We start from the raw sequence: 230,686 nt of genomic DNA, 5'->3' as shown, positions 1-230,686 counted from the left end.
TTGCCGACGCGACCCCCATACGCTGCTCGATAGCGATTTAGCCAATGGGCGAAATTCAGCGCACAGGCTAAAACTAAGCGCGCGGAGATCGCATAGTCACAAACTCTTCCGCCGCTGTTGGGTGGATACCCACAGTCGCATCGAAGTCTTCTTTGGTGGCGCCGACTTTAATGGCAATCGCGATCCCCTGGATTATCTCTCCGGCATCGGGGCCCACCATATGCGCTCCCAGTACCTTGCGGGTTTGCTTGTCGACCACCAGCTTCATCAAGGTTTTTTCCTGCAGACCGCTTAAAGTATGCTTCATCGGCTTGAAGGTACTTTGGTAAACCTCGACCTCGTGACCGCTCTCCCGCGCGTCTTCTTCGCTGTACCCGACCGTACCAATGTTCGGCTGACAAAATACCGCTGTCGGAATGTGCTTATAGTTCATCGCGATCGGCTGGTCCGCGAACAAATTGCGCGCCAACGCCATGCCCTCGGCCAAAGCGACTGGTGTGAGCTGAAAACGATCGATGACGTCACCGACGGCGTAAACCCCAGGCACGTTGGTTGCGAAATTGTCATCGACTTCAATTGCACCATTGGGCTTGAGGTTAACACCAAGCGCCTCCAGCCCGATATTTCGAGTTTTTGGTGTGCGGCCAATCGCGGAAATAACGCAATCTACCACCCGCGTTTGCACCTGCTCGGCAGCGCCTTCGGCTTTGGCGTTGAGGGTAACTTGGAGAGTGCCGTTACTCAGCTTTTCGACCGCTTTAATGTCTGTACTAAACGACAGCTTTACGCCCTTTTCTGCTATCTGTTCCGCAGCAAAACGACGCACGTCGCCATCAAAATGGCGCAAGAACATCTCGCCCCGATACACTAACTCCGTATCACAACCCAACGCATTCAAAATGCCCGCGAATTCAACAGCGATATAACCGCCGCCCTCAACAATCACCCGCTTGGGTAGATGATGTAAAAAGAAAAAATCGTTTGAATTGGTCACATACTCTGCGCCAGGGTAGCGCGGCTCTCGCGGCCAGCTGCCGGTAGCCACCAGGATGTTTTTTGCGGTGTAGGTCTCCCCATCCACCGCAACGAGATTCGGGCCGGCTATAGTGGCCCGGCCGCGAATAATCTCCACGCCCGAGCCCTCCAGAATCCGCCCGTACACGCCATTCAGGCGCTCTATCTCCTGGGTTTTGTTGTCCCGCAGGGTTTGCCAGTCGAACTCGAGGTTATCGTAGCTCCAGCCAAAGCCTCGGGCCGCTTCAAAGTCTTCTTTAAAATGTGAACCGTAAACAAATAATTTTTTGGGCACACAACCAACATTCACACAGGTGCCGCCCAGGTATAAATCTTCAGCAACGGCCACCTTTGCGCCTAACTGAGCGGCAATGCGGCTCGCGCGAACACCGCCAGAGCCGGCGCCAATCACAAACAAATCAAAATCCATAACATCTTCAGACATGAGGTTTCCCTTCTTAGAGTTCTCAACTGCAGCAAAAGCTACCTGCGCCAGGGTTCGCTATACCTCTATTTCAATGGAGGGATGGCGACCGTCGCTTCGGCGGCGGTCCTTACCTGAACGCAATTCGTAAATTGACCGCGGAACCAATTTTTGGTTCTTTCGGCGATCTGGGGTTAGCCGACGCTCGCGAAGCGGCGGCCCAGCAGGAGTGAAGGGACCGTACTTATCATCCCCGTGGCTTTCTGTGCCTTGGGTTGTCTGATCCCGACGAATGGGTAACGTCGGGCTGGAGGGTTTTATGGAGTCAACCATGGTCAATTCCGCAGTCTTAGAACAAAAGGATGCTCAAAGACTATCGGCCTGATTCAGAATTGCTTTAACGCTTGAACCACCCCAGAGACTTGTGCAAAGCCACTACACCACCGATTATCAGCAGTGTCGGTGCATGAATCTCCGTATTTTTTACCTTCATTGGCATTGATGCCAAGGTGCCTGTATGCACAACCTGCGTAGGTAAGGTTCCCCGCTCCACCAACGCCACCGGCGTATCTGCGGGCTTACCGAATTCGATCATTTTAGTGCAAATTTGTTCCAGTCCGACCAGCCCCATGTAAAACACGAGCGTCTGGTGGTCCGCCACAAACTCTTGCCAATCGAAGTTGACCTCACCGTTTTTAAGATGCCCAGTAATAAACCGCACAGAACTGGAGTAATCGCGGTGCGTTAACGGAATTCCCGCGTAAGCTGAGCACCCACTTGCCGCCGTGATGCCAGGCACCACTTGAAACGGAATCTGATGCGCTGCCAGCAGATCAATTTCTTCACCTCCGCGGCCAAAAATAAAGGGATCACCACCTTTAAGCCGGAGCACCCGCTTGCCTTCCTGGGCGAGCCGCAGGAGCAACTGGTTAATCTGCTCCTGCGGCATGGTATGTTCGCTGCGGCGCTTACCCACATAAATACGGTCGGCGTCGCGCCGGACCATTTCAAGAATCGGCTCCGACACCAGTCTATCGTACAGTACAACTTCTGCCTGCTGCATTAAGCGTAGCGCTTTGAAGGTCAAAAGATCGGGATCGCCGGGCCCTGCCCCTACCAAATACACCTCTCCACGATCCGCTACATCGCCTGCGGTAATGCGTTTTTGCAACGCGATTTCCGCTTCAGATTCGCTGCCCGCCAACACCTGCTCAGCAATAGTGCCGCCGAGTACGCTTTCCCAGAAGCGTCGCCGCTGCTCGCCATCGCTGAAACGGCTTTTAACCGCATCTCGAAAACGACTGGCAAATTTTGCCAGCCTGCCGTATGACGCGGGAAAGGTCGACTCCAGTTGGGTTCGCACCCGTCGGGCCAACACTGGGGATTCACCGCCACTGCTCGCGGCGATAATCAGCGGGCTGCGATCGACAATCGCTGGGGTGATGACGCTGCACAACGCGGGGCTATCAACCACATTCACGGGAATTTGTCTGGCATGACAATCTTCAGATACCTGGCGATTGACGGATTCGATATCCGTCGCCGAAATGACCAGTACCGATTGGCCAATTAACGCTGAGCTATAGTCTTGTGTGTGGAGTTGCCCACCGGATGATTTGACCAATTGTGCCAACTCGTCCTGGGCATCAGGCGCAACCACAGAAATACACGCACCCGCTTTGGCGAGAAGGCGAGCTTTGCGAGTCGCTATGGTGCCGCCACCAACGACCAGGCACGGTTTGGTTTTGAGATCAAAAAAAAGTGGGAGGTAGTCCATCGGCGATACCGAGCGTCAGACGCCCGGCGCCTGACGCTGCTTAGATTAAGGTGCAGATATGCTTGTTTGGCCGTTCATGAACGGCTGCAATACTTCGGGTATAGCCAGAGAACCATCGGCCTGCTGATAGTTTTCCAAGATCGCCACCAGGGTACGTCCAATCGCCAAACCGGAGCCGTTGAGTGTGTGCAGCAACTCTGGCTTACCGGTCTCCGCATTACGATAACGCGCCTTCATGCGCCGCGCCTGGAAATCACCGAAATTACTGCACGAAGATATTTCGCGGTACGTATTCTGCGAGGGCAACCACACTTCTAAATCGTAGGTTTTTGTCGAAGAGAAACCGGTGTCACCACCGCACAGAATCACTTTGCGATAAGGTAAACTCAGTTTTTGTAGAATCGTTTCTGCATGGCCAACCAATGACTCTAAAGCCGCCATGGATTCGCCTGGTTTGACGAACTGTACCAGCTCCACTTTTTCGAATTGGTGCTGACGGATCATACCGCGGGTATCGCGACCATAGCTGCCCGCTTCCGACCGGAAGCAAGGCGTATGACAGGCGAAACGCACCGGTAATTGCTTCTCGTCGATTATTTCATCCCGCATCATGTTGGTCACCGGGACTTCGGCTGTAGGAATCAGGTAAAAATCACGGTCATCACGCAACTTAAACAGGTCTTCTTCAAATTTTGGCAATTGGCCTGTGCCGTAGAGTGAATCTTTATTCACAATGTAAGGCACATAAATTTCATCGTAGCCGTGCTCACCGGTGTGGGTGTTGAGCATAAACTGAATAAGTGCGCGATGCAGACGAGCTACAGCACCGGTCATCACTGCAAACCGGGAGCCGGTAATTTTACCTGCGGTTTCGAAATCCAGTCCTTTGAGTCCCGCGCCAACGTCAACGTGATCTTTTACTTCAAAATCAAACTCTCGCGGTGTACCCCATTGGCTAACCTCAACGTTATCGTCTTCGTTCTTGCCTTCCGGAACCTCATCGGCAAGAACGTTGGGAACGCCAGCAATAATTTCGTCGAGTTCAGCTTGTACTGCACCCAATTTTTGTTCTGCCTCACTCAATGCAGACTTAAGGTTATCAACCTCTTTGAGTAGAGGAGCAATGTCTTCCCCTGCAGCTTTCGCTTTGCCTATGCTTTTTGAGCGGGTGTTGCGTTCCTGCTGGAGGTTTTCACACTCAACCTGCACAACTTTGCGAGTGTCTTCTAGCTGTTGAATTCGCTCCACATCGAGCGTAAAACCACGCTTCGCCAGCTTGGCGGCAATCTCGGGTAACTGGGTACGAAAAAGTTTCGGATCTAACATGGTGGTCCTGATTAGATGATGTTGTCTGTTATTGTGGCTCCCAGGAAAATCGCCAACAGGCACAACGCCAGGCTCAGCCCCATATAGAGCAACGCCATTTGCCACAAGCCGTTTTGCAGCATGCCAAGACATTCAAGGGAGAAAGTAGAAAAAGTGGTGAAGGCGCCCATAAAGCCAATCATGATAACGTGCCGCCACTCTTGGGGGATGAGCATCTTCTCGACGATGATGATATAGAAAATCCCCATCAAAAGTGAGCCCAACACATTAACGGTGAGCGTTGCTACCGGAAATTTTAGCTGCTGTGGCGCAAGTGCGACCGACACACCATAGCGCGACATCGCCCCCACAGCGCCCCCCAAAGCGACGGCAAACCAAAGCATCATAGGATTCACTCTTTATCGTCCTGTTGATTTCTGTACTGTTCATTCAAACTGCGCAAGTGACGCAGCTTTTCACCGATTTTAATCTCGAGCCCCCGCTCTACAGGCTGGTAGTACTGCACCGGGAGCATTTCAGTTGGGAAATAATTAACCCCTGCGGCAAAGGCATCTGGCTCGCTGTGTGCGTACCGGTATTCGGCACCATAAGACAAGTCTTTCATCAGGCGAGTAGGTGCATTTCGCAGATGAACAGGCACATCGTAGCTGGGCATTTGGCGCACATCTTCTCGTGCTTGGTTGAAGGCATTATACACAGCGTTGCTTTTTGGCGCTGCCGCGAGGTAAGTCACCGCCTGTGCTAATGCGAGCTCCCCTTCCGGGCTACCGAGCCGTTCTTGCACATCCCAGGCATTGAGCGCGAGCGTAATACCCCGTGGATCAGCATTGCCAATATCTTCTGACGCCATCCGAACCACGCGACGCGCGATGTACAGAGGGTCACAGCCACCATCGAGCATGCGCACAAACCAGTAAAGTGCCGCGTCCGGATCAGAACCTCGCACCGATTTGTGCAACGCTGAAATCTGTTCGTAGAACAGGTCTCCGCCTTTATCAAAGCGCCGCACGTCTCCGGTCAAAACCTGTGCAAGCACATCTGCCCCCAGGGTGCCCCCGGTGTCGAGCAGGTCGCTGGCGATCTCGAGCAGATTCAACAAGCGCCGCGCATCGCCATCCGCCGCCTGAACAAGCAGCTTGCGCTCGGCGTCGGCAATTTTTAACTGTTTGCTCACCAGCCCCCGCTCGCTCGATAACGCCTTGTCGATGAGCTGTACCTGCTGCTCATCACTGAAGCGCTGGAGCACGTACACACGGCAACGGGAGAGCAACGCATTGTTGACCTCAAACGACGGGTTCTCGGTAGTGGCACCAACAAAGAGAATGGTGCCATCTTCCACATAGGGGAGAAAGGCGTCCTGTTGAGATTTGTTGAACCGATGTACTTCATCAACAAATAAAATGGTCTTGCGCCCATAGGCCTGCTGCTGTTGGCGTGCCTGTTGGACGGCATCGCGAATGTCCTTGACCCCGGCAAGCACCGCCGAAATCGACAGAAAAAACGCGTTGGCCTCATTAGCAAGTAAACGAGCAAGGGAGGTTTTGCCTATCCCCGGCGGCCCCCAAAGTATCATCGAATGAATCTGGCCGTGTGCTATCGCCTGCCGCAGCGGCTTCCCGGCACCGAGCAAGTGCTCCTGGCCGAGATACTCGTCCAGGTTGCGGGGCCTTAGGCGCGCAGCCAAAGGCTCAAAATGGCCGGCATTGCTTGGCTCGTCAAATAGATCGTCCGCCACGCACTAGCTTCCGCTATGAATGACATCAGTGCCCGCCGGCGGCTTAAAACTGAAAATACTCGCATCGATGGGCTTATTGAGCTGACGTTTGGAAAAGGTCACAACCGTACGCTGCCCCAACTTGTCTTCCAGGATCATGCCTTCAAGCCGGTCTTTTTTGTCGAAGATAAACTCCAGCCCGGCAAAATTACTGGTTTGTTCATCTTTTGGCGCCATGCGATAGGTGAGCGCGCCTTTGTTCATCGATGCTGTGATAGCGTAAGTTTTTGCCAATTCGGCAAAATCACCGCTCAATAATTGTGCAGGTGTCGATGCCAATTGCTGCTTGGAATAAACGGTCACCTGCTCCATATCCGGGTCGTACACCCACAGCTGCTCGCCATCGGTCACTACGGTTTGCTCAAATGGCGGTTCGACCTGCCAGAAAAAACGGCCAGGGTTACTTACTTTCACCTGCCCTTCCGTTTTTTGCAGCTCAGCCCCCGAATCGTCCAGCAATCGTTGCTCAAAGTGCGCGGAAAACGTGTTCAGTGCTCGCAATTTAGCACTTAAGTCATCCACATCATCCGCCCAGGATACGGAGCAAAACAACCCACTTAACAGAACAGCCGCAGTAAAAAATGTATTTTTTAACGCCATAATTACCTACTTGGGTGGTGGTGGAGCAAGGACTTCACGGCTGCCGTTCGAACTCATTGGAGTTACAACACCCGCCATTTCCATATCTTCAATTAGCCGCGCAGCGCGGTTGTAGCCTATGCGCAATTTTCGCTGCACGGAGGAAATACTGGCCTTACGTGTTTCTGTCACAAATGCCACGGCTTCATCGTACAGTGGGTCGGACTCTGACTTGCCGTCCTCATCTCCCTCGGAACTGAACCCTGGCACCGGGATGCTGGAAACGTCTTCGCTTAGAATATCGTCCAGGTAATCAGGTTCCCCGCGCTTTTTCCAATCCGCAACAACTTTGTGCACCTCGTGGTCATCGATAAACGCGCCGTGAACACGTACTGTATGAGCGGTCCCTGGCGGCAAGAAGAGCATGTCACCGTGCCCGAGAAGTTGTTCCGCACCGCCTTGGTCCAGAATCGTTCGGGAATCGATTTTCGATGACACCTGGAATGCCATTCGGGTCGGTACGTTCGCCTTGATTAAACCGGTAATGACATCCACCGACGGACGCTGGGTTGCCAGTATCATGTGAATACCCGCAGCCCGTGCTTTTTGGGCAATTCGCGCGATCAACTGCTCCACCTTTTTGCCGACGATCATCATCATGTCGGCGAATTCGTCGATCACCACTACAATAAACGGCATGGTGGTCAGATCCGGTGCGGTTGCGTTTTCGCGTTCGACCACACCATCGTCTTCGGGTGTCCATAGCGGATCGGGGATCGGCGCCCCGGCTTTCTCTGCGTCGCGTACTTTTTTGTTGTAACCGCTGATGTTCCGCACCCCGAGAGACGCCATCAATTTGTAGCGCCGCTCCATCTCGCCTACGCACCAGCGCAAACCGGTGGCGGCATCTTTCATGTCGGTGATCACCGGCGTTAGCAGGTGAGGAATACCGTCGTACACCGACAGCTCGAGCATTTTGGGATCGACGAGAATCAAGCGCACTTCTTCCGGCGTTGATTTGTACAACATGCTCACCAGCATGGAGTTCACCCCAACCGATTTACCCGAGCCCGTCGTACCCGCCACCAGCAGGTGAGGCATACGCGCAAGATCGGCAACCACAGCCTCACCGGAAATATCATGCCCAAGCGCTAATGTCAGTGGTGATTTGGACTTATCGTACGCCTCTGCACCGATAACTTCGCTTAAGCGCACCATTTCGCGGTGCTCGTTGGGAATTTCCACACCGACCACCGATTTGCCTGGAATCACTTCCACAACGCGTACACTGATCACCGCCAACGAGCGCGCAAGGTCCTTGGCCAAATTAGAAATTTTGCTGACCTTCACACCCGGCGCCGGTTGAATCTCAAACCGGGTTACCACGGGCCCAGGCAACACCGCCACCACATCCGCAATAACGCCAAAATCCTTCAGTTTCAGCTCCAAAAGACGCGACATCGCCTCCAGAGACTCTTCCGAGAAGCCTTTGTCGCTTTTTTTGTCTGCAGGTTCGAGCAACTCAAGCGGCGGCAAATCGCCGACCGGCGGCGTATCGTCAAACTCCAGTTTCTGCTGTTTTTCCCGATTAACACGTTCGCTGGGTTCTGGCTTTTTCTTGGGTGGTTCAATTTTTGGCGGAATTTTTTCTTTAACTTTCGCCACATGGACTTTGGCCGCTTCCCGACGTTGCGCCACCGCAGCCTGTGCTTCGCGCTGCTCCTGTTTAGCTCGCTTTCTGGCCTCACGCTTTTGCTTCACGTGCGCAATAAATCGCAACACGGCGGCGCCCAGCGCATCCATGACTGCGAACCAGGAAATTTCTGCAAAAATGGTGAGACCGAACAGGAGCATCGCCAGAAGCAGTAAACTCCCCCCCATATAGCCGAAGGCGCCATGAATCGCGGTTGCAGTTGTTAACCCCAGGTACCCGCCTGCGGAAAACGGCAAGTAGGTACTTTCAGTTCCATACTGCATAACCGCCAAGCCCGTAGCGGCGACCATCACCAGAATAAAACCCACAAAACGGACGGCAAAAATCAGCAAATCTGGCTGAAATGCCCGCCGTTCGCGCAGCTGCAAAACCACCTGATAGGCCAGCATTAGCGGGAATAGATACGCGAGTGCACCGAACAGCGAGAAAAACACATCAGAAAGCCAGGCACCAGCCGGGCCGCCGGCGTTGTCGACAGATCCATTGCCCGACGATGACCATCCAGGGTCGGAAGTGCTGTACGTAAACAGAGCCAGCGCAATATAGGCGCACGTGAGCACAAGACCAATCAACACTCCTTCGCGTAATATGCGTACTGCAATGGGGGATTTTTCGGCGGGATCTTCAGTACCGGCTACTATTTTACTCAAGATAATTCTCGTGCTGCGTTTCTTAGCTTTTAGGATAAAATATGACAAATTTTTCGGGCTATTGTACCCGAATTTGTTACGCGTCAGTTTTTCCCTGTGATAATCCGGGACAATGCTGTTTTTTTCACCTATCAGATTAGTTTTGGCTATGACAAACATAGGCACCAGCGCAATGGCTGAAAGTCGAGCGATAGATTAACATCCGCGCCTGAACTGATTGTTAACAAAGGATATTTTTATTATGAGTGACGCCAAGCACTTTCCTCTGATTATCCTCGGGTCTGGGCCTGCAGGTTACACGGCAGCCATTTATGCGGCTCGTGCCAACCTCAAACCAGTGGTTATTACAGGTATGCAGCAGGGCGGACAGCTCACGACTACCACCGAGGTCGAAAACTGGCCAGGCGGCTCCCATGATTTACAGGGGCCAGACCTGATGGTGCAAATGCAACAGCACGCAGAGCGATTTAACACGGAGATCATCTTCGACCACATTCACGAATGCGATCTTAACAGTACGCCGAAAAAGCTGGTGGGCAATGAAACTTATACCTGCGACGCACTGATCATTGCCACCGGTGCCTCTGCACAATACCTAGGATTGCCGTCCGAAGCTGCTTTCCAAGGTAAGGGCGTGAGCGCTTGTGCAACCTGTGATGGCTTCTTCTACCGCGATCAAAAAGTTGCTGTTGTCGGCGGCGGCAACACCGCCGTTGAAGAAGCGCTTTATCTGGCCAATATTGCCAGCGAAGTTACGCTGATTCACCGCCGCGATTCATTGCGTTCAGAAAAAATCTTGCAGGATCGCCTTCTCGAGAAAGCGGAGAACGGTAACGTAAAACTGATGTGGAACCAGACTCTCGATGAAGTTCTGGGTGATGACAGCGGTGTAAACGGCCTGCGCTTAAAGTCCACACAGGACGGCTCTACGCAGGAAATAGATGTCGCCGGCGTATTTATCGCTATTGGCCACAAGCCCAACACCGATATTTTTGAGGGTCAGCTGGATATGCACAACGGCTACATCAAAATCAAAAGTGGCCTTGAAGGCGCAGCGACGTCGACCAACGTCCCCGGAGTATTCGCCGCAGGTGACGTGGCAGATCACATATATCGACAGGCAGTAACCTCTGCTGGCGCTGGCTGTATGGCCGCACTGGATGCTGAGAAATACCTGGATAACCTGGTATAAACCTTTCTCCCCCGTTCACTCTCGCCGAGTTGATACGGGGGTTGCTTTCCCTCTTTTCTGTTGTAGCATGACTCGACTTCATTCAGGTAACGAGACCTTATGAGTCAACTGCAATGGCTGGACGCGGACAACCTGCGCTTTCCTCCTACCCACAGCGCCTTGCGCGACCCTGACGGTCTGCTCGCAGTCGGTGGTGATCTATCACCTGCACGCCTGATTGAGTCCTACTCCCACGGCATTTTTCCCTGGTATAGCGACGGCCAACCGCTTCTGTGGTGGACGCCAGATCCACGGATGGTTTTGCGGCCTGCACATGTTCATCGCGGTCGTACTTTGCGTAAGCTGCTCCGCCAACACCCATTCACTGTCACCGTTGACAGCGCATTCGATGCTGTGGCTCAAGCCTGCGGCACGATCGAAAGAGAGGGACAGGACGGAACCTGGATAACCCAGGAGATGCTCGCCGCTTATTCCGAGCTCAACCGCTTAGGTGTTGCGCACTCGCTTGAGGTTTGGTTGCAGAACGAACTCGTAGGTGGCCTTTACGGAATTGCCCTGGGCACGGTTTTCTTCGGCGAGTCCATGTTCAGCCGAGTATCTGGCGCATCCAAAGTAGGCTTCTCGATACTATGCCAACAACTGGAGAACTGGGGGTTCGAGCTAGTGGATTGCCAAATACATAGCGGATATTTGGCCTCTTTCGGCGCGCAAGAGATTCCGCGAGCTACGTTCGAGAAGCTACTCGCACAACATGTTTGGAACATACCCCGCGTTCCGTCAGCCGCCTGTTATCAAAGCCCAATACCTACGACAAGCAGACCATGCCCTCCGCTTATCAACTGGCAGATGGCCTGGACAGCCGGAGAGGACCTTGCGTGACAAAGCTTGCTCAACTTAAGCTGTACGCTACCCGTCCCCACCCCTGTAGCTACCTCGATGATCAGGAAGCCACGACAGTATTCATCGACCCCAATGCCACCATTGATGCATCCCTTTATAGCGAGCTTTCCGCATATGGATTTCGACGCAGCGGTAGCCATGTGTACCGGCCACACTGCGAACAATGTCAGGCATGCATACCAATCAGAGTGTGCGCAGACAGTTTTACGCCCAACCGCAGCCAGAAGCGTTGCTTAAAACTCAATGCAGATCTGGTTGTATCCGAGCACGATAGTATCGACAACGAAGAATGTTTTAGTTTGTATGAGCGCTACATCAACGAACGCCACAGCGACGGCGATATGTACCCAGCGGACAAAACACAATACCGAGACTTTCTCACCTCCGAATGGGGCATCACCCGGTTTTTGTTATTCCGCGACGCACAGCAATCTTTACTGGCTGTTGCGGTGGTCGACCGCCTTGAAAATGGGCTTTCAGCGGTTTACACATTTTTCGATCCGGACGCGGAAAAGCGGAGCCTCGGCCGCTTCGCCATCCTTTATCAATTAGAACAAGCCAAACAACAGCAGCTCCCCTACCTCTATTTGGGCTACTGGATAAGAGCTTGCACCAAAATGAATTACAAAACGGACTATCAGCCTTACCAGATGCTGATCAACCAAAACTGGGTCAATATCGATGTAAGCAGTGTAATTAAGCGATAACGAAATAACACCGAAAAGCCCACTATCTCAAAACTGCCAACCCCAAAAAAACCACTTCAATTGGGAAATAACCGATCATTTGCGCAATAAAGCAGCGGTTTAACTTGGATTCCAACGGTAATTCAGGCAAAATGCCGCCTCTTGAAAATTCCGACAACAGAATTGAGGTTTCTGCCGAATGGCAAAAGAAGACAATTTTGAGCTGGAAGGCGAAGTTATTGATACTCTCCCCAATACTACCTTCCGAGTAAAGCTAGAAAACGGTCATGTTGTGACCGCACATATTTCTGGCAAAATGCGTAAAAACTATATCCGTATTCTCACCGGCGACAAGGTCAAAGTAGAAATGACCCCGTATGATCTGAGCAAAGGCCGGATCACCTATCGCGCCCGTTAACATCACATATCTACATGAAAAAGGCCTGCGATTAGTGCAGGCCTTTTTAGTTTCGCGCTACGAACCAGAACGCACCAAACCCTGAGAGAGCGGTTTACTTTTTAAGTGCAGACTTCCGGTGTGCGCTGTTCAGCGGATACTTCAGGGTGAGGAACGACTTTGAGCTTACCGTCTTCCACCACCACCGAGACAACCCCGCCACCGTCAGATAGCTCACCAAACAGCAACATCTCTGCAAGCGGTTTTTTGACCATATCCTGGATTATCCGAGCCATTGGCCGCGCACCCATTTTTTCGTCGTAGCCGTTAACAGCCAACCATTCTCGCGCTTCATCAGTGACTTCAAGCGTAATTTTCTTGTCATCTAGCTGATGTTGCAGCTCCATAAGGAACTTATCGACAACGGTTTTAACCACCTCGAGCGACAAGCTGCCAAACTGGATAATACTGTCAAGCCGATTGCGGAACTCAGGCGTAAACGCGCGCTTAATTGCCTCCATGCCGTCGGTTGTGTGATCCTGCTGAGTGAACCCGATTGAAGTTCTGCTCATCGTCTCTGCACCGGCATTTGTCGTCATGATAAGAACAATATTTCTAAAATCGGCTGCACGCCCATTGTTGTCGGTAAGTGTCCCGTGATCCATTACCTGAAGCAGCAGGTTAAATACATCCGGATGAGCTTTTTCGATTTCGTCGAGCAGCACTACACAATGAGGCTGCTTGGTAACAGCATCTGTGAGCAACCCGCCCTGATCAAAACCGACATAGCCAGGAGGCGCACCAATCAAGCGGGAAACAGTATGCCTTTCCATGTATTCCGACATATCGAAACGCACCAACTCAACACCCATCGCGCTCGCCAGCTGCTTACACAGCTCCGTTTTACCCACGCCTGTAGGACCTGCAAAGAGGAAAGAACCAATGGGCTTATCGTGATTGGTCAGCCCGGCCCGATTAAGCTTAATTGCGGAAGAAATCGCGGAAATCGCTTCTTCTTGGCCGAAAACCGTCATACGCAAGGTATCTTCAAGTTTTGAAAGCAATTCCTTATCGCTTGAAGTGACGGTTTTCGCCGGCACCCGTGCTATCTTCGCAATAATATTTTCGATGTCTTTTACACCAATAATTTTTTTGCGTTTGGATTCCGGTTGCAACTGCTGATATGCGCCCGCCTCATCGATAACGTCGATCGCTTTATCAGGCATAAAACGATCACTGATGTATTTGGCTGCAAGTTCGGACGCACTTTTAAGGGCGGTATCCGTATACTTGAGATTGTGGTGCTTCTCAAAGCGACTTTTCAGCCCCTTCAAAATTTTGTAAGTATCATCGACAGAAGGCTCGTTCACGTCGATTTTTTGGAAACGACGAGACAGCGCACGGTCTTTGTCAAAAATACCGCGGTACTCCTGGAAGGTTGTCGAACCGATACAGCGTAAATCACCACTTGTAAGAAGCGGTTTTAGCAGGTTGGACGCATCCATCACGCCCCCAGACGCTGCACCGGCACCAATGATTGTGTGTATCTCATCAATAAACAATACAGCACCTTCACGCTTTTTAAGTTCCGCCAACAGGCCTTTAAAGCGTTTTTCAAAATCGCCTCGGTACTTTGTTCCAGCAAGTAAAGAACCCAAATCGAGCGAGTAAACCACGCTGTTTTCGAGTACCTCGGGTACTTCTTTATCGATGATTTTTTTAGCCAGGCCCTCAGCGATTGCCGTTTTACCGACACCACTTTCACCAACCAGTAATGGGTTGTTTTTGCGCCTGCGAGCGAGTATTTGAATTACACGCTCCACTTCGTAATCTCGACCCACAAGCGGATCTATACGACCTTTTTGTGCTTGTTCATTCAAATTTGTCGCAAACGACTCGAGAGGATTTGTCTGGCCTCCCTCACCCGTGCCAGTTACTTCCTCGTCCATTTGCTCGCTGCCATGGTCTGCATGCGGGTTCGAACCGGAGACTTTGGAAATACCGTGAGTGATAAAATTTACGACATCAATACGAGCAATACTCTGTTGCTTCAGGTAGTAAACCGCCTGACTTTCCTGCTCGCTGAAAATTGCCACCAGCACATTTGCACCAGTGACTTCGTTTTTACCGGAGGATTGGACATGGAACACGGCTCTTTGTAGAACCCGCTGGAAGCCCAGTGTCGGCTGGGTTTCCCGCTCTTTGTCGGTCTCCGGTATCAATGGCGTTGTCGTATCGACAAACTCTGAAAGGTCCCGCCTCAAAATGCCCAAATCGGCACCGCACGCGCGTAGCACGCTCGCTGCCGATTCGTTGTCCAACAGGGCGAGTAGAAGATGCTCTACTGTCATAAACTCATGACGTTTTGAACGGGCACCTTTGAATGCGTTGTTCAATGTTGCTTCTAGCTCTTTGCTCAGCATCGTTTATACACCTGTTAGTTTCACTAACACTGTTAAGAGTTATTCGAAAACAGTGCCAGTTTTTGCGTTTGACCTGAAATCAATCAGAATCGCCATCATCACAAGCTTCGATCTCACACAGTAAAGGATGTTCGTTTTGACGAGCAAATTGGTTCACTTGCATCGCCTTTGTTTCTGCAACATCCCGGGAATAAACACCACACACTGCCTTCCCCTTCGTGTGAACTGTCAACATGACATGTGTGGCCTTCTCGCGATCCATATTAAAGAATGACTCCAGAACGTGGACGACAAACTCCATAGGCGTGTAATCGTCATTCAAAAGTACCACCTTGTACATTGGCGGCTTTTTCAAACGAGGCTTTGCTTCCTGAAGAGCCAGCCCACTGTCTGCGCCTGAGTCCACATCGTCATCTTTACTTAATGTTAGATGAAGATTTTTCGAATTTCTCATGTATTACACCAACCACACAAAACGTTATAGAACCTGATTCTAACTGAACCAAAAGGAGGCAAACAGTTCAGTTTGCGCAAATACTTGACAACTGGCGTCATGTTGGTTACAAAGTGTTCAACCCGTCAGGGAGACGGGCGCTGTATAACAATAAGTACCCGTTGGATGTATATGGGGTTAAAAGCAACAAGATAAAGGGACCGAGATATGCCTACCGGAACCGTAAAATGGTTTAACAACGCCAAAGGCTTTGGGTTTATTTTGCCCGAAGGCGGCGGCGAAGATCTCTTCGCACACTACTCTTCCGTTGAAATGGATGGATACCGCACGCTAAAAGCCGGCCAGCCTGTAAGTTTCGACATAGAACAGGGCGATAAAGGCTTACATGCCAAACATATTCGCGTGCTCAAAACGCCTGCTTCGGCAGACGATTCTGAGTCACAGGATAACGAGAAAGCACCCAACCTAGAGGATCATCTCATCACAGAATCCTAGATTAAGGCGCTCTTGTAAAGTAGCTAGAATAAAAAAGGCCGCTCTCCTTTCTCAAGGAGGCGGCCTTTTTTACAACCTGTATAGCTTAAATTGCATCAACAATCGCATTTAAAGTCTTGCTCGCACGCATGGCTGCAGACACCAAAGCGGGTTCTGGCTTGTAATAGCCATTAATTTCTACTGCTTGTCCCTGTGCGCTGTTCAATTCGTCGACAATAGCCTGTTCCGCAGCTGACATTGCTTCGGCAACCGTTGTGAACTGGCTTTGTAACGCTGTATCCGCATTCTGCGCCGCCAGCTCCTGTGCCCAGTAGAGCGCCAGGTAGAAATGGCTGCCGCGATTGTCTAATTCACCGACTTTACGCGAAGGCGATTTGTTATTGTCGAGAAATTTAGCGGTTGCCTTATCAAGTGTATCGGCGAGGACTTTTGCTTGCTCGCTACTATGAACAACACCGTAATGCTCAAACGATGCTGCAAGTGCGAGAAACTCGCCGAGCGAATCCCAGCGCAGGTGATTTTCCTGCACAAACTGCTCGACGTGCTTCGGCGCGGAGCCGCCCGCACCAGTTTCGAACAATCCCCCGCCATTCATGAGAGGAACAACAGACAGCATTTTCGCACTGGTGCCCAGCTCCAAAATCGGGAACAGGTCAGTCAGGTAGTCACGCAACACATTGCCAGTAACCGAAATGGTGTCTTCGCCGTTCTTCATACGCTCCAATGAAAACTGAGTCGCCTCTACTGGAGCAAGAATGCGGATGTCCAAGCCGTCGGTGTCGTGGTCTTGAAGATAAGTTTTCACCTTCTCGATCAACTGGGCATCGTGAGCTCGGGCTTCGTCCAGCCAGAATACCGCAGGAGTTGCGGACAGACGTGCACGGGTAACCGCGAGCTTCACCCAATCCTGCACCGGCGCATCCTTCACCTGACAGGCACGGAAGATATCTCCGGGCTCTACGCTGTGTTCCATCAACACCGTCCCGTCAGCGTCGACGACCTGAACCTTGCCCGCGGCAGAAATTTCGAAAGTCTTGTCGTGCGAGCCGTACTCTTCTGCTTTTTGCGCCATCAAACCAACATTAGGTACCGTGCCCATTGTCGTAGGGTCGAAAGCACCGTGCTGTTTACAAAATTCGATAGTCGTTTGGTAAACACCCGCGTAGCAGCGATCAGGAATCACCGCCTTGGTATCCTTCTGCTTACCATCCGGCCCCCACATTTGACCGGATGCGCGAATCATCGCAGGCATTGAGGCATCGATAATAATATCGCTTGGTACGTGCAGGTTGGTAATACCCTTGTCGGAGTTGACCATTGCCAAAGGAGGACGCTCGGCATAGAGCGCGGCGAAATCGGCTTCGATTTCCGCTCGCTTATCGTCTGGCAGGGCCGCAATTTTGGCGTATACGTCACCAACACCGTTGTTTGCATCAACGCCCAGTTCAGCAAAAGTTGCAGCATGTTTATCAAACACGCTGTTGTAGAACACTTTCACCGCGTGACCAAAGATGATTGGGTCTGAAACTTTCATCATCGTTGCTTTCATGTGCAGAGAGAAAAGCACGTCTTGCGCTTTTGCGTCTTCGATTTGCTCAGCCAGGAATGCAGTAAGTGCCGTTTTGCTCAGTACTGAAGAATCGATAATCTCACTCGCCTGCAAGGGCAACGAGTCTTTGAGCACCAGGGTTTCACCCGCGTCGGTTACTAATTGGATACTGACGGTAGTCGCGCTATCGACGGTCACCGACTGTTCGCTACCGTAAAAATCACCATCAGTCATTGCCGATACGTGTGATTTGGAGCTGCTTTCCCAGGCGCCCATAGAGTGGGGGTTCTTACGCGCATATTGCTTTACAGAAGCTGGCGCGCGACGGTCGGAGTTACCTTCACGCAAAACAGGGTTAACTGCACTGCCTTTGATTTTGTCGTACCGCGCTTTTACGGACTTTTCTTCCTCGGTAGAGGGATCAGCAGGATAATCCGGCAGCTTGTAGCCTTTCGCCTGCAACTCTTTGATCGTAGCCTGCAGCTGCGGCACAGAGGCACTGATGTTCGGCAATTTGATGATATTGGCCTCTGGCTTGGTCGCCAGCTCACCGAGCAGCGCGAGCGCATCTTCTTGCTGCTGATCTGCGGTCAGGTAATCTGAGAAGTTCGCGATAACGCGGCCGGAGAGCGAGATGTCTTTAGTCTCGACAGAGATGCCAGCCGCTTTTGCGAAAGCTTGCACAATGGGCAACAACGAATAGGTTGCCAGCGCTGGTGCTTCGTCCGTTTCAGTGTAAATAATCGCAGGTTTATCACTCGACATGCTCAAGACCCTTGTAATTTGTATAGCGACAGAACGCCGACAATGAAGCCGAACATTCGGTTTAGAGTAGGAATTTGACGGGAATACGCCGTAAAATGGGCGCCGATTATAGCAAGGTTTACACCGCTTAGTAAGCAACCACCGAAGGCCTCCATACAATGGCGAGAATTATTCTCGTAAATAAGCCCTACAACATGTTGAGCCAGTTCACCGATAGTGAGAACCGGGCCACACTGCGGCAGCTGTTCACCGACGCCGCTGCTGTTGAGGGGTTCTATCCCGCCGGCCGGCTCGATTACGACTCCGAAGGCCTGCTATTGCTCACCGATGAAGGGAGCCTGCAACACCGGATAAGCGAGCCGAAAATGAAGCTTGCTAAAACCTATTGGGTACAGGTTGAAGGCGAGCCGGACAGCGAAGCACTGGCGCAATTGCGTGGTGGTGTAGACCTAAAAGATGGCAGAACTCACCCCGCACAAGTAAAACTGCTTGAAACGCCGACCCTTTGGGAGCGAACTCCCCCGGTGCGCCATCGCGCTCAAATCCCCACATCCTGGCTCGAACTTAAAATCAGCGAAGGACGTAACCGGCAAGTTCGCCGCATGACCGCGGCAGTTGGACATCCCACCCTGAGGCTGATCCGCTATGCCATTGGCTCTTGGCAATTAGCCGGACTGCAACCGGGCGAACACCGCTGGGACGAAGTTCATTTACCTCAATCTGAGAGGAAAAAACCGCATGGTATGGCACGCACACGTCACCGTCGCAACCGTCGTTGAGAAGGGCGGCAAATTCCTTATGGTGCAGGAAAGCTCCGCGGGCAAAACGGTAATCAACCAGCCCGCTGGGCACCTGGAGGAAAATGAGACGCTAATCGCCGCAGCTGAGCGAGAAACGCTGGAGGAAACTCAGTGGGAAGTGAAAGTGACACACCTGCTGGGTACAAGCCTGTACAAAGCGCCGCAAAATGGAATAACTTACTTTCGCGTGAGTTATATAGCTGAGCCGTTCGCATTTCGCGAGCAATCGCCCCTTGATTCCGATATTGAGTGTGCTCTTTGGCTCAGCAAGGAGGATTTGCTCACTAAAGAAGAGCTCCTGAGAAGCCCAATGGTGATGCGCGACATCGAGCGGTATTTAGCCGGGGACCGATTCCCGCTCGATGTTCACAGAGACTTCACCACAAAATAACTGTGCTGGTCTTGTAACCGTTAACGACGGTTAACGCGATTCAAGCCGTTGAGCGCAGCAACTCTGTAGGCTTCTGCCATAGTCGGGTAGTTAAACGTACTGGTGGCGAAATAGCTGATATTGTTCGCCTCGCCCGGCTGCTGCATGATTGCTTGACCAATGTGAACAATTTCAGAAGCTTCCGCGCCAAAACAATGGATACCCAGAATTTCGTGCGTATCCACATGAAACAGGATTTTCAGCATCCCCACATCTTCCCCACTGATCTGTGCTCGCGCTGTATCTTTAAAAAATGCCCGTCCCACTTCATAAGGTATTTGTGCCGCGGTCAGCTCCGACTCTGTGCGCCCCACTGAACTGATTTCTGGAATGGTATAAATTCCAGTCGGAGCGTTTTCGACGAATCGCACTTCCCTGTTTTGAATTGCCGCAACCACAGATCGCCCTTGGTCGAAGGACGCGCTCGCCAGACTGGGCCAACCTATGACATCGCCTGCCGCATAAATATTCTCAATTTCAGTGCGGTAGGCCTTATCCACTTTAATCTGGCCACGGTGATTCGCCGCCAATCCAATTTTTTCCAAATTCAGTGAATCGGTGTTACCGGTGCGACCGTTGCACCAGAGCAACGCATCCGCACGTATACGCTTACCGGACTTCAGATACAGTGTCACGCCATGATCGTCGCATTCCAAACGATCATGCGACTCGCTGTGTCTGACCATAACGCCGTTATTGCGCAAGTGGTAGCTCAACGCATCGGAAATTTCGTCATCGAGAAAACTCAGCAATCGCTCGCGGCCATTAATAAGGTCTACCTTTAAGCCCAGGCCACTAAATATTGAAGCGTATTCGCACCCAATAACGCCGGCTCCAAATACAATCAGCGTACGCGGGGTGTGCTTCATCTCCAAAATGGTGTCGCTGTCATAAACCCGTGGATGATCAAAGTCGATATCCGTAGGTCGATAAGGACGTGACCCCGTAGCAATTAAAATATCCTTCGCGGCGACTACGTCTCTCGCACCCTGAGAATCGATCACTTCCACTTTGTCTTTTGCGAGAAAGCTGGCAACGCCCTCGTGCACACGAATTCGGTTGCGAGTGAAATATTCGGTATGCAGCTCCACTTGCTTTGGAATGACTTGCGATGCAGCCTCAAGTATCCGTGGGTAGGTCAAAGGCTGGCTGTCGTGAATGTGCCGAAACAACGGGTGCGAGTGGTAGGCTATCGCCTGCTTCACGGCATTTCGCAACGCTTTGGACGGAATAGTGCCTCGGTGAGCGCAGTTTCCACCAAGCATGTTGTGCGCCTCGACTACACCCACACGCAAACCATTTTTTACGCCTGCCATCGCTGCCGACTCCCCGGCAGGACCAGCGCCAATGACTAAAAGATCGTATTCAAAATCTGACATAGTTTATTTTTTGTCCGCATCGTAAAACATCGCTGCGGGTGCGGGAGCCGACTCTTTCGCCTGCCGCTCCTGTTCTTCCTCACACTTTTGAATATCGCCACCACAAATTTCGCACTCGCCATCTATGCCGACTGCGCCCAAGCCACCACATGAACCTTTGATGGGCTTATTACTAAAAATTACACCAACAGACATGCCGGTTACTACCAGCACCAGTACTGCAAACGCAAGAAAATAAACAATCATAACTTCACCTTGTACTGCTCGAATTCTGGCGTTGACTTGCTCACAAAGCCATCGCCATGACGAATAATAAAATAGGCTGGCAAGCCATGCTTAACAGCGAACGCATAGCCCTTTTCCGGCCCCATGACGTTTATCGCTGTTGCCAGAGCGTCCGCTTCACCAGACGTAGGTGCAACAATAGTAATAGAGGCAAGCGCGTGAGTGATCGGCCGGCCAGTCGCCGGATCGATAGTGTGTGAAAACCGCTGCCCATTTACTTCAAAATAATTGCGATAGTCACCAGAGGTTGCAATGCCGCCCTTGCCGATTGCAATGGCCTGACTCACGCCTGTCTTAGCTAGCGTAGGCTGCTCTATACCGATTCGCCAGGGTTTTCCAGCAGGGTTATTGCCAGCCAACACCAGCTCGCCGCCAACCTCCACCATATAATTTTCGATACCATGACTGTGCAATAGTTCAGCAACCTCGTCAGCTCCGTAACCTTTAGCTATAGCGGAGAGGTCTACATAGACGTCAGCCAGCCGTGTTACCTGTCGGTGGGCAGCGTCCAACTGTACGTGCTCATAGCCCACGGTTGCCAAGGCCGATGCAATTTTAGCTGCGTCAGGTGCCTTTTCTTCCATTTCGTCCGGCCCAAAGCCCCATAAATTCACAAGGGGCCCGACGGTAATATCAAACGCACCCTCTGTAAAGACGCTAATCTTGCGACTGAGGGTCAGTATGTCGAACAGCTTTTGCGAGACTACCATCGCGGTGCCGACTGGCTCCTGGTTGAGCATCGAGAGTTCTGAATCGGAAATATAGGTGGACATCACCTGATTGAAGTTTTCGAGATCCTTGTCTATTTCCATTTGCAACGCAGGTTCTGCGATCGTGACAGATGGGTCAGCCACAGCAGTGATATGGTAGGTCGTACCCATTGTGCGCCCTTCGAGGCGCAGTACCCGCTGATCCGGCGTTTTGCTGCATGCAACAAGCACAAAAAAACAAAGCGAGGCCAGTAATACTGGCCTCGCTTCGCTCGATTTGGATATAAAACGTAATACCAAATTCATACGGCGGTAGTTAGCCTCCGAAGTCATCTAACAGAATATTTTCGTCTTCCACACCGAGATCTTTCAACATCTTAATAACCGCTGCGTTCATCATGGGAGGTCCACACATGTAGAACTCACAATCTTCCGGAGCAGGGTGATCTTTCAGATAGTTCTCATACAACACGTTGTGAATAAAGCCTGTATACCCTTCCCAGTTATCTTCCGGTTGCGGATCAGACAAAGCTACGTGCCATACAAAGTTTTCGTTTTCCGACGCAAGCTGATCGTACTCTTCTGCGTAAAACATCTCTCGCAGAGAACGCGCGCCGTACCAGAACGACATTTTTCGGTCTGTTTTTAAACGACGAAGCTGATCGAAAATATGCGAACGCATTGGCGCCATACCGGCACCACCACCGATAAATACCATTTCGTTATTGGTGTCTTTCGCAAAGAACTCACCGAAGGGCCCATAAACAGTGATCTTATCACCCGGTTTCAGACCAAAAACGTAGGACGACATTTTACCCGGTGGCAAACCCTGAGTACGGGGAGGAGGTGTCGCAATACGGATATTGAACTTAACGACGCCCTTTTCCTCTGGGTAGTTCGCCATCGAATACGCGCGAATTACCGGCTCATTCACCTTGGACTCCAGCTTGAAGAAACCGAAGTGTTCCCAGTCGCCACGGTACTCTTCATCGATTTCAAAATCGGAGAACTTAACGTGGTGAGGCGGGCACTCCAACTGAACGTAACCGCCAGCACGGAAATCTACATTTTCGCCCTCAGGCAGACGCAAGGTTAGTTCTTTAATGAATGTTGCAACGTTCGGATTGGATTCCACAGTGCATTCCCACTGTTTAACACCAAATACCTCTTCGTCCACTTCAATTTTCATGTCTTGCTTAACCGCAACCTGACAGCTCAAACGCCAGCCATCGCGTTCATCGCGACGAGTAAAGTGCGATTCTTCGGTAGGTAGCATGGAACCGCCACCCTCGAAAACTTTACATTTACATTGGGCACAGGTACCACCACCACCACAAGCCGACGCAAGGAAAATATTATTTGCCGCAAGTGTTTGCAGCAGTTTTCCACCAGCGGGTGTTGTAATGGTTTTTTCGCCATTAATGAGAATGTTGACGTCGCCACTAGCCACCAGTTTGGCGCGAGCGCTGAGGATGATCCCCACCAGCGCAAGCACCACAACAGTGAACATGACCACACCAAGGATAATTTCAATATTCATGTTCTGATTCGTCCTCGCCGCTTACAGTGAAATGCCGCCGAATGACATGAAGCCCAACGACATCAAGCCAACAACGATAAAAGTTATACCCAGGCCCTGCAGACCTTCAGGTACGTCACTGTATTTCATCTTCTCACGGATACCCGCCAGCGCGGTGATCGCAAGCGCCCAACCGAAACCGGAGCCAGTACCAAACACAACGCTCTCTGCAAAGTTGTAGTCACGTTCGACCATGAACAAGGAGCCGCCCATGATCGCGCAGTTCACGGTGATCAGTGGCAGAAAAACTCCAAGAGCGTTATAGAGCGCAGGCACATAACGATCCAAGAACATTTCCATGATCTGCACCAGCGCAGCAATCACACCGATATAGGTGATCAAGCCCAGGAAGCTCAGGTCAACATTAGGCAACCCAGCCCAGGCTAGCGCTCCATCAGCAAGAAAGTAGGTGTACAGCAGGTTATTGACGGGAACGGTAACCGTTTGAACCACGACAACCGCCACGCCCAAACCAATCGCGGCGTCCACCTTCTTCGACACTGCGAGGAAGGTACACATACCGAGGAAGAACGCCAGCGCCATATTTTCAATAAATACGGAGCGGACAAATAATGCGATCAAATCAGCCATTACACAGCCTCCCGCGCTTTGGTATTAGGTGCGATTTTGAAATCGGGCTTTTCAACCTGTTCCTTCTTGTACGAGCGGATCGCCCAGATGTACAAGCCGATAAGGAAGAATGCGCTCGGCGGCAATAACAGCAAGCCGTTAGGAACATACCAGCCACCGTTGTTAACGGTTTGCAGAATGTCGATTCCCAGCAGCGAGCCGGAACCAAACAGCTCGCGAACAATCGCCAGGGCAATCAACATCGCACTGTAGCCCAGGCCGTTACCAAACCCATCCAACGCACTGGCAAGTGGCGGGTTTTTCATGGCGAACGCTTCTGCACGCCCCATTACGATACAGTTAGTGATGATCAACCCCACGAACACTGAGAGCTGCTTACTTATGTCGTAAGCCACAGCTTTCAGGATTTGATCAACCAGAATGACCAACGACGCGATAACCGTCATTTGCGCAATAATCCGAATATTGTTAGGGATCTGCTTGCGAATCAGCGACACAAAAAAGTTGGAACAAGTTGTCACCGCGGTTAAAGCAATACACATAACCAAGGTCACCTTCATGCTGCTGGTTACCGCCAGCGCAGAACAGATTCCGAGGATTTGTAAACCGATTGGGTTGTTGTCCAGAATCGGCTTGAATAAAAGTTCTTTTACTTTCATGGATTAGGCCTCCCCTGCTTTCAGGTTTTTCAGGAAGGGACCGTAACCATCGCTCCCCAGCCAGAATTTCATCATGTGGTCAACACCCACACTGGTCAGAGTTGCGCCAGATAAGCCATCAACTTTGTGCTCAGCATCATCGGTGTTGGGACCAACACTACCTTTAATCACAGAAATAGCGACGTCACCGTCTTCATCGTAGATTTTCTTGCCTTCCCACAATGCCTTCCAGCGTGGGTTATCCACTTCCGCACCCAGCCCCGGAGTTTCTTTATGGTCGTAATAACCTAAGCCCACGATTGTATTGCCATCGCTTTCAACAGCCAGAAAACCGTACAAAGTGCCCCACAAACCGTAACCGGAGATCGGTAATATCACGGTACTGAAACCCTTGTCGCCACCTTTTACCAAATAAACTTTGGCGAAGTTTTCACGTCGGGATAGGTTAGCAACGTCTTCTTCCGGCGAAAGCTCGCTGGAAAGCTTAGGATCCTTTGCCGCTTTGCGCTGATCGAATGTTGCCGCGTCTATCTCACTGGTGAACTTACCTGTATTAAGGTCGACCATTTTTACTTCGATAGAGGAAAACTGCGATTCAACGCTCTTACTGCTGTCGTACATGCCAGCAGCCATCAAGATGTTGCGGTTAAAGTCCAGCCGCTTGTTCGCTTCCTGGGCGGGCTTAAGTACCACCGAAGCGGTGGAGACCACTACCGAGCACACGATACACAACAATAGCGCGACCGTGATGGTCTTTTTAATCGTATCGTTATTAGCCACGTGCTAACCTCCGCTTGATATTGGATTGAACAACAAAGTGGTCGATTAACGGCGCAAACAAATTGCCGAACAAAATCGCCAACATCATGCCTTCAGGGAACGCCGGGTTCACAACCCGTATAGTGACGACCATGAAGCCAATCAACGCACCAAACCACCACTTACCAGCATTGGTCATTGACGCGGATACCGGATCGGTTGCCATGAAAAACAGACCAAACGCATAGCCACCCAGCACCATATGCCACCAGAACGGCATCGCGAACATAGGATTCGACTCTGCATCACCGGTCGCGTTGTAGATAAGCGTGGTCGCAATCGTGCCCAAAATTACACCAAACACGATGCGGTACGCCGCAATGCGCGTGACCAGCAACACAACACCACCAATTAACAGAGCAAGTGTGGATGTTTCACCAATAGAACCTGCCATTTTGCCGAAAAAGGCATCCAGCCAACTCATTTGCGAGTAGAGAGCGGTCATGCCGTCCTGTGCAGCGACGGACAGCGCAGTCGCGCCAGAATACCCATCTACAGCAACCCAAACGGCGTTACCTGACATGGACGCAGGGTACGCAAAGAAAAGAAACGCACGGCCGGTTAATGCAGGGTTGAGGAAGTTCTTACCCGTACCACCGAAAACCTCTTTACCCAGTACCACACCGAAGCTAATGCCCAGTGCAGCCTGCCACAATGGAATACTCGGTGGGCAGGTTAGTGCAAACAGAATCGATGTTACGAAAAAGCCTTCATTGACTTCGTGACCACGTTTCATGGCGAACAGAACTTCCCAAAAACCACCAACAATAAATACCGTGGCGTATATAGGAAGGAAGAAAGTTGCACCGTAAACGAAGTTATCCCACACGCTATCGGGGTTAAAGCCAGAAAGTGCCGCGATAATCGCTCCGCGCCAGCCATCAATGCCTGTGGCCCCCATATCGGCAAGAACCGTGTTAGCTTGCCAACCCAGGTTATACATGCCGTAGAACATTGCTGGGAAAACACACAACCACACCATAATCATGACGCGTTTGAGGTCGATACCGTCGCGCACGTGAGCCGTGGTTTTTGTCACGTCATTGGGCTGATAAAAAATGGTGTCTGCGGCTTCGAACAGCGGATACCATTTTTCCAATTTGCCGCCTTTGTGGAAATGCGGCTCAATAGAGTCGAAGAAGTTACGTAAAGCTTTCATGGTTTAACCCTCCTTCTCGATACGAGTCAGGTTATCGCGAAGAATGGGGCCGTACTCATATTTGCCGGAACAAACAAAACTACACAATGCCAGGTCCTCTTCATCCAGTTCCAGGCAGCCCAGTTTCTGAGCCATTTCGGTATCACCAACAATCAACGAACGCAGCAGCTGAGTCGCCAGAATATCGAGCGGCATAACCTGCTCGTAACTGCCGGTGGGCACCATTGCCCGTTCACTGCCGTTACAGGACGTGGTGAAGTCGTATTTTTTACCCTTCATAAGGGTAGAGATGTAGATTGGCAGCGCTGAAAAGCGCTTCGAGCCTGGCACGACGAAATGCATAAAAGGACGTTCACGTCCTTCTGCAAGCACCGAAACCTGGTTGTGATAACGCCCCAGGAATGCTGTCGGGCCGTATGCGTTGCGACCACCAAAAACCGACCCTGAAATCATTCGGTTTTCGCCAGCTTTAAGCTGCCCTGCGGTCAGCTCTTCGAGGCTTGCGCCCACGAGGGTACGAACCAGCCGCGGGTTCTCCATTTGTGGGCCACCGAGAGCAACTACGCGCTCTGACGCCAATTCACCCGAGGTGAACAGATCGCCTATCGCCATAACGTCCTGGTAACCAACACTCCATGACTGACGTTCGAGACTCACCGGCGCCAGGAAATGCATGTGTGTTCCCACGTTGCCTGCGGGGTGAACGCCACCGAAGGTTTCATAAGTTGCAACACTGCTTTGCGGTACGGATGCACCCTCTGCATGACAAACGAACAGTTTGCCCTCAGTGAGTTTGCTCAACACCACCAGCCCGTTGATAAAACTCTGCGGGCGTTCGTTAATAATCAGCGTTGGGTCAGCAGCCAGAGGATTGGTATCCATTGCGCTAACAAAGATTGCGGCAGGCACTGCATCCAGAGCAGGCGCCTTGCTGAAAGGACGTGTACGGATAGCCGCCCACAAACCCGCGTCATTCAGGTTGTCTACCACCTGCTGACGTGCGAGATTTGCAAGATCACTTTCACTGTACTTCGCGAAAGTTTCGGCTTCGCCACCTTCAACATCAATAACTACAGACTGCAATACGCGCTGGTAACCGCGATTAACAGCAGACACAGTCCCTGATGCTGGTGCAGTGTAGCGCACCCCTTCGGTTTTTTTATCGGTGAACAGGAGTTGCCCTTTCTTAACTTTATCGCCTTCCTGAACAGCCATTGTTGGTTTCATACCGTGGTAATCGAAACCTATAACGGCGACAGAGCGAATCGAAGGGCCATCTTCAATGGATTGCCGGGGTTCCCCGGTGATCGGTAAATCCAATCCGCGACGGATCTTGATCATACGTCTTGCCTAGTTTAGAGATTGAGATGAGTTGTTTTTGAAAAAAGAAACACACCGGCGATCTGCGCCGTTGCGTCAATATTCTTAACGTCCAGTTCTACCTAACAGTGAGCCCCCGCATCGCGCGAGCCTTGTGAAATCTGTACATTCGACATCTGCGGCGTGGATTTCCACCGTCCCGAGAAGCCCACCAAAAGAATAGTTCATTTCTCGCAGAAACACGGTCTCTCGGTGGCGGGCGTCAGCTGCGATATGGATATCCAGCATAAGGGCGCCCTGAAAAAATCGCGCCAATTATAAGGATCAGATGGAGTCAACGCCAGTCACATCCGCAAAAAAAAGCATTAACCTGTTGTTTTTACGAACACTTTTTAAAGGAAGACCTACATCGGTCAAAAAGTTATAGCGCTAACCACTTTGCAAGCAGCAACCTTCTATGCTCTGGCTAGATCACCCACAAAACTACCTAAAGCGGATAGAATAGCCGCCCCTTAACCAAAGCTTGATGTAATGAAAGACGCCACATTTCTACCAGAAATCCCCACAAAACCCAATGATAAACGCAGTTGGGGCCAACTGATTGGCTCATCTGGAGCCGCACTTTCAATTGTGGAATCGGCACAGAACTTTTCAGGCAACTGCGTCGTAGTGGCGCCGGATATGGCTACCGCGGAAATATTTAAAAGCGACATCGAGGTATTGCAAAAGGGTCGCAACAACGGGCGCAAAGTTTACCTGTTTAACGATTGGGAAACACTCCCCTACGACAGTTTTTCTCCTCATCAGGACATCATTTCAGAGCGAATGCGGTGTCTGTATCACCTGCATGCGAGCGACAATTGCATCATAATTGTTGCATCTTCGACACTCTTGCAGCGTTTACCCCCGACCGACTATATTCTAAGCCACAGCCTGGTGTTGAAAGTTAACGATCAGCTCGACCGAGAAGAATTTCGCCATCATTTAACCAATTCAGGATACACCAGCGTAGACACCGTATACCAGCACGGCGAATTTGCGGTGCGCGGTGCATTAATTGATGTATACCCTATGGGAAGCCGCGCAGCTTATCGCATCGAACTTTTTGATGACAGCGTAGACTCCCTGCGGGAGTTCGATCCGGAGACCCAACGGACAATCACCCAAGTTGAAAGCATCGAGCTGTTGCCCGGAAAGGAATTTCCCTTCGACAAGGCCGGAATCAACGCTTTCAAAAGCCGTTGGTATGAAACCTTCGACGTAGACCACAGCGCGTGCCCTGTGTTTCAGGACATCAGCTCAGGATTATCCCCCGCCGGGGTCGAGTATTACTTACCATTGTTTTTTGATGAAACGGCGACGTTATTCGACTACCTAGCGGACGCCCCGGAAAAAACCTTGCTCTTTGTGCATGAGAAGGTTCCGCAAGCCATCGAAAATCATTGGAAAGATATAGAAAGCCGCTACTTAAGCCGCAATGGTGACCGCGAAAGACCTATTCTCCCTACTCACCGGGCATTTCATCCAGTCAACGCGCTATACAGCGCGATGAAACCCTATCCAAGAGTCACCTTATATAATCAATCGATAGTAGAAGGTAAAGGAAGCGACAACTTAATGCTTTCTACGTCCCCGGCGCTGAGTGTGGACAGTAAAGCGAACAATCCGCTACACCTCCTTGAGTCCTTCCTGAATCGGACCGATAAGCGGGTACTTTTCTGCGCAGAGAGCTCCGGCCGAAAGGAAACGCTAAAAGAACAGCTAAAAAAAATTGGTGTACGTCCGGAAGAATCGACTTCGGTCTTCAGCTTCCTTGAAAGCCAGCAAAAAATCGCGATTACCGTAGCGCAACTCGACAACACCGTTAACTGTCAGCAACCCGGTTTCATTCTGATTGCCGAACAACAGCTGTTCGGCAACCGCGTACAGCAACGACGTCGGCGCAGTAAGAACGCGGAAGACCCCGACAACATCATTAAGAATCTCACTGAGCTTAAGCTCGATGCACCCGTAGTGCACCTGGACCACGGCGTCGGCCGCTATAAAGGCCTACAGACGATAGAACACGATGGCCAGGCAGATGAGTTCCTGGTTTTGGCATACGCAGACGACACCAAGCTCTATGTCCCGGTTGCCAACCTGCATATGATCAGTCGTTACAGCGGCGCCGACCCGGCGCTGGCACCACTTCACCGGCTTGGCAGCGAAACCTGGCAAAAAGCGAAGCGAAAAGCCGCAGAACAAATACGCGACGTCGCAGCAGAATTGCTCGAGATTTATGCAAAGCGGAAGGCCCGGCAAGGGTTCAGTTACGACAATCCCAAGGAGGCCTACGATCAGTTCGCCGCAGGGTTCCCGTTTGAAGAAACGCCAGACCAGCAATCAGCTATTCGTGCAGTCCGCGACGACATGCTCTCAGCGCAACCCATGGATCGCCTGGTCTGTGGCGACGTCGGTTTCGGAAAAACGGAAGTTGCGATGCGCGCTGCCTTTATCGCTGTACAAAACAGCAAACAGGTTGCGGTTCTGGTACCTACAACACTGCTGGCACAACAACATTTCGACAACTTTAAGGACAGATTCGCAGACTGGCCGGTAAATATCGAAGTCGTCTCCCGCTTTCGCAGTCAAAAGGAGCTCACCAACGTACAGCAGAGACTCGAACAAGGCAGCGTGGACATTCTCATTGGCACGCACAAATTGATACTAGGGGACTTCAAGTACCCCAATCTGGGACTGGTAATTATCGATGAGGAGCATCGCTTTGGCGTGCGACAGAAGGAAGCACTGAAGGCGTTGCGGACAGAGGTCGATATTCTCACCCTAACAGCAACACCAATTCCACGCACACTTAACATGTCGATGAATGGCATTCGTGACCTTTCGATAATCGCCACACCGCCCGCCAAACGGCTATCGGTAAAAACCTTCGTGCGAGAGAGCGACGACAACCTTATAAAAGAAGCGATACTGCGAGAAATTTTACGCGGTGGCCAGGTTTACTTTCTGCACAACGAGGTAAAAAGCATCGACCGGCGTGCACAGGAGATACAGGCGCTGGTGCCCGAAGCACGTATCGGTATCGGCCATGGTCAAATGCGCGAGCGAGAGCTGGAAAGTGTGATGTCAGACTTCTATCACAAGCGCTTTAATATTTTGGTCAGCACTACGATTATCGAGACTGGGATTGATGTCCCTACAGCGAACACCATCGTCATTGAGCGGGCTGACAAGTTCGGTCTGGCCCAACTCCACCAATTGCGGGGACGTGTTGGGCGCTCCCACCACCAGGCTTACGCTTATTTGATGACCCCCAACAAAAAAGCCATGACCAATGACGCCCTCAAGCGCCTGGAAGCCATCGCAGAAGCGCAAGACCTGGGCGCGGGGTTTACTCTCGCCTCCCACGACCTGGAAATTCGCGGTGCAGGCGAGTTGCTCGGCGACGAGCAGAGCGGGCAGATGCAGGCCATCGGCTTTTCGCTTTACATGGATATGCTCGAGCGGGCGGTGAAAGCGATTCAAGAAGGTAAAACCATCGACCTGGATCAACCGGAACAGCAAGGCGTCGAAATTAATCTGCGCATCCCGGCACTGATCCCAGACGACTACCTACCCGATGTCCACACTCGCCTGATACTATACAAGCGTATCGCCTCAGTAAAAGATGAAGCCGACCTCAATGAACTCCAGGTTGAGATGATAGATCGTTTTGGGCTGCTTCCGGAGCCCTTGAAAAACTTGTTCCGTCAAACACAGATACGCTTCCAGGCAGAACAAATGGGTATCACCAAGGTCGAAGCCAGCAGGCAGGGCGGCCGCCTTGAGTTTGCCAGCCAGACTCAGGTCGATCCGCTTACAATTGTTAAGCTGGTTCAAAAAATGCCACAACATTTCCGACTCGACGGCGCAAACCATTTAAAATTCAGCTTTGACATGGAAACCCCTGAGGAGCGATTGCACCAGGTAACCCATGTACTTACTCAACTACAACAGGCCAGTTAATGCGATTTTCTTTGTCTTTGCAAAATGCCGTGCTTTCGGCATTGATGTGTTTGCCTCTCCCCCTGTACGCCCAAACCGAAGACCAACAGGAAAGTTGGTATCAAGTGGAGATACTGGTTTTCAAGCGAAACCAGTCAAACGCTACGCAAGAGGTATGGCCAAAGAATATCGCGCTCGCCTACCCCCCCAATGTCCAATATTTACGCGACCCCAATAGTGACGCAGCACAACCACCAGAGGTTACAGATAGCGAATTTAGCTCTGACCAGAGTACTTCATCAGAGCCTGTCAATACGCCTGACACCGCACTAACAGAGCGGGAGCCAGATCCAGAACAGCAAGAAGAACCCTTCGTACTTTTACCCAAAGACGCGATGTTCATTCGCGGTGCAGAATACGCCATCAACCGTGATCGATCACTCTCGCCACTGTTCCATGCCACCTGGGCGCAACCTATGAAGGCACTTAAAGATGCACCAGCGATTGTTATACAAGGTGGCGAAAGTTACGGGAATCATCACGAACTCGAGGGCACAATTACGCTGAGCGTAAGCCGTTATTTGCATTTACATACAGATCTTTGGCTTGCAGAATACGAAACCAACTACGGACAGGCTGACTACCATTGGCCAACGATTCCCCTTCCTCCAGAGCCAGAAACCCTGGAGCTGACAAGCACGAGTGACCTCGGCTTGGGCAACCTTCCGCTAGATACAGGCTTCAATCTCAATACAAATCGCTCTGGAAGCGTCAATGGAATAAACCTCCAAGTTGGAGGTGCTACAGAATTCAACCCCACTAGCGCCGCTGTTACCGGCCTCGACTCGACGCTACTTTCAATGGCAGATCAGCCCTTTTTGGTGAAGCACATAGTAAAACTTGATCAGAAGCGGCGCATGCGCAGCAATGAGTTGCATTATATTGACCACCCGGAATTGGGAATTATTATCAAAATCATGCCGTATATCCCTTCTCACCAGGAAACAGAACAGACAAGTCAGTCTTGATCGGGACGCCACTCTCAAACAAGACTCAATACAACCCCATCTTACAGACACAAAAAACCCGGCATCAGCCGGGCTTTCTTGAAAATACCGTTCCAGAAATACTAGTTTCGGGAGCTGGCTTTAATAAACTCGAATAACCTTCGACTGCAAACTGAAAGCATCCGACGGGATCGTCCTTATTGTTAAAACGTATCTAAACTGCTGATACGTCTTCCGCTTGAAGTCCCTTTTCCCCTTTCTGAAGTTCAAACTCTACTTTTTGCCCTTCAGTCAAAGAGCGGTAACCTTCGCCACGGATGTTTCTATAGTGAACAAAGATATCTTCGGATTCTTCGCCACGAGTGATAAATCCATACCCTCTCGCACTCGCATTGTTGAACCATTTGACAGTGCCGAGTTCTCGAGCAGCCATGTCACACCTCATTTAACTTTTTATTATGTTAGTTCCTGGGTTTTTTTGTCCCCTTCGCCTTGTCTCGAAGGTCGTTGGCGCATAAATCAAATACTGCTGCGATTATTTAACTTCGTACAATTGTATGACCAGTAAAAAATTAAACTTCGCAAATAGGACTTACAGCTAACACGGACTTTGTGACCATAAGGGAAAATAAACTTAATGTCTATAGTTTAAAAAGCGGAAGGCAAAAAGCGGCGCGTGCTTTTGTGAGCGTATCCGCTAAAACATCTTTTAGATTGTTTAATTCAGCAATTTTCTCCAACTAGACGGATCAGTTCATATGTGTGGTAACCGCTTAACCAAATTACTGGATGACTAAACTCTCATCAAAATCTGGCATTTTTATCTACCCAAAGACACCACACACATCAAACATGGTTACTTGGCAGACGATCTACACACACGCTTCCGCCAACGCCCCATGATTGAGCAACCGGGCGGACCTTACTCACAGTCCATACTCTCGCGGCAAGTCCTTCGCACCATCGGTAAGCGAGCACCAACCCAAGAGCAAAATTAATTCGCTGAATGCGACTACAAAAAGTATTAACTTCGAATAGACCCATTCAACGATGCAAGTGAGTGCACACCCCATATAAAAACTGAATGGCTTCGCAAGCGCAAACCAAGCTAGCCAATCAAATATGAACATACACGCCAAAAAATATTACGAAAGCACACATAACCCCAACATAGGAAAGACGCTCTTCGCGCTCTCCTGCTCAAAAATAATGAGACCTGAAGCACGAAAACGAACAGCCCGCATTGGTCAACTCCGCGCTACCCAAAGCCAGTTAAACGGGTGAGACTTATCAGACGTTGGCGAAGCGAGAATGAAAAACTGGCGCATAATACATTGACCAACCCCCGCAAGCGTCGCGGACGATATAACCTCAACTCTAACCTGCCTCGCTCCAACCCCTTGCTCACCAATGCGCTAGGGGGCACTTCTTTGAATTGCCCCAGGATTCTACTCAGATAAATTTGACTCAAACCGAAGCGTATCCGGTACATGCAAGGTGGAGGTGGGAAAGGCACATTGCGCACCATGTTTTTGAATAATATCCAGAATCTTTAACAACACATCCTGTTTTACCTCGTGGTATTTCACCCACTCAGTGGTGTGAGTAAAGCAGTACACGAAGAAGTCTAGAGAGCTCGTGGCAAACTGATTAAAATTAACTATTAACGTGTTATCTGAATCAATTTCTGGGTGCGACCTAAGCATCGCTTTTACGTCTACAATTATCTCCCCCATTTTCACCCCATCATCGTAGCGGATACCGACCGTTTCATAAATGCGCCTGTGGGTCATGCGTGAGGGATTTTCAACGGAAATTTGCGTGAACGTGGAATTTGGAACGTACAGTGGGCGCTTGTCGAAAGTCCTGATGCGCGTCAACCGCCAGCCTATGTCCTCCACAGTGCCCTCAATATTTTTGTCCGGAGAACGCACCCAGTCACCGACAGCAAAAGGCCGATCCAGGTAAATCATCAAACCTCCAAAAAAGTTAGCCAGCAAATCCTTCGCTGCAAAACCCACTGCAATACCCCCAATACCCCCGAAAGCCAGCACACCAGAAACGCTATACCCCAGCGACTGCAGGCCCACCAAAACGGCCGTGATAATTACCGAGATACGCAACAATCTACCTAAAGCCATTGCCGTGGTTTTATCCATCGGCTTATGGGTGAATTCGGCGTCCATCAAATTGGCTTCGGCACGAGTGATAAAGCCGTTGAGAAACCACACGCTTATCACTATAGCGCCCAACCGGCGCACCCAATCGACTGATGCCAACACAATTGAATCCGCGTGCTGGCCTGCTATTTCAGCCGCCAGGGTTAACCCTATCCCCCAAATCAGCCACTTTAATGGGCGCCTAACACTAATAACCAACGCATCGTCCCAAAGATTGTGGGTTCGCGCAGCCCTGGATTCCAACTTAGCCATAAACCAACCGGCAATGGCCGCTGCCAATAAAGTCAAAAAAACAATAACAAAACTATCGGCAATCCAAAGGTTGGACTCACCTATCCCAGCCGCGAATGCGGTACGTATCGCCTGTAAAATATCCACGGGTATTAACCTCTTGCTTAAATGCTTATCAAACCAAAGCCTTCCACAAAAAAAAGGAGTATTGATGACAGTTTTTTAAATCAATTATTGTCGACTGGGCCATCAAAAAATAATTACACACACAAAAGCAACAAGACCTCCCTGAAAAAGAAACCTGAAGCGCCCATAAAAAAGAGAAAGACTGAAAAATAAAGCCAACGCGGATTCACAGATGTGCTGAGAGAAAAACCATGAATGAAGCTTAGCTGTGAGAAAGTGCATCGAGGTTGATATCGAAAGGTGTGTCCAAACGTTATCACGGTGCCGGCTTGCATAATTTTTACAGATCTCGACACCGTAAGTTTTATTTGTTCACAATGTAAAGTGTAGCCTTTGAATTCTTAGGGAGCCTTTTACAAACCTAAATATCAAGACACCCAACTTTAACTCGCCCCGAATTTTACTAAACCCAAGTTTAGTAAAATCCAACCGGAAAGGATCAGAGCTTTTTCAGCGAATCAAAACCCATAGCCCGAACACACATACGAGCGCGCTAATAAAAAATCGAGAAACTACGAAACTCCCACAGAACCTGTAGTTTGACGCGTCGTGGGTGGAGCTGTAATGAACCTCGCCATCAAAGCTTTATAACTCGCCCCCATGACACGCATATTTCGCCTCAGCAAAGGCGGCGATCCTCACCGACAAACACCGCTAGCTACGTGCAACTAAGCTCTCGAGTTGAGCTCGTACTCCCTTCGCTCGGGCAGACCCGCGTAGAGAATCCCACTCGAAGCACCGTTTGGCACGCATGCATTCGAGCCGAGATGGAAATACAGTCGAGAAGGTCGCATCAAGGCGAGCCAACGCCTCTTGCGCCCCGGCTGGATTATTGCAGATCAAGACACTATCGCAGCCTGCCGCCAATGCTTTGAGTGTACGCTCGCCATAATCACCCGCAGTGACCGCGCCCTCCATTGTGAGATCATCGCTGAATATAATACCGTTAAACCCAAGGTCCTCACGCAGAACCTGCTGCAACCAGAATGAGGAAAAGCCCACAGGTTCCGAGGCTATTTGGGGGAAATGAATATGCGCAGGCATGATGGCTTCGAGCTTAGGGAGTAATGCTTTGAACGGCTGGAGATCGTGCCTGGCCACCTCGTCGAAACTACGATTATCCACCGGTAACTCCAAGTGGCTATCTTCTACGACGCCACCATGGCCAGGGAAATGCTTGCCTGTGGCCGACATGCCAGCTTCAATTAAACCATCTGTTAGCGCTTCAGAAAGGGCAATGACAGCCGCAGGATCTGGTCCAAAACTGCGACTCCCAATAATCTGGCTACGGCAATCGTCCACATCCAGCACCGGCGTAAAGCTCATGTCCAACCCACACGCAATGAGCTCCGCCGCAAGCAACCAGCCCGTTTCATGGGTAAGTGCCAACGCCTCTACTGGCGACTTAACATAGAGATTTCCCAGTTGCTGCATCGCCGGAATAGGCGTGAACTCGCCACCAAAGCGCTGCACCCGACCACCTTCGTGGTCAACAGCAATGACTATGTTCGGTGAGGCCTTGCGAATTTCAGCGGTTAATCCACAAAGCTGCATAACATTGGTGTAATTACGGGAGAAAAGAATTACCCCGCCTACCCAAGGGTTTTGTAGGAGATTTACGTCACTTTCAGAAAGGGTTGTACCGTCAACGTCCAGTACAACCGGGCCTAACTCAGGTTGGGTCATGGGGTGATCTCAACATACCTGCCAAAGCAGGAACCATCAAATGCAAAACTTCTTCAAGCTCAGTATCGGTGCTGTAGTCTGTATTCAAAATAGAGCGCAAAGAATCAAAACTCGAAAGAGTAAACACTGCCGCGCCAAGCATAAAATACAAGCGCCAATAAAACTCAACAGGTGAGACGCCCGGCATGGTTTTATGCATTAATGTGGTCATCCGATGGTACGTTTTACCAAAATTAGCGACCAAGTGATGCCGTAGGTGTTCCTGCGACTGCGTGTAGGCCAAATTTAACAAACGCGTTAAGCGTTGCACGCTAACACCACACACAGTAGTGGTTTTTAACATTGTGTCTAAAACACAGGAAATTACCTGCTCCGCGCTCGGCGCTCCACCTTCCGGTTGTGCAGCCTCCAAACTGTCAAGCTCCTTCTCCAGAATCTCGCAAAAAGGTTGCAAAAATTTAGAAAAAACCGCCTGAATCAACTCTTTTTTTGAACCAAAGTGATAGTTCACTGCGGCCAAATTAACATCAGCCATACCGGTAATCGTTCGCAGCGACGTTTCCGCGAACCCCCGCTCAGCAAACAGCACTAACGCTGCGTTGAGGATTTTTTCTACTGTTTCAGCCTGTGCCATACCCTGCTCCTCTTGGGATTTTTATGCGCCTCATCCAATAACTTGCGGCGCCGGTTTATATGCTGGAGTTAGATTATTTTTATTGGTCTAACCCCACAATATAACCGCTTATATTATATACAACGACAATGTTAGATATCTATGAATACACCTATTTTTCAACCAGTTAACCCACAATTTTCAACGGTCATCAACAATACACACTTATCGTATGTAAATCATCAAATCAGGTTCAAAAAATCTTGCGTTCGACACAAAGGCAAACCGTTGCTACAAAAGAAGGGGCATTCATTGAAACCAATAGTGGATTGAATAACGACGTGGAAATTGGTAAGTCAAACAGTCGTTCTAGCGCGCCACGACGCCACAGTTAGTACGTAACATCACATGCTACTCAATTTTCCAAGCAGTCTTGCGTTAGCCACGAAGTATCCCCCGGAACACAATAGATACTACACAGTTAGCCCTGAGACGAACTGTTCACTTGTTCCGCTTTTGCTCAGCCATTTGCACATCAGCCCGACTACGCAACCTTCCCTTTTTTCTTATCGAGTCGAAAACATCTGTAGTCTCAACAGTCGCCTGTTTTTCCGACCGCCGATTATTCGACTGCATGGTATAAATTTTTTCTTCGTTTTCAGCAGGTTTTGAAGAAGGCTCACCCAGTGTGTTCAGCCAATAAAAAGCGCCCGTTATGCAAACGTAAACAAGCCATTTCACAACGTAGGAAATGCCGACATAGTCGCGGCTATCTATTTTTTGAGCGTACTCAAGAAAATCCCTGTGGGCCGCGGCTATCACGAAATAGCTCGCGAACAGCACTGCGGAGGATATAATTAGTCGCTTATAGTGCTTCCAAAGCGCCGTAACTATCAAAGACTTTGTTAGAAACTTGAACATTGGTTTTTACCGCTGAGCCGCAAATTCACTAAGACCAGAACGAAATACCCAAGGCCGCGAGCAATGCGACTATAGTTTTGTCTTTGAGTTCTGATTTGAGTTTATCTTCCTCTTCTTTAACGATGACCTCTAGAATCTCATCGTCATAATCTTCCGGACGCTTACCATGTAAATAAATCCGGGTCCTTGCTCTATCTATTGCCTTTTCCCGAATTCTTGATTGGATTCGCCCCTTGACTCTTCGGATATGCCGACCGACGAAGCCTCCCTTCTGGGAGCTTAGCTGTTTTTCTTCAGTTTCCATTATTAACCTGTAGCAAGGGGTGCTCGCACTTTCTTTCCACCGCCTGGGTAACCAAGTGACGGATGTGGTTGCACCGCAAAGAATACTGTATATAATACCAAATACTGTATAAACAAACAGATATAAATTTGGTATCACCTAGCCGCCAATACTGCACCCTTTAAGAGCGAGAACCGTATGATCAAACTCACAGCTCGGCAGCAACAAATCCTCGATCTTATTCGAGATCACATCGCTGAAACCGGCTACCCACCTACCCGGGCGGAAATCGCCGAAATTCTGGGGTTTAAATCCGCGAATGCTGCAGAAGAGCATCTTAAGGCGCTCGCTCGCAAAGGGGCTATCGAGATGATCGCCGGTGCCTCACGCGGCATCCGCCTTCCTGAAGTTCAGTCTGGCATACCCCTGGTTGGCCGCGTTGCCGCTGGTAGCCCGATCCTCGCGCAAGAACACATAGAAGACTACTGCGACATACCCCATAACTTTTTTAGCCCAAAAGCGGACTTCCTGCTCACCGTTCATGGCATGAGCATGAAAGACATCGGCATTCTTGACGGAGATTTACTCGCCGTCCACAAAACCGACCAGGTACGAAACGGCGATATTGTAGTGGCCAGAATCGATAATGAGGTCACCGTAAAACGTTTCAAACGGGAGCGCAATCGTGCGCAGGTAGAATTATGGCCGGAGAACCCGGATTTCAATGTCATTGAAGTGGATTTGCGCGACGCCAACTTCGCTATCGAAGGATTGAGTGTCGGCGTAATACGCCGTTCATAGAGGACTTACCAATGGCCGCTACCCCATTACATTCAGCAAGCCCAGCGCAAGCGGCAGGACCTCGTGCCCGCAAAGCCCTGGACCATGGCGTGACTGAAATCATTATGTCTCAGAGCGAGCCACCGTTCGCGCTGGCGCTCCCGATGCTCGCGCATCTGAGCAGGTCGGCCAATAATCGCTGGTTTACCTGGATTACCCTGACGCCCATTAGCAAGCAGTTTCTTGTTCAGCAGGGCTTCAAATTGAACAACGTCAGGTTGGTTTATGCGAAGGATGAAGAAGATGCCAAGTGGATGTTCTGGGAAGCACTGAATAACGGCCGCAGCGATGTAGTTGTCACTGCCATAGACTGCTTGAGCGCCAACGACCTTGCCGCACTCGATGCGGCCTCGCAGCACGGAGAGTGCCGAGGTTTGCTCCTGCGCACAAGAGACTAGACAAAATTTACTGGCGAGGCGCATACCCGCGCCTCCAGTCAAATGCCGCGCAACATACCAATCCATGATGCTTTGTGGACAGGGATCTTACAAGTTGCAGCAAAACCGCAGTATCCCGCTCCCGAAGCTGTTGTCTTAATCACATCCAACCAATAAACCGATAGTGCAAACCCAGCTCATATCGCACAGTAAACAGAGAATCGCTGCTCGAACTTCTCAAGGGTGATTTTCGTCTATCAGTCAACGCGGACTGAGAGTCACAAAGCTGCGTTGGTAGTTTAGTGAACCCTACGTATTTAGTCAGCCCTGCAAATAGCACATACAAAAAGCCCCGCTCTCTTGCGAGTGATCTAGACCGGATATTGCGTATGGACGGAAGGGAGTTGACTCGCGCTTGTGGCGCTCATCTTTTCTGTTACGGGAAGGCGCGACTAAAGGTCGTAAAATTGCCTAGGCAATTTAGTGCACCCTGCGCATTGAGCAGCCCTACAAAAATAGCACATACAAAAAAGCCCCGCTCTTACGAGCGGGGCTTTTTTGTATGTGGCGACCCGGAAGGGACTTGAACCCTCGACCTCCGGCGTGACAGGCCGGCATTCTAACCAACTGAACTACCGGGCCGCAACGAGGAGCGCATTGTAGCTATGTTGAGTTCCATGTCAAACATTTATTCTACATTTGGCCAGAACTTGCTCGTAAAACGCCCAATGCGACCTTTTCGACTTTAATTTCCGCAGAAGCAAGGCTGCCGAGATTAACCTAGCGTGTTCACTTGAACAAGCTCAGCGTTAACCGTTCCTCGCCAGCATCAAGCGCAATGCTACAGGTGGCGGTAGGCCCCGTTTATGTAGGCCAGAGCACGTGGTTCACCCGGGGCAACCAAGGTTTGCTCCACTTCCCCCACGAATATCGTGTGAGTACCATAAACCATAGACTGGGACTTGCGGCAAAAGAAGACCGATTGCGCGTCTGACAGGTAAGGTACTCCGCTGTCAGAATGATTCATCCAGGCACCTTCGGTAAACCGACTACTCGCCATTTCCGGGGATGCACAATTGATGGATACCTGTTCATGCTGTGGGGCCAACACATTGATGCAGAAGAAATCGGTGTGACTTACGGCCGAATGCAGCCGAGCTTGCTGATTTACACATACCAGCAGCGACGGCGGCTCGCCGGAAACAGAAGTGACGGAGGTGGCAGTCATCGCATAGCGTTCACCCTGCTCATCAACCGCGGTGACAACGCACACGCCGGAAACGAGTCGACGCATACCTTCAAACATAGTTACAGCAGCTTCGGTAGACTGTGTCATGTGCTTTGGGGGCTCATTGTTTTGTGTCATAAGGGCGGGATTGCGCGCCCCATCAGTGAGGGAACACGTGTAAAATCCACGCAACGTAACCGGCATTATATCTGATGACCATGAAGAAATGGACGGCATTATGGCCGGTGTCCGCGACGTAACCCCGAGACCGTGATCTATGCCCTTCAGCATAGATCCCCATTAAGGCAGCTAGAAAAGAGACCAATGAACGATCAGAAATACAGTAACCTCTGGAACGATGAGCTCATTCGTAAACACGACCTCGCGGGACCAAGATACACCTCCTACCCTACAGCACCCCAATTCGATGAGTCGTTCGGTCGCAATGAGTGGCTTAGAGCCGCAGAAAAAAGCAACAGCGCGAGCGCCCCACTGTCATTGTATTTTCATATCCCATTTTGCGATACCGTCTGTTATTACTGCGCTTGCAACAAAATCATCACTGCGAACAAGAAGCTTGCGATCCCCTATGTAGAAGCGCTAAAGAAAGAAATCGACATGCAGGCCATATACATCGACAGAAGTCGGCCAGTAGATCAACTTCATTGGGGTGGCGGAACACCGACCTACCTCACAGACGAACAGATGCACGATTTGATGGCCCATACTCGATCTGCGTTTAACCTGCTTGGCAACGACAGTGGTGAATACTCAATCGAAATCCACCCCAAAGGGGTTAGCCCTGAGCGCTTGACCAAACTGCGAGCGCTTGGCTTCAACCGTTTAAGCATGGGCGTTCAAGATTTCGACGAAAATGTGCAAGTGGCGGTTAATCGTTTCAACAGCGAAGAGGAAGTTTTAGCGCTCGTACAAGCAGCGCGCGCGCTGGACTTTAAATCCATCAGCTTAGACCTTATTTATGGACTCCCGCTACAAACATCAGCCAGCTTCGCAAAAACCTTGGAACGGGTCCTAGCGCTAAAACCCGACCGTCTATCCGTATTTAACTATGCGCATTTGCCAGATCTGTTCAAAACTCAGAAGCAAATAGACTCATCTCAACTGCCCGAGCCACAGGAAAAGCTAACCATTCTTCGCCAAAGTATCGATACGCTTCTTCAGGCAGGCTATGTGTATGTAGGAATGGACCATTTCGCCCTGCCAGAGGATGAGCTCGCAAAAGCTCAACAGGCAAAAAACCTGCACAGAAATTTTCAGGGGTACGCCACCCATGGGAATTGCGAAATGTTTTCTTTTGGTGTTTCATCAATATCGGCGTTTGGTGATACCTTTTTCCAAAACCACAAGACTATAGACGCGTACTATGCGAGTTTAGGGGAAGACGAACTTCCACTGTGGAGAGGTATCGCGCTAAGCGAAGACGATAAAATTCGTCAAACTGTTATTCGGGAATTGATATGCCACTTCGAACTACCCTTTAGCAAAATAGAATCCCAATACCCCATTGCGTTTAGCAAGTACTTTGCAGCTGAACTGGCATCCTTAAGATCACTGGAAGCCGACGGATTACTGAGCATAGGTGATAACTCTATTGACGTGAACGAGTCCGGCCGATTACTCATACGCAGGATATGTATGGCATTCGACAAATATCTATCGGCCAGTGCACGCGACCAGTTAAATGCTAAAGCCAAGCCAAAGTATTCACGCATTATCTAGCGGATCACAGCGAGACCAGCGCAGAAAGACATAAGACTTGGCTCGCTTACCTTAACGATACCCGCAAGTCCCAAGACAGCCCTTCAAAGTCTCCAGATCGCCGTAAGGCGAGCTGGTTGACTTTTACCTCACAGCCTAACGCATACCATGCATCGGAAGCTCTGATCAACTTAGTAATTTCTCTGCGTGACGAGCGGCGATAATTTGTGCCCGTGGGTGCTACGGGGCTTACAGAAGGCACTAGGTTAATCAAATGTTCCTATACACATTCCATCAGCAACGATGTACCGGAGTAAAACTGCGTGGAAGATCCAGCAATCCAAAAAATCAAGCAAAGGCAAAGCAAAGGCAAATTCCTAAACAGCGAGCCTGTATCTGGCCGCACGATCAAGAAAACCCTGCAGATATTTCTCCGCTTCCTGACAGAAAAACGAATCAATACAGAACCGAGCAGCCAAATACCCGTTGTTCCCCTTACAGCCAACCAGCTCGAACAACTACCCGAAGACCAGCTGTTTATAATAAAGCTTGGTCACTCTTCGTTACTGCTCAAGGTGTACGGGGAGATATGGCTAATAGACCCCGTATTCGGAGAACGCGCATCCCCGTTCGCCTTTATGGGGCCGAAGCGCTTCCACCCCACACCAATCGACCTTAAGACACTGCCATTTATTGATCGGGTACTGATATCACACAACCATTATGACCACCTGGACAAGACCACAATCCGGGCGTTAGCAAACAGGGTCGGCCGCTTTTATGTACCTGTTGGCGTTGACCAAACGCTAATTAAATGGGGGGGCGAACCAGGGAAAATATCCTGCTTCAATTGGTGGCAAGAAGAAAAAATACAGGATGGATTTATCGCCTTTACGCCGACTCGCCATTTTTCAGGCCGCGGGCTCTCAGATGCAGACAAAACACTTTGGGGAGCATGGGTTATCGAAACAGGGCGAGAGCGCTTATATTTCAGTGGCGATTCCGGCTATTTTGCAGGGTTTGCCAACGTGGGTGAAAAGTACGGCCCATTCGATTTAGCCTTCATAGAAACCGGGGCCTACGATAGCGACTGGCCCGATGTTCACATGACACCAGAGCAAAGCCTGCAAGCATACCGGGATGTGAGAGGCTTGCGTATGATGCCCATCCACAACGGCACCTTCGATCTCGCGTTCCACCCGTGGTACGAACCGATGGAACGAATATTTCAACTCGCCAAGCGCCAACCGGGCTCACAACCAGTCCCCCTTTGTACACCAGTTTTTGGCGAAGCACATACGCTCGAATCACTAACCCACACCAAACCCTGGTGGCAACCATTGATGGCAAAACAGCAACAATCAAAACTGGCTGATGCAAAGACACAAAAAAACAGCAAACGGTAATCCTCTAAAAGTCAGCCGAGCGCCGAGAATAGTCGCCTTTTTCGCCCGCTATTCTTTAGCTCTTTACCCGAAATAAGGGTACTGAAATTTATACTCATTTTTTGAAAACCACCTTAATGAAAAAGCCAAACATTCCAACGCTGAGTATTTTGCGTATTCCAGGCCTCGAGATTAAGCGGGCGAGGTTTAAAGGATCGATCAGCGATGATAGGGGTGGCAGGTCGTCTTATAGGGAACATTAGTTTTTGATTGGAATTACTGCTGTCGGTTTTCGGGGCCCCAGGCCGTTTACTCGGAGGCGGTCCTGTCTTCAAGGTCCAGGCACACTTTATTCTCAATGTGAGCGCAAATCGCAACTTTGCTCAAAAGTTCCAATTCACGCGTAAGCTCAATACAAATTGGTTGTCCACCCCTTCCTCTGCGTGGTCCACCCATTGCAGCACTGGCTGCAATGAAATTTCAGCGGGTAAGGCATGTTGCCAATAGAGTTCGATCAAGTTGTCATTGTGCAAATGTTTTTGGGTCACTTCACTGAACATCATGCCGAATTGATGTCGGCCGAACTCCCGAACAAAGCCCAGCATATGATGCTGTCGAATGTCATCAACTTCATCTTCCAGAGCTGACCAGACCGCGAACATTGCCCAGTCCTGATTAATCTGGCGCTGGTAGTTTACGTACCAGCCAGAGATAGCTTCGAATTGACTTTTATCGACCAACTCCCAGTCTCCATTATGGTGCCAAAAACCGTATGACAAGCGGCTGCTGATCGAAATATAACGGCCCTCAAACACATAAAACTGCTCAGCAAAATCCAGATTATCGCGCCCGGCAAAAATGCCGCCAGCCCATTGAAGCCCCTGCGCCGGTTCGTAAAAAATACTGCATGACATTGCTGGATCATAATAGGTGGGCAAGGCAATAACTGTGGGCGTAATGCCAAGCGGCGGAGAGATAAAAGTTTCGGCAACCGGCACATAGGCGAACTCAAGATTCGCGTCAACCTGGCCACATTTTATCCGGGTCTCGGGGTTAAACTGGTACTGCGCATAGGCTTCATATATTTTGCTGAATTTCTCAGCATCGATGTTGGATATACCCTGAAGATTTTGCGTCAATCCTTCACCGTTTTCGCCCCGAAACGCTTTTAGATCACCCGCCAACAACCAGCGGTCGCTTGCTTGCCATTGCCATTCTGCAGTGACCAGCATCCTGTGCGCGCTGTTGTCATCCTGCCTTGAATGGGATGCAACCGAGCTGTCAGTGACGAGATTGAAGCTATAATCAAAATCGTCAGCAAACGCAAAGCTGCTGGTCACCCCTGCGAGTGTGGCCAGCACCAGTGATGTTTTCATCAGTGAGATGCCCAGCAAAGAATGTGCTTTAGGTATAGGAACGCGCGAGATGAGTGTCAAATGGGTTGCTGAGCCCGAGGGGCTTGTTTTAGCTCCGACATCGACTAATGTTTATCTGATTCCCCTACATACAGGGCGGCGCAATGCGAATAAAACACAGTGTTTCGTTGATTTCCGGCGCTGTTCTAAGCCTGGTAGTCGTTCTTGTTACATCCTCCGTTCGCCTGACCAGCGAGTTCACGGACTTGCTAGACTTTATCACCGGACCTGCCTGGTCCACCGCCGATGGTGCGATGGAGGGAACCATTGGCTTGCAGCAGCAAATCATCGCCCTCCAGATGCTGAATCTACATCCGGAGGAACGCAGCTCGCATCTGGCTATGCTGGAAACCGCCGCCGAAATTGCTGACGAATCAATAGATCGAATGTCAGCAGCAAGCTTGATCAGCCAACAATCGACTGCGAAGCTGCGGAAAATCAAACAGCGTTTCGACCAAGCAAAAGTCGAGTTATTAGCTGACCCCACCGACACACTAAAAATTGATGCTTTTGTCAGAGAAAGCCAACTATTACAGACTTTTTTGAGTGAACTGGAGGAGGAAGGCGATAGTACCTTCGAGAAGCAATTTGCTGTCAAAGAGCGACTAGAGCGGTGGTCGCTTTTTCTGAACAGCGCCGGCCTGGCTTTCGGCATCCTGATTTGTATTACAGTCAGCTGGTTTGCCCGCAGGGCAATTTTGAAACCCCTCGATGAGGTGAATAGAAACCTGGCTGAACTCACCAGGGGGGATGCCGACCTAACGGTACGGCTCGGTAGTAATCACAACAATGAATTTGACGAAATATCTCAGTCTTTTAATACCTTTGTCGCCAATATCCAGCAACTCATTCAAAAGATTCAGCATAGCAACCAACTGCTCGGGGACAACAGCGAAACTATTCACGCGGCAATAAAAACTGTGGTTGATGGGGGTAATTTGCAACTCAAAGAGACGACCCAGGTCGCGGTCACCATCGAGCAAATGACCAGGGTTTTGAACGAACTGGCTCGCCATGCTGAATCGGCCAGCTTAAACGCGAAAGACTCAGATCAGGCCATTCATTCCGGCGTGGCTGCGGTACAAAAAGCCCATGAATCCATCCAGCAAGTCCATAAAGTCGTCGAACAGGCCAGCAGCCAGATCCAACAGGTTCAAGCAGATAGCCAGGGCATCGTACAAATGTTAGAGGTGATTCGCAGCATCGCTGACCAAACGAACTTACTTGCGCTCAATGCGGCTATCGAAGCTGCCCGCGCCGGAGAGTCAGGCCGAGGCTTTGCGGTCGTTGCAGATGAAGTTCGAAACCTGGCCTCACGCACACAGTCCTCCACCGTAGACATAGAACAGAATATCAATATGTTAAGCAGCGGGTTAAGCCGCACCGTAACATTAATGAATCAAGTCAATTCCGAAAGTGACGAAGTTGCCGAGAAAAACCTGCTGGCGTTGCAGATGATGAAATCAATATCACAACAAATAAATTTGATGAATCAACTTAACATGGAGGTTGCAAAAGCCTCATCAGAACAAGACCATGCCATTCACGACGTCAGCGCCAGCATGCACAATATCAAACAACATAGTGACGATACCCACCAGCAAGGTGTCCTGGTAAAACAAACCCTCACTGAACTCCTGACGCAAATTTCAACCGTGTCGCAACAACTGGTAAAATTTAAAACGTGAGATAAATTCATCAGGGGCATTAAATAATTCCCCCGAAGGGTTTGCAAAACTCAATTGTGTTTACTTTTATTCTCGGGCGTCATACCTAATTACACTAACTGACGGCACGTTCTAGTTTCAACCTTCCCAAGCTTTCTAACCCCAGGCTTTTTTGAGCATTTCGGAAGTTTAAATTTTTGTTCATCGACACTTACCGCAGAGAATATCAACTACAGTGCGCAACGGCTGGCTAGATGTTCAGGAAAGCTGACTAGGCAAACAGGAAGGTATTGTAAGTGCTTGTATAAATGGGGTGACTGATGGGACTTGAACCCACGACGACTGGAATCACAATCCAGGGCTCTACCAACTGAGCTACAGTCACCATAGAAGGCTTGAAACGATGGCGCGCCCGGCAGGATTCGAACCTGCGACCGTCCGCTTAGAAGGCGGATGCTCTATCCAACTGAGCTACGGGCGCAATACAAACCGGATTGTCGACACTGTTCAATATGCTACACCCTAAAGTGTAAGCAATTTTTGACATAACATGCGTAAACTTTACGGCGTATAAGCAGGCTCGATTGGTCGGAGTGGAGGGATTCGAACCCCCGACATTCTGCTCCCAAAGCAGACGCGCTACCAGGCTGCGCTACACTCCGACGACTCAGGCTGTGGAGCCATGTCTCGAGAGGCGTGCATAATACAGAGGCGCCCTACGGTCGTCAACGCCAAGTTGATAATTTTTCTAACTTTTTTCATTGCTTGCTATTTGGTCTAAACCCGAACCTGTGGGAAAATGCGCGACCTCGAATTCGCTCAATACAGGAACATCCCATGTCTGCACTAATATTAGATGGTAAAGCGCTGGCGCAAAAAACCGAGGCCGAGCTTTCCGAGCGGGTTGCGGCGTTGAAAAGCAAAACCGGTCGCACCCCCATTCTGGCCACAATTCTCGTGGGCGGTGATCCGGCCTCTGCAACCTATGTGCGTATGAAAGGAAATGCCTGCACACGTATTGGTATGGATTCTATGAAGGTGGAGCTGCCAGAAACCACCACCACGGATGAGCTGTTGGCCAAAATTGCCGAATTGAATAACAACCCGGACGTTCACGGCATTCTCCTGCAACACCCGGTACCGAGTCAGATCGACGAACGCGCATGCTTTGATGCTATCGATTTAAGCAAAGACGTGGACGGTGTTACCTGCCTAGGTTTTGGCCGCATGGCTATGGGCGAAGAAGCGTATGGCTGCGCCACACCGAAAGGCATTATGCGCCTGCTGGAGGCTTACGAAATTCCACTGGAAGGCAAACACGCCGTGGTTGTTGGCCGCAGTCCTATTCTGGGTAAACCCATGGCATTGATGTTGTTAAATGCGAACGCGACGGTAACTATTTGCCACTCCCGCACAAAAGACCTTCAATCCCATATCGCGACTGCGGATATTGTTGTTGGCGCGGTTGGCATTCCCGAATTCATAAAAGCGGACTGGATTAAACCCGGCGCCGTTGTGGTGGATGCGGGCTACCACCCGGGTGGCGTTGGCGATATAGAGCTTGGGCCACTTGCCGACAAAGCCTCGGCCCTGACGCCGGTTCCGGGCGGCGTTGGCCCTATGACGATCAACACACTCATCTACCAAAGTGTCGATTCCGGCGAGAAAAAGCTGGCCTAAGTTGTTATGCGGCTGGACAAGTTTGTCGCAGATAATACGAGTTACAGCCGCTCACAGGTGCGCGGCTTGCTTAAAGCCAAGCGCATTCGTGTGAATGGACAAACTGCGCTCGCACCCTCGGCCGCGTTAAAATCTGACGACGAAGTTACCCTGGACGATGCGCCGCTTCAGGCCCGCAGTGACGTGTATTTGATGCTTCACAAACCTGCGGGCTACGTGTGCGCTAATACAGACGCGGAGCACCCCACGGTGTTCGACCTTCCTGGATTTAGCGCTCGATATTCAAATGCGGATATTGCCCGCTTACAGATCGCAGGCAGGCTGGACTTAGATACAACCGGCCTGGTCCTGATCACCAGCGATGGCCAATGGAATCATCGGATTACCTCGCCTCGCCAGAAGTGTCGCAAAGCGTACTATGTGGAGTGCGCAGCCCCCATTGCTGCTGAAACCAAAAGCGCGTTCGCAGAGGGCGTTCTGCTGCACGGCGAAAAGCGCCCTACGCTGCCCGCTGAGCTTGAGTTGCTCTCTGCCAACACGGCTAACCTGTACATCGAGCAGGGTATTTATCACCAGGTTAAACGAATGTTTGCGTCCACGGGCAACAAAGTACTGCGCCTGCATCGTTTTCAAATTGGCGCACTAGCGCTAGAGACCGATCTCCTGCCGGGCGACATGCGAGCACTGACCTCTGACGAAATCCGCCTACTGACTAACGCATAGATGACGCCATACACTCTTCTGGCCAAGCAGGCTATACACTACTCTCACCGCCTCTGGATTCTGGATGAAAATTTTCGCACAGAAGACGCTGGCAGCTTGTCGCTCACCAGCACCGATCTGGTGATGACCAATCGCTTCGACGTGGCAAATTCTTCTCCGCACTTAGGCCGCGCAGCAACGGTGTTCTCAGACTTTAATTTTAAGGAGATCGCCGAATACATGCCCGCGGCGATCTGCTATCGCGTGTCCAAAGAGCGAGCCGTTACCAACCGGGTTTTAAACCAGAGCGCATCGCGTTTGGATTCAGGTGGAATGCTGTTGTTGTGCGGCGAAAAAAACGACGGCATAAAAGGCTATGTTGAAAAAGCGGTTAAACAACTGGGGTTCGACGGAGCAATAGAAAAGCAAGGCAACCTTTATATAGCGACGCTCACACGCAATAGCCGCGAACCTGCGCCACTGGATGACAAACAGTACACACACCTACGCCTTATCAACAGCGACGTCGCCGCTGCCTATTTGAGCAAGCCCGGCGTATACGGGTGGAATAAAATAGACGAAGGCAGCGAGTTGCTGCAGCGTTCGATTATGGACGAGCCTGTAGCCATAAATGGCACCGCACTGGATTTGGGGTGCGGCTACGGCTATTTAGGTGTCGGCCTACTGAAAGCAGGCTGGCAACAGATTATAGCGACCGACAACAACGCCGCAGCAGTGCTGGCCTGCAACGCAACACTCACCGAAAACGGTGCGCAGAATTTCAGCGTTGTCGCTGCCGATTGCGGCAGCAGCATTGAGCGCAAGGCAGATTTAGTAGTGTGTAATCCACCGTTCCATCAGGGTTTTGGGGTAGAGTCATCGCTTACGAACCGATTTGTCGCCAACGCCGCCCGGTTACTCAAACCAGGCGGTACCGCCCTCTTTGTCGTGAACGTGTTCATTGGCCTGGAGCGAGCAGGTGCACAATATTTTTCGCATCAGGAAACCCTGGCCAATAACAAAAAATTTAAAGTAATCCGGTTTAGCTAGCGCTCTTACTTCATTTTTTTCAAAACATCGGAGTAACCACCTTCGTTGGTCACCTGGGTGTAACCCATTTTTTCCAGCGTTTCTTTGGCTATGCCAGAGCGGCGACCACTGCGGCAATACACGTGAATATCTGCGTTCTTATCATCCGTAACCTCACCAATACGCGCGGCGATCTCAGTATGTGGAATATTTACCGCAGCGCTGTAATGACCACCGGCGTATTCATCTGCGGAGCGAACGTCAATCCAATACTGGGTTTTTGCGTTTTGTTCTGCCATAACTTGAGTTCCGAAGAGTGTTGCCATAAATATTAATGCAATAAAAACTCGTCTTTTCATATCATCCCCATAAGATTAAAAAATCTTGCCCGATTACAACGAATTATCGATGTCAAATTGCCGGAGCTGGCGACTTTACAACCAACGTAGCCAGTGAAAAAAAGGCGATGGCCCAGTGCTGAATTTTTACACACAAAACTATAACCGTATACGGCGTACGGAAAAATCCCTAATTCTTTGCGAATAGCGTGCGCTTATCATACCGCAGGCGGCTGCCCACTTAAGTATCTCGCGCTCGTTTACTTTGTGATCTATTGGCATTTTGCAAAATACACCAATCGCATTGTGGTAGCCGTTTTTGGTAAACGCATATGCAGATTCAGCCAGGCACGCTTTCCTTAAGATTCGGCACGCGGCATTAAGTTGCGCCACACTTTCGAAATTAATGACGAGTAAACCATGATCGCGCAACCTGGAAAATAATTGCTCCAGCCACATTGCATCGCATTCAAAACAACGCACGGCCTCTCCAGGCTGGCTGTCGCTCTCGCGAAACAGATCTTCCAGCACATAATCATAAGGTTCGGACGCAGCGGATTTCAGCCAAAGTTCCGCATCCTGGCAGACGAGGTTTACCCCCGCGCGGCCCAACCCGAAATAGCGCTTAGCCAGACGCAAATGTACTCTATCCAGGTCGACACCATCGATAATACATTCGGGATGCAGCGCAAGCAGCTGGTTAAGTGCAGCTCCCCCGCCGACACCCAGAACCAACGCCCGCGCCAGCCGGGATTTTAACTCTGAACAATCAGTTCCAGGCGAAAGCAAAAAGACGGGCAATAAAAAAAGATCCCACAGGCTGCCGATCAGTGGATTATTCGGGTTCCACTGGCTGTGAAACACACCGTTTGTGTAAAGGCGCACGCTCGCGCCCGCAGTTCGAACTTCGTAGCGCACGCCATTTTTTATTTCTGTGTGCTTAATTGCCATGCCGACAAACCTCTTTTTCCCCGAAGATCCACCGAGCAATGGCATTTACACCACAATAACCGGACGACAAAACACTGTGGCCGACTCCTGAAGCCTCAACCAGGGTAACCTGCGGTTGCGATTGCGCAAGATCACGAGCCCAGATTACCGGCGTCACAGGGTCTCGTTCGCCAGCAAAAACCAACAAGGGGAGATTTAGCCTTATATTCTGCGCGTTAAGTACATCCGGATTTGCAAAAACCGAAAGCGCGCAAACATCGCTGCTGTAGGCTAGTTCAAGCTCTTGTGCCCATTGAGGGAATTGCTGTTGCGCAGCAACGATATCAGCCGCCGAGTCGTGGCCATTGTCGATACATTCTGTAGCGTAGAACACTAGGCTGGAAAAACTTTCTGCAAAAGTGGAAGCCACAAAAGCTTCGAGAACGAGGATGAGAGGGGGATTATCCAGCACTGCCGCTTCACCTAAATTATCATCCAGTAGTTTCAGTCCTTCGTAAAAGCTGGGCAAAAGAGAGCGGTCATAGAGAACAAAATAACTGAGTGCCAGTAAGCGATCGGCGGTTAAGCGCATCGAGATGTGTTTTTGATGCTGCATACAGTGCTGCAGGGGACTTGGGCAAGGGTCCAGATTATAATTCCAGTTATCCAGCCGTAGATCTAGTTGCATCTCCACACGTGTTAACCGCTGGTAAAGCCGCTGCCATACATTGCCAAACCCCGGTGAGTTTTGCTCGTGATACCGCCAGGCGCGTTCCAGCAACATCGGCCATTGCGCCAAAGCGCCCTGCCCTGGTGGATAAACCGAATCAAGAATCAACGATTGCAATTCCGCGCGCTTGGCGTTTTGTGCTTGCTCTGCAGCCAACAAAGCAACACGGGTACCGTAAGAAACACCCCATAAGTGCCAGCGTAAATACCCGAGATCCTCCAGCAGACCAAGCGCGTCGGCTGCCTGGGCGCGCGATGAGAAGGCAGCGTAAAACTGGCTGGGCAGAAGGCCATTTGATTTCGCTTTGCGTTCGGCATATGCATCAAAACAACGCTGCAAAATAGGTAGTGATGCCGCAGCCTCCTCGGCCGCCGTTACTGATCGGCTCAAGGTTTCTAGCGAAAAGCGTTCGTAAGCATCGCACAGCCATTCGCCCGATGAGCCGCGCGTACCCCGCGGGCTGTAAAGTATCAAATCAGCGGCAGGTTTTGCCGTTGCAAGCCAATCGGCCCATACGCGCAGATTATCCGCATCTGTTTGCGCTCCATCGCCAGGCCCTCCCGCAATATGCAATAACGCTGTTCTGGGCGCAGCCCCTGTCGAGAGTACAGCAACAGGAAGACGAAACTCACCGTTAACCGCGGTTCGCCACCAAAAACACTTCAGCGTTACACCAGCGGGGAGCGCACTAGATGACAGCTCGCACTGGCGCTCACGCAGAGCAGGGCTAGCCTCCTCGGCCACATCTCCAGAGCGGGAATGCCCGTCACAGGCAGCGATCAGCGAAACAACAATAATAACTAGCAGCCACGCCACGGCATTTGTAGGGTAACTCGTCACGTTTGATTACTGGCCATTCTTGGCGGCTGGCCAGGGCAACTCGAAAGGGCTTTGCAAGTCGTCGAGCGCACTCTTGAAGTTTTGTGAGCAAAAAAGGTCGCCGTGCTCAGGTGGGCACACGTAACTGTATTCGTTGCCATCTACTGAAAATTGCAGAGCAAACGCGTGTAAATAGCAGCGGTCCGCGTCGCCACCGCCATAGCGCTCGTCTCCCAGTATCGGTGCGCCCAGAGATTTCATCGCAACCCGCAATTGATGCGTTTTTCCTGTGATCGGACGCAAAACAAACAAGCGTTTGCCCTCGACGCCGCCTTTACTAAAAAACTGCGTGTGCGCGGGTGCGTTAAGCGAACGGGTGAGCATCCAACTGCCGTTGCGGGCTTTCACCATATCGCCCCTAACCGCACCCTGCTTTTTGGCTGGCTTTTTTGCGCTCAACGCCAGATAACACTTGTCGATCGCACGTTTTTCAAACAGCGTAGAAAAATATTTATTTGCGGCCTCACCCTTAGCAACCACCAGCAAACCGGACGTGGTGCGATCCAACCTGTGGCAGGGGAACAGAGACTTGCAACTAAAATCGTGTCGCAGGGATTGTGTCAGGGTGATTTCCCCAGAATCCGCAGTGCCGTGCACCACCGCCCCCGGGTATTTATGAATGAGCAGAAAACCTGGTTGCTCATCAACAATTGAATAAATCATGTAACGGATCTATTTCCTCTAACAGGCTGAGGTGCACTGTATACGTCTTAAACCACTTGATGCGAGCAGGACACAGGACTTGTTAAGTAAAATACTAAGTAAAATACGCTTTAAGATAAGCAGTGTGCCCTAAAGTGTGAGGTTCAAGCGATCTGAACCCGGCCGCCAGTTGTAACACAGAAAAAATTAATGCCAGCACTGGATACATCTGTTACAGCCATAGTCAATATAAGCCAAACGAATGCTTGCCGGAGCCAATAAACGCGCAAACAACATATATTGCCAGCCATTCAAGTAAAATTCTGCCATCATCGACTATGATTTTGGTATATCCGCACAGTGCAAATATGTATACATAGATTAATCCGCATCGTGACGGTTGCAATTTTAAGGTTAAAGAAAATGAAAAAGACCCTACTCTTTATCTCTCTTTTTGTGGGCGCCGCCTCCCCTGTGTTTGCGCTTAACGACGAAGATATCGCCAGCAAAGTCCTGGCTCAACACCAGGATGGACCAGAAATACGACCACTGAACTGGCTCAACGAAAAATTCCTTGAACGGCAGAGAAATTCGGTAAACGACATCGTTGGCACGCATTTTGGCCAAAAAATTCAAGGGAACAAGCGAGATTTGGCATTGCTGCAGCGAATTATCAACGAAGACATTATTAAGAATAACGAAACTCAGGACCTGCAGGCTTTGGGCGCAGTCCTGGGTGACGTTTTCGTACACGAGAACGACAAGTTTCAGTGGGTTGTGTACGAGGACGAGCTTGGCCCCACCCAGGCCGTATGCATTAAAGAAACAAGCCACTGTCTTTTTCCAATCACCATGTTATCGCGAAGAATGGAAGTTGGGCTCAAACCCAATGTCAACAAAGTGTATGAGTCCGCACTCAACGATTTGGCAGAATTTCTTCCTAAAACGCCCTATTCGGTAGACTAAGGCGCAAAGTTCTCGAGAATACAATTCAAAATTGTATTGTTTTCGTCATAGAAGCGGCCTAGAATCGAAATCGGGAGTTCGAGAGCCACGTAGGGTTTTGCTGCCCAGCCAAACCTCAAGGGATTGTTCTTTCAGCCATCGCGGCGTACTACCTATGTTTCGACTGGCCTGTTACGACATAACCACTGACACGTTGTTTTCAATTACCCATCAGCATGACGGGCACACCGGTTGCCAAATTCCCCAAATTTGGCTTCAGTGAGGGAGAGCTCGGCGTATTTAAGCAGCATTTAAGAAAGGTTAAAGCAAGACAATGTCAGACAAACTCAACGGAACAGTTAAATGGTTCAATGAAAGCAAAGGCTATGGATTTATCAGCCGAGAAGGAGGAGCTGATTTGTTCGTTCATTTCAGCAACATTATTGGTAGCGGATTCAAAACTCTGAAAGAAGGCCAGGCAGTCACCTTCACTGAAGGTACAGGCCAAAAAGGCCCACAGGCTGAGAACGTAGAGCCAGCATAACTTCCGTTTGCTCCTTCTGCGCTATTGTAGAAGGACGACCCAATATCCGCACACCAGCCTGAACCAATCAGGGTGTTCGATTGCTCCTTACGGGCAGGCTGTTTTGCTTTCCTGTTTCCTTTCCTCAATTGGATAAGGTCCACTTCAGGGTTGTTGGTATTTCTAGACTTACTTTCAAAGCAGCTCGGCAATATTTTCTTATTCTTTCAAGTTCTTAACTTTCAAGTTCTTAGATAACCTCCCAGCGAAAACCAATATATCTTGGCTCGTTTTTCACGTGTTAATTTTACTTAATCGAGCTCGTTAAATCGCGGATCGCATTTTTGCAACATCGCCACTGGCATTTTTCAGGGCTTGCCCAAGATTACCGCATGGCTTAGAGCTATCCTATTCGATAAACCAAACAACAAACTGCCGCGCAGAAGATAGTTAACATGCGCAACACTTACGTTTTATTCCCGGTCAGCTCTTTGAGCAATAGCGCTATTCGCTGAGCTGCCTGCTGCGCCCTTATGCGCGATAACCGCCGTACGGTTGTAATGTAAGCATTCGAGCTAAGCTCCAGATTGGGCGCATAAACTTCACTCGCCAAAGCTAAGGATTCATTTTGTATCACACGATAATCGACCGCCGTTGGCGAGCGAGCATCTGCTACGCCTAAGGGTGAAATCATATCAGGTTTATCGAACAGGCCTGCTCCGGAGTCCCAGAGCTGGTGCAACGAGCGCTCACATTTGTTTCGCCGCTTGACAACACATAGACCGTTACCGCCAAAATCGTGAGCACAACCTTCCAGTGAACCAGTTAAGTTATGGAGTGGCTGGTGGGCATCCGCCAGAAGATGCGTCCAAAGTGCTAAGGTGACAGCACGCTGGGCAATTGATAACTCCCTAATCAGCGCCGATTCGAGTTGAGGCAGTACATCGTATAATTGACCGCGATCCCTAAGCTCACAGGCTGCGGAGAACTTTCTATCGTTGAGATTGAATACCTGATTCGTAAAATGCCAACTAGCGATTTCACTTGAAGTTAACCCCTTCAATACGGCCGGCACCTCTGCGCCCACCATTCGATACAATTCACCAAGGGTTTTATCACGTTCACGGTCCGGCCAAGAAGCAAAAAAGCACAAGGACTTTTGCGAAAGACAGGATTTAGGCAGGAAACGGCTATTGCCACTAGCTCTGTTATATAGATATTCAATTTGGGTAAAAGCTTCCTTGCGTGCAGTGGGGTCTAACTGGGACAAAGCACTCCCCAGGATTACCGCGTGGCCACTGTAAGACCATGAGTACACTTTACAAGACAACGACAACGCTAATATCACCAGCCAGCATCCCCAAAGCGGCCATAGCTTGGGGCGCTTCGCCCCAATACCAAGTAACCCAGCGCACTTGGTCAGCCAGCTAGTTTTGAGTTGAATCGCTAGACGAGTTTTCTGGACCAGATCCATCGACGCATGTATTGAAGCACGCATTTACATATTCCTGTCCACGAGCCTTCCTGGCCGTGTGCATCACCCTGGCGGTATTATTTTTAGAGCATAGCAGCCGCCAGATTTACTGGCGGCTGCGCGCTTAGAGTTAAGAAAAATCGCCAAACAGGTGAAAACCACTCCTCGAGAAAGTCAGCCCGCAAACCGCTTCCCATAGCGCCAAGTGCTTGTCTGTTTATCACCAACCGCAGAATGCCTAACTGCTTAACCTCGGCGATGCTTCTTGATCAAATCGTATGCTGCTTGAATTTCTTGCGCTCGCTCAGTGGCGACTTTTAGCATATCTTCTGGCACACCCCGCCCGGCAAGCTTGTCTGGGTGATATTCGCTCATGAGTTTTCGGTAAGCACTTTTCAGCTGCGCATCACTTATCGAAGCATCTACACCGAGTGCACGGTACGCGAGTATCAACTCGTCTTCGCGCGGCTGCGGTGGCGACTGTCGCCCCTGTTGATTGCGATAGAAATGCGCCTGCGCTTTCACCATGCCGAGCAAATGGTTAAACGCAAATGATGAGTAGCCGAGTGTACTGGCAATGTCAGCCAGCACTTTTTCCTCCTGCTCATGAAGATGATTATCCGCGTAAGCGAGTGAAATCAAGTAGACCAGAATCATTTGTTTGAGGTCCGGGTACTTGCCGCAAACAAGATTAAAATCGTCGAGCAGAGCGTGCGGATTAAAATCAGACTGAGCGCCTTGCTGGAACAACGCAATCGCTTTTTTGCGCGCCTCAACACCAAGTCCCATTTTTGCCATAAGCTGCTCGGTGCCACTGACCTCTTCTTCTGAGACCCGTCCGTCGGCCTTAGCCAGATGTCCTAAAAGCGGAAAAACTGCATTAAAAAACGCCGTTTCAACTTTAGCCCGCTGCTCAGGATCAAACCGTCGAGCAAACTGCTGCCTTCCGTGGTCGAAAAAATGGCCTATCAGCACGCCCAAAATCGCCCCAAATGGACCTAAGGTAAGAAACCCTATTAACCCTGCAATTATTTTTCCTAACATTCCCTAAACCTTGATGGCTAAACCCACAATTATACAATGACAAGATAACCCGCAACGACACGCTACCAACCTATGACAGCAAAACTCTGGCAAGATATCAAAACGTCACTCTGCAACAGGTTAGAACAGGACCTCACGCTTGTGGGGTACAACGCTGTCGGAGGCGGCGACATTAATGAGAGCTTTCGGCTCGAAACGGACCGTGGGAGTTTCTTCGTTAAACACAGTTCTGCCGGCGAGCCCGATATGTTTCACGCAGAAGCCGCAGGTTTAGCGTGCCTTTCCAGTTTCAATCAGTTGCGATGCCCACAGCCGCTCGTCTGCGGGGAATACGGAGGTACACGTTATTTTGTGATGACATTTTTACACCTGACTGGAAGCAGAAATGACGATCTACTCGGCAAACAACTGGCTAGCCTCCACCGCGAATCAGCTAACTCGCACGCTGTTACTGACGCTTGCTCCTCTCGCCCGCCGGCAGCAACGCCCTTCGGCCTGCAAATCAATAATTACATCGGGCTTAGCCCCCAAAGCAACACGCCAGCTAAGCATTGGCATAGCTTCTGGCTTGAGCACCGTATGGAGCCACAATTGCGCCAGGCGATTGACAATGGATACAACGTGATTGCGCGCGGTCTTAAGCGCCTCGAAGAAAACACAGAAATCCTGCTACACGGGCACCAACCAATGGCCAGTGCGGTTCACGGTGACCTGTGGAGCGGAAATAAAGGAATTTGTGAAGACGGAAGCCCCGCTATTTTCGACCCTGCATTTTACTTCGGGGACCGCGAGGTAGATATCGCCCTAAGCCGGCTATTCGGCGGTTTTAGTTCAGGCTTTTACCACCAATACAACGCCACTTGGCCACTGGATGCGGGTTTCGAACAGCGCGAGCACCTGTATAACCTCTACCACTTGCTCAATCACCTGAACCTATTTGGACATGGCTACCTGGGGGCTTGCTTGAATACTATCGAAAAAATAGACCAGCTGGCCGCAGCACACCGCTAACAGCAGCAAATTACCCAAACTGCACAGACTCGCATTACGCGCTGGAATCACCACCGCCCAACTCGCGAAGCTGAGTTTGTTTCACAGGAAGTTTCACAGTAAACGTGGTGCCAACGCCAAGCTCGCTGGTAAGGTCCACACTTCCACCATGCATTTTTACAAACTCTCTGACCAGAAAAAGCCCGAGCCCGGTTCCCCGCTCAGAGCCAATCCGACTCTCCAACTGGCTGAATTTTTTAAATAACTTCTGCTGGTCCTGCTCGGATATACCAATACCTGTATCAACAACCTCAAAATAGATATGCTCTCTGTCTTCGAGCAATTGTTTCACGCTCAACTGCACCGAACCGCGTCGTGTTGCCTTGAGTGCGTTAGACAGCAAATTTACCAAAATCTGAACAACTTTATTGCGATCGCAAACAATAAGCACATCCACGGCTAGCTCTTTTTTTACCAGCCGCACATCGCTGCGCTCCGCATAGATCTGGCACTCCGCTACCGCTTCCTGCAGTAGTTCGTTCACGCTTTCCTCGTGCGCACGCAACTTCACACCGCCCGATTCGATCGCGGTCATATCGATGATGTCGTTCACTAGTGCCAATAAATGGTGCCCATTAGTATGAATTCTGCGAATAGCCTCGTAGTGAAACTCATCAACCTGGTGCTTGAGCTTGTCCTGTAGTCGTCGGCTAAACCCGATTATTGAGTTCAGCGGGGTGCGAAACTCGTGGGACATTTTGGCGAGAAATGCCGTTTTTGCTCGATTTGCCGTCTCCGCCTCAGTGAGTGCGACCTCAAGTTGACTCGACCGCTGGTTGAACCAGAATGCAATCAGGCCAAGTTCATCCTTACGCCGATGACTGAGCTCCAGCCTGCCTCGCGTTGGTTGGCTTACAACTTCAGACAAGTCGTTGAGCAAACGACGCAGCGGCCTAAACAGCTGCCGGTGGAGATAAGCATATCCGAGCAACCCCAGCAGCAGTGTGCTTGCCACTATGCCCCAGACCATACGCAGAAAAACTCCATCGGTCAGGCCAAGCTGGTTGGTATGACGAAATACAGTGACAACTTTCCAGTTGGTATCCGCCAGCTGGTAAACAATCGCCGCCGCGTCATCGAATAACAACCCGTCTTTCGGCAGTTCCTGGCGACCCAACTCTTCGGGATAAAACCCCTGGTTCTGTTGCAAATTCCAGATGTATGCAGCTATTCGTCGAGCCTCGGCGGCATCAATCTGATAACTTGCGTTGGCCAAAAGATCAACATTCAGCATGTAATCGGTGGTGCGCTGGGAGAAACGCCCAAATATGCGCCTTTCAATTGCCGCCAGCGTATCAGCCAAGGGCTGAAAAGACGGCTGCAGTAAAGCCAGCTCCTCAGCATAAATATAATCGGGCGTGCTTTTTCCACCCACAAGTCGCTGAGTCATTACCCGCTCCGGGTAGGGATACGCGATAAACTTATTATTGCGATCCACGACAAAAGCGTATGCATTCAGCGTATTGACGAGCCGGTCCAGAACCAAGGAAACGCGGTCCAAACGGAGGTCAACTGTAGCCACACCGATGAATTCACCGTTGCTATAAATGGGTGCAGTGCATGTCACCATGGGTTGCAGCGAGTAAGGGTCTGTGTAGGAGCGCGACCAATAAACCTGCCCGGGTTGCAGCAACCTGGCCGGGACATACCACTCTTCGTTGTGGTAGCCATGACCGTCGGGATTGTTGTAATCGTCAAAAAAGCGCAGCTTTCCCTGCGCATCTCTACCCCAAAAAAAGCTGTTGCGGACTTTGTCTTTACTGAACGCGTATGGCTCGGGCCAGATGCCACCACCCGCAACCAGCCCATCGCGCCCCATCTGATCGAGGATCGTGGGTACATAGTTAAATATGGCTTGCTCGTCGCCTGCCGCACTCTCGCCAATTGCGGCGAGCGAGCGGGCGATACCTGCCACCTGCGAAAACTGATGATCGAGAGCCAAAGCCACACTCTGACCCAACAGCATTTGCGATTGATCGCCGATTTCAGCAATTTGCGGACGCGCTTTAATCCAGATAAAACTGATCGACGCCCATACGATGGCAGCAATCAAAATGATGAGGCCGATGGTTAGGCGAGTGGTTAAGCGGAATCCATAGCTTTCAGCGTTAGGACTGGCAGATGTCTCGGGTGATGGCTGCTGCGCATTCATTCTGAAGATGTTGTGTTATTTGGCCCTAAACGACTAAAGGATAGACCCTGCCTAGCTGTAGTGCTTTTTAAGTTGCTCGTATGCTTCCCGGACAGCGACAAACTGCGTTTGATCGCCGCCAAAATCCGGGTGATGACGCCTAGCGAGTGATCGGTAGCGGTTCTGAATTTCAGTCCAACTTGCTGTATCGCTTACGTCTAGGATACTGCGCGCCCCATCAAGTTCATCTTGTGAGGAAAACCTCCGCCAAAATTGATCAAGCCATGCGGTCACCTGCGCTTTATCGGTGCAGAAAAGCTGTCGCTCATCCAGGTAAAATTCCGCCAAAGCGTGCGCAGATCCATCCATCGAAATCGATTGCCCTGTAGATTCTCGTGAGCTTAGCCGAATACCTACCGCAGAAATCTCCATCTGGATATCGGTCTCCTGCAGCGCGGCTTGCACGGTATAGAGCCCGTGACGAATCACAAAATGCTGCTGGAACAACGCAACAGTCGCGTCCGTGTCCCACCGGATATCATGTTCCCTTCGCAGCCATTGCAACAACTCGAACTCGGATACTTGAGTCACACCTTCCCACCACAAAGCTCTAACTTGACGCTCAATGCATTGACTCAGGCTGAGTAGGCAGGCTTTATCGAGTTCGTGGGCTATGAGAAATCTCCCCGCTGGGATTTTATTAAGGCTTTCAATTCGCTTAATTCCTGTCGAATAGCGGCCAGTTCCGAGCTGCCGTCCTCACCATTTGCAGCCGCGAGGGCCTGATGCTCCTTCTCCATCACACTCACAACAATACCGATCACCATATTCAGGAAGGCAAAAGCTGTGAAAAAAATAAAAGACAGGAAGTAGATCCAGCTCAGACTATAAACGGTCATGGTTTCGTACATGACGTCCGTCCAGTCTTCAAACGTCATGACACGAAATAACGTTAGCATACTTACCGCTACATCGCCCCAAAGCTGAGGATTAATCTCCTCAAAAAATGTGCTGCCAATAGCGGCGTATATGTAGTAGATGATGAACATGAGCAACATCACATAGCCTAACTGTGGTAATGCTTTCATCAGGCTCACGATCAAAACACGCAGCTCTGGCACAATTGAAACCATCCGCAAAACACGGAATATTCTTACCAACCTGCCAATGACCGCCAACTCGCCATTTTCGATTGGGATAATGCTGATAAGTACAATTAACGTGTCGAAGAGGTTCCACGGACTGCGGAAAAAACGTGATTTTCGGTCTTCAGCCAAAAACCGAATGGTTATCTCAATAACAAAGATAACTGTGATCAGCCAATCCAGAACGACGACCGCTTGTTCGACAGCGGGTGGAATGTCGTAGGTTTTAGCCCCGACCACCAGTGCAGAAAAAACAATGATGCTAATGACAAAAATTTCGAAAATTTTATTGGACTTAATTTGCTGAAAACGCGAATTCAACGAATTAGCTTGCATACTTTTTAAACACTCTTTTTACATCACTAAATTACTGGCGATAGAGCGAGTCCACCGCCGTGGAGCGCTTTATATACAATCACAGGAGAAGGACTGGTAGTCCTCCTCCACCCACTCTGCATTGGGTTTTTCCAGCATCTGGTCGCACCATTCCTGAGACTGCTTCTGTCGGCTCTCGGGACAACGCGCTGCCGGCTCGTCGTCGGCGCAACCACTACTCAGCCAGAGACTCGCAGTAACGACTAAAGCAATTACGCTTTTTTCCACGTTGTCCCCTCGCGCGAATCTTCTAACAATATGCCTTTGGCTTTGAGCTCTTCACGAATCTCATCCGCGCGCGCATACTGTTTATCCAACTTCGCCTGTTGGCGCTCAGCAATAAGTGCTTCAATCCAACTGACATCTTGTTCCGCGCCGCCTTGGAACCAGGTTTCAGGGTCTTCCTGCAGCAACCCCATCAAATTAGCAAGGGCGAGCATCATACCCTTAGCGCTTTGGGCCTCTTCGCTCTCGGGTTCAGCTTTATGGACGGTGCGCGCCAGTTGGTGCAATTCGCTTATTGCCAGCGGGGTATTCAGGTCATCCATCAAGGCGGCAAAACCGGGGCTTGCTGCAAGCGCTGGCCCGGCTGGAAGGATTTCCTCCTCAGTTTTGCGTAAGGCCCCGTATAGCGAATCGAGGCTGGCTTTGGATTGCTCCAGCAACTCGGCCGAAAAATCCAGTTCAGAACGGTATTGCGCGGAAAGCAGCGCAAACCGGATTACCTCGCCAGGAAACGATTCCAGCAATTCACGCACTGTACGGAAATTGCCCAGCGACTTGGACATTTTTTCGCCGTCGATATTAATGTAACCATTGTGCATCCAGTACTTAACATACTGCTCGCCATCATGCGCGCACTGGCTTTGCGCACGTTCGTTCTCGTGGTGGGGAAAGATGAGGTCGCGTCCACCACCGTGGATATCGATCGTGTTGCCCAGGTGCTTCTCGATCATCGCGGAACACTCCAGGTGCCAGCCAGGTCGACCTCGCCCCCAAGGGCTTTCCCATCCCGGTTCTGCATCCGCACTCGGCTTCCACAACACAAAATCGCCAGCATATTTTTTATAGGGGGCGACCTCTACACGAGCGCCATCCAGCATGTCTTCCAGGCTGCGATTCGACAACTCACCGTAGTCCCCCATCGACTGTACATCGAACAATACATGGCCATCTGCCGCGTAAGCGTGGCCTTTATTCACCAGCGCCTGCGTCATTGCGATCATTTGCTCAAGATGCTCAGTTGCATAGGGCACAATGGTTGGCTGCAGAGCATTGAGTTGCGCCATGTCGCGTTCGTATTCCGCCGCATATCGCGCAGCCAATGCGCTTATTGGCTCACCATTCTCTGCGGCAGCTTTCATGATTTTGTCGTCAATATCAGTAATATTGCGCGCGTAAATCACGTTATCGTAGAGGTATTGCAGCACCCGAAATAACGTATCGAAGACCACCACCGGCCGCGCATTACCAATGTGCACCAGGTTATAAACTGTGGGCCCACACACGTACATTTTGATAGCGGCTGGGTCAACAGGAACGAAGTCCTCCTTTTGGCGGGTGGCGGTGTTATAGATCCGTAAACTCATATGCCCTCTTACTTAACTCTCGTTGCTCTCATTACTGACGTTGCTTTACTGCCAGGTATTGCACTGCACGCGCTTCAATGATGCGTGGATTTACTTAAAACCACTGTCTCGCAAACCTATCGTGCGATTAAATATCAATTTTTCGCCACTCGTATCGCGACAAAAGTACCCTTCGCGCTCAAACTGATAACCCGCGCCAACCGCAGCCTCGGCCAGACCTTTCTCACCCACACAATTCTCGAGCACAACCAGACTGTCCGGATTCAGACATTGGAGGAATTCGCCGCCGGCATCCGGTGCTGCTTCATTGAACAAACGGTCGTAGAGATTGACAGTAAACGTTGCACAATCGTGGGCCGCAACCCATTGAATAACGCCTTTCGGCTTCACGCCGTCAGCAGGATCTTCACCTAAAGTCTCTTCGAGCAAACGTGCGCGTATTTCAATAACGCCGCCCTGCTCATCTTTAATAGCCTCTTCGGCCTCTATCACGTATGCATTACGCAATCGCACACGCTTGCCAAGTACCAGACGCTTGTACTTTTTATTCGCCTCCTCGCGGAAATCCTCCTGATCAATGTAGATTTCGCGACCAAACGGCAAGGTGCGGACGGGCAAATCATCTCGGTTAGGATGGCCCGGTGCCGTCAAGGACTCGGTTTTATCGGCCGGATAGTTGGTCAGTACGACTTTCAACGGTCGCAACACACACATGGCGCGTGGTGCATTTTTATCGAGATCATCCCGAATTGCATGCTCCAGCATGGCAACATCGACAACGCCATCGGACTTGGTCACTCCGATCATGTCGCAAAATTTACGCAGAGAGGCAGGCGTATAGCCGCGACGTCGATAGCCTGCAATAGTTGGCATCCGCGGATCATCCCAGCCAGACACGTGATTTTCATCCACGAGTTGCTTGAGCTTGCGCTTGGACATCACCGTATAGCTCAAATTTAAGCGGCCAAATTCAAATTGCCTCGGTTTGGCAGGTACCGGCAGGTTCTCGATAAACCACTCGTAAAGCGGCCGGTGGTCTGCGAACTCCAGGGTGCATATGGAATGGGTGATACCCTCAATGGCATCTTCCTGCCCATGCGCGAAATCGTAGGTGGGGTAGATGCACCACTTATCACCGGTTTGATGATGAGCCTGTTTGCGGATTCGGTACAGAATCGGGTCGCGCATATTGATATTGCCGTGCGCCATATCGATTTTTGCTCGCAGCACTTTGGTGCCTTCATCAAACTCGCCCTGCTTCATTCGCTCCAGCAAGTCGAGACTCTCTTCAACACTGCGCTCGCGGTACGGTGAGTTTTTACCCGGTTCGGTCAAGGTGCCCCGATAAGCCCGAGCCTCTTCGGCATTGAGGTCGCATACGTAAGCCTTGCCTTCTTTTACCAGGTACTGAGCCCACTCGTAGAGCGTGTCAAAATAGCTGGACGCATAGCGCACCTCACCGCTCCAGTCGAACCCGAGCCAGCGCACATCAGCCATGATCGATTCAACATATTCGACGTCTTCTTTCGCCGGATTGGTATCGTCAAAGCGAAGATTGCACTCGCCGCCAAAAGTTTGCGCGAGGCCAAAATTCAAACAAATGGATTTTGCATGACCAATATGCAAATAGCCATTGGGTTCCGGCGGAAACCGGGTGCGAATTGCCGTATGCACACCAGTCTCCAAGTCTTTTTTAATCAATTGTTCAAGAAAATTTAGAGGCTTCTCTTCAGCCATAATACAAATCTCAACCCTGGTATTTTATGCTGTAAAGCGGTGAACCCCGGTTTTTCTGGGCCGCCAAAACGCGTATTATAGCCGCCTTCCCGCGCCAGACGCAGGCACTATTTTTGTTAAAACGAGCTCACTTGGCTCCGAAGGAACACGAAATGATTACATTACACACAACTTTTGGTGACATCACCCTGGAACTGGATTTCGAAAAAGCGCCAAAAACCGCAGCCAACTTCAAGCAATATGCCGAAGATGGCCATTACAACGGAACAATATTTCACCGTGTGATCGACGGTTTCATGGTTCAGGGCGGCGGCTTTAGCGACGATATGAGCCAGAAGGCCACCCGTGATCCCATTGATAACGAAGCAGACAATGGGCTTAAAAACGACACTGGCACCATCGCGATGGCTCGCACCATGGACCCACACAGTGCATCTGCGCAATTTTTTATCAATGTGAAAGACAACGACTTTCTGAACTATCGCAGCAAGGATATGCAGGGCTGGGGTTACTGCGTGTTCGGTAAAGTCACGTCAGGCATGGATGTGGTGAACAAAATTAAAGGCGTGAAAACCGGTAATCGCGGCGGTCACTCGGACGTTCCTGTTGACCCGGTTGTGATTGAATCGGTCACCGTGGCCTAATGGCCATTCAGTACTTTATTTCGGATCTCCACTTGCAACCGGATCGCCCTGATCTGGTTGCCGCTTTTTATCGTTTCATAGACACCTATTTGCAAGACGCCGATGAGCTATACATTCTCGGCGATTTTTTTGACGCCTGGATTGGCGACGATGAAGACGCCTCCTTCTATCTGGACATCGCAGCCAGGTTAAACCTCCTTAGCACTCAAGGCGTAGCGATATACTTCCAGCACGGCAATCGCGATTTTTTGATCGGTGAGCAATTCGCAAAATCAGCCGGCGTGACGCTCTTGCCAGAACAACACAAAACTCTGGTTGCTGGCAAACCTGTGCTATTAATGCATGGAGATAGTCTGTGTATCGATGACACCGAGTACATGGCGTTCAGAAACCAAGTCCGCAGTGCCGCCTGGCAACAACAGGTTCTTGCGCTGCCGCTGGAACAACGTCGTGCGATGGCAGCACAGTTGCGCTCGCAAAGCAGCTCGATGAATGCCATGAAAGCTGAGGACATTATGGACGTGAACCCGGAAGCGGTTGCACAAGCCATGCGCAAGTTCGATGTGTCGACAATACTTCACGGACATACTCACCGTCCAGCAGTGCATGAGATTGAACTCAATAGCCACCACGGAAAACGTTTTGTCCTGGGCGACTGGAATACAACGGGGTGGTTTATTCGCGCCAATGCAAGCGAATTGCAACTCGTAGAGTTTGATTTTTAAGACAGGGTTGTGGACTAAGTCCCGTTGACACCATTTCGATGCGCATTTTGTGAGTGACACGGCAGCCATATATAAAAAGTGCATTCGTTTTCGCGGATGCGCCTTTTATGTTTTTCAAGGCTAGTGCGGCCCTTATTACTCTAGCTCACCTGAAGCCATGCGCTTTTCGTAAATCAATTTTTGCTCGTACCCGACTCTCCAGAAAAAACAACAGGCACCCGCAAGGAAAATGTACTGCCCTTACCCACATCGCTAGCCACAGAGACGCGCACCCCCAATAATTTACTCAAACTGGCAACAATGGCTAGCCCCAGTCCAGAGCCCTTACCGACTTGAAACCGGCTACTATCGTCAAACTGCTCGAACCGCAAAAACAGCCTTTTTTGGTTTTCTGGCTCGATGCCAATGCCGGTGTCGATTACCCGCAAGCTGACGTATTTTTCACTGATATCCCGCTCCAACTCGATCTTAATACCGCCCTCATTAGTATACTTAATTGCATTGGACAGCAGATTCAACAATATTTGACTCAGCCGTGTAAAATCCGTGTGCACCGTGGCTGTTTGGCTGCGTATAAATACCAATTCGAGATTTTTCTCCTCTGCTGCAGGCCCCACCTGTGTAACGGCTTGCTCACACAATTCATTCAGGTCAACTGGACGAATGCTAAGATCAAGCTTTTGCGCCTCAATTTTGCTCAGATCCAAAATATCGTTGATCATTGCAAGTAAATGGCGGCCATTACGCTCGATAGCTTCTAACGCTTTAAGCTGAATAGCTCGGTCGGAATTTACATGCTTTAACAAACGCACGGTATAACCAATAACAGAATTAAGGGGAGTACGAAGCTCATGCGACATATTTGCCAGAAACTCCGACTTAATGGAGAGTGCTTTTTCTGCGTGTCTTTTCGCGATCGCAAGTTCAGCGTTTAACGCTTTTTGATCGCTGATCATTTTTTTTGATTCCAGCAAGAGCTGATTTGTTTGCGCGTTCTTTGCCCGGAACACATCCGCTGCCGACGCCAACATACCAATCTCGTCCTTGCGATGGCTTTCCGGAATATCCTTAACCGGCTCGTCTGCAGCCAGTTTCTCAAACACCTGAGTAATTCGATCAATCGGCTGCGTAATACGCTTGTAAAACAAGAGAGCTGATACTGCTGCCAATACAACGGCAAACAATGACACAACAGCAATCCACATTTTCTGCCGGTCGAGACGGAGATTTACCTGATGACGAGATAGGTTCGCCTTTTCCACCAAACGGACGTGTAAGTAGTTTGCGTAGTAGATGATTTCGTTCGCGGAGCCGGTAATAACAACATTAATGAGATAAACATAATGCCGCGTAACCGCAACAATTTTCACAAACCGCTTCCTGTATTCAGCAATTTCGCGCTGCCACACCGTTCGGGTTTCCGAGTCTAGCGAGGCCGACTTAAGCCGCGAGCGAGCAATATTTAACTGCTGTTTAAACCTATCAAAATACTTTAAATCGTAAGCGGAGAGATAGGAAACAGAAGCCGCATGCGCAATTAAGAGCGCATTATAAACATCAGCACCGGCAGTATTCTCTGAGAATATCTCGTTGAGTCGGGTGGCAAAACTGAGGTGCTCATTGATCAGAACCGACCGTTCGCGCCGTAACGAAACGACCGTTGTAAAATTTTCGTGGTAATCCTCCAGATGAGATTCCATGAGAGCCAGTTCATCCTCGAACTCAGACAACGAATGCTGAGTGTTAACACTACTGATTTTCTTTTCAATCTCGCTATAGTAAAAGTTAACTTTTTCCTCTGAGCTCGCACTGGCGGTCTCTTTAAAAATTAGTGCATTGCGCTGTAAATCAATAACATTTCTCTCGATTTCACCCACGGTGTGAGTGACGTCTTCAATTTCCATGAGTTTCTGCAACGACTCATCAAAAATACTATAAGACAGAGAGAAAAAATACGTGAGCGCGATAATGGGCAGGGCCAAAAGCGAGAAGGCGACAACAATTTGTAATTTTATCGAGTAGTAACGTAATTTCACATGCGTCCCCACTGGCGATTACAGGCTGATAAATTCATACCATTTCTGCAGGCTGTAGTCGTAGGTTGGCATTACTGTATTCCACACGGCGATATTGCTTAGTCGCTTTTCGTACGAGCCGCCGGTACGCCGCTCTCCGGCTTTCACTGAAATATTTCCGTCGGTTCCGCGCAGAGGAATTCGGGTTTCCTCACCCAGATACCAATACCGCCATTCATCATCAGACAGCAGCTCGCGAGAGTGTTCCGGGTTGGATATGTAATAGCCCTGGCGGGCGATAAACGCACCGGGCCAGCCAGACAGCCACCAGTTCATATACTCATAAGCCGCATCTTTCGCGTAGCCCTGGGTCGCAGAGGACAAACACATTACCCCGTGCCAACCCCGGTAGCCTTCCTTCGGAGCCGCGAATATCACCGGAATATTCATCCCATTCAGGGCGGTAACACCGGGCGAAAACATGCTCTGAATAACGACCCGCCCTTGCTTCATAAACTCAACAGATTCTGGGACAGACGTCCAAAAACCATTAAAGTGACCGCGCTTTTTGTATTCCGACAAGGCTTCAAACAAGAGATCGATCTCGGCGCGGGTCATTGATCCAATATCTTTGAAAGTTGCCAACCCCAATGACTGTGCGGCGAGGGCCAGATCGAACAGGCCAATCGTCGGAGCATTTACCACCCCTACCTTGCCTTGATAATCCGGGTTAAGCAGCCAACTCCAGCTCTCTGTCTCATAGGGTTTGCCGGCAGCGATAGAGCGCGTGTTGTAGCCAAATGAATCGACATTATGTACGTAGGGAAGAAAGCTGATGTGCTGCGACGGCGCCGCTGACAAAGTACCATCACTCTGCACATTCAATATTTTGTAAGGCGCGTCTCCCGCACCAAATTGCGCCTCGGGCGTGAGTTTTCCAGTTTTTGTTAGGGAATTGATCTCCGCCCAGCGCACGATGCGGCTCTTCTCTATTGGCTGAATCGATCCCGACTGCCAGAGCACATGGATGCTGTTAGACCATTGCTCGTACAAGTCGAAACTTTCAGGAGATAAGGATGCTTTCTGAAGTACCGCGGCACTGCCCTTTGGCTCGAACTCGATATTGAAACCCAGATCGCCCATTGCACGCTGCCGAATATCCTCTTGCAAGGTGACGTGGGTACCGAGGACTCGGATGGTTACGTCTTTGCGGGTGTGAACATAGGGCGCGGTAATGGCTGAGCCGGCGACAGCAGCACCTATGGTGGATTTTACAAAGCTGCGACGCGTCAGCGCTTCTGCACACGTATTGCAATGAGGTTGTTTTGCCGTTGTCATACGTTAGCCCCGGTACTGCAATTGCCAGCTACCTACTTTTCGCTGTAGCAAGTGCACGAAAACGCGTCAGAATTACGCACTACGAAGTCTAGTTGTGAATTAGTGGGGCGGCCAGTTAGCGACCCAAAAGAGTTGTTAAGGCGTCAAAACACCTGAGTGGAAACGAAATTCTTCGTCCTGGCTTTCAACGAGGCCTTTTTCCCGCTCAAGAAAGAGCGCGATACGATCGTCGATGGACTGAGTTCCTGCGGCTTTACGAGCAAGCGCGAGATAATCTTCAAAATGGCGGGCTTCAGATTTGAGTAACGAGAGGTAAAATTTTTGCAGTTCCATGTCTAGCGAGGGCGCGAGTTTAGCAAAGCGCTCGCAGGAGCGGGCTTCGATAATCGCACCGACAATCAAGGTATCAATCAGGCGCCCCGGTTCATGCGTGCGTACCGGTTTGCGCAGTTCGGCCGCATAACGCGAAGCAGTTTCCTGGGTGTAGGCGATGCCCCTCGCTTCCATCAACGCAATCACCTGCTCAAAATGCCGCAACTCTTCCCGAGCCAAGCGAGACATTTTATTTAATAATTCGAAGTCGTCTACATAGCGGTACATCAAATTGAGCGCTGTGCTGGCCGCTTTTTTCTCGCAATTTGCGTGATCGAGCAACAACATATCGGGGTGTTGCAACGCGGATTGTATCCACGCATCGGGAGTTTCGCAGAGCAGAAAGTTGTTGATAGCGGTTAATGGCATAGTAAAAGACGAGAATTACAACAAAAAATAACGCTGGTGATGTGCGCACGAAAGCGCGTAATAGTCAGCATCGATTAAATCCCGTAGATCGCTTGCCGAATGTTCGCGCCAGCGGGATTTTACACCAACACCAAAGAGCCGGAAATCGTCGATTTGACTGGCGCCGGCTTTGAGCAAATCGAACACCCAGCAAAGAGGGTTTTGCGCGGGGTTGAATCTCACCTGCTTGGCGACCAACTGACCTCGCAGTTGGGTTTCATCCAGAACACTGAATTTATCATCCACGACCTGAACCAACAAAAACTCCAGTCGGTCGGTAACGGCCTGCTTTTGAAGATTGGTGTAACCGTTCCAGTCGATAATCTCATGGCTGAAACGCTTACAACCGCGGCAGACGCTATCGCCAATGCCGGTCGAACACACGCCAATACACGGCGTCTTTATCTTTGGCCTAACCACTCGAATAACCGCTATTTCACCAGCTCAATTTCGCCGAATACGCTAGCGTCGATCCAACCCCGGTTCTTGTCGCCATTCACAGGTACGATCTCTTCACTACCAATAAAGTGCTCGCGGTTGAGGCCGCCATCGTTATCGCAATAGGCGACCATAAAACCCATTTTTTTACCGAGTTTCAATTTAACCGGCTTTGCCGACCGATCTTCATCCACGAATGATTCGTCATAGATTGCAATAGCCGCTTCCCACACGGTGTATTCCGGGGTGCGCTGCCAGCGCGACTGAACATGGTCGTTATAAAGGTGCGCTTTGCGGTCCGGGCCACTATCGACCACGTTGCCATCCAGCGCGATGTGATACGCAAAAGCGGAGTGATTGTATTGATGGTCACCGCCGGAGTTGTCTTCGTCCACAAACAACTCGAGCGCTTCATCGTCCCAGTAGTGTTCCAGCGGGTCGGCATAGTGGTCTGCCATCACGTCATCAACGATCTCAGCAAGTAAATAAAGGTGTGACTTGGTCCACACAAGCTTGAAGCGACCGCTAAAATCGTCGGATTTTAAACCATCACCGATCAAGACCTGATCAATTTGTCGCCAGGGTGCTTTATCCCAGATAGCCTCATCTGCCACACCATCAATAACCGGCGCGGATTTGGCATAAGGAACTTTATAGTGACTACGGGTATGCGGCTCAGCGGCTTGAATTTGGGTACTGGAAAGCAACAAGCCTCCACATAACCCCATGTAAGCGAGGGTTTTCATTATTCTCTTATCTCCTAAAGCGTGCGGACATGGCCGCGGCAATATAGACCAGATGTACGTAGCTTTACTAGTAGGGGACGATTTCAGCGCCCATATCACGCAGCATGACACCTCTGATAACGGCTATTAGCGCTCTTGATAGTGAATATTCCTATAATGTCACTACCTACCTAATGGCACCCGAATTGCGTTAGAATCCGCAACCCGGATATGTCAGCGTATGCTTCGATAGAACGTCGAATGCCTCGCAGCGCAGATATTCTGCACGGCCGAGTAACCCATTTCTATAAGAGGATGATTATTGTGCTTGAAGCTTACCGTTTACACGTTGCTGAACGTGATGCGCTTGGAATTCCCCCCAAGCCTCTCACTGCAGAGCAGGTTTCCGAGCTGGTTCAACTGCTCAAAAGCCCACCTGCCGGCGAAGAGGATTTCCTGCTGGAACTGCTTAGCTCACGCGTCCCACCCGGTGTAGACGAAGCAGCCTACGTCAAAGCCGGCTTCCTCTCCGCAATCGCCAAAGGTGAAGACGCCTGCGGCCTGGTATCGAAAAGTGATGCGGTGAATCTGCTGGGTGACATGCACGGCGGCTACAACATCGAGACACTGGTAGGCCTGCTGGACGACAGCGAACTCGCCGCCCTTGCCGCTGAAAAGTTAAAGCACACCCTCCTCATGTTCGACGCCTTCCACGACGTAGAAGAAAAAGCCAAAGCCGGTAACGACTACGCGAAAGCCGTTATCCAGAGCTGGGCTGAGGGCGAGTGGTTCACCAACCGCAAAGCGGTGCCCGAATCCATTAAAGTCGCCGTCTTTAAAGTGACCGGCGAAACTAATACCGACGACCTTTCCCCTGCGCAAGACGCCTGGTCCCGCCCGGACATTCCCCTGCACGCACTGGCCATGTACAAAATGGAGCGTGAAGGTTTAACTCCCGAAGAACCTGGTGTAAAAGGCCCACTGGCACAAATTGAAGAAGTGAAAGCCAAAGGCGTACCCGTGGCATTTGTCGGTGACGTCGTCGGCACAGGTTCTTCCCGCAAGTCCGCAACCAACTCTGTACTCTGGTACTTCGGTGACGATGTCACTGGTGTACCAAACAAACGTGCTGGCGGAATCTGTATCGGCGGCAAAGTCGCCCCCATTTTCTACAACACGATGGAAGACGCTGGCGCACTGGTGTTCGAAGCGCCTGTCGACGAATTGAATATGGGCGACATCATCGAAATTCGCCCTTACGACGGTCAAATCCTGAACGAAAGCGGCGATGTAATCTCCGAGTTCGCGCTCAAGTCAGACGTCCTGCTCGACGAAGTGCAGGCCGGTGGCCGTATTAACCTGATTATTGGTCGCGGTCTCACAACCAAAGCACGCGAGTCACTCGGTTTGCCGGTTTCCGATTTGTTCCGCCAGCCAGTGGCTCCGCAAGACAGCGGCAAAGGCTTTACCCTCGCGCAAAAAATGGTCGGCCGTGCATGCGGTTTGGCGGAAGGTCAAGGCGTGCGCCCTGGCACCTACTGCGAACCACGCATGACCACCGTAGGCTCCCAGGACACCACCGGGCCAATGACCCGCGACGAGCTGAAAGACCTGGCGTGCCTGGGCTTTTCTGCTGACTTGACCATGCAGTCGTTCTGTCACACGGCAGCTTACCCCAAGCCTGTGGACATCGACACGCAGCACACTCTGCCAGACTTCATCATGAACCGCGGCGGTGTATCTCTGCGCCCTGGTGACGGCATCATCCACAGCTGGCTGAACCGTATGTTGCTGCCAGATACCGTGGGCACCGGTGGCGATTCCCACACCCGCTTCCCAATGGGCATCTCATTCCCTGCTGGTTCGGGCCTGGTAGCGTTTGCTGCGGCTACCGGGGTTATGCCGCTCGATATGCCGGAATCCGTACTGGTGCGCTTTAAAGGCGAACTGCAGCCGGGCATTACCTTGCGCGATCTGGTTCACGCCATACCTTATTACGCTATTCAGCAGGGTCTGTTAACGGTTGAGAAGAAAGGCAAGAAGAACATCTTCTCTGGCCGTATTCTCGAAATTGAAGGCCTGAACAACCTGACTGTCGAGCAGGCATTTGAACTTTCTGATGCCTCCGCCGAGCGTTCCGCCGCTGGCTGTACCATCAAGCTCCCAGAAGACTCCATCGCTGAGTACCTGCGCTCCAACATCGTTTTGCTGCGTTGGATGGTAAGCGAAGGCTACGGCGATAAGCGCACCCTGGAGCGCCGTGCAGCGAAGATGGAAGAGTGGCTGGCCAAGCCTTCTTTGATGGAAGCTGACGCCGATGCCGAATACGCCGCCGTTATCGAAATCGACCTCGCTGAGGTAAAAGAGCCGGTTGTGTGTGCTCCGAATGATCCAGACGATGCACGACTTCTGTCTACGGTTGCTGGCGATCAGGTAGACGAAGTCTTTATCGGCTCGTGCATGACCAACATCGGCCACTTCCGCGCGGCAGGAAAACTGTTCGAACAAACCAAAGGCGCACTGAAAACCCGCTTCTGGATATCGCCGCCCACCAAAATGGACGAACACACTCTGATGGAAGAAGGTTATTACAATATCTTCGGCTCCAAAGGTGCACGTACTGAAATGCCCGGGTGTTCTCTGTGTATGGGTAACCAGGCGCGAGTCGCTGACGGAGCGACCGTGTTGTCAACGTCGACCCGCAACTTCCCGAACCGCCTCGGCGCGGGTGCCAATGTGTACCTCACATCGGCGGAGCTCGCTGCCGTTGGCGGTATTCTCGGTCGCTTGCCAACCGTGGCGGAGTACCTGGAGTACGCCAGTAAAATCGATTCCATGTCTGCGGATATTTACCGCTACATGAATTTCGATCAGGTGGCAGAATTTGTTAAAGGTGCAGAAGACGGCAAGCGAATAGCGGCAATGGAAATCGAAGAGGTTCGTGTGTAAGCGCAGCAACCTCGCTAAAATGCAAAGCCCCGGCAGAGCCCGGGGCTTTTTTTATGGACTACATTTCCCGGTCTACTGACGTAAATCAAGCTAAAATGTTCGCGAAAGTCTACATTAGAAATTCCAAAGGGTTTTTTGCAGTAGATATGGATATGCAAATCGGAAATATGTAATCCGATATTCAGGTAAATTGGATTTAACGATAGGCGAACCCGCAACAGGAAGCCTTCATTCCGTCGTTAACCCACTAGGGAAAATTATCTGCAGGGCACCCTGCCGGCAACGCGCCTTGTAGGAGTCGCGGCTTTACCGGAACTTATGCAGTATCAGTAGCGGTGAGAAAAACAATGAACAATCCAGCAATATCAGATACAGGACTTATCGAAGTCCTCTTGGAACGTCTCAACAAACAACGTCTTCCCCACGCTTTGCAATTACAGAAGAAAGTCGACGCCGGAGAAGTACTGAATGATTTTGATATGGAATTCCTGGCTGCCGTCATAGAGGACACCAATGGTGTAAAACCCATTTATGACAGACACCCCGAGTACCAGCCATTGATCAGCAAGGTTATGGAACTCTACACCTACATCGTGCTTAAAGCAGCAGAAAATGAGGCTAAGCATTCCTGAAATAAAAAAGCGCGCTCAACAGCGCGCTTTTTATTAATTTTAAATAGTAACTTCAAAAATGTGTCAGGCGACCTTCGGTGCAAACTGGTGGCTCCTCGAGGCAACCATCACAGCTACATTCATCGGCATAGCGCCGCTTAAAACCAGAAGGCTAAGTGGCTGTTGCTTGGTGCGATTCAAACATTGCATGGCTCGGTACCCATAGCCAAGACGCCCAAGTAGATCACCTTGGTACAATATTGCGTCTTCATCGAACTGCACGACCAGCGCACGATCCATTCCCAGATCAACAACCGCCAAGCCCATTTCCCGGTTCAATAAAACTACACGCCCTTCCAGATTCATTTCGCTTCCCCAAAAGCACTTTACGATGGGGAAATAGTAATAACCCTCGTGACGAACCTCAGCGGGGAAAACACCGGCTCACTGTGAAATAATCACATAGGTGCCAAAGCGGCGGGCGGTCGATAGGCTTCCAGTAGCGCAGCACTCACAATAAGTACACATCCCACCCACTCTAGAGGCGCCAGGGATTCTCCAGCCACGAACATCGCTGATACCACTGCCGCGACCAATTCCATGATCATGATTACCGAGGATTTACCTGCTTCCAAAAGGCTGACGCTCCATTGGGAACCAATATTAGCTGCCAATAAAAACGTCACGCTATACAAGATGACCCAGCCCCATGGCAGGTAGCCTACATCGGTTGGAAACTGTTGAACACCCAGCACTAATAGCACTAGTGCCAGCAGCGCACAGCCAACAAACATGGCACTCAACTTAGTCGCCAGCCCAACTTTGTCGACACCGCGGAACAACAGGTTATTGGCAGCAAACGCTATGCCGGCGAGCAATGCAATCATATCGATCCACGATGGAGACTGAGTAAAAATAGCGCTGCCGCCGAGAATTAAATAAGCTCCCCCCAGGGCCAAGAGTACGCCCAACCAACGGAGAGCACCCGTGTGCTCCCGCAGAAAGATCCAGCCGCCCAGCACACCCCAGACAGGCACGAGATAGAACAGCACCATCACGCGAATAACATCACCGTGCATCAACGCGTAGGTAAAACTGGTTATTGCCACCCCGCCTGCAATGCCGATACCCAAAAGCCATCCACGATAAGCGTACAGCTGTGACCAGGAGGGCTTGGCAATCAACACAAGTAACGCCATCAGACTGTGGCTGACAAGCACCAACGGCACCCCATCAATACCCTGCTGGTGAATAAACTTTAGCGGTAGCCAACTAAGGCCCCAAATAATCGACGCCGCCAGTAACACAGCGACCGGCAATTTTTGCGAGGAGGAGTGAAGCACAGATAAGAAACCACAAAGGAAGGAAATAAGATCTCAGCTGTTGCTAAAGATCCGCTTTGAAAAAATCTTCAATAGCCGCACGCTCCCACATGGCATCTTGATAGCCAAGCTCCATGAGCTCACGGACATATTCATGGCAGAATAACAGATAGCTTGCTGCCGCAGAACCACCCGCATGAGCGGTTGCGCCTATTGCACGCATAAAAAACCGAAGGCTGTTTGGCAACCGGCGAATTTTTCGCCCTGCGATTTTATCAAGCTCTTTACTGGGGGAAATAATCAGCGTTTCAACTGGTCGTAAGTAGTCTGTTTTTTCACAGCGTTTGTCCCCAAGCAAATCCAGCAGATGATTGACTCTGACCAAGTGCTCGATATCACCTTCGAGCGCATCAATAAACGCGCTGTTAAACATTTGGCCCACGATTTGGGCCAACGACGGCGAGTGCTTCGAGCGCACTTTTTTACGCTGCCCCCAATGCGCCGGGTTGCGGTTACTGCTCACCCCTACAATAAATACCCTGTTCGCACCTAAATGCAAGGCCGAGCTGATCGGGGCCATCTGGCGCATAGCGCCATCGCCAAAATGTTCCTGGCTCAGCGGTACGGTCGGAAAAACCGTGGGAATAGCGGATGACGCCATTAAATGATCAACGGTAATCGTTTGCGGCGTGCCCACCCGGCGAAATCGTCGCCATCCCCGCAGCTCGGGCTGTCCCTGAAAAAAGCTGACTGATTCGCCCGATTGGTAACCCAGTGCGGTAATCGACAGTGCTCTGAGCTCGCCTTCCGAAACGCGCTTTCCAATGTTGTCAAAAGGGATTGTCGACTCCAAAAAGGCACGCAGCGGCCGATTGTCTAGTAGCGCCAAGGGGCGCCCGCGACTTATGCCTTCGTTGAACAGCGAAGCAACAATTTTTAACCCGCCTGCAGTCAGTGGCCACCATCCAGATCGAAACACATTGTTTATTTCCAGCGAAAGCCAGCTTTGCGCAAGATCTTCTGCCGCCTGGTGGAACCCACCGCGATGCGCGGCAATTGCCGCAGCGTTGATGGCACCGGCAGAGGTACCGCAGATAATGGGGAATGGGTTGCGCATGGCAGGCATGATTTCGCCTACCGCCTGCAGCACCCCCACCTGATAGGCCGCCCGCGCGCCACCGCCGGAAAGGATCAATGCATTTGTGGACATACCGTGCCTCTGGCAGGCTGCGAGGACAATATTCCGATTTGTTGGAGTTCCATGGCTAAAGCGGGAGATTTCATTGTTAGGAAACCGGCTGGGCTGTCAGTGTTGAGCCGTGATACCCGGTAATTTCCACAAGCGCTCCCTGTGGTAAAGGTTCATCACATTCAACTGTCCATAAGGCGTCGTGAATTTGTACTCGCCCCTGTCCAGCCACTACCGGCGCGATTAAAACGGCACGGCTGCCCACGAGCCTGGCAACACGGTTATTCAGCAGTGGATCTTCCGATTCCGTACTGTTGGGCTTTAAATACCGCCAGTAAACGAAGGTGCAGATCACCGAAAGTACACCAAATACAGCAAATTCCACGACCCAGCCCATGGGCACAAAAAAAGTGATCATCGCAACAATCAGCGACGCCACGCCAATAGCCAACAAAAAGCCGCCAGCACCCAGCAGTTCCAGAGCCAGCAGCGCCAGCCCCAATGCGACCCAGAACCAGGGCCCAGAAAGTATGCTCAAATTCATTCGCTATTAAACCCGGTTATACTGCAGGAGATTTGGCGGACTCGACCAGTTCTTTAATCCCGGCAATGGAGCCAATTACGTCGCTTGCCTCCAATGGCATCAATACAACTTTGCTGTTTTGAGAAGCTGCTAGCTGACCAAGAGCATCGACGTACTTTTGGGCAACAAAATAATTAATTGCCTGTGGGTTACCGTTTGCAATCGCCTCACTCACCAAAGCCGTGGCTTTCGCCTCTGCTTCGGCTTCCCGTTCGCGGGCTTCAGCCTCCAAAAATGCGGCCTCTCGCATACCTTCGGCATCCAGAATCTGCGCTCTCTTCTGACCCTCTGCGACTTTAATCGCAGATTCTCTTTCACCTTCGGCTCGCAGTATTTGCGCGCGCTTCTCACGCTCGGCTTTCATCTGGTTCGCCATGGCATCAACCAAATCTCGCGGCGGTGTAATATCGCGAATCTCAATACGCGTGACTTTAACACCCCAGGGGTTGGTTGCCTCGTCCACTTTTGTCAGCAAAGCGGTGTTGATAACATCGCGATTGGACAACATTGCATCCAATTCCATTGAGCCAAGTACCGCACGGATATTGGTCATCACCAGGTTTTGCATCGCCCTTGGCAGATCGTTAACCTCGTATGACGCTTTGATTGGATCAATTACCTGAAAGAAACACACCGCATCGGTTGTTACCATCGCGTTGTCTGCACTAATAACTTCCTGTGGCTCCACATCCAGTACCTGCTCCATGACAATCTGGCGACGACCAATTTTATCGACGAAGGGCACAATCAAATTGAATCCAGGTTTTAACACCCGCGTAAAGCGGCCCCAGCGCTCAACAGTCCACTGCTGTCCCTGGGGCACCGAATGCCAGGCCCGATAGATAATAACGGCAACAAGCGCAATAAAAATAAGCGCTGCAATATTTTGATCAAACACGAAACTTCCCCTTTTTTAATTGTTGTGTTCTGTACTGCGTAAATCTTTGCGCAGAATCTTGCCAACATTAGACTTCGGCAAGGATTCGCGAAATTCTATTTCCTTCGGCACCTTATACGCAGTGAGATTTTTCCGACAAAAATCCACAATCTGCTGCTTTGAGAGAGTCTCGTCGGCAGCAACCACAAACAGTTTTACCACCTCTCCGCACTTTTCGTTCGGCACGCCAATGGCAGCCGCCTCGAGAACTTCCGGCAACTGTGTCACCATGTCTTCAATTTCATTCGGGTAGACATTAAACCCGGACACCAGAATCATATCTTTTTTACGATCGACGATTTTGATAAAACCGTCTTCGGAAATCTCCGCTATGTCACCGGTTTTTAGCCAGCCGTCCTTGTCCAGCACATTTAATGTTTCATCCTCCCGATGCCAATAACCTTGCATGACCTGAGGCCCGCGCACGCATAATTCACCCGCTTGATCGACCACGATGTTGCCGTTTTCGTCTATCAATTTAACCTCTGTTTCAGGTAAAGCCGAGCCCACGTATCCCTGACGGATATGACCAGGCCGGTTCCCTGCAACCACAGGTGATGTTTCTGTGAGACCGTATCCTTCGCAAACTTCGCAACCAGTCATTTTTTCCCAACAGGAAGCCGCGGCCTCATTCAACGCCATACCGCCGGCTGAAGATACATCCAGCGCAGAAAAGTCTAAAGATTTAAAAGGTTCATATCTGCACAGAGCGGTATACAGCGTATTGATACCCACAAAAACAGTAAATTTGTACGGCTTCAATGCTTTTACCATAGACGCCAGATCCCGTGGATTAGGGATTAGTACATTGTGCCCGCCCGTCGAGAACGCGCAAAGACCGTGCAGGTTGAGTGCGTATATATGGTAGAGCGGCAGGCAACACACGTAAATTTCTTTACTCTCGTCGAACGCTTCCGGGATAAACGACACCATTTGCCATACGTTTTCCGCCATGTTGCGATGGCTCAGCATGGCTCCCTTGGCAAGCCCGGTGGTCCCGCCTGTGTATTGCAGTATTAACAGGGTTTCAGGATCTGGAACAACTTTTGGAAAAGCCTCGCCATGACTAGCCACAATATCGTCAAACGAAATAGCGCTGGGAAAGTGAAAAGGAGGTACCATTTTCTTTACGTGCTTCACCACAAAATTCATCAGAGTGCGCTTCACGAACCCATGACAATCTCCAATGTCGGTCACAATCACAGCTTCGACTGCCGTTTCGCGAATAATTTCTGCGGCGTTGTGCGCGATATTGGATAGCACAACCAACGCTCGCGACCCACTGTCGACCAACTGGTGCTTAATTTCGCGAGGTGTATAAAGCGGATTAATATTAACCACTACCAGGCCCGCGCGAAACGCACCGTAGAGCACCACAGGGTATTGCAGTAAATTAGGTAATTGGATCGCAATGCGGTCGCCTTCCTGCAACCCCAGAACATTGCGAAAATAACGCGCGGCGCGCAGGCTTAATTCGTCCAGTTGAGCATAGGTCATCGTTTGCCCGAGACAGCTATAGGCCGGGCTGGGACCGTAACTGGTGAACGCGTGATCCAGTATTTCTAATACGTTTTTATAACGAGGAATCAAAGCAACCACCTTTTTAATGATTTTAGCGACTTACAAGCACCGAAAGGCATACGCCGATGGCGTTTATATAAGAGTATTTGCCAATTCGCATGCGGGTGCAACCGTGTTTTTGCACACTGCCCCCTACTCTCAGCAAGCCGGCACTGAAGCAAATTGAACGTTCGTCGATTATCACCTCTAGATACAAAAAAGCCCGTCGTTGACGGGCTCTGAACCGGATTATTGATTAGAATTCGCTATCTTCAAAATCCAGTAAATTACCAGCACCCGATTTCATCGCTACCACCAGCGACTCCGTTCTTGGCAACAACCGCTTAAAATAGAAGCGCGCGGTTTTAACTTTCGCACGATAAAACGCACCTTCTGCTGCCTCGTGCTCCATCGCGGTCTTGGCGGCGCGCGCCCAGAGATAAGCGTAAACGGCATACCCGGAGTACATTAAATAATCCACCGCAGCTGCGCCGACTTCCTCCTGATTTTCCATGGCGCTCAAACCAATGTGCATGGTGATTTCACCCCACTGATTGTTGAGTTTCGCCAACGGCTGTACGAACTCTGCCAGCTGTTCATTGTCCTCGTTTGCTTTACAGAACTTGTGAACGACTTTAGTGAACCTCTTAAGTAGCTCGCCCTGGCTCATGAGCACTTTGCGGCCCAGCAGATCCAGCGCCTGAATACCTGTGGTGCCCTCGTACAACATCGCAATGCGAGCATCGCGCACATTCTGCTCTACACCCCACTCGCGGATATAACCGTGCCCACCGAAACATTGCAATGCGTGATTCGCGGCTTCAAAACCGGTCTCCGTCAGAAAGGCTTTGGCAATAGGCGTAAGAAAAGCGAGAAGATCGGCAGCTTCGGTTTTGCGCCCGGCATCGTCCGAGAGTTGCTCGATGTCCACTAGCTGTGAGCAGTAATGGATGAGCATGCGCCCACCCTCGGCAAACGCCTTTTGCGTTAACAGCATGCGCCGCACATCGGGATGAACGATAATCGGGTCGGCTGGCCCAGATGGATTCTTAGGCCCGCTCAAGGCACGCATCTGCAAACGCTCTTTGGCATAGCTTAGTGATTTTTGATAACCGACTTCCGCGTGCGCCAAGCCCTGCAAGGCCGTACCCAAGCGCGCGGTGTTCATAAAGGTGAACATACAGTGCAAACCGCGATTCGGCGGCCCGATCAGATACCCGGTTGCGTCATCAAAATTAAGCACACAGGTGGCGTTACCGTGAATCCCCATTTTGTGCTCAATAGAACCGCACGTCACCGCATTGCGTTCGCCCACAGAACCGTCTTCTGCGGGCAAATATTTAGGAACGATAAAGAGAGAGATGCCTTTGGTTCCTTCCGGCGCATCCGGCAGGCGGGCCAGCACAATATGAACGATGTTTTCAGCCAGATCATGGTCACCGGCTGAAATAAAAATTTTTGACCCTTGAATGCGGTAACTGCCGTCGTCCTGCGGCTCTGCACGGGTTTTCAGCATGCCTAGGTCGGTGCCACAGTGGGCTTCTGTGAGGCACATTGTGCCTGTCCACGAACCCTCGACCAATTTAGTGAGGTAAACCGATTTTTGTTCGACCGTGCCGTGTTGGGCGAGGGTGTTCATCGCACCGTGACTGAGCCCCGGGTACATAGACCAAGCCCAATTCGCCGCGCCGGTCATTTCGCTAATAATCGTGCCAACCGACTCTGGCAACCCTTGGCCACCATAGTCAACGCTGTGGTTTATGGATGGCCAACCACCTTCAACGAACTGTTGATAGGCTTCCTTAAACCCTGGAGGCGTCGTCACAACGCCGTCTTGCCAATCACATCCGTGCTCATCGCCCACAGCATTCAGCGGCGCTAGAACGTTTTCACAGAACTTTGCTGCCTCTTCCACGATTGCAGTTATAAGCTCCCGGTTAGCTTCCTCACAACCAGGCAGCGAGGCGTAGTGCTGCTCGTAGTCAAGCATATCGTAGAGCACGAATTCGAGATCTTTCAGGGGTGCTTTGTAGTCAGCCATATTCGCTCCCTTTGCGTGGATTAACTGGATGCCTTATATGCGTCTTATACGACACTAACAATGGCACGGTCTAAAATATTGCCGACCCCCGTTTTTCACGCAATTGCCATTTCCGCCACATCCACTGGCAAAAGCTAGCTGACCTAGTTGGCTTTTGGCGGAAAATGCTCGAACAGGTCAGACAACTGGGCAGCTACGCGCGCTTCGCGCTGTTCAGGAGACAGGCCTTCTTTCACCTTGCCTTCTGTCGAACCGCGCCACACCACTTCCTGACTTTTGGCATCAAGAATATCAACGATGATGCTGCCCTGCTGATAGTAGGTGTTGTGCAGATCAGGCGTATCGTAGGCGTGGCCGTAGGCAAAACCACTTCGGTAAATACCAAAATTAGCGTTGTAGCTTTCAACTTTCATGCGCTCATCAAGCACCAGAAAATAGCGCACCAAAAAGTCTGCGCTGTTTGGGTCCACCTCGGAGTAGCGGTTTGATAGCTGCTTTTTCAGCACTGTCCCAATACGTTTTATCGTGATTTCAGAGACCTTGGGGTTTGCATAAACGGAGGGGTCTACCGGCAATAGCGCGTACGACCGGTATTCATTGAACGCCACGTCCGTTTGGTAGTCGGTAGAAATACCCCGGTTTGCGCAAGCGTTTAGAAGAAGAGTAAGAGCCGCAATGGCCATAACAAGTAAGTGTTTCATAGTAACCCCTTTGTTTTTTTATAGCTGAATTCTAGCCATCAGGCTATCAATGGCGTTGTCGACCCGCTGACTGTGTTCTGCAGAACTAATGCCCTGCAGCAGCGCACCTTCCACCGCGCCTCTCCAGATAGCAATATTCCGCACTGAATCCAACACAGCGACCATAACGGCACCATTTTTCAAGCCCACCGCCCCCATCCCAGGGTAAATACGAAATACCTCATGTAATTCGTCCGTTAAATGTTCGCCCGTGCCTGCCGCCACAATCAACTGGTAGCGGGTAGACCCCGCCTCGCTCGCGAACTTGACACCCTTTGCTTCAAATGCCCGCTGAACCTGCTGCTTCAAGTAAGCATCGGGGCGAAAATCACCGTTACTTTCAATAGTTTCAACCGGGCCCAGCTCTCGCGCCTCTGCAAGCGGCGCATTAAACCAACTGACCGTGGAACCGGCCGCTACCGCGCCCTTGAGCTTACCTACTGTAATGGTCGCCGTCTCCGGCGCATAGGTATAAGGTGTGCCGGTCACAGTCCCGCTGCCTTCCCGACCACCGGTACTGCACGCCGTTAGTGTCAATACAACAAGCCCGACTGCATACGCACGAGCTAATGCTGCCTTTTTCACAGGCTTCTCCTACGGATTCTTGGGCAATTGCTGCTGGCGATATTCGCCCGGTGTCTGCCCTGTCCATTTTTTAAACGAACGAAAAAATGCGCTAGGTTCGTCAAAACCTAACTTTTCGGCAATATCCGCGTTGGAAAGTTCTGCGCACGCCAGATAATGAATGGCGACTTCCATTCGGCATTCGTCCTTCAATTTCTGGTAAGACGTACCTTCCTTACTCAGCTGCCGACGCATGGTCGTCACCGACATGTTCAGCATTTCGGATAGCTGCTCCGCCGATGGGATACTCCGGTTGACCTCGCGCTTCAAAATGTTCCGCACCCGTTCGGTAAAACTCAGTTTGAGCGGGTCCTGGGTGACGAGGTGGTAAGGTGCAGTAGATAGAAAAGCCATCAATGACTCGTGATCCTGCACCAGGGGATACTCCAACACAGCTTTGGAAAACGCGAAGCCGACATCGCTGCAATCGTGAATAACGCTTTCCTGACGCACGCAGGCAAGAGGCTCGCAGCCGCGACTTTTCGGGTGTCGCAGTGCAACCTTGTGCAAAGCAATATCTTTACCTGTCAACCACTCCGCAAATTTGTGCCAAGCTATTATGGCGTTAAGTATGTGGCCGGGGTCAGCGTCGCTAAGCAGTTGGTCAAATTCCTCAGTGCCACAACTGCGAACCGGTACCATGCGTAGGAATACATGCTCGTTAGGAGGATCTTCGTCAAGCGTAAACTTGACCAACATGCCGCGACAGATTTCGGAAAACTCGCCGGCACGAATAATCGCCTGCCGCAAGTTGCTGCAACTGAGCAGGGTCAGACACATCATCCGAAAAGAGCCAAGCTGAACTTTGCCACCCACGAACATACCAAACCATTCGTCTTCGGTTGTGCGCATAACCAGCTGATATAAAGACGCATAGCGCCGCGCGCTAATGTCGGACTGCAAGCTCAGGGCCTGTTCGTCTATTTCGGCCTGCTGGAGGATTGTTCGCGTATCACAACCTGCGAGATGCGCCTGCTCCAACAACCTTGTCACATAGTGCGCAGGAATCCTCGAGTCTTTCATTTTTCGCTGTCTTCCTCGAGCTTATTGTTAAGCCTGTGCAAGGATTCATCCATGACGCTATCGCCCCGCCCCATCAGCCAGCGCAGGCACAAACCCAACACCGCAGCGGCGCCAACAAGCGCTGCAAGCAGTAATACTGCGACCCAGAGTGCCTCGAAGAGCTTGTCTGCCGGGTAGCCGAATCTCACAACCATCATTGCCAGCGCAGCGCCACTGGCGATTAGCGTTACCATGACGTTGGAACGCTTATTAAAGCGGAATTTAACTTTCATGTAGCCTATCGTACGAATGCGTTTTCTTGAGTCCACTCGCAGTGAACTTTGTGAATACCAGCACCTGGTGTGTGACCATTATTGCGACTCTCCCAGGTAAAAGTATGCGTGCCGTATAGTTCTGTTTCCAAGTGGACTACGGCTGACACCCAATACATCTGATTGAGCAGTGCTTCAAATTTTTCAATCCAGTTATTCCACTCGTACTCAATAGCTTTGTAGGAGGCACCGAAGTGCATTACGTCGGAGAGATATGCCTCGGCGTTCACCTCTAATTCGGGAATCGAAAACATCTCCTGACACAGATAAGGCCACTCTTCGGACTTGGGTAACGCTAGCATTGCATTGCGATTATTTTGGCGCCGCGATACATCACCTGGGTTCGATGAAAGGTCTTTTATACAACCGTAAACAATGGATTCCTGCTCCATAAATCTCTCGTATTAAACTGCTCAGTGGCTCAAAACGGCCACCAGGAATTCAGCCGATCTTCGCACTTATTCAATTGCGCCTGGTAGCGCGCAGCGCGAGAACTTACTTTCTTAGCGGTCGCTTTGAGCCAGGCTTTGCTGTTAAACGTGCCGCGCGCGAACCCCCCGTGGCCTTCGTGATAGGCCAGGTAGAGGCGGTAGGTGTCGCTCGGCTTGATCTTAAGGGTTTTCACGCTCAAATTGTTGTACCAGGCGATGAAATCGATAGCATCATCAAAATCATTGCGATCAGCGCCCCAGTGCGGCGCTTTCGACTTATACCAATCCCAGGTTTCATCCTTTGCCTGGGCATAGCCGTAGGCACTGCTTTTTCGCGGCCCGGGGATAAACCCCAGAATCTTTTTACGCGGCGGCTTGGCGGTGTTTTTGAACCCGCTCTCCTGGTACATAATTGCCATGTTCGTGGCTATTGGCACTCGCCATTTTTTAGTGGCTTTTTTTGCATCTTTGTACCAGCCATTTTTTTCATCGAAGATATGGCAGATATTATCCACGTGCCGAGGCGGTGCGCTGGCGCAACCAGCCAATACGAGCGCACAGAAGATAAACAGGGAGAGTTTCACCGCGCGCCCCATTTTAGAAAGAATCGAGCAGCGCAACAAAAGCGGCTTCGTCGAGCACCTCAATACCCAGACTTTCCGCTTTCGCCAACTTGGAACCGGCACCAGGCCCGGCGACGACACAATCCGTTTTTTTAGATACACTCCCAGTCACCTTGGCCCCCAGTGCCAGTAATTTTTCTTTCGCTTCATCGCGCGACAGTGTTTCCAGCGTACCCGTCAGCACGTAGGTTTTGCCATCTAACGGCAAACTTTCCGCGGCGACAGGAGCACTCTCTGGCCAGTGCACGCCAGCCTCTTGCAAAAGCGCAATTTGCGCGCGGTTACCCTGCTGCTGGAAAAAATCAAAGATGTGATGGGCGACGATTGGCCCCACATCATCCACAGCTACCAGCGCCTCTTGGTCCGCGTCCATCAGGTTTTTCAGCATACCAAAATGCTGTGCGATGTTTCGAGCCGTCGCCTGGCCCACTTCTCGAATACCCAGCGCAAACAGAAACCGGGGCAAGGTGGTCGATTTACTTTTTTCGATGGCATCGATGACATTTTGTGCAGACTTGTCACCCATTCGCTCCATGTTAGCCAGTACCTCGTGTTCCAAGCGATAGATGTCTGCGATATGCTCGATATGACCAAGCCCCACGAGCTGCTCTACCAGTTTATCGCCGAGCCCTTCAATATCCATCGCGGTGCGACTGACAAAGTGCTTGATCGCTTCTTTACGCTGCGCGGCACACACTAACCCGCCGGTACAGCGCGCAACTGCCTCACCTTCCAGCACTTCCACTTGCGAGCCACACACTGGGCAGTTTGCAGGAAAGACAATCTCCTTTGCGTGTTGCGGACGTGCAGACAAGACTACTGAGACGATTTGTGGAATAACGTCCCCAGCCCGGCGCACGACCACCTGGTCGCCAATTTTTACCCCCAGGCGCTCAATCTCATCCCGATTGTGCAGGGTCGCATTGGATACGGTTACGCCACCGACAAAAACAGGCTCAAGCCTCGCCACCGGGGTTACCGCGCCAGTCCTGCCCACCTGGAACTCGACGTCGTTAAGCACGGTCATTTCTTCTTGCGCGGGAAATTTGTGCGCGATCGCCCATCGTGGCGCTCGGGATACAAAACCGAGCCGGTTTTGTAGGCCATAGTCGTTCACTTTGAAGACGATGCCGTCAATGTCGTAGCCAAGGTCCGCTCGTTTCTCGCCCAAATCGCGATAATAAGCTAAACATCCGCCAGCCCCGTGCGCCAGGGCACGCTCGCCAGCAACCACAAAACCCAGCTTTTCCAGCAGATCCAAAGTGCCGAAGTGCGTCGGCGGAAGCTCGCCCTCTACGTAGCCGACACTATACGCAAAGAATACCAGCGGCCGCTTGGCGGTGATCGAAGGATCTAATTGTCGCAGCGCGCCAGCAGCGGCATTGCGCGGATTAACAAACAACCTGTCACCGCGTTCCTGCGCGGCTGCGTTGAGCTTGGCAAACCCAGCGCGCGGCATAACAACTTCGCCCCGTACTTCAAACACCGCCGGAACATTGTCTCCGCTCAATTTAAGCGGCACCGAGCCGATGGTCCTTACGTTCTGAGTAATATCTTCACCGGTCGCGCCATCACCTCGTGTAGCGCCACGTTGCAAACGCCCATCGCGATACAACAGGCTTACGGCAATGCCGTCGAACTTGGGTTCACAGGCATATTCAAGCTCCGCATCCGAGGCTAAACGGTCTTGGATACGCTTTTCAAACGCCCGCATATCCTCATCACTGAAAGCGTTGTCCAGCGATAGCATGGGCACTTCGTGCTGCACGGATGAAAAACCTTTGAGCGGCTCTGCACCGACGCGTTGGGTCGGCGAATCTGCGGTTTCCAGCTGCGGAAACTCCGCTTCCAGCGTTTTCAGTTCGTGGAACAGACGATCGTACTCGGCGTCCGGAATTTCCGGCTCATCGAGCAAATAGTACTGTCGGTTGTGGTGATTAAGGAGCTGGTGCAACTCATTGCAACGCCGCATTACGGCTTCGGAGGGGACCTGACTATCTGCCATGGGTGTTTAAACCGGTATCCAGGTTTTGTGATAAAACCATCTTACTAAAGTATCGGCTGGCGGCTGATACAGGATTAACTGCCAGCGGCGCACAGCCATAAAATAAGGAGTAAGCCGCGCGGGCCAACCTAGGCTCGCGCGAGTTTGCGCTTGCGTTCGTATTCGACTACCCGCTGACGCGCGTGTTCGATAGTCTGCTGCGTCATTACGCTGCGATTCTCGTCTTTGAGCTCACCATCCAGAGCCGCCGCGAGCGCTTTGGCGGTGCCAGCCATGGTGTCGAAAGCACGGATACTTAAGCCGTCCAGCTCATCGTCATCCAAGGTGTCGTCGGGTATGGGGAGACTCAGAAACAGGCTGACACCGGGCGTCTGGAAATCCGCCATGGCCGATAAATTAAACGTACCCGGTACCACCATATTCGCCAGGCTGAATAGAATCGGGCCATCACCATGCTCGCGCAAATGGCGGTGAAAAATATCCATCGCGCCCAGCTTCATATCTGCGGACATCAACGCCGCCAGCAACGACTGCCCGTCGAACCTGGTCCCCGTTTTGGCCATAACGTTAATAATCAGCACCTCGTCCGGCGCTCGCGCCGCCTCCTGATCATCGTCTGGCATTGCCTTCTCGGCGCGTTTTGTCTTTTTCTTTGCAGTTGGCTCAGGCTCTGATATATGCGGTCGCTCCTCGGCTTCTACCGAGTCATCCAGGTTGGCAAGATCACCGAGTTGCGGTTCCAGCGGCTCGTTCTCGTCGTCCTCTGGGGAATCCACCGGGTCCATCAACATCGGAACATGCTCGTCCAGATTAAGCGTGACTTGCTCAGGAATCCTGTTGGGTGCCCCCACAGTGGTTTTCTTCTCCCGGTGCTTGCGCTTCAGTGTTTCAGTAATCGATTGCGCATCGCCTTCATCGCGATACCCAACCACCCTGGGCCCGCCGCCTGGGAACTCACTGGAGCTCTCCCGCACGTCTTCTTTGTCTGCCAGTGCCGCGTTTTTGGAAAGCCTTATGCTCTCACGGCGCGCCTGTCGCATACGGCGAAAAGCATCGAGTGTGATACCCGCAATTAAAAGAATAATAATGACGGTCAACCAATCCCGCATTCGGATCATCTTCCTCTTAACAAGTCATTCGTTAAATTATACCCCGGCGATCTGGTTACGACAGTGTTACACCGCCGCCAGTTCAGCCGCTTCCTCAACATCCACTGTCACCATGCGTGATACACCCGGCTCGTGCATCGTCACCCCCATTAGCTGATGCGCCATTTCCATCGCAATTTTATTGTGGGTGATATAGATAAACTGCACCTGACTCGACATTTCTTCCACCATGCGGGCATAGCGCCCCACGTTAGCGTCATCGAGCGGCGCATCCACTTCATCCAGCATACAGAAAGGCGCTGGATTTAAGCGGAATATGGAGAACACAAGAGCGATGGCTGTGAGCGCTTTCTCACCACCGGACAACAAGTGGATGGTACTGTTTTTCTTGCCTGGCGGCCGCGCCATGATTGCGATACCCGTATCGAGCATATCCTCACCGGTGAGTTCCAGGTAGGCGTGTCCGCCACCAAATACTTTGGGAAACAGCTCCTGCAACCCGCTGTTAATCTGATCGAATGTCTCCTTGAAGCGGGTTCGGGTTTCGCGATCGATTTTCTTGATCGCATTTTCGAGCGTTTCCAAGGCTTCCCGCAAATCCTCGTTCTGAGCGTCCAGGTAGGTTTTGCGTTCAGATTCCGTTTTATATTCGTCGATAGCGGCCAAGTTGATGGGGCCAAGACGACTGATACGGTTGCCTATTTTACCCAGCTCCTCCTCCAGATCAGGAATGGTGTCCCCTTCCTGAAGGTTCTCGAGCAACGCCTCCAGATCAAATTCCATTTCAGTGAGCTGCTGCACCAAGCCCTGTTGCTGAACTTGCAGTGTTTGCGCTTCGAGTCGCGCTGATTCCAGACTTGTGCGCAATTCACCGATGTGCCCCTCAAATGCGTGCCGGGCTTTCTCGGCTTCTCGCAGCTCGCCTTCCACCTGCTCTACCGCACGGCGGGATTCGCCCATTTCAGCCTCAACAGCGATACGCTTTTCGAGATACGCTTCCAACTCCAGCTTCTGCTCTTCAACTGGCTCACGAGTTTCTTCCAAAGCCATTCGCAGCGTTTCGCGGCGTTCCAGCATCCGGGCCATCTGGTCTTGCAACCGCTGAATACCCTGTCGGGTCGCCTCTACCTGTGTTTTCAATGACTGATGGCGCATCGCCAGCTCGTGCGAGCGGTCTTTATCGTGACGCGCTTTCTGACGTGCACTATCCAGACGCCCCCGGATATCGTCGCGCCGACGCAACAGGGTTTCGCGTTTTTCCGTATCTTCCTCCATGGCGAGAATCGCTTCTTGCAACAGCGTGCGTGCATCTACCAGGTTCGCACCTTCGGCATCCATCTGGGTGCGCGCATCCTGAATATCCCGTTGCGCACGCTGACGCCCTTCGAGCACCTGCTCGACCTTGGCTTTTTTACCGCCAAGTGCCGTTTTTAATTCAGTGAACTTGCGGTTTTGCTGATCGACATCCTTACGCAATGTCTCCCGTTTTTCTTCCGCATTGCGCAGCTGCTCCCGACTTTGTTCCAGGCCATCGGTCACCTCCTCAAGCTGAGACTCGAGAATTCCAATATGCTCTGCCAGCGACTCCAGTTCCTGCTGTCTGGCAATCACACCGGCGGCGCCATCGGTATCCTTCGCGACTTTTACCCAGTTGCTGCCCAACCAGATCCCATCGCGCGTTACAACCGACTCACCGGCAGTAAGCTGGGAGCGTTTTGCCAGTGCTGCAGCCAGGTCGTCAGCGGCATAAATACCGGCCAGCAAGCCGTTCAGACTTACTGCTGAGCTGACCTTGCCAGCCAGATCACCAGTGCCGACAGGCACTGATACTGAGCTATCGAGCAGCACCAGCTCGCCTTTGCTAAATTGCGCCAGGGAGTCGGAGAGGCTGTCCAGAGAACGTTGCGCACAAACCGCCTGCAGAGATGCTCCGAGCACGGTTTCGACAGCCGTTTCCCAGCCGGGCTCGACTTCCAGACTTTCACCCAAACGCTGTAAGCCGTTAAGTTGATGGCTTTCCAGCCAGGCCGTGGTTTCACCGTCGCTATCTGTCAGTGCAGCTTGCTGTAGGGTCTCCAGGGAGGCGTGGCGTCCACGCGCCGCCTGCAATTCTGAGCGCAGCTGATCCCTTTGCTCGGTAAAACTGTGCTGGGCGTCGCGCGCAGTCGTAACGGTTTCGGAGACGGTTTCCAACTCGAGCTTGCTGTCTTCAATGGTCAGCTCCAGCGTCGCCAGTTCTTCATCCATCATCTCGATTTCTTCGCGGGAATCGCCAATATCGAGGTTGTCGCGCTCTTTTTCGAGCCGCTCTATTCTTTCTAACAGTCGCGTTTGCACCTGCTCCAGGTATTTAATGCGCGATTGCTGGACTTCGGCCTGCTGACGCGGCGCAGCAGCATGCTGGTTAAACTGATCCCACTCCAGCTGCCACTCCTGCATGGCCTCTTCCGCCTCAGCCAGAATATTGGCCGACTCCTCTTCGTTGAGCTGAATATCTTCGAGTTCCGGCTGAATCTCCAACAACTCGGCTTCCCAACCTTCCGCTTTTGCTGCATCGGCTGCCAGGTGCTCTTCCGCTTCCTGGCAATCGCGGTTGTTTTGCTCGATATCGACCTGTAATTGCCTGTCGCGCTCTTCGGCGTGCTTGATGGTTTGTTCGACACGGGTTATATCGGAGCCGATAGCGTAAAATCGGCCCTGAATTTCGCTAAAGGCATCACTCTTCTCAGTAAACGCTTCGCGAAACTTTTCAATTGACGAATCGACACGAACCTGTTCCGTCACCTGGGCTTCAACCTTCAACTCCAGCTCGCGTATCTGCCCGCTTTTGGTGTCGGCCTTGTCATGGAGATTCTGGTATTTGCGCGCTTGCAGCCGGGCTTTTACCTGCCTTTCTTCTTCTTTGTATTCGGTATATTTTTCTGCGGCTTGCGCCTGACGCTGCAAGCGGGATAATTGCCTATCTAACTCTTCGCGTATATCGGTTAATCGCTCGAGATTTTCGTGAGTACGCCGCATGCGATTTTCGGTGTCGCGGCGACGCTCTTTATACTTGGATATACCGGCCGCTTCTTCTACGTAAATCCGTAATTCTTCTGGTTTTGCCTCGATAAGACGCGAAATCATGCCCTGCTCGATGATCGCGTAACTGCGGGGACCCAGGCCTGTGCCAAGGAAAATATCGGTGATATCACGACGACGACATTTATTGCCGTTCAAATAGTAGAAATTCTGGCTCTCGCGGGTAACTTTACGCTTAACCGATATTTCGTTATAGCCGGCAAATTCACCGCGAATGGTGCCATCGCTGTTGTCAAAAACCAGCTCGATAGACGCCTGCCCCACGGGTTTACGGCTGCCAGAACCGTTAAAAATAACGTCTGTCATCGCCTCACCACGCAGGTTTTTCGCCGATGACTCCCCCATAACCCAGCGCACAGCGTCGATAATATTCGACTTACCACAGCCGTTCGGGCCCACCACCGCACACAGGTTGCTCGGGAAGGTCACCGTGGTGGGGTCGACAAAGGATTTAAACCCGGCCAGTTTGATACATTTCAGACGCATAACGTTAGGAAACCTGCAAAAACTCGAAAGACGCTCGTCATTCAGCGAGGAAAACGGACGATTCTACACAGTTAACAGTGTGGAAGCATTAGCAAGATAGGAATTTTTAACGCCAACAGTGCCCGACTTTCTCTTTTAATTTCGGGCACTTAGAAGGCAAAGTGACAGTAAAATCAGGGAATCTGCTCGCTAATTTTCAGCACCACGGCATTTTTTTGCTCTGCAACAATTATAGGCCCTTCGCTGGCTTGCCAATCGCCGGACTGCGGAATCGCACTACCAGAACCGGTGATACGCGCCACTATTTCCACTTGCGGAAAACTGCTGAGATCCATTCCCGGTGCCATCGCTGCAGATTTATCCAACACAATTTGGATAGGCAGGTCTGCCACAGTTAGCTTTTTGATCGCTAGGGGCATTTTCGGACCTTGCCAGGCTCGCGCATAGATAAAGACCTGATCCTCAGGTGAGGGACTAACAACATTGTCGTCGAAGCTGACTGACACGGTAATTTTGGGGTCGACAACAGCTGCCTTGCCCGATTTGCGCGCTTTACCCCCAGACTTTTCCAGCGCCACCTGAGCCCGGGCGATACCGGAGGTTAGTGCTTTTGAAGCCGCGGATGCAGGGTCCAGCTGCTTCACCGCCAACGACCAGTGGTCGATTGCCTCCTGGTAAGCCCCGGATTGGAAAGCTTCCACCCCGGCGAGCCCCAGAGCCGTGGGCATGTTAGGGTTGAGTTGCAGTGCCAGTTGAGTATTTTTGCTAACCTCCGGCGTGATGGTATTGCCGGCGCGCATAAACAGTGCCTGGGCAAGCTCTGCAATAACCTGCGGCGCATTTGGCTCCAGCTCTAACACGCGTCGGTAGGCTCGCACAGCTTCGTCGTAATCGCCCAACTCGCCAGCAACAGCACCAAGCAAATACCAATTCTGACTATTATCTGGACGCGACTCCAGGCGATCCTGAAGCTCACCAATAAGCTCCTCACCTATAGCGTTGGCCTCTTCGATCGAACCACTGTTTACACGCGCCATCGCAAGACGGTAGATCTCCCAGTCAGTTTTCGCACCAACCATACTGTAGATACCCAACGCCAATAAGGGTACCGCCAGAACTAAAGCCAACACCGGCAAACGGCTGCGAAAACTCGCAATAATTGGCTTATCGGAATCAATAGCAATTGATTCATTATCTGCAACCAGGGTGCGCTCGAGATCGACTTTAAGCTCTTCCAGCTCAGATTCGCCTATTTCTCCCCGGGAATGAGTTTCCTCCAGATCTTTCACATGCTCCAAAAAAACATCTTGATTCACATCAGCACGCGCATCCTGCAACAGCTCTTTTTTCTTCTCACGACGTACAAAAACGGTCGGCCACAAGATAAATACGGCAGCCAAAGCGCTCAGCGCCAAAAAACCCTGCCAAAATGCTATTTCCACGAAATTCCCCTATTTCCCCAACTCACTTATTATTCCGACAGCTGTCATTATTGCGGATCATGCCCGCGTTGCGTCGCATCTTCTTCAGAATAGTCTTCAACAGCATACGGCTCAGGGTTCTCAACTGCCGCAGCCAGCTTTCGTCGCTGAAACACTGTGAACAGAAAAACACCCAAACCGACGATTACCATGGCTAAAGGCCCCCACCATAACACGAGCGTGTTTTTCTGCATTGGCGGGCGATACAGCACAAAATCGCCGTAGCGATTGACCATATATTCCTTTATCTGTTCATTAGATTGACCCTCGCCGACCATCCGTGCAACTTGGTTGCGCAGGTCTACAGCAATTTCCGAGTTTGAATCAGAGAGATTTTGATTCTGGCATTTCGGACACCGTAGCTCGTGCACCAACCCTTGATAGCGGGCCAGCTCCTGCTCACTGTCAAATTCAACAGCGCCGATGGACGCCAGCACTTTAGCGCTTAACGCCAGACAAACAACAACGCACAGAGAAAACAGATTTTTCACGGGGTGCCCCTTATTAAGGTTTCTATACCTTTATAGTCAATTTATGCGGCGCGATTATACCAATGCAGCTACAAGTTTAAGCAAACTCATCGGCAAGACTCAGCATTCCCCCGCCAGCCGGTCAGCAGGCTGCTAAGCATCGCGCCATCGAACCAACATAAAAATGTCAAAAAAACTATTGACCGCCATTAAAGAATCATTACAATGGCGACCTCTTTCGGGTGGTTAGCTCAGTTGGGAGAGCGACGGCCTTACAAGCCGTAGGTCACAGGTTCGACCCCTGTACCACCCACCAAATTCTCAAGCTCTGCTGGAGAATACTGCGGCCCGGTAGTTCAGTTGGTTAGAATGCCGGCCTGTCACGCCGGAGGTCGAGGGTTCAAGTCCCTTCCGGGTCGCCACATACAAAAAAGCCCCGCTCGCAAGAGTGGGGCTTTTTTGTATGTGCTATTTTTGTAGGGCTGACTCAATACGCAGGGTTCACTAAATTGCCAACGCGCAATTTTACGACCTTTAGTCGCGCCTTCCCGTAACAGAAAGGGTGAGCGCCGCAGGCGCGAATCAGCTCCCTTCCGTCCACACCCAATATCCGGTCTAGATCGCACGAATGAAGCGGGCGGATAACGCTCTCGCGTGCTCGACCGCGCATCGCTATTCCCGCGATTTAACGCTACACCGCAAGAGCTGGCTGCTACATTCCTTTATAGCCGTCATCAAACAATGTCCACACTCACATTTTCCTTCGTTGATTGACCCTTAGAAACTTACGTGCCAAGATGGTTAAAAGCCCGGCGTTCCCTGCGATACGCGGGAGAGCAAGAACGGAATTATCACATGTCTATCAAGGGTTTAGTTCACGCATCCATCACTCGAACGGCTGGCGCGATGCTTGTGCTGGCTCTCAGCCTGCCAAGTCATTCGGCCACAACTCTCGCGCAATTTTGGGCTACCCCGATCAGCCCTGCGCGCGCCAGTTATGAAACTGCATTGGTTCAAGCCATTCTTGAAGCCACCAAAAGCCAGTACGGCCCTTACAAGCTCGAAGTAAAGTATTTGACGGTAAGCTTTGATCGTGGACGCCGCGCGGTAGCCCTGTCGGACGGCGTTAATTTTTTTGCAAACCCGCTCCAATTTAGCCACTTAGAGACGGACATCAACCTACAACTCATCGCCGAGCCGCTAATGGAGGGGTTGTTGGGCTATCGCAGATTGATTGTACGCAAGGAAGACCTGCAGGCGTTCACAGAGATCAGCGACTTTGCGTCCTTCGCAAAACTCCGTCCCGGACAGGTCACTGACTGGGCAGACAACGCCATATATCAGGAAAACCACTTGCCACTGGTTGAAGCAAGCTCTCTGGAAAATCTGTTCAATATGCTTGAGCGCAAGAGGTTCGACTATTTACCTTTAAGTATTGGTGAGGCACCCCACCTGATGAAAGGCTTAGTCGAAGCAGAAGAGAAGTTTGCGATAGTTCCAAACCTTGTGCTGTTCTACCCGTTTCCCGTTATGTTTCAGGTAAGCAAACAACACCCGGAACTGGTCACCAGGCTCACCCACGGATTAGAGCAGGTAAAAGCATCAGGGGAATACCAAACACTTTTGAAAACCCATTTCGCGAAGGAGCTGGATTTTTTAGCGAAAGGGGAATACAAGCTCATACACCTTTCAAACAAATCGGTAAAACAATTCGATTTGAATGAGCCGCGGTTGGCCAAGCCAACTATTTTTTATCGCTCCCCTCAACTGTAGAGAGGCAAACCACAAGTTCGCCTCTCTAAACGTGCTCGCCACTTTCGTGTGGGGCAAAAAACAAGAGTGGATTTTCCTTTTTAAAAGCGAGCTCTTCGCTGCGATTGAAGTGCGCGCGAATAAATTCCGCTATACGCGGCTGGATCTCGTTGCGGAATCGACTCCCACTAAATACACCATAGTGACCCACACCAGGCTGTACATAGTCGGTCTGCATGGATTGCGGAATATTCGGGCAAAGCGTGTGCGCGGCCTGGGTTTGCCCAATGCCGGAGATATCGTCTTTTTCACCTTCCACAGTCATCAACGCTACCTTTGTGATAGTCGCAGGATCAACCAAATGTCCCCTGTGGCGCAGAGTGCCCTTGGCCAGACAGTGATCCTGAAAGACTACCCGGATAGTTTGCAGGTAAAATTCCTCGGTTAAGTCCAGCACTGCCAAGTATTCGTCGTAAAACTCCCGGTGTTTATGCACGCTGTCGCAATCGCCTTCCACCAGGTGTTCGAAGTAGTTGCGATGCGCCATCACATGGCGCTCCTGGTTCATGGTTATAAAACCACTGAGCTGTAAAAAACCCGGGTATACCCGCCGCATGAAACCTTTATTAGGCCAGGGCACACTGTAGATCATATTGTCCCGAAACCAACCGTAGCTGCGTTCGAGTGCTACTTTGTTGGGTAGTGTCGGAGACTGGCGAGTGTCGATTGGCGAGCCCATAAAGGTCATGGATGCTGGCAGAAATTCGTTGTTTTCGGCCGACATCACCGCAACAGCCGCTAACACTGGCGGCCCAGGCTGGCAGATTCCAATCACATGTGTATCCGGGCCCAGAAGCTCGAACATCGCCATGATGTAGTCGATATAGTCGTTAAAATCAAAGCGCCCTTTACTTAATGGCACTTCGCGCGCATCAGCCCAATCGGTGACATAGACTTCGTGATCTGGCAAAAAAGCGTCGACGGTACGCCGCAACAGAGTCGCATAATGGCCAGACAATGGAGCGACCAGAAGAACGCGGGGGTCAGCCCACTTTTTGTTGTCGTAGGCTGCGCACATTTGCGAGGAATCTCGCTGAAAATGCAGTAAACGACAAAACGGCTGTTCCCATATTACGCGGGTGGATACATCAACGGTTTCACCATTGACGTCAGTTTTATAAAGCCCCCACTCGGGCTTTTCATAACGCCGGGTCGCCACTTCGAAGAGATCGCATGCGGCTGCCATTGTTCGTCCTGCCCAGGTGTAGGATGCAGGGTTGAGTGGGCTTTCGAGATAGCGCTTACTGGCACCGACGATCTCGCGCCAGGGAGCTAGCGCAGCGTGATTGACTTCGTAGGCGTGATATAACATAAACAACCCTCCGCAATCGGGCGATGGTTTAAGCATATCACACCCATGCTGCACTGCATCATGAAATGTGAAAAACGGCGCTATTCGTTGTTATCTAGCCAGCGCCGCGTCAGGTTTCCATAAGCATCCACGCGCCGATCGCGCATAAATGGCCAAATTCGGCGGACACTCTCGGACCTTTGTAAACTCACTTCAGCGCAAAATGCCCCTTGCGCTTCGATATTTGGCGCCAAAAGAAACTCTCCCTGTGGGCCGGCGATAAAGCTGCTGCCCCAGAACTCAATGCCATCATCAGAAGTCGATGGGGATGCCTCGAATCCGGTTCGGTTGGCGACCAGAACAGGCAGACCGTTGGCTATCGCATGGCTTCGCTGGATCGTAATCCAGGAATCCCGCTGCCGCGCTTGTTCGTCTTCGTCATCATTCGGGTCCCAACCTATGGCCGTAGGATAAATCAGCATATCTGCGCCAGCCAAGGCCATTAGCCGCGCGGCCTCCGGATACCACTGGTCCCAACACACCAGCACACCCAGCTTACCCAACCGGGTTTGCACTGGTCGAAAACCATTGAGTGAATCGGTATTGCCATCACCGGGCGTAAAATAAAATTTCTCGTAAAATCCTGGGTCATCAGGGATGTGCATTTTGCGAAAAATCCCCGCTCGACCTCGTTCGCCGTCGAATACCTGTGCGGTGTTGTGGTACAAGCCGGCCGCACGGCGCTCGAACCCGGACATGACAATCACTATGTCGAGTTCTGCGGCTATATCAGCGACGATCTCTGCAGTCGGACCATCGATGTCTTCCGCCAAATCAAAATTACCAGTATCTTCCACCTGGCAAAAATACTGGGTTGCGTGCAACTCCTGGAGCACCACCAGCTCCGCACCTTGCTCAGCAGCATCGCGGATGTAATCACAGGTGATCGCCAGGTTTTCGGTTTTGCTGTTGCCCGGTATCGCTTGTTGAATAACCGCGGCGGTAATAACTTCACTCATAACAACGACTCAAGCTGGTATTTACGCAATTTGCATAGTGGCGCAATGGAGGCTACCGTGTTGCTCAACGAGCGCAGAGCAATCCACCGGCACCACCTGCAATTGAGGTAATAATTCGCGCAGCATGTCTGTTGCGCGTTCGTCTTCTTCTGCCCCGTACACTGGTAGTAACAAGGTGCGATTACAAATTAAAAAATTGGCGTAGGTCGCGGGCAACAGGCGCTGATCGACACGGCTTCGCACCTGAGGTACCGGTAATTCGACCAGCTGCCAGTAATTTCTTTCGCAGATCAAACTGAGCTGCGAATAGAGGGATTCAAGCTGCTCCGCATCCGGGTGCTGCGGGTTGCGGCCACAGGCAACTATCAGATCGTCGGCAACAAAGCGTGCAATAGTATCGATATGCCCGTCGGTATCGTCACCGGTAAGGTTGATGTTATTTACCCACTCTATACGTTCGAGCCCAAAAAGTTTTTTCAGTTCAGTTTCCAGCTCTGCGCGCGTTTTAGCTCCGTTGCGATGGGCATCAACAATACAATCAGCGTTCGCTAACAATACGCCCTGCCCGTTCACCTCAAGCGCACCGCCTTCCACCACGAGGTCGTAACTGGCAACCGTTGAGCCTAGCCAGGGCGCTAACTTGCCGGCGGCGAGATTGTCCTGGATGCAATTGTACTTGCCACCCCACCCGTTAAAAATGCAAGTGAGATAAGACCTGCGACCACCGCTAGAACTGCTTAGTGGCCCGTAGTCGCGCGTCCAGGTATCGTCATAACCCACCGAGTCGATCAAGGTCAGACGCGCCCGGGATTTTTCATCGAGCGCCAGCGATGCAGCCCACACCTTGGAGCGGGAGTCGGGCTTCACCAACATCAGCAACTGAATATTTTTATCCTGCTCGAGCAAGGTTTCAACGATTCTACCGTAGCAATCGAGTACGTCATCGAGCACATAATCCCAATCACTCCCCGCATACGGAAGCGCCATAAGCACAGCAGAAACTGGCCCATATTCTGGGGCCAGATGAAAAGATGAAGTCATGAAAAGATCGCGAACTAGGGTTGGTTAAAAATGGGAGCCAGCTTGGAACGCCACACGCGCTCATCCACGACACCCACATGGCGATATTGAATGATGCCGTTTTTATCGACTAGAAATGTTTCTGGCGCGCCGTAGACGCCGAGATCCAGCCCGAGCGAACCATCGCGATCAGCAATCACCGATTCATAGGGGTTGCCAAAGTGCGATAACCACTCCAAGGCAGCATCGTCTTCATCTTTGTAATCCAGGCCCACTATACGCACGCCCTGCTCCGCCAGCTTGTTGAGATAGGGGTGCTCGACCCGGCAAGATGGGCACCAGGTCGCCCACACGTTGAGTAGGTAGGGTTCGCCCTGCAGGCTCGCGTTGCTCACTGACGGCTCTTGTTCACCGACCACAGGTAGCGAAAACTCTGGCACCGGTTTGCCGACCAAAGCGGAGGGGAGATGACTTGGATCCAGCGAGAGCCCGCGCAACAAAAACAGCGCGAGCACCGCAAAAATAACCAGCGGGATAAAGAGCTTTAATCGTTTCACTGGGAGGCGACTCCGTCTGTCATGGCAGTGGCAGGCTGACCCTCGCCCTGCGCGTCTTCTAGACTGTCATCCGCATCCGTTACTTGTTCGCGAACTGATTGACGAGCGCGATAGCGTTTATCCGCCATGGCAATACCACCTCCAAGCGCCATCAGAATAGCGCCTAACCAAATCCAGCGCACAACCGGTTTAAAGTGGATGCGAATCGCCCAGTCGGTGTTATCCAGTTGCTCGCCCAGAGCCACATAGATATCCCGCGTAAAGCCTGCGTCTATATCCGCCTCGGTCATCACATTACCGCCGGAAAAATAGCGGCGTTTTTCTGGGCGTAATCGCGACACTTCTTTGCCATGTTTGCGAACAATAATCTCACCGACATCAGCAAAATAGTTTGCGCCTTTCACCCGAGTGACATCCAGTAGCTCATATTCATAGCCGGCAGCGAACACCGAATCACCAATCGCAATTCGAACATCCCGCTGATCACTATAGATCGTATTCAGGCTTGCGCCCATTAAGCTAAATGCGAATCCAATATGAGCAATCAACATACCGTAATAACTGGGTGACAGCTTGCTCAGGCCCGCGGTAAATCTCGGGGCATGACGAATTTTACGTTTTAAATCCGCCAAAGACGCAAAAATGACCCAGCTACCCAAGGTGATGCTTATGGCTGCAGCAATTGAATAATCTCCTTCGATCACCCCCGGGATAAAGCTGCCCAACCACAAAGCACCAATGATCGGCACGGTTTGCCAGGGCCGAATTTTACCGTAGTCGGTTTTTTTCCAGTTGAGCATAATGCCGATGCCCAAGAGCGCAGCAACTACCGCCATCAGTTTCACAAAGAAAAAATTAAACCAGGGTTCGCCAACGGAAATCTTACCTAGGTTCAACGCATCGGAAATGATTGGATACACCGTGCCCAGAAGCACAAATAACGCCGCGATGAAGAACAAGATAGTGTTGGCCAGCAGAAACGCTTCGCGGGACAGAAAGTCGAAGCCGGAAATGCTTTTAACCACTTGCGCGCGAACAGCGAAAAGAGTTAACGAGCCGCCCACCACTATTCCCAGGAACGCCAGAATAAACACCCCACGGGTTGGGTCCGATGCAAACGCATGGACAGATGTGATTACACCTGAGCGCACCAGGAATGTCCCCAGCAGGCTAAGTGAAAAACTGAAAATCGCGAGTAAAAGGGTCCAGTTTTTATAGACGCCACGCTTTTCTGTCATCGCTAAAGAATGAATAAGTGCGGTCCCGACTAACCATGGCAGTAAGGATGCGTTCTCTACCGGGTCCCAAAACCACCAGCCACCCCAGCCCAATTCGTAGTACGCCCACCAGCTGCCCAACGCAATCCCCAAACTCAGAAAACACCAGGCCGCGTTAGTCCAGGGCCGCGACCAACGCGCCCAGGCTGCGTCCATCCGCCCGGATAAAAGCGCCGCTATCGCAAACGCAAATACGACGGAAAATCCCACATACCCCATATACAACATCGGCGGGTGAATAATCAGACCTGGGTCTTGCAAGAGTGGATTCAAATCGGAGCCGTCGCTGGGAATATTCGGCAAAATGCGCTCAAACGGGTTCGATGTGGCGATAGTGAACAGGAGAAAGCCGACCGCAATCATCCCCATTACCGAAAGCACTCGCGCGAGCACATCAATGGGCAGACGGCGGGAAAATACGCTCACCGCAAGCGTCCAGCTCGCGAGAATAAACACCCACAGCAATAGCGAACCTTCGTGCCCGCCCCAAACTGCACTCAACTTGTATTGAACGGGTAACACCAAGTTCGATTGCCGGGCGACGTAAGCGACTGAGAAGTCGTCTGTGTAAAACGCGTACGCGAGAATGGCAAACGCGAGCGCAACAAACACGAACATGCCGACACTAAGCGACCGCGCAGACAGCATCCACACCAATCGCCCGTTAAAACTCCCCGCCATAGGTACAACCGAAAGACAAGTGGCGAGAAGCAGAGCAATAATAAGTGACAGTTGGCCAAACTCAGGAATCATAACTAATGCCTTTGCAGGTTTTCATATGCTCGACGCCATCGGTAGTTACCGTGTCAGCGACTTCAGGCGGCATGTAATTTTCGTCGTGTTTGGCGAGAACTTTGGTCGCTACAAATACGCCATCGTGATCCAGCATACCCGTGAGTACAACTGCTTCGCCTTCGGCAAACAGATCGGGCAAGATACCGTCATAGGTAACCGACAACTCAGAGACGCCGTCGGTTACGTCAAAATCAATTTCCAGGTTATCTTTTGCTCGTGTCACCGTCCCTGGCACCACACAGCCACCTGCACGAATGGTTCTACCCGACGGCGCTTCGCCATTGACTATTTTCGTTGGCGGATAAAACAGGTTGATGTTCTCGTTAAGTGCATAGAGCGTGAGACTGACACCCACACTGCTCACTAACACCACAAATAACACCAGAATCAGCCGTTGTTTTCGTTTTGGATGCATGACGTCCTCAAGAGTGTATACGTTTTTGCAAGGCGCGTTGCTGTGCAAGGAAGCGGCGCTTCGCTAGATAGGGGCCCAGCGCCAGGTAAGCAATTCCGGCCAGTGTGATAACGTAGCTCGCCCACACAAAAGCACCGTGCCCACTCATGGCAAACATGTCAGCGAGCGATGAAAATTGAAACTTCAGTAACATTTGCGATTCCATCTGGTTGAACGCGTCAGACGCATTATGTTGCTAGATTGACCAGTTCCTGAACCCAGCGGGTACGTTTTTCCCGCTGTAAAATTTCCAGGCGCACACGTTCCAGCAGAAGCCAGGCGTAAGTCAAATAAAAGCTGACAATCATCCAAATTAGCGGGTAAGCCATACTCGGGTGGATGCTGGAATTACCAGTCAGTTTCAGAGTTGCCGGCTGATGAAGCGTGAACCACCAGTCCACCGATTTATAAATAATCGGCACATTGATCATGCCCACTAAAGCGAGAATCGCACTGGTTTTATCGGCACTCTCCTGGTTTTCATAGGCTTCCTGCAAGGCGATCATGCCCAGATACAGGAAAAATAACACCAGCATAGAGGTTATGCGCGCATCCCAAACCCACCAGGCACCCCAGGTAGGCTTACCCCAGATTGCACCGGTCACCAACGATATAAATGTGAGCACCGCCCCCAGCGGAGCCGCAGCTTTCATCACCATAAAGGATAGTTTGATCCGCCATATCAAACCAATGGCGCCGCTGATCGCCATCACATAGTAGCCAGCCAGCGCCAGAAACGACGCGGGCACATGAATATAGATAATGCGGTAGCTATTGCCCTGCTGCGAATGAATAGGAGCGAAGCACAGGCCCCAGGCCGAACCGATAAGCAGCATCAGCACTGCCGCCGTAGCAAGCCAGGGCAGCCATGGCCCGGTTTTCTCATAAAACCAACGCGGGGAGCTCCAACGGTGGAACCATTGCCAATTCAAAGGTAAGTCCTCTTGGTCGTCATTATTGGTTTAATCCGATTCGGAGCGCACCGGCCGCCGCCAGCGGCGCCAGCAATAGCGCACCCGTAAAATACGCCCCGAGTACCGCTAACTGCCCACTAAAAGCAAAGCCTTCAATAGCGTTTCGCACCGCGCCTGTACCAAAAATGAGCACGGGTACGTAAAGCGGCATAATAATAAGCGATAACAATAACCCACCGCGCCGCAGCGCAACGGTCAAAGCCGCGCCAATAGAGCCCACCAGACTGAGCGAACCGGAGCCGAGCAGCAAGCTGGCAATCAGGGGCCCGAAGCCCGCGTCAGGCAACGCCATCATTACGCCGAGCAGAGGCGCCAACAGTGTCAATGGCAAGCCGGTAATCAGCCAGTGGACAAGTGCTTTCACCATCACTAACCAGTACAAAGGCTGCCCACTGATCGCCATTTGCTCAAGCGAACCGTCCTCGAAGTCACCTTTAAACAGACGGTCTAATGAAAGCAAGGTCGCTAGCAGAGCAAGAATCCAAATCATCCCTGGTGCGATGGGCGCGAGTACTGCAGCCTCGGGGCTAATGCCCAGGGGCACAAACACCAGTACAGACAGAAAAAAAATCGCAGGGTTCGCGATATCACCCCGATTGCGAAACGCCAACAATAAGTCGCGTTTTACGCTCGCCATCAGCAGCGTGCCCAGACCCGGTAACTGGATCATGCAACCTCCACAGGTGCGGGCGGAAAATCGGCGAGATCCAACACCCGAAAGTGGCTAATCGCCTGTAATGGCTGATGCGTTGTTAGCAACACAATACCACCACGCGCCGCGTGCTGGGCCACTACACCTTCCAGTTCGGCAACGCCTGCGCGATCGATTGCGGTAAACGGTTCGTCCAGCAGCCATAAAGGCGCCTCACTGATATACAAACGCGCCAGGGCAACCCGCCGGTGCTGACCGGCAGACATCTGACTGCAGAGTACATCTTCGTAACCACCTAGCCCAACGCTGGCAAGAGCAGAAGTTAAAATATCGCGATCAGGTAAATTATCGTGGATCAGGCTTTTGCGTCCATTTAAACCAAAATACCAGCTTAAATTTTCCAGTGCTGTTAACGACAGATTGACCGCCGGGTGGTGCCCCAGATACAGCAAATTTTCCCGTAAACTGGCCGAATTCAGGCGCCACGACACCTCACCCCGGGTTGCAGGCAGTGTACCTATGATAATTTTCAGAAGCGTCGTTTTACCGCGGCCATTCGCCCCTGTAACCTGCACGATATCGCCGGCAAAGAAATCTGCGTTCAACGACGCGAACAATACTCGCTCGTCGCGTTCACAGGTAAGATTAACTAGCGATAGGCCTTGTTGTTGGTTATTTTCTGCTGCCGCCAATGTTACTGAACCCGGTAAACACATGTAAGGGCCGCTATTATAAGTAGGAATCCGCTTTATTTTCATTAGTTTATGGATCTACCGCCTCTCATAACGCGCATTATTAACGCACGCACACCAATCACGAGCCCGGCTAAACTCGAGCTGGTGTCATTGGCCGAATATGCAGGAAGCCAATTATCTGTGGTTGCCGAGGAGGTAACGCCACTGCAACCTCAGCTGCGGCAACAGTTACTGGCTCAGATTGCACAGTGGGTTGCGCAGTCCAAAATATCACCAGCTTTGGCGCAACAGATACAAACCGCGCCCAACCTTCTCGCGGCGAAGCTGCAAACGCAGAGCCCACAGAACCTTATGGAGCGCCTAAACCCCGTCGTTCAGCAACCTATTGCAACCCTGCTCGCCATATCTGCGACACCATTACGCGCCGGCGCCCCGCTGAGTGTTCGTATTGGTGTCGAGGGGATGCTCCACCTCTTGCCGATGGGCGTGACTGAAACATCCAATGCTCCCGCCGCTTTGCTCGCGGGGTTGCGTCAGTATCGGTCCTACAGCGAGCCCCTCGCACAGCCAGTCCGCTTGCTGAGTGACATTCAACAGCATTTGTTGAAAATTCCGACGGAGCACCGTACTGCTCTGCTCTCGCCACGGCTGGAAGGCGCCGTCGTAGCCTTACTACAACAACCTCCGACGGCAGGTACCATCAATGCAACGCAGTTAGAACGCCTATTCCGCAGCAGCGGACTCTACCTGGAAAATAATTTAGCGCAGCTGGCCTATCGCCAGCCGGCGGCAAAAACTGAAACAGCGTCCCACACACCACTAACCAGTGCGGGCAGGATTCCCGACCTGAAACAGGCGCTGTTAAGCGTGTTTAGCAGTGCGACTCAGGAAGCAACACGACTTCAGCAAACGGCGTCCACCCCACCGCAAAGCCTGAGTGAGGCGCTCGCCAGTGCTGGCGCACGCATAAAGCAATCGGGGCAGTTACTGCAGTATTTACAACAGCTGACAGGTCAGACTGGTCTGAACACCGCCATGTTCGCCAGTGTTATCGCAAAGGTCAGCCCAGACTTGCCTCGCCAGCTTGCCGCCTTGATTCAAGCCGCGGCCGCTCTGGGCCTGGCTCGAATCAGCAGTAACCAATTACAACAGCTAAGCCGGCACAGCCAGGAGCCGGGCGCATTGATGCAATCCCAGGTAGAGTTTTTTGTGCGCGCGGGTGCCGAGCAATTGATGCCGGTAAACCTCCACATAGAAGAAAGACGCGCCCCACCGCAAGACGATACCGACCAGAAAGAGTCGCGCAAACGCAAATCCCAGCATACCTATTGGCGAGTGTTTATGGAGCTGACTTTGCGCGATAACAGCCAACTGGCAACCGAAATAACCTTTCAGGATGAACGATTGAGAACCCGTATGTGGAGCGATTCGAGCCACCTGCAACAACGCGCAACGGAACAACTTGATCAACTTCAGGCACGGCTGGAAGCCAGCGGCATTCAGATTGACGGCATGACGGTAGAGGCTGGACCTCCGCCAGCGCAACCGCGCCAAACGGTACAACAGCTAATTGATGTGAGAACATGAAACCAGAACAACCCACCAAAGCCGTAGCCCTTTTCTACGACGGGGAGTCTGCACCTACAATCACTGCCAAAGGCAGTGGTGAGCAAGCGGAAGAAATTTTGCGGATTGCCCGGGAAGCAGAGGTTCCGCTGTGCGACAACGGGCCTCTGGTAGAGTTACTGAGCCAGTTAGAGCTTGGCGATAGCATTCCGAAGGAGCTTTACATCGCAGTCGCCCATATAATCGCTTTCGCTTATCAATTGGATCAGCGTGCTAGCGCACCTGACCGCGAAATCCCGCTATAATCGCCGCCCCATTTCATAGCCTCAGTCTGGAGCACTCTATGTTGACAGTGAACGAATATTTCGAAGGTAAGGTTAAGTCGATTGGTTTCAGCCCTGCTGGCCTGCCAGCCACCATCGGCGTGATGGCGATTGGCGAATACACCTTTGGTACCGATTGCCGAGAAATCATGACCGTAGTGAGCGGCGAGCTAACGGTGAAACTGCCCGAACAAGCGGATTGGCACACCTACATTGCCGGGCAGACGTTTGAAGTTGAAGCCAACCAAAGCTTTGACTTGAAAGTTGCGGTAGAAACAGCCTACCTTTGCCAGTACGATCGTTAATCCAACACCGATGATTGCGTAGGCAACCGCACAGAAAAACGGCTGCCTGCGCCGTACTCGCTGGCGACCGAGATCTCGCCGCCAAGAATCTCCACCACATCGCTCACTAGCGCCAAACCCAGCCCCGTCCCTTGTATACCCTGGGTGTTGCTCTCTTTCACCCGCTGATAAGAATCAAACAGCGAATCCAGCTGATCTGCGGGGATTCCCATTCCGGTATCCGCCACCTCAATCAGAAATTCTTCGGCACAATCTTCCATAGGCGGCTCCACATCCAGTGGCTGCACAACAACACTCACCTGCCCTTTTCGCGTGTATTTCACGGCATTGGAAATCAGGTTAATTAAAATCTGCCGTACTTTGTGAATATCGCTGGCCACTGTAAATTCAGGCGGGCACTGAACCTCGTAATGCAGCTTTTTCATTTCCGCCAGATAGTGCATTTGTTCATGTATTTCATCGAGCACATCCTGCGGCCGAAACAGGGTAATTTCTGTGGTCATTTTACCCGCTTCGATTTTAGAAATATCCAGCGTGTCTGAGATCAACTCATTGAGCTGCATACCGCCTACCTTGATCCCCCGCAATGCTTTGAGATCCCGGTCTTTAAGGTTCTCCGCGTTGCGACACAAGAGCAGATCGGAGTAGCCGACAATCGCGTTCAACGGAGTACGCAATTCGTGAATCATCTTTGCGTAAAAGTCGCGCCGGGCCTGAGCTCTCGCCACGCTGGCCTGCGCTTGCGCCCGTTTCACCTCAGACACATCGAAGACATAGCCGATCACACTTTGCCCGACAGGTGAAACCAACGGGCTGAAATGCCAGTTAAACCAGAAATCGTCTATCGCCACTTCCACTGGCGCGCGTAAATTTTGCGAATCCACAATTTGGGCACAGATCTCGTTGATATCCCGTGGCATTATCCGCGCGTGTCCCTGGTCATCGAAACCGTGCGTCATCATCAGGTGCTGCATGGCCGGGTTGCAGAAAAGCATTTGTCCAAACTCGTCGAACTCCACAATCGCCGCCGGATTTTTATCGACAAAATCGGCAAACTTCTGCAGCTCCGCAAAACTGTAATCCTGCTGTTCGTTGCGGTGAAAACGGACTACGAAGTGACCATCTGCCGTCACAGGCAAACGCGCCGTGCGGTAGTCAACACTGACATAGTCCCCTTCTGCCGACAGCCAAAAACTGCTTTTTACAGTCGTTGAGTCGGCATCGCGGCAAATTGGACAATCCTCAGGCGCGTGGTGAAGCCGCCGCGTCGAAATACAAATTCGGTCGTGTGCCATTTGGCCGATCAACTGTTCGGCGCGCCAGCCAAGTATGGTCTGCGCTTGTTCAGAGATGGCCAGAATGCGTCCGTGCTCGTCCAATACAATGGAGCCATCAGGCCAATAGGTGAGCCAGGCGTTTGGATCACTGGGGATATTAGTGACAGGTTTAACCATTGCGCTATCCCGGTACCGTTGCTACCAAGCGGCGGGCTGGATCATCGTCCGGACTCGACGGGTCGAGTACGCCAGTAATTGAACGCTCATTGGCCGATTCCATACTCAGATCCACGCGCAGAGCGCTGCGCAATGGCCGACTGTTACTGTCGTATTCAATTCGAATAATGGGGGTAAGGTGGGAGTTCGGATTGATTTCCTCCACCACAGCTTTCTCACCCGTATTCAGGCGCACTGCAGTCGTTACGGGGTATACCCCCAACATACTGATTAGCGATGCCACGCAAGGTAGCGCAAAGCGACCTTTCTCTGCGTGCATATAGAGGACTCTCAGTGCTTTGGTAGGCAGCATACCCGGCTTGTCGTTTAAGTGATGCACCCACTCATCGTAAGTGTTTACCACGGTAAGTATATGGCTGGCCGGATGTATCTGGTCGCCTTTCAATTGTTTCGGATAACCAGAGCCGTCGTTCATCTCATGGTGCTCAGCGATGATTCGCCGACTTAAAGCATCTATGTTGGCGCTGTCCAACATCCGCAAGCCCAACTCCACGTGCGACTGTGCCAGGCTGCGCTCCGCCGCGGTGTAATCTGAACGCTTGCCCATCAAGTGCAATGGAAGCTGCATCCAGCCACTGTCATGCAGCAGCGCAGCAACACCCAGGGCGTGCATTTCCTCTTTCGCCAGCCCGGTGACGGCAGCGAGATTCAGGCATAAACAAAACGAACCAAACGCGTGGTCAACCAGCTTTTGCGCTTTGCCGGTGAGGTGTGCAAGCGTTTGCAGCGCCTGCTCATTGCGTTGCAAACTCTCCAGGGTTTTATCCACCAATGGCGCCATTGCCTCACCGTCCACCGGCAGGTTGCGCTCGAGTTTTTCGTTGATGCTGCGCACCGTATCTTTTACTTCTGAGCGCAGCCGTAGCGCGATGGCAAGCTCTTTTTTGAAGCCAGGTGACAGATCGTGTGTCTGCGTCGGTGCTTGCAGCTCGCTGGCGTTAAGTGGCTGGGTTTCTGTAACCGCACTGACAGGTTCGCTTGCCACCTGCTGGGGGGCGCTGCCGCGCTCAAGGTCGATCGTCACCAACTTAACGCCAGCGGAACGCAGCTTGTTGATATCGTGGCCACTGGCGATCATGCGGCTGTGCTTAAAAAATGGACTTTGCATCCACGGAATATCTAACTCCACGACAAACATTCCCGGCACCAGCTGGGCCAAAGGAATCTGCTGAGTTTTACGATTAGCACTCATAGATTGCATACAGGCGGAAAGGAAATTTTCCCATAAGTATAGTTTCCCCGCGCCACAACTCTTTATACGTTTTTCTTATCAAGGCTTTCCATACTCAAGGCACCGTTCAGGGATGAGACACCAAAAAAAACGGCGCCATAAGGCGCCGCAAATCATGGAAAATTCCGTTGCTGTCAGGGGTGAGCTTCTGGCTCTTCACAGCTCAGCACGATGCTGGTCTGGAACATAAAGTTAGACTCAACCGTGTGGCGCTCGGCGAAGAACAGATCGAAACTATAACGACCGCCTATTTCGATGCCCAATTGATCAGCGACATCATCCAGTGCAATAGATTTTTCCTGTACACCGTGAACACCACCAATATCAATTGCCCGGCGGCCGTTAATGTAGAGCCACAGATCATCATCACCACGGAACACGAATTTTTCGCCACCCAGGTAATCGAAATACAGGTGTGACTCCAGCGTGAAGTGGTAGTTATGCTCAAACCCCGGCGTCAAACCCCAACCCAAATCATCGATTGGGAAAAACGCTGAATTCTCGTAGGTCCAGATATCCGTTCCAGGCGTTCGCTGGATTTCCAGCGACATTGGCAGGCGCAGGTTCACGTCTTCAACATCGTTATACCAACTGGCAAACGCGTTAGGGCCGTTGGTCGTTTCGGTGCCGCGGCGGCCGTGCGCGTAGACTGGCTTACCATCCTCGCCCAGCCATTCGGTGACAATCCCGCGATCGCTCGCAATGTTGTACTCAAAGTCCGGGTGAGAAGATTTAAAGTCACGGATCACCACCGGGAAGCTGCGCGAGTCCACGCCAGACATGTCACAGGTGGGCGGCTCATTTACAGTGATCATTACCGTGTCCGGCTCACTATTCCATTCGCCATCATTTACAACCAGCTGCACCACATAATCGCCAGGCAAGTCGACCGCAATTCCAGTCGCTACAGATTCCGGCGCGATCAACTTAGCAGCGCTGCCATCAGGCGTTGAAATTAAACTCCAAGAGAACGCCAACGGCTGCATTTCCGGATCGTAGCTACCACTGCCATCGACAGTGAGCATTCCCTCTTGGTCTACAGTGCGATCTTCGCCCGCGTCAGCAACCGGTTTCGCGTTGCTGGTGCTCAGCACAACCATATCTGCCGAACTTTCTACCAGGCCATCGCTCACCACTAAGGCAAACATGTAATCACCAGAGGTGTCCACCAATACGTGCGGCTGCATTACAGACGCGTCACTTAGTTGTACCTGGGCTTCTGCCGGTGCGGAGACGAGTGACCAGCTATATGTCAGTGCATCGCCATCCGCATCAAAGCTGCCACTACCATCAAGACTCACTGAGCTACCCACGGAGGTTGACAGGTCATCACCCGCGTCAGCGACCGGTGCGGTGTTCGCTAATGACACATTGATACTCACTGTGTCCACATCGCTTTCACTGGTACCGTCGCTCACAACCAAGGCAACGACGTAGGCGCCGGCGACGTCCGGCATAAACTGCGGTGTAACACTGGTCTCATCAGCCAAAGTCACGCCGCTAGTCACGGGCAGTTCAACAAAGTACCAGCTGTAGGTTAGAGGATCGCCATCCAGATCTGTACTACCAGAGCCGTTCAACTGTGCAACATCACCGGTTTCCAGCGCCTGGTCCAAACCGGCGTCCGCAGTGGGTGCGTGATTGACCGGCGATGGCGAAGGTGTTGGCGTTGGTGTCGGTTCTGCGCTTGGCTCTGCACTTGGTTCAGTACTGGGCTCCACAGAAGGCTCAACACTGGGTTCAGCGCTAGGCTCCACTGAAGGTTCGATAGACGGTTCTGCACTCGGCGTAACAGAGGGCTCCGCCGTTGGTACCGGGGTCGGCTCAGCTGTCGGCGTGGGTACCACAGACGGCACACTTGATGGCACCGGCGTAGGCGGAGCGATTGACGGCGTTACTGAGGGGGTCGGCGTGGGCGCAACTGTTGGGGCAACCGATGGTGTCACGGATGGCACTATGCTCGGAGTAACAGAAGGTGTCACGCTCGGGACCACCGAAGGCGTCATCGTTGGTGTTATTGACGGCGCTACTGAGGGTGTCACCGATGGTACGACACTCGGAGCAATTGTAGGCACAATGGAGGGCACCACTGACGGCATCACGCTTGGTTGTACGCTGGGTACCGGGGTTGGCGTCGGGCTCGGCGGGTAGCTCGGCACAACACTGGGCTCCGGCGTCGGCTGAACCCCAGGGTCATCGCAGACAATGCGGGAGCCATCGACATCTTCAACGTAGTCGTCTGAATATGGGGCGAAAGGATAATCGAGACCAACATGAGGCTGAGCGAGCGCCAACTCTGTGTATTCTGTTCCAGCTTTGGCTTTAACCACGGGTAAACGGCTGTCCGTCTGCGGGTTATATACCCAGATACCGTAAGCACTCTCGATGCTGTTCGCATCTGAATCCGCACGACAGAAAGCGCTGACACCAGCGTCGACTTCTGTACATTGCGCCCAGCTCACCAAAAGGCGCGAAGATCCATCGCGATAAGGCGCAACCGCAGAGTACCAGCCAGGTAGTGATGCCTGATTAGGGAATAAACCAACACTATCGGCAATCACCGGCTCGAGTGCCATGTTGGCAAATACCACTCCGCTCGCAACGTCGTTCGGGCTTTGCAGTTCCATAACATTGCCGCCGAGAAAACCATTGTAGCGATGCTTCAGCAAGGTGATCAGCTGGCCATTCTCCGCCTGCACTAATTCTTGTAAATTCAGCATGGCCTCATCGGAAGCGCCAGTATCTACAGTATTGTATAAACGCTGCAGTTCACTGCCATCGGCGGCGATGCGCAAAATGCTGTAGTGGTTGGAGGCCAGGGCCGGGCCGAATGGCGTGTCCTGGGTGTAGGCGCACAGCTCCGAGTTGGACCAGGTGGCGGGCGCTTCAATACCCGCGGGGTAATCGGAAGCAAACAGGTTAACCGCAGCGGTTTGGCTGCGCGTATTAGCCAGCACCAGATCACATTGGGGCACCAACTCGTAACTGCGACTCCAACGCATGAACGCAACGCGACCGTCCTTCAGGCTCGCAGGCTGGGTATCATGGTGGTTGCCGTAGGTCAGCTGTACAATATTTTCGCCCTGCAAAGTCATCGCGTGGAGTAGCGACGGTTTTTCGCTCGGGCTGATCTTATAACAGTTTTCTTCTGTGTCCTCGGGCAGGGTGACATCAGAGGGATGATCCGGGTTACCGGCCGCGCGGTCAGTGGAAAAAACAATGGTTTGCGTTTTTGTATAGGCGGGGTTGGTGTCCTGACCCGCGTTGGCGATAACGTTGTCCGCAATCAAACGCCTTACTTCGCCGGTTTCAAAACGGTATTCGTAAATGTTCCAAGTATTGTCGGTTGGGTGATCGAGAGGACCGTGGGCCGCAAACAGCAACGTTTTTCCGTCATAGGAGGTATTCAGGTTTTTTACGTCGTAATCCGGCGAGCCAAAATACGCGGCCAGAATGTCGACGCTTTGCCCTTCTATATCCAAACTGGAGCGCAGCATCAACTTTGCGCCAGGTTCGAATTCATAAGGCGCGACCACGTCTAGCGGGGTCGTAGTGTCGCTGCTAAGGCTTTTCTGTAACTTATCTGCCGTTGCGTCTACAGTCTTTTCGCTATTGCGTGAGATAAAAACAAACTGTGTATCCGCAATAATCGCATTATCGTCCTGCTGGAGCATATTTTCCTGCGACTCTCCGTCGCTGCCCGAACATGCCGCCAGTAATACAGCGCTGGAAACCAGACTGAATCGCACTAATGACAATTTAAATTGCTGAAACATAAGATTCACTCCACGAGCTGGGTTCGAGGCGAATGCATTAACCTCATGCGATTACCCCAAAACTCGCTGCCACCCATTTTAGTACTTTTTAATTAACCAATTATTTAATCCACTCATACTCAAGCCGCGCAAGCGCCATCAAATAAGTAGATTCTCATGACATAGTGGCAGAAGGGTCGAAGAATTTTCGGTATCGCATCCCAATCGTCAGATGCCAACCGACTCACTGCTGCATTTTTACCCAAACTGTGGCAAAGCCAACAATGAATTTGTGAACCAGTTTTAGGCTATATCCGCGTGAGAATTTTGTGATAAGCAGGCGTGTGGCAGAGCAGTAGCAAAGAAGAGCTAATAAACTGACAGAATCTGTTTAGACGCGAAAGGTTCTCGCCAACAGCAAGTATTGATCATGTTTTAGGCGCATTGACATTGGCGCATTAGTATTAAAAAGTGCGGTAGCGGCCATCCCTGCGCCGCCGACAATTGTTAACTAGGGAAGAACAGAAAGTCGTATTCGACTATCGCAGGCGACACTTCACGGGCGCCAAAATTTAGTGCGCGAATTTTACGCAGGATTTCACTTTCCAGAGTGGCAACCCCGAGCTCGCTGCCCAACAATTGCAAATTCGAAATTGAACCATCTGGCTCGATCACCAATTTAAACGTAAATTTGCCGCCCAACTCAGGATTGTCCACCAGCGCTTTTTGGAATATTGCGTCGACACTGCTTTTTGTGCGTTCCAGCGTGCGCCGAATTGATTCCATATCCCGCTGCCCTTTTTTATTTGAGCGGTGAGTCGCCAAGGTGCTTATTGGTAAATCCGCCGAGCCAACACCAGCAATTTGTGTGGAATTATATTCTTCCAAGCCAGCCGAATCGCCGGAAAGCATTGAATCATCCACGGTTATGCCGTCGCTTCGCTTCACAGCTCCGTCCTTGCCGAGGAATTCACGATTACTCTGCTTCGCTTCTCCTTGCGTATTGCTGCTGACGTTTCTGCTTTGCAAACTGGCGAGATTTAACGATCCACGCAACGCCGTGAGTTGACTCGACAACGCATTGAGCCCCTGCGAATCCGCCATCGCATTTTCGCTATCCTGCTTTACTGCCGGGCCCTTTTTCTTGGCCACCTTTGGTTGCGCTCGCGCTTGTTGCGGCTCTTCCTCGATTACTGGTTTTGCTGCTACCGGTTGCGCCAGCTCTACGGGCTCGGGCGTTGGCGGCGGCAGTGGTTCTTCCAATGGCTCCAGCATAACCTGGGTTACAACAGGAGGCTCGCGCTGCGCCTCGTAAGATAACTCAAACACTGGGAGCCACGGAATAACCAGCATCATCACCAGCACAGGAATTAATATCCGTTTTAGCCAGCGCTGAAACGCTTTTTCCTGCGCTTCGTCCTCCGCCCAAGGCAGGCGAATATCGAGAGCAAGCGGCTGAACAGCAATAGTCATTCGCTAACCTCCCGCCGTGATCGAAGCTGTATCAAAAACCGGGGCAGCCTGCACATCAGCTGCCACTCGGTTCACTGCGAGTGAAATATTGCGGAACCCCTGTTGGCGACAGGTTTGCATCACGCTCTTAATTAAATCGTAGGATGTGTCTTTGTGGCCCATGATCGTCAGGCTGAGGCCGTTTTCCTGTTGATACGCATTAAGGTCACCCAGCTTCTCTTTGTGAGCCGTCAGGCGTGCTTGCAGCGGCTCGATAAATTCGTCCGGCGCCGCGAGAATTGCGTCAAGATCAATCACCTGCTCATCGCCAAGCCATAATTGGTACTCGCCAATTTTAATCAGCAGGTCTGCATGAGGGGCTTTACCTGAGCTGGAGTCCGGCAATTTGACAAATTTTGCCTGTTCAATGGTTTGGCTGTCGCCTGAGTTTAAGAGCAAAAAGAACACCAGAATGGTAAAAATATCCATCAGCGCAATAAGGCTTAATTTCGCCTGCGGTGGCTTGTTTTCTCGTGGGACAAATACACTCTGACCGATCACGGCGCATCCCCCAATGAGAGTTCTGGAAACAACTCGATTTCCACAACACTGGCCGCTACTGTTGTTTTAAAAGACTTAACGGTTTGCATGGTGCTGATCAACGTCTGATATGGCAAATTTTTCGCAGAGCGCACAACTGCGTTTCGTTTTTCCGGAAGCTGGCGTTTTACCTCCTGTAAAACCTGCGACAACATCAAGTAATCGTACCCTGTTACTTCATCACCAGATTCCAGCACGTCAGTTTTGAGCGGTATATCTTTAAGCACAACATCCGTTGGGTACACCACCTGAAAGCCGGTATCGGTAACAATAACCTCCAACTGTGACTGTGACTCGTTGCTGTTGTATGCGCCACCAGTCAGATCTGGCAGCTTCACATCAAGCACTGTGATTTGGGTGAACGTCATGCTCAGCAAAAGCACCGGAACCAGTACAATCATCAGATTCATGAACGAGGTGACGTCCAATTCAGAATCGTCTGTGCCTTTATAACTAAATCGACCAATCATGTTAGGCCCTCACCAGCTCTCAGGCGCCGCTCATACTGGGAGTGACCACAGAATTACCCTCTGTGATAATTTGTGCTGGGTTGATCTGCCCTGCCGCGTGGTTCGGCGCGGATTGCGGTGCTGGCACCACGGGCTGAACCATTTGCGGTGCCTGTCCGAAGGGTGATGCGGTAACTTCAGGGCGCGGCATACCGGCTTCGATAAAACGGTGAAGTGTCATAATGTTTAAAAATTTCACCGCCGACATTTCGATACTGGTCACTATCTTTTTGGTCTTGTTTTGAATAACCGCATTCAATACCAGCAGCGGTATCGCCGCAATCAAACCAAATGCCGTCGTGTTCATCGCCACGGAAATGGATGAGGAAAGCAGCGTAGATTTTTCTGCGGGATCAGCATTTGCCACTGCGGTAAACGCACCGATAAGGCCAATAATCGTACCGAGCAGACCCAACAGGGTCGCCACATTTGCCAGCACAGCGAGATAACCGGTACGGGCTTCGAGACGTGGCAGGGTTTCCAACATTCCCTCATTCATCGCATTCTCAACATCCGCGCGCTGTTTGGAAACTTTCATCATATCCAGACCACAACCAATAATGCGCACCACTGGCGCAGTGGACTCACGCGTATACATCTGCATTTTATCCATGTCGGTTGTACGCAACAGCGGAATAAAATCCTCGAACGCTTTAATATTGCGCCGCTTTTCATACGCCAAAAACAACCAGCGTTCTACCGTGATTGCGATACCAATAAAAAAGACGATGGCAATTGGGATAAGAAAAAAGCCACCCTCCTGAAAAAACTTTACGATAATACTGTACGCATCAGCCATAACTCTCACTCTCTCGTTTATTCAGCGGCGACGGGGGTTTCGAGATTCATCTCGTCATAAACATTCATGGAGCGCACCATTACATCGCGATCCACTAGATTCAGCGTTCCATCGTGTTTAACATCCAGATTCCATTGCAATTTGTCCGGCGTAGATGTGCCCTGCCACGGGATAAAATAGCTCACCGCAGGCTGCTCCTTATCGCCAACAAACGTCGATTCCAATTTGTAGTAAGTCGCATCAGCGCGACTTTCTACTTCCAATTCCTGGGTTTTGTCTTTTTCAGCAGACCACACACCAGCACTCACACTCAGCGCTAACAGCGCTGACGCAATTTTTCCGCACAAGGTCATACGCCGTCTCCTGCTACAGACAAACTTTGCCCTGCCACGCCAGCGCGAATACTGTAATTCACACCTGTACGCTCGCGGATTTCTGCAAGCCAGGTGGCGACTTCGCCTTCGCTGTTGCCAGACAAAAATTGATAAGCTTCCATGTGTTGTTGGGCGAGCAGTGGTTTATTCATATAAACGTCGTACAAAATGGCAAGGTTGAGGTGCGCTTCTGGAAAATCCTTCCACAACGCCAGCGCCTGCACATAGTAATTTTGTGCAACAACATACTGCCCCTGTATGCGACGCACTTTAGCAAGGCGCAGGTAGGCATTAATATTTTCAGGGTTAGTTGTAATCGCCTGCTCATACAGGGCGGCTGCGTCGTCTAGTCGCTGCTCCTGAAACGCGATATCGCCCAGCATCACTTTGGGGCCTGAAAGTTCTCCTGCCTCAACAATAAGCTTTTCCAGAATTTGCTTTGCCTCGCCGTAGGACTCTGCTCGAAAGGCTCGCCTGGCAGCAATAAATTGTGCAACGGCTTCTTTATTAATGCGGCCAGTTTGCACAGCATAAGGGTTGACAGCCATCTCATAAGGAAGCAACACACCATCTTTATCAAAACTATCTACTGGCAGGTAACTTTCTGTAGGCATTACTACGGGGGCCACCTCTGCAGAAACCAGAGGGTCCTTTACACTTGTGCTACCGCAACCGGCTAATGCGAGTGACACAGCCAGAATACAACAAGCTCCAGCAGTACGACTCGTAGCTAATTCTGAACAAAAAGATTTAACGAATTTCATCGCCATAACTCACAATGATTTCCTGTTTGGCAAATCGTATGGGGTTCAACACTTGCATCTCTGCAAAACTTTTTTCGATCCAGGGATTAAATTCGCCTTCCCAGGCCCGACTTACATTAGCGGTGTGAACGTCGCGAGCCAGATCGTCAAATGGTACCGCCTGCTGCTCGATAATTTCGCGATACGTCGCTTTATCACTTTTTGATAAACCAGACGGTACCGGCGAGCTGCGTAACTCTGTCGCAAACACTTGGTACAGGCTGCCGATCTTGTAACTTGACTCTGTAACAAACTCCAAAATGCCGTATTCCGCCGCTTGCTGATACCGCTGCAATGCGCTTTGCAGTTTTTCGTTTTTACGCGATAGACTTTTGATCAAAGGCAGTCGCAATCGGGTTTTGTTAAATTCGGCTGCAAAATAATTACCGTACTCCATATTTGCCCAAGCACCCAGCCAACGGCTGCGGTCCGTGCGCAAATTCCCACCTTTGCGGTCGCCATCGATAATGCGTCTGAGCCAATACAGTTTTTTGCCCTCCTCGCCCATAGCTTCGTAGTTAGTGGCAAGGTGATAACGGGCTTCCATCCGGGGTTCGAATGGCGTCTCATATTGATAAGCATAACTTTTAAACAAATCGGCGGCTGCGGCATGGTTCTTGTTTTTTTCATGCATAGTCGCAGCCAGGAAATGCGCTTCACGTCGCACCTCGGCCTCTGGATCTTTGTTCATCAGATGCTCATAGGCCGTTGCAGCCAACGCCCACTGCTCACTTTGTTCATACGCAAATGCGAGCTGGCGAGGAAAGTTCACCGCCAAGGTGTGCTTCGGATAGTTCGCCATCAGCTCTTGTAGCTCCGGGATGGCGCGCTCCCATTCTTCAAGTGTTAACAGAATAGTAACCGCGTCGTATTGCGCCGTTGCGCGAATTTCTGCGTCCGGCGTAAGCGACTTGATTTTTAAAAAGTGATCTGCCGCTTCAAGGTTCGCCTCACCCGTTGCCAACTGTTCGGCACGTTTATATATGGCCGTAGCCAGCCGCTCACTCACCTGCGTATATTCGTCACTACCCGACGCGATCAAATCTCGCTGGCTTGCGTAGCTCGCCTCCGCTGCCGCATAGTCCTCCAGCTTGATATAGGAATGCGCCATAATCCCATACGCTGTTTTCTTAAGACTTTTGTCAAGATTGGTATTATTCGCAATTAACGCTTGCGTAATATCGATAGCGCGCTGATATTGATCAATATCGAACATTGCTTCCGCTGCACTGGTAAGCACCGCAGGGCTTCGCTTGTCACTATCGAAGGTTTCGGCGAATTGCAGCATGCTTTCCACAGCGTTGGACTGCCATTTACGCGCTGCCCGCGATCCCTCTTTCAAAGCACTAACAATCCGTTCATAACATATAATGGCCGCATAACCTGCGTCTGCAGCTTTGTCTTTGGCACTAGCGCCAACTGGCTGATAAGCCACTAGTTCGTAATCAACCACCGCTTGTTCATATAACTCCGCCTGAAACAGCACCTCCGCTTTTAAAAAACGCATGCTGTCCACAGCCGGATCTTGCGGAAAAGTCTCTATAAATTCTTGGTAATAGCCAGCAGCCAGCGTTAGGGATGAAACAGCCTCTTGCTTGCGAGCAGATTTTTTTGCACCCTCCAGCGGCGACTCTGCATCGGCAGAGGTACTGGCCAAAAGGTCCTGACCGGTCGCGTGGTGATGTTGAGCAAGCACTTGTAAATAGTCCTTGATTACCGGCTCTACATCATCGCGCAACGATTGCTTCGCGCCAGGAAAACTAGAGCGGATTCCATAGGCCGCCACATAGGTCGCTTTTTCTTCCAGTGCGGCAGTTGGGAATCCACCTTGTTCGTATGTTTCGACAAGTTTTTTGTGAAGATTCGGCGCCTTTTCCGAGCGAGGATATTCGAGTACGTATGATTTGAAAGCGTCTGCCGATTCTTGATATAACTCCTTTTCAAGATAGAAATCACCCAGCGTTTCGTATAGCAACCAAACATAAGGCGCGTTATCAAGGCCATCTACCGTTTTAATTGCCGCGGCACCGCCTAACTTGTCCAGAGCCAAGCTCATGGAATGTAGACTGTCTTTTACCATCGATTGCTGCGGCTTGGCCAGGGTCGCCACATCAGAAGCGTCACCAAACAGATTTTTCATCACATACACATACGACGTTAAACTGCCGCGATAATTGTGCTGTTTGTAGCGTGACCACCCCAACATATAATGCGCGTTCACCTGAAATTTTTCAGCGCCAGACTGGGTGACAGCAAAGTAAGCTTGCTCGGCCTGTTTGTAGCGCTGGGCGCTGAAATAAATATCGCCTTTGCGAAAATAGGCCTCGCCTATGTTTGGGTAGTAAGGATGCCGTGACGTTAATTGTTCCAGCATTCGCAGTGCTTCTGCCTGCTTGCCTTCCATATCATAGGCTTTCGCCAACTGGTACAACACTTCCGCATTGTCCGGTGAGTTCGGGTATTTCTCTAAAATTTCTTTGTAGGATTTGATGGCATCGAGATAATAACTTTTCGAATAATCCGAGCTGTTTTGCGAATCCTGCACCCCCTCCATCATGTAAACATCTGCAATCCTGCGCTCGATTTGTTCCTTAAGCTGCTTATCTTCAAACAGGTCAATTAACTCTTCGTACTCCGCCCGCACTTGTTCGTGGTTCATTTTTTCTACCGGCGCTTCAGGCTCTCGCTCCGGCGAGTATTTCAGCTGACCCAGGGTTTTAGAACCATTATTTGACGCGCAACCAGCAACGAGGAACGCAAGCAGCGAGAGAGATACCCAATGTTTATTCATGCCTAAGGTCTGCCGTTATTCAGTCGTAGACGAGCTTGAACGCGTGTGTTCAAGCTCCAGTAAAGTTGAATCGAACAAACGGGCTTTCGCCAGGCGTGATTGCGCCCAGTAATAGTTCATCCGTTCTTCGTGTTTGGCCAATTCTAGATTAACAAGCTTGCGCATCACCGGCTCCAGCATGGATATAAGCTCGCGCGTTTGCGCGAGTGCCGACTCGATGCGCTGGTGATTCACCGCGACCAGAGCACTGTGTTCAGCTGGGCGAACGTACGGTTCTTTAATCCGCGACACTTGCTGAATCTTGTCATCCAAGAGTGTAAGGTCTCGCTCGACGCTTTCGAGCAACACCTGAAAACGTTCTGTAGCGGCTTCAGACAATGTTAAGGTATTAAGCCGAATTTCCGCTTTCTGATCTTTCAGGCGGGTATTTAAGCCGCGACTTCGCGCTAGAATTTGCTCTAGCTCTCCGCCATCGGATACACCCGCCATGTTTTTTAGAATTAACTGGTGCTGCTCACTCTGCGAAAGCCAATAGGTGAGGTTGTCTTCAAGTGTGTAAAGGGCGGCAAGATCCTTCAGGGTTTCGTTAAACGGATTACTCGCCATCAAATCAATTAAAAACGGGGTAAGCTTACGGTAATCGACGGAGGCATTAGCACGATACCAATCAGTTTCGTCCATAATGACCTCGAGGTTCTCAATAAACTCCCGAGGCACATCCTGCTTAGCAATAATCGCGCGGGCTTCACGCAAAGTCGCGATCCCCTCTTTAAACGCTTTTTCGGCAAGCAAATTACTCTTCAAGGCTTTGCGCGGCGAACCCTCTTGCTCATATAGATGAGCCAGCAACACCTTGGCTTCCTGCACTTCGGCAATGGCAATACTGCGCTGATCGAGCAACTGCAGTGCGGGAATCGCCGATGCAAACTGTTTTAATTTTATCGCCGCCCAAGCGTAGGACAACAAAGCACGATTAGAGTAGAGTCCAGTTGTTCGCACCCCTCGCAGGTAATTCCACGCACGAACCAGTTCACCGGTTTGCGTCGCCAACTGTGCTAAGCCATGCTTGGCACGGTCGGACAGAGCCTGCAACTCTCGATTATCGCCGGTATAGTTGGCCAGCTGTTCAAGGGCTTTTACACCCTCCTCGTTGGCGCCGCTGCGCAACTGAGTCACCGCCATATTAAACAGCAGGTAGCCATATTGTGGTGAACTGTCGGCTAGGCGCGCCTGTTTTAATAAGGCTTTGCTATCTTCGCTCGCAGCCCCATTTAGAAGTGATGACAGGTAAAGATAGTCAAGGCGAATTTCCTGCGGTAACTCGCCACGTACTTCCGCCAGAGCTCGCTTAGCAGCTGCAATCTCTGACTTGTTGTAGTAAAGCCGCGCCAAGTGGTACCAGGCGGCATTTGCCACCGCCCGGTTATTCGTGTTTGCCAACAGCGATTGAAACAAAGGTTCGGTTGCATTCGGCATGCCGTAACTAAGCTGCATAACACCTTTTAGAACCTGCGCAGAATCCTGTAGAGCCACACTGTTTTTATTTGTTTGCGCTACACTTTGTTCAACAAGCCCGAGGAAATAGTTTTGCTGATAAAAATCGAAAATAACAGGGCCGTAACTCAGATCTTCTCGACTCGTGATATGAGACTCTTGAGCCTGAACTGGCGGCATTGATAGCAGGCAGCCCATCGCGCTTATGAAAACTGTACAACGCAGAGACTGTCGACTCAAATTTGCCGCTGTCACACAGCGTTTTTTAAACGTACAACACATTGCTGCAAAAGCGCTGTTCGCCCACCTCAATTTCTTTGTGAACTCCAACACTAGAGATAAACCAAGCAGAGCTGACACCACACAATCACCAGCGTTTTAAAGTAAATGTGGGCTCCTGAATGGAACCGTCATCAACAATAGCCAGCTCCAAAAACTCGCCACCGATGTTCTTTTCGAAATCCAAATTTGCAGCGCGTTTATAAGGGCGGCCGTCCTGCCCAATGCCATTGAAAAATGCTGTAATTTCGTGCTTGCCTTCGTTCATGTTCGTCACATAAAGGCGATGAATACCACCGCGTTCCATTGCCGTTCGCTGCTTATCTGAGTAAACGTGAGTTGCTACCAGCTTGCCGTCAATTTTCAACTTAATGCTGTCGAGCTTAAAAAACTGGCCTGTTGTAATAGAAACAAAAACGGTGTAGCGGGTGTTAGAAGGAAACAGCATCTTTTCTTCCATTTGCCGTAAATCCTTGTTTAACGTAATTACCTCTGCTTTCAAATTTTGAATGCTGTTGGCAATCGCCTTTAAATCCTTCAATTCACCAAGCGCGCTATCATCCGACTCCGCCGCAACTTGTCGAACATCAATATTTGCTGCCCATGAGGTATCGTTAGATTGTGAAACAATATTTTCGTCACCATCAGCATAGGCGATCAGCACTTCACTCATTACCACACATACGGCAATGGCTTTAATTAAGGCTTTCCACATGTTTTCTCTCACACAATCCAACACTATATCTAGAGGCGTCGCGAAACGTCATTTTATTGTCACTTTAAGCGCGAAATTACCGCGTATTCACACTCAAAAGTATGTATTTAAAACATACTAGAATTCATATTTCATTCCTATCTAAGGAGAGTCTCGAATAGTTAATTTGAGAACCAGATAACAACATCGATGAGACGAGTTTATTTATTATTTTTGGTCTTCGTTTTACAACCTGATCGCAGCTCACCCGCTGCCAAAAGAGCAATATTATGCGCGCTACGTCCCCATCCATACTTAAACAGTTCACATTTCTAGCGCTCGCCTGCGCCGCCAACGGCAGCTTGGCCGCGACCATCGGCGATATGGGAAGCGAAGAAAAACAACCTATTATTGAGCCTGAGAAGCAAGCGCAACCAGTTAAAACGGCAAGTATCGATACGGAAGTGTTTGAGTTGGGCGCTTATGCGGGCACACTTAACATAGAAGACTTCAACAGCAATCTAATAACCGGGTTTAGCTTCACGTATCACTTTTTCGGCTCCTACATTACTCAGCTCAACTACGGGTTGGCAACCGCATCCAAGGCGGGATTCGAGGAAAACAGTGGGCAGAATTTTCTCGCTGACGAAGACTACGATTTTCGCTACCTAAGTCTGAACGCAGGTTATAAAGTACTCGACGGACGCTCATATTTTGGTAGTAAGCGAAAGATGGAGAGCGCAATTTATCTATTGGGCGGAATCGAAACTGTAGAATTCGCCGGCAGTTCAAATATCGGGGTTGGGCTAGGTGCGAGCTATCGTGTCGTAGCAACCGACTGGCTAACAATTAATGTCGACATTAAAGATCATATCGTTAATCGCGATTTTATCGGTGACAGCAAGCTAACCCATAACACTGAATTTTCCCTGGGCATAAACGGCCTGTTCTAAGCAAAGCCTATAGGAACCCCTGATTAACCTAGTGATTCCTCTGGCTTACAGGAATTTAACGTGAGCAGGAGCGGAAGCTTTGCATGGCGAACGAGCGCAACACCCTCAGGTTAAATTCCTGTAAGCCCCGAAGGGCGCGGCCTGCGGCGATCATTTGTGGCGTTGCCTTTCTTATTAAGGACTAAGGCCATTAACTGCGAAAGGCGCCTAACAACTAATCGCCGCAGGTCACGCAGAGAAATTACTAGGTTAATCAGGGGTTCCTATACCCACAAACAACTTATTAACTTGGCAATGAAAATCGCCAAGTTAATAGACAGCGAAGAGCAATGCAAACCCTTGAAGTAGTAGAAAATCTACACATTTACTCCAGTACCCCAAGGACGCCCGATCAAACAGACAGGATCATCTATTTAGTCGCCGGGTTCATAGGTAACAATGAAGGTAAAGCAAGGGCACAACCACTTAGCCTGGAATGCCCCTGTAAAGACACTGGAAGGCAGTTTTCCAGGCTAGCGTTAAAAGACGTAACTCATGCCGATAGAAACATGTCCGTTGTGTACAGTTTTTTCTTCGGCCATTAGGCTTGTTTGATAAAAATAATCACGGTAATCGAGCTTAATCAGGTAGTTACTCCAAATGGCCCACTGATAGCCTGCGCCGACCGTGTAGGTAAAGCTCTGCTCTCCACCGAAAGTCGTATCACCCACGCCGCCAACAAGATAAAACGATGCAAGATTCGGTTCGCCTTCACGGCCAAATTCGGCCTGAAACAGATTTACGCCAAGCAACAAATCATAATGTTGAAAGTCTCTATCTGAACCACTGAAAAGCTGCCCCTGACTTTTTTCAAAGGACGACAACGCAGCCTCGGCCTGCAAATAATTCACCTGCAGGAAAAAATCCTCCGATGCCTTTACCGTCAGACTTGCGCCCAGGCTAAGCTCACTGCCAAAGTCTTCAATATTAAGTACACCTGCAGAGAGGCCAAATTCGACAAATTCGTTGTCGTAATCTGCGTCCGCCAGCGCTTTCGCGCAAGGTGTCGCGCAGGCTCCTGCGAGTGCTATTGTTAAAAGAAAGTGTTGAAGCCTATTTTCCATGTCGCGAGATCCGCATCTTTGTTATCAGTAGAAACTGTCAGCGTACGATATTCCGCGCGCATTAAAAAATTTCGGCCTAAATAGTAATTTAGGCCAAACGCCATATTATTAAAATCGGATTTTTGAATCTCCAAAGGCACAAGCTTGGGCTGGGAGTCCACGTCCATTTCACCAGCACCTACAAGCAGATATGGCGATAATCGCCACTGGGAGAATGGCTCTACAATCAGGTTAATACCGTAGTAATCACCGCGCACATCTTCGCCGTAAAGCTTGCCATACTCGGCGTCCAGTGCCGCCCAGCTTATGGGGCGATAGCCCAATGAGAACGTCCAGTGATCCGAATTTTTCAATTCTCCGCTGGTAAAAACGCCACTGGATAAACCGAGCAAAAATGAATTTTTTAAATAATTACCAAAACTTACTTCGGGCAAATCGGCGGGTTCGCCAGTCGCCTGGACTGTGCGCGAAATTTGTTTCGCCGTTACCCATCCGGTGCGCCCGTTTTGAAGTCGGATTTCGTACCAACCAGGCCGCTTCGCAATTATTTCAATAGCTTCTCCCTGCTCAACCGCATAAAACACAGGGTAACCTCGGCCAGGCCCCGCATGTACATCCGCGTACACATCGATCACCTGGAGTGTCACCCGCTCGCCTGCTGTTTCAGCCGCAGACAACTGCGCCTGTGACGAAGCGTACAACACGAATCCGAGAAGAAGTGGGCGAATTTTTTTTAGGTAGGATTGCGGCATCAGCCTTTCTCATCTGCTTACTAAGCACATGATTTTAGCCGCCACCGTGTTGTAAAACAGCGATTAAGTTCGTGTTTTACTCAGCTTGTCCGCTAAACGGGTCGGTTCCGGTAGACGATAACCATTGCCAGCCGCCAAAACCAGATCGCGAGAAGAAGGTATGTCCACCATGTGACCAGGTGATACATACAAGGGTTTTACATTAGTTCGGGTCCGTAGCAGCCAGCCAATTTGTTCTTCGTTTACCGTCAACGGGTTGCATTCACCCCTATTTTTACCAGGCTCGGTGGCGTCACCAATCAGCCGACTTTTAGCTACACCAATAGTCGGCAAATTCAATAGCACACCTAAATGGCTCGCGATCCCAAATCGGCGCGGATGCGCTATTCCCTGGCCATCACACATGACTAATTGAGGTTTCGCGCGGAGCTGTTTCCAGGCAACAAGCACGGCTGGCAGTTCGCGAAACGAAAGATAACCGGGTACGTACGGAAATCGGGTTGGCTCGCTGTAGCAGACCTGTTCCACACAATGACCAGCCGGGTACACCAAAACACAAATTGCAGCAACAGTGATTGCGCCACCATCACGGAACGCGACATCTACCCCGGCAACATACTCCGGCAAACCATCAAATCGACCCGTAACACATACCTGACCTTGCATGCTCGCTTGTACAACTTTCGCCTCGCTAAAATTTGAAGGCCAGTTTTCCGTAAACACCTGTTTCTCCATTTACAACGCTTTCAACTTTACCCTGTGTTTACATTTTACGGCTTTAGGCTAATTAATGGATTTAGCCAGAAACAAGCGCCCACCTCCTACACCATAAAACCAATACAAATACTATGGATATCGGGCTAAACGCAAAACGCCCCGGTCTTCGCGTGCTTTCACTAATAGATTACAATCGATGCTCTCCCGCTGACTCCACTTGACGCACATTAATGCAAGTGCAGGGACATTTCACGTATTCTTCAGGGAAAGTCGGAACGAAGACACTCATGAACACATCGGCAAGCATCACCCAATCTCCTTCAAAGTTGACTGTTTTTTTACTCGCAATCCGCCCGCGTACCCTGCCCGCTTCACTCAGCCCCGTGGTGCTCGGCACCGCGTTGGTGCCCGCCAGCCAGTTCAATTGGGCGATAGCCTTGTGTGCGCTCGGTGTAGCGCTGTTTCTGCAGATAGCAGTCAATTTGGCCAACGACTACTTCGATGCCAAGTCCGGGATTGATACCACCGCACGCCTGGGGCCAATTCGCGTAACCCAGTCTAACCTTGCCCCCGCGCAGATCGTCGCGCTGGGTGTCGCGCTGTTTCTTTGCCTCGCAACCCTCTGTGGATTAGCCTTGGTGATTCACACCGGGTGGCCGCTGTTGGTCGTCGGGCTCGTCTGTATTTTGGCCACGCTCGCCTACAGTGGCGGTCCCTACCCCCTCGCCTCTCATGCACTTGGCGAAATTACGGTGTTGATATTTTTCGGCTGGGTCGCCGTGTTGGGAAGTTACTATGTCCACACCCAAAGCCTGAGCCCGCAAGTGTTTTGGCTAAGCAATGCGCTTGGTCTGGTGCTTGCGGCGATCATGCTGGTAAATAATTTACGCGACATCAAAACTGATCGTATCGCCAGGAAATACACTTTAGCGGTGTTGTTGGGCGATTCCTGCAGCCGACTGCTTTACACCACACTGGTTATTGCAGCCGCATTCGCACATATCGTCGGCTTTAGTTTCGCAGCTGAAGATCCTCATTTAAGCGAAATGTTCCTGCCCCTGCTCGTCTGCTTGCCTAGCGGTTACTTCTGCTGCCGCGACGCGCGACGTTTGCAAGGGCGCGAGTTGAACCGCCTGTTAGGATCTACCGCATTGCTCGGCCTGCTTTACGCGGGCACTACCGCTCTATTGCACTTGCTGTTGCGATGAGTCGCGATTAGATGCCCCCGCTATTGGGTTCTATATGGGGCCTATACATGGGGCCTAAACGCTAGCCACACACCATGCGTCAAAGATCCAGCTCCTGCCCAATGTATGACACGACCCTCATGCGCCGCCGATAACCAGGCTCTAGGCTCCGCCAGCAAACCGGGTGCATGCGTCAGCAAAGGATCTCCAAGCCGAGCCTATTCCACGGTGGTACCACAATGACGACACAACCGCACGATCTAGAAGCTCTCCTCAACCAGTTGATCACCTTGCGCGCCGATATGGTTGAAGGTGCGAAGAACCGACTCGCAAATTACACCGCGTATTTCCCGGGCGACGAGTTCACACCCAGCGCGTGGAATCTCGCGCTGTATCTGACGTTACGCCGCCACGATTTACGTGAATTGCAGTCACAGTTGGCCAGTTGCGGCCTGTCGTCCATTGGCCACTCGGAAGGCCATATTCTGGATACCCTGAACAAGGTTATCAGCCTGCTTTCTCTCACCCTGGCCAGACCTGCACCGGATACACCCGAACAGATTCCCGTGATTGACTACTACCGTGGCGGTGCACTGCTGCAAAAACACACCGACGCCGTGTTCGGACCCGCGCCTGAACTGCGCGACGTGCGTATTATGGTGACATTACCCACGGAGGCTGCGGATGACTTCGGTTTTATCAAGCAACTTCTGCTGGACGGCATGGATTGCGCCCGTATTAATTGCGCGCACGACGACAAAGTCCGCTGGCAAAAAATGATCGCCAATGTGCGCGAAGCACAGGACGCCACAGGCAAGCAATGCAAAATATATATGGATTTAGCCGGCCCCAAAATTCGTACCGGCGCGCTGGCGAAAAAAACGGGAAAAACCACCGACCTATTAAAAGTTAGCACCAGCGATAGACTGCTTTTGAGCGCACAACAGCCAGACAGGGCACTCGAATCTTTAGAGTCACAAACCACAAGCAATCTGGCTGGCGCCATTCAATGCACTTGCCCCGAAATATTTGCTTTTCTCGCGGTGGGCGACGCTGTATGGATCGACGACGGTAAGACCGGGGGTTCTGTTGAGTGGGTGTCTGCGGAAAATGCCATTTTGCAGATTACCCAAACAGGCCCCAACGGCTCGAAAATTCGAAGCGACAAGGGCGTCAACTTTCCAGACACCCAACTCAATCTCTCGCCTCTAACCGAAAAAGATCTGGATGACCTGGACTTTATCGCCGATCACGCCGACCTGGTGGGTTACTCATTTGTGCAGTCGCTGGAAGACATGAATCGGCTCAACGACGAGTTAAACGCTCGCAACGCCAGCGACCTGCCAGTGATCGCAAAAATTGAAACCCGGCGCGCAGTCAAACGCTTCCCCGAAATACTCTTTGGCGCGATGGGGCGCCAACCCATCGGTGTCATGATTGCCCGCGGCGACCTCGCCGTCGAACTTGGCGGAGAGCGTATGGCTGAGATCCAGGAGGAACTCCTGTGGCTATGCGAAGCCGCTCACGTGCCTGTCATCTGGGCAACGCAAGTCCTGGAAAGCCTCGCCAAAAAAGGCTTGGCATCCCGCCCCGAACTGACAGACGCGGCAATGGCCGAGCGCGCCGAGTGTGTGATGCTTAACAAGGGTCGGTTTATCCACGCGGCGGTGCAAACACTCAGCGACATCCTCTCCCGAATGGCGGCCCACCAACACAAAAAGCGCTCGCAAATGCGTGCACTGCACTGGTAATGCCAGATTACCTCAACAAGGTTGTAGAACAGGGCCGATGCTCGCAGTAGGCTAACGGGCAATCTCTAACGCCCTTGCGGTGTGCTATACCTTAGAGACCGAAAGCCGCGCCCCAGGGCGCAGGCGAAACCCATGGTCTGTATGAACACGTGTTATGGCTAATTCCTCCAACGGCAAAACCAGCTATTTTGTTGTCGCCGCCGAAGTGGCTGCCGAACTCCACAAAGCGACTATGGTAGCGAAAGACATTTCGTTAACGGCAAGTAACGCTCGCGCCCTGGCCTTGCGTGCCGGGCACGGTGCAGCGGGTTTTCGTGCGCTAACCGATTTTATTGACGAGTTGGCCAACAAAACTGTTAATGCCTCGGGTGAAATAAACCAACGGGCGATGAGCGTTAGCCGCCTGGCTTCTGAGACTGCACGCCTAAAAGATGCGGTTGCTCGCATGAATAAAGCGCAGGTTCGCGCGCACGAAGCGGCTTACCAGCAAACCCTCGCACCCGTCATACGCAAAACAGACAACGCCTACCGGGACGTCCAAAACGATTATGATCGCCAGATTTTCAAGCTGATCGCCGATCTGGATGAACTTGCCCGCGAGTTGCGCACCGCGACTGTGCTGGCAGCCATGTCGCGGGTAGAGGCTTCCGCTTCCGGCAAAGACTTTGAGGATTCGCTCAATGTCATCGCTAATAACGTCGCGCAAGCCGCTGAGAAAATTCAGGCACACGTCAAAACATCACAGCGTTTATTCACCAACGTTCGTCATGCAACGATTCATTAAATTGCTGGAGATCAGGGATGCTCACCAAAGAAATCTATAATTCTGCCAGCCATCAGTGGTTTATGTTCGGACGTGATCCGGAGAAACCGGAACGAATTATCGACACCAATCAGTTCATGATAAAAACAAAAGCCCATGCATTGCTGATGGACCCAGGCGGTATTGAGCTGTTTTCTGCGATGCTGGCAAATGTAGTAAAGCAAGTACCAGTAGAACAAATAACCCACCTTTTTGCCTCCCATCAAGACCCGGATATTATTTCTTCGCTCGGCTTATGGGACCGCGCACTGGACAACGCTACCCTGCACGCACCTTGGCTGTGGGAAGGTTTTCTTCGTCACTTCGGCATGAATACTATAAAATTTCACGGCATCCCGGACGAGGGTTATACCCTGAACCTCGACGGTGTTTCTATTCAATTTATTCCCGCACACTATCTGCACGCTTCAGGTAATTTTCATGTGTACGATCCACGTGCAAAAATATTAATGAGTGGTGATGTCGGTGCCGCGCTGGAACCCCCAGGCATGCCCCTGGAAGTTGAAAATTTTGAGGAGCACGTAAAATTAATGACGCTGTTCCATCAACGCTGGATGCCTTCAAACACGGCCAAAAACGATTGGGTCGAGCGCGTGAGCAAACTCAACATCGATAAAATGTGCCCACAGCACGGGCGGATTTTTACTGGTGACAACGTAAAACGCTTTTTGGACTGGTTTCACAAGTTGGAAGTGGGTACTGCGATAAAAACCGTAGATCACTAATTGGGTTCAGGAGCTTCCACAACCACGCAATTTCGCCCCAGGTTTTTCGCCTGATAAAGTAGCTGGTCAGCCCGGCGGAAGGCTTGTTCGAAAGCCTCGTCAGCCGTAATACGTGCTGCGCCGATGCTGACAGTCAGTTTCACTGGATGGCTGGGTTCAAACGTAGATTGGTAGACCGCAGTCCGAATTTTTTCGGCGAGCGTCTGCACGGAAGCGTGATCACCGAGGCGAGCCAATACGATGAATTCTTCCCCTCCCCAGCGAGCGAAAATATCATCCGCACGAATGCAGGCCTTAATTTTTCTCGCAAATTCAAACAATATCCGGTCGCCGACGTCGTGCCCACGTGAGTCATTGATACGCTTAAAATGGTCAATATCAAGTACCAGTACGGCCATGCCACACAATTGACCGGGCTCCAAGGTAAGCGCGTGAATAATTGCATCCAGACCAGCTCTGTTTATAACGCCAGTAAGCGCATCCGTAGTCGATAGTTTTTTATATTGTGCAGACTCCTCTCTCAATTGATGCAGAGCGATAGAATCCAATCGTGTCTTGTGCAGCAAATAAAGGATTCGGCTCACCGCTTCCCAGCCGATAACAAACATCCAACCGGCGATAAGCAGCAGGTACAGATCCTCCGGTTTAATCCAATCGCCCTTTAAAACCAGGCTCTTAAGCTGATAAGTGTGTTCACCGTAAACGGGCTGGCCAGCCTGATCGATACCGATGGCAACGACCGACTTGAAATCTGGTTGCGAATGCTCACGGGGAATTTCGTAATAACCCTTCCACCAATCGGCGACGGAGAATTCGCTCAAACCCACCGCGGTTTTGCCGTGCAAATCGGATGTGCGCAAGACTACGGATTCAAATTTCGTGCTCGCAATGTGCAGCGGACTGCTATACGCCGGGTCGTGATTGCGCATGTAAAGGCGAATTACTTTCGCTTTCCCAGCGTAATCCAATTGCAGCTCGAGCGTCTGAAAACTGGATAGATCGAGAGAGCGATATGGCGGCGCAGAAAACTCAACGGAAAGTCCGCAAATGGGGTAAACGTCTGATTGGACTATTTCACAACGCCAGTGCGCCAGCGAGCGGGAGATCCACTCCGCGCGGCTGTGTCCGCCTGACGACTGATCGGTAAACAGGGTGAGCGTTACATCCGTAGAAGGGAATATAACCCGCTGCTTGGCGGGCGCGTAATGTTCGGCCACCAGTAACGCCAAAGTTGCGGCGATAGCGCAAATACGTACGGCAATGTAGACCCGAGCATTCATAATGCGTAGTTTTAGTTTTTACATGGGATGAGCGCGCGCGAATCCGGCACGTTTAGAACGAGTATAGAACACGGCAGGCGTGTCGAAAATTTAAGCAGGGGAGATCAGCCGAGGCTAGAACCTCGTGTCAGAGTTGCGGGATTATCCAAACTAGGCAGGCATAAGGGCGCTAATAGTCCACCGGCCCTCGCCCGCGTTTTAGATCACCTCGGTGGCTTTTCGCTGCGAGTCTGCGTTTTTTCGAAGCCTTGGTAGGCCGTGTAGCAACCCTGTATTTTGGTGCCGTGGCGCAGCCCGCAAGGATTTCCGCGAGGCGTTCCAGCGCATCAGCTTTGTTTCGCTCCTGGGTGCGATACTGTTGCGCTTTTATCAGTAAAACGCCTTCACTGTTGATCCGGCCAGACTCTTTTTGAAACAGGCGCTGCTTTACTGCCGGTGGCAGTACCGACGCATGTACATCAAACCGCAACAGGACGGCGGATGATACCTTGTTAACGTTCTGGCCACCGGCGCCCTGCGCCCGCATTGCGCTGAAGCGGATGTCGCCATCGTTCAACTCAAACCCTGCGAGAGTCATCACACCTTTCGCCCCAGAACATGAATGTATCGGGCAATCGGCCAGAATGACTCACGCCTTGAGTACTCCAGCTCTTTTCCAACAATCGCTTCCGGTTCGCGATTGCGCTCGACCGGGTCCAGAATGTAATCGTGAAAAACACGAATACCACTGCGACATACAATCTCAAAGCCCTGTTTGCTGAGCTGTCGCAACACGTGATGTGGCTCCTGGGGATGGGTTGGCGTGAGGCTACCGCGGAAAGAGCGAAAATTATCGATATCGAATTTGTGAAAATTTGTCCGCAGCAGATTTTTAAACGCTAACCCATTGATATTGTAAAAGGTCAGTGAAAGCATGCCGCCGGGTTTGAGGTAGTTCGCGAGATGGGAATAGAGTCGATCCGGTTCCGCCAGCCACTCCAGCACAGCATGGCATATCACCACATCAAAAGCACTTGGCAGCGCCATATCGCGCAGCGGCTGCGCAAGCTGTTGCAGTGGATGACAAATGGCGTGCACCCGCTCCCGGTGTTCTGCTGCCCAGTCTGCCATCGCTAGTTGCGCGCCAGCCAGCATTTCACTAGAAATATCTGCCAGCACCAAACGATGCCCTAACTGCGCAAACTGCAGCGAAAACGGCGCCTGGCCAGCGCCGAGGTCGAGCAGATCCAGTGGACTGTCCGCGTAGAGCTCCGGCGCATACTCACGAAAATCCCGCTCAAGCACCGCAAGTCGTACACGCCCTTTCAGGGTGCCGTAAACGTTGCGCTTAAAACGCGGAGCGAGGTCATCGAAATTGCGGTCTTGCACTGTGTCCGCTTACCGGTGGGAGTCGTCTTTACCGTGGCGTTCTTTGAGGCGGTTGGATTGAGCTTCCAATTCTTGCCGACTGTTGGCAATTTTTCGAGCTACGGCCTCCCAATCGACGGCTTCATTGCCAGCCTGCGACCGAGGAATCTCGACGCGCACCATGCCCGGCGATGCTGGTTGAGGGCTTGGGTTGTACACCTCTGCCGCGCGCTGAACCATATCTTTAGCAACAATTTGCTCAATGTATTTTGTGCGGTTCAGGAGCATTTTGTCCTTGACGATGTCCCAGGGTTCTAGCCCCAGCTTATGGCACAAAACATTGAGGTAGATAAATAAGTCGGCAATATCCCCGGCGATTTTGTTAATATCACCGTCTTCGCAAACAAGTTCGGACTCGATATCGGACAGCCATTGGAAGTTCTCCAGCAACTTCGCGGCTTCAATAGACACGGCGCTTGCAAGATTCTTTGGCGAATGCAGCGAGTCCCAACCCATGGCTTGGGAGACGCGGCTAAACTCGTTAAGGATCAGATCTTTGTTCATTCGAGAAAATGCGAGTTAAACCCGTTGTTATGAGTTGCTCCGGTAGATCTGGAGGCACTTTTACGCATGACTTGTACATAACTTCATGCTGATTCACACTATTTCACATATCGAGTGTGAACTTTTTCACAAACGCAGGTGGATTCTAACAGCCTTTCATGAAGTTTAGTCAACCACCCCCCAAATTACTGTCGTTCCAGAGGTGTTCATGACGCAAAAAGTAACACTACATCATCCAGCGTTCAAATTTATCCGTCAGCAACATATCAGTTCGCTCAACATTGATGTACAGGAATTCGAACACAGCGCCACCGGCGCCCAACACATTCACCTCGCCGCCGCATCGGAAGAAAACGTTTTTCTCGTGGCGTTGCGCACCGTCCCGAAAGATTCAACCGGTGTCGCCCACATTCTCGAACACACCGCACTCTGTGGAAGCCAGAAATACCCTGTCCGCGATCCTTTTTTCATGATGACGCGGCGTTCGCTCAATACCTTCATGAACGCATTTACCAGCTCCGATTGGACGGCTTACCCGTTTGCCAGCCTAAACCGGAAAGATTTCAGTAATTTGCTAGATGTTTACCTGGATGCGGTGTTCTTCTCTCGTCTGGATCCGCTCGATTTTGCCCAGGAAGGCCACCGCCTGGAGTTCGCAGAACCGGAAAACCCCGAGTCACCCCTGATGTACAAAGGTGTTGTGTTTAACGAGATGAAAGGCGCGATGAGTTCAGTGTCATCCCAACTCTGGCAAACGCTGACCAAGCATCTATTCCCGACCTCCACGTATCACTACAACAGTGGTGGCGATCCTGAGTCCATTCCAGACCTCACCTACGAACAGCTCGTGGCCTTCTACCGCACGCACTACCACCCCAGCAATGCGGTTTTCATGACATTTGGCGATATTTCAGCGGAAGATCACCAGACTCGCTTTCAGGAGCAGGTGCTGCAGCACTTCAACAAACTCGACTACAAAGTGAGCGTTGAGGATGAAAAACGTTACTATGCACCGATTCGCGTGCAAGAGGCCTACCCCTATAACGATCCCGATGCGGAACGCAAAACCCATGTGGTAATGGCCTGGTTACTCGGCAAGAGCACTAATCTGCGCGATACCCTGCGCGCGCAATTGCTGTCCAGTATTTTGCTGGACAACAGCGCTACGCCATTAATGCATGTGCTCGAATCCTCGGAATACGGCAACGGGCCCTCCCCAATGTGCGGCCTGGACGATTCACAACGGGAACTGTCTTTCCTCTGCGGGCTGGAAGGTTGTGATCGCAATGCGTCGGAAGATGTCGAAACACTCATTCTGAAAACCCTCGACAAAGTTGTGCTCGAAGGAATTCCACAAGAGGATATCGAATCCGCCCTGCACCAACTTGAATTGCACCAGCGCGAAATCGGCGGTGACAGCTACCCGTATGGGCTGCAACTGATTCTCACCGCCCTCACCGCAGCAACCCACCGCGGCGACCCGGTACGCCTGCTGGACCTGGAAGCTTCTCTGGCACAATTGCGAGAAGATATTAAAGACCCTGATTTCGTGAAGAATCTGACGCGCGAACTGCTGCTAGATAATCCTCACCGCATCACCCTGGCCCTGCAGCCTAACGATGCCATAAAAACCCGTCGCGATGCGGCCGAAGCGGCGAGGCTGGCAGACATCAAAGCCGGCCTGAGCGAAGACGAGAAAAACGCGATTGTGGCACAGGCCAAAGCGCTTAAGCATCGCCAAAACCAGGAAGACGATGCCGGCATCTTGCCCAAAGTAACCCTCGCCGATGTTCCCAAGGGTGAAGTTGATGTCAGTTCGGAAACTCGTGAGCGCGGTTCGATCAAAATTACCCACTTCCCAACCGGCACCAATGGCCTGGTCTATCAGCAGGTGATACACGCGTTGCCAGCCCTGGATGAGGACAACCAGCAGATTCTGCCGCTTTATACCTCCTGCCTAACGGAATTGGGCGCGGGAAATCGCGATTACCTGCAAATGCAAAAATGGCAGGCGAGCGTGGCCGGCGGAATAAACGTTTTCAGTTCGGTGCGCGGCAGAGTGGATAACGTGCACGAAGTCTCCGCCTACGTTACCTATTCAGGTAAAGCGCTCAATCGCAACCAAAAACCACTGACCGAACTGATGGCCACCACTATGGCCGAAGCGCGCTTCGACGAACACGTGCGCATCAAAGAACTGGTGGCGCAAATTCGCGCCCACAAGGAACAGAGTGTAACGGGTAATGGCCACGGTCTGGCAATGCTCGCCGCCGCCAGCGGCATTTGTGCATCAGCCAACATGAGCCACCGGGTGTCCGGCCTTGAGGGCATTCGCGCGATCAAGCGTCTGGATAAAGCCATTAATGAAGACGCCGCACTGGCACAGCTGGCCGAAAAGCTAGCCGCACTGCATCAGCGCTGCACCAGTACCGCGAGTGAATTGCTGCTGATTGGTGAAGATGAATTCCTGGAAGATTTTGAAAGCACCCTCGTCGGCGCCTTCAGCTCAAGCCAGAACACGAACGACGCCTTCGCACTGCCCGCGCACAACCAGGCAATACAACAGGCCTGGCTAACAAACTCGCAAGTCCACTTTTGCGCGAAGGCCTTCCCCACTGTGGCACCGGAGCATGCCGATGCGGCACCACTGATCGTACTGGGCGGATTTCTGCGTAATGGTTTCCTGCACAAAGCAATTCGCGAGCAAGGCGGCGCCTACGGTGGCGGCGCATCGCAAGACAGCAACAGCGGCGCCTTCAGGTTCTACTCCTACCGGGACCCACGGCTGGCGGAAACCTTGAGTGATTTCGACAACGCAGTGGAATGGTTACTGAGTACTGACCACGGATATCAGCCGCTCGAAGAAGCGATATTGGGCACCATCAGCTCTATCGACAAATCTGAATCCCCTGCGGGTAGAGCGAAACGCTTGTTCCACTCGGAGTTGCATGGCCGTAATCATGCTTTCCGCCAGCAACTGCGTGAAAGGGTTCTGGCAACAACCGTCGATGATCTCAAACGGGTAGCACAAACTTACTTGCAGCCAGACCAGGCCAACACCGCAGTAATTACCGATTTCTCCTCAAGAGAAACGGTCGCGGCGCTTGGTTTGGAAATTATCGAGCTTTAAGCGACGAGTTTTAAACATCCGCTTGAGCAAGCTGCTCTGATTGATAACATCAATTTAAGGGCTACAAAACGATAACAGCCGCCTGACTTGTGTATCCGGCGGCTGTTATACCACTGCTTTGGGCTCTCTCTCGCGGCAACCCTGTTTCTCGTCAAGGGATACGAACTGTAAACACGCCGCCCCCCAGAGGTTCGCCGTTTGCCAGCGATATACTCCCACAAACGTCATTCTGGCGATGCGATTGGGCAATTTTTTCCGCGAAGTACAACCCCAGGTGGGTCGCCCCATCGGTCACCTCGGATTCCTCCAACTGGCAGCAGGGCCTTACGAGCATAGATGCCGGGTATCCCGGACCATCGTCGGCAATGGCGATGCACAACTGATCGTTCTCCACTTCAGCACTAATGCGAATTGCCGAATGGGTGTAACGTACGCAATTCACAAGAATGTTTTGCACTACGCTACCCAATAAATCGTCATCAAAATACCAGTTCAGATCGTGATCACACACTAACTCAATCGCTACCCCTCGCGTCTCCAACAAGGTGTGGTTGCGCGCGATTTGATCCTCCAGAATATCAATTACAAAATGCTCATCAATTCGCACGGGTAACACTTTATTTTGCATACGATAGAGGGTTAGCAGCTGAATTAATTCGCTGTTTATTCGCGACGCCTCGTAATGGAGTGTGGAAAATCGGCGCGATTGCTCGTCGTTCTCTGGCGGCGTGTCCTCGATAACGGATTCCAGCGACGCCAACAGCATACCCACCGAATTTTTCATGTCATGCACACTGGCGGCGAGTACGGTGGAAAAATCAAGCGGTTGAGCGTCTGTCATTGTCAAAAAACTCCAATAAATCTAATGGCCCATAGCACTGTGTGCCATGGCTTTTAAACGGGAAAAACGGGTGTATTGCGGGTGCTCGGTGTTGATGAGCCTACCCGCACGGCGCAATGCACGCGCGCATTCATCTAAGGTTTCCTGATCGCGTTCCATCTCTTTTAATTTGCCCACCAGTGATTGCACGATATTTAAATGAATCCCCACATGTCGGGGAAACAGTGTGCGGGCACGATCAAAGCAGGCAAGCGCTTCATCAAACTGGCGATGATTGTACAAATTGATTCCCTCGCGGTTGATATCAGCTACAAGCGCACTGTTGCTGGCGCTGGCTGGCTCGCTTAAAAATACATCCAAGCGTTCAAGTGCACGCTGATCATCAGCGAATATCACCCGCAAGTCATTCAGCAAGGCTTCTGCTCGCGGGTTATCGCCCAGGGCAAAAAGTGCGTGCACGCGGTCGACCTCCAGTACGATATCTTCCGAGCCTTCGTACATTAGCGCCTCAGCTTCGGTCAGGCTTTCCTGCGCTGCGGGTTTACGGCCAGCAAGCGCGTGCAAACGCCCTTCGAGTAAATGCATACTGCAAGCGGCGCCGTCTTCCAACGGATAAGCCTCTTTCGCGCTCTTTAACACATTTATCGCTTCAGTGCCTATGTCGGAACCCAGGTCCAGTTCCTGCTCAATTGCGTCAGCCACCAGGCGCGCAAAATGAAAATGATCCTCCGCGGCACCGTAACAGGACAACCGACCCAGCTTGACCACTCGCCGCTGCGCCACCACAGCGGTCACCAGATCGGCATTTTCCTGAGCCACAATGGCGAGATATTTTTGACGCAATATCGAAAGCGGCGAGATCTCCACCGCTTTTTGTACAGCTGTTTGCTCTTGTAATTTGTCTCCACGTTTGTTCCAGTTTTCTGCGAGACTGTCGTATGCGGGTAAAAACATGGGGTTTTCCTCCACAATTTTCTGCAGCCATTCACCGGCAAGGTCCAGGTCGCCTCGGGCCTGCCGCACCTGCGCCAACCCCAGCCTGGCCCAGTCCAACTGCCTGACCTCCAGTGCCCGCGTGTAGAGCGCTTCTGCCCGATCCAGATCGCCTTGCGACAACAACACGGTGCCCAGCATTTTATGCGCAGCCACCGCATGACGGGTCTGGCGACCAGCCACCTGTTCCAACACCTGCGCCGCCACCGCATGTTCTTTTGCATCCAGCGCGCGCATGGCTGGAGCAAGCGCGTCCCTCTGCCTCACGAGCCGCTCGATGCGCTGTTGCAGCATACGCGCGTTAATTGGTTTCATCAGAAAATCGTCGGGTTCGCAATCGTAGGCGCAAAGAACAATGGTGCGGCTGGATTCAGCGGACACAATCAAAAACAAGGTTTGCCGGTTGATTAACCCACGGTGGCGAAGCTCTTCAAGGACATGCTGACCGGTACGACCATCGCCCAGGTTGTAATCGCACAAAATCAGATCGAAAAATTTGTGCTCACAACACTGAATGGCTTCCCGGGCATTGCTGGCCAACTCAATTTTTTTAACGCCAAGACTACTCAGCATACCGCTCACCGTATGCCGAAAGCTGCTGAAGTCGTCTGCCACCAGCACAGAAAGTTTTGCGTAGTCCACACCTCGACTCAAAAGGGCGTCTCCAGGCTAAAATTCCGGGCCACTATTCGAAATACAAACCGAACGACTATTCGAACTAGAATTCAAACTACAAGTGTAGTTGATGGCAGTAAAAACGTTCCGCCTATCACTTGCAGCCACAGGTCGTTAGAATGCTCGCCGACAACAGACCCACTGCAGCAACGGCAGCAAACCCTATGAGTAACAGGCATGGCTGAGAATAAAGACACCTTGTACGCAACTGACCCGCCTTTGGGCGATTTCGTATTCGACCAACAGGTAGTTGACGTTTTTCCAGATATGATCAAACGTTCGGTGCCCGGCTATATGACCATTATTCATATGGTGGGCCAGCTCGCCGAGCGCTATGCGCAGAGCGGCACCCGCTGCTACGATCTGGGCTGTTCGCTGGGAGCGTCGACGCTCGCCATGCGTCATCGGATTCAGGCCGCGGACGTAGAGCTGGTGGCCATCGATAATTCAAGCGACATGATCAACCGCTGCAAAATAGTACTGGACGCCGACTCCGCTGAAGTTCCCGTCGCATTGCGCTGCGAAGACCTTGAGCAAAGCGACATCGAAAACGCATCCGTTGTGGTAATGAACTTTACCCTGCAGTTTATTCCAGTTGCGCGCCGCGAGGCGCTGATCAGACGGATTTACCAAGGCATGGTGCCTGGCGGTGTGTTGATTTTGTCGGAGAAGTTGACCTTCGATAACGCCCATCACGACAACCTGATGACCGAGCTGCACCACTATTTCAAGAAGACCAACGGCTACAGCGAGATGGAAATCGCCCGCAAGCGCAATGCGATCGAAAACGTGCTCATTCCTGAATCATTGGAATCTCACAAGGCGCGCCTGGCAAACGCAGGTTTTACTGGCACTGAACTCTGGTTCCAGTGCTTTAATTTTTCATCTCTATTGGCATTTAAACCCAGTGAATAGCCCCATCGATTTTCAACCCCTGCTCAATTCCCTAACAGACACGCCGCTCGCGCCCTGGCTGGACAGTCTGCCAGCGCAATTGGCCCAAGGCTTGAGCACCCAGCGCTTCGGTGATCTGCCGAGCTGGTACGACGCGTTGCGATCTTTGCCGGATCTACGCGCGCAGACAGTTTCTCTCGCCGACACCGTAGCAATTGGAAGCGCCAAAGAAGTCGACCCGAGTACCCATCAACAGATCGAGCAGGCTTTTCGCGCGCTGATTCCCTGGCGCAAGGGGCCGTATAATTTATTCGGTACCCACATAAATACCGAATGGCGCTCCGATTGGAAATGGCAACGGCTCGCGCCTTTTATTGCAAACCTAAAAGGCAAACGGGTGCTGGATGTGGGCTGTGGCAATGGCTACCACTGCTGGCGCATGTTTGAGGCGGGGGCAGCACAAGTTATCGGGATAGACCCGTCACCACGATTCGTCGTGCAGTTCTATATGATCAAGCACTTTCTGAATAATCCACCTGTCGACGTTCTCCCCCTCGGCATTGAAGCCCTGCCCGCAAATCTGAACGCTTTCGATACAACCTTCTCCATGGGCGTGCTCTACCACAGACGCTCACCCATGGATCATCTGCTTGAACTGAAAGCCACATTGCAACCTGGTGGCGAACTCGTGTTGGAAACCCTTGTAATTGAAGGCGAAAACGGTGACGTTCTGGTACCCGAAGGCCGCTACGCGAAGATGAACAATGTGTGGTTTTTACCCTCGGTACCGACCCTGCTCAGCTGGTTGCGCAAATGCGGTTTCGAAAACCCCCGCTGCGTCGATGTGTGTACAACGACAACCGAAGAACAGCGGTCTACAGAGTGGATGACTTTCCAATCGCTTAAGGACTTTCTCGATCCCACCGATTCTTCTCTTACCGCTGAAGGACATCCGGCACCCAAACGCGCGATTTTTGTTGCCACCAAACGCTAACAGCTGGCGGCAGAATTTTGCCGCCGCATTGCCTAACTCGCACACGCGCGCGTCGATAATTTGTCAAATTTCTGCCCCGCACTAAATTAGATACCGCAACACACTGATTTTTATGCATTTTTATTTTTAATTTCCCTTGGCACGAAAGTAGCAAATCCTGCACAAAGGCTGAACAAGACTGTTCACGTTTTACGAAATTGTATAGCCCAGGAATTTGTTATGGTAACTATGGCCGAAAGCAAAGCGCGCCAGCGCGAAGACGCAAAAGACAAGCGTGCAGCTCACAGTCAGCGGGTGAATGGATTTCCCGTCGAGAACAAATTGCGGGATATGCAATTTAAACTGGCGCACAACTTACAGTGTTCACTGGATTTGTACACCACCCTCGAACTGTTTTTCAATAATGTGAGAGAAGCTGTAACGCTGGACGGTTTGCGCTATTCCACACCGACAGCAGGTGTGGAATACAGCCTGGGCGACCAACGCGCCCACACGGTAAATTACAACTTGTCCACTAATGAGAACCCTCTTGGGCAAATCATTTTTAGCCGCGCACAAAAATTTAATGAATCCGAACTCGCCGCACTGGAGATGTTACTGGGGGTTCTCTATTACCCGCTGCGCAACGCGTTGCTGTATCAAGCCGCGTTACACAGTTCGCTGCGCGACCCGGTCACCGGCATTGGTAATCGAGCTGCTTGGGACGCTGCCTACCAACGAGAAGTCAAACTTGCCACACGCCACGGTACTGAGCTGTCTCTCCTTGTTATCGATATCGATCACTTCAAACAGGTCAACGATAACTATGGTCACCAGCAAGGCGACAAGCTGCTCAAGCATCTTGCCAAAACATTGCAGGACAGTTTGCGTGAAACAGACCAGGTCTTCCGCTATGGTGGCGAAGAGTTCGTTGTGATTTTGAACAACACCAACGCGAAAGATGCGGCCCTTACCGCAGAGCGCATTCGCCTCCAGGTTGCTATGAGCCCGGCACTGATCAACGATCAGGAAGTATTCGCAAGTGTCAGTATTGGGGTCGCGCACCTGTGCGCAGATGACGACCCTACCAGCCTTTTTAACCGCGCAGATTGCGCCATGTACGCTGCCAAACGCGCGGGCCGCAACAAAGTGTCCTGCGGCTAGGCCCACTTGCAATCAACCAATCGCCCCCAAGATAACTCAACGTACAAACCATTTGCACGATGACAGGGGGCGAATTATGGCCACAACCGGGAAACTTCTCATCAACGGGAGCTGGGTGACAGGTGAAAACGGATACTTCCAGGCGTACAACCCGACAACCGGAGCGCCCCTAGCCCAAGGTTACAGTTTCGCCTCCGCCGACCAGGTTCAGCAAACCGCACTCGCCGCGGGTGAGGCGTTCAACATGTACGCACGCACATCGCCACGGGCACGGGCTGAACTGCTGCGCACTTGCGCGATAGAAATCGAGCACCTTGGTGAGGAACTCCTGACAACCATGGCTGCAGAAACCGGTTATTCGCGCGAACGATGCGAGAGCGAGCGAGCACGAACCACATATCAGCTGCGGCTTTATGCCGAAACACTGAACAGCGGTGACTATCTGGATGCTCGCATCTGCACTGCCCAGCCGCACCGCACGCCAGCGCCTCGCCCGGATATTCGCTATGTTAATCAACCGCTTGGCGTGGTCGCGGTGTTTGCCGTCAGCAATTTCCCACTGGCCTACTCCACGGCGGGTGGTGATACCTGCTCGGCACTCGCGGCGGGATGTCCTGTCATCGTCAAAGGCCATCGCTCGCATCCTGGCACGGGCGAACTGGTCGCGCAGGCAATAGGTGCGGCCGTTGAACGTTGCGGGCTACCCGCCGCAATTTTCAGCTTTCTTCAGGGCGAAGATAACATTGCGGGCAAAGCGCTTATCGAAGCCCCGCAAGTGAAAGCCATCGGCTTTACAGGCTCACAAAAAGGCGGGATGGCAATTTCAAAAATCGCTGCGCAGCGCCCGGAACCCATACCTGTTTTCGCTGAAATGGGGAGTGTTAACCCGGTTTTTATCTTGCCGGAGAAAATGAACGGCAGCGCCGAGGATCTTGCAGATGCGTTCATAGACTCACTTACTTTGGGCAACGGGCAGATGTGTGTGTGCCCAGGAATCGTGGTTGCCAACAAAGGGGAAAGCCTGGAGCGCTTCAAAGCGCGTTGTACTGAGCGTGTTAACAAAATTACAGCCCAACCAATGCTCAATAAGGCCACTGCTACACAGTTCAGCACCGCTACCACGAAAGCACAAGCGCTTGCTGGCGTCAGCAGGCTCGACTCAAACACTAACGTAACAGAATCCACACACGGGTTCTATGCTGCCGCAACAGTCCTGAGTACCGACCTGACCACATTTGTAAACGAGGATGATCTCCACCATGAGATGTTCGGCCCGGCGGCAGTAATTGTCGCCACCGAGAACACCGCACAGTTCGAAACTGCGCTGGCACAGCTTGGCGGTCAGCTCACAGCCACGTTACACGGCTCTGACGCTGAATTGGAACATCACTCAGAACTGATACAGCAACTCGCCGCAAAAGCTGGCCGTATCGTGATAAACGGATTTCCCACGGGGGTGGAAGTCTGCGAGGCGATGGTGCACGGCGGCCCCTTCCCCGCGTCTTCCGATTCCCGATTTACCGCTGTCGGCACTGCATCGATTCAGCGCTTTTTAAGACCGGTGTGTTATCAGAATGTGCCAGACAATCTTCTCCCCGAGCCACTTAAGAACAGCAACCCACTTCGCATCTCGCGATTACTCAATGGAGAGAAAACATCCTCAGCTGTGAAACCAGAGTAACGGTTCAACTTGTTACCACCTGTACTATTACCACCTATACCGTTACCACCTGTGCTGTTACCAGCGCTAACTTATTCGCTGTTTTACCGGAAAATGGGGCTACCACTACAAACCTTAGCCGCTGCAGTACATGGGCAGTCTGGCCGCAATAAATACACCGTATAGGGGCATCGTCTGTTTAACACAGAGTTCGCGAAAGTAGGCTGACAACAGTGGGCTCGAAAACAAACACTATCCTCCAGTGGCCCCATTTACAGGGTTACCACGACCAACCAGCTATATCACAACTATATACACACTGGTGAATTCGGAAATCTACGCAGAAAAACCGCTTAATTAGGTTTTCTGCTTGGCTACGCCCGCACGTATGATACCCTCATGGCTTGTACGCCAGCACGCCACTCGTCAACGCCAATATAAAACCGATGAACCCAAACCCACAGATGTACCTTAATCGCACCAGACATTGGATTACCCTAGTCGCACTGATCATTGCCGGTGAAATTATCTTCGCCCTGCCGTTTCATATCGCACGTTTTTTTCGCCCGACGTTTCTAGATGCCTTCTCACTCAACAACGCTGAACTCGGTGATATTTTTGCGCTTTATGGTGTAACAGCAATGCTGGCCTATTTTCCTGGCGGACCATTGGCTGATCGGTTTTCGGCTCGAACACTGATCACTATCGCATTATTAACCACGGCTCTCGGAGGTTTGGTTTTGGTGCAAATGCCCAGCAAGAATACACTTGCGCTTTTATTTGCTTATTGGGGAATTACCACAATTTTATTGTTTTGGGCAGCAATGATTAAAGCCACTCGGCTTTGGGGCGGCGACAACGCTCAGGGAATTGCGTTTGGTTTGTTGGATGGCGGGCGGGGATTAGTCGCAGCTGGCGTAGCAAGTCTGGCGGTTAGCCTGTTCGTGTTTTTGCTCCCTGCGACAAGCCTTCCAGGAGCAGATGAACACACATTGACACACGCTGAACGCGTTGAATCTATCCAGGCCATTATTACTTACTACACCACACTAACATTCGCTGCGGCAGTGCTTACCTGGTTCGTACTTCCGGTAGATAGCAAAGAATACGAGCAACCTCATCAACCATTTTCGGCATACCGCACCATATCATCCCAAATTCGCAATCCGCTTATCTGGTTGCAAGGCCTGATTGTTGTATGCGCCTACTGCTGCTACAAAGGCATAGACAACTATGGACTCTATGCCTACCACGTACTCGACATGAGCGAGAGTGACGCAGCACAATTCACAGCGAGCGCGGCTTATCTGCGTCCAATAGGCGCTGTGTTGGCCGGTTTACTTGCCGACAAGGCAAAACCAGCGAAAGTCATTTTTATTTGCTTTTGCTTAATCGCTGTATGCTACGCCACATTATCACTACCGGACACCGCATCATTCCTACAACTCGCGGTTATTAATCTTGCCGCAAGTGCACTCGCGGTATTCGCAGTGCGTGGAATTTACTTTGCATTGATTCATCAAAGCGGATTGGCCAAGTATGCTACCGGTACTGCAGCGGGGCTGGTTTCAGTTCTTGGCTTTACCCCCGACATATTCTTTGCCCCCATTGCCGGACGCATACTGGACGCAGAACCAATTGAGGCCGCTCATCAGGCCTACTTTGTGATGCTACAGGGGTTCGCGGTGGCTGGCGCGTTAATCACACTCTTGTATCAACACTGGCTTACAACCAAAAACGACAGTGAGCTACAAAACAGCTTAACTGAAGGCGAAAAACTAACTTCGAAAAAAACGGCAAAAATATGAAGCTGACAGCACAATACGACTGCATTATTTTCGACTGTGACGGGGTGATTTTCGATTCGAACAGGCCTAAAATTGCAGCCATGCGATCCGTCCTGGAGGAATGCGGTTACAGCCCAACCCAGGTATCAAATTGTATTGATTTTTTCCAAAACAATTTTGGCACACCACGCCAAATACAAATCGACAATTTTTTCGACCGGTTTATCGACGAAATGCCACAACACGAGAACCAGAGAAAAATGGAGGTTTTCGAAAAATATTCTGCCGCTTGCCACGGTATATTCGAACAGGCGAAGCTGTCACCCGGCATTCTAGATTTGCTCAACACGTTTTCTGGGGACAAGTTCGTCACCAGTGGTTCCGTTCAAACAGAATTGCGCGAAATAATAAGCGCGCGCGATTTAGATCAATATTTCAAGGGGGTTTACGGCTCGCCGACCGCCAAGGCAGAGATTGTTGCATCAGTCCTTCGAGGTACCCCCTATCAAAAATCTGTACTTATCGGTGACGCCATAGCCGACTATGAAGCCGCAACAGCAAATAGCATCGATTTCATTTATTTCAAACCCTTCTCAATGGTGCAAGAATCAATGATGCAAATTGCTGAACAAGAAAAGTTTCAAGTAATCGACGATTTTAGAGCGCTTCTCGATTAACTGTTGTGGCTTGGAAGCCAGGGAACCTCTAAATATTAACAAAGCCGGGGGAGTTCACCTTTTGGAGATGAGTCACGATTACCGGGCGCGTCCTGAGATCCAATTAATAGAAAAGGACATTTCTCAATAAAACTACGGGGATGCCCATCTAAAAACCAAAGAACTTTCATTTTTGCGACCTCGTGTATAACATTGAAGGCGCCTCTTAGCTCTGCGCGTGTTTTTATACGCTCCGTGCGCCCTTCCTGTAACGTCGTTATCTGACTTGTTATTAACATTTCACAAATAAAGGATTTTTCATCTATCATTTTCAGCAGTCGTGGTAGAGCGCCACATCACCGGGAGGCCGGGACATAGGTACGGACGCCCACGAAGAGCGGAATGTGCTTGGGTTGTGATTTGTTTACTTTTTTATCGGAAAGTCGATGACTTTATCACCAACTTTGCCCTTTGATTTTTTGTTTTTTACTTTGCTGAGCAATTGAGGCGATACGTTCCATTTTTGGCCTGACTCAGTGATTATTGTCACAGTTTTTTTGTTGTACTTTACCAAGGTGCCTATTTGTCTACCGCGACCCGGCGGCTCAAAGCTCACTTGCTCTCCTGGTTTGAACTGCATCATCTCATGATGTGTATTCATTGACTCTAAGAATTTCAGACGCTCAACAATACGATGATTTAGTTCAACCAATTCCTCTTCCGTCAAATGATCGATATCTATTGTCATTTTTTGATTCTCATCTCTAGTGAGGTAAAACGCCATGCAGCAGCGACCCGAGCGCAGACGGTCGGCTTTGTGGTAGTGAGCGTTTAGCCACGAAAACCAAGATCCGAAATTCAGATCCTGTTGGCTGACTTTATGTATTTTCAACCGCAGCAGTTACTGAAGTACATTTAAAACTACCACCCATCATGCCATAGCAAGGTCCTGCTGGCTGTTAGTTACTTGGCTAACCAGATCTGTGTGATGGTTGGGTTTCCATATAGACAATGATCAGGGAGCACCAACTCGACATCTAGTCCTGAAGCCAAGCCAACAAGTGCCATTGAACGCGCCATATTCTTAGACATTAGATTTGTCTCGGAATCAGAATCACTGCCCAAATCGACTTTTATAAGATCGCTTCGACACTCTTGCGGCCCAACTGTTCTGTCAACTTTGATATAGAATGTCGAGCTCCCTTGGGCCCATGCCCCGATTTTGAGTATTTTTAATCCTGCTTCTGTACCCGCAACTACTTTTGCAGAAATACAAAGAGCCAATATAAAAGAAATATATTTTTTCATTTTCAAAACTCTATCCAATTTCATTTATCAATCTAACGCCCCGCAGCAGCGGCCGGAGTGAAGGAGCTTATTTTTACTGTAGCGTAGCGTTTACTGTGAAAACAATCTCCGGAACGTAGGTCCTGCTGGCTGGCTGGCTGGCTGGCTGGCTGGCTGGTTATGCAATGAACTAGGATTTCCTAGTCATTGTAATTATTAATAGCCGTTACTTGTACTTAAAATGATGTTCTCCCCACAGCCGGAACTTGCGATTAAATCGATTGCATTAATAACAGTTTCATAAGGGGCTAACGGGTAGTTAACCAGATGAAACTTTGTTTCAGATGTACAATTTAACCCTTCTAACTCTAACCTTAAATTATCGACAATCTTTCCGTTGAGGCGGTAAGAGTTACCCATATTAATCAGCTCATAGTCGACTTTTCCACCAGTGCAAGAACAGACTAGGAGGAAAGCAACAATTGTATATATACTTTTCATGCTTTATGCATAACGAGGCTGTCGAATAACACCGACATACGTATACCTATCGGGTAATTTCAGACAACCGTTATTTTTATGCCGCCGCTAAAAAATATCAGCCACGACGTTATTTACATCTATTTTTAAAAAATAGTTACCCTTCATCGGGCATAGCTCCCATATTTTTGTATCTTTACCAAGTTATGTACCGCACAGAATAAATACCATTGTCCGGACACCTTTTTAAGGCTCCTCAAGCTAAACCAACGCAACCCCATTATGTGTTTCATATGCGCAAATACGGGTTCGACAATACCAATGCGATCCGAGTAGATGGCTCTACCTTCGGGGCTGTCCATTTTGCGTTTCATTCGATCAATAGCGCGGCTATTGTTTTTAGGGGTGTCTTTGCGGATACTCACCTGTCTGCCGCGGTCTTCGACCCCATTACGTAAACACTGTGCTTGCATCGAGCAGTTTTTACAGTCGTTGAGGTAACCTTCAAAGCGAATGTATTCGACGCCTTTGCTTTGATATCCCGAGGAGCAAAGCCATAGTTCTTTTCCCTCTGGACACCAACAGCGTTGTGCTTGCGAGTCATAGTCGAAGTCACTCGATTGAAAGTATTTCTGTTTTCTTACCTTCGGCTTTTTATCTTGGTGATCCACAAACCTCGCATCGCGTTTACGATAGAGGTTATCCGCAATATAGGCATTGACGCCTTTCTCTGCGCAATAGTCTAAATTCGCCCCGCTATGAAACCCAGCAGTTGACAGCCATCTAGCCTGTCGGATGCAAGGAGTTTATCAATCATGGGCTTGAGTGTGGATTGTTCGCTATCACCGGTTACATCGGCATTAACGATGACCTGGTTCAGTTTATCGGTCGCGGCCAAACCGACGTACCCTTGTAACGCACCACCGTTACCGGACATCATATTGGCGCTATCAGGATCGGTGAGGTTGGTCTTACGAACTTTTCCGTTATGCCCCCGTTTATCCACCATATCACTGAGGGCATTTTTTAGCTTTTTATTGATGCGCTTGAGTTTTGCTATCTGTTTTTCTTCTTTTTCACGCACCGGTGTGTTCACCACGCCCTGAGCGTCTTCTTGACGATGCCGTGCCATCACTCGCCTTACTGCACGTTGAATTTTTTGATGTTTCTTCGTGAAGTCGGTCTTAGTTCCCGACCATTCCTTCGAGGCGTTTGAGGGAATTTTGCAGCCATCCAATGCCAGAGTGTCGCCACCAATCAGCCCCAGGTAATCACACTGCAACACGATTTCTATAAATATGCCTTCAAGGCGCTGTGGATTCTTTGAAACAAACGCTGCAATAGTGGAATGATCCGGGGTTAGAAAACCAGAGAGTACCATGAACACCGTGTTGTATCGGCACAAATGTTCGATTTTACGGCTGCTGGTAATGCCGCGATGATACGCAGAAAGTATGATCTTGAGGAGAGTGCCCGGTCTGTATGCCGATGCGCCACCCGCATCGTTGTTAAAATCGCTTTCAAACGAGGAGAGATCTAACACATGATCGACAATCAAGCAGACTGTCGCCTCAAAGCTGCCCTCTGTTATTTGTTCCTCGGGAATAACAGCGACAAATTCCCCCTGTTTATCATTACCTTGTTTGTAATGCGCCATGCCAGACTCCGTTAAGCGGCGTTGGGGTCTATTTTAACCCTTTAGAAACTTCTGTTCTGCAGGTTTTTGATGATTTTTTGAGTTTTTCGACAGCTTCAACGCCTTGCTCACCGGCACATGCTGCGGAGAGCGTTTTGTGTGAAAATGGAGCGCAGCGACAGACACAAAACGAACGTAGCAGTATGTGTCAGGTGCAGCAACTTGTTAGGCATTTTTAGGAACCTCTCGTACCCGTAAAATTATGAAAGCCATTCATAATAATACGAAATACTTTTTCGAGCTGAGTAACATTAAAGCAAATAACATCTTTAAACGTTACATAATCTTCGTTACTTAACGACTTGTACAATTTTAAATGTTCTGATGAATCAGTGAGTGTTGACCCAAAATGCACGATGTGATTCCGAAGCCCAATTAATGCAAAGATAGTAATCCACGGCTCCTGACTCTCCGAAAGAGCCCGACCAAATGCCTTCTTTAAAAACTTAATTGAACGTTTTATTCCCCGATCTTTCAGATCGCTCGGCCTCCAAGGAGAGCCTTCTTTCTTTGCTAGCATTATGCAATATTCATCAAGGGCTTGTTCGAAGCAGGCAATAGCACTTACGAAGGTTGACCCATATAGGCTCTGCCTTGCGGCATTAATATTTCCAATTTTATCTACGTCTCCATCGGTGGAAGCAATTTTTTTATTGAAAATTTTCTCAGCCATTGTTATAGACTCGGACAAGTAAGCTAATTCTATTACCGAAAGAAACCTAGGAACTCCTATTGTAAATTCTTCTTGATTCATAGCTTTGCCTAACGCCTACAGCACCCGCCCACACAGTGGAGCTTGGTTTTGTGCAATATTGAGCGCAGCGAATGCACAAAAACAAGCGTAGCAGTGTGGGGGAACCTAACCCGCTTTTGCACACACCTGTTTGTTAAACCGCTATTCTACTCTCAAATTTAGCGGGTGATATATACCCAATCACCGAATGCGAACGCTCATGGTTGTAGTAGCGCATGTATTCGCTGATTATTCCCCTCAACTCATCTACCGTATTAAAAGCCTTCCTCTTAATTCTTTCTGTTTTAAAATCCTGAAAGAAAGACTCGATATGCGCATTGTCATTCATTTGCTTAACACCATTCATGCTTTGCTGTATGCCGTAGTGGTGTAGCTTTCTTCTAAATGATGTTGCGATATATTCTATCCCTTTGTCTGAATGCAGAATAACGTTTTTCGCGCCTTTGCGATTCCGCATTGCCCTCGCAAGGGTGTTGCTCGTCAATTCCGCTGTACGATTTTCTCCAAGAGACCAACTTATTATTCGACGACTGTAGCGATCCATGATGACCGATAGGTATTGCCAGCTTTCATCTGGCATGCGGATATAGGTCACGTCTGCTACCCAAAGCTGATTAATTCCCGTTGGGGTAAAATCCTTTATTCGGTTAGGGCTCGCTTTCTGAAATACATGCTGATAAGCCTTTGTCCTGTACATTCTGGCCTTTACAGCCTTTAGTCCGTGCTCCTGCATGAGCCTGGCCACCCTTTTCTGACCTACATTGACCCCCTGTTTGCGTAGCTCCTGCGTTATCTTCGGGCTTCCGTAGCATCCTTGGTGCTTTTGAAAAATACGGTTAATCAGTGAGTAGATCTCGCTATCTTCCCGCTTACGCCTACTCTCGCCCCTTCGTCGCCAACTGTTGTAACCGTGTCTGCTTACACCATACAACCTGCACATTAGCGCAATGCTGTGCTGCGACTTATTTAGGTCGATGAATTCAAAGATTTCTCTTTTTTTTGCAAAGAGTGCTGGATGGCTTTTTTTAAAAGGGCGTGCTCTTCTTGCAAGAGATTGTGCTCCCGCTCCAGCTTACGCAGCCTTTTCAACTCCGATTTAATATCTGGATCTATCTGTATATTTTTCTTTTTCACCCTAATCTGCCCTCGTCGCATTTCCATTCGCCAACGATATAGCATCACTTCATGAATATCGAGCGCTTCAGCAACATGGTTTGCTTGCACCCCAGGAATTTCCGTTAGCGCTACCGCTGTCGCCTTGAAATCGTCATCATATGAGTTGTAATGTTTTCTTCTGGCCATTTGTCACCTCCAACAAAGTTATATGGAGGTGTGTGCATTATCGGGTTAGGTTCCTGGGTCTGGTGGCTGTAATTGTTATAACAGCTTACGCGACAAGCCCTAACGATTGCGACCAAATGACTCTGCGACATATTTAAAATAACCACTCACTTTAAATGCGCGATGAGAACACCACGCAAAACCATCAATTATTTGTTAACGCCAAAACAACTGTGAGAAGAAAAACCGGTACCAATTAGCAGCTACCGCTCTCTCCGAGACTAGAACCACGTTAAAAACCCTTCAAGTTACAGCAAGTAAATCTCTAATTTGAGCCACCAAATCCCTAACTACCCGACAACGCTTAACCAAAACATAGCGCCTCGAATTTAACGTATTCGACGCTTTATAACGCCGCCAACAGCGGCAGATTACATGGAGTACCTTTTGTGAAACACTGAGCGCAGCGAACACAAAAGGTACGGAGTGTAAGCTGTCCAGCCCACGAAGTGGGCAGTGCTGATTGGCCTTGTTATGAGCATGAACCAAGTTTCGGGCACTCCACATAGCCGAGCTTGCCAAGAAGCGTGTATATACCTTTAGCAACTAAATAGTATAAAAGACTAAAAACGGCGAAAAATAAGGGAAAAGTAACAAACAATGCGCCTTCCATAAAGCTACCAGGCAAATCTCTTAACCCTGGAGTGTACGCAAAAGCTCCAACAGCAAGAGGAATAGACAAAATAGAAGTACCTAGACTTACGAGAACTCTAACAAACCAACGGACACTAGCCTCCCCCCTTTTCGCAATCCATGTACAAAAGAAGAAACCGAGCAAAAAATGGGTAAAAAGCATTAATACAACAAATATTTTCATGGCTCAATCTTCGATTTAGGAAAGCTCATAACGCCGCGCTCAGACGGCTGCGTTGCAGAGCATTGGGTTGTGGGAGAATGAGCGCAGCGAACCCACAACCCAAAGCGGCGCAATGCAGCTCGGCTGCAGCGCCTTGTTAGATATTTTTTCTCATTTTTATTGAGAGTTCATCATACCCCAATGAAAAATAAAATTGTTGTGCTTCAATATTAAACTTCATGACCTCAAGGCATATCTCTTCGCAGCCTTGCTCTTTTGCAAAGTTTTCAATTTTTTTCATCAATAATTTTCCTATGCCTGTTCGAATGTGCTTATTCGAAACCACAATGGTACCTATATGGCATTTTTTTCGATGATAGATAAAAGGCACAATGGTATTGAGAATACATTTAGCGCAAATAGCGCCTACGACTTTCCCTTCATATTCAGCTACGTATATTATTCCATCTGAATCATCAATATACGTTTTCCAATGCGGAGCATCCCTCATTCTCGAATCTGGTGGCTTGAAATCAATAGGCATACGTTCACAGTGCATATTATTAATTTCATTGGAAAGATCGCATATCTCTTCCATGTCTTTTAACGAAGCAACTCGAATAATCATTTTGCTCTTTCCATATCTAACGAGGCTGTCGAATAACACCGACATACGTATACCCCGCGGATAATTTTAGGCAACCGATATTTTTAAGCGGCTGCTAAAAAATATCGGTTGCGACGTTATTTGCGTTCATTTTTTAAAAAATAGTTACCCTTCATCGGGCATAGCTCCCATATTTTTGTATCTTTACCAAGTTATGTACCGCACAGAATAAATATCATTGTCCGGACACCTTTTTAAGGCTCCTCAAGCTAAACCAACGCAACCCCATTATGTGTTTCATATGCGCAAATACGGGTTCGACAATACCAATGCGATCCGAATAGATGGCTCTACCTTCGGGACTGTCCATTTTGCGTTTCATTCGATCAATGGCGCGACTGTTGTTTTTAGGGGTGTCTTTGCGGATACTCACCTGTCTGCCGCGGTCTTTGACCCCATTACGTAAACACTGGGCTTGCATCGCGCAGTTTTTACAGTCGTTGAGGTAACCTTCAAAGCGAATGTACTCGACGCCTTTGTTTTGATATCCAGAGGAGCAAAGCCAGAGTTCTTTTCCCGCTGGGCACCAACAGCGTTGTGCCTGCGGGTCATACTCGAAGTCACTCGATTGAAAGTATTTCTGTTTCCTTGCCTTCGGCTTTTTATCTTGGTGATCCACAAACCTCGCATCGCGTTTACGATAGAGGGTATCCGCAATATAGGCATCGACGCCTTTCTCTGCGCAATAGTCTAAATTCACCCCGCTATGAAACCCAGCATCTGCCAGCAGTTGGCAACCATCTAGCCTGTCGGATGCATGGAGTTTATCAATCATGGGTTGGAGCTTGGATTGTTCGCTATCACCAGTTACATCAGCATTGACAATGACCTGGTTCAGTTTATCGGTTGCGGCCAAACCGACGTACCCTTGTAAGGCACCACCGTTACCGGACATCATATTGGCGCTATCAGGGTCGGTGAGGTTGGTCTTACGAACTTTTCCGTTATGCCCCCGTTTATCCACCATATCACTGAGGGCGGTTTTTAGCTTTTTATTGATGCGTTTGAGTTTTTCTATCTGCTTTTCTTCTTTTTCACGCACCGGGGTGTTCACCACGCCCTCAGCATCTTCTTGACGATGCCGTGCCATCACCCGCCTTACCGCACGTTGAATTTTTTGATGTTTCTTCGTGAAGTCGGCCTTAGTTCCCGACCATTCCTTCGAGGCGTTTGAGGGAATTTTACAGCCATCCAATGCCAGTGTGTCACCACCAATCAGGCCCAGGTAGTCACACTGCAACACGATTTCTATAAATATGCCTTCAAGTCGTTGAGGGTTCTTTGAAACAAACGCGGCGATAGTGGAATGATCCGGGGTGAGAAAACCAGAGAGTGCCATGAACACTGTATTGTATCGGCACAAATGTTCGATTTTACGGCTGCTGGTTATTCCGCGATGATACGCAGAAAGTATGATCTTGAGGAGAGTTCCCGGGCTGTATGCAGAAGCGCCACCCGCATCGTTGTTAAAATCGCTTTCAAACGACGAGAGATCTAGCACATGATCGACAATCAAGCAGACTGTCGCCTCAAAGCTGCCCTCTGTTATTTGTTCCTCGGGAATAACAGCGAAAAATACCCCCTGTTTATCATTACCTTGTTTGTAATGCGCCATGCCAGACTCCGTTAAGCGGCGGTAGAGTCTATTTTAACCCTTTAGAAGCTTCTGTTCTGCAGGTTTTTGATGATTTTTTGAGTTTTTCGACAGCTTCAACGCCCCGTTAAGGGGCCGTAACGTAGTTGTTTATTTTGTGCTATTAAAGCACAAAATAAGCGACGCAGTGGAGGTCCCAGCCAGCCCCGCTGGCGCCTTGAACGGTTTGTTATACCTTTACCCCCAAAATTGCCCGCACAACAACCTGCGACAAAGCCACTGGAACAATATTAAAACCAACAATAAAGAAGCGCCTATACACGCGAACATTACGGTAATTATTGGGGTGATTTTGTTTTTGGATAAATATCTTATTTGCTTGCCAAATTGACGAGTCGCCGTGCCAAGACTTGATTCCATTTTTTAAGCAGTGCTGAAAATATTCGAATTTTTCTCTCGAGAAATTTAACCTGTAGCAAGTCTTTTGATATGAGATCGCGAAATTGTACGTAACATCAAGATTCACTTCGATATTACCATCTGGCAGCTCTGTGACTTTTAGCTGTGAGCCAGCATCTTCTACTTCGACAATGACTATATCCATGATTTAGGTATAACGCCGTGCGGCAGCGGCCGCAGTGGAGGAGCTTGTTTTTTGTGGTAGCGTAGCGTTTTGCCACGAAAAACAAGCTCCGAAACGCAGGTCCTGCTGGCTGACTTGGTTATAAAAGCTTACGCGACAAACCCAAATTATTGGGACCAAACGACCCTGCTCCATATTAAATACAACTACTCACTTTAAATGTGCGATGAGAACACCGCGCAAAACTACCAATTATGTACAAAACCCAAACGAATGCGAATAGAACGACCGGTACCAATTAGGATCTAACTCGCTCTCCGAGAGCCCGAACCACATTAAGAACCCTACAACTTCCAGCGAGTGAAGCCCCAATTTAAGCCTGCAAATCCCTAGCTACCCGATAGCGATTAACCAAAACATAGCGCTTCAAAGTTAACGTTTCCGACGCTTTCTAACGCTGTGGTAAGGGGCAAATTGAGCGAAGCTTAATTTGCCCCGCGCAGGCCCGTAGGGCCGGAGTGTACTTGACCACTTTGTTATATACCTTACTCCAATATCTCATCCAGCTTTTTCTTCATAAAGTGTTCAATCAATTTTTGACCGCCTTCAAATATTACCTTGAAGGGGGCATCTTTAAACTCGGTTTTTAGCTTCTGCAGAACCTCTTTATTATTTAGTGCACAGGCAAAATCATGACCCTTTTGCGTAAGGCGAATCGGGATTGAGATAATCGATCCCATCCCATCTATGGATTGGTGCATGCCGATTTCTTTAATATTTCTTGCGAGTCCACTTTTGGTTCCGATAAGTTCATTGTCGATAGCGATCTGCATATGAAAAACAAGCTTCTCGTCAAAGAATCCGGGCTCACCTTTTAGTGCTATACCGTTCTCTTCGAGCTCTGGAAGCTCAACGTGAGCTTTTTCAGACTCGAGAAAAACGTCAAGTATTTTAGCGATATACTCTAGATCTATTCTCATGTGCACGTCCTTTTTTGCATATAACGCCTTGCTCATTTGCGTAGCGGTTGTAGTGGATTTTTGTGCAACAATGAGCGTAGCGAATGCACAAGAAGGAGCGTAGACCGCTGCGTCAAATGGAGCAATTTGTTAAGCACAATTAATTAAAAACCACAAAACTAGCATGCCAACCGCACAAGTAAAAAGCAAAAAACGCAGAGCATTAACAAACGTAATTAACGAGCGAAATTCGGGATAAGACTCTAAATTGAGGTCCTCGCCTAACCGTTGCGCCTCATTTCTTATCAAATGTAACCCAGGGAGGCTGCTATGAGCGAGCCATGAACCAAAAAGACAAAGACCTATTGGAATGACAAGGGATATACCCATGTACTCTACATCTTGGTTTTTAATCACATAAGCTGACACTGCGCCTGATATTCCAAGGAAGAATATGCAAAGTTTTAGTGCAAGATCCCAATGAAATTTGTAAAGATCAATATATTGATTTAACTGTTTCCAATTCGCTTCTGTATCCATGTTTCTTACTCACACTCATAACGCTGCCATAATTTGCAGTTTTGGAGTGGAGACTTTTGTGCTATTTTTAAGCACAAAAGGCGTAACGGAAAAACTGTCAAATTGATGGCCTTGTTAAACCAGCCATAGTTGTATTTAAATGCTCAAACGCGGAATCTGCAAGCCAGCAAGACGAATTAGAACCGTTTACTTTTAATTTTATAAAACCAATGACTGGAATTCGAAATCGTGATATGGATAAAATATCTTCTAAGTTAATTGTTTTTGCAACGCCCCAAGTATTACGACAAACCACTTTTCCGTCATAAAATTTACATTTGTATACCCACTGTACAATCCCGGCCGCTAGAGCTGATAATACAACACCTATACCGAAAGGCTTCCAAGCTAAAGATAGCCAAACATCCAAATTTTCTGAAATTATACTAAATTTTGAATTATTAGTTATAAATAAAATGTATGAAAATCTTCCCAAGCCAATCACAATATAAAATACATAAAGAGCTGCAAATAATTTCATAAAAGAATGTTTAAAAATCATAGTTTATCCATATCCCGCTTAACGCCGCACATAAGCGGCATTTTGGCTGGATTGGAGTTTTGGGTAAAGTGGCGTAGCCACCCCAAAACGGAAAGGAAGCCAAAATGTCCCGGCTTAATTGCTTTGTTAGCACTTTACCACGACCATACTGCACCCATACCAATTGTGTCTACAGCAGAGGTGCATAGTTTATTTCTATACTTCCATGCAATCATAATAGTCTCGGGATCTATGAGCTGCTCCTTTTCAATAATCCTGGTGTCAATACTTGGTTTACCAATTTGAGCTTCTACTATTGGAACCCAAGAATAAGTTATTTCCTTGGCTTCGTTATAATCAGCAAATTGCTTGTATGAATAATTTAGCAATCCTTGCGCTCTACATGTATAGCGAAGATGAACTTGGTAACCTTTATATCGACCTTCAACTGAATAAAATATAAGATTATCTTCAAGTTCTAATTTCCCATTTTCAGATTCCTGAATTCGATTCTCAATCACTTTCACATCAGAACATTGATTATCTGGAGTTATCTCTACAAAGGGGTTTGCAATTACGTTAAACGGAACCAGCAAGGTTAAAGGAACAAGTTTCTTCATTATCTATTTACTTTTGTCGATGTATGGTGTGCTAACGCCCAGCACAGGGGCCGCAATGTAGGCGCGAAGCGCCGAAATGGAGGTCCAAGCCGCGCAGCGGCTGAGCCTGGTGCTCATTGTTATGCATTGCCCTGCCGATCACGACCAACCCCAACGAAACTACTTAAGAGCCTGCAAAATGACAGGCCCATTTTAAACCTACATACCAAAAAGACGCCGACATTCCCGACGATAAAGCACCTCAAACAAAGGCACAAACTACATTCCTAGCACACAACCAGGTGAAATAAAGTTGTCCTAATCACCTAGCAAGTTAACTATGAACTATTACAACTTTATTTGACCGATTGATTGGTACAAACTCTAACGAGGCTACCCCACTAACAACGCGACCGAAGGTGGCGTTACCCAACACTAAATATTGCATTCCACCAGTTCCGCAGCCATTTCAAAGCCAACTAGCCAGAGTTTCATTTAAAGGCTCAGCGACGTATAACGCCGCCATTTGCGGCAAATTTGGAATGGACCGTTTTGTGGTAGCGTAGCGTTAAACCACAAAAAAGGACCATGGAAAATTTGTCCAGCGCTTGCGCAGCAAGTGCGATGCAAGATGGCTTTGTTATGAGTTACCTTAATAATTCTTGCTCCATTTCTGATATGATTGGCTCATATATTTCTACTAATGGATAATTGATATTCGCATCTCTAAGGCGCTTAGCCTGAATTCTAAATTTCTCTATATTATACAAACTAAATTGTCGTTCGCTTTCAGCTAGAATATGAACATCATCCATGGACTCTGATTCATTCAGCTTTGTATACCACGCATAGCTAGTCGAAGCGCTCTCTTTTGCGCTGCGAAGTAAGCCCGTAGCATCTTCAAAGTCGCTTCGTACTTTCGTGTACGTATAACCATCTTTAATTCCCTCTCTATAACCTAGATACATACTAAGCAATATAGAAATAAGAAAACCTACTGTTAATAAAACTGACTTCACACTAAAAACTCATAACGCCGTTATAACCGGCCGGAGCTGTGTTGATTGTTTTGCGGTAGCGTAGCGTAAAACCGCAAAACAAGCGACGCAGCGGAGGTCCAGCCAGCTTGCTGGCGATGGTTAATAACCTTGTTATGCTTGACCTTAAGCATTGCCAACTTTGTATACGCCAGAACCATTATTAAACAAAAAACCCGTGCTAAACATATAAACTGTAATACCTATGAATAGCAATACAACAAAAAGGCCAAACCATGTATATGCCCGATAATAGCCAATTTTTGAATCCCCTTTGAATTTATAGTGGGCTAGAAACAAAGGTGAAACGACTAAAACCAGGCTTATACCAATATAAATGTGCGATAAGTAGTCTTCGTAGTAATACGGCACCCAAGATTCGTAAAAAATACTAAATGTAAAATACCATCCGATAAGAGCAGATATAATTACGCAAGTTGGTAGCAATATTTTTCTCATACTATTCTTGAGCATAACGCCTTGCTCACCCGCACATACGGCGGAGAGCGTTTTTGTGTAGAATTGGAGCGCAGCGACATGCACAAAAACGAGCGTAGCAGTATGTGTCAGCGTGGAGCAACTTGTTATGAGTTTTTTGGACCATGCTGTTTCTCTGGGAGTAACAACACCCCATTTTGAAGAACACCTACCATTACAAAGCCATCCTCTTTATTGTGGCTGGGTTCTTTAGACTGATACATGAACAAATACACCCAATGCCCTTTAAGACTTGCACACTCCCTTTGCATAAACATCACGGAAAAGAGTGATAGCTGTATTTTATATTTAGACGCCCATAAATTTGCAATTTTCGTTGCCTTCCCTACGGAAAGCGGTGGCTCTTCATTTCTCGGATCCCAGGTTGGCACTCCAACTAGCTCTTTCTGAGATGCATAGAAAACGTACTCTTCACCTTCATAATCCGTATACCCATAAAAAGGTAAATTTATACACGACGCCGAAAAACAGCATACCGGCATGCATAGCAATAAAAATATAAGAACTTTATTCATTGCGTACTCATAACGCCGCAATTACCGGCAGGAACGAAGTTGATTAAAGTGTGCTATTAAGCGCACTTTAAACGACGCAGTGGATGTCCGGTAGATTGCTTTGTTAAATGCCATTTCCACAATTCCTACTTATTGAATTGACGATGCCGCTTAGTGCATCTGCACCTTGAGTTTCTATACCTTCGGGCTTTTCTTCATAGCCCGAGAAAGATGCACTAACATCTATTTTGCCAGATGCATCGCTGATATTTAGATATGCAATACCATACTCTGTTTCTACTAAAAACTGCCTATATCTCGGTAATGGTTTACCCGTAAGGGTATACGATTGAGAAGGCAAAGTTGATACAACACCAATTACGCCGCTTACTTTATGAACAGCGCTACGAATGCAATTACTATCATATTTTTCTATCTTTGTTTCACGAATTACATTCCATGTATATGGAGGTATACAACCGGTCAAAAATATCATTGCGAAAATGGTTAAGCCTTTCATAATTTCCTCGAAGGCCGGCTGGGCATTTAACGCCTTGCTCATTTGCGTTTTGGCTGTAGTGGAGTTTTGGGATAAAGTTGCGAAGCAACCCCAAAACGGAGCGTAGGCCAAAACGTCAAATGGAGCAACTTGTTAGGGATAAGACGCACTAAAAAAGATTCTTGTATTTCGATACAGCTTGATTGATTTCTCTTACATGCTGACATAATTCAGGAGCCCCACATTCCATATTGTACGGGTTTTGTCTACGATAAGCCGCCGCACGTTTAAGATTATTAGTGACTCGCTCGATATCACAATTAGGCCAGAAGTAACGATGATACGTATTTAGATATATATCCGAATACCAGATTAGTTGGTTAAGCTCTATTTCTTTGATGTTTTTGAATTTTGAGTCAGGAAACCCTTCATTCAGCTCTTCTAATTCATACACCAACATGCCTAATTTGAAGGGCGCGTCCGCGTATTGATGAGACATTGCACCGAATCGGATTCCAATGATAAACATTACCATCGACAATACGGTTAAAATTAGTCCAAATTTAATTAAAGTTCTCATTGCTCATTCTTGCTTAACGCCGCGCAGCAGAGGCCGCAGTGCAGGCCTTTAATTTTGTGCAAGCGTAGCGACAAGCACAAAATTCAAAGGCCGGAACGGAGGTCCGCTGGCTGGCTTGGTTATGCACTTTATTTGATCTTCTGCGTTTTAATTATCTAATGTGCTAATTCTTTGAAATAAATGAATACACATTATTGCCTATTAATGTATAGCTATGACTTGCACTTTGGTTATAAAGCTTCTCGTCGTAGGAACAGAAAAAACCGCTTTCATCAATAGAATAAGAGTCCATCACAATGTACAATCCGTTTATATCCCTACGCACAACGAGTGGGTCTATCGCTATAAGCATCTCTGGCCATTGTGCTATATCTACTCCTCCAAACTCATAAATTTCCATTTTTCGACATATTTCAACTAGAGAGCTTAGATCAAATTCATTTTGATTCGGTAATTTAAAGCACGACACTAAAAATATTACTTCAAGCAATACGAACTTTTTCATCTACTTGTTTGCATAACGCCTTTGTAACAGGAAATTTTTGCGTAGTGAAGTTTTGCGAAAAAATGGCGTAGCCATCGCAAAACGGAGCGTAGCAAAAAATGTCCTGTTGACAAACTGGTTATGCATTTTATTTGCCACACGTTGAGGTGTCTACAAAATGAATTACGTTACCCACGATTACAACTGAGCTCATTGCAATTAATGGTATAGACTCAACTTTTAATAACTTTAGGCATGTCTTAATAAGTGCCTTATTCTCACAAACTTCCGGTATTTCTGTATTTTCTTCCAAAAATAATTTCTTTGTTTTTGCATTTTTGCAACCCCACGCGTACTCGTTGTTCTTAGTTCCCACTTTGTACGCACACCCATCTAGAAATAAAATTAAGATGCTAATAAATATAAAAACAGACTTTTTCATAAGAACTCCCCTACGGGCATAACGCCGCCAGAACGCGGCTGCTTTGTAGTTGATTGAATTATGGCAGTCTTTTTCGCCATAATTCAAGCGACGGAAAAGTAGCTCGCCGTTGCTGGCTTTGTTATACGCCTACCAAATATCGTGATAAACCCAAACACCTTCGTAAACTTTCCGCTGCATTTCTAGAGGTATATGTTCGATTGGAAACTCATCAATATCCCCAACCACATATCCCCAATGCTTCACTAGTGCACTGCCATAGAATACTGAAATATACCCCTCTCCTTTCTCTATTCTAGGAGCGATACCGCTTAAAGAAAGAGCTTTTAAATGCTTAGCACGAAGCAAATCAATAAGTTTCGAATGCGCATCTCGATCCAGCCAATCCAATTCCTCTGCACTGGCATCACTAACAAAATCCAGTAATTCCGCTCTAGAGAGTTCAGCCTTCACACGCTTATGCATTCCATCGACATAGCTTGGGATAGGTAGGTTGTAGACAGAAAATAGAGTCAGAATCATTCCGCCAATTACAGCTAAGTTGTATGAGGATTTAGTCTTCCGAAAAATCTTTATAATGACCACAACAGAGGAAAGTAAAAAAACAATAAGGGATATCAAACCTACGGGTAATACGCCCATTGGCAATGACCAATACTTATCAAAATTATACCCCTCAAAATAAGGGATCACCCTCATAATAACTAGAGAGATTGATGTAATGATTGCCGAGTATAGTAAGGTCTTGCTCATATCGATTGCGTATAACGCCGCAAGCAAAGGCGCGCGTTAGCGCGTCCAGCCCGCAGGGCGATTTTGCCTTGCCTTGTTATAGGTTTACCAATCAATTGCATAATGAGTTCGCCTAAAGTCACAATAATGTTTTCTAGCTGTTAAATACTTATGCTTTAAATCGTAGCTCTTACGGTCCCACTTTGTTGCATCAGTGACGACATAGGCTTCAAGCTCTTTTTTAGCTAGAAGCATTTCCTTTTGCAGTAAACCGCCATTTATTATATTTGTTGTATTTTCATTGACGTAATACTTAACCTCTTCACCTGACTTGTGTGCATCCAATCTTTTCTTTGACTCCGACACACTTTCTGGTGAGTAATCCTTGTCGCTAAAAGGAAAGCGCTCAGTGAACTTGAAGTACTCGTTCTCCTGTTGAGTGAATATGCAGAACCCATTGCTCATAGCATTGCAGCTTAGCGAAATTAAAAACACTGTGATCAAAGTGCGATACATGAAAGACCTATAACGCCGTGCAGCAGCGGCCGCAGTGGAGGAGCTTGTTTTTTTGTGGCAGCGTAGCGTTTGGCCACGAAAAACAAGCTCCGAAACGCAGGTCCTGCTGGCTGACTTGGTTATGAAAGCTTACGCGGCAAGCTCAAATTATTGGGACCAAACGACCCTGCAACATATTAAATACAGCTACTCACTTTAAATGTGCGATGAGAACACTGTGCAAAACTGCCAATTATTTTCAAAGCCCAAACGACCGCTAAAAGAACAACCGGTACCAATTGGAAGCTGGCTAGCTCTCCGAGGCCAGAACCACATTGAGAACCCTTCAATTTGCAGCAAGTACAGCTCTAACTTAAGCCACAAAACCCCTACTTACCCGACAACGATTAACCAAAACATAGCGCTTTAAAGTTAACGTTTCCGACGCTTTATAACGCCGCCAGCAGCGGCAGCTTGCATGGAGCACGTTTTGTGTAAAATGAGCGCAGCGATACACAAAACGTGCGGAGTGTAAGCTGTCCAACCCACGAAGTGGGTGTTGCTGACTGGCCTTGTTAAATTTTTCGCTCATTCCAATATTCGGGGTTTGAAAGCACTCTTTCTATGATTTCCGGGCTATGCTGCGCGGTAATTTGAGGAGGCTCATTGAAGTCGTGTTCTGAGTGCCAACCCTCTACTTCAAAAGGACCTTCATCTGCCGGAATGAAGTAGCCGTCGAGGTAAATGTAATCGCGCCCTACCTCTACATGCCCCATCATTCCTTTCATAAAATCGACCCATTCCTTCAGCTCCTTCTCACTCGGTTCTTTTTTACTATACCCATAGAGGTCTTCCCGAGCGATATCCTCCCAGCTCTTTTCAAGTTCGACGCCAGTAGCAAAAGTAAAAGCTTTCCTACATTTGGTACAAGAAAACAACCATCCACATCCACACCAAGGGCAGTCCAACTGACCGGGATCACCTACGAGTGATTCTCCACAAGTACAATGACTAATTAAATCGTCATTCTTTTTTACCAAGTAGATGATACTCAAGAAATACTCCTTACAAATTTAACGCCGTTATAACCGGCCGGAGCTGTGTTGGTTGTTTTGCGGTAGCGTAGCGTTAAACCGCAAAACGAGCAACGCAGCGGAGGTCCAGCCAGCTTGCTGGCGATGGTTAATATCCTTGTTAGGCATTTTGACCTCGATGATTAGACATACCCCACAAGCGAAAGACAATACCAATATAAGCAATAGTCATGATGCTATGAACTAGAGGCTTTTCCCAAAACGTACCGATGATGATTGAAACTATAGGTATTACCGCAAAAACCATGGCGACCACTTTCAAACCTATTGGCGAAATAAACTTTGATCTACTTTTTGGACTCACAAATAGCAAGCGAAGAGACAGATAAAATACCCAAAGGCTACCCGCTAAAAATAAGCTGCTCAGCGATACAGTGATAACTGTAGGAGGTACATTTGGAGCAATTAACAATTTGGCAGACCCAATAACACATATAAACGTGAACGGTGTAAATATTAACCCCAATGGTATTGTTACCCATCTCGGGAGCGGTTTTGGTTCTATTTTTTCGTACAGTGCCATGCTATGCCTAACGCCCAGCACAGGGGCCGTAATGTAGGCGCGAAGCGCCGAAATGGAGGTCCAAGCCGCGCAGCGGCTGAACCTGATGCTGATTGTTATGCATTGCCCTGCCGAATGCAACCAACCCCAACGAAACTGCTTAAGAGCCTGCAAAATGACAGCACCCATTTTAAAACCAAATACTAAAACGACGCCGACATTCCCGACGATAAAGCACCTCAAACAAAGGCACACACCGCTTACCTTGCACACAACCAGGTTAAATAAAGTTGCCAGGATTAACCAACGATCAAGCTAAAAACGGATGCAACTTTATTTGACCGCTTAATTGGTGCATACATTTACAGAGCCACCCCACTACCAATGCGACCGAAGGTGGCGTTACCCAAAACTAAATATTCCGTACCACCGGTTTCGTAGCCCTCTCAATGCCAACTAGCCAGAGTTTCATTTAAAGGCTCAGCGACGCATAACGCCGCTATAACCTGCACTGCGTGTGGAGCGGCTTTTTGGTGTATTGTGGCGCAGCCACACCAAAAAGAAGCGTAGCATGCGGTGTCAGGTTAATAGCCTTGTTATGCGTTTACACGAAGAGCTCGAAAGCTATACCCAGAACAATTATTAATGCTGGAACTGCAATTGCAGCCCCCATAAACCTGTGTGCCCAATTGGCTGGAATCGACTCCCCCGGCACAGCAGGATACACATAACCCCATTTGAGAACGGTGCGCCTTAATAGGAAAAATACCAAGCAAAGGCCTATCACGGAAAACGCCAACGCCTTAACATTAAACAAGAGCACAAAAACTACGGGAGTCATGACACTTGTAAACCCGCATGCGGCAGCATACCCTTCCAACAAACCATCCCATTTCAGGGCTTTCCCACATTCCGGGCAAGTACCTATCATTCTCTTATTTTCAGCGCGAGGCAACTCACACTCGAAATGCTTTTTACATTTACTACAAATCATGACTTACGCATAACGCCCAGCACAGGGGCCGTAATGTAGGCGCGAAGCGCCGAAATGGAGGTCCAAGCCGCGTAGCGGCTGTGCCTGATGCTGATTGTTATGCATTGCCCTGCCGAACACAACCAACCCCAACGAAACTGCTTAAGAGCCTGAAAAATGACAATGCCCATTTTAAACCTACACACTAAAACGACACCGACATTCCCGTCGATTAGGCAACTCAAACAAAGGCACAAACTACACACCTTGCACAAAACCAGGTGAAATAAAGTTGCCCTAACCACCTAGCAATTTAACCACAAACTAATACAACTTTATTTGACCGCTTGATTGGTACAGCCCTTAACGAAGCTGCCCAACTAACAACGCGACCGAAGGTGGCGGTACTCAACACTAAATATTGCGCTCCACCGGTTTCGCAGCTTTCTCAAAGCCAACTAGCCAGAGTTTCATTTAAAGGCTCAGCGACGTATAACGCCCAGCACAGGGGCCGCAATGTAGGCGCGAAGCGCCGAAATGGAGGTCCAAGCCGCGCAGCGGCTGAGCCTGGTGCTGATTGTTATGCATTGCTCTGCCGACCACGACCAACTCCAACGAAACTACTTAAGAGCCTACAAAATGACAAGCCCATTTAAAACCTACAGACTAAAACGACGCCGACATTCCGACTATTAAGCACCTCAAACAAAGGCACACACTGCATACCTTGCACAAAACTAGGTGAAATAAAGTTGCCCTAACCACCCATCAATTTAACTACAAACTAATACAACTTTATTTGACCGTTTGATTGGCGCATACACTAACAAAGCCACCCTACTAACAACGCGACAGAAGGTGGCGTTACTCAACACTAAATATTACGTACCACCGGTTTTGCAGCTTTCTAAAATACCTACTAGCCAGAGTTTCATTTAAAGGCTCAGCGACGTATAACGCCTTGGTAACCGGCAGACGAAGTGGCGGTGCTTTTGTGCGAGAATGAGCGAAGCGAATGCACAAAAGCAACGACGCTTTGGCTGTCCAGCGGTGCCAAAGGCACCGCGACGGTTCACCAACTTGTTATGTTTTTGTGAAGTTCCCGCAGCTAGCACACCTAGAACCATGCTTATAGAAAAACAAAGGGAAGCCAAGCAACAAAAAAACCAAAAATGCAGGCCTTTTTCCCTTTGTATAGGGCTCCAACACCCCACCACAAATAGAACACGCTCTATTCTCTTCATTACCAACCTCAGATTCTACTAGAGAAGAATAGTCTGTACTCAATACCTCTTTCGCCGCACCTAAGTTTTTGAGATGAACCTGGACGCGGACACCACCCATTGCATTTGAATACAACCACTGCATGTTTATTGTATGTGCATCCGCAACATACGCAGGTATGCCTTCCGACTCAAGAGTAGCCCGAGCTATTTCGGCTTCGTGCGGAAAGGAAAACGTCCCCGCTGTAACTAGTGAATTCTCGCTCATACTCGATTAAACATAACGCCCTGCAGAAGGGGCCGCAGTGGAGCTGTTTGCTTTTGCAGTAGCGTAGCGACCACTGCTAAAACAAACAGCGGAACGGAGGTCCCGCTTGCTGAGTTGGTTATGTTTTTTACCTCTCGAAGTACTTAAGTGCAAGCTTGAACCTTCTCTCATTATTTTTGAATTCCTGGGTCTTATGCTTTACAACCGCAGGATCAATCGGCTTGCCGTTGACTTCTGTGTCTTTCAGACCCTGCTCCCAGTTGCGCTTATACGGATAGTATTCCACTCCGTCTTTAACTCTGGGTGAATTCAATCTGTACTGAGCTATATCCTTAAACATGCGAATACTAGACTTTTCGAGACTATAGTAACCTGGAATAAAAGGCATTCGCTCTTCTAGATACCACCCAAAATGGATAAGTAATTCATCTACTTCTAATTCAGACTTATCTTTTTCCTCACCACCAAATCTATCGTAGCGGTGTAATGCAAGATCATGAGCTTTCACCCCAAGATAATTTAGTTGCTTTTGCTGCATCCCCACAGTTACTCCATACCAATAAGAACCAGCTGATGCTAGAAATGCAACTAATGTAAGTGATAGAAGTGTTTTCATATTTCCTTAAACATAACGCCGCAATAACCGAGCGGAGCATTGCGTGGTAAAGTGAGCGGAGCGAACCACGCAATGCGGAGGGAACCTAACCCGCTTTTGCACACACCTGTTTGTTAAACCGCTATTCTACTCTCAAATTTAGCGGGTGATATATACCCAATCACCGAATGCGAACGCTCATGGTTGTAGTAGCGCATGTATTCGCTGATTATTCCCCTCAACTCATCTACCGTATTAAAAGCCTTCCTCTTAATTCTTTCTGTTTTAAAATCCTGAAAGAAAGACTCGATATGCGCATTGTCATTCATTTGCTTAACACCATTCATGCTTTGCTGTATGCCGTAGTGGTGTAGCTTTCTTCTAAATGATGTTGCGATATATTCTATCCCTTTGTCTGAATGCAGAATAACGTTTTTCGCGCCTTTGCGATTCCGCATTGCCCTCGCAAGGGTGTTGCTCGTCAATTCCGCTGTACGATTTTCTCCAAGAGACCAACTTATTATTCGACGACTGTAGCGATCCATGATGACCGATAGGTATTGCCAGCTTTCATCTGGCATGCGGATATAGGTCACGTCTGCTACCCAAAGCTGATTAATTCCCGTTGGGGTAAAATCCTTTATTCGGTTAGGGCTCGCTTTCTGAAATACATGCTGATAAGCCTTTGTCCTGTACATTCTGGCCTTTACAGCCTTTAGTCCGTGCTCCTGCATGAGCCTGGCCACCCTTTTCTGACCTACATTGACCCCCTGTTTGCGTAGCTCCTGCGTTATCTTCGGGCTTCCGTAGCATCCTTGGTGCTTTTGAAAAATACGGTTAATCAGTGAGTAGATCTCGCTATCTTCCCGCTTACGCCTACTCTCGCCCCTTCGTCGCCAACTGTTGTAACCGTGTCTGCTTACACCATACAACCTGCACATTAGCGCAATGCTGTGCTGCGACTTATTTAGGTCGATGAATTCAAAGATTTCTCTTTTTTTTGCAAAGAGTGCTGGATGGCTTTTTTTAAAAGGGCGTGCTCTTCTTGCAAGAGATTGTGCTCCCGCTCCAGCTTACGCAGCCTTTTCAACTCCGATTTAATATCTGGATCTATCTGTATATTTTTCTTTTTCACCCTAATCTGCCCTCGTCGCATTTCCATTCGCCAACGATATAGCATCACTTCATGAATATCGAGCGCTTCAGCAACATGGTTTGCTTGCACCCCAGGAATTTCCGTTAGCGCTACCGCTGTCGCCTTGAAATCGTCATCATATGAGTTGTAATGTTTTCTTCTGGCCATTTGTCACCTCCAACAAAGTTATATGGAGGTGTGTGCATTATCGGGTTAGGTTCCGCGTCCGGTTGATTGCTTTGTTAGCACTAGAACGGGATGTCATCATCAAAGCTTTCCGGCGGCGCGGGTGCTTTTGGTTGCAGCGCGTCTTCATTTTTAAGCAACTCATCAATCCCCATTTCTGTAATAGAATATGCATAGAAATCGTATCCATCCTGGTGATCTGTTTCTACAGTTTTACTTAGGTAGCCCATTCGCTCTAGCTTAATAAGTGAAATTTGCAATGCTGCTTCATTTGCGCCACGAAATGAGTTTGAAATACGGTGAAATGGCAACCCAACAGGATCGGCAGTATGGCTTTGCAAGCAAGCAGCAAGAAAACGATAGTCTTGCTCTTTAAGTTCATAAGTCGTGGGATTAACCATAATCTTTTTAGATTCAGAAAGCGCAGCGTGATTGATTATCCCTAATCTTTCAACTTCGGATTTAATGAGAGAGCAAGCTCTATTAGTTGCCGAAACTAAATCACCATCAGACCTACCCGCATCGTAATCTGCTGGTGTAACTCCTAGCAAATCAGTTGGCAAATGCATTTCAATTCCACGGGGCTTTAATATAAATGAACGGGACTTTCCAATGGCACCAACAAATAGGCCCATTTCAAAAATTACATTATCTCTTACGACATGCTCTTTTCTGCTTCTTATTTCCGATATGTCATCAGGAGCAAATATGAACAAAGCGAAATCAACAAATGAAGACTTTTCAACCAGATCATCAATTGTTGAAGACGAAAGTTTAAATGTTCCGTTTTTCCAGACTGTGATTTCAAACTCATGATCTAGATTTACGTTCACAGCTTCTGCAATCGCCAGACTTTCAGAAGAGGAAGCTATAAACAGTCTTGGTTTTCTCAATTCGTAGTCTCCTTGTTCATTTGAGTGCTAACGCCGCTATAAATTGCGGCTTTGAAGTTGGTTGCTTTGTGGTAGCGTAGCGTAAAGCCACAAAACAACCGACGGAAAAGCCGTCAATTTGATAGCTTTGTTAACTGCTTAACTTGGTTGCACTTTTAACCTCCAAGATGAAAGCATTTGCGGTTATGAACCACTCGTACCACGGCACAGTTTGTTTAAAGCCATCGAATGAAAACACACCATCCTCAAAATGTGCATGCATGATTTCATCCAATGGGAACTCTGGCTCTGGGTGATCCTTTGCTGCCTTATCATCGTCCCAATACGTAGCTCGTTCTTCGGTTACTCCGAGAATTTCTAGTATTGCTTTTTCAACTCTCCAGTCTTGACCTTCAGAATCTGGATGCTCTTTAGATATAAAAGCGCCTTTTATATCTAAAATCACAGAGTCAGATTGACGTTCAATCTTTTCAATTGATGCGTCATGAAACCCTATCTTGTCAAAATCGGTACTCAATTTCATAGGCAGTTAACGCCCGCTTCAGCTGCGCCGAAACCGGAGTGTTTTTGTGTTAATGTTTGAGCGCAGCGAGTAACACAAAAATACGGAGGTTTTGACGTCAGACTGGAAGCGTTTGTTAAGCTTTTCAATTCTTAGCTACCTTATTTGCAGTACTAGTACGATAGCAGCAGCCAAACCAACTAATGCTCTAATTGTTTTTTCTATATTTTCAATTCTCTCTGGAGTATTAGCATTTGATGCAACAGTTACTATGCTTTTTAAAATAGGGCTGCTATGTGACAGTAAAAATATGCTACCTATAGTCGCCACAAACACGAATCCAGAAAGTATTTCAAATGCTGGATGATTTGTGGTGATTCCAGAAAAGCAGAAATTATTGGTTTGATCTAGCAAAAACATGAATGTGGCAACTGAAAAAAAACTTATTGTCGTTATAGTTGACGAGGCTAGCAATACTTTCTTACTAGATCCTTTTGTAGCATCCAAGGTTATTCCAGCCCCAACAATCATTATTAACCACCACAATATTGGGTTTCTAAATAAGCTAACGTCTTTGCAGTAATCCGATTGAGCCTCTACTAGTGCGCCTAACACTGCTAGAATGCAAGCTACACCCAATCGACCAATTTCTTCGTTTTTCATAGTAATGGCACTATTAATTCTTCAAGTTTTTTCATTCTAGTTGATATTTGGTCTGCTTTTTCCTCAAAAGGATGAGCCAAACCTGGCTGGACCACATGTTTTCCACCGCAATCAGTTGCAGCTTCCATTAGTTCACCCAAGAGACCGCCGGTGTAAAAGCGATCTTTATCATTCGCTTGAACAATTAAACTCCCGCACACGTTTGGTAGTTTTTCAACTGGATCATAATTCTTTGAGCACTCTACTACATAGCTTGCTCTTGAAATTACGGAGTCAAAAAAAACCAAATCGTATAACGAATAATCACTTATAACATTTGAGGCAATTACACCTCCGTATGAAGTTGCATAAATAATACGCTTAGAGTAATTCGAGTTCAGCCAATCAAGAATCTCAGAATAATCCTGAAGCATCGCCCAAATTCGTCTCTTGCCCTGTGATTTTTTATACCCTCTGAAGTCAAAAGCATAAACGTCAATACCTTTATCCCGAAACCTCTCAAATTCTTGAATTAGCCTTCCCGCAGGAAATCCATTACCCTGGATCAGTAGAATATATGTATTTGTTTTTGTTTCTGATGAGAGCTTAATTCCGCTAAGCTCGACTCCATCAGAGGTCTTATACTTTAGTTTCTCTCCGCCGCGTAATTTTGAAACTTTTTTATAGGGTGTTAATCCTGCAGCAACACTCAAAGCCCAAAACAACGTTTTTTCATTGTTGCAAGTTTGAAGTTCACGCTCTTTCTTATGGTCAACAACCAAAATTTCACTTCCGTAGGCTTTGGATATTAGAGAAATAGATATAAATATTACAAAGATTATATTTTTAATATTATTGATCATAGTTCACGCCCTTGATTCCGTAGGCCTAACGCCCTGCAGCAGCGGCCGGAACGGAGGTCCGACTGGCTGAGTTGGTTATGTGTTTGACCGCAAAAGAAAACCATATTGCCAGCTAATTTACTCACCTTCCCAATCATCATACCGCGAAGCGGACTCTAAATGGTTACTACCGTCTCTACCACATTGAGCATTACTTAGCTCTTTGATTCTATTACGCACATGAATTGGGCCAATTATTGGTAGACACCACATATACGCCACATCTAGAACAAATAAGCTATGAATCTTAGGTGCCAAATCAATATACTCTTTGGTATAAAAAGCACAAATCATCCAATTTGCAAAGAGAATGGAAGCAATCAGAACAATCAAATTTTCCATTTTTATTCCTTGCCTAAACGGCTACACATAACGCCCCGCTCACCCGCGCATACAGCGGAGAGCGTTTTTGTGTAAAGTGGCGCGCAGCGACACACAAAAACGAGCGTAGCAGTATGTGTCGGCGTGCAGCGGTTTGTTATGCATTTACTGGATACCCCCCTCTACCAATATTAATTGACTATTTGTTGTTTTGTGGCGCAATGAAAATAGCTCTTGCGCTTCTGGATCAGCTAAGAATTTTTAGCTTTTTCTGTTGAAGGAAATTCCAAAATCACTAACCGTTCTGGACTCCAATTGCCTTCCATTTTTTCAGGAACAACTCCTTGGACGATATACCTACCACCATGCTTATCTATAAACGTTGGAATTTTCTCGGCATACTCCAAGAAACCTTCTAGCACTTTGATGGATAAGTCTAATACCAAATACCCTTTCATTTACGTTTACTCCGTATTTTTTCGATGCATAACGCCTACAGCACCTGCCCGCACAGTGGAGCTTGGTTTTGTGTAATAATGAGCGCAGCGAATGCACAAAAACAAGCGTAGCAGTGTGGGTCTGGTGGCTGTAATTGTTATAACAGCTTACGCGACAAGCCCAAATTATTGAGACCAAACGACCCTGCGACAGATTAAAAACTACTACTCACTTTAAATGTGCGATGAGAACACCGCGCAAAATTGCCAATTATTTTCAAAGCCCGAACGACAGCGAAGAGAACAACCGGCACCAATTAGCAGATGACTCGCTCTCCGAGGCCAGAACTACATTAGGAACCCTACAACTTGCAGCAAGTAAAGCTCCAATTTGAGCCACCAAATCCCTAGCTAACCGACAGCGATTAACCAAAACATAGCGCCTCAAAGTTAACTTATTCGACGCTTTATAACGTCGTCAACACGGGCCGAATTGTGCGAAGCACAATTCGGCCCGAGCCGTTTTACGGCGGTTGTGGTTGGCCTTGTTATGCCTTGTTTCAATTTGGTAGTTCATTTGATTTTTATACCGCACCAAGGACAATTTTCAACTTTTATCATAGAACTACCACCATCCCGAATTGGGATTCCATACCCATGCGATGTTTTTACTAAAACAATGTCAGGATCATCCCAAGGATCGATATTATCTGCTAAACCTGCAGTGACATGATACGCAATATGTACACAGGGAAAATTCTTACTACTAAACCCTCGTTTTTCTATACTTATATTTAAATCCCACTCATAACACTCTCCGCAAGAATCCAAATGATTCAAAAACAATTCATACTCTTCCGACTCACTTAGTTCTCTTGTTAGTGGAAATTGAGAATATTTTTTATGTTTTTTCTTAAATTCTAAACATTCCATAAAACTTTATCCGTTGCAAGCATAACGCCTCAACAACCGACGCAGCTTTGCTGTGTCCGGCGCCGTAGGCGGGAACCTAACCCGCTTTTGCACACACCTGTTTGTTAAACCGCTATTCTACTCTCAAATTTAGCGGGTGATATATACCCAATCACCGAATGCGAACGCTCATGGTTGTAGTAGCGCATGTATTCGCTGATTATTCCCCTCAACTCATCTACCGTATTAAAAGCCTTCCTCTTAATTCTTTCTGTTTTAAAATCCTGAAAGAAAGACTCGATATGCGCATTGTCATTCATTTGCTTAACACCATTCATGCTTTGCTGTATGCCGTAGTGGTGTAGCTTTCTTCTAAATGATGTTGCGATATATTCTATCCCTTTGTCTGAATGCAGAATAACGTTTTTCGCGCCTTTGCGATTCCGCATTGCCCTCGCAAGGGTGTTGCTCGTCAATTCCGCTGTACGATTTTCTCCAAGAGACCAACTTATTATTCGACGACTGTAGCGATCCATGATGACCGATAGGTATTGCCAGCTTTCATCTGGCATGCGGATATAGGTCACGTCTGCTACCCAAAGCTGATTAATTCCCGTTGGGGTAAAATCCTTTATTCGGTTAGGGCTCGCTTTCTGAAATACATGCTGATAAGCCTTTGTCCTGTACATTCTGGCCTTTACAGCCTTTAGTCCGTGCTCCTGCATGAGCCTGGCCACCCTTTTCTGACCTACATTGACCCCCTGTTTGCGTAGCTCCTGCGTTATCTTCGGGCTTCCGTAGCATCCTTGGTGCTTTTGAAAAATACGGTTAATCAGTGAGTAGATCTCGCTATCTTCCCGCTTACGCCTACTCTCGCCCCTTCGTCGCCAACTGTTGTAACCGTGTCTGCTTACACCATACAACCTGCACATTAGCGCAATGCTGTGCTGCGACTTATTTAGGTCGATGAATTCAAAGATTTCTCTTTTTTTTGCAAAGAGTGCTGGATGGCTTTTTTTAAAAGGGCGTGCTCTTCTTGCAAGAGATTGTGCTCCCGCTCCAGCTTACGCAGCCTTTTCAACTCCGATTTAATATCTGGATCTATCTGTATATTTTTCTTTTTCACCCTAATCTGCCCTCGTCGCATTTCCATTCGCCAACGATATAGCATCACTTCATGAATATCGAGCGCTTCAGCAACATGGTTTGCTTGCACCCCAGGAATTTCCGTTAGCGCTACCGCTGTCGCCTTGAAATCGTCATCATATGAGTTGTAATGTTTTCTTCTGGCCATTTGTCACCTCCAACAAAGTTATATGGAGGTGTGTGCATTATCGGGTTAGGTTCCGCGCGAAGTTAATTGATTTGTTAGGAGTCACAATTTCTGCATCCCACATTGCAGTATCTCCATTAAATCTCTTAAACCAAGATCTAAGGCTTGCTTTTGAAACCCCTTTCTCTTCAGTTTGCGCACCCCACATTAATGCCTCTGATATTTCAGCTAGTTCATAGCTTCCAGGGCTGGCATATGGCAGAAGCTTCTCTATCAACCCCAGCAGCCTGATCAAATTACGATTATCTTGGGGAGTATCCTCAGCTTCAGTGACGAGAAAAAGAACCTGTGAAATGAGAACCGGAAGGATGATGTCCAGATTCCTTTTCCGTTTCCACCACACACCTTCAACCAGGCTAATTCCAATCGTTCTCGCCTGTGTTCCTTGGTTGAAATAGTGGAGCGTTTTCTCTAACAGTTCGGCTTCGTTTTTATCCCTTGCCTCTCTAAATGTAAACGCAAACTGCAGGATAGCTAAAAGCCAGCCCGCGATTGCTACTGCGATTTTCCAGTCCACATTTACTCCTAACGCCGTTATAACCGGCCGGAGCTGGGTTGATTGTTTTGCGGTAGCGTAGCGTAAAACCGCAAAACAAGCGGCGCAGCGGAGGTCCAGCCAGCTTGCTGGCGATGGTTAATAACCTTGTTAGGCATTTTCTCGTTTTCTGCTGTAGGCAACAAACCAGGAAGCTATGCCAGACAATACAAACCAGATTGCTCCACCAACCAATAATACTATATTGAAACCATCTGCCGCTTTATGGGCTGACACAACCTCCCTCTGTATTGCCGTACGAACGTTTTCACTTATAGATAGTATATTTTCGATCATACATTCTTCCGAAAACGAGCTTACAGTTCGACCCTTCTGGTCATTACATTCGGACTCCTTTTCCATAAAATCAGAATATAAGCTATCCGAGTAAATATTCAGAGCACTGAATACAACTAGAAATAGCACAGTCCAAATCACTACAAATTTGATTATTCGTTTCATTTTTGTTCTATTGCCTAACGCCGTTATAACCGGCCGAAACGGAGTTGATTTGTTTGCGGTAGCGTAGCGTTAAACCGCAAACGAAGCAACGCAGTGGAGGTCCAGCCAGCTTGCTGGCGGTGGTTAATAACTTTGTTATGGGGCTTGAGGCTCAAACTTTATTACGGCAGATGAATCAATGGTGCCGTAATCACCGACAACAAATTCATCCGGTAATGTTAGTAGGTACTTTTTGATTGCCCCCTCTTCGATAAGTTTGAGAACACCCTCATGCTTAGACGATAGAAAAACTATTGCTATTTCTTTCTCTGAACAATTATTTGAGGCATTAACCTTAAACCGTACCAAAGGGGCAGAATAATCGTCGTACCGTTCACCAACGGATTCACTCCACACGTAGTTTTTTTCATATTTTAACAACATTGCTTCACAAACAATGCTGCTAGATTCAGCTTGCGCTGAATTGACAATACAAAAACAAAGAACCAACAAAACTTTATGCTTTACATTCTTCATATTATGCTTGCCCCATAACGCCCAGCACAGGGGCCGTAATGTAGGCGCGAAGCGCCGAAATGGAGGTCCAAGCCGCGTAGCGGCTGTGCCTGATGCTGATTGTTATGCATTGCCCTGCCGAACACAACCAACCCCAACGAAACTGCTTGAGAGCCTGTAAAATGACTGCGCCCATTTTAAACCTACATGCTAAAACGACGCCGACATTCCCGACGATTAAGCACCTCAAACAAAGGCACATACTGCGTACCCAGCACACACCCAGGTTAAATAAAGTTGGCATGATTAACCAGCAATCAAGCTAAAAGCGGATGCAACTTTATTTTACCGCTTAATTAGTACATACATTAACAAGGCCACCCTACTCATAGCGCGACCGAAGGTGGCGTTACTCAACACTAAATATTGCGTACCACCGGTTTTGCAGCTTACTCAAAGCCAACTAGCCAGAGTTTCATTTAAAGGCTCAGCGACGTATAACGCCTTGCTCACCTGCACATGCTGCGGAGAGCGTTTTTGTGTGAAAATGGAGCGCTAGCGACACGCACAAAAACGAGCGTAGCAGTATGTGTCAGCGTGCAGCAACTTGTTATGCGCTTTCACGCCGAGCAAGCTCTTTTTTGTACATTCTTTCGCTAGCACTCCAAGTGAAAAAACCGAAAGCAAGCCCTCCGAGAGTCCATATGAGTGCATTTATACAGATTAATACTACTGACATATTACCTTCTTCTGGTTTATTCACGAAAAAGGTCATTATAACGAACATAGGTATACCCCATGAAACTATGCCGTTAACCAGAATAAAATTCCTTTTGCCCTTTTTAAGGGTATTTTCCCATTTTATAAATTGCTTTTCCTTCATACCCTATTTTTAACCCTATAGCTAATTTGCCGCATAACGCTGAGTGCAGCGGCAGTTTGTGGAGTGGCGTTTTGTGCTAGCGTAGCGGCCAGCACAAAAGGAGCCACGGAACAAACTGTCCGACTGGCACGACTTGTTATGCATTTGCTTGCGCTATTCGTAACGTGTTTTTAAGAAGCTTTAGCTCTTTAGTAGTACGCCAATTATCGACCGCCCAGACAAGCGAAAAAACGCCAAGCATCGTATACAGCGTATTTGGGTCTCTTGCTCTTAGCCAATTCAGATAAGGAAAGCTATCTGGAAGTAGCGGCAATGAAAATAGCCAAACACCCAAAATTAAGGCCACCCATTTCGAAATATGGTGTTTTTTGTCCATCTTCGAGATGGCTTTTTCTACTTCATATAAATTCATTTAATATCTCGAATAGCTCAACCACTGGATATGCATAACGCCCGGGTCACCAGCGCCCAAACCGGAGAGGCTTTTGCGGTAAGGTGTAGCGCAGCGAAACCCACAAAAGCAACGTAGGTTTGGGCGTCTGTGTGGAGCCGTTTGTTAGCATTTTACTGGTTTATAATCTTATCTCTGCTTTTGAGAAGGGTTACAAACGTAGAAGGCCCATATATAGCCATAAACACAAACATTCCAAGGCTAAGAACTACCATGAGATCACTGCCCATTTCGTATTTGTAGATTTCATACAATCCGCTACTTTCAGTACCTGGCGTAACTTTGCCAGGATCATTTGGCAAGGTTAAAACTGATACGTATTTACCGATAGGAAGTCTTACCCGAAAACCCTCCACCAACTGAAGCGAGTCAATTTCTAATTTGTAATAATATGTCGTTCCACCCTTTCCACTTGAGCTAGTGCGGTCAAGTTCTATGACTAAAGCTTGTTTTTCAATGCCGTTTTTCCAAAAATTATATGTATCAGCGACAAGATAATAGCCTGCCCAAGCCAACAGCGGAAAGCCAGCCAATATAAATAGATAAATAAACCAATTCCATATTTTCTTCATGATGGATGCTAACGCCGCTAGAACCTGCACAGCGTGCGTAGCGGATTTTTGGTGTATTGTGGCGCAGCCACACCAAAAAGGAGCGTAGCATGCAGTGTCAGGTTGCTAGCTTGGTTATGTGCTAGAGCTTGGTTGAAAGCCATATTGCAAACTCCGTAGTGCCGCGAACTATACTAAACAACGGCTTGTACAAGTATGAACTTGATGCGTTGGTGGCACCGTAGTTCTGGTGCTCTTCTTCGTCTGCTTTTATACTAGCTACCGCCTCAAAAGCCTCTGTATCATTCTTGGAAAGGTAATCCATTTGCCACTCTAAATGATGAAGCACTGTTGATTCTATTGATGCAGTGCAAACCCAAATCGCATTTCTGCCCAATAGGCCAGAGGCCAAACCCAACAATACTCCCCCAAATGCCCACAAATGAATTCCATAGCAACTCCGAATATTCCTTTTTTTGAGAAGGCTATTAAAGGTACTGTAGTGCACCAGTTCGTGCGACAGCATTTCCTCTATTTTTGGAGCAACATCCTTGTATAAGTATTTGGCTAAAAATAATTGCGTGCGATAGATATGAATCGCTCCATACTCACCGGCATGGTCTACTCTAATTATCCTCTCTACTTCTTTCACTCATTCTCCGATGCGTGGGGCACATAACGCCTACAGCACCTGCCCGCACAGTGGAGCTTGGTTTTGTGCAATAATGAGCGCAGCGAATGCACAAAATCAAGCGCAGCAGTGTGGGTCTGGTGGCTGTAATTGTTATAACAGCTTACGCTATAAGCCCCTATTATTGGGACCAAACGATCCTGCGACATATTTAAAACTACTACTCACGTTAAATGTACGATGAGAACCCCGCGCAAAACTACCAATTATCTACAAAACCCAAACGAATGCGAATAGAACGACCGGTACCAATTAGAAGCTGACTCGCTCTCCGAGAGCCAGAACCAAATTAAGAACCCTCAACTTGCAGTAAGTACAGCACTAGTTTAAGCCGCAAAATCCCCTGATACCCGCCTGCGTTTACCAATAACAAAGCGCTTCAGAATTAAAGTTTTTGACGCTTTATAACGCCGCGTTAAACGGCAGGCAAAGTTGTGATGCTTTTGTGCGATAATTTGCGAAGCAAATGCACAAAAGCAGAGCAGCTTTGGCTGTCCAGTGTAGGGCCGCAGGCCCGAAACGGGTTTGAACGCTTTGTTATGTGTTTTACATGAAAACGTTTTTCCATGTTTCATTATCATTAAATTCAATAATTGGACGCTTAAACATAAACCAACCTGTAGTTTTTACACGTATAGGATAATTTATATACCTTTCAACAATGCTTCTCGTGTATTCCATCATCGCTTCTAATGGATCATCCATGCTTTCATACCAGTCAGCATAAAGTGGCTCACCATCGAGATTAAAGTCGACATAAAATTCTTCACAATCATATGCGACTGTTATCACAACCTCTTTATTTTCATGCGAAATTCGAATCTCCCCTGCATCCCCTTTATCCGCGTAGGAAAGGTGAGAGAACTCGATCCAATTCTTCGCAATTCCTTCCAAATCTTCCTTCTTCATCGTGTCTTTTCTATTCGCTTACACATAACGCCTACAGCACCTGCCCGCACAGTGGAGCTTGGTATTGTGCAATAATGAGCGCAGCGAATGCACAAAACCAAGCGTAGCAGTGTGGGTCTGGTGGCTGTAATTGTTATAACAGCTTACGCGAAAAACCCAAACTATTGCGACCAAAAGACTCTGCGACATATTAAAAAAACTAATCACTTTAAATGTGCGATGAGAACACCGCGCAAAACTACCAATTATGTACAAAACCGAAACGAAAGCGAATAGAACAACCGGTACCAACTAGAAGCTGACTCGCGCTCCGAGAGCCAGAACCACATTAAGAACCCTATAACTTGCACTAAGCAAAGCTCTAATTTGAGGCACCAAATGCCAAACTACCCCACAGCGTTTGCCCAAAAAATAGCGCTTCAAAGTTAACGTTTTCGGAGCTTTATAACGCTTTGCTCACCTGCACATACTGCGGAGAGCGTTTTTGTGTAAAAATGGAGCGCAGCGACAGGCACAAAAACGAGCGTAGCAATATGTGTCAGGTGCAGCAACTTGTTAGAACTTTAGTTTGACGCCTCTTTCTCTAGATATACAGGCAAACCCGAAAATTGTGAATTTAGAGTTTCAGTTTTCCCTTCAAAATAGAGCTGAAAAGCCTCTTCTACCCATTTAGCTTGCTCTAGAACATAGGCAGACACCCAACGCACCTCCTTTTCCTTCCCGAAGCCAAACATTGTTTTTACTTTTTTAGGCTGGACAATACCCACTAGATAAGCAAATTCTTCTGGACTTCCGATTACTGACACCCATAGATCTACCTTTGTCTTTGAGTTTTTAACGGAGATAGTGGGCTCACTACCACCCTTGTTATTTCCAACTTGTTCTTTCCATGGAAATCCTCTAAATGCATTTTTGAATATTTCCATTGTTGCCTTCCCTTTAAGATCATATTGATCAAATCTATAGCCTGCTTCCTGAATATCGTATGTAAATGAATCTGCCATAGTCGAAACTGAAAAGAAGAAAATAATAGTAAGTAGTTTTTTCATATTGTGTTCTAACGCCAAGCTCACCGGAACATTTTGCGGAGAGCGTTTTTATGAAAAAATGAAGCGCAGCGGAATGCATAAAAACGAGCGTAGTAAAATGTTTCCGCGTGCAGCTTTTTGTTATGTTTTTTACCAAGAGTTACGTTCCCTTGTTCGCTTTTTGGCAAGAGCAAAACAACCGAATGCAATAAGAAACCCGATTCCAGCATTATTATACCCTGCATAAATAGCCCAGATGCTTGCTAAAGCAGAGCAACTACCAAAAAGGTAAAGAGTGAATGGAGATAAAATACCTTTGCCCTTACTTGCTTTTCCGAATACTAACGACAAACCAACTAAAAAAATCGGAATTCCAACCACAAGGCTCAAAACAAGAAAGATATCGTTGCTACCCAAGTATGACAGTAATAAAGCCCCTACGCCAAGCAGGAGGCACACGACGCCAAGAACTAAACGAGTAGTTGGAGATACCTCTTTTGTTAGTTCATGATCGCTTAGCATGGTGCTCCTGAAACATAACGCCCAGCACAGGGGCCGCAATGTAGGCGCGAAGCGCCGAAATGGAGGTCCAAGCCGCGCAGCGGCTGAACCTGATGCTGATTGTTATGCATTGCCCTGCCGAACACAACAAACCCCAACGAAACTGCTTAAGAGCCTGCAAAATGACAGTGCCCATTTTAAAACAAAATACTAATACGAGGCCGACATTCCCGACGGTTAAGCACCTCAAACAAAGGCAAATACTGCATACCCAGCACACAACTAGGTGAAATAAAGTTGCCCTAACCACCTAGAAATTTGACTACGAACTAATACAACTTTATTTGACCGATTGATTGGTACAAACTCTACCGAAGCTGCCCCACTAACAACGCGACCGAAGGTGGTGTTACCCAACACTAAATATTACGTTCCACCGGTTTTGCAGCTTTCTCAAAGCCTACTAGCCAGAGTTTCATTTAAAGGCTCGGCGACGCATAACGCCGTGCAGCAGCGGCCGCAGTGGAGGAGCTTGTTTTTTGTGGTAGCGTAGCGTTTAGCCACGAAAAACAAGCTCCGAAACGCTGGTCCTGCTGACTGACTTTGTTATAAAAGCTTACGTGACAAGCGAAAATTATTGGGACCAAATGACTCTGCGACATATTATAAAATAACCACTCACGTTAAATGTGCGATGAGATCACTGCGCAAAACTACCAATTATTTACAAAACCCAAACTAATGCGAATAGAACAACCGGTACCAATTAGAAGCTGACTCGCTCTCCGAGAGCCAGAACCACATCAAGAACCTTACAACTTGTAGCAAGCAAAACCCTAATTTAAGCCGCTAAATCCCCTGCTACTCGCCTGTGCTTACCAAAAACAAAGCGCCTCAGAATTGAAGTTTTCGACACTTTATAACGCCGCGTTAACCTGCGGAAATTTTGGGGTGACTTTTGGGATAAAGTGGCGCAGCCACCCAAAAGGCGCACCGAAATTTGCGTCAGGTTGAACGCCTTGTTAGTTGCAGCCCACTATCCCCGGATAGTAAGACACATACCATGATTTATAGGGTAGCGATACGAACAACTCACACCCAATGTTTTCTTTCCACCTAGCAGGCAGACTACTCCAATACTCTACTGAAACAGAGCTACTCTTATTTTCTGAATCAGGGCGATCTCTATACAACAGTATAGAAACATTAAAGTCACCATCTGCACTTCTATATGAAGTGGCAAGTACAACATTCAGGCTACGCAATATGGATTTTATTTTCTCGATATCACTCTTCTCGCTTTCTGAATCACAAGCCTGCTTTATAAATTCCATTGATGATAGCTCGACACGCTCTATGCATCGATTTTCTTGAAATACCGAAACCAACTGCTCTAACTTTTCCTTGTTTGACTCAAACCAAGGAACTATATCCTCATCCTTAATTTGAATACCTTCAGAGCAAGCAGATACTACGAATATAATAAATAGAACGATATACCTTTTCATACGCAACTAACGCCTACAGCACCTGCCCGCGCTGTGGAGCTTGATTTTGTGCAATAATGAGCGCAGCGAATGCACAAAATCAAGCGTAGCAGTGTGGGTCTGGTGGCTGTAATTGTTATAACAACTTACGCGAAAAACACAAACTATTGCGACAAAAAGACACTGCGACATATTAAAAAACAACCACACACTTTAAATGCGCGGCGCGAACACCGCGCAAAATTGCCAATTCTTTGTTAAAGCCAAACAACCGTGATAAGAACAACCGGTACCAATTTGCGGCTACCGCGTACTCCGAGACCAGAACCACATTCAGAACCCGACAACTTGCAGCAAGTAAAGCTCTAATTTGAACCACCAAATCCTAGCTACCCGATAGCGATTAACCAAAACATGGCGATTCAAAATTAACGTTTTCGACGCTTTATAACGCCTTTGTAAAGGGCATTTTTTGTGTAGTGGAGTTTTGCGGTAAAGTGGCGAAGCCACCGCAAAACGGAGCGTAGCAAAAAATGTCCTGTTGACAAACTTGTTAAGCATTTGACTCCAATTTTTGACCGCAAGATGCACATAATTTTGCCTTTGGCGTACGAAACAATTTTCCGCAACTACTACATTTTGGCCCATAGCTACTTCGCCTTAAATAAAACATAACATCGTAGCCAATATTCTTATGCCCGGTAAGCTCTTCAAACTTAGCCACCGCCCTAGGATCACAATTAGCCCTCGCTGTAGGAATATCACACCCATGCTCTGCTCGGTAAGCTTTAATTTTTCTTACAGTGTCGGAGAGCAATGGGCTCAATTGAGCCCATTCTTCTTCATTTAGCATTGGCAATTCTTTACCAACTCTCCAGCAATATTCGATCTCCATAACTCGTGATGCTTAACGCCTACAGCACCTGCCCGCACAGTGGAGCTTGGTTTTGTGCAATAATAATGAGCGCAGCGAATGCACAAAACCAAGCGTAGCAGTGTGGGTCTGGTGGCTGTAATTGTTATAACAGCTTACGCGACAAGCCCAAATCATTGGGACCAAACGACCCTGTGACATTTTAAAAACAACTACTCACTTTAAATGTGCGATGAGAACACCGCGCAAAATTGCCAATTATTTTCAAAGCCCAAACGACCGCGAAAAGAGCAACCAGTACCAATTAGAAGCTGGCTAGCTCCCCGAGGCCAGAACCACATTAAGTACCCTACAACTTACAGCAAGTGAAACTCTTATTTAAGCCGATATATCCCCTGCTACTCGCCTGCGTCTACTAAAAACCAAGCGCTTCAGAATTGAGCTTTCGACGCTTTATAACGCCTTTGTAACAGGCATTTTTTGTGTAGTGTAGTTTTGCGGTAAAGTGGCGAAGCCACCGCAAAACGGAGCGTAGCAAAAAATGTCCTGTTGACAAACTTGTTAGGCTCATACATATAAACGATTACCCGCTATACCATAAAATACACCAAGCTCGTATTTAAATTTTGATTTCTCTCCACAATCTAAAATATTACTGAGCTCCGAAGGAAAAACAAGACTACAAGACGATTTCACTTTATTGGTAATACGCATAGCATTTACAAATTTCTTATCGGTTGTTAGAAAGTAATCAATACCCGCAATTTCAGCGCTCCAAAAGTGAAATGCATCTATTCGCTGAGACTCAGATAGATTTTTACAAAGAACCCGATACCTTTCTAGCTGAGTGACATTGCTCTTCATTTGCTCTGGTAGTTTATCAGCGGCCTTTGATCCAAGTATTTTATCTTCTAGATTTGGAGTGTTGAGCCAGCGACAAAATTCGATAACTCTACTTTTTTCTAGATGCGTTTCTAATGAAGATTGAAAAAAATAGGATCTCTCGATTGCAGCGCTAACGAGCTTCATTTTTTTAGTCTCGAAGAGCTTTCCAAGCTTATTCGACGGAAATGAACCTACTCTCTTCCAATCTTCAAAGTCTAATTCCAGGTATCTGAACAATTCAATTTTTCCGGTTTCAGCTAACTCAGAAACTGTAGGCAAATACTCAAACTGCTCTCTTTTCCAGTTTTCCTTCGGAGGTTCCTTTCTAACATAGCCAATTACCCCATTTCGTCTTTCACCAGTTAATATATCTCCATCACTAATAATGCACTGATCGATAAATACTGATGTCATCTTTTGCACGTTACGCCTAACGCCGTTATAACCGGCCGGAACGTAGTTGGTTTGTTTGTGGTAGCGTAGCGTTAAACCACAAGCGAAGCAACGTAGTGTAGGTCCAGCCCGCTAGCGGGCGATGGTTGATAACTTTGTTATGCGATTTTCGAGCTATCTTTAGAACCATATTTACAATTTTGTGGTTGCCCACCTTTTTAAGTTTGCAAGCCACTGAACAGCGTCTTCGGCTCCTATTTTGGTTGTTGCTCCAATTGCAGCCGTATGTATATATAATGCCAACTTCTCGTCTGGCAAAAACTCTAGTTCTATGATCTCTTCTACTAGCTCAGCAACGTTAACATAATCTTGTTTTACAGAAAGGTTCCAAATAAATATATTTGATCCTTCATCTATCCATGATCCCTCATGATAAAAATTTGATAGCAAACTATCTTTAGATTTCAAAATGTGAACCCTTCTCTATCTGACGCATAACGCCTACAGCACCTGCCCGCACTGTGGAGCTTGGTTTTGTGCAATAATGAGCGCAGCGAATGCACAAAAACAAGCATAGCAGTGTGGGTCTGGTGGCTGTAATTGTTATAACAGCTTACGCGAAAAACCCAAACTATTGCGACCAAAAGACTCTGCGACATATTAAAAAAACTAATCACTTTAAATGTGCGATGAGAACACCGCGCAAAACTACCAATTATGTACAAAACCCAAACGAATGCGAATAGAACAACCGGTACCAACTAGAAGCTGACTCGCGCTCCGAGAGCCAGAACCACATTAAGAACCCTATAACTTGAACCAAGCAAAGCTCTAATTTGAGGCACCAAATACCAAACTACCCCACAGCGTTTGCCCAAAAAATAGCGCTTCAAAGTTAACGTTTTCGGAGCTTTATAACGCCCAGCACAGGGGCCGCAATGTAGGCGCGAAGCGCCGAAATGGAGGTCCAAGCCGCGCAGCGGCTGAGCCTGGTGCTGATTGTTATGAATTGCGCTACCGACCACGACCAACTCCAACGAAACCACTTAAGAGCCTGCAAAATGACAGGCCCATTTAAAACCTGCAGACTAAAACGACTCCGACATTCCCGACGATTAAGCGCCTCAAACAAAGGCACGCACTGCATACCTTCCACAACACCAGGTGAAATAAAGCTGCCCTAATCACCTAGCAAGTTAACTACGAACCAATACAACTTTATTTGACCGATTAATTGGTACAAACTCTAACGAAGCTACCCCACTAACAACGCGACCGAAGGTGGCGTTACTCAGCACTAAATATTGTGCACCACCGGTTTCGTAGTTTTCTCAATGCAAACTAGCCAGAGTTTCATTTAAAGGCTCAGCGACGCATAACGCCCAGCACAGGGGCCGCAATGTAGGCGCGAAGCGCCGAAATGGAGGTCCAAGCCGCATAGCGGCTGTGCCTGATGCTGATTGTTATGGTTTTACCTCGACAAAAGAACCAGTTTCAAATTTGTATTTACGCGAACTAGATACACTCGGGCAGCACATTGAATCTGAGCTCGAATAGGACAAACCTTCCAGTATGACCGTTTCACCTTCAATTTTTATTGTCTCGGTTAGAAACACTCCTTTACCACCAACAACAACCTTCTCGTATTTTTTTCCGTCAATTACACCAACCATGGAACGGAAAAAATGATTCCCACAGCTACCAGGTGGAGACTTTTCCCGTTCATAGCACGGCCCTTCAATGGTGTACAAAACAATTTCAACTCTCTCATCCTTCACAACTTGCCGAGCACTACAGTATTCAACGCCTCGCATTCCACTTGCATGTTGAGCTATTAAAGTTTCTATATCAGTAGAGACTTTTGGGCAATCCCCATAAGCTGCCACCGATAAAAATAGGCCAACAAAAAATATTATTCTTTTCATCTGTGCTTAACCATAACGCTTTGCTCACCGGCACGTATTGCGGAGAGCGTTTTTGTGTATATTGAGCGCAGCGACGTACACAAAAACGAGCGTAGCAGTATGTGTCCGTGTGCAGCAATTTGTTATGAGCCCCACGCATTAATTGATTGCACTGAATACCGAATGCTTTGAAAAGCTTTCGTACCGGTACAGATATAGTCTATAAAAACGCCCATAGTGTGTTCGCTTGAAGTGTAATAGCCCACCGCTTTCGGCGTTGAATTTGCCTTTTCCAGTTCCGTAATATATACGAGCAATTCCTCTCCATTTTTCCCTAGCAAAAAGACACCGCTTCTCGAAGCTGGGCATCCTGAAGGGCTGTTTGTTGGCCCCTTTAGCTTAATCACAACTGCGCTACCTTCAGGCTTTACGTTTACGGAAAACCCCAGCTTATCGGCTAACACATGAGAAAGAAAGACCTCTTTCAGTGTACCGGTTGCGAAACAAAATGCTGGGATAAAAATCAATAATAAAATTAGGTTCTTCATTGCCTGAAGCTCATAACGCCCAGCACAGGGGCCGTAATGTAGGCGCAAAGCGCCGAAATGGAGGTCCAAGCCGCGTAGCGGCTGAACCTGGTGCTGATTGTTATGCATTGCTCTTCCGACCACGACCAACCCCAACGAAACTGCTTAAGAGCCTGAAAAATGACTGTGCCCATTTTAAACCTACATACCACAAATACGCCGACATTCCCGACGATTAAGCACCTCAAACAAAGGCACACTCCGCATACCTTGCACAAAACTAGGTGAAATAAAGTTGCCAGGATCAACCAGCGATCAAGCTAAAACTGAATGCAACTTTATTTTACCGCTTGATTCGTACAGACTCTAACGAAGCCACACCACTAACAACGCGACCGAAGGTGGCGTTACTCAACACTAAACATTGCGTACCCCGGTTTCGCGGCTTTCTCTAAGCCTACTAGCCAGAGTTTCATTTAAAGGCTCAGCGACGTATAACGCCGTCTTCTGTTGAATTTTTTCCGTTGCTCCTTTTGTGTTACCAAACACAAAAGGAGCAACGGAAAAAATTTCAACAGGAACACCTTGTTAGACATTACTCTCATAAACTACGTCCGCATAAGTAGCAGTAAAGCCAGCGAGACATGGATAACAAACACTACGACTGACCCAAACCCAATTAGATTACCAAGGTGCTTTAGTAGCAGCTGACTATTTTCACTTACAGTGAAGATAATCAGCTGTATAAACATCGCGAACAAAATTAACACACCAGCGTAAAGGTAGTACCGCTCCCCAATAATGCTATCTAACTTAAGCGATAGACTCCCCCAAAAAAATGCCGCTAACACTACTATTGCAGGATATGTCCATGCGATACGCCTTATCATCAATGTCATCGCTCTCCTGATAAAAATATATTACTAGTTTGGTCTAACATTTTATTCTACGTCCAAAAGCCGATATGCAAGCTATCGATACGCAAACACAACCGGACGAAAGATGTATTTGGTCGTTTTTTAGTCGCATGTCCGAGTTTATCGCAATAAAACAACCATTTAAACGAATAAGCTCGTGCGACGTCTACAAGAAATATTCACATATGGCCTCTTTTTCACTGTGATATTTGGGAAAATTTTGGAATCAGAACGACAGATTTAATAGACAACTTGCGGCCATCTATAATAACAATCATCCCCACCCCACCAATTCATATTAACTATCAATAAACGTCCTCATTCGAAAACGCCACTGTTGCCAAATAACTCTGATGCCACTTAGACGAGCAACGCATCAGCTACGATCAGCGCCCACCGATACCAGAACTCTCAAAACTAATAGGTTGACAAGAACACCCAGCCGAAATACTGTATGTACAAACAGTTTAGGAGTGAGTTATGGACGATATTCCTCATCGGTTACCGGAAAAAACCGTCAAATTTATGGATAAGTTGCGAGAGTTTATGCGTGCTCGGCACATGGCTTATCGCACAGAGAAAACTTATTGTAACTGGATAGCGGATTTCATTCGCTTTCATAACCGCACACATCCCTCCGAGCTGGAGCAAGGCAGTATTGATAGCTACCTCAGCCATCTGGCGGTTCGGCGCTGCTATTCTATAAACACGCAAAAAACAGCGCTAAACGCACTTGTCTTTTTATACGAAAAATTTCTTGGTGTTCCTGTTGGAGAATTAGCGTTCACGCCTTCAACACGGCCGAGAATATTGCCGGTCGTTTTTAGCCATCGAGAAGCGCTTAAAGTATTAAGTGAATTATCAGGCATTTACCGAATCATTGGCTCGTTGATGTACGGCAGCGGGTTACGCGTTATGGAGGCGGTGCGTCTACGGTTACAGGATGTGGACTTCGAACAACAGTGCATTATGGTGCGAGAAGCGAAAGGAATGAAATCCCGTCGAACCTTGTTACCAAAATCGCTTATCCCTGGCTTACAGGCTCAACGCACATTTGTGCTTTCTCTGCACGCCAAAGATCTATTAGAAGGGTTCGGCGAAGTGTATTTACCGTTTGCGCTCGCAAAGAAATACCCGAACGCACCTAAGGAGCCAGGCTGGCAGTACTTATTTCCAGCCAATATGCGCGCACTGGACCCACGCTCTCAGGTTGTCCGCCGCCATCACATTGGCGAACAGCAGGTCCAGCGGCAGGTTAAAAAGGCGATTGTGGCTGCAGCTATACACAAAAAAGCCTCCTGCCACACATTTCGCCATTGTTTCGCAACTAACCTGTTACGTTCCGGCGCGGACATAAGAAACATCCAGGAATTACTGGGCCATAAAGATTTATCAACCACGCAAATTTATACGCATGTCGTGGGCATTCATGAACGAGGGCTACAGAGTCCGTTGGATGGAAACCTCGGCGAGAGTATTAATTTTACTGGCGTGTCTGGAGAAGTAAAAGAGACAACTATGATTTATGGGACAAACCAAGCAGCGTAACGCGGATTCAGCCTTAGAATGTCTTTACAAGCAGAAGTTTGCTATACGATCTGTTGTCGTATAGCAATTGTGCGTAGGGGCGCTATAGCCCGTTTCTTTTGCAAGCTGTTTACTCATAGCGCAACGATTCAGCCGGCTGCACTTTGCTAGCTCTGTAGGCCGGGTATATTGTTGCCAAAAAGCTCAAACTCAATGCCGTAAACGCGACTCTGGCGATATCGCTCAGTCTGATTTCTGTTGGTAGGTAGGTTAGCGGATACACGTCAGATTTTAAAAACTGCACATGAAAAATGGCTTCCAGTAGCTGAAGTATGTCCTGCGCTACGAACGCCAGGCCGCAACCAAAGACAACACCAATAAAGGTGCCTACTAAACCAATCGACGTACCTTGCACTACAAATATCATCATAATGGTTTTGGTAGTCGCGCCCAGCGTACGCAGTATCGCTATGTCACCCTGCTTATCTACCACAACCATAATAAGTGTCGAGATTATATTGAAAGCCGCGATAGCGACAATCAAACTCATTAAAAGCCCGACAAGATTCTTCGACATCTGGATTGCCTGATACAGGTTGCCGTGTGTCCTTGTCCAATTCGTACCGTAATATCCAGGGCCGAGCTTTACCAGGTTCTCGTACACCGTTTGTGGGGCACTAAAGATGTTGTGTAAACGCAAACGAACTCCAGTAACCGTACTTGGGTTACCCGTGAGCGTTGCAACTGAAGCTAATGACGCAAGCGCCAGTGTATTATCGAGCTCGGTGTTCGATTTAATCAGCGCACTCACTTTAAAGTAGGCGATATGCGGCGCGCTGGTGGTGCCATGGCTATCCGGTATTACAACCATCAAACGACTGCCCTGCTCTACGCCGAGCTTTTCCGCTAAAGATGCGCCTAAAAGCAAGTTCTCTGAGCTTGCATCAAGTGCTGCGAGACTTTGCTCATCCACATACTCCAGGATACGTGACACATTGGTTTCACTCGCTGGATCGATACCATACAGCAACACAGGAGCAGTGTTGTTGCGATAACTGGCTAAACCGTCTACTTGAACAAACGGCGCTACACCCGCAATGCGGCTGTCCTTCATCAGGGTTTTCATTACCGCACGCCAGTCCTCAATGCCATCCCGCTCGAATACGGCCGCTTGTGGCACCAGCCCCAAAATGCGATCCCGCATTTCCCTGTCGAAGCCATTCATTATTGAGAGCACGGCTACCAGCAGGCCGACGCCCACCATCAGACCTGCGACTGACATACCCGATAAAAACGACACCAACTGACTGCGTCGTTTTGCTCCGGCGTATCTGAAGCCTACAAAAAAAGAAAATCGCATAGCGCGTTAACCATGAACCCGAACCAATCTACCCTCACCCAACTCGTACACCTGATGCATTGTTTTTGCAAGCGCCAGGTCGTGAGTCACAACAATAAATGCTGTTGACAACGATTGGCTCAGCTCTGCCATCAGAGCTTGAATAGAGGCGGCATTTGCGGAATCCAGATTACCCGTTGGCTCATCCATGAGTACGCAGGCTGGATTATTTACCAGAGCACGAGCAATAGCGACCCGCTGACGTTCACCGCCAGATAATTCCGCTGGCTTGTGAACGGCACGGTCGGTTAAACCAACACGATGTAAGATCTGCGCCGCAATTTTTGATGCGTCTGCCATTTTTTGACCTGCGATGAGCAGTGGCATTGCAACGTTTTCCAATGCGCTAAACTCAGGCAATAAATGATGAAACTGGTAAACAAAACCAAGAGACTGATTGCGAATCTTGCCGCGCTCATTGTCGGAACACTGGGAAAAAGCGCGCTGTAGAATTTCCACTACTCCAGTGTCGGGCTGGTCCAGACCACCCAGCACGTTTAATAAGGTGCTCTTTCCGCTGCCGGACGCGCCCACAATGGCGATCTGTTGACCTTCGTGGATATCCAGCTCTATTCCCTTTAGCACCTCGACTTTTTGCGGCCCCTGGCTATAAGTTTTTTTAACGTCTTCGCAACGCAGAACAATTTTCGTCATAAGATTTACAGGTCGTAGCGCAGCGCTTCTGCGGGTTCGATTTGGGAGGCTCGAAAAGCTGGGTATATAGTCGCCAGCACAGCGACGACGACCGCCATCGCACACACCAAAACGGTGTCCTGCCATTGCCATTGCGATGGTAAATAAGCCACAAAGTACACATTGGGGTCGAACAGTTGAAAGCCGGTGAGAGACTCTATCAGCTGCATCGCATCTGGCAGCCACACGGCGGTTACAACACCAAAAGCAGCGCCGATTGCGATGCCACCCAAACCCAAAATAATACCCTGGGCCATAAAAATACGAATAATGTCCCAACGCGACATGCCGAGTGTGCGCAACACTGCAATGTCGCCGCGCTTTTCCGCCACCATCATAATCAGGCTAGTCACAATATTAAACGCGGCTACCGCGATAATAATGCCCAGCATCAGGCCGACAACCGTCTTCTCCATTTTTACTGCTTGAAACAGGCTGCCCTGTGTTTGGCTCCAGTCCTTGGCAACATAGCCCGAGCCGAGTCGGCTCGCCAGGGATTGAACGGCTTCGGGAGCACGGTAGATATCGTCAAACTTCAAGTGCAGCCCATCGACCGCCCCGCCCGTGCGAAACAAGGTTTTTGCGTCGTCTATATGAATAAGAGTGAGATACTGATCAACTTGTGCCCCAGCTTCAAACACCCCCACAAGCGTAAATCGCTTGGCGCGCGGGAATATTCCAGCAGGCGTAACAGACACCTGCGGTAAGGTTACAGACACCTTGTCTCCAGTCGTTACCCCCAAAAACCGTGCAATCAGGCTGCCCATAACAATGCCGTACTCTCCCGGCTTAAGTTCGGCCATATCTCCCACAAGCATGAATTGGTTGACAATCGAAATCGCAGACTCGTACTGCGGATCGATACCTTCAATCTGAATCGGTTTGACATTGCCTGCATAGCTAAGCAAACCTTGCCCTTCAATATAGGGAGCGAACGCTTTTAGCTCTGGCGTGCTAGCGATTTTCTCGCCCAACGCCTGCCAGTTATGCAATGGCGTTGACGTCGATAGAAAGCCGTGCGGCACCACACGCAGTAAGCGTTGCTTAAGTTCGTGATCGAAGCCGTTCATTACCGATAAAACGACAATCAACGCAAATACGCCCAGCGCCATTCCGCCAAGGGCAAACAGGCTTACGAACGAGATAAACCCGTTGCGGCGCTTCGCGCGGATGTAGCGTAAACCGATGAATAACGGTAATGATGGGGAAGTCTGTGCGATCATGGCGCGATTAAACAGAAGAAAACGCTAACTAACAAGGTCTACTATTCTTAGTGAGACATGTATGGTGGAAAAAGCACAAAAAATGACCGAGCTAACGCAGAAACAGGCAGACCAAGGATCGCGTGAGAAACGGGATTTTTTCCGCATCAGTCACGACGTAATTTTTGACCACAAAGTCGTAGACGCGTATACAGCGGAGCACGATAGTCCGGAAATTCTGTTTGACGATGCCGTGTCTCTTGGCATTATCAACGAGTTGAGACGCTTGGACCGCGATGCCAGCCAAACGTTACGGGCTCTGAGTGAAAAAAATAGGCTGATTGGCGACTATTTGCAGATTGTGAACAGCAAGATCGACCTTCTGGCCCGCCATGCGCTGTTCCACCAAACAGAAAAAGCGCGCGAGAAACCCAAAACGCGTATTAATTTGAGTGAAGACGGACTCGCTTTCATCGTGGATCGTGCGCTCTACAAAGGTAACTACCTGGCAATTCGCATGATATTTTTGCCTAACTATGTTCCCGTGGTAGTCTTCGCCAAAGTCATTCGCTGTGAGGCGAAAGGCGATCAATATCAGGTTGCGGCGCGATTTCACAGAATTAGCGACAAAGATCGGCAAGAATTATCGCGTCAAATTCTGCGGGCACAAATCTCGCAAAAACAAGCTCCCTAGCCAGTAGAAAGAATGCGGATACAAGCCGCATGGAAATAAGGTCTAACGAGGATATTTCATGACCCCAGTTAAAATCGCCGTCCTGTCGAGCCTGCTTGCTCTGAGTGTTGATGTTGCTGTGGCGGACACACTGCAAATGCCAGACGCCTCAGCCGCATCAGAAAAGTGGAATCAGCCGGTACCGCAAAAAGGGTTGTCCAAGTCCCAGGTAGAAGCAAAATTTGGCAACCCAGCCAGCCGGAACGGCCCGACAGGAACGCCCCCTATATACTACTGGGAGTACGATGCCTTTACGGTGTATTTCGAAGGCGACTACGTCATTCACTCAGTCCACAAATACAAGCAGCCGAGCTAGTCTTTACTCTACCGATGGTCTGTGGCTCGCGTAATAACCGCGTATTATCTCGAGCACAGGCGCGCGATATTCGTCGGATTCAAACAGTAATTCGTGCCGTGCGCCGTCTATAACGACAGGCGCTCCGCCATCGCATACCAGCCTACCTTCCGCATTTTCGCGCGCGCAAAAGGCATTTTGCGGTTCATTCAACACAACCTTATCGTCCCCCGCTTGCAGCAACAGCAGCGGCCCGCGAATATCCGCCGCATCCATTTGCAGTTGTTCACGTACCTCGCAGGCCTGCGCCACCCAACCGAATGTTGGCGCACCTAAGGCTGAACCAGGAAAGGCTTCGTACACCTCATTTTTCCAGCTGAACCGGGTTTGTGAGTGGGTGAGGCGATTTTTTGCGAAGGGTGTCGGCGTGTGCCCCGTGGCAGCGCATGTACTGCAGGCATAACCGATCGCGCGGGCCAGTTGACAAGTTCCTGCAATACCCGTATTGGGCGCCAGCATGGGCGACCCTAAAACCACCGCAGCGAAGGGGTTGTCGTGCGTTGCCAGGTAGCGAATCGCAATCGCCCCGCCCATGGAATGGGCGAACAAATACAGCGGCCGTGGCGCATCCGCTACTGCCGCTGAACGCATAAAGGTGTCCGCATCGACAACATAATCATCAAACTCAACAACGTGGCCCTTTCGTCCATCTGCCAGCATGCGACTGGACAAACCCTGACCCCGGTGGTCATGTTGGTACACCGCATAACCCGCCTGTGCCATTTCGTACGCAAACTCTTGGTATTTAACAAAACTTTCCGTACGCCCGGAGAAAATCACCACGCTGCCAAGGGCATTTGAGCGAGGAATAACCTTGTACGCCAGGCTTACGCCATCTTTCCCTGCGATAAACTGATGAGCCGGAGTGCGCTGCCAGAAGGCTTCAACTGCCTCGCGAGCTAAAGTATCGACTGCACTGGCCGGCCAGGAACTCCACAAAGCCAGTAACCAACCAAGTCGGTACACAATTACTAAAGGTGTTCTCAATAATGTGGGTGTATTACAATTCTGCATTTTTCGCCCTAGTAAACGATTTATGGCCACCAGTAAGCCCGCTTCACAAACCAAAGTCATCGTCGGGATGTCCGGCGGTGTCGATTCGTCTGTTTCCGCACTCCTGCTGCTTCAACAAGGTTACCAAGTTGAAGGCCTGTTTATGAAAAACTGGAACGAGGACGATGGCACAGAATACTGCACGGCCATGACAGACCTGCTGGACGCCGCCAATGTGTGTCAAAAACTCGGAATTCCGCTGCACACGGCGAACTTCGCGACACAGTATTGGGACAACGTATTCGAGCATTTTTTAGAAGAATACAAAGCCGGACGCACGCCTAACCCGGATATTTTGTGTAATCGGGAGATCAAGTTCAAAGTGTTTCTGGACTATGCCGAGCAGTTGGGCGCAAATTACATTGCGACGGGCCACTATGCCAGAACCCGCAACAAAGCGGGACAAACGCAGCTTTGTAAAGGCTTGGACGGCAATAAGGACCAAAGCTACTTTCTACATGCCGTGGAAGAGAAGGCATTCGCCAAAACACTGTTCCCGATTGGCGAACTTGAAAAACCGCGCGTGCGCGAGTTGGCGGAAGCGCACGACCTGGTCACCCACAACAAGAAAGACAGTACCGGCATTTGCTTTATTGGCGAGCGCCGCTTTAAGGATTTTCTGCAAACCTACTTGCCCGCTCAGCCGGGTAAAATCGTCACCCCCGAGGGCGAAATCCTGGGCGACCATCAAGGCCTTATGTACTACACCATTGGCCAGCGGCAGGGCCTGGGCATTGGCGGCATTGCGGGCGCGCATGAGGATGCCTGGTACGTGGCGCGCAAAAACCTGAGCGACAACACTCTTATCGTGGTACAGGGCGGCTCCCATGAACTGCTGCTGGAAACAGCCCTGGTCGCCAACGGCATGCATTGGATCAATCAGCCGCAAGAAGAAGGCTTTAGGTGCTACGCGAAAACCCGCTACCGCCAGCCAGATCAGCGCTGCACCTTGCAAAAGGTGAGTGGAGACACCATAACGGTGGTTTTCGATGAGCCACAACGCGCCATCACCCCAGGGCAAAGCATCGTATTGTACGACGGTGATGTGTGCCTCGGTGGCGGTGTCATCGATCATCCCATTTCCTGACCGGCAAGGAGCTCTCTGTTGCAAAAATCCTGGCGAAATATCGCAATTGCCCTAGCGGGCATGACCCAATGCGCCCGCCAAGTGGAGGAGCTGGCTAAAACCGGCTACCTGAAAACAGAGGTATTTGAAACCGCAGTAAAAAGCTTAATCAATACAGACCCGAGCTCCGCCGAAGACGTTTTTGGTGGCCTGGATGCCGTCCAGCCAGGACTGAGTACACTCAAAGACATTCTGGAAGACCACCGCTCACCCGGGAACGCGGATATCTTGCGCTATGTTTTGGGCGCGGTGGTACTGCAAAAACGCCTCGCACGCCGCAAAGACGTGCTCTACATTATTGGTAACCGCCTGGAGAAAGTGAGCCAGCAAGTCGAGCATTTTGGCTGTAGCCACGACAATGTGGTGTCCAACATTGCCGACATTTATACCGATACCATCAGTAAATTCCCTTACCGTATCCAGGTAACCGGGGAATTTAATTATTTGCAACAGGAACGCGTCGCCGCTCAAATTCGGTCCTTGCTGTTCGCAGCCATTCGCGCGGCTACCCTGTGGCGTCAGGCCGGTGGCACCCGCTGGCATATGCTGTTCTACCGCAGCAAAATGCTTGCGGCAACCGAGCAGTTGCTGCAGCGCGCTTAATTTTTTCGTGATATTTCAAAGAGATTTCGTATGGAACTTTCCTCCTTAACCGCCGTTTCCCCTATCGATGGCCGCTATGGCTCCAAAACCGACACACTGCGCGAGATGTTCAGTGAGTACGGGCTGATCCGCAGCCGTGTAGAGGTTGAAGTGCGCTGGTTGCAGTGCCTCGCGGCGCACCCGGCAATTAACGAAATCACCAATCTCAGCGCTGCGGCCAACAGCCTGCTGGACGACCTGGTCAGCAACTTCAATGTGGCGGATGCACAAGCTATTAAAGATATCGAGCGCACCACCAATCACGATGTTAAAGCGGTGGAGTATTTCATTAAGAGCAAGTTCAAGGGCAATGCAGAGCTGGAAGCGGTGTCTGAGTTTGTCCACTTTGCCTGCACCTCTGAGGACATCAATAATCTGTCCCATGGGTTGATGCTAAAAGGCGGCCGCGATCAAGTGCTGTTGCCAGAAATAGATGCGATTATCGCCAGTATCACCACCCTTGCCGAAAAATACGCGGCAGTGCCCATGCTTTCGCGCACCCACGGGCAAACTGCATCGCCCACCACCGTCGGTAAAGAGCTGGCAAATGTGGCTTATCGCATGCAGCGCCAGCGCAATCAAATCGCCAGCGTCCCACTGCTCGGCAAAATTAACGGCGCGGTAGGTAACTACAACGCACATTTGTCGGCTTACCCGGAGGTTGATTGGCAGAGCAATGCGGCAAGCTTTGTCGAAAGCCTCGGCTTGCAGTGGAACCCATACACCACCCAAATCGAGCCGCACGATTATATGGCAGAGCTGTTCGATGGTATCGCGCGCTTTAATACGATATTGCTCGACTTCGACCGCGACGTATGGGGCTATATTTCGCTGGGTTACTTCAAGCAGAAAGCCATTGCCGGCGAAGTGGGTTCGTCCACCATGCCGCATAAAGTTAACCCTATCGACTTTGAAAACTCCGAGGGTAATCTGGGCCTCGCCAACGCCATGTTTGGTCATCTGGCGGCAAAACTTCCGGTTTCCCGCTGGCAGCGCGACCTGACCGACTCGACGGTACTGCGCAATATGGGCGTTGGTTTCGGCTACAGCATGATCGCCTACGCCTCCACGTTGAAAGGCATCAGCAAGCTGGAAATTAACGAACAAGCGCTCGGGGCCGACCTGAATAACAGCTGGGAAGTCATGGCCGAGCCGATTCAAACCGTGATGCGCCGCTATGCGATTGAAGGCGCTTACGAAAAGCTGAAAGAACTCACACGTGGCCAAAGTATTAACCAGCAAGTGATGCAGGATTTTGTCGAGTCGCTGGAGATTCCTGCCGACGCCAAAGCGCACTTAAAAGCGATGACACCGGCCTCCTACATCGGCAATGCCGTGGCACAGGCAGAAGCCATCAAAACCACCAAGTAGGCCAGCGCCTGACTTTAGTTTCTACCATCGCTCGGGGGGAATACCTCCGAGCCGATTATGGAGCCATTTATGGCTGACCCCTCCTCCGGGTTGCTCCGCTTGCAGCAACTTGGCACTATTACTTTTGAACAGTTTTTAAACGAGTACTGGCAGAAGAAGCCGCTGTTAATCCGCCAGGCTTTTCCGGACTTCGAAGCCCCTGTCAGCGCAGATGAGCTGGCCGGCCTAGCGCTTGAAGACGATGTCGTTTCGCGCCTGGTGGTTCAACGCGATGAATCCGACTGGCAAGTCGAACACGGGCCACTGCTCGAGGAGCGTTTCGCGCAGCTACCAGAATCCCATTGGACACTATTGGTACAACACGCAGATGCCCTGGACCCGGCAATCAACGCGCTGCTCGACGCGTTTCGGTTTATCCCAAACTGGCGGCTGGACGACATTATGATCAGCTACGCCGCCGACAAGGGCGGCGTCGGCCCACATTTCGATTACTACGATGTTTTTCTGTTGCAGGCGCAAGGCAAGCGCCGCTGGCGGATTGGCCAACGCTGCTCCCACGAAAGCCCCTTGCTGCCCGCAGCGGACATGAAAATTTTGCAAGATTTTGACACTGTAGAAGACTGGATTGTGGAGCCCGGCGACCTTCTTTATATACCGCCCAACATCGCCCATTGGGGCGAAGCCGACGGCGAGTGTATGACTTACTCGATCGGTTTCAGGGCGCCGAGCCATGCCGAAGTGTTACTGGATTTTTCAGAAGAAATGGCATCGTTCACCAACCCGGATATGCGCTATATGGACCCGGGCCTACGCCCGCAGCAGCTCCCCGGTGAAATCTCGCAGCAGAGCATTGAGCAGGTACAGGCCATTATTCATCAGTACAGCACCGACAAAGCCGCGCTCGCAGGTTGGTTCGGTGAATACATGACGCGGCCTAACCCGACGGCAGACGCGCATTTCCAAACCTTTGACGAGGAATTCGACCGCAACTTAATGGAAGCTGGCCAGGCTCGCTTATCGCGCTTCGCTCGCTGCGCATTTTTTGAGGAACAAGCCGGTTGCTTGGTATTTATCAACGGCGCCAAATGGCACTGCAGCCGCAAACTCGCAGTCATGCTTAGCAATTACGAGCCCATCCACTGGGATTCTCTCGATACTCTGGACCGAACTGTCGTTGTGCAAATTGCCGACGCCGGATTTTTGATAAGCAGCGAAGATGATGAATAAACCAAACTACACTGTGCGCGAAGCATTCTGGAATACGGACGCGCAGCTGTTATCGGCTATTCGCCGGGAAGTTTTTATCGACGAGCAGCAGGTGCCAGAAGAACTTGAGCTTGACGAAAAAGACGGTGGCGGCATAACACGCCATTTTTTGATCGAAAATGAACAGGAAGCCATAGGCTGCGCGCGTCTTTTACCGGCTGGACAAATTGGCCGAATGGCCGTTCGCATGCCGTACCGCCGAGGCGGTTATGGCTCCCAGCTGTTGCGTTTTATCGTCCGCCAGGCGCTGGAAGAATATGGGATCGCACCTTTTTTGCACTCGCAGGTGAGCGCCATTCCGTTTTATGCGTCGCTTGGTTTCGAAGCTGAGGGCCCGGAATTTGACGACGCAGGGATACCGCACCGAACTATGCGTCTCCCCGATACCGCCGACGCTTTGGCGGCTGTGTATCAGGATAGCGTCCATCGGTTGCATGACGCCAAGCACTACTCTCATCATGTCGCCACCCTTGCTCGCACGGCGAGTCGCACCCTGGATATTCTATGCGCAAATCTCACGCCGGCGGTATGGGCAAATGAGGACGTGCTAGAGGGGGTTTCTGCGCTAGCGCGGCACAGCGCTAACTCGCAAATTCGTATCTTGATTGCAGACAGCAAACCACTGCAGGGTGTAAGCCATCCACTGGTACGACTGATTCAACGACTACCGAGCACGTTGCAGATTAAGGTGATCAATGCCGATATTTCAGCGCCTGATCACGGTTACGCCATCGCAGATCGTCAGCGTATCGCATTCCTGAATGATGAGGCGAGCTACAACGGCTTCGTGAACTACCGCGCCCCTGCAGAGTGCCGACATCAGCTGGACGAGTTTGACCGGTTATGGAACTACAACAGCAGTAGCGACCCCAATTTGACAACAATTTTTATCTAGACCCTTGGGGTTTCGTGCTTAGCGCTATACAGGCGTGCACCGGCGCGAGCAAAATTTACAGCTCAACACCCAGCGTATCGCCGTCGTAGGCAAGTGGAAACTGCTTCAAGCAATCCAGCTGATTAGCAAGTGGACCCTGTGCTTTGCCAGAGGGCAGATCGAAAGCGATGCCGTGGGCCCGGCAACGCAAACCCCCGGCAGGTAGCTGTTCGGCGGTGGTCAATGGAACGTCCATATGCGGACAGCGGTTCTCAATGAGGTACCGCTGTCCATCCATCTGTAAAAGCAACAAGCTGTGACTTTCCAGCACAAACGCCTTCTGATAACCGTCATGCAGCTTGGCGAGCTTCTCCAGCGGATAAAACATGGCCTATAACTCCAGATCCCGAATACTGGCGTTGATAAACGCCTGCTTGAGATCGTCATACGTGTGCACCGCAGGGAATTGCGGGAATTCGTCAATCACGTTTTGCGGCGCACTAAACAGGATACCTGCATCAGCTTCTGCCAGCATCGTTGTGTCGTTGTAGGAATCTCCAGCTGCAATGGTGCGGTAGTAGATACTCTTAAACGCACAAATCGCCTGGCGCTTGGGGTTGGCCTGGCGCAAGTTATAATCGACGACCTTACCGGTGCTATCAACAGTCAATTTATGGCATAGCAAGGTGGGGTAACCCAGTTGTGCCATGAGCGGACCCGCGAACTCGTAGAAAGTATCTGACAGAATCACCACCTGAAAGCGTGCGCGCAACCAATCAAGAAATTCTGCGGCACCCGGCAACGGGTTGAGCGTGGAAATCACATCCTGAATTTCGTTCAAGCCCAGTCCGGCTTTATCCAACTCCTTTAGCCGCATGGTCATCAGTTCGTCGTAGTCAGGGATATCGCGGGTGGTCGCTTTAAGGGCGTCGATGCCGGTCTTCTCAGCAAAGGCAATCCAGATTTCAGGGATAAGGACTCCCTCAAGGTCAAGACACGCTAGTTCCACACTTCACTCCTTCTATAAGGCTATTGTCATTATAAAATTCAGGCGGCAAATCTACAGGCTAAACTGCGCGACTGTCCAGCAGAACGGTCCAGCAAAACGAAGGATTCATACCACACAGCCTCTTCAGTAACACTTGATCCACCCATCACCTCAACATGCATACTATTCGGAATGTTATCAAAGCGTCGAATTCGATAAGCAGGCGTTATAAGCTTAGCGTCGCTCAGTATTTTTAAACACCTGAAGGCTCTGGTATTCTTGCGCGCCTTACGCTGAGAACACCACATATTGGTTGATTTATGAACGACACCATTAATCTCGTAGACTTGGACAGCAACCTGCAAGCCGCATCCCCACAGGAAATCCTGGCACACGCACTGGCAGAACACGACAATATCGCCATTTCGTTTAGTGGTGCTGAAGACGTCGTACTTGTCGATATGGCCAGCCGTATAAAACCAGGCGTCCAGGTATTTTGTCTGGATACTGGCCGCTTGCATGCCGCGACCTACGAGTTTATCGACAAAGTACGTCAACACTATGATGTTGATCTACAAATCCTGTTTCCCGACGCCACCGCCGTTCAACAGCTCGTCAACGAAAAAGGGTTGTTCAGCTTCTATCAGGACACACATAAAGAGTGTTGCGCTATTCGCAAAGTTGGACCGCTGCGCAAAAAGCTCCTTACCCTGGATGCCTGGATTACAGGGCAACGCAAGGACCAGAGCCCAGGCACAAGAGCGAACATTCCGGTTGTTCAGCATGACCGCGCTTTCTCCCGCCCTGAAGAAGTGCTTGCCAAATATAACCCCCTGGTGAACTGGACGTCTGCCCAAGTGTGGGACTACATCCGCAGCAATGACGTGCCCTACAACAAGCTGCACGATCAGGGCTTTATTTCGATCGGGTGCGAACCGTGCACCCGGCCCACGGGCCCAGGTCAACACGAGCGCGAGGGTCGCTGGTGGTGGGAAGAAGAAACCAAGAAAGAATGCGGACTGCACCGCTAAGCTTGCATTCCACCCGGACCGCCCCGATAACGGATTTAACAATTAAACGGGATACGATTATGAAAATTACTCTGGTAAAAAAAATTCTCGCTGATGGCTCGCCGTGCAAGAAATGTGGTGATGTGCTGCAAAAGCTTGAATCGTCAGGGCAGATTGCTCAGATCGACACAATCCTCACTGCCGACGAGCGTGACCCTGAAAGCGACGGTATGGTGTTGGCCAAAAAGCTCGACGTCGACCGCGCACCATTCTTTGTGGTGGAGAAAGACGGTGCCGCACCGCTGGTGTATACCGTGTATATGAAGTTCGTGAAGGAAGTGTTAAACCAAAAAACTGAAGAGAAAGACGAACTCAAAGAAATCATGGAAAACAACGACGACCTGGATTTTTTATAAACAGGTTAACAAGTTTATCGAGCTGAGCAACAAGCTAGCTTAGCACCAAAAAAGCCGGGAAATTCCCGGCTTTTTTGGTGCTAACTTAATCAGAGTTGAGGCTAATACTCAGGCAACTCAATATGTTTAAACAGCTCGTCCAGCTCCACTTTGGAGTGGCGATTGAAGGCTTCTGTTACCAGATCCTTAGTGAGGTGTGGCGCAAACTCTTCAATAAACTCATACATAAAGCCGCGCAAGAATGTCCCGCGGCGGAAACCAATTTTTGTGGTACTGGAGCGGAACAGGTGTCGTGCATCCAGAGCCACCAGATCGGTATCAACATCCTCGTCGTACGCCATCTTCGCGACAATACCGATACCCAACCCCAAGCGCACGTACGTCTTGATAACGTCGGCGTCTGCAGCAGTGAACACAACCTTAGGCGCAAGGCCACGCTCCATAAAGGCTTCATCCAGCTTGGAGCGGCCAGTGAACCCGAACACGTAAGTCACGATCGGATGCTTAGCGACATCTTCCAGAGAGAGCTGTGATACCTGGCACAAGGGGTGGTTGCGTGGCACCAGAATACAGCGATTCCAGCGATAACAGGGCAGCATGATCAGGTCGCTGAACAACTCAAGCGCTTCAGTGGCTATGGCAAAATCCACCGAACCATCTGCCGCCATTTCGGAAATCTGCATCGGCGTACCCTGGTGCATATGGAGGGCAACTTCCGGGTATTTGTCGATAAAGCTAGAAATCACTTTGGGCAGCGCGTAGCGGGCCTGTGTGTGGGTGGTTGCAATCGATAAGCTGCCCTTTCGCTCGTTACTAAACTCCTGGGCGACCTGCTTGATGCTTTCTACCTTGCGGAGAATTTCGCCGGCTGTGCGAAGTATCGCCTCACCCGCGGGGGTTATCCGCGTCAGGTGCTTACCACTTCGCGAAAATATCTCCACGCCGAGTTCGTCTTCCAGCAGGCGAATCTGTTTGCTGATTCCCGGCTGAGATGTGTATAAACTCTGAGCGGTAGCTGACACATTTAATTCGTGATGAGCAACTTCCCAGATGTAGCGCAACTACTGCAGTTTCATTGTGCCCTCCAGATGGCGGCAGTCTTAGATAACCGTAGTTCAAAATATAGCCGTTCTTTAGAACACATGACGATAATTCACCAGAACAATTATAAAAATAGAATTAAATATTCTTTTGAAGAATAGTTATAAATAGCTATATTTGCTACCCGTATTTGTAATTTAGCAGTCAGATTCACAATTTTCCGCCCTAATATGGATTTAATTTTCTACATCTTCGCCGGCGCTGGTGTGGGTCTGGCTGTTGGCCTAACTGGTGTAGGCGGCGGCTCACTCATGACGCCTATCCTGATTCTCTCAGGCGTTCCTCAGAAGATCGCCATTGGGACGGACCTCCTGTACGCCGCAGTTACCAAAACCGGCGCAATGCATGCTCACCACAGGCAGGGCACAGTGCGCTGGAAGTTGGTGTTGACGCTCGCATCGGGAAGCATCCCAGCGTCTCTCATAACCACCCTTACACTGCGCTATCTCATCCCAGAATCATTTGACTACGGCCCGTTTCTTACCCATAGCCTGGGCTTTATGTTGATTATGACGTCTGTAGTGGTGTTCTTTAAAAAGCGCATACAAGGCACAGGCGAAGAACCACACACATGGTTTCATCGCCAAAGCACACTCGTCACCTTTGCCAGCGGCGTTTTATTAGGAATTTTTGTCACGCTGTCTTCTGTTGGGGCGGGTGCATTTTGCGCTGCATTATTATTGCTGCTGTATCCCAGGCTTCCCGCCCTCCAAGTGGTTGGTACCGACATCGCTCATGCGGTCCCACTGACCCTTATTGCGGGTCTGGGGCACCTCTGGAACGACAATGTGGATTTCAACCTGTTGTTTGGGCTGCTGCTGGGCTCGGTGCCAGCGGTGCACTTGGGTGCGAAGTTGGCAGCGAAAATTCCAAATACCGTATTACAACCAATCTTAGCTGTGATTTTGCTGGTTATCGGTATTAAGTTCGCTTTTTTCCCCATTGGAGCCCACTAACGCGGGCCGGTTCGCAATTCCGTGAGGGACATGACCGGTAGCGACATGGCCGCTCGCGGATTCACAGTTGATTTGTTGATCATCAAAGAAAACATCGGCGCCATACGCTTTCAGGAATGCCCCTTTACTCAGGCCACCCAAAAACAGTGACTCATCAATTCGAATATTCCAGGCTCGGAGTGTGCGTATAACCCGTTCATGTGCCGGGGCAGATCTGGCAGTGACTAACGCGGTTCTGATTGGACACTCTTGCCCTTTAAATTCATCCTGCAGCCCATGGAGCGCCGCCAGAAACGATTTAAACGGGCCACCACTCAGCGGTGTCTTCGCCGCGTCGCGCTCACTTTGCGCAAACGCAGCCAACCCCTGCGCTTTGTATACCTGCTCTGCTTCATCCGAAAAAATAACGGCATCGCCATCGAAGGCGAAGCGAAGCTGTTCGTTTTCGGAAGCCGGTTTAGAGGTTGTCATCAGTGTCGCTGCAGCAACGCCGTGCTCAAGCGCGTGAGCCACATCGTCGGCGTCGGTGGAGAGAAAAAGATGCGCGTTAAATGGCAAAATATAACGGTAAGGGCTGGACCCGCCTGTGAACGCGGCACGTGTGATGTCTAATCCATAGTGGTTAATCGAGTTGAACACCCGCAAGCCGGTATCCGCACTGTTGCGCGATAAAAGTATTACTTCCACTCGCTGAGTGTCCAAACGCTCATTAATCCGAAGAAACTTTTTCACCATACCAAACGCTTCACCTGGTGCGAGAATGTTGTCTTCGTTCGCAATCTGATATTCGGAATACGCCTGTAAGCCCTCGGACTCGAATACCTGATGGCTTTCAGCAAGATCAAACAATGCGCGGGATGAGATCGCAATAACTAGTTTTTGAGGTCTGGGAGTCTGCATAAGGAAAAATATGTTGCTACCGCGATGGCAAGTGTTGTGATTTCTAGGGCCTGTATAAGAACGCCTTAATAAGCGACGAGTTCCAATATTTACAACACACCGCCGAAATATGGCGAGTAAACGAGGTTTGCATCCGCTGAACAGGCTGAGTTCTCGTCGGAACTATCCGCCCGTGGCAGCAGAATGTCAAACAAGGGCCACAGGATTCACACTCCTGGCCCCGTTATTTCGAGGTTTTACCGTAATATTCGCGCGTGAGTCTGGCAACGAGACCCGACAATAAAATTAATGCGATAAGATTCGGAATTGCCATAAGGCCATTGAGAATATCCGCTAGAATCCAAACGACCTTTAAACTTAAAAACACTCCTGCCGGAATCGCGAGCACCCAAAGTACGCGAAAAGGCGTTATGGCTTTGGGGCCAAATAAATATTCTACGCATCGCTCACCATAGTAGCTCCAGCCCAAAATTGTGGTGAACGCAAACACCACGAGGGCGAGTGAGACAATTTTGTCACCGTAGGGCAACACGCTGTCAAACGCCGCCTGACTCATCGCCGCCCCGTTCGCCTCTCCAGCCCAGGCACCAGACACGATGATCGCCAAACCGGTGATCGAGCACACAATAATAGTATCGATAAATGTACCGAGCATAGCGACAGTACCCTGCCGTACCGGGTTGTCTGTCGCCGCCGCCGCATGGGCCATTGGTGCGCTGCCCAAGCCCGCTTCGTTAGAAAACACGCCGCGCGCGATACCCATTTGTATTGCCAGCGCAACGGCCGCACCTGCAAACCCTCCCTGCGCCGCCACTGGAGTGAACGCACTTTTCAGAATCAAACTCAGAGCTTCAGGGACCAGCGCAATATTAACCACCACCACAATTAAACCAGCAGCCACATAACTGATCGCCATCACCGGCACCAGATGCTTAGCTACATCCGCGACACGCTGCACGCCTCCCAACAGCACTACCCCTACCAGCACCACTAGCGCACCAGCAGTCACCCAACGCGCCAAACCAAACGAATTCTGCAGGGCATCAGCGACGGAGTTAGCCTGTACCATATTGCCTATGCCAAACCCGGCACAAGCGCCAAAGATCGCAAATAAAATGGCCAAGGGTGCCCACCGTTGTCCTAAACCCTTACGGATATAGTACATGGGCCCACCCACATGATTGCCGGTGATGCTTTTTTCTCTGAAGTGCACCGCGCATACTGCTTCAGCGTACTTGGTAGCCATGCCTAAGAGTGCGCTACACCACATCCAAAAAAGCGCGCCCGGCCCACCCAACCCGATCGCGGTTGCAACCCCCACAATATTTCCGGTACCTATGGTGGCCGACAACGACAGCATTAACGCATTAAATGGCGCAATGGTGCCCTCTCCGACTGGCTGCCTTCCAGACAACAGCTGTTTAAACGCGTAAGGAATTTTTCGCAACGATATAAAACGTATCCGTAAAGTGAGCAGAAGCCCGACACCGAGGATCAATCCCAACATCAGTGGCCCCCAAACCACCGATGAAATCGAATTCAAAAAAACGGTCATTTATTCCTCCGGCCAAGTGCAAACGCGCGCGCGATTATTAAAATGTACTCTTTGTGGGAAAAGCCCATACACACCCCCCGTGTGGACGAAAACAATATTTTTCACGCTCTGGTAGCTCCCGCGTTTTATATCTTCGATCATTCCATGAAATGCCTTCCCCGTGTACACAGGGTCGAGCAATATCCCTTCCAATTCGGTGGCAAGCGTCATTGATTCGTAAAGTGCCGGGTAGCCCTGGGCATACCCCGGTCCAATATATTCTTCCGAGGTGTGGACAGAGAGTTCTTTAGCAATATTCCCCGTAACCGAACCACTAAGCAGCGAGCCATAGCGTTGTTGCCAGTGGGCAACATCCGTCAGCACTTTCTGCTGGAAATAGATTGCGGAATCGCAGACAGCATAGGCCTGAACCTGAGTACGCCTATTGAGCAGATGCCAGCCCAAGGTCAGCCCGGCCTGAGTGCCGCCAGATCCTGTTGCACAAACAACTACCTCGGGCGTAAACCCTTCGGTTTGCGTTTGTTCATACAATTCCTCGCTGGCGGTGATATAGCCCCACAACCCGACACCGTTGCTCGCGCCCATAGGGATAAAATAAGGAACTTTACCTTTGCTTTTATAATGCGCCAGCCAGTGATCACGAATTTGATCGAAATGCGGAACAAACTGGCTACCGTCGTACACGGTAATTTCCGCCCCAGCCAGGTTATCCAGCAACAAATTACCGTCATTGTCCCTCTCCATTGGCCCGCGCAAGATCAAGTGGCAATCAAGCCCGAGCCTGGCAGCCGCTAAAGCGGTCGCACGGCAGTGGTTGGACTGCACTCCGCCACACGTCAACAACGTATCTGCGCCGGATTGCAATGCATCCGCCAATACAAATTCCAACTTGCGCACCTTATTCCCGGACAAGGCCAGCTCCGTCAATTCATCCTGTTTGAGCCATATTCGCGGGCCGCCAAGCCGTTCCGATAACCTGTCCAGAGGCCGGAGTGGTGTGGGTAAGTTAGCGAGTGAAATTTTTTCGGGACGTGGAATAGAAGTCATAACAACCTTACTGCGCTGTAGATCAGATGGAGGAAGAGAGTAATACAGCTGCGCGCGCGGGTGCAAACGATGGATCAATCCCTATCGGGAAATAACGAGAAAATTCGTACACGCCTGAGAAAGCGCGCGCTAACGGCACACCAAATACTCCTCATGACCAAAATTAGTGCTAGCAATTTGCTGGAAACAGCAAAGGGGTAGAGATCAGCTACGGATCTTCAACCGCAGCAAGCGCATTTCAAAAATGGCTTTTCAGAGCACAGCCGGTAGCGGCCAACCGCTGGTATTGAGACTAAAGCGACAGTGAGGCGGTCAGTAGCAGGGACTATGCAGGACAACTTAGGAAGAGAGACTCCAGTAGAGTAGCCACCGGAGCCTTGTCTGGGAACTAGATTGACTTAATCGTACCTTTTGGGAGTACCGCATGAACGGCAACTTTCTGGAACTTCAGGTCAACATTTTGAGCAACATTCAGGGTCACGTAGCCTTCGTCCACCTCTATAATTTTGCCAAGCATGCCGCTTGTCATTACAACTTCGTCACCTTTACTCAACGCATCTACCAGAGACTGGTGCTCTTTTTGTCGCTTGCGTTGCGGGCGAATGATGATGAAGTACATGAACAAAAAAAGACCGACCAGCATCACGATCTGCATTATCCCGCCGTTGGGAGAACCGGCAGCGTCGGTGGACTGAGCCATGGCATCGGCAATGAAAAAACCCATGTGTTTACTAACCTCTTGTTGAGTAGAATTCCCCGCGTTCGGGAGAAGATGGAATAGAGATTATCCCGATTAAAGCCGGACAAGATACAAGAGACGACGAAAGAGTCAAGAGCCTAACGACGAGAGAGTCGCAAGCAGTGGCGGCGGGAGGGCAAATGAAAGAGCAGCGGCACTACCGATCCGCTGCCCCAATTTACTTATACGTAGTCACGGAACAACTTGCGAAAGGTACTGGGCGATAACCCGGTCCAACGCTTAAATGCATTTGTAAAACTGGTTCTGTCTGAGAAGTCTAGCGATGCAGATATGCTATCAATGCTCAAATGTTGCTTGATGAGATAATCGATAGAATGATGAAACCGCACCTGATCGCGGAGATCGGCGAAACTGACATCCATCTGCTGCAAGCGACGCTGAAGCGTGCGCTTAGATAGATTCAACTCTTCAGCCACATGACCAATACTTAACGGTGCGTGCCCGATTCGCCTTTGGAGAACCTCAACAACTCTCGCTGGTACACCGAAAACCTCAGGCAAACGTGCTTGCTCCAGGTATTCATCCAGGGTTTTAACGGAACCAAGTGCAAACATTGCCTGATCGGTAAGTTTGCGTTGAGCTTGTGCTAGTTGCTGGTCAGTCATACAGGCCACTCCTTCTGCCAATAGCTCTATGAAAGCTACGTCCTCGGTACTGTAGTCCTGCTCCCGGCTCCGACTAGAGATAAAACTCATCACCGAATTGCCGGCATTCCTGGAACGTACAACAGTACCCAAGTACGCACCCACTCGAGTATTATTATACGCCATAGACAATGAATGCACATCTTTATCCTGCACTTTTCCGTGCGAACAGGTCGCATTTTTTGTTATGACCTCCTCGCATAATGTGCCATTTAGCGATAAGTGTTTGCCGACAAAGAATTCGTCGTCGGCTCCGGCACTCGCTACTACGTCATAAACTTGGGTTGATAAAGGCCGACTAACAATAGCCAGATCAGCGCCGATTTTTTTCAAACCAGCAGCCAGTAACATCTTAAGTCCCTGATTTATAGATTCAAAATTCCCAGAATTTGAAACAACTCTATAGAGATAGGTAACCCTCTGCACAGGGTCTTCCATCGAGTAATCATCCAAATTCAGCGGTACTTCGGGCACTTCTTGATGAAAACTGTCATTCGCAAAAAGTTTCAATTTTCTCACCTTCCGCCGAAATACTTCAGCTTTATAATAAATTGTTATTAACGGTACTACTGTGTCTCACGATTTTTATAGGTATAAACTATTGTTTTAAGGGCAGATATGCCAGTCTCAAATGCGCCACCCTGTAGTTTCAGATGACATTAATTTTAGTAAGCCTATCATTTACATGTTAACTTTCAGAATGAATTAAAAACAACATGCCAAAACGAGTTTTAACGATTCGTTAACAATTTTCTTTCTTTAAAACAAGGAGTTAGCGGCGAGGAATCGCAAGGCAGTGCTGTAGAATCGTTAACAAATTCACACTTCGAATGGAGAAACTAGTTCGTTGTTATAAGGAATGACAACAACTAAAGTTTTAGATATAGCGCATACTCATGAGAAAGCACTATTAGAAGGCAAGGCCACCTCCCGATTGAGCGAACAAGCCCACTCGCGGAGGTGATGAAGATCCGTTGATAGCTTAGTTTAATGTCTCGCGAATAATTTTTATCACATCCTGGTCGTGTGTTTTTGTTTTCACCTTGTCCATAACATGCTTTAACTTACCGTCTTTGCCAATGATAAATGTCGTTCGCAAAATGCCCATGAATTCTTTTCCCATAAACTTTTTTAGACCCCAGACACCGTATTTTTCGGCCACTGCGTGGTCTTCATCGGAGAGCAAAATAAAATTCAGCTGGTGTTTGTCTTCAAACTTTTTCAAACGTTCGAACGGATCTGGACTAATCGCCAACACCACTGTATCCAAGGCTTCGAACTCAGCTTGGGCATCACGAATACCGCACGCCTGCGTGGTGCACCCTGGAGTCATCGCTTTAGGGTAGAAATAAACCACTACATTTTTCTCCCCGGCAAAAGAGGATAATTTAACCGATTCCCCCTCCTGGTTCTTAAGGGTAAATGCGGGCGCTTTGTTTCCAATTTTTGGCATAGCCATAGAGTCAAACCTCACAAAAAGTAATCAGACCAGTCGACAATATTGTCGCGATAGGTCGTATATTTGCAATATGCTTTTCCAACGGACAAAAAAAAAGCGCGGTAACACCGCGCTTTTTGAGAAGGCACGAGTACCTTACTAAGCTGGCAACAACGCTTTTACGGCGTCCCGCTCGCCTTGCAACTCAGTTTCGGTTGCGGTCATACGCGCTTGAGAGAATTCATCAATGCTCAAGCCTTGTACAATTTCCCAATCACCGTTCTTACACACACAGGGGAAAGAGTAAATCAGCCCTTTTTCGATACCATAGCTACCATCGCTATACACGCCCATGCTCACCCAATCTCCCTCAGGAGAACCTAATGCCCAATCGCGCATATGGAAGATCGCAGCATTTGCCGCAGAGGCTGCACTGGATGCACCACGAGCTTTAATAATGGCTGCGCCACGCTGTTGCACTGTTGGGATGTACTCTTCCGCGTACCAAGTGCTGTCGACTTTATCGATTGCAGCGTCGCCCTTAACCAATGCGTGGTAAAGGTCAGGGTACTGGGTAGAAGAGTGATTGCCCCAGATGGTCATTTTGGTAATGTCGTTAATTGATACGTCCAGTTTGCTCGCCAATTGACTCATGCCGCGGTTGTGATCCAGGCGAGTCATCGCAGTAAACTGACGCGGGTCGATGTCAGGCGCGTTGCGCTGCGCGATCAGTGCGTTGGTATTGGCCGGGTTACCCACCACCAAGACTTTAATGCCACGAGACGCGTGATCATTAATCGCCTTGCCTTGAACAGAGAAGATTGCGGCATTCGCTTCCAACAAATCGTTGCGCTCCATACCAGGGCCGCGGGGACGAGCACCAACCAGCAACGCATAGTCTGAATCTTTGAAAGCGACATTTGCGTCATCAGTGCACACCATGCTATGCAGCAGCGGAAATGCACAGTCGTCCAGCTCCATTGCAACCCCTTTCAGAGCCTCTAGCGCAGGAGTGATTTCCAGCATTTGTAAAATTACAGGCTGATCCGCGCCAAGCATTTCGCCAGCGGCAATTCGAAACAAGAGCGAATAACTAATTTGACCTGCTGCGCCGGTCACAGTAACTCTTACGGGTGCTTTCACAATAAATCTCCGTGCTTATGGTTAACGTTAACTTTCCTGGCGCAGCAGGCTATCCTTTCGGACAAATCGCGCCGCCACCCCATACAGAAATGGACGAGATACTACTCGTTGTGCGAGGAATATCGCTGTTTTAGCTCCTGGTACAACGCGTCGGCAAAGTCGCTGCGCGTGCTATCCAGGTTCACAAGGGCTTCGACGAGATGTTCGTTATCTTCACGCCCGGCCCAAACCTTGTTGTAGGTACCTTCTTTGTATCCGTGATCCTGACGAAAAAGGTTTAACACATTCTTACCTACGTACTTATTGAACAGCTGATCGAAATCAAGTTTTACACCATCGAGCAGCCGACAAAAAAGCGGAATCGAAAAATCCTTCGTACTTAATGTCGCTTCGGTAAAGGCCTCCAGATCGTCGCGAAAATTCTCATCGCTGCGATTGGCATCGAGCAGAAATTCTTGCCCGATCTGCTCGGCGAGCCTGCCAAGGCTTTCGTCATCGGTACCACATTTCAGCAGATACAAACTCAGACCGAAATGCCAGATATCAATTAACTCGAGAACGACCTGATCTCGATCTGGCGATTGTTTCTTCCACCACTTCCAACCATAGTGGTCCATCAGTTCCGCGCACTCAACCCATACAGCGCGGTACCAGGCATAGCCTTGCTCACGCCAGGATGGATTGACTTTTGAATTCATCGCTTCCTGAAGAAGCAACATGGTTTTTATCTGTTGATACATGTATAACCTATAACCTCAAACAGGTGCAGCCCAACGCTGTTTTGTCTTGAACAAGCGGGCAAAATTTGCGGTGGTTTGCTCAGCTAACTCTTCGAACGCCACACCACGCAGCTCCGCGATATATTCCGCCACCTGCCGCACATATTGTGGCTCGTTGGGTTTGCCCCGAAATGGTACAGGCGCAAGGTACGGCGAATCAGTTTCAACCAGTAATCGATCGGCGGGGATCTTCAGCACCACATCACGCAGTTCAGCCGCATTGCGAAAAGTGACAATTCCCGAGATAGAGATATAAAACCCCAAATCCAGTGACGCGCGCGCCATCTCCCAATCTTCGGTGAAACAGTGCATCACACCAGCGGTTTCGCGACACCCATGTGCCGCCATTAAATCCAGAGTGTCGGCCTTTGCCGCTCGTGTGTGAATGATCACCGGAAGTTTCAGCTCCGCACCTGCCACTAAGTGGTTAGCGAAACTCCGTTTCTGCGCCTCGGCAGTGTCTTGGCTGTAATGGTAGTCGAGCCCAGTCTCTCCCAGTGCGATTACCCGGTCCATGGCGGCCCACTCACTCAATGCAGCGACGGATACGACAGAGTCGCCTACGTCGGAGGGGTGCACCCCCACCGAGGCGTATACGCCATCAAACGCTTTAGCTATCGCGACCACCTTGTCGCGGTTTTCTTCGCTAATGCAAACACACAGCAACTCCGCAACCCCCTGTGCCCGGGCGGCATTGATGGCACCAGTGAGTCCATCGGCGTATTTTGTAAGGTCGAGACGATCTAAGTGACAGTGAGAATCAACAAGCATGCGAACTTTCGAAAGGATTGAAGGGTAAGGCAGCACAAAACTGGCGGGAGCCACCTCCGTGCCCTAAATGGCTACATTGTATGGGTGGGGCGATCCGACTCCAGCGAGCCAACCAGGTATGTTTCGATTTTCTTCGAGGCGACATCGTCCTCCCCGCTAAATTGCACACCTATCCCCGCTGCGCGGTTGCCTTGAGCGCCCTTAGGGGTGATCCAAACAACTTTACCCGCCACCGGGATTTTTTCGGGCTCGTCCATCAGGCTCAGTAGCATAAAAACTTCATCGCCGAGACTATAGCTCTTGTTTGTCGGGATAAATAAACCACCATTTTTCACAAATGGCATATAAGCGGCGTATAGCACCGCCTTATCGCGGATCGTCAACGAGAGAATACCATTGCGGGCGGCACCGCCTAAACCTTTCATTGCGACACTAACTCCTGATCAAACAATATACAGCCACATAGGTGACATTAAATTCTATTATAACGCAGCTAACCAAAGCACAGCGAAGTTTATACTTGTGCCACTAACTTCCCTTGCCGCGCGGCTTGAAGTGCATACCTTTGCCACTCCAAAAGCAAATCTTCGATTACCATGTTCGCGTTCAAATTAGGGTTGGCGAGTAGCTGTGCTTTGCGCTGGCAATAGACCTCGCGCAGCTTGAACAATTCCACGGTAGATAGGGCCTGAGCAACACCAACCAACGGCTCCCAGTGGGCAAGCAGCGACCGTCGGCTGCCACGAGTTCGCTCACGGATCAGCTGTTCCAGCCAATTGATCAATAGCTCCGCGAGTTCGAGACCCGAGCACTCACCAGCAAGCGTGCCTGCAACCGTAGTAACTGGCTTCTGTGTCTGCAAGGCCGCAACCAGCAGCTCACACGCCTTGTCCTGGCTTGCAATAACGTCGTCTCGGGACCACTGATGCGCAGTAAGTGGCGCGCCATGAGTTTCATCCAGCAGGAGTGCCGCGCTTTCCACGCCCATGGTTTCCAGCCAGGATACGGCCAGGGCACGCTCTGGCACTGGAAGCGTGTGACAAGCACAGCGGCTGCGAATGGTCGGCAGCAGCCGGTTAGCGTGATGACACACCAATATAAAAACCGTGTCACCCGAGGGTTCTTCGAAACATTTCAGGAGTGCGTTTGCGGCAGCGATATTCATTGCTTCTGCGGGCTCAATGATTACCAGTTTACGACCACCTTGCTGCGAGGTTTTCGCGACAAATTCAGTCAGCTGGCGAACCTGATCAACTTTGATAACAACGCTTTTCTCCTCCGGCGAGAGCAGAAACAGATCGGGGTGATTGTGGCTCTGCAATAAACGACACACTTTACATTGCCCACATGCAGCCTGTTCAACCGGAGACGAGCACATCAAAAACTCGGCCATCGCCCGCGCAAGACTTTCCGTACCAATACCCGCTACCCCCTGCAATAAAATCGCATGAGGCAAATGCCCCTGAGTAACCTGCCCGGCAAATTGGTGCCAATAGGTATTTTGCCAGGGGTAAGGCGGTGTTGTTTTACTCATGAATTTAGCTCAACTTTGCTTTATTGCTTTTATTAACCCTGCATGCCAATAAACACACTTTTTCGACCACAGAGCGCGCTTCAATAACGGCAATATTTACAGCCATGAAAACAAAACGCTGTCATTGATATTCCGAAATTTATGCCACTCCCATAAAATGCCGATATGCAAGATTTAGCAATTATTTATCAAGACGATCATATCATCGCCATCAACAAGCCCGCGGGGCTGCTCACCGTTCCCGGATTGGCAACTCCGGATAACGCCTTCGATCAGCTTGTACACCAACACCCCAATTCTCGCGTGGTGCATCGCTTGGATATGGCTACATCTGGCCTGGTTATTTTCCCGCAGTCCCACGAAAGCCTGGTGCGATTCGGTCGCTTGTTCGAGCAGCGCAAAATGACTAAAACCTATACGGCAACGGTAGCAGGTATTGTTGCCGAGGATCGCGGCGAAATCACCTTACCGCTGATTTGCGACTGGCCAAACCGACCGAAGCAGAAAGTAGACCTGGAACAGGGTAAACACGCTCATACGCAATACAAAGTACTGGAGAGGCGGCTGGACCTGCAAACTACCCGTATTGAGCTAACGCCTATCACGGGTCGCTCCCACCAGCTGCGAGTTCATATGCAACAACTTGGACATCCCATCCTGGGTGACGCTTTTTACGCTCCCGACGCGATCCAGCAAGCATCCGATCGCCTTTTACTTCATGCCACAACGCTGGAGTTTGTACACCCATTTACACAATGCCCAACCAGCATCCATTGCGAACCCGACTTCTAATGACTTAGAACCTGTTGACACTAATTCGAAATCAGCAGCTAGACCGAGAAGCACACCATCGAAAATACCGACTACGCCGCGAATAAGTCGTTACGGCAATTCCCTCGTTTACAGAAACGCCTCCAACGCACGTTGTATATCAGTCTGCACCTGCGCGAGGGGCTGCCCTGCGTTGATCCTGCAAAAGCGCGCTGGAGCCTCTTCGGCGCGAGCCCGGTAGCCCGCTCGCACACGCTCGAAAAAACTTACGTCTTCTTCTTCAAACCGGTCCAGATCTGCACGCGCACGCGCACGCTCTAAACCGAGCCGCACGTCAATATCCAGCCAAACGGTGATATCGGGCTGCAAACTTCCTTGCACCAGAAATTCCAACTTGCTAATTGTTTCGAGTGAAAGCCCTCTACCCGCCCCCTGATAGGCATAAGTTGCATCAGTAAACCTGTCGCACAGTACCCATTGGCCACGAGCTAGTGCGGGAGCCACCAACTGGTTGAGATGTTGCGCTCGCGCGGCAAAAACCATCAACAGCTCGGCACATGCATCGACTGGCTCTTCGCGTTTCGCTAGCAGTAGTTCACGCAACTCCTCGGCCAGTGGCGTTCCCCCTGGTTCGCGGGTGGTAATTACATCAATAGCCCGTGACCGTAAGAACCCTTCGATAAATGCCAAATTCGTCGATTTACCGACACCCTCAGTGCCCTCAACTGTTATAAATCGGCCTGTCATTGTTCTCCTCCCGCTTCAGGTGTCTGATCAGCAGCGGTAGGTAGCGCAGGAGAGGAGCGATAATCACTGCGACGCTGTTTTTGAAAACGCTGCACAGCCGCCTCGTGTTCCTGCAACGTACTTGAAAAATAGTGTGAGCCGTCTCCCTTGGCAACAAAATAGAGTGCCGTCCCCGCAGCGGGATGTAGTGCCGCGTGAATCGCTTCGCGCCCGGGGTTGGCAATCGGTGTCGGAGGCAACCCTGAAATGGTGTAGGTGTTGTACTCAGTAGGTGTTTTCAAATCAACCCGTCTTAGGTTTCCATCGTAGGCATCACCAAGGCCATAAATCACGGTTGGATCCGTTTGCAATCGCATTTTTTTCTGCAATCGCCTTACAAACACGCCAGCAATCTCTGCTCGCTCATAACCTACACCTGTCTCCTTTTCGATAATGGAAGCCATTATCAGCGCTTCGTAAGGGGAGCTATAAGGCAGCCCTTCAGCGCGCTGTTCCCATTCTTCGCTCAAGACGGATTTCATGCGCCAGTATGCGCGCAACAAAATATCTTTATCAGCGTCGCCACGAATGTATTGATAGGTATCTGGATAGAAATAACCTTCTGGCTGCATTTCTGGAATATTCAACACTTGAGCAAGTTCAGGATAAGTTTTTTGACCAAGCGTGTTAACAAGATTTTCCTGCTGGTGCAAAACGCTCACGAAATCTCGCAACCTCAACCCTTCCACTAAAGTTACAGGGTGCTGAACATGTTCAGATTTTTGAAACCGTTGCAGCAGTTCCACCGGAGAAAAAACCATTTCCAGCCTGTACTCGCCCGCCTTTATATTTTCAAGGTGAAAAATACGACCATATACAACCCATACATCTGGCCAGCGAATGAGATGCTCTTCGTGTAAACGTTTCGCGACTGAATGTAGCGTGGCCCCTTTTTCAATAATGAAAACAGGCTCGATAATTTGTACGGTCCTCGGGTTATACAGCCAGTGCCATAAATAAAACCCAATGGACAAGGCCATAACCAGTGACCACACGGCCATCGCTAATACTATTTTTAGTGGGCTTACATTCATCGATGGACGTCCAAATAATTTTTAACCGTCAAAGCGACCCTCTCCGCCAACTCTGCACTGGCATTGCCAAACTCGACGCGATCACACCCGGCTACAGGTACAATCCCTCGCAATGCGTTACATAAAAATACCGCATCGCTTGCCAACAGCTGCTGTACAGGCAACGTGCAAACCTGGATATCCGCGCCATCTATTTTTTTGCCAAGATCCAGAATCAACCCGCGCATTACCCCAGCCACACCGCTGTTTTCGAGGTGCGGGGTCAATAAACGCTGACCACGCAAACAAAAAATATTATGGTGCGGCGTTTCCACAACACAATCCTCGGGGTCCAGCAACAGCGCTTCGCAATCTAACCCAGCAGAAAAATTTTTAGTTGCCAGTGCATAGTCAAGGCGATTCAGGTGTTTTATACCCGCGAGTTGCGGGTTTGGGTAGAGTCGGTACGAAACAGTTTTTAAGCGAACCGCCGGAGCACACCATTGCCCGTCGATTACTACAGAGGAAGGCGTGAACTGAAATAGCAGTTCAGCGGTTGAATTCGGCCCGGAATAATTACCCCTTGCTGAAGCTGTGCGGTAAACGGTGAGCTTAGCCACACCGGATTCCCCACGTTGCCGAACAGCGTGCGTAAAGATGTTCAATTGCTCTGTAAACAACTCGGCAAGGACCAAACCCAGGCGCTCACATCCACGACGCAAGCGAGCAATATGGAGATCGAGCAGCGGTAACCTTCCGGATTCCACTCGCGCCGTTTCGAACACACCATCGGCGTATTGGAATCCGCGATTGAGCAGCACTGAACCGGCAGAAAAATCTGCAATAGAGCATCCGTTAAGAAAAACGAGCGGATCGCCGGAGCCGGCCATAAATGGTTAAACTTTGCGGAACAACAGGGTACCGTTAGTACCACCAAATCCGAAAGAGTTACTTAAAACTGTTTCGATTTTCATAGCTTGCGCCGTATGAGGCACAAAATTAAGATCGCAGCCTTCATCCGGGTTATCCAGATTAATGGTAGGTGGCGCAACTTGATCGCGAAGACTCAAAATAGAAAAAATCGCTTCTACCGCACCAGCCGCGCCAAGCAAGTGGCCGATCATAGATTTAGTTGAGCTCACAGCCAGTTTGTAGGCGTGGTCACCAAACACATTTTTAATGGCGACGCATTCGGCGTTATCTCCGGCCAGAGTCGACGTGCCATGCGCGTTGATATAGTCAATTTTATCCGCACTGATATTTGCGTCTTGCAGAGTATTCAGCATAGCTCGCTCAGCACCCTCTCCTGACGGAGACGTAATGTGATAGGCATCGCCACTGGTACCAAACCCGGACAGTTCCGCATAAATGTTTGCACCACGCGCTTTCGCGTGTTCGTACTCTTCGAGAACAACGATGCCCGCACCGTCACCCAGCACAAAACCATCACGGTCTTTGTCCCAGGGGCGGCTCGCCTGCTCCGGGCTATCATTGCGCTTGGACAACGCTCGTGCGGCAGCGAATCCACCGATGCCCACCGGAGTAGTTGCCATTTCGGCACCACCAGCCAACATTACATCGGCATTGCCATACATAATTTCGCGCGCAGCGAGGCCAATGCTGTGCGTGGCAGAGGTGCAGGCCGTCGTCACCGCCAGGTTCATGCCTTTAAGGCCATAGCGAATGGACAGGTTGCCAGCGATCATATTGATGATTGCGCCGGGCACAAAAAAAGGCGAAACCCGGCGAGGACCGCGCTCTTTAATCGTGATCGCCGTGTCTTCAATTGAACCCAGCCCACCAATACCAGAGCCAATAACGCAGCCATAACGACCAGCGTTAGCTTCATCAACTTGCAAACCTGAGTCGGTCATTGCCTGCACGCCAGCAGCCATGCCGTATTGGATAAACAAATCCAGCTTACGTGCTTCTTTAGCGTCCAGATACGGCGTGATATCGAGATCACGCACAGAAGCGCTGATCTGCGTTGCGAAGCTCGACACATCGAAAGAGCTAATCGGTGAAACACCGCTTTTTCCGGCCAAGATAGCTTGCCAGGTATCTTCAACATTGTGTCCTACCGAACTCACCATACCCAACCCGGTAACAACAACTCTCTTTCGACTCACGAACTTTCTCCAAACAGCAAAATTGCTTTGTACAAATCAGACAGATCTTTCAACGTCTGCAAATCATAGACACAAATATGCAAATCATAGACACAAAAACGACAAAAGCCGCACTATTCCTCATAGATACGGCTTTTGTTAAAGGCTCAGATCAAGAGAAAAAGGCTTATGCCAGGTTCTCGTTGATGTAATCGATTGCCAGCTGAACAGTAGTAATCTTTTCGGCTTCTTCGTCAGGAATTTCGGTTTCGAACTCTTCTTCCAGAGCCATTACCAATTCAACGGTGTCCAGAGAGTCTGCACCCAGATCTTCAACGAAGGACGCTTCGTTTTTTACTTCTTCTTCTTTAACGCCAAGTTGCTCTGCAACAATTTTCTTTACGCGTTCTTCAATGCTGCTGCTCATAATCGTAGTTAACTCCTAGTGATAATCTTAGTGAAGCCGTTTTGTTGAACAATTCTTAAGCCGTAACCTAGCGCCACAAATCGGCAGAAATATGATGATCCGGCTTACACGTGCGCGCATTTTAACGCGATTTATCCACGATGTAACCTCAGATTGCAATTTTATTAAAAATACCGATATTTTTCTTTATTTTTCAATAGCTTAGCACATATACATGCCGCCGTTTACATGCAGCGTTTCACCTGTAATATAGGCCGCATCATCGCTACAGAGGAACTTCACCACAGACGCAATTTCCTCCGGTTGACCCAGTCGAGCCAGCGGAATCGCAGACAACATCATGGTTTTCTGGTCTTCGCTCAACACCTTCGTCATATCAGTATCGATAAAACCGGGAGCTACGGAATTAACCGTGATATTCCGTGACCCCACCTCTTTCGCCAGTGAGCGCGCAAACCCCATCACACCAGCTTTGGTAGCTGCGTAATTGGATTGGCCAGCATTTCCCATCTGCCCGACAACCGAGCTGATATTCACAATACGACCCCATCGCGCTTTCATCATGCCGCGCAAACAGGCTTTACTCAAGCGGTAGACCGCACTCAGGTTGGTATTGATTACATCAAACCACTCTTCGTCGCTCATCCGCATTAACAAATTGTCATTGGTAATTCCGGCATTATTAACCAGTATTTGCGGCGCACCGTATTTTTCAGAAACCACTGACATCAAAGCTGCAACAGAGTCTGCATCGGTTACATTGAGAGGCTGCCCCATGCCTTGAATGTTCTTGCTAGCGAAGCGCTCACTAATCGCTGCTGCACCACTCTCACTGGTCGCAGTTCCGATCACAATCGCACCGGCTTCACCAAGCCCGTCGGCAATTGCCGCTCCAATTCCACGGCTGCCACCTGTAACGATCGCAATTTTTCCTTCCAACGACATAGCTATTATTCTCCTGCTTCGGGTAACGCCAACAAGGTAGCGCTGAGCGCGTCTTCGCTGTCGGTACTTAATGTGTTAAGAGCGCGGTCGATGCGCTTGTTTAAACCTGAAAGAACTTTGCCAGGGCCGCATTCTACAGTGGTACCAATGCCTGCGCTGGTCAAGGCGTTAACACAAGCAACCCAGCGAACAGCTGAATATATTTGTGCAACCATAATCGCTTTAATTTCCTCGGCGTCAGTCAGCGTTTGCGCGGTAACATTGTGCACCACGGGAATTGACGGACTTTCAAACGCCGTGCTCTGGATATGCTCAGCAAGCCTGTCTGCGGCAGGCTTCATCAGCGCTGTGTGGAACGGCGCACTCACAGGCAATAACAACGCACGCTTGGCACCTGCATCTTTACAAAGCGCCATCGCCCGCTCGACTGCCGCCGCATGACCTGCGATAACCAATTGGCCCGGGGAATTGTAGTTGACGGGAGAAACAATGTCTTGCGCATTACTGGCCTCCGCCGCCATCGCAGCAGTACACGCTTCCTCAACCAGGCTATCATCCAAGCCAATAATGGCCGCCATCGCACCGATACCCGCAGGCACCGCTTCTTGCATAAATTGACCGCGCATGCGGACAAGCTTCACGGCGTCGGTGAAATCCACAATACCCGCGCACACCAATGCGGACCACTCCCCAAGGCTGTGACCGGCCATCATCTCTGGCTTGGCACCGCCTTTTTCCTGCCATACGCGCCAGGTCGCCACACTCGCGGTAAGTAGTGCAGGCTGAGTGACCTCGGTCATATTCAGCTCTTCCTGAGGCCCCTCCTGCACCAGTTTCCAAAGGTCATAGCCCAGCGCCTCTGACGCCTGCGCAAAAGTATCCTTGACCACGGTATACGATTCAGCGAGATCACCCAGCATACCCACTTTTTGCGAGCCTTGACCGGGGAAAACAAACGCCAGCTTGGAATTACTCATAACTCTACTTACCTTGCTTTTGTTCTAGTAAAACATGCAGTTAAACACGCACAGCTCAAAGACACTGAGCTATCCGCTCGGGAATATTAGCCGACACCTGGTCCACTGCGGCGACCAAAGCCTGCTCAAAACCAAACTTGTCGGTGCCGCCATGGCTTTTTACCAGTGTTCGCTGAAGACCCAGCATGGCAGCACCATTAAAGTTCGACGGGTTGTACGCTGCCATCCAGCGACGCAGGAGGGGCTCCACAATTAAGCCAGCAATCTGATTGAAACGATTCTCACGCAATTTGGCTTTCAGGCTGGAGGCAATAAATGCAGCGACACCTTCGCTCACCTTTAATGCCACGTTGCCGATGAGACCGTCGCACACAACAACGTCGACTTCGCCTTGATACAGACCGTGCCCTTCTACAAACCCTGCGAAGTTAATCGTCGGGTGCTCCCGCATCAGCGCTGCGGCGGTAAGAATAGACTCACTGCCCTTGCTCAGCTCTGTACCCACATTCAACAGCGCCACCGACGGGTTTTCGCGACCATACACTCTCGCCAAAGCAGACCCCATGAGCGCAAACTGCACCAGTTGCTGAGCCGAACAGTTGAGGTTGGCGCCGAGATCAAGAATAAAGCTCGATCCGCGTGCTGTCGGAATGGGCTTACAGATCGCTGGTCGACTCACCCCTGGGAACGTTTTGATAAGTTTGCGTCCCATCGCCATTAACGCGCCGGTGTTGCCACCGCTCACGCAAGCGTCCGCCTGCCCTGTCGCCACCAGCTCCACCGCCTTCCACATGGATGAGCCTTGTTTATGACGCAAAGCGCTACCCGCCCTCTCATCAGCAGCAACAGTTATTTCGGTTTGAATAAGGGACATGCGGGAAGCACAAACGCTACCCTTCACGGCAGCCTCCAAGTCAGCAAAATCGCCAAACAAGGTAAGACGTGTGTGAGGGTAGCGTTTGAGAAAGGCGATTGATGCCTCAATAACAAGGCGGGGACCTTGGTCCCCGCCCATCGCATCAATAGAGAGATGTATCTGTTGTGACAAACTTACTCGTCGTCGCCAACTTCAACAACTTTGCGACCGCGGTAAAAGCCATCGGCAGTCACGTGGTGACGGCGGTGCTTTTCACCAGTGGTTGGGTCGGTGGAAAGGGTAGAGCTGGTCAAAGCATCGTGCGAACGACGCATGCCACGCTTGGAACGAGTTTTTCGGTTCTGTTGAACGGCCATAGTTTACTCCTGCTGACGCTCTCCTCTATTTGCATCCAAAGTTGAAAGCAACCAGGGAGTGGTCGAACGTTTGGTTAATCGTCTTTCTTCATTGTCTGTTTTAATTGAGCCAGCACATCAAAAGGATTGGGCTTGGACTCAACTTCTGCAGACGCTTGCGTATCATCACCCGCTTCCATAAGCGCGCTATCGATACACTGGAAATCGTGATAAGCCACCGCCGGCAACGCCAGCAAAAGCTCCTCTTCCAGAATCGCGTACAAATCCCCTTGCTCTTCCGAGACAATCCAGGGATCGAGGGTCTCCGGCAACTGGCGGGAATCATCTTCCTTCCAAACAATTGCGAGGTTAACCTCTGTTTGGACGTCCAGCTCCAGAGGTTCGAGGCAACGTTGACACTCAACCGTTACCTTTGCCCAAACCTTACCAGTCACGCATTTCCGATACTGTTCATCCACATGGAATTCCAGCTCGGCAGACGCATGGCAACCGGGCTGCGCGGCATCGGCATCCGGTTTGCTTTTGGCCAAGCGCGGCAGACCAGCCTCAGGTACAATGCCCGCCAAGTGCTTGTTTTGGTGAGCAAATTTCCTGGGATCTACCAACTTTGGCAGCTGTTTTGAAGGGGCACCCTCTGACATAAGCGCGCGATAATAGGGAATTGCCTATACCATGTCAAAGAAAACATTGAAAATTAAGCATTTTCAAAAACTCGACTGCACCAACATTATGCCTACCATACCCCCCAACATTACTCTGGCGTCCGGCTCTCGTTACCGACAGCAACAGCTCACCCAGTTGCAACTTAAATTTACCGCGTCCCCCACGCATATAGATGAAGAAGCACTAATAAATGAGCCCGCTTGTGCTTTGGCACAACGACTCGCCAAAGCGAAAGCCTGGGCTGCTTCGGCCAATGGCATTGGCGGACTAATCATTGGCTGCGACCAAACCGCTGAATGTGGTGGACGCGTACTGGGCAAACCCGGCACCGCCGAAAATGCACAAGAGCAACTGCGCTTCTGCAGTGGCCGCGAAGTACGCTTTCACAGCGCCATCTGTCTGCTGCGTACCGAAGACCACTTTCAACAACTTCAATGCATTGAAACTCATGTACAATTCCGCCCCCTTAACAACGAACAAATTGCCCGCTACATAGCACGAGAAAAACCTCTGGACTGCGCTGGCAGCTTTAAATGTGAGGGCCTGGGAATCGCGTTGTTCGAGTCCATTACCAGCGAAGACCCCACTGCGCTTATCGGACTCCCTCTCATTGCGCTAACCACCATGCTCACTAACGCAGGCATCCAACTGCTGTAACCGAACCTTATGATTCAACTCAACTCCATCAGCCTCCAACGCGGCAACAAAGTATTGCTTGAAGACGCATCACTCACCATTTTCCCGGGCCAAACCTGGGGAATCGTCGGGGCGAACGGCAGCGGTAAATCCACGCTGTTTAAACTGTTACTTGGCGAAATCACTGAAGACGCGGGTTCGCGCAGCATTCCAGCCAATTGGCAAATAGCCCATATGGCGCAGGAAATATCTACCAGTACGCGCTCAGCGCTGGACTACGTTATTGATGGCGATGCGCCCTACCGCGACGTCGAGGAAAAAATAAACAGTGGCCAATATGAAGGCGAAGCGTTGGCACAGCTTTACCAGGAAATGGAAAATATCGACGGTTACACCGTCATCTCGAGAGCGGAACGGCTGTTGCGCGGTCTTGGCTTCTCGAGTGATGACAGCACACGCAACACCGGCAGTTTCTCCGGAGGCTGGCGAATCCGGCTAAATCTCGCACAGGCCCTGATGTGCCGCTCCGATCTGCTGTTGCTGGACGAACCCACCAACCACTTGGATCTGGATGCTACCGTGTGGCTCGAACAGTGGCTGCGCCAATACGGTGGGACACTGTTGATTATTTCGCACGATAGAGAGTTTCTCGACAATCTCGCAGAATCCATTGCGCACATTGAAAACGCACAGTTCAACAGCTATAGCGGAAATTACAGTGCGTTCGAGTCTCAACGCGCCGAGCGCCTGGCACAGCAGGCAGTAGAGTTCCAGAAGCAGCAACAGCGTATTTCAGAGATCGAAGATTTTGTCCGGCGGTTTCGCGCCAAGGCCTCCAAAGCAAAACAGGCACAAAGCCGGTTAAAAGAATTGGAGCGCATGGAGAAAATCTCACCCGCACACGTAGACTCGCCCTTTACCTTTCGCTTCCCGGAACCGGAGCGGCTGCCCACAACGCTATTGTCACTGGCAAAGCTGGATATTGGCTACCCGGGCAAAACTGTTTTGCCATCAGTAAATCTCAGCCTTCTCTCATCCCACCGGATTGGCTTGTTAGGGCACAATGGCGCGGGCAAAAGCTCGCTGATGAAAACACTTGCGGGCGAAATCAAACCGCTTTCCGGTGAAGTTGTCGAAGGTACGCATCTAAAAATCGGCTATTTTGCCCAGCACCAGCTGGAACATCTGGATCTGGATGCCTCCTGTGCCCTACACATACAACGCCTCTCACCCAGTGCGCGCGAACAGGAAATCCGCAACTTTCTCGGCAGCTTCGGCTTTCAGGGAGATCGCGCATTTGAAACTATTCGTCACTTCTCGGGTGGCGAAAAGGCCCGGCTCGCACTAGCCCTACTCGCGTGGCAAAAACCTAATTTATTGTTGCTGGATGAACCGACGAACCACCTGGACCTGGAGGTGCGTCACGCACTAGAACTGGCGCTTCAGGCATTTAGCGGCGCCATAGTTGTTGTATCTCACGACAGACACCTGCTGCGTAGCACCGTGGATGAATTCCTGCTGGTAGGCGACGGTAAAATCGAGCCTTTTGAGGGCACTCTTGAGGATTATCACAAGTGGCTCCTCGACAAA

General features: G+C 49.7%; 225 protein-coding genes, 6 tRNA genes and 1 pseudogene (1 of these 232 running past the window's edge). 56 read left to right on the top strand and 176 right to left on the bottom strand.

Features of this window, described 5'->3' with window-relative positions:
• Positions 1-73: 73 nt before the first annotated feature.
• The 7 genes from gorA to TERTU_RS08765 form a co-directional block, all read right to left on the bottom strand.
• Positions 74-1,459 (bottom strand): glutathione-disulfide reductase, encoded by a 1,386-nt coding sequence (gene gorA / locus TERTU_RS08795; RefSeq protein WP_015819961.1) that lies wholly within the window; start codon positions 1,457-1,459, stop codon positions 74-76.
• 376 nt (positions 1,460-1,835) lie between these two features.
• Entirely contained in the window at positions 1,836-3,215 is a 1,380-nt protein-coding gene (gene cysG / locus TERTU_RS08790; RefSeq protein WP_015820391.1) for a siroheme synthase CysG, read from the bottom strand.
• A gap of 45 nt (positions 3,216-3,260) precedes the next feature.
• Positions 3,261-4,541 (bottom strand): serine--tRNA ligase, encoded by a 1,281-nt coding sequence (serS, locus tag TERTU_RS08785; protein ID WP_015819084.1) that lies wholly within the window; start codon positions 4,539-4,541, stop codon positions 3,261-3,263.
• A gap of 11 nt (positions 4,542-4,552) precedes the next feature.
• A complete protein-coding gene (gene crcB / locus TERTU_RS08780) occupies positions 4,553-4,927 on the bottom strand; it encodes a fluoride efflux transporter CrcB (RefSeq protein WP_015819504.1) in 375 nt (124 codons plus the stop codon).
• A 5-nt stretch (positions 4,928-4,932) separates the two neighbouring features.
• Positions 4,933-6,276 carry a replication-associated recombination protein A gene (locus TERTU_RS08775; RefSeq protein ID WP_015820110.1) on the bottom strand — a complete coding sequence of 448 codons (1,344 nt, stop codon included), beginning with the start codon at positions 6,274-6,276 and terminating at the stop codon, positions 4,933-4,935.
• Positions 6,277-6,279: 3 nt separating this feature from the next.
• The gene (gene lolA / locus TERTU_RS08770) at positions 6,280-6,915 is read right to left on the bottom strand and encodes an outer membrane lipoprotein periplasmic chaperone LolA (RefSeq protein WP_015817570.1); all 636 of its coding nucleotides are present in this window, start codon (positions 6,913-6,915) and stop codon (positions 6,280-6,282) included.
• 6 nt (positions 6,916-6,921) lie between these two features.
• Positions 6,922-9,417: a DNA translocase FtsK gene (locus TERTU_RS08765; protein ID WP_028876046.1), complete on the bottom strand. Its 2,496-nt coding sequence runs from the start codon at positions 9,415-9,417 to the stop codon at positions 6,922-6,924.
• 82 nt (positions 9,418-9,499) lie between these two features.
• On the opposite strand from TERTU_RS08765, the gene trxB reads away from it, so the two are divergent.
• The 4 genes from trxB to infA all read left to right on the top strand — a co-directional run bounded on the left by trxB (position 9,500) and on the right by infA (position 12,454).
• Positions 9,500-10,450, top strand: coding sequence for a thioredoxin-disulfide reductase (trxB, locus tag TERTU_RS08760; protein WP_015817121.1), 951 nt, complete (start codon positions 9,500-9,502; stop codon positions 10,448-10,450).
• Between the two features lie 99 nt (positions 10,451-10,549).
• Entirely contained in the window at positions 10,550-11,329 is a 780-nt protein-coding gene (gene aat, locus TERTU_RS08755; RefSeq protein ID WP_015819198.1) for a leucyl/phenylalanyl-tRNA--protein transferase, read from the top strand.
• Entirely contained in the window at positions 11,326-12,057 is a 732-nt protein-coding gene (locus TERTU_RS08750) for an arginyltransferase (RefSeq protein WP_015820807.1), read from the top strand. The genes aat and TERTU_RS08750 overlap by 4 nt, the downstream gene beginning before the upstream one ends.
• A gap of 178 nt (positions 12,058-12,235) precedes the next feature.
• Positions 12,236-12,454, top strand: a complete 219-nt coding sequence (gene infA, locus TERTU_RS08745) for a translation initiation factor IF-1 (RefSeq protein WP_011468168.1) — start codon at positions 12,236-12,238, stop codon at positions 12,452-12,454.
• 101 nt (positions 12,455-12,555) lie between these two features.
• Here infA and clpA read toward each other — a convergent pair whose 3' ends face one another.
• The gene (gene clpA / locus TERTU_RS08740; protein ID WP_015818877.1) at positions 12,556-14,856 is read right to left on the bottom strand and encodes an ATP-dependent Clp protease ATP-binding subunit ClpA; all 2,301 of its coding nucleotides are present in this window, start codon (positions 14,854-14,856) and stop codon (positions 12,556-12,558) included.
• 79 nt (positions 14,857-14,935) lie between these two features.
• Positions 14,936-15,310: an ATP-dependent Clp protease adapter ClpS gene (gene clpS / locus TERTU_RS08735; RefSeq protein ID WP_015819447.1), complete on the bottom strand. Its 375-nt coding sequence runs from the start codon at positions 15,308-15,310 to the stop codon at positions 14,936-14,938.
• A gap of 207 nt (positions 15,311-15,517) precedes the next feature.
• Here clpS and cspD point away from each other — a divergent pair, with 207 nt between their 5' ends.
• Positions 15,518-15,805 carry a cold shock domain-containing protein CspD gene (gene cspD / locus TERTU_RS22185; RefSeq protein WP_015820081.1) on the top strand — a complete coding sequence of 96 codons (288 nt, stop codon included), beginning with the start codon at positions 15,518-15,520 and terminating at the stop codon, positions 15,803-15,805.
• Between the two features lie 85 nt (positions 15,806-15,890).
• Here cspD and TERTU_RS08725 read toward each other — a convergent pair whose 3' ends face one another.
• Positions 15,891-18,119: an NADP-dependent isocitrate dehydrogenase gene (locus TERTU_RS08725; RefSeq protein ID WP_015820640.1), complete on the bottom strand. Its 2,229-nt coding sequence runs from the start codon at positions 18,117-18,119 to the stop codon at positions 15,891-15,893.
• 158 nt (positions 18,120-18,277) lie between these two features.
• On the opposite strand from TERTU_RS08725, the gene TERTU_RS08720 reads away from it, so the two are divergent.
• Positions 18,278-18,898, top strand: coding sequence for a pseudouridine synthase (locus TERTU_RS08720; RefSeq protein WP_015817992.1), 621 nt, complete (start codon positions 18,278-18,280; stop codon positions 18,896-18,898).
• Positions 18,858-19,310 carry an NUDIX hydrolase gene (locus TERTU_RS08715; RefSeq protein ID WP_015817541.1) on the top strand — a complete coding sequence of 151 codons (453 nt, stop codon included), beginning with the start codon at positions 18,858-18,860 and terminating at the stop codon, positions 19,308-19,310. Before TERTU_RS08720 ends, TERTU_RS08715 begins: the two co-directional genes overlap by 41 nt.
• A 20-nt stretch (positions 19,311-19,330) precedes the next feature.
• Here the strand turns inward: TERTU_RS08715 and sthA are convergent, their stop codons facing one another.
• Genes sthA through TERTU_RS08670 form a run of 9 tightly spaced genes read right to left on the bottom strand, consistent with a single transcriptional unit; the run spans position 19,331 to position 27,871 of the window.
• Entirely contained in the window at positions 19,331-20,728 is a 1,398-nt protein-coding gene (gene sthA, locus TERTU_RS08710; RefSeq protein WP_015819183.1) for a Si-specific NAD(P)(+) transhydrogenase, read from the bottom strand.
• A 3-nt stretch (positions 20,729-20,731) separates the two neighbouring features.
• Positions 20,732-20,974 (bottom strand): (Na+)-NQR maturation NqrM, encoded by a 243-nt coding sequence (nqrM, locus tag TERTU_RS08705; protein ID WP_015818748.1) that lies wholly within the window; start codon positions 20,972-20,974, stop codon positions 20,732-20,734.
• Entirely contained in the window at positions 20,971-22,029 is a 1,059-nt protein-coding gene (locus TERTU_RS08700) for an FAD:protein FMN transferase (RefSeq protein ID WP_015817873.1), read from the bottom strand. The genes nqrM and TERTU_RS08700 overlap by 4 nt, the downstream gene beginning before the upstream one ends.
• 10 nt (positions 22,030-22,039) lie before the next feature.
• Positions 22,040-23,263 carry an NADH:ubiquinone reductase (Na(+)-transporting) subunit F gene (gene nqrF / locus TERTU_RS08695; protein WP_015817266.1) on the bottom strand — a complete coding sequence of 408 codons (1,224 nt, stop codon included), beginning with the start codon at positions 23,261-23,263 and terminating at the stop codon, positions 22,040-22,042.
• 21 nt (positions 23,264-23,284) lie between these two features.
• Positions 23,285-23,893, bottom strand: coding sequence for an NADH:ubiquinone reductase (Na(+)-transporting) subunit E (gene nqrE / locus TERTU_RS08690; protein WP_015819266.1), 609 nt, complete (start codon positions 23,891-23,893; stop codon positions 23,285-23,287).
• Entirely contained in the window at positions 23,893-24,552 is a 660-nt protein-coding gene (locus TERTU_RS08685; RefSeq protein ID WP_015818833.1) for an NADH:ubiquinone reductase (Na(+)-transporting) subunit D, read from the bottom strand. Before TERTU_RS08685 ends, nqrE begins: the two co-directional genes overlap by 1 nt.
• 3 nt (positions 24,553-24,555) lie before the next feature.
• Positions 24,556-25,332, bottom strand: a complete 777-nt coding sequence (locus TERTU_RS08680; protein WP_015820103.1) for a Na(+)-translocating NADH-quinone reductase subunit C — start codon at positions 25,330-25,332, stop codon at positions 24,556-24,558.
• Positions 25,325-26,530, bottom strand: coding sequence for an NADH:ubiquinone reductase (Na(+)-transporting) subunit B (locus TERTU_RS08675; protein ID WP_015819669.1), 1,206 nt, complete (start codon positions 26,528-26,530; stop codon positions 25,325-25,327). Before TERTU_RS08675 ends, TERTU_RS08680 begins: the two co-directional genes overlap by 8 nt.
• Positions 26,531-26,533: 3 nt before the next feature.
• A complete protein-coding gene (locus TERTU_RS08670; protein WP_015817414.1) occupies positions 26,534-27,871 on the bottom strand; it encodes a Na(+)-translocating NADH-quinone reductase subunit A in 1,338 nt (445 codons plus the stop codon).
• 510 nt (positions 27,872-28,381) lie between these two features.
• On the opposite strand from TERTU_RS08670, the gene mfd reads away from it, so the two are divergent.
• Positions 28,382-31,855 carry a transcription-repair coupling factor gene (gene mfd / locus TERTU_RS08665; RefSeq protein WP_015816970.1) on the top strand — a complete coding sequence of 1,158 codons (3,474 nt, stop codon included), beginning with the start codon at positions 28,382-28,384 and terminating at the stop codon, positions 31,853-31,855.
• On the top strand, positions 31,855-32,862 hold the full coding sequence (locus TERTU_RS08660) for a CsiV family protein (RefSeq protein ID WP_015818387.1): 1,008 nt from the start codon (positions 31,855-31,857) through the stop codon (positions 32,860-32,862). Before mfd ends, TERTU_RS08660 begins: the two co-directional genes overlap by 1 nt.
• Positions 32,863-33,055: 193 nt before the next feature.
• Here the strand turns inward: TERTU_RS08660 and TERTU_RS08655 are convergent, their stop codons facing one another.
• The 5 genes from TERTU_RS08655 to TERTU_RS08625 all read right to left on the bottom strand — a co-directional run bounded on the left by TERTU_RS08655 (position 33,056) and on the right by TERTU_RS08625 (position 38,962).
• A complete protein-coding gene (locus TERTU_RS08655; RefSeq protein ID WP_015817879.1) occupies positions 33,056-33,274 on the bottom strand; it encodes a cold-shock protein in 219 nt (72 codons plus the stop codon).
• Between the two features lie 1,015 nt (positions 33,275-34,289).
• Entirely contained in the window at positions 34,290-35,399 is a 1,110-nt protein-coding gene (locus TERTU_RS08645) for a mechanosensitive ion channel family protein (RefSeq protein ID WP_015820912.1), read from the bottom strand.
• Between the two features lie 693 nt (positions 35,400-36,092).
• The gene (gene nagZ / locus TERTU_RS08640; protein WP_015819859.1) at positions 36,093-37,124 is read right to left on the bottom strand and encodes a beta-N-acetylhexosaminidase; all 1,032 of its coding nucleotides are present in this window, start codon (positions 37,122-37,124) and stop codon (positions 36,093-36,095) included.
• Entirely contained in the window at positions 37,111-37,758 is a 648-nt protein-coding gene (locus TERTU_RS08635; protein ID WP_015819244.1) for a TetR/AcrR family transcriptional regulator, read from the bottom strand. Before TERTU_RS08635 ends, nagZ begins: the two co-directional genes overlap by 14 nt.
• Positions 37,759-38,686: 928 nt before the next feature.
• Positions 38,687-38,962, bottom strand: coding sequence for a hypothetical protein (locus TERTU_RS08625; RefSeq protein WP_018014391.1), 276 nt, complete (start codon positions 38,960-38,962; stop codon positions 38,687-38,689).
• Between the two features lie 177 nt (positions 38,963-39,139).
• Here TERTU_RS08625 and lexA point away from each other — a divergent pair, with 177 nt between their 5' ends.
• Both lexA and TERTU_RS08615 read left to right on the top strand, forming a co-directional pair.
• Complete coding sequence (lexA, locus tag TERTU_RS08620) at positions 39,140-39,742, top strand: transcriptional repressor LexA (protein WP_015818916.1); 603 nt, start codon at positions 39,140-39,142, stop codon at positions 39,740-39,742.
• An 11-nt stretch (positions 39,743-39,753) separates the two neighbouring features.
• Positions 39,754-40,179: a cell division inhibitor SulA gene (locus tag TERTU_RS08615; protein WP_015818610.1), complete on the top strand. Its 426-nt coding sequence runs from the start codon at positions 39,754-39,756 to the stop codon at positions 40,177-40,179.
• Positions 40,180-40,723: 544 nt separating this feature from the next.
• On the opposite strand, the gene TERTU_RS08610 is transcribed toward TERTU_RS08615, so the two are convergent.
• Together TERTU_RS08610 and TERTU_RS08605 are read right to left on the bottom strand one after the other, a co-directional pair.
• Positions 40,724-40,800, bottom strand: a tRNA-Asp gene (locus TERTU_RS08610).
• Positions 40,801-40,999: 199 nt separating this feature from the next.
• Complete coding sequence (locus tag TERTU_RS08605) at positions 41,000-41,494, bottom strand: flavin reductase family protein (RefSeq protein WP_015817986.1); 495 nt, start codon at positions 41,492-41,494, stop codon at positions 41,000-41,002.
• A 216-nt stretch (positions 41,495-41,710) separates the two neighbouring features.
• Between TERTU_RS08605 and hemN the strand changes: the two genes are divergently transcribed.
• On the top strand, positions 41,711-43,126 hold the full coding sequence (gene hemN / locus TERTU_RS08600; RefSeq protein WP_015817085.1) for an oxygen-independent coproporphyrinogen III oxidase: 1,416 nt from the start codon (positions 41,711-41,713) through the stop codon (positions 43,124-43,126).
• 302 nt (positions 43,127-43,428) lie between these two features.
• Positions 43,429-44,511 carry an MBL fold metallo-hydrolase gene (locus TERTU_RS08595; RefSeq protein ID WP_015817712.1) on the top strand — a complete coding sequence of 361 codons (1,083 nt, stop codon included), beginning with the start codon at positions 43,429-43,431 and terminating at the stop codon, positions 44,509-44,511.
• 362 nt (positions 44,512-44,873) lie between these two features.
• Here the strand turns inward: TERTU_RS08595 and TERTU_RS08590 are convergent, their stop codons facing one another.
• Entirely contained in the window at positions 44,874-45,866 is a 993-nt protein-coding gene (locus TERTU_RS08590; RefSeq protein WP_015819645.1) for a carbohydrate porin, read from the bottom strand.
• A gap of 143 nt (positions 45,867-46,009) precedes the next feature.
• On the opposite strand from TERTU_RS08590, the gene TERTU_RS08585 reads away from it, so the two are divergent.
• Complete coding sequence (locus TERTU_RS08585) at positions 46,010-47,593, top strand: methyl-accepting chemotaxis protein (protein ID WP_015819565.1); 1,584 nt, start codon at positions 46,010-46,012, stop codon at positions 47,591-47,593.
• Between the two features lie 288 nt (positions 47,594-47,881).
• On the opposite strand, the gene TERTU_RS08580 is transcribed toward TERTU_RS08585, so the two are convergent.
• The 3 genes from TERTU_RS08580 to TERTU_RS08570 all read right to left on the bottom strand — a co-directional run bounded on the left by TERTU_RS08580 (position 47,882) and on the right by TERTU_RS08570 (position 48,234).
• Positions 47,882-47,957, bottom strand: a tRNA-His gene (locus tag TERTU_RS08580).
• A gap of 19 nt (positions 47,958-47,976) precedes the next feature.
• A tRNA-Arg gene (locus tag TERTU_RS08575) sits at positions 47,977-48,053 on the bottom strand.
• A 104-nt stretch (positions 48,054-48,157) separates the two neighbouring features.
• Positions 48,158-48,234: transfer RNA gene (locus tag TERTU_RS08570), tRNA-Pro, on the bottom strand.
• Positions 48,235-48,409: 175 nt separating this feature from the next.
• Here TERTU_RS08570 and folD point away from each other — a divergent pair.
• Genes folD through TERTU_RS08555 form a run of 3 tightly spaced genes read left to right on the top strand, consistent with a single transcriptional unit; the run spans position 48,410 to position 51,004 of the window.
• A complete protein-coding gene (gene folD / locus TERTU_RS08565; RefSeq protein ID WP_015820473.1) occupies positions 48,410-49,252 on the top strand; it encodes a bifunctional methylenetetrahydrofolate dehydrogenase/methenyltetrahydrofolate cyclohydrolase FolD in 843 nt (280 codons plus the stop codon).
• Positions 49,253-49,258: 6 nt separating this feature from the next.
• Positions 49,259-49,975, top strand: coding sequence for a pseudouridine synthase (locus tag TERTU_RS08560; RefSeq protein WP_015817313.1), 717 nt, complete (start codon positions 49,259-49,261; stop codon positions 49,973-49,975).
• Complete coding sequence (locus TERTU_RS08555; RefSeq protein ID WP_015820414.1) at positions 49,976-51,004, top strand: class I SAM-dependent methyltransferase; 1,029 nt, start codon at positions 49,976-49,978, stop codon at positions 51,002-51,004. It begins immediately after the preceding gene.
• Between the two features lie 5 nt (positions 51,005-51,009).
• Here TERTU_RS08555 and TERTU_RS08550 read toward each other — a convergent pair whose 3' ends face one another.
• The 4 genes from TERTU_RS08550 to TERTU_RS08535 form a co-directional block, all read right to left on the bottom strand.
• Positions 51,010-51,342, bottom strand: coding sequence for a rhodanese-like domain-containing protein (locus tag TERTU_RS08550; RefSeq protein ID WP_041590145.1), 333 nt, complete (start codon positions 51,340-51,342; stop codon positions 51,010-51,012).
• Between the two features lie 138 nt (positions 51,343-51,480).
• The gene (locus TERTU_RS08545; RefSeq protein ID WP_015817068.1) at positions 51,481-52,272 is read right to left on the bottom strand and encodes a spermidine synthase; all 792 of its coding nucleotides are present in this window, start codon (positions 52,270-52,272) and stop codon (positions 51,481-51,483) included.
• Complete coding sequence (locus tag TERTU_RS08540) at positions 52,262-53,797, bottom strand: alpha/beta hydrolase (RefSeq protein ID WP_041590144.1); 1,536 nt, start codon at positions 53,795-53,797, stop codon at positions 52,262-52,264. Before TERTU_RS08540 ends, TERTU_RS08545 begins: the two co-directional genes overlap by 11 nt.
• A gap of 30 nt (positions 53,798-53,827) precedes the next feature.
• Positions 53,828-54,523, bottom strand: a complete 696-nt coding sequence (locus TERTU_RS08535) for a pseudouridine synthase (protein WP_015816902.1) — start codon at positions 54,521-54,523, stop codon at positions 53,828-53,830.
• A gap of 402 nt (positions 54,524-54,925) precedes the next feature.
• Here TERTU_RS08535 and TERTU_RS08530 point away from each other — a divergent pair, with 402 nt between their 5' ends.
• Positions 54,926-55,468, top strand: a complete 543-nt coding sequence (locus tag TERTU_RS08530; RefSeq protein WP_015820347.1) for a DUF3806 domain-containing protein — start codon at positions 54,926-54,928, stop codon at positions 55,466-55,468.
• 313 nt (positions 55,469-55,781) lie between these two features.
• Positions 55,782-55,991 carry a cold-shock protein gene (locus tag TERTU_RS08525; protein WP_015820878.1) on the top strand — a complete coding sequence of 70 codons (210 nt, stop codon included), beginning with the start codon at positions 55,782-55,784 and terminating at the stop codon, positions 55,989-55,991.
• 445 nt (positions 55,992-56,436) lie between these two features.
• Here TERTU_RS08525 and TERTU_RS08520 read toward each other — a convergent pair whose 3' ends face one another.
• A complete protein-coding gene (locus tag TERTU_RS08520; RefSeq protein WP_015820338.1) occupies positions 56,437-57,468 on the bottom strand; it encodes a S1/P1 nuclease in 1,032 nt (343 codons plus the stop codon).
• Between the two features lie 222 nt (positions 57,469-57,690).
• Entirely contained in the window at positions 57,691-58,488 is a 798-nt protein-coding gene (djlA, locus tag TERTU_RS08515; protein WP_015818419.1) for a co-chaperone DjlA, read from the bottom strand.
• Positions 58,489-58,560: 72 nt separating this feature from the next.
• Here djlA and TERTU_RS08510 point away from each other — a divergent pair, with 72 nt between their 5' ends.
• Complete coding sequence (locus tag TERTU_RS08510; protein ID WP_015816908.1) at positions 58,561-59,499, top strand: fructosamine kinase family protein; 939 nt, start codon at positions 58,561-58,563, stop codon at positions 59,497-59,499.
• Between the two features lie 34 nt (positions 59,500-59,533).
• Here TERTU_RS08510 and TERTU_RS08505 read toward each other — a convergent pair whose 3' ends face one another.
• The 6 genes from TERTU_RS08505 to TERTU_RS08485 all read right to left on the bottom strand — a co-directional run bounded on the left by TERTU_RS08505 (position 59,534) and on the right by TERTU_RS08485 (position 66,515).
• Positions 59,534-61,690: a sensor histidine kinase gene (locus tag TERTU_RS08505; protein ID WP_015817806.1), complete on the bottom strand. Its 2,157-nt coding sequence runs from the start codon at positions 61,688-61,690 to the stop codon at positions 59,534-59,536.
• 51 nt (positions 61,691-61,741) lie between these two features.
• A complete protein-coding gene (locus tag TERTU_RS08500) occupies positions 61,742-62,296 on the bottom strand; it encodes a DNA-J related domain-containing protein (protein WP_266352090.1) in 555 nt (184 codons plus the stop codon).
• Positions 62,297-62,340: 44 nt separating this feature from the next.
• Positions 62,341-63,150, bottom strand: a complete 810-nt coding sequence (locus TERTU_RS08495; protein WP_015819660.1) for an ion transporter — start codon at positions 63,148-63,150, stop codon at positions 62,341-62,343.
• Positions 63,151-63,219: 69 nt separating this feature from the next.
• Positions 63,220-63,417 carry a DUF3012 domain-containing protein gene (locus tag TERTU_RS21740; RefSeq protein ID WP_143876281.1) on the bottom strand — a complete coding sequence of 66 codons (198 nt, stop codon included), beginning with the start codon at positions 63,415-63,417 and terminating at the stop codon, positions 63,220-63,222.
• Positions 63,402-64,778 (bottom strand): cysteine--tRNA ligase, encoded by a 1,377-nt coding sequence (cysS, locus tag TERTU_RS08490; RefSeq protein WP_015819205.1) that lies wholly within the window; start codon positions 64,776-64,778, stop codon positions 63,402-63,404. The genes TERTU_RS21740 and cysS overlap by 16 nt, the downstream gene beginning before the upstream one ends.
• Before the next feature lie 90 nt (positions 64,779-64,868).
• On the bottom strand, positions 64,869-66,515 hold the full coding sequence (locus TERTU_RS08485) for a glutamine--tRNA ligase/YqeY domain fusion protein (RefSeq protein WP_015818515.1): 1,647 nt from the start codon (positions 66,513-66,515) through the stop codon (positions 64,869-64,871).
• A 152-nt stretch (positions 66,516-66,667) separates the two neighbouring features.
• Here TERTU_RS08485 and TERTU_RS08480 point away from each other — a divergent pair, with 152 nt between their 5' ends.
• Both TERTU_RS08480 and TERTU_RS08475 read left to right on the top strand, forming a co-directional pair.
• A complete protein-coding gene (locus tag TERTU_RS08480; protein ID WP_015818016.1) occupies positions 66,668-67,159 on the top strand; it encodes a peptidylprolyl isomerase in 492 nt (163 codons plus the stop codon).
• Positions 67,159-67,884: a UDP-2,3-diacylglucosamine diphosphatase gene (locus tag TERTU_RS08475; RefSeq protein WP_015817312.1), complete on the top strand. Its 726-nt coding sequence runs from the start codon at positions 67,159-67,161 to the stop codon at positions 67,882-67,884. The genes TERTU_RS08480 and TERTU_RS08475 overlap by 1 nt, the downstream gene beginning before the upstream one ends.
• Before the next feature lie 173 nt (positions 67,885-68,057).
• Here the strand turns inward: TERTU_RS08475 and TERTU_RS08470 are convergent, their stop codons facing one another.
• The 5 genes from TERTU_RS08470 to TERTU_RS08450 form a co-directional block, all read right to left on the bottom strand.
• Positions 68,058-69,920 carry a sensor histidine kinase gene (locus tag TERTU_RS08470; RefSeq protein WP_015818779.1) on the bottom strand — a complete coding sequence of 621 codons (1,863 nt, stop codon included), beginning with the start codon at positions 69,918-69,920 and terminating at the stop codon, positions 68,058-68,060.
• An 18-nt stretch (positions 69,921-69,938) separates the two neighbouring features.
• Positions 69,939-71,237: an ABC transporter substrate-binding protein gene (locus tag TERTU_RS08465; RefSeq protein WP_015820168.1), complete on the bottom strand. Its 1,299-nt coding sequence runs from the start codon at positions 71,235-71,237 to the stop codon at positions 69,939-69,941.
• A 135-nt stretch (positions 71,238-71,372) separates the two neighbouring features.
• Complete coding sequence (locus tag TERTU_RS08460; protein WP_015817590.1) at positions 71,373-71,978, bottom strand: MiaE family protein; 606 nt, start codon at positions 71,976-71,978, stop codon at positions 71,373-71,375.
• A gap of 15 nt (positions 71,979-71,993) precedes the next feature.
• Entirely contained in the window at positions 71,994-72,437 is a 444-nt protein-coding gene (locus tag TERTU_RS08455; RefSeq protein WP_015819218.1) for a DUF1289 domain-containing protein, read from the bottom strand.
• An 11-nt stretch (positions 72,438-72,448) separates the two neighbouring features.
• Positions 72,449-73,201, bottom strand: coding sequence for a CBM9 family sugar-binding protein (locus tag TERTU_RS08450; RefSeq protein ID WP_015820098.1), 753 nt, complete (start codon positions 73,199-73,201; stop codon positions 72,449-72,451).
• 303 nt (positions 73,202-73,504) lie between these two features.
• Here TERTU_RS08450 and acnB point away from each other — a divergent pair, with 303 nt between their 5' ends.
• Complete coding sequence (gene acnB, locus TERTU_RS08445) at positions 73,505-76,129, top strand: bifunctional aconitate hydratase 2/2-methylisocitrate dehydratase (RefSeq protein ID WP_187148809.1); 2,625 nt, start codon at positions 73,505-73,507, stop codon at positions 76,127-76,129.
• Between the two features lie 347 nt (positions 76,130-76,476).
• Positions 76,477-76,761, top strand: coding sequence for a hypothetical protein (locus TERTU_RS08440; RefSeq protein WP_012779306.1), 285 nt, complete (start codon positions 76,477-76,479; stop codon positions 76,759-76,761).
• Positions 76,762-76,824: 63 nt separating this feature from the next.
• Here TERTU_RS08440 and TERTU_RS08435 read toward each other — a convergent pair whose 3' ends face one another.
• From TERTU_RS08435 to TERTU_RS08350, 18 genes are all read right to left on the bottom strand, one after another.
• Positions 76,825-77,106: a hypothetical protein gene (locus TERTU_RS08435; protein ID WP_015817340.1), complete on the bottom strand. Its 282-nt coding sequence runs from the start codon at positions 77,104-77,106 to the stop codon at positions 76,825-76,827.
• A 92-nt stretch (positions 77,107-77,198) separates the two neighbouring features.
• Positions 77,199-78,083, bottom strand: a complete 885-nt coding sequence (locus TERTU_RS08430) for a DMT family transporter (protein ID WP_015818901.1) — start codon at positions 78,081-78,083, stop codon at positions 77,199-77,201.
• Between the two features lie 43 nt (positions 78,084-78,126).
• The gene (locus TERTU_RS08425) at positions 78,127-79,272 is read right to left on the bottom strand and encodes a patatin-like phospholipase family protein (protein ID WP_015819472.1); all 1,146 of its coding nucleotides are present in this window, start codon (positions 79,270-79,272) and stop codon (positions 78,127-78,129) included.
• A 76-nt stretch (positions 79,273-79,348) separates the two neighbouring features.
• A complete protein-coding gene (locus tag TERTU_RS08420) occupies positions 79,349-79,795 on the bottom strand; it encodes an NfeD family protein (protein ID WP_015819749.1) in 447 nt (148 codons plus the stop codon).
• Between the two features lie 16 nt (positions 79,796-79,811).
• A complete protein-coding gene (locus tag TERTU_RS08415; RefSeq protein WP_015820594.1) occupies positions 79,812-80,732 on the bottom strand; it encodes an SPFH domain-containing protein in 921 nt (306 codons plus the stop codon).
• 15 nt (positions 80,733-80,747) lie between these two features.
• Positions 80,748-82,370, bottom strand: a complete 1,623-nt coding sequence (locus TERTU_RS08410) for an AMP-binding protein (protein WP_041590142.1) — start codon at positions 82,368-82,370, stop codon at positions 80,748-80,750.
• Between the two features lie 217 nt (positions 82,371-82,587).
• Complete coding sequence (locus tag TERTU_RS08405; RefSeq protein WP_015819506.1) at positions 82,588-84,372, bottom strand: acyl-CoA dehydrogenase C-terminal domain-containing protein; 1,785 nt, start codon at positions 84,370-84,372, stop codon at positions 82,588-82,590.
• A gap of 143 nt (positions 84,373-84,515) precedes the next feature.
• Positions 84,516-85,073, bottom strand: coding sequence for a DUF4136 domain-containing protein (locus TERTU_RS08400; protein ID WP_015820144.1), 558 nt, complete (start codon positions 85,071-85,073; stop codon positions 84,516-84,518).
• An 18-nt stretch (positions 85,074-85,091) separates the two neighbouring features.
• Positions 85,092-85,697 carry a hypothetical protein gene (locus tag TERTU_RS08395; RefSeq protein ID WP_015817041.1) on the bottom strand — a complete coding sequence of 202 codons (606 nt, stop codon included), beginning with the start codon at positions 85,695-85,697 and terminating at the stop codon, positions 85,092-85,094.
• A 9-nt stretch (positions 85,698-85,706) separates the two neighbouring features.
• A complete protein-coding gene (locus tag TERTU_RS08390) occupies positions 85,707-86,759 on the bottom strand; it encodes a helix-turn-helix domain-containing protein (RefSeq protein ID WP_015816915.1) in 1,053 nt (350 codons plus the stop codon).
• Positions 86,756-87,031, bottom strand: a complete 276-nt coding sequence (locus TERTU_RS08385; protein WP_015817760.1) for a hypothetical protein — start codon at positions 87,029-87,031, stop codon at positions 86,756-86,758. The genes TERTU_RS08390 and TERTU_RS08385 overlap by 4 nt, the downstream gene beginning before the upstream one ends.
• 5 nt (positions 87,032-87,036) lie before the next feature.
• On the bottom strand, positions 87,037-87,462 hold the full coding sequence (locus TERTU_RS08380; protein WP_015818097.1) for a hypothetical protein: 426 nt from the start codon (positions 87,460-87,462) through the stop codon (positions 87,037-87,039).
• Between the two features lie 29 nt (positions 87,463-87,491).
• On the bottom strand, positions 87,492-88,097 hold the full coding sequence (locus TERTU_RS08375) for a transglycosylase SLT domain-containing protein (protein WP_015818460.1): 606 nt from the start codon (positions 88,095-88,097) through the stop codon (positions 87,492-87,494).
• 1 nt (position 88,098) lies between these two features.
• Positions 88,099-90,129 (bottom strand): NAD-dependent DNA ligase LigA, encoded by a 2,031-nt coding sequence (gene ligA / locus TERTU_RS08370; RefSeq protein ID WP_015819249.1) that lies wholly within the window; start codon positions 90,127-90,129, stop codon positions 88,099-88,101.
• Between the two features lie 128 nt (positions 90,130-90,257).
• Positions 90,258-91,238 (bottom strand): cell division protein ZipA, encoded by a 981-nt coding sequence (gene zipA, locus TERTU_RS08365; protein WP_015818137.1) that lies wholly within the window; start codon positions 91,236-91,238, stop codon positions 90,258-90,260.
• A gap of 66 nt (positions 91,239-91,304) precedes the next feature.
• Positions 91,305-94,805, bottom strand: coding sequence for a chromosome segregation protein SMC (gene smc, locus TERTU_RS08360; RefSeq protein WP_015817675.1), 3,501 nt, complete (start codon positions 94,803-94,805; stop codon positions 91,305-91,307).
• A 173-nt stretch (positions 94,806-94,978) separates the two neighbouring features.
• Positions 94,979-96,247: a c-type cytochrome biogenesis protein CcmI gene (ccmI, locus tag TERTU_RS08355; protein WP_015817702.1), complete on the bottom strand. Its 1,269-nt coding sequence runs from the start codon at positions 96,245-96,247 to the stop codon at positions 94,979-94,981.
• A gap of 47 nt (positions 96,248-96,294) precedes the next feature.
• Positions 96,295-96,777, bottom strand: coding sequence for a cytochrome c-type biogenesis protein (locus tag TERTU_RS08350; protein ID WP_015817215.1), 483 nt, complete (start codon positions 96,775-96,777; stop codon positions 96,295-96,297).
• A gap of 219 nt (positions 96,778-96,996) precedes the next feature.
• Here TERTU_RS08350 and TERTU_RS08345 point away from each other — a divergent pair.
• The 3 genes from TERTU_RS08345 to TERTU_RS08335 all read left to right on the top strand — a co-directional run bounded on the left by TERTU_RS08345 (position 96,997) and on the right by TERTU_RS08335 (position 98,529).
• Positions 96,997-97,072 (top strand) — tRNA-Val (locus tag TERTU_RS08345).
• Positions 97,073-97,101: 29 nt separating this feature from the next.
• Positions 97,102-97,178 (top strand) — tRNA-Asp (locus tag TERTU_RS08340).
• A 433-nt stretch (positions 97,179-97,611) separates the two neighbouring features.
• Positions 97,612-98,529, top strand: a complete 918-nt coding sequence (locus tag TERTU_RS08335; protein WP_019601681.1) for a substrate-binding periplasmic protein — start codon at positions 97,612-97,614, stop codon at positions 98,527-98,529.
• Between the two features lie 25 nt (positions 98,530-98,554).
• Here the strand turns inward: TERTU_RS08335 and TERTU_RS08330 are convergent, their stop codons facing one another.
• The 10 genes from TERTU_RS08330 to ccmA form a co-directional block, all read right to left on the bottom strand.
• Complete coding sequence (locus TERTU_RS08330) at positions 98,555-99,880, bottom strand: polyhydroxyalkanoate depolymerase (RefSeq protein WP_015818111.1); 1,326 nt, start codon at positions 99,878-99,880, stop codon at positions 98,555-98,557.
• A gap of 80 nt (positions 99,881-99,960) precedes the next feature.
• The gene (locus TERTU_RS08325; RefSeq protein ID WP_015817651.1) at positions 99,961-100,878 is read right to left on the bottom strand and encodes a carbon-nitrogen hydrolase; all 918 of its coding nucleotides are present in this window, start codon (positions 100,876-100,878) and stop codon (positions 99,961-99,963) included.
• Positions 100,879-100,899: 21 nt separating this feature from the next.
• On the bottom strand, positions 100,900-101,919 hold the full coding sequence (locus tag TERTU_RS08320) for an agmatine deiminase family protein (RefSeq protein WP_015817211.1): 1,020 nt from the start codon (positions 101,917-101,919) through the stop codon (positions 100,900-100,902).
• Positions 101,920-101,933: 14 nt separating this feature from the next.
• Positions 101,934-102,455 (bottom strand): DsbE family thiol:disulfide interchange protein, encoded by a 522-nt coding sequence (locus tag TERTU_RS08315; RefSeq protein ID WP_015817212.1) that lies wholly within the window; start codon positions 102,453-102,455, stop codon positions 101,934-101,936.
• Positions 102,452-104,485 (bottom strand): heme lyase CcmF/NrfE family subunit, encoded by a 2,034-nt coding sequence (locus tag TERTU_RS08310; RefSeq protein ID WP_015820719.1) that lies wholly within the window; start codon positions 104,483-104,485, stop codon positions 102,452-102,454. Before TERTU_RS08310 ends, TERTU_RS08315 begins: the two co-directional genes overlap by 4 nt.
• The gene (gene ccmE, locus TERTU_RS08305) at positions 104,475-104,942 is read right to left on the bottom strand and encodes a cytochrome c maturation protein CcmE (protein WP_015819650.1); all 468 of its coding nucleotides are present in this window, start codon (positions 104,940-104,942) and stop codon (positions 104,475-104,477) included. Before ccmE ends, TERTU_RS08310 begins: the two co-directional genes overlap by 11 nt.
• Before the next feature lie 7 nt (positions 104,943-104,949).
• The gene (gene ccmD / locus TERTU_RS08300) at positions 104,950-105,135 is read right to left on the bottom strand and encodes a heme exporter protein CcmD (RefSeq protein WP_015819492.1); all 186 of its coding nucleotides are present in this window, start codon (positions 105,133-105,135) and stop codon (positions 104,950-104,952) included.
• 34 nt (positions 105,136-105,169) lie between these two features.
• Positions 105,170-105,913: a heme ABC transporter permease gene (locus TERTU_RS08295; protein WP_015819082.1), complete on the bottom strand. Its 744-nt coding sequence runs from the start codon at positions 105,911-105,913 to the stop codon at positions 105,170-105,172.
• A 22-nt stretch (positions 105,914-105,935) separates the two neighbouring features.
• Positions 105,936-106,625 carry a heme exporter protein CcmB gene (gene ccmB / locus TERTU_RS08290; RefSeq protein WP_015818355.1) on the bottom strand — a complete coding sequence of 230 codons (690 nt, stop codon included), beginning with the start codon at positions 106,623-106,625 and terminating at the stop codon, positions 105,936-105,938.
• Positions 106,622-107,323, bottom strand: a complete 702-nt coding sequence (gene ccmA, locus TERTU_RS08285; RefSeq protein WP_015817293.1) for a cytochrome c biogenesis heme-transporting ATPase CcmA — start codon at positions 107,321-107,323, stop codon at positions 106,622-106,624. Before ccmA ends, ccmB begins: the two co-directional genes overlap by 4 nt.
• Positions 107,324-107,371: 48 nt before the next feature.
• Between ccmA and TERTU_RS08280 the strand changes: the two genes are divergently transcribed.
• From TERTU_RS08280 to ppnP, 3 genes are read left to right on the top strand one after another with little or no spacing between them, the layout of a single operon-like run.
• Positions 107,372-108,889: a flagellar hook-length control protein FliK gene (locus TERTU_RS08280; protein ID WP_041590141.1), complete on the top strand. Its 1,518-nt coding sequence runs from the start codon at positions 107,372-107,374 to the stop codon at positions 108,887-108,889.
• Positions 108,886-109,173 (top strand): EscU/YscU/HrcU family type III secretion system export apparatus switch protein, encoded by a 288-nt coding sequence (locus TERTU_RS08275; protein ID WP_015820899.1) that lies wholly within the window; start codon positions 108,886-108,888, stop codon positions 109,171-109,173. The genes TERTU_RS08280 and TERTU_RS08275 overlap by 4 nt, the downstream gene beginning before the upstream one ends.
• A gap of 38 nt (positions 109,174-109,211) precedes the next feature.
• A complete protein-coding gene (gene ppnP, locus TERTU_RS08270) occupies positions 109,212-109,496 on the top strand; it encodes a pyrimidine/purine nucleoside phosphorylase (RefSeq protein WP_015819998.1) in 285 nt (94 codons plus the stop codon).
• Here ppnP and TERTU_RS08265 read toward each other — a convergent pair.
• The 12 genes from TERTU_RS08265 to TERTU_RS08210 all read right to left on the bottom strand — a co-directional run bounded on the left by TERTU_RS08265 (position 109,493) and on the right by TERTU_RS08210 (position 125,812).
• Positions 109,493-110,950 (bottom strand): PAS domain-containing sensor histidine kinase, encoded by a 1,458-nt coding sequence (locus TERTU_RS08265; protein WP_015820181.1) that lies wholly within the window; start codon positions 110,948-110,950, stop codon positions 109,493-109,495. The genes ppnP and TERTU_RS08265 overlap by 4 nt on opposite strands.
• Before the next feature lie 4 nt (positions 110,951-110,954).
• Positions 110,955-112,202, bottom strand: a complete 1,248-nt coding sequence (locus TERTU_RS08260; RefSeq protein WP_015819511.1) for a cyclic di-GMP phosphodiesterase — start codon at positions 112,200-112,202, stop codon at positions 110,955-110,957.
• A 173-nt stretch (positions 112,203-112,375) separates the two neighbouring features.
• The gene (locus TERTU_RS08255) at positions 112,376-116,017 is read right to left on the bottom strand and encodes a PKD domain-containing protein (RefSeq protein WP_015819102.1); all 3,642 of its coding nucleotides are present in this window, start codon (positions 116,015-116,017) and stop codon (positions 112,376-112,378) included.
• Positions 116,018-116,503: 486 nt separating this feature from the next.
• Positions 116,504-117,469, bottom strand: a complete 966-nt coding sequence (locus TERTU_RS08250) for an AgmX/PglI C-terminal domain-containing protein (protein WP_015817419.1) — start codon at positions 117,467-117,469, stop codon at positions 116,504-116,506.
• A 3-nt stretch (positions 117,470-117,472) separates the two neighbouring features.
• A complete protein-coding gene (locus tag TERTU_RS08245; protein ID WP_015816957.1) occupies positions 117,473-118,009 on the bottom strand; it encodes an ExbD/TolR family protein in 537 nt (178 codons plus the stop codon).
• The gene (locus TERTU_RS08240) at positions 118,006-118,518 is read right to left on the bottom strand and encodes an ExbD/TolR family protein (RefSeq protein ID WP_015820166.1); all 513 of its coding nucleotides are present in this window, start codon (positions 118,516-118,518) and stop codon (positions 118,006-118,008) included. The genes TERTU_RS08245 and TERTU_RS08240 overlap by 4 nt, the downstream gene beginning before the upstream one ends.
• Before the next feature lie 19 nt (positions 118,519-118,537).
• On the bottom strand, positions 118,538-119,356 hold the full coding sequence (locus TERTU_RS08235) for a MotA/TolQ/ExbB proton channel family protein (protein ID WP_015817605.1): 819 nt from the start codon (positions 119,354-119,356) through the stop codon (positions 118,538-118,540).
• A 17-nt stretch (positions 119,357-119,373) separates the two neighbouring features.
• Positions 119,374-119,709 carry a hypothetical protein gene (locus tag TERTU_RS08230; RefSeq protein WP_015819264.1) on the bottom strand — a complete coding sequence of 112 codons (336 nt, stop codon included), beginning with the start codon at positions 119,707-119,709 and terminating at the stop codon, positions 119,374-119,376.
• Positions 119,706-120,344 (bottom strand): tetratricopeptide repeat protein, encoded by a 639-nt coding sequence (locus TERTU_RS08225; protein ID WP_015820888.1) that lies wholly within the window; start codon positions 120,342-120,344, stop codon positions 119,706-119,708. The genes TERTU_RS08230 and TERTU_RS08225 overlap by 4 nt, the downstream gene beginning before the upstream one ends.
• A 136-nt stretch (positions 120,345-120,480) precedes the next feature.
• On the bottom strand, positions 120,481-123,324 hold the full coding sequence (locus TERTU_RS08220) for a tetratricopeptide repeat protein (protein WP_015817845.1): 2,844 nt from the start codon (positions 123,322-123,324) through the stop codon (positions 120,481-120,483).
• 15 nt (positions 123,325-123,339) lie between these two features.
• On the bottom strand, positions 123,340-125,181 hold the full coding sequence (locus TERTU_RS08215) for a tetratricopeptide repeat protein (RefSeq protein WP_041590140.1): 1,842 nt from the start codon (positions 125,179-125,181) through the stop codon (positions 123,340-123,342).
• Between the two features lie 4 nt (positions 125,182-125,185).
• Complete coding sequence (locus TERTU_RS08210) at positions 125,186-125,812, bottom strand: hypothetical protein (protein ID WP_015817818.1); 627 nt, start codon at positions 125,810-125,812, stop codon at positions 125,186-125,188.
• A 269-nt stretch (positions 125,813-126,081) separates the two neighbouring features.
• Here TERTU_RS08210 and TERTU_RS08205 point away from each other — a divergent pair, with 269 nt between their 5' ends.
• Positions 126,082-126,744 carry an outer membrane beta-barrel domain-containing protein gene (locus tag TERTU_RS08205; RefSeq protein ID WP_015820724.1) on the top strand — a complete coding sequence of 221 codons (663 nt, stop codon included), beginning with the start codon at positions 126,082-126,084 and terminating at the stop codon, positions 126,742-126,744.
• Positions 126,745-127,262: 518 nt separating this feature from the next.
• Here the strand turns inward: TERTU_RS08205 and TERTU_RS08200 are convergent.
• The 3 genes from TERTU_RS08200 to nfi all read right to left on the bottom strand — a co-directional run bounded on the left by TERTU_RS08200 (position 127,263) and on the right by nfi (position 129,322).
• Positions 127,263-127,847 carry an outer membrane beta-barrel domain-containing protein gene (locus TERTU_RS08200; RefSeq protein ID WP_015820252.1) on the bottom strand — a complete coding sequence of 195 codons (585 nt, stop codon included), beginning with the start codon at positions 127,845-127,847 and terminating at the stop codon, positions 127,263-127,265.
• Positions 127,817-128,599 carry an SH3 domain-containing protein gene (locus TERTU_RS08195; protein ID WP_015819811.1) on the bottom strand — a complete coding sequence of 261 codons (783 nt, stop codon included), beginning with the start codon at positions 128,597-128,599 and terminating at the stop codon, positions 127,817-127,819. Before TERTU_RS08195 ends, TERTU_RS08200 begins: the two co-directional genes overlap by 31 nt.
• Positions 128,600-128,662: 63 nt before the next feature.
• Positions 128,663-129,322, bottom strand: a complete 660-nt coding sequence (nfi, locus tag TERTU_RS08190; RefSeq protein WP_228378293.1) for a deoxyribonuclease V — start codon at positions 129,320-129,322, stop codon at positions 128,663-128,665.
• Positions 129,323-129,603: 281 nt separating this feature from the next.
• On the opposite strand from nfi, the gene menA reads away from it, so the two are divergent.
• The 4 genes from menA (at position 129,604) to TERTU_RS08170 (ending at position 133,802) form a co-directional block, all read left to right on the top strand.
• Entirely contained in the window at positions 129,604-130,524 is a 921-nt protein-coding gene (menA, locus tag TERTU_RS08185) for a 1,4-dihydroxy-2-naphthoate octaprenyltransferase (protein WP_015818402.1), read from the top strand.
• A 218-nt stretch (positions 130,525-130,742) separates the two neighbouring features.
• Positions 130,743-132,254, top strand: coding sequence for a pyruvate kinase (locus TERTU_RS08180; protein ID WP_015818754.1), 1,512 nt, complete (start codon positions 130,743-130,745; stop codon positions 132,252-132,254).
• 154 nt (positions 132,255-132,408) lie between these two features.
• Positions 132,409-133,038: a hypothetical protein gene (locus TERTU_RS08175; RefSeq protein WP_015817469.1), complete on the top strand. Its 630-nt coding sequence runs from the start codon at positions 132,409-132,411 to the stop codon at positions 133,036-133,038.
• 17 nt (positions 133,039-133,055) lie between these two features.
• A complete protein-coding gene (locus TERTU_RS08170; RefSeq protein WP_015819438.1) occupies positions 133,056-133,802 on the top strand; it encodes an oxygen-binding di-iron domain-containing protein in 747 nt (248 codons plus the stop codon).
• Here the strand turns inward: TERTU_RS08170 and TERTU_RS08165 are convergent.
• From TERTU_RS08165 to TERTU_RS08150, 4 genes are all read right to left on the bottom strand, one after another.
• Complete coding sequence (locus TERTU_RS08165; RefSeq protein ID WP_015819079.1) at positions 133,799-135,082, bottom strand: GGDEF domain-containing protein; 1,284 nt, start codon at positions 135,080-135,082, stop codon at positions 133,799-133,801. The genes TERTU_RS08170 and TERTU_RS08165 overlap by 4 nt on opposite strands.
• 169 nt (positions 135,083-135,251) lie before the next feature.
• A complete protein-coding gene (gene arfB / locus TERTU_RS08160) occupies positions 135,252-135,659 on the bottom strand; it encodes an alternative ribosome rescue aminoacyl-tRNA hydrolase ArfB (protein ID WP_015820329.1) in 408 nt (135 codons plus the stop codon).
• Complete coding sequence (locus TERTU_RS08155; protein ID WP_015820885.1) at positions 135,659-136,450, bottom strand: methyltransferase; 792 nt, start codon at positions 136,448-136,450, stop codon at positions 135,659-135,661. The genes arfB and TERTU_RS08155 overlap by 1 nt, the downstream gene beginning before the upstream one ends.
• Before the next feature lie 9 nt (positions 136,451-136,459).
• Positions 136,460-136,993 (bottom strand): nucleotide pyrophosphohydrolase, encoded by a 534-nt coding sequence (locus tag TERTU_RS08150; protein ID WP_015817098.1) that lies wholly within the window; start codon positions 136,991-136,993, stop codon positions 136,460-136,462.
• A gap of 208 nt (positions 136,994-137,201) precedes the next feature.
• Here TERTU_RS08150 and TERTU_RS08145 point away from each other — a divergent pair, with 208 nt between their 5' ends.
• Positions 137,202-140,123, top strand: a complete 2,922-nt coding sequence (locus TERTU_RS08145) for an insulinase family protein (protein ID WP_015817632.1) — start codon at positions 137,202-137,204, stop codon at positions 140,121-140,123.
• A gap of 151 nt (positions 140,124-140,274) precedes the next feature.
• Here the strand turns inward: TERTU_RS08145 and TERTU_RS08140 are convergent, their stop codons facing one another.
• Together TERTU_RS08140 and TERTU_RS08135 are read right to left on the bottom strand one after the other, a co-directional pair.
• A complete protein-coding gene (locus TERTU_RS08140; RefSeq protein ID WP_015817521.1) occupies positions 140,275-140,964 on the bottom strand; it encodes a sensor histidine kinase in 690 nt (229 codons plus the stop codon).
• 21 nt (positions 140,965-140,985) lie between these two features.
• Positions 140,986-142,611 (bottom strand): tetratricopeptide repeat-containing response regulator, encoded by a 1,626-nt coding sequence (locus tag TERTU_RS08135; protein ID WP_015817866.1) that lies wholly within the window; start codon positions 142,609-142,611, stop codon positions 140,986-140,988.
• 198 nt (positions 142,612-142,809) lie between these two features.
• On the opposite strand from TERTU_RS08135, the gene cmoA reads away from it, so the two are divergent.
• The 6 genes from cmoA (at position 142,810) to TERTU_RS08105 (ending at position 149,787) form a co-directional block, all read left to right on the top strand.
• Positions 142,810-143,547: a carboxy-S-adenosyl-L-methionine synthase CmoA gene (cmoA, locus tag TERTU_RS08130; protein ID WP_015818440.1), complete on the top strand. Its 738-nt coding sequence runs from the start codon at positions 142,810-142,812 to the stop codon at positions 143,545-143,547.
• A complete protein-coding gene (gene cmoB / locus TERTU_RS08125; protein ID WP_015819371.1) occupies positions 143,540-144,520 on the top strand; it encodes a tRNA 5-methoxyuridine(34)/uridine 5-oxyacetic acid(34) synthase CmoB in 981 nt (326 codons plus the stop codon). Before cmoA ends, cmoB begins: the two co-directional genes overlap by 8 nt.
• A 219-nt stretch (positions 144,521-144,739) precedes the next feature.
• Positions 144,740-145,663: a GGDEF domain-containing protein gene (locus TERTU_RS08120; protein WP_015816815.1), complete on the top strand. Its 924-nt coding sequence runs from the start codon at positions 144,740-144,742 to the stop codon at positions 145,661-145,663.
• 76 nt (positions 145,664-145,739) lie between these two features.
• Positions 145,740-147,344, top strand: a complete 1,605-nt coding sequence (locus tag TERTU_RS08115; RefSeq protein ID WP_041590137.1) for an aldehyde dehydrogenase (NADP(+)) — start codon at positions 145,740-145,742, stop codon at positions 147,342-147,344.
• Between the two features lie 425 nt (positions 147,345-147,769).
• Positions 147,770-149,131: an MFS transporter gene (locus TERTU_RS08110; RefSeq protein WP_015819232.1), complete on the top strand. Its 1,362-nt coding sequence runs from the start codon at positions 147,770-147,772 to the stop codon at positions 149,129-149,131.
• Positions 149,128-149,787 carry an HAD family hydrolase gene (locus TERTU_RS08105; protein ID WP_015819675.1) on the top strand — a complete coding sequence of 220 codons (660 nt, stop codon included), beginning with the start codon at positions 149,128-149,130 and terminating at the stop codon, positions 149,785-149,787. The genes TERTU_RS08110 and TERTU_RS08105 overlap by 4 nt, the downstream gene beginning before the upstream one ends.
• A gap of 403 nt (positions 149,788-150,190) precedes the next feature.
• On the opposite strand, the gene TERTU_RS08100 is transcribed toward TERTU_RS08105, so the two are convergent.
• From TERTU_RS08100 to TERTU_RS07805, 52 genes and pseudogenes are all read right to left on the bottom strand, one after another.
• Positions 150,191-150,514 carry a hypothetical protein gene (locus tag TERTU_RS08100; RefSeq protein WP_041590406.1) on the bottom strand — a complete coding sequence of 108 codons (324 nt, stop codon included), beginning with the start codon at positions 150,512-150,514 and terminating at the stop codon, positions 150,191-150,193.
• Between the two features lie 215 nt (positions 150,515-150,729).
• The gene (locus tag TERTU_RS08095; protein ID WP_041590136.1) at positions 150,730-151,098 is read right to left on the bottom strand and encodes a hypothetical protein; all 369 of its coding nucleotides are present in this window, start codon (positions 151,096-151,098) and stop codon (positions 150,730-150,732) included.
• Positions 151,099-151,697: 599 nt separating this feature from the next.
• Positions 151,698-153,190, bottom strand: a pseudogene (locus TERTU_RS22440) (IS1182 family transposase).
• 214 nt (positions 153,191-153,404) lie between these two features.
• Positions 153,405-153,983, bottom strand: coding sequence for a hypothetical protein (locus tag TERTU_RS08075; protein ID WP_041590133.1), 579 nt, complete (start codon positions 153,981-153,983; stop codon positions 153,405-153,407).
• Between the two features lie 133 nt (positions 153,984-154,116).
• Complete coding sequence (locus tag TERTU_RS21995) at positions 154,117-154,959, bottom strand: IS3 family transposase (RefSeq protein ID WP_228378316.1); 843 nt, start codon at positions 154,957-154,959, stop codon at positions 154,117-154,119.
• Positions 154,950-155,285: a transposase gene (locus tag TERTU_RS08065; RefSeq protein ID WP_015818494.1), complete on the bottom strand. Its 336-nt coding sequence runs from the start codon at positions 155,283-155,285 to the stop codon at positions 154,950-154,952. The genes TERTU_RS21995 and TERTU_RS08065 overlap by 10 nt, the downstream gene beginning before the upstream one ends.
• Before the next feature lie 511 nt (positions 155,286-155,796).
• Positions 155,797-156,141, bottom strand: a complete 345-nt coding sequence (locus TERTU_RS08060; protein WP_041590132.1) for a hypothetical protein — start codon at positions 156,139-156,141, stop codon at positions 155,797-155,799.
• 136 nt (positions 156,142-156,277) lie between these two features.
• A complete protein-coding gene (locus TERTU_RS08055) occupies positions 156,278-156,748 on the bottom strand; it encodes a GNAT family N-acetyltransferase (protein ID WP_015820676.1) in 471 nt (156 codons plus the stop codon).
• Positions 156,749-156,962: 214 nt separating this feature from the next.
• On the bottom strand, positions 156,963-158,402 hold the full coding sequence (locus TERTU_RS08050) for an IS1182 family transposase (RefSeq protein WP_015820946.1): 1,440 nt from the start codon (positions 158,400-158,402) through the stop codon (positions 156,963-156,965).
• Between the two features lie 208 nt (positions 158,403-158,610).
• Positions 158,611-158,985 carry a hypothetical protein gene (locus TERTU_RS08045; protein ID WP_041590131.1) on the bottom strand — a complete coding sequence of 125 codons (375 nt, stop codon included), beginning with the start codon at positions 158,983-158,985 and terminating at the stop codon, positions 158,611-158,613.
• A gap of 524 nt (positions 158,986-159,509) precedes the next feature.
• On the bottom strand, positions 159,510-159,944 hold the full coding sequence (locus TERTU_RS08040; protein ID WP_015818999.1) for a DUF2513 domain-containing protein: 435 nt from the start codon (positions 159,942-159,944) through the stop codon (positions 159,510-159,512).
• A gap of 129 nt (positions 159,945-160,073) precedes the next feature.
• Positions 160,074-160,463 (bottom strand): hypothetical protein, encoded by a 390-nt coding sequence (locus TERTU_RS08035; protein ID WP_041590130.1) that lies wholly within the window; start codon positions 160,461-160,463, stop codon positions 160,074-160,076.
• Between the two features lie 97 nt (positions 160,464-160,560).
• Positions 160,561-161,004: a hypothetical protein gene (locus TERTU_RS08030; RefSeq protein WP_041590129.1), complete on the bottom strand. Its 444-nt coding sequence runs from the start codon at positions 161,002-161,004 to the stop codon at positions 160,561-160,563.
• 134 nt (positions 161,005-161,138) lie between these two features.
• Positions 161,139-161,603, bottom strand: coding sequence for a hypothetical protein (locus TERTU_RS08025; RefSeq protein WP_028876961.1), 465 nt, complete (start codon positions 161,601-161,603; stop codon positions 161,139-161,141).
• A 626-nt stretch (positions 161,604-162,229) separates the two neighbouring features.
• Positions 162,230-162,601, bottom strand: coding sequence for a hypothetical protein (locus tag TERTU_RS08020; RefSeq protein ID WP_041590128.1), 372 nt, complete (start codon positions 162,599-162,601; stop codon positions 162,230-162,232).
• A 602-nt stretch (positions 162,602-163,203) separates the two neighbouring features.
• On the bottom strand, positions 163,204-163,632 hold the full coding sequence (locus tag TERTU_RS08010) for a hypothetical protein (RefSeq protein ID WP_041590127.1): 429 nt from the start codon (positions 163,630-163,632) through the stop codon (positions 163,204-163,206).
• A 103-nt stretch (positions 163,633-163,735) separates the two neighbouring features.
• Positions 163,736-164,131: a hypothetical protein gene (locus TERTU_RS21730; protein WP_143876279.1), complete on the bottom strand. Its 396-nt coding sequence runs from the start codon at positions 164,129-164,131 to the stop codon at positions 163,736-163,738.
• A 148-nt stretch (positions 164,132-164,279) separates the two neighbouring features.
• Positions 164,280-164,690, bottom strand: a complete 411-nt coding sequence (locus tag TERTU_RS08000; protein ID WP_028875987.1) for a hypothetical protein — start codon at positions 164,688-164,690, stop codon at positions 164,280-164,282.
• Positions 164,691-164,853: 163 nt separating this feature from the next.
• Positions 164,854-165,195: a hypothetical protein gene (locus TERTU_RS07995; protein ID WP_041590125.1), complete on the bottom strand. Its 342-nt coding sequence runs from the start codon at positions 165,193-165,195 to the stop codon at positions 164,854-164,856.
• 127 nt (positions 165,196-165,322) lie between these two features.
• Positions 165,323-165,616, bottom strand: coding sequence for a hypothetical protein (locus TERTU_RS07990; protein ID WP_041590124.1), 294 nt, complete (start codon positions 165,614-165,616; stop codon positions 165,323-165,325).
• 129 nt (positions 165,617-165,745) lie between these two features.
• Positions 165,746-166,369 carry a hypothetical protein gene (locus tag TERTU_RS07985; RefSeq protein ID WP_041590123.1) on the bottom strand — a complete coding sequence of 208 codons (624 nt, stop codon included), beginning with the start codon at positions 166,367-166,369 and terminating at the stop codon, positions 165,746-165,748.
• 84 nt (positions 166,370-166,453) lie between these two features.
• A complete protein-coding gene (locus TERTU_RS07980) occupies positions 166,454-166,813 on the bottom strand; it encodes a hypothetical protein (RefSeq protein ID WP_143876278.1) in 360 nt (119 codons plus the stop codon).
• A 605-nt stretch (positions 166,814-167,418) separates the two neighbouring features.
• Positions 167,419-167,898 carry a hypothetical protein gene (locus TERTU_RS07975; protein WP_041590121.1) on the bottom strand — a complete coding sequence of 160 codons (480 nt, stop codon included), beginning with the start codon at positions 167,896-167,898 and terminating at the stop codon, positions 167,419-167,421.
• Positions 167,899-168,037: 139 nt separating this feature from the next.
• Positions 168,038-168,628 (bottom strand): hypothetical protein, encoded by a 591-nt coding sequence (locus TERTU_RS07970; RefSeq protein ID WP_041590120.1) that lies wholly within the window; start codon positions 168,626-168,628, stop codon positions 168,038-168,040.
• A gap of 2,402 nt (positions 168,629-171,030) precedes the next feature.
• Positions 171,031-171,519, bottom strand: coding sequence for a hypothetical protein (locus TERTU_RS07955; RefSeq protein ID WP_228378291.1), 489 nt, complete (start codon positions 171,517-171,519; stop codon positions 171,031-171,033).
• Positions 171,520-171,632: 113 nt separating this feature from the next.
• Positions 171,633-172,475: an IS3 family transposase gene (locus TERTU_RS21990; RefSeq protein ID WP_228378316.1), complete on the bottom strand. Its 843-nt coding sequence runs from the start codon at positions 172,473-172,475 to the stop codon at positions 171,633-171,635.
• On the bottom strand, positions 172,466-172,801 hold the full coding sequence (locus TERTU_RS07945) for a transposase (RefSeq protein WP_015818494.1): 336 nt from the start codon (positions 172,799-172,801) through the stop codon (positions 172,466-172,468). The genes TERTU_RS21990 and TERTU_RS07945 overlap by 10 nt, the downstream gene beginning before the upstream one ends.
• An 80-nt stretch (positions 172,802-172,881) precedes the next feature.
• A complete protein-coding gene (locus tag TERTU_RS07940) occupies positions 172,882-173,712 on the bottom strand; it encodes a TIR domain-containing protein (RefSeq protein WP_015818018.1) in 831 nt (276 codons plus the stop codon).
• 130 nt (positions 173,713-173,842) lie between these two features.
• Entirely contained in the window at positions 173,843-174,235 is a 393-nt protein-coding gene (locus tag TERTU_RS07935) for a hypothetical protein (protein WP_015819153.1), read from the bottom strand.
• A gap of 135 nt (positions 174,236-174,370) precedes the next feature.
• On the bottom strand, positions 174,371-174,877 hold the full coding sequence (locus tag TERTU_RS07930; RefSeq protein WP_041590118.1) for a hypothetical protein: 507 nt from the start codon (positions 174,875-174,877) through the stop codon (positions 174,371-174,373).
• On the bottom strand, positions 174,874-175,719 hold the full coding sequence (locus TERTU_RS07925) for an alpha/beta hydrolase (protein WP_015820639.1): 846 nt from the start codon (positions 175,717-175,719) through the stop codon (positions 174,874-174,876). The genes TERTU_RS07930 and TERTU_RS07925 overlap by 4 nt, the downstream gene beginning before the upstream one ends.
• 117 nt (positions 175,720-175,836) lie before the next feature.
• Complete coding sequence (locus TERTU_RS07920) at positions 175,837-176,100, bottom strand: hypothetical protein (protein WP_041590117.1); 264 nt, start codon at positions 176,098-176,100, stop codon at positions 175,837-175,839.
• 230 nt (positions 176,101-176,330) lie between these two features.
• A complete protein-coding gene (locus TERTU_RS07915) occupies positions 176,331-176,537 on the bottom strand; it encodes a DUF1330 domain-containing protein (protein ID WP_015820945.1) in 207 nt (68 codons plus the stop codon).
• A gap of 552 nt (positions 176,538-177,089) precedes the next feature.
• Positions 177,090-177,449: a DUF6980 family protein gene (locus TERTU_RS21265; protein WP_080516697.1), complete on the bottom strand. Its 360-nt coding sequence runs from the start codon at positions 177,447-177,449 to the stop codon at positions 177,090-177,092.
• Between the two features lie 104 nt (positions 177,450-177,553).
• Positions 177,554-178,396, bottom strand: coding sequence for an IS3 family transposase (locus TERTU_RS21985; RefSeq protein ID WP_228378316.1), 843 nt, complete (start codon positions 178,394-178,396; stop codon positions 177,554-177,556).
• Positions 178,387-178,722: a transposase gene (locus TERTU_RS07905; RefSeq protein ID WP_015818494.1), complete on the bottom strand. Its 336-nt coding sequence runs from the start codon at positions 178,720-178,722 to the stop codon at positions 178,387-178,389. Before TERTU_RS07905 ends, TERTU_RS21985 begins: the two co-directional genes overlap by 10 nt.
• 37 nt (positions 178,723-178,759) lie before the next feature.
• The gene (locus tag TERTU_RS07900) at positions 178,760-179,278 is read right to left on the bottom strand and encodes a hypothetical protein (RefSeq protein WP_049772810.1); all 519 of its coding nucleotides are present in this window, start codon (positions 179,276-179,278) and stop codon (positions 178,760-178,762) included.
• Between the two features lie 129 nt (positions 179,279-179,407).
• Entirely contained in the window at positions 179,408-179,593 is a 186-nt protein-coding gene (locus TERTU_RS21725; protein ID WP_143876277.1) for a hypothetical protein, read from the bottom strand.
• Between the two features lie 300 nt (positions 179,594-179,893).
• Positions 179,894-180,274: a hypothetical protein gene (locus TERTU_RS07890; protein WP_015819306.1), complete on the bottom strand. Its 381-nt coding sequence runs from the start codon at positions 180,272-180,274 to the stop codon at positions 179,894-179,896.
• Positions 180,275-180,863: 589 nt separating this feature from the next.
• Complete coding sequence (locus tag TERTU_RS07885; protein ID WP_015819974.1) at positions 180,864-181,136, bottom strand: hypothetical protein; 273 nt, start codon at positions 181,134-181,136, stop codon at positions 180,864-180,866.
• Between the two features lie 136 nt (positions 181,137-181,272).
• The gene (locus TERTU_RS07880) at positions 181,273-181,548 is read right to left on the bottom strand and encodes a hypothetical protein (protein WP_015817689.1); all 276 of its coding nucleotides are present in this window, start codon (positions 181,546-181,548) and stop codon (positions 181,273-181,275) included.
• Positions 181,549-181,700: 152 nt separating this feature from the next.
• Positions 181,701-182,159, bottom strand: coding sequence for a hypothetical protein (locus TERTU_RS07875; protein ID WP_015816801.1), 459 nt, complete (start codon positions 182,157-182,159; stop codon positions 181,701-181,703).
• Positions 182,160-182,280: 121 nt separating this feature from the next.
• Positions 182,281-182,790 (bottom strand): demethoxyubiquinone hydroxylase family protein, encoded by a 510-nt coding sequence (locus tag TERTU_RS07870; protein ID WP_015818466.1) that lies wholly within the window; start codon positions 182,788-182,790, stop codon positions 182,281-182,283.
• Positions 182,791-183,375: 585 nt separating this feature from the next.
• Complete coding sequence (locus TERTU_RS07865; protein WP_015819139.1) at positions 183,376-183,738, bottom strand: hypothetical protein; 363 nt, start codon at positions 183,736-183,738, stop codon at positions 183,376-183,378.
• A gap of 563 nt (positions 183,739-184,301) precedes the next feature.
• Positions 184,302-184,787, bottom strand: coding sequence for a hypothetical protein (locus TERTU_RS07855; protein ID WP_015820399.1), 486 nt, complete (start codon positions 184,785-184,787; stop codon positions 184,302-184,304).
• A 129-nt stretch (positions 184,788-184,916) separates the two neighbouring features.
• Positions 184,917-185,288, bottom strand: coding sequence for a hypothetical protein (locus TERTU_RS21715; RefSeq protein ID WP_143876276.1), 372 nt, complete (start codon positions 185,286-185,288; stop codon positions 184,917-184,919).
• 1,001 nt (positions 185,289-186,289) lie between these two features.
• Positions 186,290-186,775 carry a hypothetical protein gene (locus tag TERTU_RS07840; RefSeq protein ID WP_015819113.1) on the bottom strand — a complete coding sequence of 162 codons (486 nt, stop codon included), beginning with the start codon at positions 186,773-186,775 and terminating at the stop codon, positions 186,290-186,292.
• A gap of 532 nt (positions 186,776-187,307) precedes the next feature.
• Positions 187,308-187,649 (bottom strand): hypothetical protein, encoded by a 342-nt coding sequence (locus tag TERTU_RS21980; RefSeq protein ID WP_147429627.1) that lies wholly within the window; start codon positions 187,647-187,649, stop codon positions 187,308-187,310.
• 546 nt (positions 187,650-188,195) lie between these two features.
• A complete protein-coding gene (locus TERTU_RS07830) occupies positions 188,196-188,927 on the bottom strand; it encodes a hypothetical protein (RefSeq protein WP_041590113.1) in 732 nt (243 codons plus the stop codon).
• Between the two features lie 171 nt (positions 188,928-189,098).
• A complete protein-coding gene (locus tag TERTU_RS21710) occupies positions 189,099-189,374 on the bottom strand; it encodes a hypothetical protein (protein ID WP_041590112.1) in 276 nt (91 codons plus the stop codon).
• 995 nt (positions 189,375-190,369) lie between these two features.
• Positions 190,370-190,831, bottom strand: coding sequence for a hypothetical protein (locus TERTU_RS21705; protein WP_143876275.1), 462 nt, complete (start codon positions 190,829-190,831; stop codon positions 190,370-190,372).
• Between the two features lie 122 nt (positions 190,832-190,953).
• Positions 190,954-191,466 (bottom strand): hypothetical protein, encoded by a 513-nt coding sequence (locus tag TERTU_RS07805; protein ID WP_015819166.1) that lies wholly within the window; start codon positions 191,464-191,466, stop codon positions 190,954-190,956.
• A 1,268-nt stretch (positions 191,467-192,734) separates the two neighbouring features.
• Between TERTU_RS07805 and TERTU_RS07795 the strand changes: the two genes are divergently transcribed.
• Positions 192,735-193,802, top strand: a complete 1,068-nt coding sequence (locus TERTU_RS07795) for an integron integrase (protein WP_015819678.1) — start codon at positions 192,735-192,737, stop codon at positions 193,800-193,802.
• Between the two features lie 109 nt (positions 193,803-193,911).
• On the opposite strand, the gene TERTU_RS07790 is transcribed toward TERTU_RS07795, so the two are convergent.
• From TERTU_RS07790 to TERTU_RS07780, 3 genes are read right to left on the bottom strand one after another with little or no spacing between them, the layout of a single operon-like run.
• Entirely contained in the window at positions 193,912-195,141 is a 1,230-nt protein-coding gene (locus tag TERTU_RS07790; protein ID WP_015817627.1) for a lipoprotein-releasing ABC transporter permease subunit, read from the bottom strand.
• A 6-nt stretch (positions 195,142-195,147) separates the two neighbouring features.
• Entirely contained in the window at positions 195,148-195,834 is a 687-nt protein-coding gene (gene lolD / locus TERTU_RS07785; RefSeq protein ID WP_015817021.1) for a lipoprotein-releasing ABC transporter ATP-binding protein LolD, read from the bottom strand.
• Between the two features lie 5 nt (positions 195,835-195,839).
• Positions 195,840-197,096: a lipoprotein-releasing ABC transporter permease subunit gene (locus TERTU_RS07780; protein WP_015820152.1), complete on the bottom strand. Its 1,257-nt coding sequence runs from the start codon at positions 197,094-197,096 to the stop codon at positions 195,840-195,842.
• A 61-nt stretch (positions 197,097-197,157) separates the two neighbouring features.
• Here TERTU_RS07780 and TERTU_RS07775 point away from each other — a divergent pair, with 61 nt between their 5' ends.
• Both TERTU_RS07775 and TERTU_RS07770 read left to right on the top strand, forming a co-directional pair.
• On the top strand, positions 197,158-197,769 hold the full coding sequence (locus TERTU_RS07775; RefSeq protein WP_015817452.1) for a PilZ domain-containing protein: 612 nt from the start codon (positions 197,158-197,160) through the stop codon (positions 197,767-197,769).
• A gap of 58 nt (positions 197,770-197,827) precedes the next feature.
• Entirely contained in the window at positions 197,828-198,124 is a 297-nt protein-coding gene (locus TERTU_RS07770; protein WP_015820752.1) for a hypothetical protein, read from the top strand.
• 3 nt (positions 198,125-198,127) lie between these two features.
• Here the strand turns inward: TERTU_RS07770 and TERTU_RS07765 are convergent, their stop codons facing one another.
• The gene (locus TERTU_RS07765) at positions 198,128-199,177 is read right to left on the bottom strand and encodes an alpha/beta fold hydrolase (protein ID WP_015820051.1); all 1,050 of its coding nucleotides are present in this window, start codon (positions 199,175-199,177) and stop codon (positions 198,128-198,130) included.
• A gap of 22 nt (positions 199,178-199,199) precedes the next feature.
• Between TERTU_RS07765 and mnmA the strand changes: the two genes are divergently transcribed.
• From mnmA to TERTU_RS07740, 5 genes are all read left to right on the top strand, one after another.
• Positions 199,200-200,303, top strand: coding sequence for a tRNA 2-thiouridine(34) synthase MnmA (gene mnmA, locus TERTU_RS07760; RefSeq protein WP_015819800.1), 1,104 nt, complete (start codon positions 199,200-199,202; stop codon positions 200,301-200,303).
• 18 nt (positions 200,304-200,321) lie between these two features.
• Positions 200,322-200,945 (top strand): high frequency lysogenization protein HflD, encoded by a 624-nt coding sequence (gene hflD / locus TERTU_RS07755; protein WP_015819137.1) that lies wholly within the window; start codon positions 200,322-200,324, stop codon positions 200,943-200,945.
• Positions 200,946-200,975: 30 nt separating this feature from the next.
• On the top strand, positions 200,976-202,355 hold the full coding sequence (gene purB, locus TERTU_RS07750) for an adenylosuccinate lyase (RefSeq protein WP_015818598.1): 1,380 nt from the start codon (positions 200,976-200,978) through the stop codon (positions 202,353-202,355).
• A 69-nt stretch (positions 202,356-202,424) separates the two neighbouring features.
• A complete protein-coding gene (locus TERTU_RS07745; RefSeq protein ID WP_015818037.1) occupies positions 202,425-203,582 on the top strand; it encodes a cupin domain-containing protein in 1,158 nt (385 codons plus the stop codon).
• Positions 203,572-204,516, top strand: a complete 945-nt coding sequence (locus tag TERTU_RS07740) for a GNAT family N-acetyltransferase (protein WP_015820920.1) — start codon at positions 203,572-203,574, stop codon at positions 204,514-204,516. The genes TERTU_RS07745 and TERTU_RS07740 overlap by 11 nt, the downstream gene beginning before the upstream one ends.
• A gap of 55 nt (positions 204,517-204,571) precedes the next feature.
• Here the strand turns inward: TERTU_RS07740 and TERTU_RS07735 are convergent, their stop codons facing one another.
• On the bottom strand, positions 204,572-204,883 hold the full coding sequence (locus TERTU_RS07735) for a Rieske (2Fe-2S) protein (protein WP_015819203.1): 312 nt from the start codon (positions 204,881-204,883) through the stop codon (positions 204,572-204,574).
• 3 nt (positions 204,884-204,886) lie between these two features.
• Positions 204,887-205,504: a bifunctional phosphoserine phosphatase/homoserine phosphotransferase ThrH gene (gene thrH / locus TERTU_RS07730; protein WP_015816867.1), complete on the bottom strand. Its 618-nt coding sequence runs from the start codon at positions 205,502-205,504 to the stop codon at positions 204,887-204,889.
• Positions 205,505-205,803: 299 nt separating this feature from the next.
• On the opposite strand from thrH, the gene TERTU_RS07725 reads away from it, so the two are divergent.
• Both TERTU_RS07725 and TERTU_RS07720 read left to right on the top strand, forming a co-directional pair.
• On the top strand, positions 205,804-206,514 hold the full coding sequence (locus TERTU_RS07725) for a phosphoadenylyl-sulfate reductase (RefSeq protein ID WP_015817294.1): 711 nt from the start codon (positions 205,804-205,806) through the stop codon (positions 206,512-206,514).
• Positions 206,515-206,573: 59 nt separating this feature from the next.
• Complete coding sequence (locus TERTU_RS07720; protein WP_015818022.1) at positions 206,574-206,909, top strand: hypothetical protein; 336 nt, start codon at positions 206,574-206,576, stop codon at positions 206,907-206,909.
• 101 nt (positions 206,910-207,010) lie between these two features.
• On the opposite strand, the gene cysB is transcribed toward TERTU_RS07720, so the two are convergent.
• Entirely contained in the window at positions 207,011-207,970 is a 960-nt protein-coding gene (cysB, locus tag TERTU_RS07715; RefSeq protein WP_015820943.1) for an HTH-type transcriptional regulator CysB, read from the bottom strand.
• Positions 207,971-208,180: 210 nt separating this feature from the next.
• Here cysB and TERTU_RS07710 point away from each other — a divergent pair, with 210 nt between their 5' ends.
• Entirely contained in the window at positions 208,181-208,966 is a 786-nt protein-coding gene (locus tag TERTU_RS07710) for a sulfite exporter TauE/SafE family protein (RefSeq protein WP_018016024.1), read from the top strand.
• Here TERTU_RS07710 and TERTU_RS07705 read toward each other — a convergent pair.
• The 11 genes from TERTU_RS07705 to TERTU_RS07655 all read right to left on the bottom strand — a co-directional run bounded on the left by TERTU_RS07705 (position 208,904) and on the right by TERTU_RS07655 (position 219,537).
• Positions 208,904-209,866, bottom strand: coding sequence for a 5'-nucleotidase (locus tag TERTU_RS07705; protein ID WP_015818477.1), 963 nt, complete (start codon positions 209,864-209,866; stop codon positions 208,904-208,906). The genes TERTU_RS07710 and TERTU_RS07705 overlap by 63 nt on opposite strands.
• A 223-nt stretch (positions 209,867-210,089) precedes the next feature.
• Positions 210,090-211,421 (bottom strand): alanine/glycine:cation symporter family protein, encoded by a 1,332-nt coding sequence (locus TERTU_RS07700; RefSeq protein WP_015819324.1) that lies wholly within the window; start codon positions 211,419-211,421, stop codon positions 210,090-210,092.
• Positions 211,422-212,468 (bottom strand): D-cysteine desulfhydrase family protein, encoded by a 1,047-nt coding sequence (locus TERTU_RS07695; RefSeq protein WP_015820700.1) that lies wholly within the window; start codon positions 212,466-212,468, stop codon positions 211,422-211,424.
• A gap of 388 nt (positions 212,469-212,856) precedes the next feature.
• The gene (yajC, locus tag TERTU_RS07690; protein WP_015818444.1) at positions 212,857-213,192 is read right to left on the bottom strand and encodes a preprotein translocase subunit YajC; all 336 of its coding nucleotides are present in this window, start codon (positions 213,190-213,192) and stop codon (positions 212,857-212,859) included.
• A 197-nt stretch (positions 213,193-213,389) separates the two neighbouring features.
• A complete protein-coding gene (locus TERTU_RS07685) occupies positions 213,390-214,391 on the bottom strand; it encodes a helix-turn-helix domain-containing protein (protein ID WP_018016027.1) in 1,002 nt (333 codons plus the stop codon).
• Between the two features lie 463 nt (positions 214,392-214,854).
• Positions 214,855-215,331 carry a thioredoxin-dependent thiol peroxidase gene (gene bcp / locus TERTU_RS07680; RefSeq protein WP_015820314.1) on the bottom strand — a complete coding sequence of 159 codons (477 nt, stop codon included), beginning with the start codon at positions 215,329-215,331 and terminating at the stop codon, positions 214,855-214,857.
• A 138-nt stretch (positions 215,332-215,469) separates the two neighbouring features.
• Complete coding sequence (locus TERTU_RS07675; RefSeq protein ID WP_015819147.1) at positions 215,470-216,453, bottom strand: malate dehydrogenase; 984 nt, start codon at positions 216,451-216,453, stop codon at positions 215,470-215,472.
• Positions 216,454-216,554: 101 nt separating this feature from the next.
• Entirely contained in the window at positions 216,555-217,193 is a 639-nt protein-coding gene (locus TERTU_RS07670) for a dUTP diphosphatase (RefSeq protein WP_015818576.1), read from the bottom strand.
• Positions 217,194-217,208: 15 nt separating this feature from the next.
• On the bottom strand, positions 217,209-218,003 hold the full coding sequence (locus TERTU_RS07665) for a TatD family hydrolase (RefSeq protein ID WP_015818566.1): 795 nt from the start codon (positions 218,001-218,003) through the stop codon (positions 217,209-217,211).
• Between the two features lie 71 nt (positions 218,004-218,074).
• Complete coding sequence (locus TERTU_RS07660; protein ID WP_015817393.1) at positions 218,075-218,428, bottom strand: PilZ domain-containing protein; 354 nt, start codon at positions 218,426-218,428, stop codon at positions 218,075-218,077.
• Between the two features lie 89 nt (positions 218,429-218,517).
• Positions 218,518-219,537, bottom strand: a complete 1,020-nt coding sequence (locus tag TERTU_RS07655) for a DNA polymerase III subunit delta' (protein ID WP_015820872.1) — start codon at positions 219,535-219,537, stop codon at positions 218,518-218,520.
• Positions 219,538-219,702: 165 nt separating this feature from the next.
• Here TERTU_RS07655 and TERTU_RS07650 point away from each other — a divergent pair, with 165 nt between their 5' ends.
• Positions 219,703-220,329: an RluA family pseudouridine synthase gene (locus TERTU_RS07650; protein ID WP_015820295.1), complete on the top strand. Its 627-nt coding sequence runs from the start codon at positions 219,703-219,705 to the stop codon at positions 220,327-220,329.
• 108 nt (positions 220,330-220,437) lie between these two features.
• Here the strand turns inward: TERTU_RS07650 and tmk are convergent, their stop codons facing one another.
• The 10 genes from tmk to TERTU_RS07600 form a co-directional block, all read right to left on the bottom strand.
• Positions 220,438-221,055 carry a dTMP kinase gene (gene tmk, locus TERTU_RS07645; protein ID WP_015818795.1) on the bottom strand — a complete coding sequence of 206 codons (618 nt, stop codon included), beginning with the start codon at positions 221,053-221,055 and terminating at the stop codon, positions 220,438-220,440.
• Entirely contained in the window at positions 221,052-222,128 is a 1,077-nt protein-coding gene (gene mltG, locus TERTU_RS07640; protein WP_015818326.1) for an endolytic transglycosylase MltG, read from the bottom strand. The genes tmk and mltG overlap by 4 nt, the downstream gene beginning before the upstream one ends.
• On the bottom strand, positions 222,125-222,997 hold the full coding sequence (pabC, locus tag TERTU_RS07635; protein WP_015817598.1) for an aminodeoxychorismate lyase: 873 nt from the start codon (positions 222,995-222,997) through the stop codon (positions 222,125-222,127). Before pabC ends, mltG begins: the two co-directional genes overlap by 4 nt.
• Before the next feature lie 6 nt (positions 222,998-223,003).
• A complete protein-coding gene (gene fabF, locus TERTU_RS07630) occupies positions 223,004-224,236 on the bottom strand; it encodes a beta-ketoacyl-ACP synthase II (RefSeq protein ID WP_015817099.1) in 1,233 nt (410 codons plus the stop codon).
• A 166-nt stretch (positions 224,237-224,402) separates the two neighbouring features.
• On the bottom strand, positions 224,403-224,642 hold the full coding sequence (gene acpP, locus TERTU_RS07625; protein ID WP_015820439.1) for an acyl carrier protein: 240 nt from the start codon (positions 224,640-224,642) through the stop codon (positions 224,403-224,405).
• A 201-nt stretch (positions 224,643-224,843) separates the two neighbouring features.
• Complete coding sequence (gene fabG, locus TERTU_RS07620; protein ID WP_015820137.1) at positions 224,844-225,587, bottom strand: 3-oxoacyl-ACP reductase FabG; 744 nt, start codon at positions 225,585-225,587, stop codon at positions 224,844-224,846.
• Between the two features lie 5 nt (positions 225,588-225,592).
• Positions 225,593-226,564, bottom strand: coding sequence for an ACP S-malonyltransferase (gene fabD / locus TERTU_RS07615; RefSeq protein ID WP_015818856.1), 972 nt, complete (start codon positions 226,562-226,564; stop codon positions 225,593-225,595).
• Between the two features lie 55 nt (positions 226,565-226,619).
• Positions 226,620-227,612, bottom strand: coding sequence for a phosphate acyltransferase PlsX (gene plsX / locus TERTU_RS07610; RefSeq protein ID WP_015819015.1), 993 nt, complete (start codon positions 227,610-227,612; stop codon positions 226,620-226,622).
• 2 nt (positions 227,613-227,614) lie between these two features.
• On the bottom strand, positions 227,615-227,797 hold the full coding sequence (gene rpmF, locus TERTU_RS07605) for a 50S ribosomal protein L32 (protein WP_015819703.1): 183 nt from the start codon (positions 227,795-227,797) through the stop codon (positions 227,615-227,617).
• Positions 227,798-227,871: 74 nt separating this feature from the next.
• Entirely contained in the window at positions 227,872-228,327 is a 456-nt protein-coding gene (locus TERTU_RS07600; protein WP_228378290.1) for a YceD family protein, read from the bottom strand.
• A gap of 142 nt (positions 228,328-228,469) precedes the next feature.
• On the opposite strand from TERTU_RS07600, the gene TERTU_RS07595 reads away from it, so the two are divergent.
• Both TERTU_RS07595 and TERTU_RS07590 read left to right on the top strand, forming a co-directional pair.
• Positions 228,470-229,117, top strand: a complete 648-nt coding sequence (locus TERTU_RS07595) for a Maf family protein (RefSeq protein WP_015820629.1) — start codon at positions 228,470-228,472, stop codon at positions 229,115-229,117.
• A gap of 9 nt (positions 229,118-229,126) precedes the next feature.
• Positions 229,127-230,686, top strand: the 5' portion of a protein-coding gene (locus TERTU_RS07590) for an ATP-binding cassette domain-containing protein (protein ID WP_015817740.1). 339 nt of this gene lie beyond the right edge of the window; 1,560 of the gene's 1,899 nt are visible here — the first part of the coding sequence; its start codon is at positions 229,127-229,129; its stop codon lies beyond the right edge, outside the window.

This window comes from Teredinibacter turnerae T7901 (genome assembly GCF_000023025.1).
Lineage (GTDB): Bacteria > Pseudomonadota > Gammaproteobacteria > Pseudomonadales > Cellvibrionaceae > Teredinibacter > Teredinibacter turnerae_B.
This window is presented reverse-complemented; position numbering and strand designations above follow the sequence as displayed.

Excerpts from the sequence above, each read along its gene's own strand:
- TERTU_RS08485 (WP_015818515.1), bottom strand. The coding sequence starts at position 66,515 with ATGGCTGAAGAGAAGCCTCTAAATTTTCTTGAACAATTGATTAAAAAA.
- TERTU_RS08250 (WP_015817419.1), bottom strand. The coding sequence starts at position 117,469 with ATGACTATTGCTGTTCAGCCGCTTGCTCTCGATATTCGCCTGCCTTGG.
- TERTU_RS08520 (WP_015820338.1), bottom strand. The coding sequence starts at position 57,468 with ATGCGTGCTTCAATACATGCGTCGATGGATCTGGTCCAGAAAACTCGT.
- TERTU_RS07995 (WP_041590125.1), bottom strand. The coding sequence starts at position 165,195 with ATGAAAAAGTTCGTATTGCTTGAAGTAATATTTTTAGTGTCGTGCTTT.
- TERTU_RS07695 (WP_015820700.1), bottom strand. The coding sequence starts at position 212,468 with ATGACTTCTATTCCACGTCCCGAAAAAATTTCACTCGCTAACTTACCC.
- TERTU_RS07970 (WP_041590120.1), bottom strand. The coding sequence starts at position 168,628 with ATGGGTGCTGTCATTTTGCAGGCTCTTAAGCAGTTTCGTTGGGGTTGG.
- nqrM (WP_015818748.1), bottom strand. The coding sequence starts at position 20,974 with ATGATTGTTTATTTTCTTGCGTTTGCAGTACTGGTGCTGGTAGTAACC.
- TERTU_RS07990 (WP_041590124.1), bottom strand. The coding sequence starts at position 165,616 with ATGAAAAAGTCTGTTTTTATATTTATTAGCATCTTAATTTTATTTCTA.
- nqrF (WP_015817266.1), bottom strand. The coding sequence starts at position 23,263 with ATGAATATTGAAATTATCCTTGGTGTGGTCATGTTCACTGTTGTGGTG.
- ligA (WP_015819249.1), bottom strand. The coding sequence starts at position 90,129 with ATGGCAGATAGTCAGGTCCCCTCCGAAGCCGTAATGCGGCGTTGCAAT.
- TERTU_RS07740 (WP_015820920.1), top strand. The coding sequence starts at position 203,572 with ATGATGAATAAACCAAACTACACTGTGCGCGAAGCATTCTGGAATACG.
- TERTU_RS07805 (WP_015819166.1), bottom strand. The coding sequence starts at position 191,466 with ATGCATAACAATCAGCACCAGGTTCAGCCGCTACGCGGCTTGGACCTC.
- TERTU_RS08530 (WP_015820347.1), top strand. The coding sequence starts at position 54,926 with ATGAAAAAGACCCTACTCTTTATCTCTCTTTTTGTGGGCGCCGCCTCC.
- zipA (WP_015818137.1), bottom strand. The coding sequence starts at position 91,238 with ATGCGGGATTGGTTGACCGTCATTATTATTCTTTTAATTGCGGGTATC.
- TERTU_RS07795 (WP_015819678.1), top strand. The coding sequence starts at position 192,735 with ATGGACGATATTCCTCATCGGTTACCGGAAAAAACCGTCAAATTTATG.
- cmoA (WP_015818440.1), top strand. The coding sequence starts at position 142,810 with ATGGCTGAGAATAAAGACACCTTGTACGCAACTGACCCGCCTTTGGGC.
- TERTU_RS08635 (WP_015819244.1), bottom strand. The coding sequence starts at position 37,758 with ATGGCACAGGCTGAAACAGTAGAAAAAATCCTCAACGCAGCGTTAGTG.
- TERTU_RS08065 (WP_015818494.1), bottom strand. The coding sequence starts at position 155,285 with ATGGCCAGAAGAAAACATTACAACTCATATGATGACGATTTCAAGGCG.
- TERTU_RS07765 (WP_015820051.1), bottom strand. The coding sequence starts at position 199,177 with ATGCAGAATTGTAATACACCCACATTATTGAGAACACCTTTAGTAATT.
- TERTU_RS08425 (WP_015819472.1), bottom strand. The coding sequence starts at position 79,272 with ATGTCCACAAATGCATTGATCCTTTCCGGCGGTGGCGCGCGGGCGGCC.
- TERTU_RS08100 (WP_041590406.1), bottom strand. The coding sequence starts at position 150,514 with ATGACAATAGATATCGATCATTTGACGGAAGAGGAATTGGTTGAACTA.
- TERTU_RS07830 (WP_041590113.1), bottom strand. The coding sequence starts at position 188,927 with ATGACATCAGTATTTATCGATCAGTGCATTATTAGTGATGGAGATATA.
- TERTU_RS08720 (WP_015817992.1), top strand. The coding sequence starts at position 18,278 with ATGGCGAGAATTATTCTCGTAAATAAGCCCTACAACATGTTGAGCCAG.
- TERTU_RS07880 (WP_015817689.1), bottom strand. The coding sequence starts at position 181,548 with ATGAATTTATATGAAGTAGAAAAAGCCATCTCGAAGATGGACAAAAAA.
- TERTU_RS08440 (WP_012779306.1), top strand. The coding sequence starts at position 76,477 with ATGAACAATCCAGCAATATCAGATACAGGACTTATCGAAGTCCTCTTG.
- TERTU_RS08165 (WP_015819079.1), bottom strand. The coding sequence starts at position 135,082 with ATGAATGCTCGGGTCTACATTGCCGTACGTATTTGCGCTATCGCCGCA.
- TERTU_RS08545 (WP_015817068.1), bottom strand. The coding sequence starts at position 52,272 with ATGGCAATTAAGCACACAGAAATAAAAAATGGCGTGCGCTACGAAGTT.
- TERTU_RS07855 (WP_015820399.1), bottom strand. The coding sequence starts at position 184,787 with ATGAAAAAACTACTTACTATTATTTTCTTCTTTTCAGTTTCGACTATG.
- acpP (WP_015820439.1), bottom strand. The coding sequence starts at position 224,642 with ATGAGCAGCAGCATTGAAGAACGCGTAAAGAAAATTGTTGCAGAGCAA.
- TERTU_RS07790 (WP_015817627.1), bottom strand. The coding sequence starts at position 195,141 with ATGCGATTTTCTTTTTTTGTAGGCTTCAGATACGCCGGAGCAAAACGA.
- djlA (WP_015818419.1), bottom strand. The coding sequence starts at position 58,488 with ATGTTAGGAAAAATAATTGCAGGGTTAATAGGGTTTCTTACCTTAGGT.
- TERTU_RS08220 (WP_015817845.1), bottom strand. The coding sequence starts at position 123,324 with ATGAATAAACATTGGGTATCTCTCTCGCTGCTTGCGTTCCTCGTTGCT.
- TERTU_RS08040 (WP_015818999.1), bottom strand. The coding sequence starts at position 159,944 with ATGAGAATAGATCTAGAGTATATCGCTAAAATACTTGACGTTTTTCTC.
- TERTU_RS08535 (WP_015816902.1), bottom strand. The coding sequence starts at position 54,523 with ATGATTTATTCAATTGTTGATGAGCAACCAGGTTTTCTGCTCATTCAT.
- menA (WP_015818402.1), top strand. The coding sequence starts at position 129,604 with ATGAACACATCGGCAAGCATCACCCAATCTCCTTCAAAGTTGACTGTT.
- ccmB (WP_015818355.1), bottom strand. The coding sequence starts at position 106,625 with ATGATCCAGTTACCGGGTCTGGGCACGCTGCTGATGGCGAGCGTAAAA.
- TERTU_RS07915 (WP_015820945.1), bottom strand. The coding sequence starts at position 176,537 with ATGAAAGGGTATTTGGTATTAGACTTATCCATCAAAGTGCTAGAAGGT.
- TERTU_RS07885 (WP_015819974.1), bottom strand. The coding sequence starts at position 181,136 with ATGAAGGAAAAGCAATTTATAAAATGGGAAAATACCCTTAAAAAGGGC.
- fabD (WP_015818856.1), bottom strand. The coding sequence starts at position 226,564 with ATGAGTAATTCCAAGCTGGCGTTTGTTTTCCCCGGTCAAGGCTCGCAA.
- yajC (WP_015818444.1), bottom strand. The coding sequence starts at position 213,192 with ATGGGTTTTTTCATTGCCGATGCCATGGCTCAGTCCACCGACGCTGCC.
- TERTU_RS08205 (WP_015820724.1), top strand. The coding sequence starts at position 126,082 with ATGCGCGCTACGTCCCCATCCATACTTAAACAGTTCACATTTCTAGCG.
- TERTU_RS08000 (WP_028875987.1), bottom strand. The coding sequence starts at position 164,690 with ATGAGAACTTTAATTAAATTTGGACTAATTTTAACCGTATTGTCGATG.
- nagZ (WP_015819859.1), bottom strand. The coding sequence starts at position 37,124 with ATGACCCAACCTGAGTTAGGCCCGGTTGTACTGGACGTTGACGGTACA.
- TERTU_RS07745 (WP_015818037.1), top strand. The coding sequence starts at position 202,425 with ATGGCTGACCCCTCCTCCGGGTTGCTCCGCTTGCAGCAACTTGGCACT.
- TERTU_RS08170 (WP_015819438.1), top strand. The coding sequence starts at position 133,056 with ATGCTCACCAAAGAAATCTATAATTCTGCCAGCCATCAGTGGTTTATG.
- ccmE (WP_015819650.1), bottom strand. The coding sequence starts at position 104,942 with ATGCATCCAAAACGAAAACAACGGCTGATTCTGGTGTTATTTGTGGTG.
- TERTU_RS07980 (WP_143876278.1), bottom strand. The coding sequence starts at position 166,813 with ATGAGCAATGGGTTCTGCATATTCACTCAACAGGAGAACGAGTACTTC.
- TERTU_RS08075 (WP_041590133.1), bottom strand. The coding sequence starts at position 153,983 with ATGAATCAAGAAGAATTTACAATAGGAGTTCCTAGGTTTCTTTCGGTA.
- TERTU_RS07925 (WP_015820639.1), bottom strand. The coding sequence starts at position 175,719 with ATGATCAATAATATTAAAAATATAATCTTTGTAATATTTATATCTATT.
- pabC (WP_015817598.1), bottom strand. The coding sequence starts at position 222,997 with ATGGCCGGCTCCGGCGATCCGCTCGTTTTTCTTAACGGATGCTCTATT.
- TERTU_RS08560 (WP_015817313.1), top strand. The coding sequence starts at position 49,259 with ATGCGGCTGGACAAGTTTGTCGCAGATAATACGAGTTACAGCCGCTCA.
- TERTU_RS08025 (WP_028876961.1), bottom strand. The coding sequence starts at position 161,603 with ATGAAGAAACTTGTTCCTTTAACCTTGCTGGTTCCGTTTAACGTAATT.
- TERTU_RS08055 (WP_015820676.1), bottom strand. The coding sequence starts at position 156,748 with ATGATTATTCGAGTTGCTTCGTTAAAAGACATGGAAGAGATATGCGAT.
- TERTU_RS07650 (WP_015820295.1), top strand. The coding sequence starts at position 219,703 with ATGCAAGATTTAGCAATTATTTATCAAGACGATCATATCATCGCCATC.
- TERTU_RS08625 (WP_018014391.1), bottom strand. The coding sequence starts at position 38,962 with ATGGAAACTGAAGAAAAACAGCTAAGCTCCCAGAAGGGAGGCTTCGTC.
- TERTU_RS08060 (WP_041590132.1), bottom strand. The coding sequence starts at position 156,141 with ATGAAAATATTTGTTGTATTAATGCTTTTTACCCATTTTTTGCTCGGT.
- trxB (WP_015817121.1), top strand. The coding sequence starts at position 9,500 with ATGAGTGACGCCAAGCACTTTCCTCTGATTATCCTCGGGTCTGGGCCT.
- infA (WP_011468168.1), top strand. The coding sequence starts at position 12,236 with ATGGCAAAAGAAGACAATTTTGAGCTGGAAGGCGAAGTTATTGATACT.
- cysS (WP_015819205.1), bottom strand. The coding sequence starts at position 64,778 with ATGAGTTTACGGATCTATAACACCGCCACCCGCCAAAAGGAGGACTTC.
- TERTU_RS08505 (WP_015817806.1), bottom strand. The coding sequence starts at position 61,690 with ATGAATGCGCAGCAGCCATCACCCGAGACATCTGCCAGTCCTAACGCT.
- bcp (WP_015820314.1), bottom strand. The coding sequence starts at position 215,331 with ATGGCTATGCCAAAAATTGGAAACAAAGCGCCCGCATTTACCCTTAAG.
- TERTU_RS08280 (WP_041590141.1), top strand. The coding sequence starts at position 107,372 with ATGGATCTACCGCCTCTCATAACGCGCATTATTAACGCACGCACACCA.
- hemN (WP_015817085.1), top strand. The coding sequence starts at position 41,711 with ATGAACGATCAGAAATACAGTAACCTCTGGAACGATGAGCTCATTCGT.
- TERTU_RS08660 (WP_015818387.1), top strand. The coding sequence starts at position 31,855 with ATGCGATTTTCTTTGTCTTTGCAAAATGCCGTGCTTTCGGCATTGATG.
- TERTU_RS08475 (WP_015817312.1), top strand. The coding sequence starts at position 67,159 with ATGGCCATTCAGTACTTTATTTCGGATCTCCACTTGCAACCGGATCGC.
- TERTU_RS08120 (WP_015816815.1), top strand. The coding sequence starts at position 144,740 with ATGGTAACTATGGCCGAAAGCAAAGCGCGCCAGCGCGAAGACGCAAAA.
- TERTU_RS08235 (WP_015817605.1), bottom strand. The coding sequence starts at position 119,356 with ATGGCTGATGCGTACAGTATTATCGTAAAGTTTTTTCAGGAGGGTGGC.
- lolD (WP_015817021.1), bottom strand. The coding sequence starts at position 195,834 with ATGACGAAAATTGTTCTGCGTTGCGAAGACGTTAAAAAAACTTATAGC.
- TERTU_RS08045 (WP_041590131.1), bottom strand. The coding sequence starts at position 158,985 with ATGGATATAGTCATTGTCGAAGTAGAAGATGCTGGCTCACAGCTAAAA.
- TERTU_RS08375 (WP_015818460.1), bottom strand. The coding sequence starts at position 88,097 with ATGGGGCGCGCGGTGAAACTCTCCCTGTTTATCTTCTGTGCGCTCGTA.
- tmk (WP_015818795.1), bottom strand. The coding sequence starts at position 221,055 with ATGACAGGCCGATTTATAACAGTTGAGGGCACTGAGGGTGTCGGTAAA.
- TERTU_RS08675 (WP_015819669.1), bottom strand. The coding sequence starts at position 26,530 with ATGAAAGCTTTACGTAACTTCTTCGACTCTATTGAGCCGCATTTCCAC.
- TERTU_RS08380 (WP_015818097.1), bottom strand. The coding sequence starts at position 87,462 with ATGGAGCAGGAATCCATTGTTTACGGTTGTATAAAAGACCTTTCATCG.
- nqrE (WP_015819266.1), bottom strand. The coding sequence starts at position 23,893 with ATGGCTGATTTGATCGCATTATTTGTCCGCTCCGTATTTATTGAAAAT.
- TERTU_RS08230 (WP_015819264.1), bottom strand. The coding sequence starts at position 119,709 with ATGACCTTGTGCGGAAAAATTGCGTCAGCGCTGTTAGCGCTGAGTGTG.
- TERTU_RS08460 (WP_015817590.1), bottom strand. The coding sequence starts at position 71,978 with ATGCCATTAACCGCTATCAACAACTTTCTGCTCTGCGAAACTCCCGAT.
- lexA (WP_015818916.1), top strand. The coding sequence starts at position 39,140 with ATGATCAAACTCACAGCTCGGCAGCAACAAATCCTCGATCTTATTCGA.
- gorA (WP_015819961.1), bottom strand. The coding sequence starts at position 1,459 with ATGTCTGAAGATGTTATGGATTTTGATTTGTTTGTGATTGGCGCCGGC.
- TERTU_RS08010 (WP_041590127.1), bottom strand. The coding sequence starts at position 163,632 with ATGAATAAAGTTCTTATATTTTTATTGCTATGCATGCCGGTATGCTGT.
- mnmA (WP_015819800.1), top strand. The coding sequence starts at position 199,200 with ATGGCCACCAGTAAGCCCGCTTCACAAACCAAAGTCATCGTCGGGATG.
- TERTU_RS08180 (WP_015818754.1), top strand. The coding sequence starts at position 130,743 with ATGACGACACAACCGCACGATCTAGAAGCTCTCCTCAACCAGTTGATC.
- TERTU_RS08225 (WP_015820888.1), bottom strand. The coding sequence starts at position 120,344 with ATGCCTACAGAAAGTTACCTGCCAGTAGATAGTTTTGATAAAGATGGT.
- mltG (WP_015818326.1), bottom strand. The coding sequence starts at position 222,128 with ATGAATGTAAGCCCACTAAAAATAGTATTAGCGATGGCCGTGTGGTCA.
- clpS (WP_015819447.1), bottom strand. The coding sequence starts at position 15,310 with ATGAGAAATTCGAAAAATCTTCATCTAACATTAAGTAAAGATGACGAT.
- TERTU_RS08110 (WP_015819232.1), top strand. The coding sequence starts at position 147,770 with ATGAACCCAAACCCACAGATGTACCTTAATCGCACCAGACATTGGATT.
- ccmA (WP_015817293.1), bottom strand. The coding sequence starts at position 107,323 with ATGTGTTTACCGGGTTCAGTAACATTGGCGGCAGCAGAAAATAACCAA.
- TERTU_RS08175 (WP_015817469.1), top strand. The coding sequence starts at position 132,409 with ATGGCTAATTCCTCCAACGGCAAAACCAGCTATTTTGTTGTCGCCGCC.
- TERTU_RS21265 (WP_080516697.1), bottom strand. The coding sequence starts at position 177,449 with ATGGAATGTTTAGAATTTAAGAAAAAACATAAAAAATATTCTCAATTT.
- TERTU_RS08200 (WP_015820252.1), bottom strand. The coding sequence starts at position 127,847 with ATGGAAAATAGGCTTCAACACTTTCTTTTAACAATAGCACTCGCAGGA.
- TERTU_RS08700 (WP_015817873.1), bottom strand. The coding sequence starts at position 22,029 with ATGAATTTGGTATTACGTTTTATATCCAAATCGAGCGAAGCGAGGCCA.
- TERTU_RS21715 (WP_143876276.1), bottom strand. The coding sequence starts at position 185,288 with ATGCTAAGCGATCATGAACTAACAAAAGAGGTATCTCCAACTACTCGT.
- TERTU_RS08105 (WP_015819675.1), top strand. The coding sequence starts at position 149,128 with ATGAAGCTGACAGCACAATACGACTGCATTATTTTCGACTGTGACGGG.
- folD (WP_015820473.1), top strand. The coding sequence starts at position 48,410 with ATGTCTGCACTAATATTAGATGGTAAAGCGCTGGCGCAAAAAACCGAG.
- TERTU_RS08525 (WP_015820878.1), top strand. The coding sequence starts at position 55,782 with ATGTCAGACAAACTCAACGGAACAGTTAAATGGTTCAATGAAAGCAAA.
- TERTU_RS07720 (WP_015818022.1), top strand. The coding sequence starts at position 206,574 with ATGAAAATTACTCTGGTAAAAAAAATTCTCGCTGATGGCTCGCCGTGC.
- TERTU_RS07770 (WP_015820752.1), top strand. The coding sequence starts at position 197,828 with ATGACCCCAGTTAAAATCGCCGTCCTGTCGAGCCTGCTTGCTCTGAGT.
- clpA (WP_015818877.1), bottom strand. The coding sequence starts at position 14,856 with ATGCTGAGCAAAGAGCTAGAAGCAACATTGAACAACGCATTCAAAGGT.
- TERTU_RS21980 (WP_147429627.1), bottom strand. The coding sequence starts at position 187,649 with ATGGAGATCGAATATTGCTGGAGAGTTGGTAAAGAATTGCCAATGCTA.
- rpmF (WP_015819703.1), bottom strand. The coding sequence starts at position 227,797 with ATGGCCGTTCAACAGAACCGAAAAACTCGTTCCAAGCGTGGCATGCGT.
- TERTU_RS08405 (WP_015819506.1), bottom strand. The coding sequence starts at position 84,372 with ATGGCTGACTACAAAGCACCCCTGAAAGATCTCGAATTCGTGCTCTAC.
- aat (WP_015819198.1), top strand. The coding sequence starts at position 10,550 with ATGAGTCAACTGCAATGGCTGGACGCGGACAACCTGCGCTTTCCTCCT.
- TERTU_RS07985 (WP_041590123.1), bottom strand. The coding sequence starts at position 166,369 with ATGAGCAAGACCTTACTATACTCGGCAATCATTACATCAATCTCTCTA.
- TERTU_RS08310 (WP_015820719.1), bottom strand. The coding sequence starts at position 104,485 with ATGATTCCTGAGTTTGGCCAACTGTCACTTATTATTGCTCTGCTTCTC.
- TERTU_RS07945 (WP_015818494.1), bottom strand. The coding sequence starts at position 172,801 with ATGGCCAGAAGAAAACATTACAACTCATATGATGACGATTTCAAGGCG.
- TERTU_RS08765 (WP_028876046.1), bottom strand. The coding sequence starts at position 9,417 with ATGTTTGTCATAGCCAAAACTAATCTGATAGGTGAAAAAAACAGCATT.
- TERTU_RS08330 (WP_015818111.1), bottom strand. The coding sequence starts at position 99,880 with ATGTTATATCACGCCTACGAAGTCAATCACGCTGCGCTAGCTCCCTGG.
- TERTU_RS07780 (WP_015820152.1), bottom strand. The coding sequence starts at position 197,096 with ATGATCGCACAGACTTCCCCATCATTACCGTTATTCATCGGTTTACGC.
- fabG (WP_015820137.1), bottom strand. The coding sequence starts at position 225,587 with ATGTCGTTGGAAGGAAAAATTGCGATCGTTACAGGTGGCAGCCGTGGA.
- TERTU_RS07775 (WP_015817452.1), top strand. The coding sequence starts at position 197,158 with ATGGTGGAAAAAGCACAAAAAATGACCGAGCTAACGCAGAAACAGGCA.
- TERTU_RS08510 (WP_015816908.1), top strand. The coding sequence starts at position 58,561 with ATGACAGCAAAACTCTGGCAAGATATCAAAACGTCACTCTGCAACAGG.
- ppnP (WP_015819998.1), top strand. The coding sequence starts at position 109,212 with ATGTTGACAGTGAACGAATATTTCGAAGGTAAGGTTAAGTCGATTGGT.
- TERTU_RS07660 (WP_015817393.1), bottom strand. The coding sequence starts at position 218,428 with ATGAAAGGTTTAGGCGGTGCCGCCCGCAATGGTATTCTCTCGTTGACG.
- TERTU_RS08390 (WP_015816915.1), bottom strand. The coding sequence starts at position 86,759 with ATGAAAGACTCGAGGATTCCTGCGCACTATGTGACAAGGTTGTTGGAG.
- smc (WP_015817675.1), bottom strand. The coding sequence starts at position 94,805 with ATGCGTCTGAAATGTATCAAACTGGCCGGGTTTAAATCCTTTGTCGAC.
- TERTU_RS21725 (WP_143876277.1), bottom strand. The coding sequence starts at position 179,593 with ATGATCGAAAATATACTATCTATAAGTGAAAACGTTCGTACGGCAATA.
- TERTU_RS07710 (WP_018016024.1), top strand. The coding sequence starts at position 208,181 with ATGGATTTAATTTTCTACATCTTCGCCGGCGCTGGTGTGGGTCTGGCT.
- TERTU_RS07905 (WP_015818494.1), bottom strand. The coding sequence starts at position 178,722 with ATGGCCAGAAGAAAACATTACAACTCATATGATGACGATTTCAAGGCG.
- TERTU_RS08385 (WP_015817760.1), bottom strand. The coding sequence starts at position 87,031 with ATGAAAGTTAAATTCCGCTTTAATAAGCGTTCCAACGTCATGGTAACG.
- TERTU_RS07725 (WP_015817294.1), top strand. The coding sequence starts at position 205,804 with ATGAACGACACCATTAATCTCGTAGACTTGGACAGCAACCTGCAAGCC.
- TERTU_RS08725 (WP_015820640.1), bottom strand. The coding sequence starts at position 18,119 with ATGTCGAGTGATAAACCTGCGATTATTTACACTGAAACGGACGAAGCA.
- TERTU_RS08605 (WP_015817986.1), bottom strand. The coding sequence starts at position 41,494 with ATGACACAGTCTACCGAAGCTGCTGTAACTATGTTTGAAGGTATGCGT.
- TERTU_RS08615 (WP_015818610.1), top strand. The coding sequence starts at position 39,754 with ATGGCCGCTACCCCATTACATTCAGCAAGCCCAGCGCAAGCGGCAGGA.
- TERTU_RS07935 (WP_015819153.1), bottom strand. The coding sequence starts at position 174,235 with ATGAAATTGAGTACCGATTTTGACAAGATAGGGTTTCATGACGCATCA.
- TERTU_RS07920 (WP_041590117.1), bottom strand. The coding sequence starts at position 176,100 with ATGGAAAATTTGATTGTTCTGATTGCTTCCATTCTCTTTGCAAATTGG.
- cysG (WP_015820391.1), bottom strand. The coding sequence starts at position 3,215 with ATGGACTACCTCCCACTTTTTTTTGATCTCAAAACCAAACCGTGCCTG.
- lolA (WP_015817570.1), bottom strand. The coding sequence starts at position 6,915 with ATGGCGTTAAAAAATACATTTTTTACTGCGGCTGTTCTGTTAAGTGGG.
- TERTU_RS21705 (WP_143876275.1), bottom strand. The coding sequence starts at position 190,831 with ATGAAAAGAATAATATTTTTTGTTGGCCTATTTTTATCGGTGGCAGCT.
- TERTU_RS07705 (WP_015818477.1), bottom strand. The coding sequence starts at position 209,866 with ATGCAGACTCCCAGACCTCAAAAACTAGTTATTGCGATCTCATCCCGC.
- TERTU_RS08150 (WP_015817098.1), bottom strand. The coding sequence starts at position 136,993 with ATGAACAAAGATCTGATCCTTAACGAGTTTAGCCGCGTCTCCCAAGCC.
- TERTU_RS08275 (WP_015820899.1), top strand. The coding sequence starts at position 108,886 with ATGAAACCAGAACAACCCACCAAAGCCGTAGCCCTTTTCTACGACGGG.
- TERTU_RS08495 (WP_015819660.1), bottom strand. The coding sequence starts at position 63,150 with ATGCAAGCTAATTCGTTGAATTCGCGTTTTCAGCAAATTAAGTCCAAT.
- TERTU_RS08265 (WP_015820181.1), bottom strand. The coding sequence starts at position 110,950 with ATGGTTAAACCTGTCACTAATATCCCCAGTGATCCAAACGCCTGGCTC.
- TERTU_RS07875 (WP_015816801.1), bottom strand. The coding sequence starts at position 182,159 with ATGAAGAAAATATGGAATTGGTTTATTTATCTATTTATATTGGCTGGC.
- TERTU_RS08550 (WP_041590145.1), bottom strand. The coding sequence starts at position 51,342 with ATGAAAAGACGAGTTTTTATTGCATTAATATTTATGGCAACACTCTTC.
- TERTU_RS08260 (WP_015819511.1), bottom strand. The coding sequence starts at position 112,202 with ATGAGTGCTAATCGTAAAACTCAGCAGATTCCTTTGGCCCAGCTGGTG.
- TERTU_RS08400 (WP_015820144.1), bottom strand. The coding sequence starts at position 85,073 with ATGAAACACTTACTTGTTATGGCCATTGCGGCTCTTACTCTTCTTCTA.
- TERTU_RS08465 (WP_015820168.1), bottom strand. The coding sequence starts at position 71,237 with ATGACAACGGCAAAACAACCTCATTGCAATACGTGTGCAGAAGCGCTG.
- TERTU_RS08255 (WP_015819102.1), bottom strand. The coding sequence starts at position 116,017 with ATGTTTCAGCAATTTAAATTGTCATTAGTGCGATTCAGTCTGGTTTCC.
- TERTU_RS08670 (WP_015817414.1), bottom strand. The coding sequence starts at position 27,871 with ATGATCAAGATCCGTCGCGGATTGGATTTACCGATCACCGGGGAACCC.
- crcB (WP_015819504.1), bottom strand. The coding sequence starts at position 4,927 with ATGATGCTTTGGTTTGCCGTCGCTTTGGGGGGCGCTGTGGGGGCGATG.
- TERTU_RS08450 (WP_015820098.1), bottom strand. The coding sequence starts at position 73,201 with ATGAAAACCCTCGCTTACATGGGGTTATGTGGAGGCTTGTTGCTTTCC.
- TERTU_RS08050 (WP_015820946.1), bottom strand. The coding sequence starts at position 158,402 with ATGGCGCATTACAAACAAGGTAATGATAAACAGGGGGTATTTTTCGCT.
- TERTU_RS07700 (WP_015819324.1), bottom strand. The coding sequence starts at position 211,421 with ATGACCGTTTTTTTGAATTCGATTTCATCGGTGGTTTGGGGGCCACTG.
- TERTU_RS08140 (WP_015817521.1), bottom strand. The coding sequence starts at position 140,964 with ATGACAGACGCTCAACCGCTTGATTTTTCCACCGTACTCGCCGCCAGT.
- TERTU_RS08480 (WP_015818016.1), top strand. The coding sequence starts at position 66,668 with ATGATTACATTACACACAACTTTTGGTGACATCACCCTGGAACTGGAT.
- TERTU_RS08435 (WP_015817340.1), bottom strand. The coding sequence starts at position 77,106 with ATGAATCTGGAAGGGCGTGTAGTTTTATTGAACCGGGAAATGGGCTTG.
- TERTU_RS08590 (WP_015819645.1), bottom strand. The coding sequence starts at position 45,866 with ATGAAAACATCACTGGTGCTGGCCACACTCGCAGGGGTGACCAGCAGC.
- TERTU_RS08115 (WP_041590137.1), top strand. The coding sequence starts at position 145,740 with ATGGCCACAACCGGGAAACTTCTCATCAACGGGAGCTGGGTGACAGGT.
- TERTU_RS08035 (WP_041590130.1), bottom strand. The coding sequence starts at position 160,463 with ATGGATACAGAAGCGAATTGGAAACAGTTAAATCAATATATTGATCTT.
- TERTU_RS08715 (WP_015817541.1), top strand. The coding sequence starts at position 18,858 with ATGGTATGGCACGCACACGTCACCGTCGCAACCGTCGTTGAGAAGGGC.
- cspD (WP_015820081.1), top strand. The coding sequence starts at position 15,518 with ATGCCTACCGGAACCGTAAAATGGTTTAACAACGCCAAAGGCTTTGGG.
- TERTU_RS08195 (WP_015819811.1), bottom strand. The coding sequence starts at position 128,599 with ATGCCGCAATCCTACCTAAAAAAAATTCGCCCACTTCTTCTCGGATTC.
- arfB (WP_015820329.1), bottom strand. The coding sequence starts at position 135,659 with ATGACTCTCGCAGGGTTTGAGTTGAACGATGGCGACATCCGCTTCAGC.
- TERTU_RS07890 (WP_015819306.1), bottom strand. The coding sequence starts at position 180,274 with ATGAAGAATGTAAAGCATAAAGTTTTGTTGGTTCTTTGTTTTTGTATT.
- serS (WP_015819084.1), bottom strand. The coding sequence starts at position 4,541 with ATGTTAGATCCGAAACTTTTTCGTACCCAGTTACCCGAGATTGCCGCC.
- TERTU_RS08145 (WP_015817632.1), top strand. The coding sequence starts at position 137,202 with ATGACGCAAAAAGTAACACTACATCATCCAGCGTTCAAATTTATCCGT.
- ccmD (WP_015819492.1), bottom strand. The coding sequence starts at position 105,135 with ATGTTACTGAAGTTTCAATTTTCATCGCTCGCTGACATGTTTGCCATG.
- TERTU_RS08420 (WP_015819749.1), bottom strand. The coding sequence starts at position 79,795 with ATGAATTTGAGCATACTTTCTGGGCCCTGGTTCTGGGTCGCATTGGGG.
- TERTU_RS08325 (WP_015817651.1), bottom strand. The coding sequence starts at position 100,878 with ATGAGTGAAGTTATTACCGCCGCGGTTATTCAACAAGCGATACCGGGC.
- TERTU_RS08585 (WP_015819565.1), top strand. The coding sequence starts at position 46,010 with ATGCGAATAAAACACAGTGTTTCGTTGATTTCCGGCGCTGTTCTAAGC.
- TERTU_RS07655 (WP_015820872.1), bottom strand. The coding sequence starts at position 219,537 with ATGAGTAAAACAACACCGCCTTACCCCTGGCAAAATACCTATTGGCAC.
- TERTU_RS08095 (WP_041590136.1), bottom strand. The coding sequence starts at position 151,098 with ATGAAATTGGATAGAGTTTTGAAAATGAAAAAATATATTTCTTTTATA.
- TERTU_RS07930 (WP_041590118.1), bottom strand. The coding sequence starts at position 174,877 with ATGAAAAACGAAGAAATTGGTCGATTGGGTGTAGCTTGCATTCTAGCA.
- TERTU_RS21730 (WP_143876279.1), bottom strand. The coding sequence starts at position 164,131 with ATGAAAGGCTTAACCATTTTCGCAATGATATTTTTGACCGGTTGTATA.
- TERTU_RS08685 (WP_015818833.1), bottom strand. The coding sequence starts at position 24,552 with ATGAAAGTAAAAGAACTTTTATTCAAGCCGATTCTGGACAACAACCCA.
- TERTU_RS07595 (WP_015820629.1), top strand. The coding sequence starts at position 228,470 with ATGTCAAAGAAAACATTGAAAATTAAGCATTTTCAAAAACTCGACTGC.
- mfd (WP_015816970.1), top strand. The coding sequence starts at position 28,382 with ATGAAAGACGCCACATTTCTACCAGAAATCCCCACAAAACCCAATGAT.
- purB (WP_015818598.1), top strand. The coding sequence starts at position 200,976 with ATGGAACTTTCCTCCTTAACCGCCGTTTCCCCTATCGATGGCCGCTAT.
- TERTU_RS08555 (WP_015820414.1), top strand. The coding sequence starts at position 49,976 with ATGACGCCATACACTCTTCTGGCCAAGCAGGCTATACACTACTCTCAC.
- TERTU_RS08320 (WP_015817211.1), bottom strand. The coding sequence starts at position 101,919 with ATGACTTCATCTTTTCATCTGGCCCCAGAATATGGGCCAGTTTCTGCT.
- TERTU_RS08655 (WP_015817879.1), bottom strand. The coding sequence starts at position 33,274 with ATGGCTGCTCGAGAACTCGGCACTGTCAAATGGTTCAACAATGCGAGT.
- TERTU_RS08210 (WP_015817818.1), bottom strand. The coding sequence starts at position 125,812 with ATGTGGAAAGCCTTAATTAAAGCCATTGCCGTATGTGTGGTAATGAGT.
- sthA (WP_015819183.1), bottom strand. The coding sequence starts at position 20,728 with ATGTCAGATTTTGAATACGATCTTTTAGTCATTGGCGCTGGTCCTGCC.
- TERTU_RS07865 (WP_015819139.1), bottom strand. The coding sequence starts at position 183,738 with ATGAAGAAGGAAGATTTGGAAGGAATTGCGAAGAATTGGATCGAGTTC.
- TERTU_RS07955 (WP_228378291.1), bottom strand. The coding sequence starts at position 171,519 with ATGAAAACACTTCTATCACTTACATTAGTTGCATTTCTAGCATCAGCT.
- TERTU_RS07665 (WP_015818566.1), bottom strand. The coding sequence starts at position 218,003 with ATGCTTGTTGATTCTCACTGTCACTTAGATCGTCTCGACCTTACAAAA.
- TERTU_RS08030 (WP_041590129.1), bottom strand. The coding sequence starts at position 161,004 with ATGATTTTTAAACATTCTTTTATGAAATTATTTGCAGCTCTTTATGTA.
- TERTU_RS07840 (WP_015819113.1), bottom strand. The coding sequence starts at position 186,775 with ATGAAAAGGTATATCGTTCTATTTATTATATTCGTAGTATCTGCTTGC.
- TERTU_RS08335 (WP_019601681.1), top strand. The coding sequence starts at position 97,612 with ATGTCTATCAAGGGTTTAGTTCACGCATCCATCACTCGAACGGCTGGC.
- TERTU_RS08240 (WP_015820166.1), bottom strand. The coding sequence starts at position 118,518 with ATGATTGGTCGATTTAGTTATAAAGGCACAGACGATTCTGAATTGGAC.
- TERTU_RS07670 (WP_015818576.1), bottom strand. The coding sequence starts at position 217,193 with ATGTATCAACAGATAAAAACCATGTTGCTTCTTCAGGAAGCGATGAAT.
- TERTU_RS07735 (WP_015819203.1), bottom strand. The coding sequence starts at position 204,883 with ATGTTTTATCCGCTGGAGAAGCTCGCCAAGCTGCATGACGGTTATCAG.